197 protein-coding genes, 1 tRNA gene, 3 rRNA genes and 3 pseudogenes (2 of these 204 cut by a window edge) are annotated in these 230,686 nt (G+C 70.6%); 86 read left to right on the top strand and 118 right to left on the bottom strand.

The genetic code is table 11. From position 1 onward, the window contains the following. On the top strand, positions 1-375 hold the 3' portion of the coding sequence (locus FNV62_RS29525) for a hypothetical protein (RefSeq protein WP_097285771.1). The gene continues 15 nt to the left of window position 1, outside the view; the window shows 375 of its 390 coding nt (coding positions 16-390); its start codon lies off the left edge, out of view; it ends in the stop codon at positions 373-375. A 123-nt stretch (positions 376-498) separates the two neighbouring features. Then, on the top strand, positions 499-1,596 hold the full coding sequence (locus FNV62_RS29520) for an abortive phage infection protein (protein ID WP_225900415.1): 1,098 nt from the start codon (positions 499-501) through the stop codon (positions 1,594-1,596). Positions 1,597-1,604: 8 nt separating this feature from the next. Here the strand turns inward: FNV62_RS29520 and FNV62_RS29515 are convergent, their stop codons facing one another. Then, on the bottom strand, positions 1,605-2,885 hold the full coding sequence (locus FNV62_RS29515) for a PucR family transcriptional regulator (protein WP_143627676.1): 1,281 nt from the start codon (positions 2,883-2,885) through the stop codon (positions 1,605-1,607). Positions 2,886-2,986: 101 nt separating this feature from the next. Between FNV62_RS29515 and FNV62_RS29510 the strand changes: the two genes are divergently transcribed. The 4 genes from FNV62_RS29510 to FNV62_RS29495 all read left to right on the top strand — a co-directional run bounded on the left by FNV62_RS29510 (position 2,987) and on the right by FNV62_RS29495 (position 8,228). Further along, complete coding sequence (locus tag FNV62_RS29510; RefSeq protein WP_054232117.1) at positions 2,987-3,445, top strand: nucleoside deaminase; 459 nt, start codon at positions 2,987-2,989, stop codon at positions 3,443-3,445. Continuing rightward, positions 3,438-4,433, top strand: a complete 996-nt coding sequence (locus tag FNV62_RS29505; protein WP_225900414.1) for an isopenicillin N synthase family dioxygenase — start codon at positions 3,438-3,440, stop codon at positions 4,431-4,433. Before FNV62_RS29510 ends, FNV62_RS29505 begins: the two co-directional genes overlap by 8 nt. Before the next feature lie 142 nt (positions 4,434-4,575). Further along, on the top strand, positions 4,576-6,684 hold the full coding sequence (locus FNV62_RS29500) for a hypothetical protein (protein WP_143627674.1): 2,109 nt from the start codon (positions 4,576-4,578) through the stop codon (positions 6,682-6,684). Next, entirely contained in the window at positions 6,684-8,228 is a 1,545-nt protein-coding gene (locus FNV62_RS29495; RefSeq protein WP_097285765.1) for an ABC transporter substrate-binding protein, read from the top strand. The genes FNV62_RS29500 and FNV62_RS29495 overlap by 1 nt, the downstream gene beginning before the upstream one ends. A gap of 74 nt (positions 8,229-8,302) precedes the next feature. On the opposite strand, the gene FNV62_RS29490 is transcribed toward FNV62_RS29495, so the two are convergent. From FNV62_RS29490 to hemL, 8 genes are all read right to left on the bottom strand, one after another. Further along, positions 8,303-8,713, bottom strand: a complete 411-nt coding sequence (locus FNV62_RS29490) for an SRPBCC domain-containing protein (RefSeq protein ID WP_179858246.1) — start codon at positions 8,711-8,713, stop codon at positions 8,303-8,305. A 57-nt stretch (positions 8,714-8,770) separates the two neighbouring features. Further along, a complete protein-coding gene (ccsB, locus tag FNV62_RS29485; protein WP_181650424.1) occupies positions 8,771-9,883 on the bottom strand; it encodes a c-type cytochrome biogenesis protein CcsB in 1,113 nt (370 codons plus the stop codon). Continuing rightward, positions 9,880-11,697, bottom strand: a complete 1,818-nt coding sequence (locus tag FNV62_RS29480; protein ID WP_143627672.1) for a cytochrome c biogenesis protein ResB — start codon at positions 11,695-11,697, stop codon at positions 9,880-9,882. The genes ccsB and FNV62_RS29480 overlap by 4 nt, the downstream gene beginning before the upstream one ends. A gap of 3 nt (positions 11,698-11,700) precedes the next feature. Then, positions 11,701-12,483 (bottom strand): cytochrome c biogenesis CcdA family protein, encoded by a 783-nt coding sequence (locus tag FNV62_RS29475; protein ID WP_143602544.1) that lies wholly within the window; start codon positions 12,481-12,483, stop codon positions 11,701-11,703. Beyond that, on the bottom strand, positions 12,480-13,103 hold the full coding sequence (locus tag FNV62_RS29470; protein WP_097285763.1) for a TlpA family protein disulfide reductase: 624 nt from the start codon (positions 13,101-13,103) through the stop codon (positions 12,480-12,482). The genes FNV62_RS29475 and FNV62_RS29470 overlap by 4 nt, the downstream gene beginning before the upstream one ends. Before the next feature lie 66 nt (positions 13,104-13,169). Then, entirely contained in the window at positions 13,170-14,513 is a 1,344-nt protein-coding gene (locus FNV62_RS29465) for a hypothetical protein (RefSeq protein WP_097285762.1), read from the bottom strand. Between the two features lie 174 nt (positions 14,514-14,687). Continuing rightward, positions 14,688-15,401, bottom strand: a complete 714-nt coding sequence (locus FNV62_RS29460; RefSeq protein WP_054232110.1) for a histidine phosphatase family protein — start codon at positions 15,399-15,401, stop codon at positions 14,688-14,690. Next, positions 15,398-16,714 (bottom strand): glutamate-1-semialdehyde 2,1-aminomutase, encoded by a 1,317-nt coding sequence (gene hemL, locus FNV62_RS29455; protein WP_079089196.1) that lies wholly within the window; start codon positions 16,712-16,714, stop codon positions 15,398-15,400. The genes FNV62_RS29460 and hemL overlap by 4 nt, the downstream gene beginning before the upstream one ends. A 400-nt stretch (positions 16,715-17,114) precedes the next feature. On the opposite strand from hemL, the gene FNV62_RS29450 reads away from it, so the two are divergent. Together FNV62_RS29450 and FNV62_RS29445 are read left to right on the top strand one after the other, a co-directional pair. After that, positions 17,115-17,552, top strand: coding sequence for a hypothetical protein (locus FNV62_RS29450; RefSeq protein WP_003974483.1), 438 nt, complete (start codon positions 17,115-17,117; stop codon positions 17,550-17,552). Positions 17,553-17,669: 117 nt separating this feature from the next. Continuing rightward, complete coding sequence (locus tag FNV62_RS29445) at positions 17,670-18,275, top strand: flavin reductase family protein (protein WP_097285760.1); 606 nt, start codon at positions 17,670-17,672, stop codon at positions 18,273-18,275. A 43-nt stretch (positions 18,276-18,318) separates the two neighbouring features. On the opposite strand, the gene FNV62_RS29440 is transcribed toward FNV62_RS29445, so the two are convergent. After that, entirely contained in the window at positions 18,319-19,416 is a 1,098-nt protein-coding gene (locus FNV62_RS29440) for a magnesium and cobalt transport protein CorA (protein WP_097285759.1), read from the bottom strand. Between the two features lie 239 nt (positions 19,417-19,655). Between FNV62_RS29440 and FNV62_RS29435 the strand changes: the two genes are divergently transcribed. The 3 genes from FNV62_RS29435 (at position 19,656) to lysA (ending at position 22,281) form a co-directional block, all read left to right on the top strand. Next, a complete protein-coding gene (locus tag FNV62_RS29435; RefSeq protein WP_143627668.1) occupies positions 19,656-20,195 on the top strand; it encodes a universal stress protein in 540 nt (179 codons plus the stop codon). A 211-nt stretch (positions 20,196-20,406) separates the two neighbouring features. After that, on the top strand, positions 20,407-20,823 hold the full coding sequence (locus FNV62_RS29430) for an SAV_915 family protein (protein WP_143608901.1): 417 nt from the start codon (positions 20,407-20,409) through the stop codon (positions 20,821-20,823). A gap of 9 nt (positions 20,824-20,832) precedes the next feature. After that, on the top strand, positions 20,833-22,281 hold the full coding sequence (gene lysA, locus FNV62_RS29425) for a diaminopimelate decarboxylase (protein ID WP_143627666.1): 1,449 nt from the start codon (positions 20,833-20,835) through the stop codon (positions 22,279-22,281). A gap of 54 nt (positions 22,282-22,335) precedes the next feature. Here lysA and FNV62_RS29420 read toward each other — a convergent pair whose 3' ends face one another. Beyond that, positions 22,336-24,150: an APC family permease gene (locus FNV62_RS29420; protein WP_097285756.1), complete on the bottom strand. Its 1,815-nt coding sequence runs from the start codon at positions 24,148-24,150 to the stop codon at positions 22,336-22,338. 377 nt (positions 24,151-24,527) lie between these two features. Here FNV62_RS29420 and FNV62_RS29415 point away from each other — a divergent pair, with 377 nt between their 5' ends. Together FNV62_RS29415 and FNV62_RS29410 are read left to right on the top strand one after the other, a co-directional pair. Then, the gene (locus FNV62_RS29415; protein ID WP_143602539.1) at positions 24,528-25,430 is read left to right on the top strand and encodes a hypothetical protein; all 903 of its coding nucleotides are present in this window, start codon (positions 24,528-24,530) and stop codon (positions 25,428-25,430) included. Between the two features lie 139 nt (positions 25,431-25,569). Further along, a complete protein-coding gene (locus FNV62_RS29410) occupies positions 25,570-26,247 on the top strand; it encodes a class F sortase (RefSeq protein ID WP_097285754.1) in 678 nt (225 codons plus the stop codon). A gap of 19 nt (positions 26,248-26,266) precedes the next feature. On the opposite strand, the gene FNV62_RS29405 is transcribed toward FNV62_RS29410, so the two are convergent. The 3 genes from FNV62_RS29405 to FNV62_RS29395 form a co-directional block, all read right to left on the bottom strand. Next, the gene (locus tag FNV62_RS29405; protein ID WP_097285753.1) at positions 26,267-27,016 is read right to left on the bottom strand and encodes a polysaccharide deacetylase family protein; all 750 of its coding nucleotides are present in this window, start codon (positions 27,014-27,016) and stop codon (positions 26,267-26,269) included. Beyond that, a complete protein-coding gene (locus FNV62_RS29400; RefSeq protein WP_313905033.1) occupies positions 27,013-28,455 on the bottom strand; it encodes an MGDG synthase family glycosyltransferase in 1,443 nt (480 codons plus the stop codon). Before FNV62_RS29400 ends, FNV62_RS29405 begins: the two co-directional genes overlap by 4 nt. A 181-nt stretch (positions 28,456-28,636) precedes the next feature. After that, complete coding sequence (locus FNV62_RS29395) at positions 28,637-29,473, bottom strand: undecaprenyl-diphosphate phosphatase (protein WP_054232183.1); 837 nt, start codon at positions 29,471-29,473, stop codon at positions 28,637-28,639. Between the two features lie 141 nt (positions 29,474-29,614). On the opposite strand from FNV62_RS29395, the gene FNV62_RS29390 reads away from it, so the two are divergent. The 3 genes from FNV62_RS29390 (at position 29,615) to FNV62_RS29380 (ending at position 32,162) form a co-directional block, all read left to right on the top strand. Next, positions 29,615-30,028, top strand: a complete 414-nt coding sequence (locus tag FNV62_RS29390) for a BlaI/MecI/CopY family transcriptional regulator (protein WP_225900413.1) — start codon at positions 29,615-29,617, stop codon at positions 30,026-30,028. A gap of 18 nt (positions 30,029-30,046) precedes the next feature. Beyond that, on the top strand, positions 30,047-31,051 hold the full coding sequence (locus tag FNV62_RS29385) for a M56 family metallopeptidase (protein WP_143627665.1): 1,005 nt from the start codon (positions 30,047-30,049) through the stop codon (positions 31,049-31,051). 547 nt (positions 31,052-31,598) lie between these two features. Continuing rightward, the gene (locus FNV62_RS29380; RefSeq protein ID WP_211180020.1) at positions 31,599-32,162 is read left to right on the top strand and encodes a hypothetical protein; all 564 of its coding nucleotides are present in this window, start codon (positions 31,599-31,601) and stop codon (positions 32,160-32,162) included. A gap of 9 nt (positions 32,163-32,171) precedes the next feature. Here FNV62_RS29380 and FNV62_RS29375 read toward each other — a convergent pair whose 3' ends face one another. Further along, complete coding sequence (locus tag FNV62_RS29375; protein WP_097285750.1) at positions 32,172-32,912, bottom strand: response regulator transcription factor; 741 nt, start codon at positions 32,910-32,912, stop codon at positions 32,172-32,174. Further along, on the bottom strand, positions 32,909-33,793 hold the full coding sequence (locus FNV62_RS29370) for a sensor histidine kinase (protein ID WP_097285749.1): 885 nt from the start codon (positions 33,791-33,793) through the stop codon (positions 32,909-32,911). Before FNV62_RS29370 ends, FNV62_RS29375 begins: the two co-directional genes overlap by 4 nt. A 128-nt stretch (positions 33,794-33,921) precedes the next feature. Between FNV62_RS29370 and FNV62_RS29365 the strand changes: the two genes are divergently transcribed. From FNV62_RS29365 to FNV62_RS29355, 3 genes are all read left to right on the top strand, one after another. Next, complete coding sequence (locus tag FNV62_RS29365) at positions 33,922-34,665, top strand: ABC transporter ATP-binding protein (RefSeq protein ID WP_079090092.1); 744 nt, start codon at positions 33,922-33,924, stop codon at positions 34,663-34,665. Continuing rightward, positions 34,662-37,007 (top strand): ABC transporter permease, encoded by a 2,346-nt coding sequence (locus FNV62_RS29360; protein ID WP_143627663.1) that lies wholly within the window; start codon positions 34,662-34,664, stop codon positions 37,005-37,007. Before FNV62_RS29365 ends, FNV62_RS29360 begins: the two co-directional genes overlap by 4 nt. 169 nt (positions 37,008-37,176) lie before the next feature. Then, positions 37,177-39,162 (top strand): APC family permease, encoded by a 1,986-nt coding sequence (locus tag FNV62_RS29355; protein WP_382026647.1) that lies wholly within the window; start codon positions 37,177-37,179, stop codon positions 39,160-39,162. A 37-nt stretch (positions 39,163-39,199) separates the two neighbouring features. On the opposite strand, the gene FNV62_RS29350 is transcribed toward FNV62_RS29355, so the two are convergent. Continuing rightward, positions 39,200-40,735 (bottom strand): hypothetical protein, encoded by a 1,536-nt coding sequence (locus FNV62_RS29350; RefSeq protein ID WP_143627660.1) that lies wholly within the window; start codon positions 40,733-40,735, stop codon positions 39,200-39,202. A 464-nt stretch (positions 40,736-41,199) separates the two neighbouring features. Between FNV62_RS29350 and FNV62_RS29345 the strand changes: the two genes are divergently transcribed. Continuing rightward, a complete protein-coding gene (locus FNV62_RS29345; protein WP_097285745.1) occupies positions 41,200-43,167 on the top strand; it encodes an APC family permease in 1,968 nt (655 codons plus the stop codon). A 109-nt stretch (positions 43,168-43,276) separates the two neighbouring features. On the opposite strand, the gene FNV62_RS29340 is transcribed toward FNV62_RS29345, so the two are convergent. The 4 genes from FNV62_RS29340 to FNV62_RS29325 form a co-directional block, all read right to left on the bottom strand. Further along, on the bottom strand, positions 43,277-44,746 hold the full coding sequence (locus FNV62_RS29340) for a sensor histidine kinase (protein ID WP_097285744.1): 1,470 nt from the start codon (positions 44,744-44,746) through the stop codon (positions 43,277-43,279). Further along, positions 44,747-45,481 carry a response regulator transcription factor gene (locus tag FNV62_RS29335; protein ID WP_143602532.1) on the bottom strand — a complete coding sequence of 245 codons (735 nt, stop codon included), beginning with the start codon at positions 45,479-45,481 and terminating at the stop codon, positions 44,747-44,749. A 246-nt stretch (positions 45,482-45,727) separates the two neighbouring features. Beyond that, positions 45,728-46,435, bottom strand: coding sequence for an FMN reductase (locus tag FNV62_RS29330; RefSeq protein WP_143627658.1), 708 nt, complete (start codon positions 46,433-46,435; stop codon positions 45,728-45,730). After that, the gene (locus FNV62_RS29325) at positions 46,432-47,517 is read right to left on the bottom strand and encodes an LLM class flavin-dependent oxidoreductase (protein ID WP_054232090.1); all 1,086 of its coding nucleotides are present in this window, start codon (positions 47,515-47,517) and stop codon (positions 46,432-46,434) included. Before FNV62_RS29325 ends, FNV62_RS29330 begins: the two co-directional genes overlap by 4 nt. 242 nt (positions 47,518-47,759) lie before the next feature. Between FNV62_RS29325 and FNV62_RS29320 the strand changes: the two genes are divergently transcribed. After that, positions 47,760-48,578 carry a helix-turn-helix domain-containing protein gene (locus FNV62_RS29320; protein ID WP_143627654.1) on the top strand — a complete coding sequence of 273 codons (819 nt, stop codon included), beginning with the start codon at positions 47,760-47,762 and terminating at the stop codon, positions 48,576-48,578. A 44-nt stretch (positions 48,579-48,622) separates the two neighbouring features. On the opposite strand, the gene FNV62_RS29315 is transcribed toward FNV62_RS29320, so the two are convergent. Next, positions 48,623-49,531, bottom strand: coding sequence for a LysR family transcriptional regulator (locus FNV62_RS29315; RefSeq protein WP_143627652.1), 909 nt, complete (start codon positions 49,529-49,531; stop codon positions 48,623-48,625). A gap of 62 nt (positions 49,532-49,593) precedes the next feature. On the opposite strand from FNV62_RS29315, the gene FNV62_RS29310 reads away from it, so the two are divergent. Beyond that, positions 49,594-50,514: an alpha/beta hydrolase gene (locus tag FNV62_RS29310; RefSeq protein WP_143627651.1), complete on the top strand. Its 921-nt coding sequence runs from the start codon at positions 49,594-49,596 to the stop codon at positions 50,512-50,514. A gap of 81 nt (positions 50,515-50,595) precedes the next feature. Here the strand turns inward: FNV62_RS29310 and FNV62_RS29305 are convergent, their stop codons facing one another. Then, a complete protein-coding gene (locus FNV62_RS29305) occupies positions 50,596-51,480 on the bottom strand; it encodes an NADP-dependent oxidoreductase (RefSeq protein WP_143627649.1) in 885 nt (294 codons plus the stop codon). Positions 51,481-51,624: 144 nt separating this feature from the next. Here FNV62_RS29305 and FNV62_RS29300 point away from each other — a divergent pair, with 144 nt between their 5' ends. After that, positions 51,625-52,092 (top strand): winged helix-turn-helix transcriptional regulator, encoded by a 468-nt coding sequence (locus FNV62_RS29300; RefSeq protein ID WP_143627647.1) that lies wholly within the window; start codon positions 51,625-51,627, stop codon positions 52,090-52,092. Here FNV62_RS29300 and FNV62_RS29295 read toward each other — a convergent pair. Both FNV62_RS29295 and FNV62_RS29290 read right to left on the bottom strand, forming a co-directional pair. Next, complete coding sequence (locus FNV62_RS29295) at positions 52,014-52,562, bottom strand: MarR family winged helix-turn-helix transcriptional regulator (RefSeq protein WP_143602529.1); 549 nt, start codon at positions 52,560-52,562, stop codon at positions 52,014-52,016. The two genes, FNV62_RS29300 and FNV62_RS29295, sit on opposite strands and share 79 nt — an antisense overlap. A 57-nt stretch (positions 52,563-52,619) precedes the next feature. Then, entirely contained in the window at positions 52,620-53,069 is a 450-nt protein-coding gene (locus FNV62_RS29290; protein ID WP_186003112.1) for a hypothetical protein, read from the bottom strand. A gap of 233 nt (positions 53,070-53,302) precedes the next feature. On the opposite strand from FNV62_RS29290, the gene FNV62_RS29285 reads away from it, so the two are divergent. The 4 genes from FNV62_RS29285 (at position 53,303) to FNV62_RS29270 (ending at position 55,980) form a co-directional block, all read left to right on the top strand. Next, positions 53,303-53,641: a YnfA family protein gene (locus FNV62_RS29285; protein WP_097285736.1), complete on the top strand. Its 339-nt coding sequence runs from the start codon at positions 53,303-53,305 to the stop codon at positions 53,639-53,641. A 92-nt stretch (positions 53,642-53,733) separates the two neighbouring features. Then, a complete protein-coding gene (locus FNV62_RS29280; protein ID WP_054228003.1) occupies positions 53,734-54,510 on the top strand; it encodes an SDR family NAD(P)-dependent oxidoreductase in 777 nt (258 codons plus the stop codon). Then, a complete protein-coding gene (locus FNV62_RS29275; protein ID WP_143627645.1) occupies positions 54,510-54,692 on the top strand; it encodes a hypothetical protein in 183 nt (60 codons plus the stop codon). The genes FNV62_RS29280 and FNV62_RS29275 overlap by 1 nt, the downstream gene beginning before the upstream one ends. Positions 54,693-54,729: 37 nt before the next feature. After that, positions 54,730-55,980, top strand: a complete 1,251-nt coding sequence (locus tag FNV62_RS29270) for a GNAT family N-acetyltransferase (RefSeq protein ID WP_143627643.1) — start codon at positions 54,730-54,732, stop codon at positions 55,978-55,980. A 185-nt stretch (positions 55,981-56,165) separates the two neighbouring features. On the opposite strand, the gene FNV62_RS29265 is transcribed toward FNV62_RS29270, so the two are convergent. Further along, entirely contained in the window at positions 56,166-57,359 is a 1,194-nt protein-coding gene (locus tag FNV62_RS29265; RefSeq protein ID WP_097285733.1) for an RtcB family protein, read from the bottom strand. 213 nt (positions 57,360-57,572) lie between these two features. On the opposite strand from FNV62_RS29265, the gene FNV62_RS29260 reads away from it, so the two are divergent. The 3 genes from FNV62_RS29260 to FNV62_RS29250 all read left to right on the top strand — a co-directional run bounded on the left by FNV62_RS29260 (position 57,573) and on the right by FNV62_RS29250 (position 60,985). Further along, positions 57,573-58,415: a DUF3558 domain-containing protein gene (locus FNV62_RS29260; RefSeq protein WP_143627641.1), complete on the top strand. Its 843-nt coding sequence runs from the start codon at positions 57,573-57,575 to the stop codon at positions 58,413-58,415. A 147-nt stretch (positions 58,416-58,562) separates the two neighbouring features. After that, on the top strand, positions 58,563-59,453 hold the full coding sequence (locus FNV62_RS29255; protein ID WP_097285731.1) for a DUF3558 family protein: 891 nt from the start codon (positions 58,563-58,565) through the stop codon (positions 59,451-59,453). Between the two features lie 203 nt (positions 59,454-59,656). Next, on the top strand, positions 59,657-60,985 hold the full coding sequence (locus FNV62_RS29250) for a DUF2637 domain-containing protein (protein WP_164331952.1): 1,329 nt from the start codon (positions 59,657-59,659) through the stop codon (positions 60,983-60,985). 90 nt (positions 60,986-61,075) lie between these two features. Here the strand turns inward: FNV62_RS29250 and lysS are convergent, their stop codons facing one another. Then, complete coding sequence (lysS, locus tag FNV62_RS29245; RefSeq protein WP_097289123.1) at positions 61,076-62,818, bottom strand: lysine--tRNA ligase; 1,743 nt, start codon at positions 62,816-62,818, stop codon at positions 61,076-61,078. Between the two features lie 146 nt (positions 62,819-62,964). Here lysS and argS point away from each other — a divergent pair, with 146 nt between their 5' ends. From argS to FNV62_RS29230, 3 genes are all read left to right on the top strand, one after another. Beyond that, the gene (gene argS / locus FNV62_RS29240; RefSeq protein ID WP_097285729.1) at positions 62,965-64,737 is read left to right on the top strand and encodes an arginine--tRNA ligase; all 1,773 of its coding nucleotides are present in this window, start codon (positions 62,965-62,967) and stop codon (positions 64,735-64,737) included. 435 nt (positions 64,738-65,172) lie between these two features. After that, complete coding sequence (locus FNV62_RS29235; protein ID WP_060896997.1) at positions 65,173-65,733, top strand: lamin tail domain-containing protein; 561 nt, start codon at positions 65,173-65,175, stop codon at positions 65,731-65,733. Positions 65,734-65,910: 177 nt separating this feature from the next. Beyond that, a complete protein-coding gene (locus FNV62_RS29230) occupies positions 65,911-66,825 on the top strand; it encodes a DUF4253 domain-containing protein (RefSeq protein WP_144315699.1) in 915 nt (304 codons plus the stop codon). Positions 66,826-66,970: 145 nt separating this feature from the next. Here FNV62_RS29230 and FNV62_RS29225 read toward each other — a convergent pair whose 3' ends face one another. Next, positions 66,971-67,873 carry an SAM-dependent methyltransferase gene (locus tag FNV62_RS29225; protein ID WP_097285726.1) on the bottom strand — a complete coding sequence of 301 codons (903 nt, stop codon included), beginning with the start codon at positions 67,871-67,873 and terminating at the stop codon, positions 66,971-66,973. Between the two features lie 81 nt (positions 67,874-67,954). Then, positions 67,955-69,271 (bottom strand): helix-turn-helix domain-containing protein, encoded by a 1,317-nt coding sequence (locus tag FNV62_RS29220; protein ID WP_205523164.1) that lies wholly within the window; start codon positions 69,269-69,271, stop codon positions 67,955-67,957. 210 nt (positions 69,272-69,481) lie between these two features. On the opposite strand from FNV62_RS29220, the gene FNV62_RS29215 reads away from it, so the two are divergent. Then, positions 69,482-70,192, top strand: coding sequence for a DUF4232 domain-containing protein (locus FNV62_RS29215; RefSeq protein ID WP_143627633.1), 711 nt, complete (start codon positions 69,482-69,484; stop codon positions 70,190-70,192). Here FNV62_RS29215 and hemB read toward each other — a convergent pair. The 6 genes from hemB to FNV62_RS29185 all read right to left on the bottom strand — a co-directional run bounded on the left by hemB (position 70,186) and on the right by FNV62_RS29185 (position 77,371). Continuing rightward, the gene (gene hemB, locus FNV62_RS29210; RefSeq protein ID WP_144315697.1) at positions 70,186-71,199 is read right to left on the bottom strand and encodes a porphobilinogen synthase; all 1,014 of its coding nucleotides are present in this window, start codon (positions 71,197-71,199) and stop codon (positions 70,186-70,188) included. The genes FNV62_RS29215 and hemB overlap by 7 nt on opposite strands. Before the next feature lie 242 nt (positions 71,200-71,441). Continuing rightward, positions 71,442-73,163, bottom strand: a complete 1,722-nt coding sequence (locus FNV62_RS29205; protein WP_075033735.1) for a uroporphyrinogen-III synthase — start codon at positions 73,161-73,163, stop codon at positions 71,442-71,444. Then, complete coding sequence (hemC, locus tag FNV62_RS29200; protein WP_097285722.1) at positions 73,160-74,182, bottom strand: hydroxymethylbilane synthase; 1,023 nt, start codon at positions 74,180-74,182, stop codon at positions 73,160-73,162. Before hemC ends, FNV62_RS29205 begins: the two co-directional genes overlap by 4 nt. Then, positions 74,179-75,948, bottom strand: coding sequence for a glutamyl-tRNA reductase (locus tag FNV62_RS29195; RefSeq protein ID WP_144315696.1), 1,770 nt, complete (start codon positions 75,946-75,948; stop codon positions 74,179-74,181). The genes hemC and FNV62_RS29195 overlap by 4 nt, the downstream gene beginning before the upstream one ends. Beyond that, positions 75,945-76,709 (bottom strand): redox-sensing transcriptional repressor Rex, encoded by a 765-nt coding sequence (locus FNV62_RS29190; protein WP_054228018.1) that lies wholly within the window; start codon positions 76,707-76,709, stop codon positions 75,945-75,947. The genes FNV62_RS29195 and FNV62_RS29190 overlap by 4 nt, the downstream gene beginning before the upstream one ends. 362 nt (positions 76,710-77,071) lie before the next feature. Beyond that, on the bottom strand, positions 77,072-77,371 hold the full coding sequence (locus FNV62_RS29185; RefSeq protein WP_075033738.1) for a glutaredoxin family protein: 300 nt from the start codon (positions 77,369-77,371) through the stop codon (positions 77,072-77,074). Between the two features lie 128 nt (positions 77,372-77,499). Here FNV62_RS29185 and FNV62_RS29180 point away from each other — a divergent pair, with 128 nt between their 5' ends. The 3 genes from FNV62_RS29180 to FNV62_RS29170 all read left to right on the top strand — a co-directional run bounded on the left by FNV62_RS29180 (position 77,500) and on the right by FNV62_RS29170 (position 81,303). Next, positions 77,500-78,450, top strand: a complete 951-nt coding sequence (locus tag FNV62_RS29180; protein ID WP_060901550.1) for an HAD family hydrolase — start codon at positions 77,500-77,502, stop codon at positions 78,448-78,450. Positions 78,451-79,027: 577 nt separating this feature from the next. Further along, positions 79,028-79,807 (top strand): ECF subfamily RNA polymerase sigma factor, BldN family, encoded by a 780-nt coding sequence (locus FNV62_RS29175; RefSeq protein ID WP_054230018.1) that lies wholly within the window; start codon positions 79,028-79,030, stop codon positions 79,805-79,807. 272 nt (positions 79,808-80,079) lie between these two features. Then, positions 80,080-81,303, top strand: coding sequence for a DUF5667 domain-containing protein (locus FNV62_RS29170; RefSeq protein ID WP_144315695.1), 1,224 nt, complete (start codon positions 80,080-80,082; stop codon positions 81,301-81,303). 131 nt (positions 81,304-81,434) lie between these two features. Here FNV62_RS29170 and FNV62_RS29165 read toward each other — a convergent pair whose 3' ends face one another. The 12 genes from FNV62_RS29165 to FNV62_RS29110 all read right to left on the bottom strand — a co-directional run bounded on the left by FNV62_RS29165 (position 81,435) and on the right by FNV62_RS29110 (position 95,010). Then, on the bottom strand, positions 81,435-82,517 hold the full coding sequence (locus FNV62_RS29165; protein WP_054230020.1) for a lysophospholipid acyltransferase family protein: 1,083 nt from the start codon (positions 82,515-82,517) through the stop codon (positions 81,435-81,437). Between the two features lie 14 nt (positions 82,518-82,531). Continuing rightward, positions 82,532-83,593: an NAD-dependent epimerase/dehydratase family protein gene (locus FNV62_RS29160; RefSeq protein ID WP_054230021.1), complete on the bottom strand. Its 1,062-nt coding sequence runs from the start codon at positions 83,591-83,593 to the stop codon at positions 82,532-82,534. Positions 83,594-83,999: 406 nt separating this feature from the next. Next, a complete protein-coding gene (locus tag FNV62_RS29155; protein WP_003948845.1) occupies positions 84,000-84,098 on the bottom strand; it encodes a 30S ribosomal protein bS22 in 99 nt (32 codons plus the stop codon). Between the two features lie 165 nt (positions 84,099-84,263). After that, positions 84,264-84,476 carry a helix-turn-helix domain-containing protein gene (locus tag FNV62_RS29150; protein WP_004984898.1) on the bottom strand — a complete coding sequence of 71 codons (213 nt, stop codon included), beginning with the start codon at positions 84,474-84,476 and terminating at the stop codon, positions 84,264-84,266. Positions 84,477-84,605: 129 nt separating this feature from the next. After that, on the bottom strand, positions 84,606-85,421 hold the full coding sequence (locus FNV62_RS29145; RefSeq protein ID WP_143605538.1) for a phosphatase: 816 nt from the start codon (positions 85,419-85,421) through the stop codon (positions 84,606-84,608). A 423-nt stretch (positions 85,422-85,844) separates the two neighbouring features. Beyond that, positions 85,845-87,017, bottom strand: coding sequence for an acetoin utilization protein AcuC (locus tag FNV62_RS29140; protein ID WP_075033749.1), 1,173 nt, complete (start codon positions 87,015-87,017; stop codon positions 85,845-85,847). After that, positions 86,968-88,200, bottom strand: coding sequence for an MFS transporter (locus tag FNV62_RS29135; RefSeq protein ID WP_143608881.1), 1,233 nt, complete (start codon positions 88,198-88,200; stop codon positions 86,968-86,970). Before FNV62_RS29135 ends, FNV62_RS29140 begins: the two co-directional genes overlap by 50 nt. 60 nt (positions 88,201-88,260) lie before the next feature. Beyond that, positions 88,261-88,983 carry a VC0807 family protein gene (locus FNV62_RS29130; RefSeq protein WP_225900411.1) on the bottom strand — a complete coding sequence of 241 codons (723 nt, stop codon included), beginning with the start codon at positions 88,981-88,983 and terminating at the stop codon, positions 88,261-88,263. A 134-nt stretch (positions 88,984-89,117) separates the two neighbouring features. Then, positions 89,118-89,762 (bottom strand): HAD family hydrolase, encoded by a 645-nt coding sequence (locus FNV62_RS29125; protein WP_143608880.1) that lies wholly within the window; start codon positions 89,760-89,762, stop codon positions 89,118-89,120. 74 nt (positions 89,763-89,836) lie between these two features. After that, positions 89,837-89,953: ribosomal RNA gene (rrf, locus tag FNV62_RS29120) — 5S ribosomal RNA — on the bottom strand. 92 nt (positions 89,954-90,045) lie between these two features. Further along, positions 90,046-93,167: ribosomal RNA gene (locus FNV62_RS29115) — 23S ribosomal RNA — on the bottom strand. Between the two features lie 317 nt (positions 93,168-93,484). Then, positions 93,485-95,010, bottom strand: a 16S ribosomal RNA gene (locus FNV62_RS29110). Together the 16S, 23S and 5S rRNA genes form the textbook arrangement of a ribosomal RNA operon. Positions 95,011-95,873: 863 nt before the next feature. On the opposite strand from FNV62_RS29110, the gene trpS reads away from it, so the two are divergent. Continuing rightward, a complete protein-coding gene (trpS, locus tag FNV62_RS29105) occupies positions 95,874-96,872 on the top strand; it encodes a tryptophan--tRNA ligase (RefSeq protein ID WP_097285717.1) in 999 nt (332 codons plus the stop codon). 69 nt (positions 96,873-96,941) lie between these two features. On the opposite strand, the gene proC is transcribed toward trpS, so the two are convergent. From proC to FNV62_RS29090, 3 genes are all read right to left on the bottom strand, one after another. After that, positions 96,942-97,751, bottom strand: coding sequence for a pyrroline-5-carboxylate reductase (proC, locus tag FNV62_RS29100; protein ID WP_054228694.1), 810 nt, complete (start codon positions 97,749-97,751; stop codon positions 96,942-96,944). Between the two features lie 227 nt (positions 97,752-97,978). Beyond that, positions 97,979-98,779 (bottom strand): ABC transporter permease, encoded by an 801-nt coding sequence (locus tag FNV62_RS29095; RefSeq protein WP_097285715.1) that lies wholly within the window; start codon positions 98,777-98,779, stop codon positions 97,979-97,981. Beyond that, positions 98,776-99,636, bottom strand: coding sequence for an ABC transporter ATP-binding protein (locus FNV62_RS29090; RefSeq protein WP_143627621.1), 861 nt, complete (start codon positions 99,634-99,636; stop codon positions 98,776-98,778). Before FNV62_RS29090 ends, FNV62_RS29095 begins: the two co-directional genes overlap by 4 nt. 294 nt (positions 99,637-99,930) lie before the next feature. Here FNV62_RS29090 and FNV62_RS29085 point away from each other — a divergent pair, with 294 nt between their 5' ends. Then, entirely contained in the window at positions 99,931-101,367 is a 1,437-nt protein-coding gene (locus FNV62_RS29085) for a SulP family inorganic anion transporter (protein ID WP_143627619.1), read from the top strand. Here the strand turns inward: FNV62_RS29085 and FNV62_RS29080 are convergent. From FNV62_RS29080 to FNV62_RS29065, 4 genes are all read right to left on the bottom strand, one after another. Next, complete coding sequence (locus FNV62_RS29080; protein WP_143608876.1) at positions 101,331-102,206, bottom strand: class I SAM-dependent methyltransferase; 876 nt, start codon at positions 102,204-102,206, stop codon at positions 101,331-101,333. The two genes, FNV62_RS29085 and FNV62_RS29080, sit on opposite strands and share 37 nt — an antisense overlap. A gap of 181 nt (positions 102,207-102,387) precedes the next feature. After that, positions 102,388-102,867: a hypothetical protein gene (locus FNV62_RS29075; RefSeq protein ID WP_054228689.1), complete on the bottom strand. Its 480-nt coding sequence runs from the start codon at positions 102,865-102,867 to the stop codon at positions 102,388-102,390. A gap of 83 nt (positions 102,868-102,950) precedes the next feature. Next, entirely contained in the window at positions 102,951-103,238 is a 288-nt protein-coding gene (locus FNV62_RS29070) for a hypothetical protein (protein ID WP_225900880.1), read from the bottom strand. A gap of 76 nt (positions 103,239-103,314) precedes the next feature. Next, positions 103,315-103,635, bottom strand: a complete 321-nt coding sequence (locus FNV62_RS29065) for an SH3 domain-containing protein (RefSeq protein ID WP_097285712.1) — start codon at positions 103,633-103,635, stop codon at positions 103,315-103,317. 204 nt (positions 103,636-103,839) lie between these two features. Between FNV62_RS29065 and FNV62_RS29060 the strand changes: the two genes are divergently transcribed. Beyond that, complete coding sequence (locus tag FNV62_RS29060; RefSeq protein ID WP_144315694.1) at positions 103,840-105,966, top strand: serine/threonine-protein kinase; 2,127 nt, start codon at positions 103,840-103,842, stop codon at positions 105,964-105,966. Between the two features lie 85 nt (positions 105,967-106,051). On the opposite strand, the gene ilvD is transcribed toward FNV62_RS29060, so the two are convergent. From ilvD to FNV62_RS29040, 4 genes are all read right to left on the bottom strand, one after another. Continuing rightward, positions 106,052-107,905, bottom strand: coding sequence for a dihydroxy-acid dehydratase (gene ilvD, locus FNV62_RS29055; RefSeq protein WP_054228685.1), 1,854 nt, complete (start codon positions 107,903-107,905; stop codon positions 106,052-106,054). Between the two features lie 250 nt (positions 107,906-108,155). Beyond that, complete coding sequence (locus FNV62_RS29050; RefSeq protein ID WP_054228684.1) at positions 108,156-108,773, bottom strand: TetR/AcrR family transcriptional regulator; 618 nt, start codon at positions 108,771-108,773, stop codon at positions 108,156-108,158. Further along, complete coding sequence (locus tag FNV62_RS29045) at positions 108,770-109,594, bottom strand: sugar phosphate isomerase/epimerase family protein (RefSeq protein ID WP_144315693.1); 825 nt, start codon at positions 109,592-109,594, stop codon at positions 108,770-108,772. Before FNV62_RS29045 ends, FNV62_RS29050 begins: the two co-directional genes overlap by 4 nt. A 267-nt stretch (positions 109,595-109,861) precedes the next feature. Then, on the bottom strand, positions 109,862-110,794 hold the full coding sequence (locus FNV62_RS29040; protein WP_054228682.1) for a Ppx/GppA phosphatase family protein: 933 nt from the start codon (positions 110,792-110,794) through the stop codon (positions 109,862-109,864). 71 nt (positions 110,795-110,865) lie between these two features. On the opposite strand from FNV62_RS29040, the gene FNV62_RS29035 reads away from it, so the two are divergent. Next, complete coding sequence (locus FNV62_RS29035) at positions 110,866-111,726, top strand: hypothetical protein (protein WP_097285710.1); 861 nt, start codon at positions 110,866-110,868, stop codon at positions 111,724-111,726. A 45-nt stretch (positions 111,727-111,771) separates the two neighbouring features. On the opposite strand, the gene FNV62_RS29030 is transcribed toward FNV62_RS29035, so the two are convergent. Then, the gene (locus FNV62_RS29030; protein WP_382142378.1) at positions 111,772-113,568 is read right to left on the bottom strand and encodes a BACON domain-containing protein; all 1,797 of its coding nucleotides are present in this window, start codon (positions 113,566-113,568) and stop codon (positions 111,772-111,774) included. Positions 113,569-113,775: 207 nt separating this feature from the next. Between FNV62_RS29030 and radA the strand changes: the two genes are divergently transcribed. Beyond that, a complete protein-coding gene (radA, locus tag FNV62_RS29025) occupies positions 113,776-115,185 on the top strand; it encodes a DNA repair protein RadA (protein WP_054228679.1) in 1,410 nt (469 codons plus the stop codon). 79 nt (positions 115,186-115,264) lie between these two features. Beyond that, positions 115,265-116,389: a DNA integrity scanning diadenylate cyclase DisA gene (gene disA / locus FNV62_RS29020; protein ID WP_054228678.1), complete on the top strand. Its 1,125-nt coding sequence runs from the start codon at positions 115,265-115,267 to the stop codon at positions 116,387-116,389. A gap of 155 nt (positions 116,390-116,544) precedes the next feature. Here the strand turns inward: disA and FNV62_RS29015 are convergent, their stop codons facing one another. Further along, entirely contained in the window at positions 116,545-117,390 is an 846-nt protein-coding gene (locus FNV62_RS29015; RefSeq protein WP_143602512.1) for a hypothetical protein, read from the bottom strand. Positions 117,391-117,726: 336 nt separating this feature from the next. Here FNV62_RS29015 and FNV62_RS29010 point away from each other — a divergent pair, with 336 nt between their 5' ends. From FNV62_RS29010 to cseC, 5 genes are all read left to right on the top strand, one after another. Beyond that, positions 117,727-118,650 (top strand): A/G-specific adenine glycosylase, encoded by a 924-nt coding sequence (locus FNV62_RS29010; protein WP_054228676.1) that lies wholly within the window; start codon positions 117,727-117,729, stop codon positions 118,648-118,650. Positions 118,651-118,916: 266 nt separating this feature from the next. Continuing rightward, the gene (locus tag FNV62_RS29005) at positions 118,917-119,456 is read left to right on the top strand and encodes a SigE family RNA polymerase sigma factor (RefSeq protein ID WP_060898668.1); all 540 of its coding nucleotides are present in this window, start codon (positions 118,917-118,919) and stop codon (positions 119,454-119,456) included. After that, positions 119,444-120,097 (top strand): hypothetical protein, encoded by a 654-nt coding sequence (locus FNV62_RS29000; RefSeq protein WP_373559504.1) that lies wholly within the window; start codon positions 119,444-119,446, stop codon positions 120,095-120,097. Before FNV62_RS29005 ends, FNV62_RS29000 begins: the two co-directional genes overlap by 13 nt. Positions 120,098-120,116: 19 nt before the next feature. Continuing rightward, positions 120,117-120,821, top strand: coding sequence for a two-component system response regulator CseB (gene cseB, locus FNV62_RS28995; protein WP_097285706.1), 705 nt, complete (start codon positions 120,117-120,119; stop codon positions 120,819-120,821). Positions 120,822-121,156: 335 nt separating this feature from the next. Next, the gene (gene cseC, locus FNV62_RS28990; protein WP_144315692.1) at positions 121,157-122,482 is read left to right on the top strand and encodes a two-component system sensor histidine kinase CseC; all 1,326 of its coding nucleotides are present in this window, start codon (positions 121,157-121,159) and stop codon (positions 122,480-122,482) included. 560 nt (positions 122,483-123,042) lie between these two features. Here cseC and FNV62_RS28985 read toward each other — a convergent pair. Further along, positions 123,043-124,635 (bottom strand): MDR family MFS transporter, encoded by a 1,593-nt coding sequence (locus FNV62_RS28985; protein WP_054237514.1) that lies wholly within the window; start codon positions 124,633-124,635, stop codon positions 123,043-123,045. Positions 124,636-124,785: 150 nt separating this feature from the next. On the opposite strand from FNV62_RS28985, the gene FNV62_RS28980 reads away from it, so the two are divergent. Next, entirely contained in the window at positions 124,786-125,397 is a 612-nt protein-coding gene (locus FNV62_RS28980) for a TetR/AcrR family transcriptional regulator (RefSeq protein ID WP_054237513.1), read from the top strand. On the opposite strand, the gene FNV62_RS28975 is transcribed toward FNV62_RS28980, so the two are convergent. Further along, positions 125,394-125,984, bottom strand: a complete 591-nt coding sequence (locus FNV62_RS28975) for a M23 family metallopeptidase (protein WP_054237512.1) — start codon at positions 125,982-125,984, stop codon at positions 125,394-125,396. The genes FNV62_RS28980 and FNV62_RS28975 overlap by 4 nt on opposite strands. Positions 125,985-126,477: 493 nt before the next feature. On the opposite strand from FNV62_RS28975, the gene FNV62_RS28970 reads away from it, so the two are divergent. Then, positions 126,478-129,618: an NACHT domain-containing protein gene (locus FNV62_RS28970; protein ID WP_143627612.1), complete on the top strand. Its 3,141-nt coding sequence runs from the start codon at positions 126,478-126,480 to the stop codon at positions 129,616-129,618. A 64-nt stretch (positions 129,619-129,682) separates the two neighbouring features. On the opposite strand, the gene FNV62_RS28965 is transcribed toward FNV62_RS28970, so the two are convergent. Continuing rightward, positions 129,683-132,208: an ATP-dependent Clp protease ATP-binding subunit gene (locus FNV62_RS28965; protein ID WP_054237510.1), complete on the bottom strand. Its 2,526-nt coding sequence runs from the start codon at positions 132,206-132,208 to the stop codon at positions 129,683-129,685. 430 nt (positions 132,209-132,638) lie between these two features. On the opposite strand from FNV62_RS28965, the gene FNV62_RS28955 reads away from it, so the two are divergent. Further along, the gene (locus FNV62_RS28955; RefSeq protein ID WP_143627610.1) at positions 132,639-133,319 is read left to right on the top strand and encodes an SCO3374 family protein; all 681 of its coding nucleotides are present in this window, start codon (positions 132,639-132,641) and stop codon (positions 133,317-133,319) included. A 34-nt stretch (positions 133,320-133,353) separates the two neighbouring features. On the opposite strand, the gene FNV62_RS28950 is transcribed toward FNV62_RS28955, so the two are convergent. The 10 genes from FNV62_RS28950 to FNV62_RS28905 form a co-directional block, all read right to left on the bottom strand. Then, positions 133,354-133,689 carry a histone-like nucleoid-structuring protein Lsr2 gene (locus FNV62_RS28950; protein WP_054237508.1) on the bottom strand — a complete coding sequence of 112 codons (336 nt, stop codon included), beginning with the start codon at positions 133,687-133,689 and terminating at the stop codon, positions 133,354-133,356. A gap of 227 nt (positions 133,690-133,916) precedes the next feature. Beyond that, on the bottom strand, positions 133,917-134,462 hold the full coding sequence (locus FNV62_RS28945) for an amino-acid N-acetyltransferase (RefSeq protein ID WP_054237507.1): 546 nt from the start codon (positions 134,460-134,462) through the stop codon (positions 133,917-133,919). Positions 134,463-134,471: 9 nt separating this feature from the next. Further along, positions 134,472-134,969 (bottom strand): BlaI/MecI/CopY family transcriptional regulator, encoded by a 498-nt coding sequence (locus FNV62_RS28940; protein WP_240361515.1) that lies wholly within the window; start codon positions 134,967-134,969, stop codon positions 134,472-134,474. 178 nt (positions 134,970-135,147) lie between these two features. Then, positions 135,148-135,327, bottom strand: coding sequence for a hypothetical protein (locus tag FNV62_RS28935; RefSeq protein ID WP_054237505.1), 180 nt, complete (start codon positions 135,325-135,327; stop codon positions 135,148-135,150). Between the two features lie 13 nt (positions 135,328-135,340). Next, the gene (locus FNV62_RS28930) at positions 135,341-135,964 is read right to left on the bottom strand and encodes a hypothetical protein (protein WP_097289120.1); all 624 of its coding nucleotides are present in this window, start codon (positions 135,962-135,964) and stop codon (positions 135,341-135,343) included. 485 nt (positions 135,965-136,449) lie between these two features. Continuing rightward, the gene (locus FNV62_RS28925) at positions 136,450-137,247 is read right to left on the bottom strand and encodes a type III pantothenate kinase (RefSeq protein ID WP_054237503.1); all 798 of its coding nucleotides are present in this window, start codon (positions 137,245-137,247) and stop codon (positions 136,450-136,452) included. A gap of 5 nt (positions 137,248-137,252) precedes the next feature. Further along, a complete protein-coding gene (nadC, locus tag FNV62_RS28920; protein ID WP_143602509.1) occupies positions 137,253-138,263 on the bottom strand; it encodes a carboxylating nicotinate-nucleotide diphosphorylase in 1,011 nt (336 codons plus the stop codon). Between the two features lie 5 nt (positions 138,264-138,268). Next, positions 138,269-140,053, bottom strand: coding sequence for an L-aspartate oxidase (locus FNV62_RS28915; RefSeq protein WP_097285700.1), 1,785 nt, complete (start codon positions 140,051-140,053; stop codon positions 138,269-138,271). After that, positions 140,050-141,042, bottom strand: coding sequence for a pantoate--beta-alanine ligase (panC, locus tag FNV62_RS28910; protein ID WP_144315691.1), 993 nt, complete (start codon positions 141,040-141,042; stop codon positions 140,050-140,052). Before panC ends, FNV62_RS28915 begins: the two co-directional genes overlap by 4 nt. Next, positions 141,039-141,971, bottom strand: a complete 933-nt coding sequence (locus FNV62_RS28905) for a Rossmann-like and DUF2520 domain-containing protein (protein ID WP_054237499.1) — start codon at positions 141,969-141,971, stop codon at positions 141,039-141,041. Before FNV62_RS28905 ends, panC begins: the two co-directional genes overlap by 4 nt. 213 nt (positions 141,972-142,184) lie before the next feature. Between FNV62_RS28905 and FNV62_RS28900 the strand changes: the two are divergent. Continuing rightward, positions 142,185-143,384 (top strand): annotated as a pseudogene (locus FNV62_RS28900) (threonine aldolase family protein). Between the two features lie 62 nt (positions 143,385-143,446). Here the strand turns inward: FNV62_RS28900 and FNV62_RS28895 are convergent. Beyond that, positions 143,447-143,665, bottom strand: a complete 219-nt coding sequence (locus FNV62_RS28895) for a hypothetical protein (RefSeq protein ID WP_143627605.1) — start codon at positions 143,663-143,665, stop codon at positions 143,447-143,449. Between the two features lie 167 nt (positions 143,666-143,832). Here FNV62_RS28895 and FNV62_RS28890 point away from each other — a divergent pair, with 167 nt between their 5' ends. Further along, a complete protein-coding gene (locus tag FNV62_RS28890) occupies positions 143,833-144,939 on the top strand; it encodes a DUF5937 family protein (protein WP_054237496.1) in 1,107 nt (368 codons plus the stop codon). A 72-nt stretch (positions 144,940-145,011) separates the two neighbouring features. Here the strand turns inward: FNV62_RS28890 and FNV62_RS28885 are convergent, their stop codons facing one another. The 3 genes from FNV62_RS28885 to FNV62_RS28875 form a co-directional block, all read right to left on the bottom strand. Then, the gene (locus FNV62_RS28885) at positions 145,012-145,644 is read right to left on the bottom strand and encodes an AAA family ATPase (protein ID WP_054237495.1); all 633 of its coding nucleotides are present in this window, start codon (positions 145,642-145,644) and stop codon (positions 145,012-145,014) included. Positions 145,645-145,738: 94 nt separating this feature from the next. Next, the gene (locus tag FNV62_RS28880) at positions 145,739-146,410 is read right to left on the bottom strand and encodes a response regulator transcription factor (RefSeq protein WP_054237494.1); all 672 of its coding nucleotides are present in this window, start codon (positions 146,408-146,410) and stop codon (positions 145,739-145,741) included. 70 nt (positions 146,411-146,480) lie between these two features. Continuing rightward, positions 146,481-147,686, bottom strand: coding sequence for a sensor histidine kinase (locus FNV62_RS28875; protein ID WP_054237493.1), 1,206 nt, complete (start codon positions 147,684-147,686; stop codon positions 146,481-146,483). Positions 147,687-147,828: 142 nt separating this feature from the next. Between FNV62_RS28875 and FNV62_RS28870 the strand changes: the two genes are divergently transcribed. Next, on the top strand, positions 147,829-148,974 hold the full coding sequence (locus tag FNV62_RS28870) for an SAM-dependent methyltransferase (RefSeq protein ID WP_143627603.1): 1,146 nt from the start codon (positions 147,829-147,831) through the stop codon (positions 148,972-148,974). On the opposite strand, the gene FNV62_RS28865 is transcribed toward FNV62_RS28870, so the two are convergent. Continuing rightward, positions 148,939-150,090, bottom strand: coding sequence for an NADH-quinone oxidoreductase subunit D (locus FNV62_RS28865; RefSeq protein WP_143627601.1), 1,152 nt, complete (start codon positions 150,088-150,090; stop codon positions 148,939-148,941). The genes FNV62_RS28870 and FNV62_RS28865 overlap by 36 nt on opposite strands. Positions 150,091-150,121: 31 nt before the next feature. On the opposite strand from FNV62_RS28865, the gene FNV62_RS28860 reads away from it, so the two are divergent. Beyond that, entirely contained in the window at positions 150,122-150,637 is a 516-nt protein-coding gene (locus FNV62_RS28860; protein ID WP_054237490.1) for a PH domain-containing protein, read from the top strand. After that, positions 150,634-151,968: a PH domain-containing protein gene (locus FNV62_RS28855; protein ID WP_097285694.1), complete on the top strand. Its 1,335-nt coding sequence runs from the start codon at positions 150,634-150,636 to the stop codon at positions 151,966-151,968. The genes FNV62_RS28860 and FNV62_RS28855 overlap by 4 nt, the downstream gene beginning before the upstream one ends. A 76-nt stretch (positions 151,969-152,044) precedes the next feature. On the opposite strand, the gene FNV62_RS28850 is transcribed toward FNV62_RS28855, so the two are convergent. Further along, positions 152,045-153,556, bottom strand: a complete 1,512-nt coding sequence (locus tag FNV62_RS28850; protein ID WP_143627599.1) for a hypothetical protein — start codon at positions 153,554-153,556, stop codon at positions 152,045-152,047. Between the two features lie 257 nt (positions 153,557-153,813). Continuing rightward, positions 153,814-154,944, bottom strand: a complete 1,131-nt coding sequence (locus tag FNV62_RS28845) for an alpha/beta hydrolase-fold protein (protein WP_097285692.1) — start codon at positions 154,942-154,944, stop codon at positions 153,814-153,816. Positions 154,945-155,167: 223 nt separating this feature from the next. Here FNV62_RS28845 and FNV62_RS28840 point away from each other — a divergent pair, with 223 nt between their 5' ends. From FNV62_RS28840 to FNV62_RS28815, 6 genes are all read left to right on the top strand, one after another. After that, positions 155,168-156,973 (top strand): phosphatidylglycerol lysyltransferase domain-containing protein, encoded by a 1,806-nt coding sequence (locus FNV62_RS28840; protein ID WP_097285691.1) that lies wholly within the window; start codon positions 155,168-155,170, stop codon positions 156,971-156,973. A gap of 231 nt (positions 156,974-157,204) precedes the next feature. Further along, positions 157,205-158,065 (top strand): dihydropteroate synthase, encoded by an 861-nt coding sequence (gene folP, locus FNV62_RS28835; protein WP_143608863.1) that lies wholly within the window; start codon positions 157,205-157,207, stop codon positions 158,063-158,065. Further along, positions 158,062-158,556, top strand: a complete 495-nt coding sequence (locus tag FNV62_RS28830; RefSeq protein ID WP_097285689.1) for a nuclear transport factor 2 family protein — start codon at positions 158,062-158,064, stop codon at positions 158,554-158,556. The genes folP and FNV62_RS28830 overlap by 4 nt, the downstream gene beginning before the upstream one ends. 290 nt (positions 158,557-158,846) lie before the next feature. Then, on the top strand, positions 158,847-159,206 hold the full coding sequence (gene folB / locus FNV62_RS28825) for a dihydroneopterin aldolase (RefSeq protein WP_097285688.1): 360 nt from the start codon (positions 158,847-158,849) through the stop codon (positions 159,204-159,206). Further along, positions 159,203-159,814 (top strand): 2-amino-4-hydroxy-6-hydroxymethyldihydropteridine diphosphokinase, encoded by a 612-nt coding sequence (gene folK / locus FNV62_RS28820; protein WP_060901576.1) that lies wholly within the window; start codon positions 159,203-159,205, stop codon positions 159,812-159,814. Before folB ends, folK begins: the two co-directional genes overlap by 4 nt. A 56-nt stretch (positions 159,815-159,870) precedes the next feature. Beyond that, positions 159,871-160,359, top strand: a complete 489-nt coding sequence (locus tag FNV62_RS28815) for a DUF3180 domain-containing protein (RefSeq protein ID WP_054237482.1) — start codon at positions 159,871-159,873, stop codon at positions 160,357-160,359. 106 nt (positions 160,360-160,465) lie between these two features. On the opposite strand, the gene folE is transcribed toward FNV62_RS28815, so the two are convergent. The 6 genes from folE to dacB all read right to left on the bottom strand — a co-directional run bounded on the left by folE (position 160,466) and on the right by dacB (position 168,217). Continuing rightward, positions 160,466-161,071, bottom strand: a complete 606-nt coding sequence (folE, locus tag FNV62_RS28810) for a GTP cyclohydrolase I FolE (RefSeq protein WP_054237481.1) — start codon at positions 161,069-161,071, stop codon at positions 160,466-160,468. Between the two features lie 142 nt (positions 161,072-161,213). Next, positions 161,214-163,241 carry an ATP-dependent zinc metalloprotease FtsH gene (ftsH, locus tag FNV62_RS28805; RefSeq protein ID WP_054237480.1) on the bottom strand — a complete coding sequence of 676 codons (2,028 nt, stop codon included), beginning with the start codon at positions 163,239-163,241 and terminating at the stop codon, positions 161,214-161,216. Between the two features lie 198 nt (positions 163,242-163,439). Continuing rightward, positions 163,440-164,000, bottom strand: coding sequence for a hypoxanthine phosphoribosyltransferase (gene hpt, locus FNV62_RS28800; RefSeq protein WP_054237479.1), 561 nt, complete (start codon positions 163,998-164,000; stop codon positions 163,440-163,442). A gap of 158 nt (positions 164,001-164,158) precedes the next feature. Beyond that, a complete protein-coding gene (tilS, locus tag FNV62_RS28795; protein ID WP_097285686.1) occupies positions 164,159-165,166 on the bottom strand; it encodes a tRNA lysidine(34) synthetase TilS in 1,008 nt (335 codons plus the stop codon). A gap of 192 nt (positions 165,167-165,358) precedes the next feature. Then, positions 165,359-166,483, bottom strand: coding sequence for a zinc-dependent metalloprotease (locus FNV62_RS28790; RefSeq protein ID WP_097285685.1), 1,125 nt, complete (start codon positions 166,481-166,483; stop codon positions 165,359-165,361). A 120-nt stretch (positions 166,484-166,603) separates the two neighbouring features. After that, a complete protein-coding gene (gene dacB, locus FNV62_RS28785; protein WP_143627597.1) occupies positions 166,604-168,217 on the bottom strand; it encodes a D-alanyl-D-alanine carboxypeptidase/D-alanyl-D-alanine-endopeptidase in 1,614 nt (537 codons plus the stop codon). 79 nt (positions 168,218-168,296) lie between these two features. On the opposite strand from dacB, the gene FNV62_RS28780 reads away from it, so the two are divergent. Next, on the top strand, positions 168,297-168,788 hold the full coding sequence (locus FNV62_RS28780; RefSeq protein ID WP_054237475.1) for an inorganic diphosphatase: 492 nt from the start codon (positions 168,297-168,299) through the stop codon (positions 168,786-168,788). 118 nt (positions 168,789-168,906) lie between these two features. Beyond that, the gene (locus FNV62_RS28775) at positions 168,907-170,547 is read left to right on the top strand and encodes a threonine/serine ThrE exporter family protein (RefSeq protein WP_097285683.1); all 1,641 of its coding nucleotides are present in this window, start codon (positions 168,907-168,909) and stop codon (positions 170,545-170,547) included. 96 nt (positions 170,548-170,643) lie between these two features. On the opposite strand, the gene FNV62_RS28770 is transcribed toward FNV62_RS28775, so the two are convergent. After that, positions 170,644-171,648 (bottom strand): DedA family protein, encoded by a 1,005-nt coding sequence (locus FNV62_RS28770; protein ID WP_143627595.1) that lies wholly within the window; start codon positions 171,646-171,648, stop codon positions 170,644-170,646. Between the two features lie 166 nt (positions 171,649-171,814). On the opposite strand from FNV62_RS28770, the gene FNV62_RS28765 reads away from it, so the two are divergent. Beyond that, complete coding sequence (locus FNV62_RS28765; RefSeq protein WP_143652131.1) at positions 171,815-172,180, top strand: YbjQ family protein; 366 nt, start codon at positions 171,815-171,817, stop codon at positions 172,178-172,180. 73 nt (positions 172,181-172,253) lie between these two features. Here the strand turns inward: FNV62_RS28765 and FNV62_RS28760 are convergent, their stop codons facing one another. Next, positions 172,254-173,021: a MerR family transcriptional regulator gene (locus FNV62_RS28760; RefSeq protein WP_143627593.1), complete on the bottom strand. Its 768-nt coding sequence runs from the start codon at positions 173,019-173,021 to the stop codon at positions 172,254-172,256. Positions 173,022-173,151: 130 nt separating this feature from the next. Between FNV62_RS28760 and FNV62_RS28755 the strand changes: the two genes are divergently transcribed. Further along, entirely contained in the window at positions 173,152-174,417 is a 1,266-nt protein-coding gene (locus FNV62_RS28755; RefSeq protein ID WP_143627591.1) for an ion channel protein, read from the top strand. A gap of 112 nt (positions 174,418-174,529) precedes the next feature. Beyond that, positions 174,530-175,936, top strand: coding sequence for a glutamate decarboxylase (locus FNV62_RS28750; protein ID WP_143602501.1), 1,407 nt, complete (start codon positions 174,530-174,532; stop codon positions 175,934-175,936). Between the two features lie 23 nt (positions 175,937-175,959). Here the strand turns inward: FNV62_RS28750 and FNV62_RS28745 are convergent, their stop codons facing one another. From FNV62_RS28745 to FNV62_RS28725, 5 genes are all read right to left on the bottom strand, one after another. Further along, complete coding sequence (locus FNV62_RS28745; RefSeq protein ID WP_054237469.1) at positions 175,960-176,601, bottom strand: PadR family transcriptional regulator; 642 nt, start codon at positions 176,599-176,601, stop codon at positions 175,960-175,962. Positions 176,602-176,704: 103 nt separating this feature from the next. Further along, positions 176,705-176,956 carry a type II toxin-antitoxin system RelE family toxin gene (locus tag FNV62_RS28740; RefSeq protein WP_060896086.1) on the bottom strand — a complete coding sequence of 84 codons (252 nt, stop codon included), beginning with the start codon at positions 176,954-176,956 and terminating at the stop codon, positions 176,705-176,707. After that, the gene (locus FNV62_RS28735; protein ID WP_060896085.1) at positions 176,953-177,216 is read right to left on the bottom strand and encodes a type II toxin-antitoxin system prevent-host-death family antitoxin; all 264 of its coding nucleotides are present in this window, start codon (positions 177,214-177,216) and stop codon (positions 176,953-176,955) included. Before FNV62_RS28735 ends, FNV62_RS28740 begins: the two co-directional genes overlap by 4 nt. 49 nt (positions 177,217-177,265) lie before the next feature. Next, positions 177,266-178,726, bottom strand: a complete 1,461-nt coding sequence (locus tag FNV62_RS28730) for an aldehyde dehydrogenase family protein (protein ID WP_054237467.1) — start codon at positions 178,724-178,726, stop codon at positions 177,266-177,268. A gap of 188 nt (positions 178,727-178,914) precedes the next feature. Then, entirely contained in the window at positions 178,915-179,739 is an 825-nt protein-coding gene (locus FNV62_RS28725) for a helix-turn-helix domain-containing protein (protein WP_054237466.1), read from the bottom strand. A gap of 337 nt (positions 179,740-180,076) precedes the next feature. Here FNV62_RS28725 and FNV62_RS28720 point away from each other — a divergent pair, with 337 nt between their 5' ends. Continuing rightward, a complete protein-coding gene (locus FNV62_RS28720; protein ID WP_164331780.1) occupies positions 180,077-180,595 on the top strand; it encodes an ATP-binding protein in 519 nt (172 codons plus the stop codon). A 124-nt stretch (positions 180,596-180,719) separates the two neighbouring features. On the opposite strand, the gene FNV62_RS28715 is transcribed toward FNV62_RS28720, so the two are convergent. The 5 genes and pseudogenes from FNV62_RS28715 to rpmG form a co-directional block, all read right to left on the bottom strand. Continuing rightward, positions 180,720-180,989 (bottom strand): DUF397 domain-containing protein, encoded by a 270-nt coding sequence (locus FNV62_RS28715; RefSeq protein WP_054237465.1) that lies wholly within the window; start codon positions 180,987-180,989, stop codon positions 180,720-180,722. 635 nt (positions 180,990-181,624) lie between these two features. After that, complete coding sequence (gene rpsR / locus FNV62_RS28710; RefSeq protein WP_143608858.1) at positions 181,625-181,867, bottom strand: 30S ribosomal protein S18; 243 nt, start codon at positions 181,865-181,867, stop codon at positions 181,625-181,627. A 3-nt stretch (positions 181,868-181,870) separates the two neighbouring features. Beyond that, entirely contained in the window at positions 181,871-183,322 is a 1,452-nt protein-coding gene (locus tag FNV62_RS28705) for a GTP-binding protein (RefSeq protein WP_143627589.1), read from the bottom strand. Positions 183,323-183,438: 116 nt separating this feature from the next. Beyond that, positions 183,439-183,693, bottom strand: a pseudogene (locus tag FNV62_RS28700) (type B 50S ribosomal protein L31); the annotation flags it as partial. 5 nt (positions 183,694-183,698) lie between these two features. Then, positions 183,699-183,863 carry a 50S ribosomal protein L33 gene (gene rpmG, locus FNV62_RS28695; protein ID WP_030846000.1) on the bottom strand — a complete coding sequence of 55 codons (165 nt, stop codon included), beginning with the start codon at positions 183,861-183,863 and terminating at the stop codon, positions 183,699-183,701. Positions 183,864-183,926: 63 nt separating this feature from the next. Between rpmG and rpmB the strand changes: the two genes are divergently transcribed. From rpmB to FNV62_RS28675, 4 genes are all read left to right on the top strand, one after another. Continuing rightward, entirely contained in the window at positions 183,927-184,163 is a 237-nt protein-coding gene (rpmB, locus tag FNV62_RS28690) for a 50S ribosomal protein L28 (RefSeq protein ID WP_143627585.1), read from the top strand. Next, positions 184,163-184,468: a 30S ribosomal protein S14 gene (gene rpsN / locus FNV62_RS28685; protein ID WP_143608855.1), complete on the top strand. Its 306-nt coding sequence runs from the start codon at positions 184,163-184,165 to the stop codon at positions 184,466-184,468. The genes rpmB and rpsN overlap by 1 nt, the downstream gene beginning before the upstream one ends. Positions 184,469-184,765: 297 nt before the next feature. Continuing rightward, positions 184,766-185,236 (top strand): hypothetical protein, encoded by a 471-nt coding sequence (locus FNV62_RS28680; protein WP_143627583.1) that lies wholly within the window; start codon positions 184,766-184,768, stop codon positions 185,234-185,236. A 259-nt stretch (positions 185,237-185,495) separates the two neighbouring features. Continuing rightward, positions 185,496-186,047: a DUF4232 domain-containing protein gene (locus FNV62_RS28675; protein WP_097285675.1), complete on the top strand. Its 552-nt coding sequence runs from the start codon at positions 185,496-185,498 to the stop codon at positions 186,045-186,047. 253 nt (positions 186,048-186,300) lie between these two features. On the opposite strand, the gene FNV62_RS28670 is transcribed toward FNV62_RS28675, so the two are convergent. Further along, positions 186,301-187,449, bottom strand: coding sequence for a DUF2786 domain-containing protein (locus FNV62_RS28670; RefSeq protein ID WP_097285674.1), 1,149 nt, complete (start codon positions 187,447-187,449; stop codon positions 186,301-186,303). Positions 187,450-187,631: 182 nt separating this feature from the next. Here FNV62_RS28670 and FNV62_RS28665 point away from each other — a divergent pair, with 182 nt between their 5' ends. Beyond that, entirely contained in the window at positions 187,632-188,393 is a 762-nt protein-coding gene (locus FNV62_RS28665; RefSeq protein WP_054237458.1) for a Clp protease N-terminal domain-containing protein, read from the top strand. Between the two features lie 46 nt (positions 188,394-188,439). After that, on the top strand, positions 188,440-190,131 hold the full coding sequence (locus FNV62_RS28660) for a bifunctional 3'-5' exonuclease/DNA polymerase (protein ID WP_143602494.1): 1,692 nt from the start codon (positions 188,440-188,442) through the stop codon (positions 190,129-190,131). 70 nt (positions 190,132-190,201) lie between these two features. Here FNV62_RS28660 and FNV62_RS28655 read toward each other — a convergent pair whose 3' ends face one another. From FNV62_RS28655 to FNV62_RS28630, 6 genes are all read right to left on the bottom strand, one after another. Then, on the bottom strand, positions 190,202-193,459 hold the full coding sequence (locus FNV62_RS28655) for an AfsR/SARP family transcriptional regulator (protein WP_144315690.1): 3,258 nt from the start codon (positions 193,457-193,459) through the stop codon (positions 190,202-190,204). Positions 193,460-193,796: 337 nt separating this feature from the next. After that, on the bottom strand, positions 193,797-194,693 hold the full coding sequence (locus FNV62_RS28650) for a glycosyltransferase family 2 protein (RefSeq protein WP_225900410.1): 897 nt from the start codon (positions 194,691-194,693) through the stop codon (positions 193,797-193,799). Positions 194,694-194,795: 102 nt separating this feature from the next. Continuing rightward, positions 194,796-195,224: a hypothetical protein gene (locus FNV62_RS28645; RefSeq protein ID WP_054237455.1), complete on the bottom strand. Its 429-nt coding sequence runs from the start codon at positions 195,222-195,224 to the stop codon at positions 194,796-194,798. Between the two features lie 226 nt (positions 195,225-195,450). Then, positions 195,451-195,747, bottom strand: coding sequence for a hypothetical protein (locus FNV62_RS28640; RefSeq protein WP_054237454.1), 297 nt, complete (start codon positions 195,745-195,747; stop codon positions 195,451-195,453). 127 nt (positions 195,748-195,874) lie between these two features. Further along, the gene (locus FNV62_RS28635) at positions 195,875-196,630 is read right to left on the bottom strand and encodes an NPP1 family protein (protein WP_060898430.1); all 756 of its coding nucleotides are present in this window, start codon (positions 196,628-196,630) and stop codon (positions 195,875-195,877) included. Between the two features lie 421 nt (positions 196,631-197,051). Next, a complete protein-coding gene (locus FNV62_RS28630; protein WP_079089789.1) occupies positions 197,052-197,510 on the bottom strand; it encodes a MarR family winged helix-turn-helix transcriptional regulator in 459 nt (152 codons plus the stop codon). Positions 197,511-197,783: 273 nt separating this feature from the next. On the opposite strand from FNV62_RS28630, the gene FNV62_RS28625 reads away from it, so the two are divergent. From FNV62_RS28625 to FNV62_RS28610, 4 genes are all read left to right on the top strand, one after another. Beyond that, positions 197,784-199,247 carry an MFS transporter gene (locus FNV62_RS28625; protein ID WP_143627579.1) on the top strand — a complete coding sequence of 488 codons (1,464 nt, stop codon included), beginning with the start codon at positions 197,784-197,786 and terminating at the stop codon, positions 199,245-199,247. Between the two features lie 180 nt (positions 199,248-199,427). Beyond that, positions 199,428-200,324, top strand: coding sequence for a helix-turn-helix domain-containing protein (locus FNV62_RS28620; RefSeq protein WP_144315689.1), 897 nt, complete (start codon positions 199,428-199,430; stop codon positions 200,322-200,324). A gap of 119 nt (positions 200,325-200,443) precedes the next feature. Then, positions 200,444-200,842, top strand: coding sequence for a hypothetical protein (locus FNV62_RS28615; RefSeq protein WP_054237449.1), 399 nt, complete (start codon positions 200,444-200,446; stop codon positions 200,840-200,842). Between the two features lie 88 nt (positions 200,843-200,930). Then, positions 200,931-201,842 (top strand): hypothetical protein, encoded by a 912-nt coding sequence (locus tag FNV62_RS28610; protein ID WP_143627575.1) that lies wholly within the window; start codon positions 200,931-200,933, stop codon positions 201,840-201,842. A 15-nt stretch (positions 201,843-201,857) separates the two neighbouring features. Here the strand turns inward: FNV62_RS28610 and FNV62_RS28605 are convergent, their stop codons facing one another. The 3 genes from FNV62_RS28605 to FNV62_RS28595 form a co-directional block, all read right to left on the bottom strand. Continuing rightward, on the bottom strand, positions 201,858-202,769 hold the full coding sequence (locus FNV62_RS28605) for a DUF2690 domain-containing protein (RefSeq protein ID WP_054237447.1): 912 nt from the start codon (positions 202,767-202,769) through the stop codon (positions 201,858-201,860). 249 nt (positions 202,770-203,018) lie between these two features. Beyond that, positions 203,019-203,249, bottom strand: coding sequence for a hypothetical protein (locus tag FNV62_RS54695; protein WP_179858241.1), 231 nt, complete (start codon positions 203,247-203,249; stop codon positions 203,019-203,021). A gap of 49 nt (positions 203,250-203,298) precedes the next feature. Continuing rightward, a complete protein-coding gene (locus FNV62_RS28595) occupies positions 203,299-203,553 on the bottom strand; it encodes a hypothetical protein (protein WP_143608850.1) in 255 nt (84 codons plus the stop codon). A gap of 207 nt (positions 203,554-203,760) precedes the next feature. Here FNV62_RS28595 and FNV62_RS28590 point away from each other — a divergent pair, with 207 nt between their 5' ends. Further along, complete coding sequence (locus tag FNV62_RS28590; RefSeq protein WP_143627571.1) at positions 203,761-204,099, top strand: DUF4333 domain-containing protein; 339 nt, start codon at positions 203,761-203,763, stop codon at positions 204,097-204,099. Positions 204,100-204,174: 75 nt separating this feature from the next. On the opposite strand, the gene FNV62_RS28585 is transcribed toward FNV62_RS28590, so the two are convergent. Together FNV62_RS28585 and FNV62_RS28580 are read right to left on the bottom strand one after the other, a co-directional pair. Further along, positions 204,175-204,897 (bottom strand): response regulator, encoded by a 723-nt coding sequence (locus tag FNV62_RS28585; RefSeq protein ID WP_143627569.1) that lies wholly within the window; start codon positions 204,895-204,897, stop codon positions 204,175-204,177. After that, entirely contained in the window at positions 204,894-206,084 is a 1,191-nt protein-coding gene (locus tag FNV62_RS28580; RefSeq protein WP_225900409.1) for a sensor histidine kinase, read from the bottom strand. The genes FNV62_RS28585 and FNV62_RS28580 overlap by 4 nt, the downstream gene beginning before the upstream one ends. 224 nt (positions 206,085-206,308) lie before the next feature. On the opposite strand from FNV62_RS28580, the gene FNV62_RS28575 reads away from it, so the two are divergent. Further along, entirely contained in the window at positions 206,309-207,046 is a 738-nt protein-coding gene (locus FNV62_RS28575) for an ABC transporter ATP-binding protein (protein ID WP_143627567.1), read from the top strand. Then, the gene (locus tag FNV62_RS28570; protein ID WP_143627565.1) at positions 207,043-209,046 is read left to right on the top strand and encodes an FtsX-like permease family protein; all 2,004 of its coding nucleotides are present in this window, start codon (positions 207,043-207,045) and stop codon (positions 209,044-209,046) included. The genes FNV62_RS28575 and FNV62_RS28570 overlap by 4 nt, the downstream gene beginning before the upstream one ends. 127 nt (positions 209,047-209,173) lie before the next feature. On the opposite strand, the gene FNV62_RS28565 is transcribed toward FNV62_RS28570, so the two are convergent. Further along, complete coding sequence (locus FNV62_RS28565) at positions 209,174-211,039, bottom strand: hypothetical protein (RefSeq protein ID WP_143627563.1); 1,866 nt, start codon at positions 211,037-211,039, stop codon at positions 209,174-209,176. Positions 211,040-211,354: 315 nt separating this feature from the next. Between FNV62_RS28565 and FNV62_RS28560 the strand changes: the two are divergent. The 5 genes and pseudogenes from FNV62_RS28560 to FNV62_RS28540 all read left to right on the top strand — a co-directional run. Further along, positions 211,355-211,836 (top strand): annotated as a pseudogene (locus FNV62_RS28560) (transposase); the annotation flags it as partial. 449 nt (positions 211,837-212,285) lie between these two features. After that, the gene (locus tag FNV62_RS28555) at positions 212,286-212,936 is read left to right on the top strand and encodes an HTTM domain-containing protein (RefSeq protein ID WP_143627561.1); all 651 of its coding nucleotides are present in this window, start codon (positions 212,286-212,288) and stop codon (positions 212,934-212,936) included. Continuing rightward, positions 212,929-214,134, top strand: coding sequence for a M23 family metallopeptidase (locus FNV62_RS28550; RefSeq protein WP_143602477.1), 1,206 nt, complete (start codon positions 212,929-212,931; stop codon positions 214,132-214,134). The genes FNV62_RS28555 and FNV62_RS28550 overlap by 8 nt, the downstream gene beginning before the upstream one ends. A 183-nt stretch (positions 214,135-214,317) precedes the next feature. Next, positions 214,318-216,300 (top strand): protease pro-enzyme activation domain-containing protein, encoded by a 1,983-nt coding sequence (locus tag FNV62_RS28545; RefSeq protein ID WP_164331778.1) that lies wholly within the window; start codon positions 214,318-214,320, stop codon positions 216,298-216,300. Then, positions 216,297-217,727: a phytoene desaturase family protein gene (locus FNV62_RS28540; protein ID WP_143627559.1), complete on the top strand. Its 1,431-nt coding sequence runs from the start codon at positions 216,297-216,299 to the stop codon at positions 217,725-217,727. Before FNV62_RS28545 ends, FNV62_RS28540 begins: the two co-directional genes overlap by 4 nt. A gap of 590 nt (positions 217,728-218,317) precedes the next feature. Here the strand turns inward: FNV62_RS28540 and FNV62_RS28535 are convergent. The 7 genes from FNV62_RS28535 to FNV62_RS28505 all read right to left on the bottom strand — a co-directional run. Beyond that, positions 218,318-218,391, bottom strand: a tRNA-Thr gene (locus FNV62_RS28535). A 107-nt stretch (positions 218,392-218,498) separates the two neighbouring features. Further along, positions 218,499-220,058: an alpha/beta hydrolase gene (locus FNV62_RS28530; RefSeq protein ID WP_097285655.1), complete on the bottom strand. Its 1,560-nt coding sequence runs from the start codon at positions 220,056-220,058 to the stop codon at positions 218,499-218,501. A gap of 322 nt (positions 220,059-220,380) precedes the next feature. Then, on the bottom strand, positions 220,381-221,586 hold the full coding sequence (locus FNV62_RS28525; protein ID WP_143627530.1) for a DNA polymerase III subunit delta': 1,206 nt from the start codon (positions 221,584-221,586) through the stop codon (positions 220,381-220,383). A gap of 77 nt (positions 221,587-221,663) precedes the next feature. Next, a complete protein-coding gene (gene tmk / locus FNV62_RS28520) occupies positions 221,664-224,993 on the bottom strand; it encodes a dTMP kinase (RefSeq protein ID WP_143627528.1) in 3,330 nt (1,109 codons plus the stop codon). Between the two features lie 179 nt (positions 224,994-225,172). Continuing rightward, positions 225,173-227,986, bottom strand: a complete 2,814-nt coding sequence (topA, locus tag FNV62_RS28515; protein ID WP_143627526.1) for a type I DNA topoisomerase — start codon at positions 227,984-227,986, stop codon at positions 225,173-225,175. A gap of 236 nt (positions 227,987-228,222) precedes the next feature. After that, positions 228,223-228,420: a hypothetical protein gene (locus FNV62_RS28510; RefSeq protein WP_054237424.1), complete on the bottom strand. Its 198-nt coding sequence runs from the start codon at positions 228,418-228,420 to the stop codon at positions 228,223-228,225. 108 nt (positions 228,421-228,528) lie between these two features. Beyond that, on the bottom strand, positions 228,529-230,686 hold the 3' portion of the coding sequence (locus FNV62_RS28505) for a serine/threonine-protein kinase (protein ID WP_143627524.1). 71 nt of this gene lie beyond the right edge of the window; only the last 2,158 of its 2,229 coding nucleotides appear in the window; its start codon lies beyond the right edge, outside the window; the stop codon is at positions 228,529-228,531.

Raw genomic sequence — 230,686 nt, 5'->3', positions numbered from 1 at the left:
AGGCTGACCCGGGACGGGGACGGGTTCGTCGCGCGGCTCACCCCGGCCCAGGCTGCGGCGATGCGCGAGGCGCTGAGCCATGTGCGTCACCGGGACGTCAGTGACCTGACCCTGAGGCTGCGGCTCGGTACCGGCCGGGAGACGGTCGACGCGCTCATCGAGCGCCTCTCCGGCGGCCTCACGGAGTCGCACGACATCCGCTTCGATACGGAGGAACTGCACGCGGTGCACAGCGCGCTGACCACCGCGCCGACCATGTTCGTCTCGCGCGAGGGCGCGTTCCTGCAGGAGCCCTTCCACATCCGGCTGGGCTTCTACCGGGAGAACTTCGACGCCCTGGCGTACGGCATCGCGGAGGCGGCGTCCGAGGTGTGACGTGCGCTCGAGGCCCCCGCCGATACTTTCGTCGGCCGTCCGTAGACCATCGGCGGACGGCGGCACGAAGGACCGCCTCCCAGACTGAAGTCCGCGAACGCGAAGGCGGACACGGGAGGCGCGATGCGGGGGATCACTCGGGCACGGTTCATGGGGATGGCCGCGGGAGCCGGGGGCGCGGTGGTGCTGCCGGTCGTGCGGGCCGGGGCGACGGGCCGTCGGCCGGGGCTGACGTACCGGGGTGTGGTGTACGAGGTGACGGACGGGGAGACGCCGAGCACCGGGTGGAGCCCCGGGCGCATGCGCCGCGACCTGCGCGCCATCGCGCACGACCTGCACGCCGACTCCGTCAAGGTCACCGGCGACGGCGTCGAACGGCTCACCGCCACCGCGGCCGAGGCGGCGGAGCTCGGTCTGAACGTCTGGCTGGAGCCGGCCCTGGGCGACGTACCGGAACGCGAGATCCTCGACCACCTCGCGGAGACGGGCCGGTTCGCCGAGCGGCTGCGGCGACGGGGCGCGGGAGTGCATCTCAGTGTCGGCTGCGAGTTCGTGCTGTACGTGCCCGGGATCGTGCCCGGCGCCAACGCCCAGGAGCGCGTCGAGCATCTCCTCAAGGGCGACTTCGATCCCGTACTGATGGCACGGCGCCTGCACCGGTTCACGGCGAAGGCGGCGTCCGTGGGCAGGTCCGTCTTCCACGGGCGGCTCACGTACGCCGCCGCGCAGGACGAGGACGTCGACTGGGGCCTCTTCGACCTCGTCGGTGTCGACTACTACGGCTGGTTCCGGGACCGGAACGCCTACGTCCGCGACCTCGCCGCGCTGCGGCGCTTCGGGAAGCCCGTCGCCGTCATGGAGTTCGGCTGCTGCACCTTCGAGGGCGCGCCGGAGAAGGGCGGCATGGGCTGGGACGTCGTCGACCACGGAAAGGAGCCGCCGGAGATCAAGGGCGGTCTCGTCCGCAGTGAGCGCACCCAGGCCGCCTATCTGACGGACGTGCTGTCGGTGTTCGAGTCGATGGGCCTGTACTCGGCGATGGCGTACACCTTCGTCACCCCCGACGCCCCGCACCGCCCCCGCGACCCCCGCCACGACCTCGACATGGCGAGCTACGGCATCGTGAAGACGATCGAGGACCGCCCCGGTGGATGGCACTGGGAGCCGAAGGAGTCGTTCCGCGCGCTGGCCCGGCAGTACGCGCGGGCCCGCCACTGCTGACGGTCAGGTCAGGCCACCGTCCGCAGGCCGCCTCCCGCCGTCGCCGGTACCCCCCGCACGATCCGCTGCGCGCACAGGGCCGCCAGCAGTTCGCCCAGGAGGTCCGGGTCGTCGATCTCCAGGCCCAGGAGGGATTCGATGCGTTCCAGGCGCTGGTAGAGGGACTGGCGGCCGATGTGGAGCAGGGCCGCCGTGCGGGTGGGTGAGCAGCCGTGGCGGAGGTGGATCTCCAGGGTCCGGACGAGGTCGCTGGGGTGGGCGGCCTCCCAGGCCAGCAGGGGACCCAGGGTGTGCTGGACCAGGCGGGCGAGGCGGTCGCGGTTGGCGTCCACGCCGCCTCGGGTCAGCTCGCGTTCCAGGGTGAGGGCGCGGGAGGAGGTGACGGCGGGGCCACCGGTCGGACCGGGTTCGGCGGACGGCACGGTGAGCGCCAGTTCCAGGGTCGTCCGGGCCGCCCGCAGTGTCTCGCTCCAGCGCAGCCAGCCGCCGCCCGCGAGGACCGCGTGTCCGACCGCCACGGTCATCCCGGCCTCGGCGACCGTCCGGAAGGCCTCCTGCACGGCCCGTACGACATCGCGCCGCGCCGTCACCGCCCGTACGGCGTCGTCCGGCATCGCCACCAGCGCCAGTACATCCCCCGGGAACGCCGCCCGCAGCACCGCGACCCCGCCCAGGGAGCGGGCCGCCCGGTCGACCACGCCCAGCTCGCGCGCCCCGTGCGCCGACACCCCGACCAGCCGCGCGCCCGGCCCCGGATGGAACCCGGCGAGCGCCGCGCGGGCCTCCACCTCGGGCTGGTTGAGGGCTTGGCCGTCGGCGAGGTCGGCGAGCAGGGCGGCGGTGTGGTCGCCGCCCCAGGGCCGCATGGACGCCGCCCGCCCGGACAGGCCGCGCGCCACGATCGCCCGGTTGGCGGCCTCGGTGATGCGGACGAAGGGCACCACCCGGTGCAGGGCGAGCAGGGGCAGCCCGAGCCGCCGCGCCTCGTCGACGACCTCCTCCGGCATCCGCACCAGCGACCGTCCGACCTCCACCGCGAGCCCCGCCGCTCCGCGCGCGGTCAGCTCGCGGACGTAGCGCCGCCGGGTGTCCTCGTCCGCGTCGGTCAGCCCGAAGCCGTTGGTGAGGAGCAGTTCGCCGCCGTCGAGGAAGTTCGCCCCCTCGTACACCTCGCTCGAATGCACCCAGCGGACCGGGCGGTCCAGGGCGCCTTCGCCGGCGAGGAGTTCGGGCTCGCTGCCACGGACGGGGTCGAGGGCCAGGATGTCGCGGAGGGTGAGTGCGGGCACGGGAACCTCCTTCAGACGCTGACAGTCCGTCCGGGTGCGGCTTGCCGGGAGAGTACTTTCCGCACGTTGCCCTCGTGTTTCGGCCACAGGAGAGTGGAGTCATGGAGCGTATGGATCAGGCACGGGCACGGATGTGGTTGTCGACCGCCGTCGCGGAGGCCCGCGCCGGGCTGGCGGAGGGCGGCATCCCCATCGGCGCCGCGCTGTACGGCGCGGACGGCACGCTTCTGGGCCGCGGCCACAACCGGCGGGTCCAGGACGGCGACCCGTCCATGCACGCGGAGACGTCGGCGTTCCGCGCTGCGGGACGACAGCGTTCGTACCGCGGTACGACCATGGTGACGACCCTGTCGCCGTGCTGGTACTGCTCCGGCCTGGTGCGCCAGTTCGGCATCTCGCGGGTCGTGGTGGGCGAGGCGGAGACCTTCCACGGCGGCCACGACTGGCTGGCCGAGCACGGCGTGGAGATCGTGCTCCTGGACGACCCCGAGTGCGCCGCGCTGATGCGCGACTTCATCAAGGACAACCCGGCTCTGTGGAACGAGGACATTGGTGAGTAGGCCCCTGGGCAGCCCCCGTACCCCCGGCACCCCGCGCATCCCGACCATCGACCTGCGGCCCTGGCTGGACGGCGACCCCGACGCCCGTACCGCCATCGCCCGCACCGTCGACGAAGCCCTCCAGAGCGCGGGTTTCCTCCTCGTCACCGGACACGGTGTGGACCCGGCCCTCCGCTCCCGCATCCGCGAGGCCGCCCGCGCCTTCTTCACCCTCCCGACGGAGGTCAAGCAGCCCTACGCCGTCCAGGTCGGCGGGCGCGGCTGGCTCGGCCCGGGGGCCGAGGCCAACGGCTACTCGGAGGGTACGCAGACGCCCCCCGACCTCAAGGAGTCGCTGACCTTCGCGACGCACGAGCCCTTCGAGGACCCTGCGACCAACGCGGAGTGGTACGCGCCGAACGTGTGGCCCGCCGAGGCCCCGGAGCTGCGGAAACTCTGCGAGGAGTACCTGGCGGGGATGGGCGGGCTGGAGAACCACCTGCTGGCCCTGCTGGGTGAGGCCCTCGGTCTGGAGCCGGACTTCTTCACCCGGCACATGGACCACCCGACGTACGGCTTCAACATCAACTGGTACCCGGGGACAGAGGTCGTCGGCGAGCCCGAGCCCGGCCAGTTCCGTATCGGCCCCCACACCGACTTCGGCACCGTCACCATTCTCGACCGTCAGGCGGGCAAGGGCGGGCTGCAGGTCTACACGGACGAGGGCGGCTGGGAGGACGCGCCCTTCGACCCGGCGGCGTTCACGATCAACATCGGTGACCTGATGGCCCGTTGGACGGGCGACCGGTGGCGCTCGGGCCGGCACCGGGTGCTGCCTCCGCCCGCCGACGCGCCGGCCGAGGAGCTGATGTCGCTGGTCTACTTCGGCGAGTGCACGCCGGGGACGGTGGTGGAGTCGGTCCCCGCGCCGGTGGGCCGCGTCGCGTATCCGCCCGTCGACTCCCATGTTTATCTGCGCGAAAAGCTGGATTCGATCACCGTGGGATAGCTGGATGAAAGGGCGCGGAAAAATTTCGTAACCAAACGGACATCCCATGCCCTAGTCCGAATCAACTCCCCCTTTTTACACTGGTGTTGATAGACCTCACAGCAGCACAGAGCGGGACCGGACCGCGCCAGGGGGAGATGCGGTGCACAGAGGGCTGCACGGACGCGGAGCGTTGTTCGACACCGATCCGCCCGGTCTTGCGTCACGGCTCGTCGGCCTGCGCCCGTACCAGCTCCGCTCGAACCCGTACGAACACCCGAAGGAACTGCCCTTCGTGGTGTTCGCGGGCGGGCGGGGGCTCGGCAAGAGCGCCGTACTGCGGGAGCTGCGCGACGCGTACCGCGGGCACACACCGGTCGCGCTGATCGACGGCGAGGAACGGCAGTTCGCCGGCCCACCCGCCGAGCGGCCCGCGGAGTCCTGGTCGCCGGTGGGACAGGCGCTCACCACCATCGCCGAGCAACTCGCGGAGCCGGTGACCGGCGCCGGGCGGATCGGCTTCCCACGCCTGACGTCCGGGCTGCTGGCCGTCGCGGCGAGCGGCTGGAGCGATCGCGACGTGCCCCGCATCCGGCAGGAGGCGGAGCGGATCCTGCTGCTGAACGAGACCGGCTCATGGCTCTCGGGGTTCGCGGGCCGCTGGGTGAGCAAGGTCGTCTCCAAGCTCATCGCCTCGCTCAGCGGTACGGGTCCCGTGATCGCGCCGATCATCGAAGCCACCCTGGAGGCGTTCGCCGAGGGGATCGGTCCCGCTCCCCGCCGGCTGCGCAGGGCCGCCACCTGGTACCGCGACTATCCGAACGCGGGCGGCAATCCCAAGCTCGGCCTGATCCTGCTCTCCTCGCACTTCCGGGCGGGCGGCGACTCCCGCACCCACGCCGAGCGCTATCTCGTACGGGCCCTGCTGGCCGACCTCGACGACGCGTACGCGGGGGTCATGCAGCGCTCGCACCGGCTGGGCCGCCCGGTCGTGCTGATCGACAACGTGCAGGAACGAGCGGGCCTCGGCCTGCTGGAACCGGTGCTGCGCGACCGCGCCGACGGCATCGCCGACCACGTCGTCTTCTTCGCCGCCCTGCGCGGATACACCCATGGAGCGCTGCGCAACGCGAGCCGCCGCACCCTCCCCGAGGTCGCCCGGCACACCGGCTGGGAGCCGGGCACCTCACCGTCCTCGCGGGCGCTGCTCGTCGCGCTGCCGCCGCTGACCCCCGACGACACCCTGCACCTCGTGGGCGGCGTCTCGCAGGGCCTCGCCGTCCCCCCTCAACTCCCGTACGCCACCCACCGGCTGTCCGGCGGCAGCCCGCTCGGCGTCACCCTCCTCGCGGACTCCGCCCGCCAGAACCTCCCCCAAGGAGCCAAGTCGCTCGGCGAGTTGCTCACCTCCGACGTCGCCGTCCACGAGGACAACGACGGCCGGCCCACCTATCAGGAGCTGCTCGACCGGCTCGTACCCGGTGGCCGGCTCGACGAGCTGACCGTGCTCGCCGCGGCCCACGACCGCGACTCGGCCTGCGTGCTCGCGGAGGTCCAGCTCTCCGACGACTTCGGCGCGTCGGGGGTCCTCGCGCTGGAGGAGCGGCTCGCCGAGGAGGGCTGGCCGAGCGCCGCCGGACAGTTCGTGGGCGATCCGTTCCTGCGCGCGCTGCTCCTGCTGCGGCTGCACCACGACGACCCCGACCACGCACGCTGGCAGTCCGTGCACCGCGCCCTCATCGACCACTACGGCGACGGGGACCAGCCGGACGGCGCGCGCTATCGACTGCACCACGAACTCGCGCTCGGCAAGGCCGACTTCGCGGTGGCGCACCTGCGCGACACCTTCCCGCGCACCGACACCGCGTCCTGGCTGTCCTCGCTCGTCTTCATCGCGTCCGCGCCCTACTACCACGCACACGACCCGGACGGCCGCGACTTCGGCGGCCACGGCGGCCACGACGACCGGGCGGCCGTCGCGCTCGGCCGCACCGACGCCGCCCAGCAGCCGCCGGACAGCGTGGACGCCGTACTGCACTTACGGGTACGACGGCTGCTGCACGCGGTCTGGCAGCTCACCGATCCGCTGGTGCTGCCCGACCCGAAGGTGTCCGACCGGCTCCGTTTCGAGCTGGAGCAGCTGTCGAACCTGCGGCCCGCGGGCAACCCGCTGCTGTGGCGGGCCTCGCGGGAGTGGCCGTCCGACGCGCTCGCCGGCCACCCGCTGCGCGTCCCTGGTGACGACGACGACAACGTGAACGGGGACCTGTGATGGCGCGCTTGTGGACCTGGCTGCGCGAGGACGTCTGGGAGATTCGTTTCCGCAGGTATGTCGCGCTGACCCTCGCGGCGGTGCTCGCGGGCCTCGGCGTCTGGGGCGGTATGACGGCCACCAAGGAGAATCGCTCCTGCGCGCCCGGCGTCGTCCAGCCCAAGGGCAGCGACGAGTGCGTGGGCGTCTCGTGGACGACGTACGCCTTCGGGCGTGCGCAGTTCGCCGACACCGTACGGGCCATTCATCGCGAGAACGCCCGACTGGCGCCCGGCAGTTACGTCACCGTCGCGCTCCTGGAACCCTTCACCGCCACCGACGCCGACAACCTGGGCGATGTGCTGCACGAGCTCCAGGGCGCCTATCTGGCCCAGTACCAGGCCAACCACGACACCACCGACCTGAAGCCGAAGATCCGCCTGGTGCTGGCCAACCCCGGCTCCACCGGCACGTACTGGCAGCACACGGTCGACCAGCTGGCGGGCATGACGGGAGGCTCCGACCGGCTGCGCGCGGTGACCGGGGTCGGCCTGAGCACCGACAACAACAAGAAGGCCGTCCAGGAGCTGACCAGCCGGGGCATCCCGGTGATAGGGAGTTCGATCACCGCCGACGACCTGGCCAACGGGCAGAACGGCAAGGACCCCTTCCCCGGGCTCGCGCGGGTCTCCCCCACCAACACCGACGAGGCCCGCGCCCTCGCCTCCTTCGCCAAGGTCTCCGCCGCCAACGCCTTCCTCGTCTACGACCGCACCGGCGACCCGTACACGCGCACGCTCCAGGCCTCCTTCGAGAAGATGCTCAAGGGATCGCGCTACGAGGCCCAGCCGTTCACGCCGCCCGCCGACCGCAGCAAGGAGGGCAGCACCTCCAACGTCTTCATGCAGATCACCAACATCCTCTGCAACACGCCGACCACCACGAACACCATCCTGTTCGCGGGGCGCCACACCCAGCTGCGGCAGTTCATCAACATGCTGGGCCAGCGCGGCTGCCACGACCGCCGGTTCACGGTGCTCACCGGCGACGAGGGCTCCTATCTCGCCGGGGACAAGGACCTCGACCCGGCCGCCCTCAAGGACCCGCTGCTGACCGTCCGCTACACGTCCCTGGCCCACCCGGACGCCTGGCTGAAGGACGCCGCGACGACGGGCGGCAGCGCGGCCGACGCGAAGGTGCTGCAGTCGCTTCTGGGGGGTGCCGGGAAGGAGCCGGTCGGGCCCCTCGGGCCGATCGCCCTGGACGACGGCCAGCTGATCATCGCGTACGACGCCATGCGGCTCGCCGTGCGCGGCATCCGCGGGGCGTCGCCGACGGGGAAGATCCCGGCCCTCGCGGACGTCGGGCTCCAGTGGCCGCAGGTCAAGGGCAAGGAGCTGCGGGTGAACGGGGCGAGCGGGTGGATCTGTCTGGACGCCCACGGCAATCCGTACGACAAGGCGGTGCCGATCGTGCAGCTGACGCCCGAGTCACGGGCCCGCTTTGTGAAGATCGCGTGGCCTGAGGGGAAGCCGCCCTCCGCGGAGTGTCTGCCGCCGGCTTGACGGGGGCGCCGCTGGAGTTCCGTGGTCGGGTGGGTGCGGGTCGTGTGTGGCTGGTCGCGCAGTTCCCCGCGCCCCTAGGGAGTGCCCTCGACGTAAGCCGACAGGTGCTCGAAACGCTGGCGCCAGCCCGGGTCCTCGTCTCTTGGGGACTCGTGGGTGAAGCGGACCGTCGTGCCGGACGGGCGGGTCGGCTCCAGGTGGAAGCGGATGCGGCCCCGCCCCTCGACCGTGTACTCGGCGATCCGCTCGACGTCCCACGCCGTGATCCGACCGCTGCCGATCCCGCGCAGCGTGACCGCCCCACCGAGGCGTGGCTCGAACACCTCGGCGGCGGCCAGCCATCCCCCTAGTCCATCCGAGGTGGCCACCGCCGCCCAGACGTTCTCCACAGGCTGGGGAAAACGCAGCAGGTAGTGCAGGACGCGGGTGCCGTCCTCCCGGGTCTCGGTGGCGCCCTCTTCGATGCCTCGGGTCACTCCGGTCATGACACCAGCGTGGCCCGAGGCGGCCCGTTCCGCACGCGCCGAAGGCCAGGACCTGTCCTAGACGCCCGCGTAGGAGTGCTTGCCGGAGACGAAGATGTTGACTCCGTAGTAGTTGAAGAGGAAGCAGGCGAAGGCGATCAGGGCGATGTACGCGGCCTTGCGGCCCTTCCAGCCGGCCGTGGCGCGGGCGTGCAGGTAGCAGGCGTAGGCGACCCAGGTGATGAACGCCCAGGTCTCCTTCGGGTCCCAGCCCCAGTAGCGGCCCCACGCGTCGCCCGCCCAGATGGCGCCCGCGATGATCGTGAAGGTCCACAGCGGGAAGACGGCGGCGTTGACGCGGTAGGAGAACTTGTCGAGGGAGGCCGAGGAGGGCAGCCGCTCCATCACGGAGGTGGCGAAACGGCCCGGCCGGCCGCCGGTGGCGAGCTTGTTCTCGTACGAGTCCTTGAAGAGGTACATCAGGGTGCCGACCGCGCCCACGTAGAACACGGCGCCGCAGAGGATCGCGGTCGAGACGTGGATGTACAGCCAGTACGAGTGGAGCGCGGGCACCAGCTGGTCGCTCGCCGTGTAGAGCACCGTGACCGCGAGGCCGAGGTCGAGGAGGACGGTGGTGACCAGGGGCAGGCCCAGCCAGCGGATGTTCTTCTTCAGCACGAGCATCGCCAGGTACACGGTGACGGCGACCGTGGAGAAGGTGACGCTGAACTCGTACATGTTGCCCCACGGCGCCCGCTGCACCGACAGCGCGCGGGCGACGACGCCGGCCGCCTCGACGGCCCAGGCGAGCACGGTGAGGGACACCGCGATCCGGCCGTAGAGGTCGCCCTGCTCGTCACCACCGTGTGCGCCGGGCCCGTCGGGCACGTCACGGGCGCCCGCCGCCGACCGGGTGACGACCTTCGGCCGCTCCAGGACGGCCGTACCGCCCGCCGACTGCACGGTGACCGCGGGGGCCTTCGCCTTCTCGGTGGTGGTGAGCGCGGCGGCCGTACGGGCGACCTTGCTGCGGCTGCCGAAGATCCACTCGGCGATGTACGCGAAGAAGGCCAGGGTGTAGACGGCCATCGCGGAGTAGATCAGCGTGTTGCTGATGTTGGCGAGGTGTTCGTTGGTGGCCGTGGCCAGATCGGTCACGGCACCCAGGTCGGTTGCGGTGGCGAGAGTCACTTCTCAGCCCCTTCGGCGGCAGGTACGGAGGGTTCGGCGTCGGGGTCGGTTTCGACTGCGGCTTCGTCTGTGTCGGGCTTGGTGGGCGCCTGTTCGTGGACGAGTGCGGCCAGGTCGCCGAGTTCTTCGGGGAGCTTCGCGGACTCGCTGCGGCCGAGGCCCGCCATCTCGACGACGGTGACGCCGTCGGCCCCGGTGGCCGCCCGCACCCACACGCGGCGGCGCTGGATGAAGAGCGAACCGGCGAGACCGAAGATCGCGGTGAAGGCACCGACCAGCGCCCAGTCACTGCCGGGCTGCTGGGTGACCTGGAAGTTCGCCCACTCCTTGATGCCCTTGTCGAAGGTGATGGAGCCGGCGCCGTTCGGCAGCTTCATCGTCTCGCCGGGCAGCAGGCGCGCCTTGACGATGTTGCCCTTCGCGTCCTTGAACTGCTTCATCTTCGAGGTGTCGAGCTGGTACACGTTCTGCGGGATGCCCGCGTCGACCCCCAGGCTGCCGTGGAATCCGGACAGCGCGAGCACGGGGAAGTCGAGCGCGGGGAACTGGGAGAACATGTCGCCCTTGCCCGCACCCGCGAAGGTCGGCACGAAGAAGGCGGAGAAACCGAGCTGTTCGCTCGTCCCCTGGGCGTTCTTGTAGCCGTCCATGACCTTGATCGCGCCCTGCGAGGTGACGTTCGGGTCGAGCGGCAGCATCGGCACGGCGTCGTGGTAGATGACGTTGCCCTTGCCGTCCCGGACGGTGACGACGGGCGCGTAGCCGTGCGCGGTGAGATAGACCTTCGAGTCGCCGATCTTCAGCGGCTCGTTGACCTTGACGGTGGTCTTCTTCGCCTTGCCGTACGCGCCGATGCTGTAGGTGATGTCCGCCTGGTACGTGCGAGGGGTGCCCTTGTTGGGGCCGGTCCGCTCGTAGGTGCCGGTGAACTTCTTGAGGTTGAAGCTGAACGGCGTGAGGTCGTCGGTGCTGAAGAGGTTGCCGGACTTGAAGTCGTCGTACTGCGAGATCGTGTTGGAGAACCCGTCGCCCTCGACGATCAGCTTGTTGCCCTCGGACTTGAAGAGCTGGCCCCAGGCGAAGGCGACCAGCATCACGATCAGCGCGATGTGGAAGAGCAGGTTGCCGGTCTCGCGGAGGTAGCCCTTCTCGGCGGCGACGGCGTCCTTCTCGATGTGTGCCCTGAACCGCCGCTGCTTGAGGATCTTGAGGGCGGCCTCGCGGACCTGCTCGGGCTCGGCCCCGGTGCGCCAGGTCGCGTACGCGGGCAGCCGGTTCAGCCGCTTGGGGGCGCCCGGCGGACGGCCGCGCAGCTGCCCGACGAACTGCCAGGTGCGCGGCACGATGCAGCCGATGAGCGAGACGAAGAGCAGGATGTAGATCGCGGAGAACCACACCGAGCTGTAGACGTGGAACAGGCCGAGCTTGTCGTAGACGGACCCGAGGATGCTGTGCGCGTCCTTGAAGTCCGCCACCTTCTGGGCGTCGGTCCCGGACTGCGGGATCAGCGAGCCGGGGATCGCCCCGAGCGACAGCAGGAAGAGCAGGATCAGGGCGACCCGCATCGACGTCAGCTGCCGCCAGAACCAGCGGGCCCAGCCGACGACCTCACGGCCGGTCCAGGTCAGCCAGCCCAGGGCGCCGGGCGCGCGGGACCCGCCGAAGGAGCCGGGCACGGCCGTGTCGACCGGCGCGGTGGACAGCTGGGATCCGGCTTCGCCGAGTTCGCCGTCGGCGCTCACCCCGATGTGCCGCTTGGCGGTCGCCGGGTCCTTCGTCCTGCCCGTGCCGGTGTCGGTGTCGGTCGTGCTCATCGATCAGATCCCTACCGTGAAGCCGTTGGACCAGGTCTGCATCTGCTGCACGATGCTGTCCCAGGCGCCGGTGAGCAGGAGCAGGCCGGTCACGATCATCATGCCGCCGCCGATCCGCATCACCCATGCGTAGTGCCGCTTGACCCAGGCGAAGGCGCCGAGCGCCTTGCGGAAGGCGACGGCGGCGAGGACGAAGGGCACTCCCAGACCGACGCAGTACGCGACGGTCAGTATGGCGCCGCGGCCCGCGCTCGCCTGGTTCATGGAAAGAAAATTGATGGAGGAGAGCGTCGGTCCCAGGCAGGGCGTCCAGCCGATACCGAAGAGCGCACCGAGTATCGGAGCACCCACCAGGCCGGTCACCGGCCGCTTGTGGAAGCGGAACTCGCGCTGCGTGAGCCAGGGCATCATCCCCATGAAGAACACGCCCATCGCGATCATCAGCACGCCGAGGACCTTGCTGAGCGTGCTCTGGTACTCCTGGAGGGTCGATCCGAAGTAGCCGAACAGCGCGCCGCCGGAGACGAACACGGCGGTGAACCCCACCACGAACAGACTGGCGCCCGCGACCATCCGCCCCCGTCTGGCCTCCGCCAGATCCGTGCCGGTGACACCGGTCACGTACGACAGATAGCCGGGGACGAGCGGCAGCACGCACGGCGAGAAGAAGGAGACGAGCCCGCCCAGGACGGCGATCGGCAGGGCGAGCACCAGGGCACCGCTGACGACGGTGTCGGACGACGCGGCGAGGTTCGTGGACGCGGCGAGAAGGGACACGTCGGTCACTTCTCCGCGACAACGGGGTCGAGCATCTCGCGGAGCTTCTCCTCGCTGAGGGCCTGCAGCGTGCGGGCCGCGATCTTCCCGTCCCGGTCGATGACGATCGTGGAGGGGATCGTCTGCAGGTTCAGCGTGCCCTTCTTGAAGCGGAGCAGCAGCTTGCCCGTGGGGTCGTAGAGGCTGGGGAAGGTGACGTCGTGCTGCTTCTCGAACGCCTGGGCCAGACTGACGTTGGCGTCACGGGTGTTGATGCCGACGAACTGCACGCCCTTCGCCGCGGTGTCCTTGGCGACCTTGGCGAAGTTCGGTGCCTCGGCGCGGCACGGCGGGCACCAGGAGCCCCACACGTTCAGGACGACGACCTTGCCCTTGTAGTCCTTGACGTCGAGCTGCTTGCCGTCCACGGTCGGGCCGGAGAGGTCGGGGGCCTGGACCCGGGAGCCCTTGGCGACGGTAGAGATGCCGTCCTTGCCCGCCACGAAGTTGCTGTCGCCCGAGCCCCCGGACGTCCCTCCCGAACCGCACGCGGACAGGACAAGCGCGGCGACGGCGGCCCCGGTGGTGAGCAGGGCGGCACGGCTACGGGTGCGGTTCGAGCGCTGTTCGGCGCGGCAGGCGGCACTCATGTGAAAAGTTTCGCATGCCCGTTTCGAGGATCTTCCGCACCCCCCTTGCGGGCGGAAAACACCATTTCAGGCGGCGTCCCCGGACCCCTTGGAAGTGGCCGTCCCGGAGCCCTTGCCTGTGCCGGTGCCCGAACTCGTACCGGTCCCCTTGCCGGTGTCGCCGAGGAACGTCTTCCAGCCACCCGCGGGCCGCTGTCCCACGTCCAACGTCCGCAGCTTGGCCAGGATCTCGGGCTTCTGTACGTCCATCCAGTCCACGTACTGCCGGAAGGAGACGAGGCGGACGTCCTCGCCCTTCTCCTTCTCCCGGGCGATGTGCTTGAAGGCGTACTCGACGGCGTCCATGTAGATGCCGCCGTTCCAGTGCTCGAAGTGGTTGCCGATGAAGAAGGGCGCCCGGTTGCTCTCGTAGGCCCGCCGGAATCCGGCGACGTACGCCTCGCCCGCCTGCTGCCGCCACGCCGGGTAGTTGTGCGCGGGCGCCTTCGTCGAGTTGATCGACTGGTTGGCCAGCATGTTGTAGTCCATGGACAGCACCTCGAAGCTGCGCCCCGGGAAGGGGATCGCCTGGAGGGGCAGGTCCCACAGTCCGTGCCGCTTCTGCGGCCAGACCTGGCGGCCGCCGGGCGAGGAGGCGTCGTAGCGCCAGCCGAGTTCCTTGGCGGTGGGCAGCAGGTTGTTCTGGCCGAGCAGACAGGGGGTGCGCGCGCCGACGAGTTCCTTCTCGTAGTCGAAGGGCAGCGGGGGCAGATCGGTCCAGCCCGTGTTGGTCCGCCACTCCTTGACGAAGGACTTGGCCTGGTCGATCTCACTGCGCCACTGCGCCGGCGTCCAGTTGCCGACGGTGCCGTGGCCGGAGCAGAAGTGGCCGTTGAAGTGCGTGCCTATCTCGTGGCCGTCGAGCCAGGCCTGCCGGACGAGCCCGAGCGTCGACTTGACGTGGTCGTCGGAGAGATAGCCGATGTCGGAGGCGCCCCGGGGGTTGTTCGGCGGCAGGTACTTGCGCTTCTTCGACTCGGGCAGGAGGTACAGCCCGGAGAGGAAGAAGGTCATGTGCGCCTCGTGCTCGCGGGCGAGCCCGAGGAAGCGGGAGAAGAGACCGGTCCCGACCTCACCCGCGCCGTCCCAGGAGAAGATCACGAACTGCGGAGGGGTCTGGCCGGCCTCCAGAGGAACCGGCTTCGCGGGCTGCTTCGGCTGCTTGCCCGTGAAGGAGGTGGAGCCGTCGCCTATCAGGCGGGCGGGGCGCGAGGAGGCGCCGGGCTTGTCGGACGCACCGGGCTCGCCCGACCGGGAACCACCGCCCCCGCCATGACCGTCCTGTTGATCGGTGCCGCACGCCGCGAGTCCCATCGCCGCCGCGGCACCCGCCCCGAGGCCGATCATTCCCCGCCGGCTGATGTCCCGCATTCGGTCCCCATCTCATCGCGCCCTCTCAGCTGGCTCCCAGCTGACACACAATGAGAGGGCACGACAAGCAGATAGGTTCCTTCGAACGCGCAAGGTTGGTCGTATTTTACGAAGAACAGTTCGGGTAGCGACGCATACGAACACTTTGCGCCAACATGTACGGGAATAGACGCTCTACGCCCCGAACGCCTTGCCCTTCCCCTTCACCGGCTTGGCGCCCGCGAGGAGATGGGCGGGAACGAGATCCCGGGCGGGCTCGCTGTACCCCACGGACACGATCTTGTCGCCGCGGTAGGTGAAGGACGTCAGGGACGCCAGCGTGCACTGCCGTTTGCGCGGGTCGTGCCACAACCGCCGCTTCTCCACGAAGGACCGCACGATCCAGATCGGCAACTGGTGGCTGACCAGCACCGCTTCATGCCCACGGGCCGCGTCCTTGGCGGCGTCCAGCGCCCCCATCATCCGTACGACCTGATCGACGTACGGCTCGCCCCAGGACGGCTTGAACGGGTTGACGAGGTGCTTCCAGTTCTCGGGCCGCCGCAGCGCCCCGTCCCCGACGCCGAAGGTCTTCCCCTGGAACACGTTCTCGGCCTCGATCAGCCGCCCGTCGGTGTCGAGGTCGAGACCGTGCGCCTTCGCGATGGGCGTCGCGGTCTCCTGCGCCCGCTCCAGCGGGGAGGCGACGACATGCGTGACGTCCCGCGGGGCCAGGTGCTCGGCGACCCGCTCGGCCATCTGCCGCCCGAGCTCGGACAGGTGGTAGCCGGGCAGCCGCCCGTACAGCACCCCGTCCGGGTTGGCGACCTCGCCGTGCCGCATGAGATGCACGACGGTGATGTCCTGATCCCGGCCCTGTGTCTGATCCTGCGTCTGATCCTGGCTCATGCCGTGGCCTCCGCCGCTGCCCGGGCCGCCGCCGGAAGGGCGTCGGCGATCCGCTGAATGGCCCGCTCGTCGTGGGCCGTGGACACGAACCACGACTCGAAGGACGACGGGGGCAGATAGACACCCTGCGCCAGCATCGAGTGGAAGAACGCGCTGAACCGGAAGGACTCCTGCGCCTTCGCGCCCTCGTAGTCGCGCACCTCACGCCCGGTGAAGAAGACCGAGAACATGTTGGAGGCGGTCTGCAGCCGGTGCGCCACGCCTTCCTTGCTCAGCGCCTCCGTGACCAGCCCGCGGATCTGCTCGGAGACGGCGTCGACCTTGTCGTACGCGGCGTCGTCGAGCAGCCGCAGCTGGGCGAGCCCGGCGGCGGTCGCGACAGGGTTGCCCGACAGCGTGCCGGCCTGGTAGACGGGCCCCGCGGGAGCCAGGTGCTCCATGACGTCCTTGCGGCCACCGAAGGCGGCGGCGGGGAATCCTCCGCCCATGACCTTGCCGAAGGTCATGAGATCGGGACGTACCCCGTCGATCCCGTACCAACCGGCCTTGCTGGTCCGGAACCCGGTCATGACCTCGTCGGAGATGAACAGGGCGCCGTTGCGCGCGCAGGCGTCCTTGAGTCCCTGGTTGAACCCGGGCTGGGGCGGTACGACGCCCATGTTGCCCGGCGAGGCCTCGGTGATCACGCAGGCGATCTCACCGGGGTGCGCGTGGAAGGCCTCGTTCACGGCTTCGAGGTCGTTGTAGGGCAGGACGATCGTGTCCGCGGCCTGGGCGCCGGTGACACCGGGGGTGTCGGGCAGCGCGAAGGTCGCCACCCCGCTCCCCGCCGACGCCAGCAGCGAGTCGACATGCCCGTGATAGCACCCGGCGAACTTGATCACCTTCGACCGCCGGGTGAACCCGCGGGCGAGCCGGATGGCGGACATGGTCGCCTCGGTCCCGCTGGAGACGAGCCGGACCTGCTCGACGGGCTCGACGCGGGCGACGATCTCCTCGGCGAGCGCGACCTCGCCCTCACCGGGAGTGCCGAAGGAGGTGCCGCGCGCGACGGCCTCCTGGACGGCGCCGATGACGTCGGGATGCGCGTGTCCGAGAATCATCGGCCCCCATGAACACACGAGGTCGACGTATTCCCTCCCGTCGGCATCGGTCAGGTATGGACCGTTTCCGGACACCATGAAGCGGGGCGTACCGCCCACGGCACGGAAGGCGCGCACCGGAGAGTTCACGCCGCCGGGCGTGACGGCAGCCGCACGGTCGAAAAGAGTCTGCGAAACTGGGGCTTCGTACGGATAGCTCACACGGGCCATGGTGTCAGAGGCTGCGAAGATCCTGCGGACAGGTGTTTCAGCGTACGTTTCGGCGTGCGGCCGTGGGGGAGGTCACTGTCACGATGATCGGGTTGCGTGGCGGGGGTCGCGCGCCTTAGAAAAGCAGTCGGGTGGAGATATGCATCGCGGTGGCGGACTGGGCGAGGGGACCGATGACCTCGGTCCTCGGCGTGCCCGGCGGGGAAGGCACCGGCGCGAGGCGGAGGAAGCGGCCGAGGCACGACAGACGCAGGGGTCGCCGGGCTCTCCCGGATCATCCGGGTCGCAAGGATCACAGAACGATCCTGAGCGGATCGACCCGTCGGGCCGTATGGACGGTATGGACTACACGGACCGCGGGGCAGACCGGCTCAGGGCAGGAAGCGGGAATGGTGGCCGGGTGGGGGTGACCTACAAATACTTCGGCGCGCCGGACGGCGCGACGGCGGCCCGCGTGCCGATCTCGATGCGCCCCGAGGAACTCGGAGGCGACGAGCTCGGCATGAACGGCATGTTCACCAAGATCAAGCCGGAGACCATGGCCGCGATGGTCCTCACCGGCATCGAGGGCGTCCCTCTCCACAAGGTCCCGCCCCTGGAACTGGTCGTCCTGCACCCCGACTACGCCGTCGTGAAGCTCCCCATGACCGTCGTCGACCCCCTGCGGGGCATCGGCGAGGAGGCGGTCGGCGCGGCGGCCTTCATCTGGTCGACGGTCCCGGACCGCGGGGGCCCGCGGGACGCCTTCAACGTGTACCAGCTTCTCCACGAATGGCAGGATTTCAGCCATCGTCTGCACGAGGCGGGGCATCAGCCGTACTGCCTGGTGTGGCCCTGATCTCCGGTTCTCCGTGACACGGGCGAGGCCTTCGGGTCCCGCCCGGAAACGGTCCGCACAACGGGCATGACGGGGCATGACGGGCATACCGCACCGGACCGGCGGATACTGAATTCCATGCGCGTCGATTTCGACCCGGAAACCATGCGCGGGGCCGACTTCTACCGGTTCCTCACCTCGGTCGTCATCCCTCGTCCGATCGCATGGATCTCCACCGTCACACCGGACGGCTCGACCGAGAACCTCGCCCCGCACTCCTTTTTCAGCATCGCCAGTACCGACCCGCCGATCGTGCAGTTCACCTCGATCGGCCGCAAGGATTCCCTGCGCAATGTCGAGGACACCGGGGAGTTCGTGGTCAACTTCTCCTCCGAACCGCTGCTGCGGTTGATCAACGCCACTGCCACCGACTTCCCCCGGTCGGTCAGTGAATTCGACTTCGCGGGAATCGACCGCGAACCGAGTCTGCGGGTACGACCGCCCCGAGTGGCGGCCTCCCCCGTCGTTCTCGAGTGCCGTTCGCACACCACCCTGCGGATGGGGAACTCCACCCTCGTCTTCGGACGGGTGCTCCACGCGGCGGTGCACGAGGACCACATCGTCGATGGCCGCCCCGGCTCCGCACGTCTGCTCCCGCTCACCAAGCTCGGCGGCGACGAGTGGGGCACGCTGGGAGAGGTCCTGCACCTGAGCCGCATCCCCTACGAGGAACCGCGTCCCTAGGCAGGGGCCGGGGCCGGGGCATGGGCTGGGGACACGGCCGCGGTCACAGCCAGCCGTTGCGCTTGAACCCCCGGTGGATGACGAAGCACGACACGGCGATCACCGTGAGGGCCAAGGGGTAGCCGAAGCGCCAGTGGAGTTCGGGCATGTGGTCGAAGTTCATGCCGTAGACGCCGCACACCATCGTCGGTACGGCGATGATCGCGGCCCAGGCCGTGATCTTGCGCATGTCCTCGTTCTGGGCGACGGAGACCTGGGCGAGGTGGGCCTGGAGGATGGAGTCCAGGAGGGCGTCGAAGGCGGTGATCTGTTCGGTGACCCGGGACAGGTGGTCGGCGACGTCACGGAAGTACGCCTGTATCTCGGGGGCGACGAGGCGCATCGGCTCGGTCGCCAGGATGTGGAGAGGGCGGCCGAGGGGGACCACCGCGCGTTTGAGTTCGAGGAGTTCGCGCTTGAGCTGGTACATGCGGCCGGCGTCGGCGCCCCTGGCACCGCGGGGTGAGAAGACGGACGTCTCCACCTGGTCGATGTCGACCTGGACGGCGTCCGTGACGGTCAGGTAGTCGTCCACGACGTGGTCTGCGATGGCGTGCAGCACCGCGGCCGGGCCCTTGGCCAGCTGCTCCGGCTCCGCTTCCAGGTCCTCGCGCAGGGGGCCGAGGGAGCCGTGCCGTCCGTGCCGCACGGTCACCACGAAGTCGGGGCCTGCGAAGACCATGATCTCGCCGGTGTTCACGACCTCGCTGGTGGCGGTCAGTTCGGCGTGTTCCACGTAGGAGACCGTCTTGAAGATGGCGAACAGGACGTCGCCGTACTGCTCGACCTTGGGGCGCTGGTGGGCGTGGACCGCGTCCTCGACGGCAAGCGGATGCAGGCCGAACAGCTCGGCGACCCGGGCGAACTCCGTCTCGGTCGGCTCGTGCAGCCCCAGCCAGACGAACCCGTGGCCGCCGCGTTTGCGGACCCGGGCGACGGACTCCTCGACGCTGGGCGCTGCCTCCTGGCGGACGCCGTCGCGGTAGATGACGCAGTTGACGACGGCGGAGCCGAGCGGGGAGCGGGCGGGGTGACTCAGGTCCACCCGGCGTCCGCCGCGTGCCAGACGGGCGACTTTGCGCAGGTTGCCGACCATCGACATGCGGTGCTCCTTCCCCCGGATTTCCCGGAATGGACGGCCAGTGTGCCAGCAAGGGGTAAGACCGACGTCAGAGCCCGGTTCGAGCGTGCGCCCTGCGCCGGTCCCGCGGTGTCAGGGGGGCGTCATAAATCACGCCCGCGCCGTCAGGCCCGCGCCAACGCGGCGGTCCGCCGCCGTCCTCCGGCCCTTCGATGGCCGATGGGTACGTGTGTGGACCGACATCGAGGAGTGCGCGAGCGATGAGCGAGGAAGAGCGGGGACCGCGCGTGGTCGCGGGAGTGAGCGGTTCACCGGGGAGCCTGGCGGCCCTGCGCCGGGCCGCCGCGGAGGCCCGGCGCGGCGGAGCCGAACTGCTGGTCGTGATCGCCTGGGAGCCGCCCGGCGGTGACTTCGCCCACCGCAGTGCGCTCAGCCCACTGCCGATGGCCACGCTCCGGCTGGACGCGGGCCGACGGCTGCTCGCCGCGCTGGACACCGCCTTCGGCGACGCGGGGCCCGGGGTCCCGCACCAGGGCCTTGTCGTACGGGGCACACCGGGGCGGGTGCTGGTCGAGACCGCCGACCGGGGCGACGACCTGCTGGTGGTCGGCCCGGGGTGCCGAGGAATTCTGCACCGGTGGCTGTTCCCGTCCGTCGCCCGGTACTGCCTCGCGCACGCCGTCTGCCCGGTGCTGGCCCTGCCGCCCTCGCCCCTGTCCCGCGAGCTCGCCTCGGTGCACCGCCGTATCCGGCTGGGGCTGCCGCTCGACACGCGGGAGCTGACCGAGGACAGGTCCTGAGCGACCCAGGGGGTGTCGCCCGGGTCACCCCGGGTCCGGGGTGACCTGAACAACACCCCCAGCCGCCCACGTCAGGGGCGCGTTACGGGGACGGGGCAACGCGTCAAACCTCCGTCAGCGAGCGGCCCCGTCCCCGGCCCGGCGGGCATAGCCTCACAGAGGCGCACGGCCGAACCGGCCGGCGCCCATCTCTTCCGCGAGGAGCAGCACCATGTCTCCAGTCGACCGCTCCGAGGATCCCGAGCCTTCCGAACGTTTCCCGGCCGGACTTCTCTTCGTTCCTGTCCGGTCGGGGCCCGCGGGCTGCACGGCCCGGTTCTTCCGCACCCCCCTGGGCGGCCGTACGGCCGTCGGCTTCACCTCGGCGGCCAGGCTCACCGCCACGCTCGGCACGGACCAGGCCTGCATACGGCTCTGCGAACCCGCGCTGCGCGCCCTCGCCGCGCCCCTGGGCGTCACCACCCTCACCATCGACCCGCAGCTCTCCGCCCCCTCGGCCGACCGCACCGCGGCCACGGCCCGAGAACGCGAGAACTCCTGGCGCCGCTGGCATCCCCAGCACGTCGGCGCCCTGCGGGTGACCGGCGCCGCCGCCGTCGTCGCATGCCTGAACCTGCTGATCGGCTGAGGAGACGCCATGTCCATTCAGGAACTGCCCCTCCAGGAACCGCCTGTTCAGGAACTACCAGTCCAGGAACAGCCTGTTCGGAAACAGGCCGTCCAGGAACTGCACCGGGCACCCGGGACCGACAGCCCCGGCCAAGGAGCCCCCGCCGACGCGCGCGACGCCGAAGGCCTCTCCGTCTGGCCCCGCTCCGCCCGCCCCGAACCCCACGGAGACGTCTCCGTCGGCGGAGTCTCCCTCACCGAGGCCGCCGACCGCTTCGGCACCCCCCTCTACCTCCTCGACGAACAGGAAGTCCGCGAGCGCTGCCGCGCCTACCGCACCGCGTTCCCCGACGCCGACATCCTCTACGCCGCCAAAGCATTCCTGTGCCGGGCCATGGCCCACTGGATCCAGGAAGAAGGCCTCGGCCTCGACGTCTGCTCCGCCGGAGAACTCGCACTCGCCGTCACCACCGGCTTCCCACCCGAGAAAATCGTGCTCCACGGCAACGCCAAAAGCCCCGAAGACCTCAGCACCGCCCTGCGCCTCGGCGTCGGCCGCATCGTCGTGGACAGCACCTCCGAGATCACCCGCCTCGCCGCCCTCACACCCCCCGGCACCCGCCAGCCCGTCATGGTCCGCGTGACACCCGGCATCGCCGCCGGCGGACACACCAAAATACGCACCGGCACCGACGACCAGAAGTTCGGCCTCTCCCTCACCGACGGCTCCGCACAACACGCCGTCACCCGCATACTCGACCAGCCACACCTCGAACTCGTCGGCCTGCACTGCCACATCGGCTCCCAGGTCACCACCGTCAAACCCTACGTCGCCGCGGTCCGACGCATGGTCGGGCTGATGGCCCGCATCCGCGACCAGCACGGCATCACCCTCCCCCAGCTGAACATCGGCGGCGGCCACGCCATCGCCTACCGCCCCGGCGAGGAGAGCCTCAACATCTCCGCCCTGGCCCAACGCGTCCGCGCCGAACTGGAAGACGGCTGCGCCCGCGCCCACCTGCCCCTGCCCCGCCTCACCCTCGAACCCGGCCGCGCCATCGCCGGCCCCGCCGGCGTCGCCGTCTACCGCGTCCTGGCCGTCAAACGCACCGGCACCCGCACCTTCGTCGCCGTCGACGGCGGCATGAGCGACAACCCCAGACCCGCCCTCTACGGAGTGCGCTACGCACCCCGCCTCATCGGCCGCCCCACCACCGCACCACCCCGCCTCGCCACCGTCGTCGGCCGCCACTGCGAAGCCGGCGACATCCTCGCGGACGAGGTGGCGCTGCCCGGCGACGTACGCCCCGGTGACCTCCTCGCCGTCCCGGCGGCCGGCGCCTACCACCTCTCCATGGCCTCCGGCTACAACCTCATCGGCCGCCCACCCGTGATCGCCGTCTCCAACGGCACCGCACGCACACTCGTACGCCGCGAATCACAGGACGACATGAACCGCCGGGACATCGGACTGTAGGGCTGCGGGGCCGTAGGGCCCTCTTCGGGATCAGGACCTGGCCCGGCGGCCGGTTCAGAGGCTGAGCCGGTAGGGCACCACGCAGACGACCACGTCCGTGCGGGCCCGCAGCGCGGCGGCGAGGAGCAGACCGCGCTGGTTCTGCAGGATCTGATAGCGGCGGTGGAGGGGTTCCACCTCGGGGATGAGGACGGCGATCTGCCGTCCTCCCTCCTCCGCCCTGCGGACGTACGCGACGATCGGTTCCACGAGCGAGCGCTGTGGGCTGTCGACGACGTCCAGGCGTACGCCCGGGTTCCAGCGGTCCCAACTCTCCCTGAGGGCGCGGACCTTGGCAGGGTCGGCGTGTACGGCGACGGCGACCACCTCGTGGCCGAGGGCGCGGGCGGCGGACAGCGCGTGCTGGGTGAGTCTGCTGACCTCGCCGACCGGCACGATGACGAGGGAGTCGCCGACACGCAGGGGCGGCGGGACCTCGCCGAGTCCGAGTTCCAGGCCGACGGTCGTGTAGTAGCGCTGGATGCGGTCGAACAGCAGCATCAGCAGCGGGATGGCGACGACCACCACCCAGGCTCCTTCCAGGAACTTGGTGGTGAGCAGGACGACGCCCGCCACGGCGGTCAGTACCGCGCCGACCCCGTTGAGGACCGCGCGCCGCAGCCAGCCGTGCGGACGCTGCCCGGCCCAGTGCCGTACGAGACCGGTCTGACTGATGGTGAAGCCGATGAACACGCCGATCGCGAAGAGCGGGATCATGCGGTGGGTGTCGGCGTTCACGGCGATCAGGAGCGCGGCCGCGAGCAGGGCGAGGGTCACCACGCCCCAGCGGTACACCGGCCGTTCCGTGCGCAGCCCGAAGAGGTGCGGCAGCCGGTGGTCCTTGGCGAGCAGGCTCATCAGGACGGGCAGACCGCCGAAGCTGGTGTTCGCGGCGAAGGCGAGGGCCAGGGTGACGATGAGATTGGTCGCGTAGTACGGCCATCCCGTCCCGTACGCGCCCGCCGTCAGCTGTGCGAGTACGGTCACGCCGCCGCGCGGGGCGACATGGTCGCGGCGGATCAGCAGGGCCATGCCGATGAGCATCAGACCGAGGAGTGCGCCGAGCATCAGCTCCGTGTGCTGGGCGCGTTTGACGCGCGGCTCGCGGAAGGAGGGCACGCCGTTGGCGATGGCCTCGACTCCGGTGAGCGCGGAGCAGCCGGAGGAGAACGCCTTGAGGAGCAGCAGGACGCTCAGTGCCTCGGTGGCGTGGACGGGCTGGACGGTGCCGACGAACGCCACGGGATGGCCTCGCCCCAGGCCGAGCACGACGATGCCGAGGATGCTCACGATGAACAGCACGGTGGGCAGCATCAGCACCCGCGCGCTCTCGGCCACACCGCGCAGGTTCACGGCCGTGAGCAGGGCGAGCCCGATCAGGCAGACCGCGAGCAGGTGCGAACCGAGCACCGGGAACGCGGAGGCGAGGCTGGCCGCGCCCGCGGCCAGACTGACCGTCACGGTCAGCACATAGTCCACGACCAGGCTGGCCGCCGCGAGCAGGCTGACGGTCGGTCCGAGATCCTTCTTCCCCACCGCGTACGCGCCGCCGCCGTCCGGATGCACGGCGATCACCTGTCCGTAGGACACGACGAGCACCGCCAGCAGTCCGGCGATGACGAGCGTCACCGGGAGCGTGGCGGAGAGCGCGCCCGTCCCGGCGGCGATCAGTACGAGCACGATCGCCTCGGGGCCGTACGCCACCGAGCTCAGCGCGTCCAGGGAGAGCGCGGCGAGCCCCTCGACGCTGGTCAGGTGGTACTTGTCACCCTCCCCGTGCCGCAGCGGAACTCTCGGCCGCAGTTCGCGGCGGGCCAGGCCGTACGCCATGGGGACCTCGCGGGGGTGAGGGTGTTTGAGTCAGTGTGACCGGCTTGGTGCGGTGTGGCGGGGCAAGGACGCGCCAGGACCGCCGCGGACCGAAGGTGCGGGACGCGCAGTCGTGTTGCCGCCGATCGGGTAGTACCCGAGGCGCGGTGCGGGCGGGGGCACGGCCGCTCACCCCTGGCGAAACAGCAGGTCAGTGCAGTCTGACGGGTCATCGGTTGGCCCCATGGGCCTGAGTGGGCGTGACCTCGGGGGTGCGCCAGGTGAGCGGCTCGAGTGGTGCGCGGAGCCCGGCGGATTGACGGTGGATCACGTCGGGGTCGGGTTCTCACGAGCTGACGCAGTGTCAGCTGCCTGGCTGCGACGGAAGGACTCCGAAGATGCGATCTGCCCGCATGCTCCTCGCCACCGCGACGGCCACAGCCGCCCTCGCGATCGGCGCACCAGGCGCCCTCGCCGCCACGGCGGGTGACGGGGGCCACGATGACTCTTCCTACAGCAGGGAGCACGACAAGCCGAACGGGGGGGTGCACGCGGGCGGCGGAGCACTGACCACCGTGCGCGGTGACGACTCGGGTTCCGATCGTGGAAACAACGATTCGGGCTCGGACCATGGCAAGAGCGACTCGGGCTCGGACCGTGGCAAGAGCGACTCGGGCTCGGACCGTGGCAAGAGCGACGACTCCGGCGACGAACACGGCAAGAAGGGCGGCTCCGACCACGGCAAGGGCGACGACTCGGGCTCCGACCGCCGAGGGCCCCGCGGCGGCATGCACACCGGCGGCGGCGCCCTCAGCGCCGTGCGCGGCGAGGACTCGAACAGGGACGACTCCGGCTCCGACCGTGGCAAGAGCGACTCGGGCTCGGACCGTGGCAAGAGCGACGACTCCGGCGACGAACACGGCAAGAAGGGCGGCTCCGACCACGGCAAGGGCGACGACTCGGGCTCCGACCGCCGAGGGCCCCGCGGCGGCATGCACACCGGCGGCGGCGCCCTCAGCGCCGTGCGCAGTGACGACTGGAACAAGGACGACGAGAAGTTCGACCCGGAGACCTACAAGGACAAGGGCGACAAGGGCAACAAGGGCAACGACGACTCGGGTTCCGACCGCGGCAAGGACGACTCGGACTCGGGGCGCGACAAGCCCCGCGGCGGCATGCACACGGGTGGCGGTGCGCTCGCCACTCCGGGCAGGACGGCCGGTGGGCTGGCGGTCCTGGCTCTCGCCGGTGCGGGTGCCTACGTGGTGCGCCGCAAGCGTGCCGCGGACGGCCTTTCCTGATCCATGCCTGACGACATAGCAGCCCGGGCCGCCTCCTGCGCACAGCGTGGCGGCCCGGCTGGTTGCCCCCGTGCCGCGCCGGCTCCGCCGCCGTAGCCCAGTGAGTTGTCCCGTACGTGTTCCAGTGAGGTGGTGCCCGATGGCATCCCGGTTGTCCTCCCCTGTCGAGCCCCGGTCCGTGACGCCGCTCCAGGGCGCACGGCCCGGCGTGCCGATGTTCGTGTGGTGCGTCGGAATCCTGGTCCTGGCCCTGAGCCTGTTCGGCGGCCACGGCAAGCCCTCCGACCCCTCTGACCCCTCGGCCAAGCCCCATGGCGCGGCGGCGCTCGCACCGTCGTCCTCGGCCCGGCCGCCGGGCAAGCACCTGCCGCGGTCCGAGCCGACGCGGCTGCTCATCCCGAAGATCGGCGTGGACGCCCCGTTCACCGAACTGGCCGTCGACGCCGCGGGCAAGCTCCAGCCTCCGACCGCCGACGACACCAACCTGGTCGGCTGGTACGCCAAGGGCGTGTCCCCCGGTGAGCAGGGCACCGCGATCATCGCCGGTCATGTCGACACGACCACCTCCGCGGCCGTCTTCGCCGACCTCAGGGAACTGGAGATGGGCGACCGGTTCACCGTGGAGAGGGCCGACGGGCGCAAGGCCACCTTCGTGGTCGACAACGCCGACACGTTCGCGAAGGACGACTTCCCCGACCAGCGTGTGTACGCCGACACCCGCGACGCCGAGGTCCGGCTGATCACCTGCGCAGGCGACTACGACCATTCGGCGAAGGACTACACAGAGAACCTGGTGGTCTTCGCCCACCTCGTCTGACCTCACGGCCGGTGACGTGTCAGAGGCCCGGGACTCCGTGTTCGCGCAGCGGCCCGACCCGCCAGCCGTGCGTCTCGCAGGTGTCGAGGACGCGGGGCAGGGCGGCGAGGGTGGTGCGCCAGGAGTCCGGGGCCGAGGTGCAGTCGGAGTCGTGGAGCAGGATGGTGCCGCCGCCGGACAGATCGCGGGTGACGGTGCGGTGGACGGAGTCCGGGGTGGCCCGTTTGCGCCAGTCCTCGCCCCAGGCCGTCCACAGCGTCGGGGTCAGCCCGAGGCGGCGGCAGGTGAGGTGGGCGGCGGTGTTCATCACCCCGTACGGCGGCCGGAAGAGCGTGGGCGGGCGGCCGGTGACCTCGGCGACGGCGTCGCGGGCCCGGGCGAGGTCGTCGTACGTGGCGCGCGGGCCGCGCAGCAGCAGGGGACGGTGGTGCCAGCCGTGGATGCCGATCTCGTGCCCGGCGGCGGCCATCTCCTTGGCCAGGCCGGGCGAGCGGGCCAGCATCGAGCCCAGCAGGAAGAAGGTCGCCCGGATGCCCCGGGCGTCCAGCAGCCGCAGGAAGTGCGGGGTGGAGAGGTGGTCGGGCCCGTCGTCGAAGGTGAGCGCGACATGGTCGGGGCGGCCGCGGCCGGCGAGGCGGGGCATGGCCCGGTTGCGCAGCGGGCCGAAGGTGGAGATCACCGGCGCGGCGTGCGCGGCGGCGAGCGCGGGCAGGGCGATCGCCCCGGCCCGCCCGACGGTACGGGCCGTACGGCCCGGGCCTGACCTCATCGGTCGTCGTCCTCCAGGTAGTGGGTGAGCGCACCGAAGTGGTGGCCGGGGGACTCCCCGTAGGCGTAGGCGAGCGGGGCGCCGATGCCGAGGGAGAGGGTGGCGGCGACGGCGGCGACCATGAGGACCGTACGGCGCCGCGCCTGCCGTGACCTGGCGGCGAACCGCGCGGCGACGGGGAGGCGCGGCGCCTCGACCGGTACGGACCTCGGCGCGTCGGACGGTACGCCGGCCAACGCGTCGGCCGGTACGCGCGTCGGGAGTCCGGACACGTCGAAGGCAACGGCGGGCCGCGCGGCGACCGGGCGGCGCTGGGACGGAATGGCGGTGGCGGACAGCGGGCCGCGGGCCATCGTCGTGACGGCCGGTACGGGGCCGGGGGCCGCGGTGAACAGGGCCAGGCCCGCCTCGCGCTGTGCCCGGCCGCGCGGGCCGTGGAGGAGTTCGGTCAGGGTCGGCGCCAACCGGTCCGGCTCGCGGATCCAGGGGGCGAGGCCCGCCTCGTCGAGCGCGGCGGCGTTGGTCTGGCCGTGCCCGGGTATGCAGCGGTAGCTGACGACCGGGAGTCCGCCCGCGAGCGCCTCCAGCGAGGTGAGCCCGCCCGCGTTCTGGACGAGGACGTCGCACGCGTGCATCAGTCCGGGCATGTCGTCCACCCAGCCGTGCACGTGGGCGATGCCGTCCGCGCGCAGCCGTTCGGCCAGCGCGTGATTGCGTCCGCAGACCACGACCGGCAGGGCGACCCCGGTGCCGAGGATCTCCGCGGCGGCCTCCCGGACGGGCCCGACCCCCCACGAGCCCGCGACCAGCAGGGCGAGCGGTGTGTCGGGGGGAAGGCCGAAACGGGTGCGGGCGGCACGCCGTTCGTCCTCGTCGGCGGGGGTGAAGCGCGGGTCGGTCATCGGGCCGGTCACGGTGACGCCCGCCGCGCCCTGCTCGTGCGCCTGGGCGGCGGGTATCGCGTGGGCGGCGAGGTGGGCGTCGATGCCGGGCGCCACCCACAGGGAGTGGACGGAGAAGTCGGTGAGGTAGGTCAGGGCCGGTATCGCGAGCCGGCCGCGCAGCCGCAGGGCGCCGAGGACCTGGCTTGCTCCGGGGTAGGTCGAGACGACCGCGCGGGTGTCGGGGGTGACGGTGGCGAGGGTGCGGCGTTCGGCGCCGCGCAGCAGGGCCCGTACGGCGGGGTTGGGGCGTCGTTCGTGCTCGGTGGCGGCGTAGATGCGCTGGTAGCCCGCGGGGGCCCAGGTCAGCAGCCGGAGGTAGGCGCCGGAGAGCAGCTTTCCGATGCGGGCGGGCAGCAGGTCGAGGAAGTCGTGGCGGTCGACGAGGAAGCCCGCCTCCGTGAGGTGGCGGGTGAGTTCGGTGGCGGCGCCGTCGTGCCCGGCCCCCATGCTCGCGGAGATGACGGTGATGCGGGTGGGACTGTCGGAGTGGGGCACAGCGGATCAGCCTCCAGAGTGGTGAGGGCATGACGGGGGACGTCACCGACTCGCCGGAACAAAGGCGAAGGAAACAAACGCAGGAGCGACCGAGGTCGCCGCCACCGGCGTCGGCGATGCGGACCGACGCCGGTGGTGAGGTGTTGAGCGCTCAGGTGTCGAGCACTCAGGCGCTCAGCACTCAGGCGTTGAGCGCTCCCGCACCCAGCAGCCCGAGCAGCAGCACGCCGACGACAATCCTGTAGATCACGAAGGCGTTGAAGGAGTGCTTGGCGACGAACTTCAGCAGCCAGGCGATCGACGCGTAGGCGACGACGAAGGAGACGGCGGTGCCGACGGCCAGCGGCACGGCGCCCACCCCCGCGCCGACGGCGTCCTTCAGCTCGTACAGACCGGCGCCGGTGAGGGCGGGGATGCCGAGGAAGAAGGAGAGCCGGGTGGCGGCGACCCGGTCCAGGTCCAGGATCAGCGCGGTCGACATCGTGGCGCCGGAGCGCGAGAAGCCCGGGAAGAGCAGCGCGAGGATCTGTGAACAGCCCACCAGCATCGCGTCCTTGAAGGTGGTGTCGTCCTCGCCGCGCTTGTGGCGTCCCATCTGGTCCGCCGCCCACATCGCGCCACTGCCGACGATCAGCGAGACGGCGACCACCCAGAGGGAGCCGAGCGCCCCGTCGATGAGCGGCTTGGCGGCGAGGCCCACGATCACGATCGGGATGGTGGCGTAGATGACCCACCAGGCGAACTTGTAGTCGTGACTGTGCCGCTCCTCGCGGTCGCGCAGTCCCCGGCCCCACGCCGAGACGATCCGCACGATGTCCTTGAAGAAGTACACGAGCACGGCGGCGATCGCGCCGACCTGGATGACGGCGGTGAAGCCGACGACGGCCTTGTCGTCGACCGGGATGTTCATCAGCCCCTCGGTGATCTTGAGGTGGCCGGTGGAGGAGACGGGGAGGAACTCGGTCACTCCCTCGACGACTCCCAGGACGACGGCCTGGCCGACGCTGATAACACTCATGGGATCCATCTCTGCGGTGAACGGGGCGAGCACGTGTCCCCCGGGGCACGGGCGCACGGCGACACATGGCAGACTCGGACCACGGCAGCATTTACACCGCCGTAGAAGCTCAAGTTTTACACGACTGTAGAAGATGGACGGGTGAACGACAAACCCATGGGCCTCGATTCACGCGATTCACAGGCTCGGGGCTCCAAGCGGGCCAACGGCGAGCGGGAGTCCGAGATCCTCGGCGTACTCCAGCGGGCCGAGGCCGCGCTCACCCCGGGCGAGGTCGCCGAACGGCTCGGGGGCGAGCTGACGTACAGCAGCGTGGTCACGATCCTCACCCGGATGCACACCAAGCAGCTGCTCACCCGCACCCGGCGCGGACGGGCGTACGCCTACGCGCCCGTGACCGACGACCCCGGGTTCGCCGCCCGCCGGATGCGCACCGTGCTCGAGGAGCGCCCCGACCGCGAGGCGGTGCTCGCCCGCTTCGCCGACAGCCTGTCCGACACCGACGCGGACCTGCTGCGCCACCTGCTGGGATCCGACGCGGACCCAGACCGGTAGGACAAGGAGCCCGCCCGGATGCGTATCGCCGTCTATCTGCCGCTGCTGCTGTCCGTGATCGCGCCTCTCGGCGCCCGCCCGCTCTCCGAACGCTGCGAACCGCGCCTGGCCACCTGGCTGCTCACCGCCTCCGCGCTGATCCTGGGCGTGGCGACCACCGTCTCACTGGGACTACTGGCGATCACCGGTCTGATAGGCGTTCCGTTCCTCGCCGACCTCGGCCACTGGTCGGCCCGCACCGCGCAGGTCAACGACCCCGCCGAACCGCCGGTCGCGCTCCTCGCCGGCCTCCTGCTCGGCGGCGCGCTGCTGACCGCGGCGCGGATGCTGTGGCGCCGGGCCCGCTCCATCGCCTCCGCCATCTGGGACGCCGCGTGCATGCCCACGCCGGACGGCCTCGTCATCGTCGAGGACGAGGCGCCGGACGCGTACGCGCTGCCGGGCCTGCCGGGGCGGGTCGTCGTCTCCACCGGCATGCTGCGCACCCTGGACAAGGCCGAGCACGACATCCTGCTCGCCCACGAGCGCGCCCATCTCACCGCCCATCACTATCTGTTCGTGGCCCTGGCCGGCCTGGGCGCCGCCGCCAACCCCCTCCTGCGGCCCTTCGCCACCGCCGTCACCTACACCGTGGAGCGCTGGGCCGACGAACAGGCCGCCCGAGCCACCGGCGACCGCCGCCGGGTCGCCCGCGCGGTCGGCAAGGCGGCCCTGGCCGCCCACAACGCCCCCGCCCCCCGCCTCTCCACCCTCGGCTTCCGCGGCGTCCTCGGCCGACGGGGACCGCTCGCCGGCGCGGGCCCGGTCCCCCGCCGGGTCGCCGCCCTCCTCGCCCCGCCGCTCACCCGCCATCCGGGGCTCGCCCTCGTCACGACGGCGTGCCTGGCCCTCACCATGGTGTCGACCGTCGCCGCCACCCGCGACCTGCACGACCTCCTCGAGGTGGTCGGCATCGCCCACCACCACGACCCGCATCACCCCGACACGGACAGGCCGAACCACGACGCCTTGCCCTTCGGCTGAACCGGTCGTCGAGTCCTCGCGCGGTCAGCCATCTCCCCCACGTGCGGGAGGCGACCGGGTCAGCAGCCCCCGCACGCGCGTGGGTACGGCGACGGCCCGCGCGACGGCCTCCAGCACCGCCATCCGCTGGCTGCACGAGCCCCGCCCGAGCGCCGGCGTCCGCGAGGTGCTCCGCAGGTCGTCCGGGGATCCGCTCGACGAGGGCGGTGACGTTCGGGTGGGTCCAGTCGAGGATCGGGGTGGGGCGCGTGGAGCCGGGTACGGGTTCGGTCCCCGGGGCGTGTTCGGAAGCCCGGACCGGGACGGCCACGCCGCCGCGAGCTGCGACGGCGGCCCGGGAGCCGTCTGTGACCTGTCCGACCACCTCCGCCTCGACCTCGGCCACCTCACCTCCCGCGACGGACTCTTCGCCCGCCACGGCCGGACCCTGTGCCTCCCGGACCGCGGCGGCAGGCCGAAGCCTCTTGTCGCATCCTTGACGCCCAAGTCATCAGAGACCCGTCAAGGCATGCTGCCTCCGGCCTCCCCGGTCTCTACCGTCGGTCGTATGGAACGCCGCAACCGCCGCAACAACGCGCGCACCGCGGTCGACGCACCCGCCCCACCCTCCGCGGAAGTGGCGCGCGACCACCTCTGGGCCCAGGACGTACGCAGTTCGATCCGCTGCGCGGCCGTGCTCCTCGCCCTTCTCCTCCTCATCGACTGGGGAGTCGGCACCCTCTCCGCGCCACGCGCCACCCTGTGGGCCGCGCTCGCGGTGCTGCTGTTTCTCGTGCTGTACCCCACCCGGGTCTCCGCGGGCGAGGGCTGGCTGGTCTCGCGCGGGTTGCTGCGCGCGCGCCTGGTGCGCACCGACCACCTGGTGTCGGTGCGCTGCCTGGACGGAGTCGGCCAGCGGCTCGTGCTGCGGGACACGTTCGGCGCTCGCGTCGAGATCGACCCCCGGGTCCTGGTCGCCAATCCGCCCCTGTGGCGCCGCCTCGACGAGGACGCACGCCTGTCCGCGCTGCGCTCCACGCTCTCGTGCGGGGAGACCGCGCTGCACCGCGTCTCGGAGCGGATCGACCGCGAGACGGCACTGACGGTCTTCAAGGTGTCCGGGCTGGAGTGAGGACCGGGGTCAACCGGCGGCGGAGCCGCCGGGGGCGACCAGGCCCGTCTCGTAGGCGAGGACGACGGCCTGTGCGCGGTCGCGGAGCGCGAGCTTGGCGAAGATCCGGGCGACGTGGGTCTTCACGGTGGCCTCGCTGAGGGTGAGGGCTCCGGCGAGTTCGGTGTTCGACAGGCCGCGGCCCATCAGGGCCAGCACCTCGAGTTCACGAGGGGTCAGTGGAGCCAGGTCGCGGTGGACCGCGAGCGTGCGGGCCGCCGCCGAAGCGGTGGGGCGGTGAGCCGGGCCGGCCTCCTCGCCATCGCGGGCGGTCGCATAGCGCTCGACCAGACGGCGGGTGATCGAGGGGGCGAGCAGTGCGTCTCCGGTGTTCACCAGTCGCACCGCTGCCGCGAGGTGGGCGGCGGTGACGTCCTTGAGCAGGAAGCCGCTCGCCCCGGCGGCGAGCGCCGCGTAGACGTAGCGGTCGAGGTCGAAGGTGGTCAGCATGATCACCCGGCAGTGCGGGAGCAGCCGCAGGACGCGTCGGGCGGCTTCCAGGCCGTCCAGGTGCGGCATCCGGATGTCCATCAGAAGGACGTCCGGGCACAGCCGTTCGGCTTCCGCGACGGCCTGAACGCCGTCTGCGGCCTCGCCGATGACGTCGATGCCGCGCGAGGCGAGGATGAGGCGGAAGCCGGTTCGGATGAGCTCCTCGTCGTCGGCGATGAGGACGCGCGGGGCGCGGCCGTCGGGGGCGGATTCGGTCACGGGCGCTCCAGGGGGATGCGGGCTCGGACGCGGTAGCCGCCGCCGATGCGGCGCCGGGCGTCGAAGCGGCCCCCGTAGACGGCGACGCGCTCGCGCAGACCGATCAGACCGCGCCCGGCACCGTCGTCCCGGCGCTCGCGGGCGCCCGGTCCGGCATCCCTGCTCGCGCGGTCGGCGGACAGCACGCTCGGTCCGCTGTTGAGCACCTCGACCCGCAGACTGTGGTCGGCGTAGCGCACCGTCACCGCCGCCCTGCCGCCCTCGCCGTACTTGAGCGCGTTGGTCAGCGCCTCCTGGACGATCCGGTAGGCGGTGACGTCGATGCCGGGCGGCAGCGGGCGCGGTTCACCGGAGATCCGCACCTCGACCGGGAGGCCGGCGAAAGCGATCCGGTCGACGAGGGTGCTCAGTCGACTCAGGCTCGGCTGCGGCGCGAGCCCGGAGAGGTCTCCTTCGCCGTACCGCTCGGCCCGCTCATCGTCGTCGCCGTCGGGCGACGGCGCCAACAGGCCGAGCAGGTGGCGCAGTTCGGTCATCGCGTCGCGTCCGGCACCCTCGACGGCCCGCAGCGCGGTCTCCGCCTCGCCCGGCAGGGTGACCAGCACCTCACGAGCCGCGCTCGCCGATACGACCATCAGGCTGACCTTGTGGCTGACGATGTCGTGCAGCTCGCGGGCGATACGGGCGCGCTCGGCCGCGACCGCCGTGCGGGCGGCGGCCTCCCGCTCGCGCTCCAGCAGCCAGCCCCGGTCCTCCAGGACCCTGCGGTAGCGGCGGCGGGCCCGCGCCAGCAACACGACAGCGCCCCCGGCCACCGCCAGGCTCACCCCCGCGAGGGCGATGAGCAGCCGGCCCGTCCCCGATGTCCACACGCCGTCCATCGTGCCAGGCAGCCGGCGAGGGGGCGTCCACCTGCGGGTCCACCCCGTACATCGCCAGGATGACGACCGTCGCGGGTTACCTCCGGGGGCTGACGCCCGGACGGCCCACGCCGCCTACCGTCCCTGCCATGACCACCGAAGACATCAGCGACACGGCCCCGGCGACCGCCCCGGCCGCCGTGCGCGACCAGGAAGTCGTCCGGGTGAGCGGCCTGCGCAAGGAGTACGGCGACACCGTCGCCCTGAACGGGGTGTCGCTGGAGATCCGGGCCGGGGAGGCGGTGGCGGTGATGGGCCCGTCCGGCTGCGGCAAGTCGACCCTGTTGAACATGATCGCCGGCCTTGACCGGCCGAGCGCGGGCTCGGTGCACGTACACGGCGAGGACCTGGGCCGGATCAACGAGACCGGCCTCGCGCTCTTCCGGCGCCGCCGGATCGGCATGATCTTCCAGTTCTTCAACCTCATCGACGACCTGCCCGCGATCGACAACGTCGCCCTGGCCGCCCAGCTCACCGGAACTCCGGCCCGCCAGGCCCGGCGCCGGGCGCTGGAGTTGCTGGACGAGCTCGGCATCGCCGACCGCAAGAACGTCTATCCCGCCGCACTCAGCGGCGGCGAGCGCCAGCGGGTCGCGGTGGCCCGCGCACTGATGAACCGTCCCGCGCTGCTGCTGGCGGACGAGCCGACCGGTGCGCTGGACAGCCACGCGGGCGAGCAGGTGATGGACCTGCTCATCGACCTCAACGAACTGGGCCAGACCCTCCTGCTGGTGACGCACGACCAGCGGCTGGCGACGCGCTGCGCCAGCCGCCTGGTGACCATGGCGGACGGCCGGATCATCGGCGAACGGACCCTGGAGCGGTCGGCATGAGCGCGGTGTGGCGCGCCTCGCGCGCGGCCGTGCGCCGCCGCCGGCTGCAGACCTCCGTGATCGGCGTGGTGGTCCTGGTCTCCAGCATGGCCCTGGTGGTCGCCCTCGGCCTGCTGGACGTCGCGTCCGGACCGTTCGACCGGCTCTTCGGCCAGGCGCGCGGCGCGCACGTCATCGCCACCTTCGACGCGGCGAAGGTCTCCGGCGCGCAGTTGGCGCGGACCGCGCACCGTCCGGGCGTGCGGGCCTGGGCCGGGCCGTTCCCGGAAGCCGTGGTCGACTTGCCGCAGAACGCGGCCTCCGAGATGCCCGGAATGGGGCCCGGCCCCCTGACCGTGGTGGGGCGGGCGCAGCCGGGTGGACCGGTCGACCGCCTCGACCTCTTCGCCGGGCACTGGGCCACCGGCCCCGGCGAGATCGTCCTGGCGTCCATCGACGGGCCCGGCGCGGGCAAGGGGCCGGACTCGCCGATCGGCAAGCGGATCCGGCTGCCCGGGCTGCCGCCGCTGACCGTGGTCGGCCTCGCGTCCAGCGTGAGCGGGACCGCCCAGGCTTGGGTCTCCACGCAGCAGATCGCGGCCCTGCACCCCACGACGTACCAGATGCTGTACCGGTTCGACCAGGTCGCGACAGCCCGTCAGATCAGCACGGACACCGCCGCGGTGACCGCCGGCCTGCCGTCCGGATCGCAGGTCGCCGGCCAGTCGTATCTGACGCTGAAGGCGCAGATCGCGTCCAAGCCCAACGCCTTCGTGCCGTTCCTTATGGCCTTCGGGATCCTCGGTCTGCTGGTGGCGGTCCTGATCGTGGCCAATGTGGTGAGCGGTGCCGTGGTGTCGGGCTTCCGGCACATCGGGGTGCTCAAGTCCCTTGGGTTCACGCCCAACCAGGTGGTCGCGGTCTACATGGTGATGATCTGCGTCCCGGCGACGGCGGGCGCGCTCGCCGGTACGGCCCTGGGCGCGGTGGTGGCGCGGCCGCTGCTGCACGTGGTCTTCCAGGGCGCGGACCTCGGCACGGTGAACGTCGCGCCGACGATCGGCTCCTGGGTGTACGCGACCACGGCGCTCGGCATGCCGGCCGTGGTGCTGCTGGCCGCGCTGATCCCGGCACTGCGCGCGCACCGGCTCTCCGTGGCCCGTGCGATCAGCGCGGGCAGCGCACCCAGTGGCGGACGGGGGCTCGCGGTGCAGCGGTGGCTGAGCGGGGTGCGGCTGCCGCGCTCGGTGAGTCTGGGCCTGGGCCTGCCCTTCGCTCGGCCCGGACGGGCGCTGCTCACCGTCTCCGCGGTCCTGCTCGGGGTGGCGACGGTGACGTTCGCCACCGGCCTGTCGGCCACCATGGTCTCCTACGGCAACGCGGTCGAGGGCGTCGGCAAGGTGCAGGTGATCGTCGGGCGAGGGGAAGCCAGGTTCGGGCAGACCGCCCCGAAGCACGGCGACGTCGCGGCCCAGGCGCTGCTGCGCGGACTGCCGCACGCGGCGGACGTGTCCGCCGTGGGCTTCGCCGACGTACGGCTGCTCGGGCAGAGCGAGGACGTGTCGATCGAGGGCGAGCGCGGGGGACGGTCGGCTCTCCAGGACGACCTGGCCAGGGGCCGCTGGATGCGGGGGCCCGGCGAGGTGGTGGTCTCCGGCCGGTTCCTGTCCAAGTACGGCATGCGTCTCGGTGACTCCTTCGTCCTCGGTGCGGCGGGCGGCCGGCGGGAGCGAGTGACCCTGGTCGGGGAGGTCATGTCCGGGCCGGCGGACTGGATGCGCGCGGACTGGGCGACCCTGACCGCCCTCGCACCGGGCGCGCAGGCCAACCAGTACTGGGTGCGGCTCACCCCCGGAGCCGATGTCGGCGCCTATGTGAAGGCCGTCCGGGCCGCCGACCCTGGTCTCTACCCGGACGCGAAGACTTCGGTGAACGCCGGGGCCGTGACGGTGATCAGTTCCGCGTCCGTGCTGACCCTGATGCTGACGGTGGTCGCCGCGATGGGGGTGTTCAACACCGTCGTACTGAGCGCCCGGGAGCGGCGACGCGACCTCGGGATGCTCAAGTCGATCGGCATGACGCCCCGGCAGGTCACGGTGATGATGGTGGTGTCCATGGCCGGGCTGGGCCTGGTCGGCGGGATCCTGGGGCTGCCGCTGGGAGTCGCGGCGTACCGCGTGGTGGTCCCGATGACCGAGCGCAGCGCCCACCTCACCTTCCCGGACCGGATGCTGGACGTGTGGCATCCCGGGTCGATGACGCTGCTGGCGCTGGCCGGGGTTGCCATCGCCGCACTGGGCGCGGTGATACCGGCGCGTGCGGCGGCACGGCAGACCATCGCCCGAGTCCTGCACACCGAGTGACGTCCGCGCCGTGTCGGAGGAGGCCCTCCACCACCCCTGTCCGCGCGACCTCTGAGTCAGCTGCGGCCCGGAGTGAGTGTCGGGCCCCCTCCCGGCCCCTCCCCCGGCTTACCCTCCGCCCGTGTTCAACGTCACGGGGATCCTCAAGCGGCTGGTGATCGGCCGGGCCATGCGCAGCGAAGAGCTGCACGAGACGCTGCTGCCCAAGCGGCTCGCCCTGCCGATCTTCGCCTCGGACCCGCTGTCCTCGGTGGCGTACGCGACCCAGGAGATCCTGCTGGTCCTCACCCTGGGCGGCCTTGCCTACCTGCACTTCACGCCGTGGATCGCGGCCTCGGTCGTGGCGCTGATGGCGGTCGTGGTGCTGTCGTACCGCCAGGTGGTGCACGCCTACCCGAGCGGCGGCGGCTCGTACGAGGTGGTGTCGACGAACCTCGGCCCGACCGCCGGACTGGTCGTCGCCGCCTCGCTCCTCGTCGACTACGTCATGACGGTGGCCGTCTCGGTCGCCTCCGGCGTCGACAACATCATCTCCGCCGTCCCACGCCTCGCCGACCACCGCGTCCTGATGGCGATCGGCTTCGTGGCGGTCCTGACGGCGATGAACCTGCGGGGCGTCCGGGAGTCGGGACGCGCCTTCGCCGCACCGACGTACCTCTTCATCAGCGGTGTCCTCGTCATGGTGGTCACGGGCCTGATCCGCTACGCCCTCGGGGACGCACCGGTCGCCGAGAGCGCCGCGTACGGCGTCTCGCCGGACCCCTCGGACGCGAACCTGACGGGTCTCGCCCTGCTGATGCTGGTGCTGCGCGCGTTCTCCTCCGGCTGTACGGCGCTGACCGGGGTGGAGGCCATCTCCAACGGCGTACCGGCCTTCCGCAAGCCCAAGTCGAGGAACGCGGCCGAGACACTGACCGCGATGGGTGCCCTCGCGATCGTCATGTTCGTGGGTGTCACCGCGCTGGCACTGATCACCAAGGTGCACATCACGGACGACGCGTGCCGGCTGACGGGACTCACCGGCGACTGCGCCTCGTACACCCAGCGCACGGTGATCGCACAGATCGCGGCGGCGGTCTTCGGCGGCGAGCACAGCGTCGGCTTCTACGTCATCCAGGCGGCGACCGCGCTGGTCCTGATCCTGGCGGCGAACACGGCCTTCAACGGCTTTCCCCTGCTCGCGTCCATCCTGGCCCAACACCGCTATCTGCCCCACCAGTTGCACAACCGGGGCGACCGGCTCGCGTTCTCCAACGGCATCCTGGCGCTCGCGGTCGTCGCGGCTCTGCTGCTGTGGGGCTTCAAGGCGAACGTCACCAGCCTCATCCACCTCTACATCCTGGGCGTGTTCACCGCCTTCACGCTCTCCCAGCTGGGCATGGTCCGGCACTGGAACAGCGAGCTGCGCACGGAACGCGACCCCGCGCCGCGGCGCCGCCACCACACGGCCCGGGTGATCAACGCGCTCGGCTCGGTCGTCACCGGCCTGGTCCTGGTGATCGTGCTGGCCACCAAGTTCACGGAGGGCGCGTGGCTCGCCGTACTCGCCGCGATCGTGCTGTGGGTGATGATGCGCGGCATCCGGCGCCACTACGACGCCACGTCGGCGGAACTGGCGGTGGCCGACCCGAAGGGCGACCTCACCCTCCCCTCACGCGTGTTGGGGATCGTACTGGTCTCCACCCTGCACAAGCCGACCCTTCGTGCCCTCGCCTACGCGCGCGCCTTCCGCCCCGACCGGCTGGAGGCCCTGACGGTCTCCGTCGACCGTGACGAGGCGGCGGCGCTGCTCAGGCGCTGGGAGGAGTACGGCATCGACGTCCCGCTGAAGATCATCGACTCGCCGTACCGCGAGGTGACCCGGCCGGTCGTGGAGTACGTCCGCTCGATCCGCCGCGAGAGCCCGCGGGACATCGTCGCCGTCTTCATCCCCGAGTACGTCGTCGGACACTGGTGGGAGAACCTCCTGCACAACCAGTCGGCGCTGTGGCTGAAGAACCGGCTCCTGTTCACCCCGGGAGTCATGGTCACGAGCGTGCCGTGGCAGCTGACGTCCTCCGCCCACGCCGACCGGCCCGCGGCCAGGGCGCCGGGGTCCTTCCGGCGGGGGGAACCGCAGGGTCCGGCGCCCCGGGCGGGCACCCGGCACCGGTGACGCGCCCACGGCGGAACCCGGTGCGGCGCACCCCCGTTCAGCGGAACTCGGCGAGCCTCGGTCGCAGCCCCAGCAGGATCAGCGCACCCGCGCCGAGCAGCAGACCGCACGTCCACGGGAGCAGTCCGGTGGCCTCGAAGCGGCCCGCGCGGACCGCCGCCGTGAAGTGCCGCCGATTGATGTCCGTCACCTGGTCCAGCGCCGTCATCCAGGCCCCGAAGTGGGCGTTGGACGTGCCCGGCTCCCAGCCCATGCAGAACGCGACGGCCTCGCCCTCCTTGCCCTGCGCGACCAGGGCCCGGATCCTCCGGTCGTCGCGCTGGTAGACGGCGTACGCGTCCACCGTCCGCTCCGCCGCGGCCCGTTCGCCGGGGAAGGTGAGGTTGGCGAGTTCACGCGCGAACTCGCCGCCGAAGTCCAGGGTGTGGTGGTCGGCGCGGTACTCCTTCCAAGTCGTGGCGAGCCCGGAGTCGTACGAGTCGAGGCTCGCGCCCTTCATCCCGTACAACTGCTGCGACTTGGCGAGGAACGCCTGCGCGTACTGTTCGCGGCGCTCGGGGTCCAGCAGATAGCGGCTCTCGTCGGCGTTCGCGTCGTAGGCGATCGCGCGGGCGCGGGAGAGGGCGACGACGGAGTCGAAGGCGTCGCGGCGGGCGCCGTGCAGCCGGTCGGCGGAGGCGGACAGCGCCTGGCCGCCGAGGAGCACGGCGAGCAGCGCGCAGACGCCGGCGGCCAGCACACCGGGGTTGAGGATCCGGCGGAAGCGGCGGGCCAGGTACCACTGGAGGACGCCGAGGGCGGCGAGCAGCAGCGCGCCGAGCACGAGAACGGCGGCGAGCTCGGCCGCGAGGACCGAACGGGCCTGGTCGTACTGCCGGTCGAAGGCGCTGTTGTTGGAGTCCACCAGCTTCCTCGCGCTCGGCAGGAGCCGGGCCTGGAGGAGATCGGTGGCCTCGCGGTAGTCGACGAGCGCGGCCGGTCTGCCGCCGGCGCGGTCGTCGTTCTCCAGCGTGCGGCCGATCAGCTCCTGGTACTCGGCGAAGTCGTCGGTGAGCGACTCGACGGTGTGCTCGTCGGCGGCGTCGCCCTGGGCGGCGACGGCGAGGGCGCGCAGGTCGTGCCCGATCGCGCGGCGCGCGTCCCCGTAGAAGCCGACCGCCTTGTCGTACGGCGTCGCCAGGCGCCCCTTGCCCCCGTCGCCGCCGGCCAGCAGGAGGTTGGCGGCCTGCGCGTCCATGTCGTTGAGGGCGAGGTTCAGGTCGGCGGCGCTGGTGGTGCGGGGTGCGTCGCGGCCCGCGACGGTGTCCCAGGTGCCGGTGGCGGCGAGTCCGGCCAGCCCGAGCAGCAGGGCGAGGGCGACGGTCAGCAGGAGGGTGACGGTGCGCAGCAGCCGCAGTCGCGCGGGCAGGGTCGCCCAGAAACGGCGGTGCAGGGCGGTGGCGGCTCTTCGGGCTGCGTAGCGCGGAGGGAGCCCGGGACTTCGGGACCGCCCGGCGCGTCGGGGGCGTCTGGATCGCGGCCCCCCGCGCCTGGGCCGAGGCTGGCGCCCACCCCCGGAGGGGGCGCTCGCCACGCGCGGTGGCGCTCCGACGGTCCCGGCTCGCGCCGGACTGTGCGTGGTCCCGGCTCGCGCCGCAGGACTGTGCGTGGTACCGCCCGTGACAGCCACGAACCCCTCCATCGGCACGCCACGGACGCTCGCCCGTGTCCCCCGTGCCGCGCCCAGTCTGTGACCGCTTCACCTCACACACACCGGACCTTGATGGGCCCCTGATGTCGCACCGGACGACTTTGACGCGGCCTTGACGCCGTCGGCCGACCACATGTGCGAAAAGCACGGCATTCTCGTCGTCGGGGGCGGACCGAGCGCCGGACCGGAGTGCCGGACCTCGGTGCCGGACCGAGGGCTGCCACCTCCGCGACCGCACCGCCGTCCCCCGTTCGCCGCAATGTCCACCGCCCTGCCGTTTTCTCCCCCATTGCCCACAATCGGATCACAATGGGCACTACGCCGGGCAGCACGTCAGGAGCACCCCGATGGCCACCACCGACCACGCTCGTCCCGGAGGTACGACGGGTACGAGCCGGCTGCGTGCGTGGATGCTCGAGGGGCTGTCCGACATGGGCAGGACCCCGCAGGGCCCGCACGCCCTGCCGGAGCCCGTGCACCAGGGGCAGCGCTGGTGGCGGGTGATGTGCCTGACCGGCGTCGACTACTTCTCGACACTGGGCTACCAGCCCGGCATCGCGGCCCTGGCCGCCGGACTCCTCTCGCCCGTCGCGACCATCGTGCTCGTCATCGTCACCCTGGCGGGCGCACTGCCCGTCTACCGGCGGGTGGCCGAGGAGAGCCCGCGCGGCGAGGGCTCGATCGCGATGCTGGAGCGGCTGCTGTCGTTCTGGAAGGGCAAGCTGTTCGTCCTGACCCTGCTGGGCTTCGCCGCCACCGACTTCCTGATCACCATCACCCTGTCGGCGGCCGACGCCTCCACCCACCTGGTCGAGAACCCCCACCTCACCAGCACGCTGCACAACCAGCAGATGCTGATCACGCTCATCCTGGTGGCCCTGCTCGGCGCGGTGTTCCTCAAGGGCTTCCTGGAGGCGATCGGCGTCGCCGTCGTCCTGGTCGGGATCTATCTCGCCCTCAACGTCGTGGTCGTGATCGTGGGCCTGTGGCACGTGGCGACGGCCGAGCATGTGATCACCGACTGGACCAGCGCCCTGACCACCGAACACGGAAACGTCTTCGCGATGGTCGGGGTCGCCCTCCTGGTCTTCCCCAAACTGGCCCTCGGCCTCTCCGGCTTCGAGACCGGCGTCGCCGTCATGCCGCACGTCCAGGGCGACGCCACCGACACCGACGAGAAGCCGACCGGCCGCATCCGGGACACCAAGAAGCTGCTGACCACCGCCGCCGTGATCATGAGCGTCTTCCTCATCTTCACCAGCTTCATCACCACGCTCCTCATCCCGGAGCAGGAGTTCAAGTCCGGCGGCCAGGCCAACGGCCGCGCCCTCGCCTATCTCGCGCACGAATACCTCGGCGGCGCCTTCGGCACGGTCTACGACGTGTCGACCATCGCCATCCTGTGGTTCGCGGGCGCCTCCGCCATGGCCGGACTGCTCAACCTCATGCCCCGCTACCTCCCCCGCTACGGCATGGCCCCGCACTGGGCACGCGCCGTCCGCCCCATGGTGATCGTCTTCACCCTGGTGGCGTTCCTGGTCACCTGGATCTTCAATGCCGACGTCGACGCGCAGGGCGGCGCCTACGCCACCGGTGTCCTCGTCCTCATCAGCTCCGCCGCGATCGCCGTGACCATCGCCGCGCGCAAGGCCGGCCAGCGCAAGTGGACCATCGCCTTCGCCGTCATCTCCGCGGTCTTCCTCTACACGACCGTCGTCAACGTCATCGAGCGCCCCGACGGCGTCAAGATCGGCGCCTGCTTCATCGCCGGCATCATCCTCGTCTCGCTGCTCTCCCGGCTGGCCCGCGCCTTCGAACTGCGGGTGACCAGTGTGAGCCTGGACGACATGGCGGACCGGTTCGTACGCGACATAGCCAGCCGCCGGATCCGGTTCATCGCCAACGAACCCGACAACCGCGACAAGGCCGAGTACCGCGAGAAGATCGAGCAGATCCGCGCCGACAACGACCTCCCGGCCCAGGAGGACTTCGTCTTCGTCGAGGTCACCGTCCTGGACCCCTCGGAGTTCGAGGCGGGCCTGACCGTACGCGGCGAGGTGCTCCACGGCCGCTACCGCGTCCTGACCCTGGAGTCCTCCTCCATCCCCAACGCCCTCGCCGCCCTGCTCCTGTACGTCCGCGACCGCACCGGCTGCACCCCGCACATCTACTTCGAGTGGACCGAGGGCGACCCCTTCACCAACTTCCTGCGCTTCTTCCTCTTCGGCCAGGGCGAGGTCGCCCCCGTCACCCGAGAGGTCCTGCGCGAGGCCGAACCCGACCGCTCCCGCCGACCGCGCGTACACGTCGGCTGAGCGCTCCGCCGAAGCGCACCGGACTTCGCCGGGCCCGCTCAGGGGCCGTCCGGCGGATCATGCCGGAGACGCGGCTCCGAAAGGCCGGGGCCAGAAAGCCGTCCGCCCGTCAGTCCTCTTCCGTCGGGTAGTCCGCGCTCACCGTGAACCCGATGACCGCGCCTCCCCCCTCCCGCCGGAAGGCGAACGGCGCTCCGCCGTGGCCGGTGGCCACCTCGCGGACGATGGACAGACCGAGCCCGGAACCGGGCAGGCTGCGGGCGTCGGTGGCGCGGTAGAAACGGTCGAAGACCCGGACGAGATCGCCCTCGACCACGCCCGGACCCCGGTCGAGGACCTCGATCCGGACGCTGCGCGGAAGACCGCCGCCCGCCCCGGCGCCGGGGCGCACCGGACCGGTGACCGCGATCTCGATCGGCGCCTTGCCCTCGCGGTCGAACTTGGCCGCGTTCTCCACCAGGTTGGATATCGCCCGCTGGAGCGCCGTGGGACGGCCGTCGACCGTCGTGTCACCGCCCACCCTGACGAGGACGTCCCGCCCGGTGCGGCGCCGCGAGGCGATCGCCACGTCCTCGGCGAGATCGGCCAGGTCGATCCGCTGCACGGGCTCGGTGTCGGACCGCCCGGCCGCGAGCGCCACCAGCTCGTTGACGAGGTCGGTCAGCTCACGGGACTCCTGCGCCAGGTCGGCGACCAGCTCCTCGCGGGCGTCGGGCGGCAGCTCGTCGATGCGGCGCAGCATGGAGATGTTCGTACGCAGCGAGGTCAGCGGCGTACGGAGTTCATGGCCCGCGTCCTGCACCAGCCGACGCTGGTCCTCCTCGGACTGGGCGAGCCGGCCGAGCATCCGGTCGAAGGAGCGGCCGAGGCGGGCCACCTCGTCGTATCCCGCCACCGGCACCTGGATGCCGAGTCGCCCGGTGCGCGCCACGTCCTCCGCGGCCCCGGCCAGCCGCACCAGCCGCCGGGTGATGCGCCGGGCCAGCCACCAGCCGAACAGCCCCGACGCGATCACCACCGCCCCCACCAGCAGCACGGTCCGCTGCTGCAGCTCCCGCAGCAGATCCTCCGTGTCGCTGAACTGCTGGGCCACCTGCACCGCGCCCCGCCCGCCGCCGAGCGCGACGGTCGCCACCCGGTAGCGGTCGCCGGCGACGTCGACCTCCCCGTGCTCCACCCACTTGCCCGCGGCGGCGGACGCGGCTGTCCGCCGGTCGGCGGCGGTCACGGGCAGTGCGGGGTTCCCGCGGTCGGCTATCACCCCACCGCGCCCGAGCACCTGCACATCCGTACGGGCGGGCCGGATGATGTCGTCCAGGGGCCCGTCGTGATCGGGGTCGGACGACGAGAAGTCACCCGGGTCCAACGCCGTCTCGCGCACCTGGACCCGCAGGTCCTGCACGACACCGGAGAAGACGGTCTGCTGGTCCACCCGCACCAGCCGGGCGGCGGCGTCGTAACTCAGGAACCCGACGAGGACGGTGACCACGGCGGCCACGGCGGCGAAGGACAGGGTGAAGGTGGCCCGCAGCGAGGACACCCGCCGGGGCCGCAGCCCCGTGAGCCATCGGGGGGGCACTCAGTCCTCCCTCAGCACATACCCCACGCCCCGGACGGTGTGGATCAGCGCCGGCGCCCCCGGCTCGTCGAGCTTGCGCCGCAGATACCCCACGTACACGGCGAGGTTCTTGGAGCCGGGACCGAAGTCGTAGCCCCAGATGCGGTCGTAGATCGTGGCGTGGTCGAGGACGATGCCCGCGTTGCGGACGAGCAGTTCGAGCAGCTCGAACTCGGTGCGGGTGAGTTCCAGCTCGCGCTGTCCGCGCCAGGCGCGGCGCGCCTGGATGTCCATGCGCAGCCCGGCCGCGGAGATCTGCCCCGCCGCCTCCTTCGACGCGGACACCGACGGTGACGACGCCGGTGCGTCGGCGGGGGTTCCGTTCACCGGACCCGTCCGGCGGAGCAGGGCCCGCAGCCGGGCGAAGACCTCCTCCACGTCGAACGGCTTGACCACGTAGTCGTCGGCCCCGGCGTCCAGACCCGCGATGCGGTCGGCCGTCTCGACCAGCGCGGTGAGCATCAGGATCGGCGTACGGTCCCCCTCGGCGCGCAGCACGCGGCACACCTGCAGCCCGTCGATACCGGGCATCATCACGTCCAGGACGAGAACGTCCGGTGGAGTGCGGTGAGCCTGGGCCAGCGCCTCTACGCCGTCGGCAACGGCCGTCACCGCGTACCCCTCCAGTGTCAGTGCCCTTTCCAGGGCATGGCGGATGGCACGGTCGTCCTCGGCGAGCAGCACATTCTGGGGCACCCCACCAGTCTGCCAAGCCGCTGGCCAGGTACCACCTGGTGGGTGGTGGTGAGGGTGGGCTTCTTACCCGCCTCTCACCCCTCCGCCCGCGAGCCCCTTACCTCGCCCGGTCAGTCTGTCCCGTATGTCAGGACGGGCGGACCCGCGAATCCCCCGGTAGGGGTCCGGCCGGTGCGGAGGGGGTGGGCCGGAAGCACAGGACGGTGGCGGCCCACCCCCTCTTCCGGCCTTCACGACCTTCTCCCCCTACGGCCGCAGCGCGGCGAGCTGCTGCTCGAAGGGGATGACGGTGAACCGGTCGGCCGAGGCGAGAGCCCCGTCGAGCGAGCGCGGCGCGATGGCGGCGGCGGTGTCGGTGTCCACGACCACCGACGCGTCCGCCTTGTCCGCCGCACCCGCCGTGTCCGCCACCTCGGCCCTTCGCACAGCCCCGGCCCCGGAGCCCAGGCCTTCCATGAGCCTGCCCAGTTCGCCCGCCGCGCGGTCGATCCGATCGGCCAGGCCTTCCGCACCCCAGTCCTCCGAGGCCGCGTAGACCGCGGTCGGTACGACCACGGCGCGCAGGTAGGCGAAGAGGGGGCGCAGGGCGTGTTCGAGGACGAGGGAGTGGCGGGCCGAGCCGCCGGTCGCGGCGATCAGGACCGGCTTGCCGGTGAGCGCGTCCTGGTCCAGTACGTCGAAGAAGGACTTGAACAGGCCGCTGTAGGAGGCGGAGAACACCGGTGTGACCACGATCAGCCCGTCCGCCTCCGTGACCGCCTCCAGGGCCGCGGACAGGGCCCGTCCGGGAAAGCCGCTGGTGAAGTTGTGGGCGATCTCCACGGCCAGGTCGCGCAGTTCGACGACCTGGACGTCGACGGACGTGTACCGGCCGGTGGCGGCGGCCAGCCGGTCGGCCAGCAGCCGGGTCGACGAGGGCACGCTCAGCCCCGCCGAGACGACGACGAGCTTCATGCGACGCTCACTTCCTGGGCCTTGAGCAGGGACTGGTGGGTCGGCGCGTCCGGCACATCCGCCGGGCGCCCCTTGGCGAACTCCTCGCGCAGCACCGGGACGACCTCCTCGCCGAGCAGGTCGAGCTGCTCGAGGACCGTCTTCAGCGGCAGCCCGGCGTGGTCCACCAGGAACAGCTGGCGCTGGTAGTCACCGGCGTACTCGCGGAAGGCCAGCGTCTTCTCGATGACCTCCTGCGGGGAGCCGACGGTCAGCGGGGTCTGGTCGGTGAACTCCTCCAGGGAGGGTCCGTGCCCGTAGACCGGCGCGTTGTCGAAGTACGGCCGGAACTCGCGCACGGCGTCCTGGGAGTTCTTCCGCATGAACACCTGCCCGCCGAGACCGACGATCGCCTGCTCGGGCGTGCCGTGCCCGTAGTGCGCGTAGCGCTCGCGGTACAGCTCGACCATCCGCTGGGTGTGGTCGGCCGGCCAGAAGATGTTGTTGTGGAAGAACCCGTCACCGTAGTAGGCGGCCTGCTCGGCTATCTCCGGCGACCGGATCGAGCCGTGCCACACGAACGGCGGCACCCCGTCCAGCGGACGCGGCGTCGAGGTGAACGACTGCAGCGGCGTGCGGAACTTGCCCTCCCACGTCACCACGTCCTCGCGCCACAGCCGGCGCAGCAGCGCGTAGTTCTCCACGGCCAGGTTGATGCCCTGGCGGATGTCCTGCCCGAACCAGGGATACACCGGCCCGGTGTTCCCGCGCCCCATCATCAGGTCCACCCGACCGTCGGCCAGGTGCTGCAGCATCGCGAAGTCCTCCGCGATCTTCACCGGGTCGTTGGTGGTGATCAGCGTGGTCGACGTCGAGAGGATCAGCCGCTCGGTCCGCGCCGCGACATAGCCGAGCATCGTGGTCGGAGACGACGGCACGAACGGCGGGTTGTGGTGCTCACCCGTCGCGAACACGTCGAGGCCCACCTCCTCCGCCTTCTGCGCGATGGCGACCATGGCCTTGATCCGCTCGGCCTCGGTCGGCGTACGGCCGGTCGTCGGGTCCGCCGTGACATCGCCGACGCTGAAGATTCCGAACTGCATGGTCGCTCACCCTCCAAGTTGTTTACGATTCAACTATACCCCCAAACGACCCCCCCCCGCCGCTATTCCGCGCACCCCCCACCCCCGACTCCTCGCCCCTGCCCCCCTGCCCCCTGCCTCTGTCTCTCCCTCTGTCTCTCCCTCTGTCTCTCCCTCTGTCTCTGCCCCTGCCCTTGCCTCTGGCTCTGGCTCTGGCTCTGGCTCTGCCCCCGACTGTCAGTGCCCCGCCCTACGATCCCGTCATGGCCGCCCCACGCCGTGACACCCGAGGCATCGTCGACGCCGCGGAGCTCTTCGCGCGCGTCCGCTTCCGCCGCCGCGAACCTGCCGAGCCGCTCCGCCCTTACCTGGAGCACTACTGGCTGATCGACTGGGACCTGCCCGAGCCGTACGCCTCCCACGTGGTCCCGCACCCGTCCGTGAACGTCGTCTTCCAGAGGTACGCGGGTCGCAGCCCCGTCGACTTCGGCGAGGTGGCCGGCATCGGTCTCGACCTGTTCACACAGAAACTGGAGGGCCGGGGACGGGTGTGCGGGATCCAGTTCCGCCCGGGGGGCTTCCGCCCCTTCGCGCCGGGACGGGCCCTGACGTCACTCACGGGCGAGCGGATCCCGCTCCACACGGTGTTTCCCACGGTGGACGCCGCCACGGTCCCCTCCGTCCTCGACCCCGCCGACGAGGACGCACGCGTGGCCGCGCTCGACGCGTTCCTCCTGGGCCTCGGTCCGCGCCCGGATCCCCAGGCCGATCTCGCCATGGCCCTGGTGGACCGCATCCGGGGCGACCGCGCCATCCGGCACGTCGGCGACTTCGCACGCGCCGAGGGGATGACCGTACGGGCCCTGCAACGGCTCTTCGCCGCGTACGTCGGCGTCGGCCCGAAGTGGATCATCCTGCGCTACCGGATCCACGAGGCCCTGTCCCGCGCGGAGGCCTCCGGCCCGGTCGACTGGGCCGCGCTCGCCGCCGACCTCGGCTACGCCGACCAGGCCCACCTCGTCCGCGACTTCACAGCGACGGTAGGAGTACCCCCCACCACCTACGCGGCCACCACCCACTGACCCGACTCCGCTCGCGGACGGGCCGGGGCGCAGCCCCCGGGGCATCACCCGGACATCACACGCGTGGTGGTGGTGATCGTGTCGCGGAGCCAGCGCTGCGCGGCGTCGTCGTCCAGGCGGGGATGCCAGGACATCGCACAGCTGATCGGGCCGATCTCGCTCGGCGCCGGGATGACGGTGGTGGTCCCTGGGGACGCGTGCCGGATCGCGAAGCGCCTCGGCAGAGTCGCCATCAGCGACGTTCCCGGCACCGCGGCGGCTGCCGCCGCGTGATAGGGCACGGTCACACTCGCTCGCCTCGGGCTGCCCAGCAGTTCGAGACACCGGTCGACGTGCCCCTGTCGTCCGTCCGCGACGTCCACCACGATGTGCGCGCACTCCAGATAGTCCCGCAGCGACACGACAGGGCGTTGCGCGAGCGGGTGGTGGCTGGAGACCAGGCAGGCGTAGTCCTCCTCGAACAGCACCTGCGAGCGCAGCGGCGGCGGAGCCGCACCGCCGTGGACGAGCAGGTCCACCATGCCGTGCTCGGCATCGCTGAAGACGGCATGGTGCCAGCGCGAGAAGAGCACGGTCGAGCCCGGCGACTGCTCGAACACTCGGGCAAGCAGCGCCCCGCTGAGTACGGAGACCGTGTAGTCGGTTCCGGCCAGGCGGAACGAACGTGCCGCCGTCGCGGGGTCGAACGCCTCGCCGGAGAAGACGTGTTCGAGCCTGGGCAGCGCGTGCTCCAGTTCGGCCTGGATCCGCTCGGCCCTAGGGGTGAGCCGGTATCCGCCGGGCCCGCGCACGAGCAGTTCGTCGCCGAGGGTGGCACGCAGCCGCTGGAGAGCCCGGCTCATCGAGGGCTGGCTCATGTGCAGCCGGTCCGCCGCGCGGGACACGTGCCGCTCCTCGAGCAGCGCGTGCAGCGGCGCCAGCAGGTTCAGGTCCACCGAATCTATACGTGGCACGCATACACCGTATGCAACATATGGCATTGCCGCATAGTCCCTGGATGGAGAAGGCTGAGGGCATGAGTAAAGAGCAGCGCGAAGCGCTCGACACCCTCTTCCGCAACGGCCCGCTCGACATCGGCGGCGACCCTGTGCAGCAACGCGAGATCTTCACCCGGATGCTCACCTCCCGGCCGCTTCCCGAGGACGTGGTGCTCACCCCCGGCGGACTGGGCGAGGTCCCGGTGCTGGAGGTCGGCATCGACGGCGTCACCCCGGAAGGCACGCTGCTGTGGTTCCACGGCGGCTTCTACGTGTTCGGTTCGGCACGCACCTCGGCGGGTCTGGCCTCGAACGTCGCCCGCCGGACCCGGACGAGGGTGATCCTGGTCGACTACCGGCTCGCGCCCGAGCACCCGTTCCCGGCCGCGCCGGACGACGCCCTGACCGCCTACCGTGCCCTGCTCGGCGAGACCCGAAGCGGCGACCCGGCGCGGATCGCCGTGGTCGGTGAGTCGGCCGGTGCCGGCCTCGCCGGGGCCCTGCTGGTGCGTGCGTGTGAGCAGAACCTGCCGATGCCGGCCGCCGGCGTGCTCTTCTCGCCGTACGCGGACCTGACGCTGAGCGGCGCGAGCATGACGACCAGGATCGCCGTCGACCCGTCGTTCACCCCCGATGCCATCGCGGTCCGGGCCAAGGACTACACAGGCGCCGCGGACCCCGCGGATCCACTGATCAGCCCGGTGTTCGCGAACCTGCGTGGCCTGCCGCCGCTGCTGATCCAGGTCGGGTCGAACGAGCTGCTGCTCGACGACGCGGTCAGGCTCGCGGCGCGCGCGGCCGCGGACGACGTCCCGGTCACACTCGAGGTCACCCCGGGCGTCCCGCACCTGTTCCAGGCTTTCGCCGCGATGCTCGACGAAGGCGAGGCCGCGCTCAGGCGGGTGACCGAGTTCCTGCACGCGGCATTCACCACCGCCGACGTTGAGCCGAACGGGTGACGGGCGGCAGCACCCAGGGCTCCGAGATCACCCCATGGCCCCTTCGGGCACCCCGCGGACTCATTCGGGCACCCCACGGACTCAGGGGATCAGGACCAGCCGCCCCCGCAGCCCGCCCTCGGCCAGCCGCGCGTGCGCCTTCCCCGCCTCCTCCAGCCCGTAGGTGTCGGCGACCCGGGTCGTGAGGACCCCCTCGTCGACGAGGGCCACCAGCTCCGCGAGGCGCGCCCCGTCGGCGCTCACCTCCACCGAGTCCGTCCGCACCCCCCGTACGGACGCCGGATGCGTCCCCGGGATGACGCCCACGAACACCCCGCCGTCCCGCACCCACTCCAACGCCGCCGCGCCGAGAATCGCCGCGTCCAGCACCCCGTCCACGCCCTCCACGCCACCCGGCGCGAAGTGGGCCGCCCCCAGGGACCGTACGAGCTCCTCGTCGCCCTCGCGGGCCACCCCCGTCACCACGAGACCCCGGTGGGCGGCGAGCTGGACGGCGTACCCGCCGACCGCCCCCGCCGCACCCGTCACCGCCAGGCTCTGCCCGGGCTCCAGGGCCAGCAGGTCCAGGGCCTGGTCCGCGGTGAGGGCGTTGAGGGGCAGGGTGGCCGCGTGGACGGGGTCCACCGAACTCGGCGCCCCGGCCACCGCGTCCGCCTCCACGACCACGTGATCGGCGTGCGTGCCGAGGGACTTGACCGCCCCGTACGACAGCGCCACCACCTCGTCGCCGACCCTCCACCCCGCGTCCGCGCCCACCGCGTCCACCGTCCCGGCCACGTCCCAGCCCAGTCCGAGCCGCCGCCCCGCGCCCCCGAAGCCGCCCGCGCGCACCCCGGCGTCGACCGGATTGAGCGCGGCGGCGGCCACCTTGATCCGTATCTGCCGGGCACCCGGCTCCGGCACCTCGACCTCCGCGATCTCCACCGCTTCCGGCCCACCGAACTCCGTCACGACCACTGCCCGCATGTCAGCTCTCCCTGTTTCCCGCGCTCGGCGAGTAGATTCACCTGATTCATCCGGGTTTCTCTCCCGTTGCAACAACCCTAGGAAGAGTTACTCTCTTTTGGTAAGTAGGCACCTGAAGGTGCGTACCTCACCCGGAGGTGAGTCATGGCGACCACGACCGCGGCGCAGCGGCGCGCGCAGGCGCGGATCGAGTACGACGCGTTCATCCGCAGCTGCCCCACCAACCAGCTCCTCGACCGCATCAGCGACAAGTGGGTCAGCCTGGTCGTCAGCGCGCTCGCCCAGACGGACGCGGCCTCGATGCGCTACAGCGACCTGGGCCGCAAGCTCGCGGGGATCAGCCCCAAGATGCTGACGCAGACGCTGCGATCACTGGAGCGCGACGGCATCCTGGTCCGCACGGTGACGCCGTCCGTGCCCGTCCGCGTCGACTACGAACTGACCCCTCTCGGCACCAGCCTCGCCGGACTCCTCTCCGCCGTGAAGGACTGGGCGGAACTGCACATCGAGGAGGTCAACGAGGCGCGGGAGCGTTACGACGACGACGGCGACGCCTCGTCCGAAGGCTCCCGAGGCTCCGCGGGCTCCGGACGGTCCTCGTCGGCCTCCTGAAGGTCCCCGTCCCGCAGGCGGGCGATCTGCTCCGCGCTCAGGTCCACCGTGCGGCGCATGTGCCCGATGATCAGGGCCAGTTCGTCGTCCGCCAGCTCGTCGAAGAGCGCGTACCAGCCGCCGCCCAGCCGGTCCCACACCCGCCCGAACTCGGCGACCTTCTCCGGCACGGTCGCCACCAGCACCCGTCGCCGATCGACGGCGTCCCGCTGCCGTACGACATAGCCCGCCTTCTCCAGCCGGTCCACCAGCCGCGTCGCCGAACCGGTCGTCAGACCGGTCAGCTCCGCGATCCGGCCGGTCGTCACCGGCCCGCCCTCCAGGCCGAGCAGGTTCACGCACTGCATGTCCGTGGGATGCAGCTTCAGACGGTCGGCGAGGGCCTGGTTGAAGAGCGCGTACGAGGCCATGTAGCGGCGCGAGACGGTGGACAGCTCGTCGAGCAGCCGCGCACGCGCGTTTCCTGACATGGCACGCCCCTTCGTCCGCCCTTACTGCTCGTCCGCCCTTACTGCCTGCTCCGGGTCCTAGAACACGTACGAGTCCCCGGTGTCCAGCACCAGCACCCGCTGCCGGTCGTTGCCGTGATTGCGGTCGACCGCACCGCCGCCCCACACCGTGTCGATCTCCAGCGTCACCTCCGACGGCTCCCCCCGCAGCCGTACGTCCAGCCGCATTTGGTCCCCCAGCCCGTCCGCCTCCAACGGCCCCGTACGGCACACCACCGCCCGTTCGCCCGAACGCACGCAGTCGCCCGGCAGCCGCTGCACATCCGCGAGCGGGGCCGACCAGCGCAGCCGGACCGTCGCGTCCTCGACGGCGCTCGGACCGTGGTTCCGCGGGGTCAAGCGCAGGTCGACGAGCCCGGCCGCCATGGCCACCGAGCCGTGATAGGCGAGATCGGCCTCGGGAGTGAGGGCGCCGACGGACGACGCCCCGCCCAGCGTCAGGGCCGCCCCCACACCCGCCACACCCATGCCCCGCACCCACGCACCGATCCCCGTCCCCCACCGCGTCCCCGACCGCCTCCGCAATCGCATCCGCAATCGCATCCGCATCTCCATCATCCGCATGACGTCGCTTCCTTCGCTCGGGGCCCACACGCACTCACGCTCACGTGATCACCCGATGTATGCCACCCCGGACCGCCGACAGGCGCCGTCCATCAGGTGACGGAAGCGGCGAATGCGGCCCGTGCGAGAGTGACGGCATGCTGATCGTCCGCTCCGCCGCCCTCTTCGTCGTCGCCGCGCTCTTCGAGATCGGCGGCGCCTGGCTGGTCTGGCAAGGCGTGCGCGAGCACCGCGGCTGGCTCTGGATCGGCGCGGGCGTCATGGCGCTCGGCGTCTACGGCTTCGTCGCGACACTCCAGCCGGACGCCGAGTTCGGCCGCATCCTCGCCGCGTACGGCGGAGTGTTCGTGGCCGGCTCCCTCGCCTGGGGCATGGTCGCGGACGGCTACCGCCCCGACCGCTGGGACGTGACCGGCGCCCTCATCTGCCTCGCCGGAATGGCCGTGATCATGTACGCGCCGCGCGGCGGCAACTGAGCCCACGACCCCGCGGACGCCGACCGCCTGCCTATCCTGACGAGGACCGACCACACCACGTACGCCAGTCAGCCACGTCCTAGGAGCAACCCATGACGTCCGCCGTGCCCTCCGCCTCCTCCCGTATCGCCGTCGTCACCGGCGCGAGCAGCGGCATCGGCGCGGCGACTGCCCGGCAGCTGGCCGCGGCCGGCTACCGCGTCGTGCTGACCGCCCGCCGCAAGGACCGCATCGAGGCGCTGGCCGAGGAGATCAACGCGACGGGCCACCAGGCGACCGCGTACGCGCTGGACGTCACGGACCGCGCGGCGGTCGACGAGTTCGCCGGCGCCTTCAAGACGATCGGTGTCCTGGTCAACAACGCGGGCGGCGCGCTGGGCGCCGACCCGGTCGCGACCGGCGACCCGGCCGAGTGGCGCCAGATGTACGAGACGAACGTCATCGGCACGCTGAACATCACCCAGGCCCTGCTCCCGGCGCTCACCGCGAGCGGCGACGGCACGGTCGTCGTGCTGTCGTCGACGGCGGGGCACGGCACGTACGAGGGCGGCGCGGGCTATGTCGCCGCCAAGCACGCCGAACACGTCCTCGCCGAGACCCTCCGCCTGGAGATCGTCGGAACGCCGGTCCGGGTCATCGAGATCGCGCCCGGCATGGTCAAGACGGACGAGTTCGCGCTGACCCGCTTCGGCGGCGACGCGGAGAAGGCGGCCAAGGTCTACGCGGGCGTGGCCGAGCCACTGACCGCCGACGACGTCGCCGACACCATCACCTGGGCCGTCACCCGCCCCAGCCACGTCAACATCGACCTCCTCGTCGTCCGCCCCCGCGCCCAGGCGTCGAACACCAAGGTCCACCGGGAACTGTGATGCCGGACGGGACACCGATCGAGGCGCCGGACGAGACGTCGAACGCGCCCTCCGCGGAGCGCCGCCACCTCGCCGCGGAGAAGAAGAACCAGCGCTACGTCTGGTGGTACCTCGCGTACTTCCTCTTCGGCATCCACATCGTGGCCTTCGTCATGATCTACGCGATATCCCACGCGAAGTGATCGCGGCAGCCGTACGTCCGCCGTACGCTGCCGCGACGTGAACAGACACATACTCTTCGCCCGTCTGCACAACTTCCGCGACCTGGGCGGATACACCACCGCGGACGGCCGTACGGTCCGCCGGTCCCGCCTGTACCGCGCGGACTCGCTCGGCAAACTGACCCCCGGGACGCGGGACTGGGATCTCTTCCTCTCCCTCGGCATCCGCACGGTCGTGGACCTCCGCTACCCCTGGGAGATCGACGCGAAGGGCCGCGTCCCCGAGCACCCCTCCCTCACCTACCACAACCAGAGCATCGAGCACCGCCCGTACGACCAGGCGGCGCTGCCCCCGTCCGTCGCCCCCGGCCCCTACCTGGCGGCCCGCTACGCGGAGGTCGCCGAGGACGGCACGAAGGAGATCCGCGAGACACTGCAACTGATCGGGGCAGCGGCCGAATCGGACACCCCCCTGGTCTTCCACTGCGCCTCGGGCAAGGACCGCACGGGCCTGGTGGCGGCGCTGGTCCTGTCTCTCCTGGGCGTCCCCGAGCAGACGATCACCGACGACTTCACCCTCACGGAACGTGCCACGCCTCTGCTGGTCGCGGACTGGCGCACCGACAACCCCGACCGCGAACTCCTGTGGCCGGCCTACGGCACGGCCCCCGCCGAGATCATGACCAGATTTCTGTCGGGCCTGAAGTCCCGCTACGGGTCGGTCGAGTCCTACGTCACCGAGACCCTGGGTCTGCCTCCCACCTTCGCCTCGGCCCTCCGCACACACCTCCTCGAACCCCCCTCCCCCCTCACCTTCCGACGGGCGACCGAGACGGACATCCCCACCCTGGTCCGCCTCCGGGACGAAGCGGCCCACTGGCAGCTCTCCCAAGGCATCGACCAGTGGAAGCCGGGCCAACTCACCGAGCCCCACTTCCGCACCCGCCTGACGGAGGGCGAAGTCTGGCTGGCCCTCCAGGGCGACCAGGTGGCGGGCGCCTGGGAACTCTGGTGGGACGACCCGGCCGCCTGGGGTCCCCAACCCCCCACCGCCGCCTACATCCACCGCCTGATGACCGACCGCCGCGTGGCCCCGCCCGGAGCGGGCCGCCACATGCTGGCGGAGGCGGAACGCCGCATCGCAGCCGCGGGCCGCCCGCTGTCCCGCCTGGACTGCCTCTCCACCAACCCCCGCCTGCGCGAGTACTACCAGGCAGCCGGCTACACGGTCGTGGGCGAACAGACCGCCAAGGACGGCGGCCTGGGCACCCCATACGCGGTGACCCTCCTGGAGAAGCGCCTCCGCTGACTCACAAGGGCGAACCGCATAGATCACCCATACGCCACCAGAACTCCCGCCCCGGGCTCGCGCCACAACATCGAGCACGACGGCCCTCGGCCGGGACTGCCATCCCGACCGAGGGCCTGACCAAGAAGGAAGGCGGGCTTCCCTGTGGCTGAACGCGAGCCTGACGCGCATCAATTCAGGCTGGACTAGCCCTTCACACAGACGACCTGCTTCAGCTTCGCCACGACCTCCACGAGGTCGCTCTGCTGCTCGATGACCTGCTCGATCGGCTTGTACGCACCCGGGATCTCGTCCACGACGCCGGAGTCCTTGCGGCACTCGACGCCCTGCGTCTGCTCCTCCAGGTCGCGCGTCGAGAAGCGACGCTTCGCCGCGTTGCGGCTCATCCGCCGGCCCGCGCCGTGCGACGCCGAGTTGAAGGCCTTCTCGTTGCCGAGGCCCTTCACGATGTACGAACCCGTGCCCATCGAGCCCGGAATGATGCCGAACTCTCCGGCTCGGGCACTGATGGCCCCCTTGCGCGTGACAAGCAGGTCCACGCCCTCGTAGCGCTCACGGCTCACGTAGTTGTGATGGCAACTGACCTCCGGCTCGAAGGTCACTCTCGCCTTCCTGAACTCCTTACGGACCACGTCCTTGAGAAGCGCCACCATGAGCGTTCGGTTGTACTTCGCGTACTCCTGCGCCCAGTAGAGGTCGTTCTGGTACGCCGCCATCTGCGGGGTGTCCGCGACGAAGACCGCGAGGTCACGGTCGACCAGCCCCTGGTTGTGCGGGAGCTTCTGGGCGACGCCGATGTGGTACTCGGCCAGCTCCTTGCCGATGTTGCGCGAACCGGAGTGCAGCATCAGCCAGACGGAACCGGTCGTATCTGTGCAGATTTCGATGAAGTGATTGCCCGATCCGAGCGTTCCTATCTGCTTAGTGGCACGTTCCTGACGGAATTTGACCGCTTCGGCGATGCCATCGAACCGCCCCCAGAAGTCGTCCCACCCACTCGTCGCCAGCCCATGGAAGCCGCCCGGATCGACCGGGGAGTCATGCATCCCCCGCCCCACCGGAATCGCCTCCTCGATCTTCGACCGAAGCCGCGAAAGATCCCCCGGCAGGTCATTGACGGTGAGCGACGTCTTGACGGCAGACATCCCGCAGCCGATGTCGACCCCCACCGCCGCCGGACACACCGCGTCACGCATGGCGATGACCGAGCCGACCGTCGCGCCCTTGCCGTAGTGGACGTCCGGCATGACGGCGAGGCCCTTGATCCACGGAAGCGTGGCCACGTTCTGGAGCTGGCGCAGGGCCACGTCCTCGACCGACGCCGGGTCCGTCCACATACGGATGGGCACCTTGGCGCCCGGTATCTCTACGTACGACATAACATCCTCATTCCCCCGAAAAACGACAAAAGTCATAGAACGCAAAACCCGCGCCAAGGTCGACGTATAGGACAACGGACCGGCGTCCACGGCTGTGCGTGCGATACACATTGTCTGCAGGGGCCGCCCCCGCGCGGCAACCGAATAACCACAGGACAGCACCACAGAGCATCCCGGCCACATGCCCCGGGAGCCGTCGAGAGGAGCCCGACCGTGCAGCGGAAGGCGTACGTTCCCGGTATCGCCGCGCTCCTCGCGGCCCTGCTGGCCGGCTGCACCGGAGGTTCGGGAAGCAAGGGCACGGCGGCCGACCCCAAGCCGGGCGACATCAGCGTGAACACCCCGGCCGCCCAGCCGGGCAAGTACCGCACGCTCCCGGAGGCCTGCGCCGCGGTGAGCCACGACAGCCTCGACTCCCTGCTGCCCGGCATCAGGGAGATCACCGACCAGGACCGGCGCGACACGGCGTACGAGGGCCAGGCCACCCTCACCTACGACACCGACCGCCGCGTCGGCTGCGGCTGGAAGGTGGAGTCCACGGACGCCACCGACCATCTCAGCGTCGACTTCGAGCGCGTGGTCTCGTACGACAACGCGGTGAGCGACGACTCCCGCGCCCAGGACATCTACGCGACCGAGGAGACCGCGGCGGACCTCCCCGAGGCCTCCGCTTCGGCCACGCCGTCCGGCAGCGGTTCCGCCACCGCCACCCCCTCGGCGACCCCCTCCACGTCCGCCTCCTCGTCGGCGTCCGCGTCCTCGACCTCCTCCGCCTCCGCCTCGACCTCGGCCGGCCCGAGCGAGACCCCCGCCGACCTCCAGCCCCGCAAGCTCAGCGGTCTGGGCGACGAGGCGTTCCTCAACGACAAACTCAACTCCGGCTCATCGACGGCGCAGCAGCGCACCGTGACTGTGGTGTTCCGCACGTCCAACGTGATCGTGAGGATCGAGTACGCCGAGCAGCCGGCCGCCTCCACCGGCACCCCGGACAGCAAAGAAATGCAGGACAAGGCCCGGAATCTGGCACACAAGCTCGTCGACCGGTTCAACGGCTAGCGGGTCCGCCGGGGCGCGGGGGCACCCCACGCGAACCCCTCGAACAGGAAACGCATGGCTGCCTCACCGCGTACCGTGGCCCCTCGGACCCGACCGGCCGCACCACCCATGTGCGGTCGCACCACGAGCGCCACGAGTGAAGGAACCATGCACCGACCAGCACAGCGAGTAGGCCGAGCCCCGCGACTCACCCGCATCCTTGTCAGCGCAGCCGCCGTCCCGGTGGCGCTCGCCGCCGCCGGCTGTTCCTCGGACTCCGGCTCCGGCTCGGGATCGGGTTCGAGCACCGACAACGCCGCCCAGAAGGGCACGGCCGCGACCTCGTCCGCGTCCCCGAGCACCTCCGCGAACGCCGTCAAGCCGGCCGCGTACGCGACGCTGCCGGCCCCCTGCTCGGTGTTCTCGAAGAAGACGCTGGGCGAACTCGTACCGAAGGGCCTGAACTCCGCCAAGTCGGGCAAGTCGGACGACGCGAAGAACCGCAGCAGCTGCTCCTGGAACAGCCTCGACAACAAGGGCGTCAAGGGGTCCCAGTTCCGCTGGCTGAACGTCTCCCTGCTGCGTTTCGACTCGGACGCAACCCGCGGTGAGGGCAACCAGCTCGCGCAGACCTACTACGACAAGCAGGTCAAGGACGCGCAGACGGTGACCGGCGCGACGGGCGCCCGGTCGGAGCCGGCCTCCGGGATCGGCGACGCGTCGACGGCGGTGCGCTACGGCCTGAAGAAGAAGGAAGGCTCCTTCAAGCAGCAGACGGTCGTGACGCGCGTCGAGAACGTCGTCATCACGCTCGACTACAACGGCGCCGGTCTCGCCGGCGACAAGGCCCCCAGCGCGGACGACCTGATGAAGGCCGCGGAGAAGGCCGCCAAGGAGGCGGTGGCCTCGGTGGCCTCCGCGAACCAGGACGGCAGCCGGGCGACCACCGCCCCGTCGCAGTCGGCCTCCCCCTCCAAGTCCGCGAGCCCCTCGAAGTCGGCTTCCCCGTCGGCGTCGGCCAGCTCCAAGCCTTCGGCGTCGGCCACCAAGAAGAACTGACATTCGAGAAGTACTGACATTTCACGGGCGTCGGCGCGCAACTCGCCTGCCCAGCAGGGCATTTGACGGAGTCCGGTCACCTCGCGGGCCGGGCTCCTGCCATACCGGCCGCCCGTGCGCCGTACACATGTGCCACCCTGTTGCGCGCAACAACACGCAAGGAGAGGGGAGTACGGGTGTCCGCGCCAATCCAGCTCACACGAATGCACCGGATTCTCATCGGTGTGGTCGTCGCCGGTGCGCTCGTCATCGCGGGAATCGGCTTCGCGGGTTCCTACGCGGCCGTGCGCGAGCTGGCCCTCAAGAAGGGCTTCGGGAACTTCGCGTACGTCTTCCCGATAGGCATCGACGCGGGTATCTGCGTCCTGCTCGCCCTGGACCTCCTGCTGACCTGGATCCGCATCCCCTTCCCACTGCTGCGCCAGACGGCGTGGCTGCTGACGGTCGCGACGATCGCCTTCAACGGCGCGGCGGCCTGGCCGGACCCACTGGGCGTCGGCATGCACGCGGTCATCCCGGTCCTGTTCGTGGTCTCCGTCGAGGCGGCCCGGCACGCGATCGGCCGGATCGCGGACATCACCGCCGACAAGCACATGGAGGGCGTCCGCCTCACCCGCTGGCTGCTTTCCCCGCTCCCCACCTTCCTCCTGTGGCGCCGTATGAAGCTGTGGGAGCTGCGCTCCTACGAGCAGGTCATCAAGCTGGAGCAGGACCGCCTCGTCTACCAGGCCCGCCTGCACTCCCGCTTCGGCCGTGCCTGGCGCCGCAAGGCCCCGGTGGAGTCGTTGATGCCGCTGCGCCTGGCCCGCTACGGCGTGCCGCTCGCCGAGACCGCCCCCTCCGGCCTGGCGGCGGCGGGCATCGAGCCGGCCCTCCTGCCCCCGGCGCCGCAGTTGGCGGTGGCGCGCGAGCCGGAACCGACGGCACCCGTCGTACGGAGCAACGCGGCGCCCGTCCGGGAACAGCTTCCCGCCGCCGAGGCGAACGGGCCCTTCGAGCAGCCGGAGGACTACGCCGAGCCGCAGAGTCAGTGGCTTCAGGCGCGGGACCCCCAGTCCGTCGCGTATCAGGGCGGCTACGACCCGACGTACGACCCGGATGTCGCGTACCGGCAGTGGTACGAGGAGCAGCAGCAGGCCGAGCAGTTCGAGGAGCAGCAGCAGTTCCGGGCTCGGCAGCAGTTCGAAGAACAGCGGCGGTTCGAGCAGCAGACGTTCCCGCAGCAGCGGTACGAGGAGCAGCCTGGCCCCGCCCCGGAGCCCTCTCCGGAGGACACCGGTACCTTCCCGATCCCGTCCGGCCCGGGCCGTACCCGTGAGCTGGGTGCGGGCGGCGGCTCGGAGCCGACCGAGGAGGACTACTACCTGGTCTTCAAGAAGTCGATAGACGGCAGCTATCCGACCTCGGGCCAGTTCAGGGGCGACGTGGAGGCGACGTACGGCACCACGCTCCCGCAGCGCGAGGCCGACCGCATGGTCAACCGCTTCACCAACCGCCACACGGCGGAACTCCAGGAAGACCACATCGCGTAGGCACGTCAGCGTGCTCAAGCACGTCAGCGTGCACAGGAAGGGGGCGCCCGGTGATCACCGGGCGCCCCCTTCCTCGTACGGCCGAAGGCCCTACGCGCCGAGCAGCTTGCGCACCCGGTCCTGTCCGACGGCGAGCAGCAGCGTGGGCAGGCGCGGACCGGTGTCACGCCCGACCAGCAGGTGGTACAGCAGCGCGAAGAACGTGCGCTGGGCGACCTTGATCTCCGACGGGAGCTCCTTGGCGGTGGCGTCGGCGGGGAAGCCGGCCTGGACCTTGGGGACGCCGTAGACGAGGTGGGTGAGGCCGTCCAGGGACCAGTTCTGCTCGAGCCCGTCCTGGAGCAGCCGCAGCGACTCGCGGCCCTGGTCGTCGAGCGACTTGAGCAGGTCGACGTCGGGCTCGTCGCGCACGACGGTGCGCTCCTCGGCCGGCACCTGGGTGTTGATCCAGGTCTCGGCCTTGTCGAGCCGGGGCCGGGCCTCGTCCAGGGAGGCGAGCGGGTTCTCGGGGTCGAGCTCGCTCAGGATCCGCAGGGTCTGGTCCTCGGCGCCGGCGGTGATGTCGGCGACGGAGGCGAGGGTGCGGTACGGCATCGGGCGGGGGGTCCTGGGCAGCTCGCCGGCGGCGGTGCCGACCGCGCGCGCGTACGCGGCGGCGTCGGCCGGGAGGACCGAGCCGTCGGCGACCTTGCCCGCGAGCTTGTCCCACTCGTCGTACAGCCGCTGGATCTCCTGGTCGAAGGCGATCTTGAACGACTGGTTGGGACGGCGGCGGGCGTACAGCCAGCGCAGCAGCTGCGGCTCCATGATCTGGAGTGCGTCGGCGGGGGTGGGCACCCCGCCCTTGCTGCTGGACATCTTGGCCATGCCGGAGATGCCGACGAAGGCGTACATGGGCCCGATCGGCTGCTTGCCGCCGAAGATGCCCACGATCTGGCCGCCCACCTGGAAGGAGGACCCCGGGGAGGAGTGGTCGACCCCGCTCGGCTCGAAGATGACGCCTTCGTAGGCCCAGCGCATGGGCCAGTCGACCTTCCAGACCAGCTTGCCGCGGTTGAACTCGCTCAGCCGGACGGTCTCGGAGAAGCCGCAGGCGGAGCAGGTGTAGGCCAGCTCGGTGGTCTCGTCGTCGTACGAGGTGACGGTGGTGAGGTCCTTCTCGCACTGGCCGCAGTAGGGCTTGTACGGGTAGTACCCGGCGGCCGAGCTGCCGTCGTCCTCGGCGGCGGCGCCGGAGCCTTCGGCGGCTTCGAGCTCGGCCTCGTCGACCGGCTTCTGGCCCTGCTGCTTCTTCGCGGGGCCCTTCTTGGTCCGGTACTGGTCGAGGATCGCGTCGATGTCACCGCGGTGCTTCATCGCGAACAGCACCTGGTCGCGGTAGACACCGGAGGTGTACTGCTCGGTCTGGCTGATCCCGTCGTACTCGACGCCGAGCTCGGCCAGCGCCTCGACCATGGCGGCCTTGAAGTGCTCGGCCCAGTTCGGGTGCTCCGAGCCCTTGGGGGCCGGGACGGAGGTCAGCGGCTTGCCGATGTGCTCGGCCCAGGAGTCGTCGATGCCGGGGATGCCGACCGGGACCTTGCGGTAGCGGTCGTAGTCGTCCCAGGAGAGCAGGTGGCGCACGGTGTGTCCGCGGCGGCGGATCTCGTCGGCGACCAGGTGCGGGGTCATGACCTCGCGGAGGTTGCCCAGGTGGATCGGGCCTGATGGGGAGAGGCCGGACGCGACGACCACAGGTTTGCCCGGGGCCCGACGCTCCGATTCCTCGATGACCTCATCCGCGAAACGGGAGACCCAGTCGGTGGTCTCGGTGCTCTGAGCCACGATCGGCACGTCCTTCTTTCTCATACGCCAGTACGGCTGACGCCACCATTCTCCCAGCTCGGGCGTGAACCGCGAAAACGGCTTTTCACCGCATGGGATACTGGCTTTCCTGTACTCAGAAACTCCCGGAACCCGAGCAGAACGGCAGCCACTCCATGGCCTCGGTCACGTCCCTCACCGCCTCCGTCCACCAGCGCCTCGCGGACGCCCTCTCGGCAGCCCTGCCGGAGGCCGGTTCCGCGGACCCGCTGCTGCGACGAAGCGACCGGGCCGACTTCCAGGCCAACGGGATCCTGGCCCTCGCGAAGAAGGCGAAGGCGAACCCGAGAGAGCTGGCGACGCAGGTCGTGGCGCGGGTCGAGTCGGGTGACGTGATCAAGGACATCGAGGTCTCCGGGCCCGGCTTCCTGAACATCACGATCACCGACAAGGCCATCACCGAGAACCTGGCCGCGCGGTACGAGGACGGCGAGCGCCTCGGTGTGCCGCCGGCCGAGAACCCGGGCACCACGGTCATCGACTACGCGCAGCCGAACGTGGCGAAGGAGATGCACGTCGGTCACCTGCGTTCGGCGGTCATCGGCGACGCGGTGGTCCAGATCCTGGAGTTCACCGGCGAGAGCGTGGTCCGGCGCCATCACATCGGCGACTGGGGCACCCAGTTCGGCATGCTCATCCAGTACCTGATCGAGCACCCGCACGAGCTGGACCACAAGGGCGCGGCGGAGGTCTCCGGCGAGGAGGCCATGTCGAACCTGAACCGGCTCTACAAGGCGGCGCGGACGCTCTTCGACTCCGACGAGGAGTTCAAGACGCGGGCGCGGCGCCGGGTGGTCGACCTCCAGGCGGGTGAGCCGGAGACCCTCGCCATGTGGCAGAAGTTCGTGGACGAGTCGAAGATCTACTTCTACTCGGTCTTCGACAAGCTGGACATGGAGATCCGGGACCCGGACGTGGTCGGCGAGTCGGGCTACAACGACATGCTGGACGAGACCTGCCGTCTCCTGGAGGAGTCGGGGGTGGCGGTCCGCTCGGACGGCGCGCTCTGTGTGTTCTTCGACGATGTGAAGGGCCCGGACGGCAACCCGGTCCCGCTGATCGTGAAGAAGTCGGACGGCGGCTACGGCTACGCGGCGACCGACCTCTCGGCGATCAGGGACCGTGTCTTCAACCTCAAGGCGAACACCCTCGTCTACGTGGTCGACGCCCGTCAGTCCCTGCACTTCAAGATGGTCTTCGAGACCGCGCGCAGGGCGGGCTGGCTGGGCGACGACGTGCAGGCGCAGCAGCTGGCCTTCGGCACGGTGCTGGGCAAGGACGGCAAGCCGTTCAAGACGCGTGAGGGCGAGACGGTCCGGCTGGTGGATCTCCTGGACGAGGCGATCGACCGTGCCACCGCCGTCGTGCGGGAGAAGGCCGAGAAGGTGGGCCTGAGCGAGCAGGAGATCGAGGAGAACGGCCGGTACGTCGGCATCGGCGCCGTGAAGTACGCGGACCTCTCCACCTCCGCCGTCCGGGACTACAAGTTCGACCTGGACCAGATGGTCTCGCTGAACGGCGACACGTCCGTGTACCTCCAGTACGCGTACGCCCGTATCCGGTCGATCTTCGGCAAGGCCGGCGACCGTACGCCGCTGGCCCACCCGGAGCTCGAACTGGCCCCGGCGGAGCGGGCGTTGGGTCTGCACCTGGACCGGTTCGGGGAGACGCTGGACGAGGCCGCCGGCGAGTACGCCCCGCACAAGCTGGCGGCGTACCTGTACCAACTGGCGTCGCTCTACACGACGTTCTACGACCAGTGCCCGGTCATCAAGCCGGCTCCCGCACAGGAGGTCGCGGAGAACCGCCTCTTCCTGTGCGACCTCACCGCCCGCACGCTCCACCAGGGCATGGCTCTGCTGGGCATCAGGACGCCCGAGCGTCTCTGATCTCCCGATCCCGTAGTACCTGATCCCGTAGGCCGCTGACGTGCCTGCGGGATCAGGCGTTTCCGCACCCGGACGCGCGTACGCACGATCACCCGAGCGGGTACCGCTGTCTGCTCGGGACTGTTACTCACTTTCGGGTGACGGCGGGGGGCGCGGACGGGTGGCGCGACATGGCGAAGAAGTGGCGCAGGCCAGTACTGATGCGGCCACACCCCCCGAATGGGCGTCAACCCGACACACCTTCACAAAACGTGCGCACTACATGCGACTATCACGACAATGTCGTTGATCGGCAACGCCCTCCGATTCCGGGACGTAGCGGAGCACTTCAGTCGGCAAGCTATGCGGTGTCCGGCCAGCAGGCCGGGTGCACGAACAGCGGGCCGCCGGCACGATCCTGTCGCCATGGCCCGCCAGTACCCCAAGGGGGCACCCATGACCGCTTCGCAGACCTTCACGGCCCGTCGCCTGGCCGCCGCCGCTCTGTCCGCCGCCGCGCTGGTGGGGGCAGCCGCCCTGCCGGCGGCGGCCAATGGAGCCGAGCCGCGCGGTCCGCAGGTGGAGATCAGCAAGGTCCAGTACGACGCCCCGGGACACGGCTCCAGGTCCAACCGCTCGCTGAACGAGGAGTGGGTGCAGATCACCAACAGCGGGCGCGAGAGCGTGAACCTGGACGACTGGACGCTGTCCAACCGTCAGGGCCGCGTCTACACGTTCCACCACCTGCGCCTGAACGGTCACTCCACCGTACGCGTCCACACCGGCGTCGGCCGTGACACCTACCGCGACGTCTACCAGGACCGCCGCAACTTCGTCTGGGACGACCGCAGGGACACCGCCACGCTCCGCAACGACCACCGTCGCGTGGTCGACACCATCTCCTGGGACGCCAGGCACCACGGCGACGACGGTCGCGGCCACGACGACGGTCGCGGTCACGACGGTCGCGGTCACGGCGACGACCACGGCCGCGGTCCGGGCCACGGCCACCGCTGACCCCTGGCGGGTCGAGCCCGGCGTACGGACCGCGCCTGCCTCGACCCGCGCCTGACCCTCTTCGCGCGGCGTGCCACGAGCCACCTGTGGCACGCCGCGCACGTGTGCCCGGCCATCCAGGACCTCGTGGGCGGACCCCGAGGCGCGTTGTCAGTGGCGGGCCCTAAAGTCACCGGCATGGCGGCACTTCCGAACCCGCTGCCCTCGCTGGCGGCAGATCCGAGCGGGCGCGCGCTCGGCCTCGAACTCCCGCCCGGGAAACTGATCGACGCTGGGGGTACCTCCCACGCCCTTAAGGCAGTGGGGGAGCATGAGGGCCCCAGGCACGAGCCGTTGCTGTGGCACGCCGAGGCGCCGGCCGCCCCCGGAGACTGGGCCACGCTGGGTTCCGCCCCGCGCATGGCCGGCCTGCTCCCCCTCCTCATAGACGTCGGCGGCGGCCAGGGCGGCCCGGAGGAATGGGAGTTGATGCCCGAGGAGACGTCGTATCCGGGGGATCACGACGCCGACGAGGTACTGGCGGGGTACTGGGAGGAGTACGCGGAGGACGAGCTCGAAGCCGACGCGGACTACCCCGGCAAGGAAGCGGTCACCGAACTCTTCGGTGAGGCGAAGGAGTTCGCCGAGACGATCGCGCCGCACGGCGTGCAATGGCCCGGCCTGGCACCGGCCACCGCGCCCGAGGCGGACGCGGACGACCGGGCCACCGAGGTCGCCGACTCCCTCGCGGGCGGCGGCTCCTGGCTGAAGGAGCCGCGCCTCGCCCTGGTCCCGGCGCGCCGCAGCGCCGACATCCCGGCGGCGATCGGCTGGTCCGGTCCGGTGAACTACGAGGGCGACGTGGCCCGCCTGTGCGCGGTCCTGCGCTCCTGGGAGGACCGCTTCGGCGTACGGGTCGTGGCCCTCACCTTCGACCAGCTGGTCCTGTCGGTGGCGGCCCCGCCCACGACGGCGGCCGAGGCCGAGGCGGTGGCCGCCGAGCACTTCGCCTTCTGCCCGGACAACATCACGCAGGGCGAGAGCGAGACGCTGCGCGCGTACGCGGCGGACGAGGTGCTCGGCAGGCGGGTGTGGTCCTTCTGGTGGGACTGACCGGCTCCCTGTCCACCGAAGCGAGTCCTTCAGGGGCGCGGGGAACTGCGCGCCCGGCCCCCACCCGCCCGCGGGCGGCGAAGGCACCCGGGGGCTGGGGGCGGAGCCCCCGGGATGGGACGGGTAGGGGCGGCGGGGGCGGGAGTCAGGGCTTGACGCCCGTCACCCCGTACACATTGATGTCCGCGTCCGTGACGTCGTTGATGTCGCGATAGCGGATCTTCTCGATGTCGTCGAGGCCGGCGAAGTACGCGGGATCCACCTTCTCGGGCACCGGAGCCGCACCGTCGGGCCGCCAGCGGTGCACGGGCACGACACCCGGCTCCTCCACCTCGAGCCCGTTCTCCGTGAAGAACCGCTCGACCTCGGCCCTGGACCGCAGCACGAACGTGAACCCCCGCTCGGTGAACGTCCGCTGAACCGCCCGAATGTTCTCCGCGTTGAGATCCTCGGTGAGGTGGCTGAGCACGAGCCTGCTGCCCGAAGGCAACGCCTCCACCAGCTCGCGCACGATCGGATAGGCCGCCTCGTCCTCGATGAAGTGCAGGATCGCCACCAGCACGAGCGCGATCGGCTGCTCGAAGTCGAGGGTCTTCGCGGCCTCTTCGAGTATTCGCGCGGGCTCCTCGAGGTCCGCGTCGATGTAGTCCGTCTGCCCCTCGGGCCCGCTGGTGAGCAACGCACGCGCGTGAGCGAGCACAACGGGGTCGTTGTCGACGTACACGACCCGCGACTCAGGCGTGATCCGCTGCGCGATCTGGTGGACGTTCTCCTGCGTCGGCAACCCGGTACCGATGTCCAGGAACTGGCGGACACCCGCTTCCTGGGTCAGCGTGGTGACCGCCCTTCGCAGGAAGTCCCGGTTGTGCCGGACGTCGAGGTACCCGCGCGGATTGGCCACGATGGCCGCGGCGGCCGCGGACCGGTCGACCGGGTAGTTGTCCTTGCCCCCGAGGAAGACGTCGTAGACGCGCGCCGGGTGCGCCTTGGTGGTGTCGATCCTCCTTCTCAGCTCGGCGGGGTCCTGGCTGAGAGCATCACCGGGCATAAAGCCTCTCCCTGGAGAGTCGCGTCATTCAACGGGCAACAACGTAACTCCTAGGGGGACTTGATAGTGCCCGTCTCCCGGCTAACCTGTCGCGGCCGTCTTCCACTCGCTGCCGCCCAGCGGATAGTCGTACGCGGGCCGCCCCACATTCCCGCTCGTCCGGAACGGCTTCCCGTTGTCGTCGACACGCACCGTGCCGCTGCGCGCTCCGCTGGACCAGTCGAGCTCCAGGTACCAGCTCACGTCGTGCGCCCGCGCGTCCGCGAAGACATAGAAGACCTCGGGGTCGGACTCGCTGACCTTGTAGGGGAAGTCCCGCTGCCCGGCCTTGGGCGTGGTCACGGGCCGCCCCGCGTCGAGATCCACGGCGAACGACTTCGTCTGCACGCCGCCGCCGCAGCCGACGCCCATCGCGTAGTCGTTCCAGGCGAGCGGCGCGTCCTTCCCCACCACCCGCACGTGCAGCCCCTCCAGGACCACGGTGGCCTTCCCGGTGCCCTGCACGGTCAGCGCGAGCATCTGCTCCTGACCGGCGACCGCGCCGAGCGCCGTGACCCACCCGCGCGCGTCCGACTCGTTCGGCGGCGGGGGCACCCGCTCGGCGTCCCGGTTCACCAGGTAGTGCTGGCTGCACGGGCCGTCCCACTTGTACGGGTTGGCGGCCACGAGGGGCGCGGTGGCGCCGTCGGCGACGTCCTGGCCCGTACCGCCCCCCGAAGCCGCCGTCGAGACGGACGCCTCGGGCCCACCACCGTGCGAGGCGGAGACGGAGGCGCTGACCGAGGCGGACGGCTCCCGGTGCGTGCCGTCGGCCGACGCCGTCCCCCGCGAACTCCCCCGGGGACCGGACGACGCGGCGGCCCCCACGACCTCCCGCCCCCCGCTCCCGTCACCCTTGCCGTCCGGCACGAACCGCACCGCGAGCGCCGCGGACGCGAGCACCGCGACGACGGCGACCGAGGCGAGGAGGACCGTACGCCGTCGCCGCCCCCCGCTCGAAGCCTCACCCGAGGGCCCGCCGACCACCTCCGAAGCCACACCCGGCTCCCCCGAGGAACCCTCCGCCCCCACCGGCGTCACGGACTCCACATCCGTCACAGGCGCCACATTCGTCACGGACTCCGCATCCGTCACAGGCGCCGCGGGCACCCCCTTCTGTCCCCGCAGTACATCCGCCCGCACCCACCGCCGATGCAGTTCCACCAGCTCCTCGGGAGTCGCCCCGCACACACGCGCGAGCCGCTCCACGGGTGCGTAGTCCGTCGGTACGGCGTCCCCGTTGACGTACCGATGCAGCGTGGACGTACTCACGTGCAGCCGCTTCGCGAGCACCCCGTAACTGAGTCCGGACCGTTCCTTCAGCTCCCGCAGCAACCCCGCGAACTCGTCCCCGTCCACCGTTCCTCCACCCCCAGCGTCCCGGTCCGCGTTCCAGGGGGACGGTATTCCCCCTGGTCAGACCCCCTACGAACGTTCCGGCGTCCCGTATCCCCCGGCAACCGTGGCGCCCGGGACGGATCAACCGACAAGCTGTGGTCATCCAAGCACGCCGCTCCCCTCGACCGGTCGAGCGGCTACCGACCAGTCACACCCACAGGGGGATCACCCATGTCCGCACGCACCGCCCGCACCCGTCTCCTCGCCGCCACGACGGTCGCGCTCGCCGCGCTCGCCCTCACGGCGTGCGACAACGGAAAGGGCGTACGTGACGAGGGTCCGTCCGCCGCGTCCCATTCCTCGTCGCAGCCGACCGGGTCCACGGCCGCCGGCGGTACGAAGGCGAAGCCGGCGGGTGAGACGGGGGGCTCGACGGCCGCCCCCAAGAGCACCGCCACGCCGGGCACCACCACGGCGGGCACCAGCGGCGGCTCCGGCTCCTCCGGCAAGAACGGCTCGGGCACCACGGCCACGCGGAACCCGGCCTGCAACGGCGCCAACAGCAAGACCACCGCGACCGAGGTCTCCCGCCCCCTCAACCACCTGCTCCTCACCGTCACCAACACCGGTACGAAGAACTGCGATCTGACCGGCTATCCGATCGCCCGCTTCAGCGAGGCCCAGTCGGTCCCGCCGGTCGCCGAGTCGACCCACCCCCAGGCGGTCGTCACGCTGGCCCCGGGCGAGTCCGGCTACGCGGGTGTCCTGCTCTCGGCCGCCGACGGCAGCGGCGGCAACGGCTACACGGCCAAGTCCCTCGTCGTCGGCTTCGCCAAGGGCAGCAGCGCGACCCCGGCGCTCCCGGCGAAGGGCGTGTACGTGGACGACAAGCTCACGGTGACGTACTGGCAGCAGAGCCTGGACGACGCGCTGGCCTACTGAGCGGCTGCCGGGCCCTGACGGAGCTTCAGCGCGACCTCGGTGGCCCAGTAGGTGAGGATGTTCTGGGCGCCGGCCCGCCTGATGCCGGTCAGCGTCTCCAGGATCGCCTTGTCGCGGTCGATCCAGCCCTTCTCGGCCGCCGCCTCGATCATCGAGTACTCGCCGGAGATCTGGTAGGCGGCCACGGGCACGTCGACGGAGTCCGCGACCCGCGCCAGGACGTCCAGATACGGTCCCGCCGGCTTCACCATCACCATGTCGGCCCCCTCCTCCAGATCGAGGGCCAACTCCCGCAGGGACTCCCGCACATTGGCGGGGTCCTGCTGGTACGTCTTGCGGTCGCCCTTCAGCGAGGAGGCCACGGCCTCCCGGAAGGGCCCGTAGAAGGCGGAGGAGTACTTCGCGGTGTAGGCGAGGATGGCGACGTCCTCGCGCCCGATCTGGTCCAGGGCGTCCCGGACGACCCCGATCTGCCCGTCCATCATCCCGCTGGGCCCCACCACTTGGGCTCCGGCGTCGGCCTGGACCTGGGCCATCTCGGCGTATCGCTCCAGGGTCGCGTCGTTGTCGACGCGGCCTTCCGCGTCGAGCACTCCGCAGTGCCCGTGGTCGGTGGTCTCGTCGAGACACAGATCGGACATGACGAGCAGTTCGTCGCCGACCTCGGCGCGCACGTCACGGAGGGCGAGCTGCAGGATCCCGTCCGGGTCGGTCCCGGGGGTGCCGACGGCGTCCTTCTTCGCGTCCTCCGGCACGCCGAAGAGCATGATCCCGGAGATCCCGGCCTCCACGGCCTCCAACGCGGCCTTCTTCAGGCTGTCGCGCGTGTGCTGCACGACGCCGGGCATCGCCGCGATGGGAACCGGCTCGCTCACACCCTCCCGTACGAACGCGGGGAGGATGAAGTCGGCGGGGTGCAGCCGGGTCTCGGCGACCATGCGCCGCATGACCGGCGTCGTACGCAGCCGCCGCGGCCGCGTACCGGGGAAGGATCCGTACTTCGTCATGCCCCCTACGCTACGCCCGCCCCTCGCCTCCCCTTGCCGACACCGTGCCGGTACCCGATTCGATCGGCTGACGGCCGGTGGAGCACTGGGATGGCGGGGCCCTGGGGCACTTGGACGCAGCCCCGTGCCCCAGGGGCGCGGGGAACTGCGCGACCGGCCCCCACCCACCCGCAGCCGAAAAACACGCGGGGGGTATGAGGGCCGGAGCCCTCATACCCCCCGCGCACGCCCATGCCGCACGACTACGTCGTACGACGCCTCCGCGCCCCCGGCCGACGCTCACTCGGCCGAGTCACCGGATCCCCCGCCTCCGCGGCAGCGGCCCGGCGCCGGAGACCGAAGTCCGCCAACGCCTCGGCCAGCTTGTGCACGGACGGCTCCGGAGCCATGACATCGACCCGCAGCCCGTGCTCCTCCGCCGTCTTGGCGGTGGCCGGACCGATACAGGCGATCACCGTCACGTTGTGCGGCTTGCCCGCGATGCCCACGAGATTGCGTACGGTCGAGGACGACGTGAAGAGCACGGCGTCGAAACCGCCCCCCTTGATCGCCTCCCGGGTCTCCGCCGGCGGCGGCGAGGCCCGTACGGTCCGGTAGGCCGTGACGTCGTCGACCTCCCAGCCCAGGTCGATGAGTCCCGCGACCAGCGTCTCGGTGGCGATGTCGGCCCGCGGCAGGAACACCCGGTCGATCGGGTCGAACACCGGGTCGTACGGCGGCCAGTCCTCCAGAAGACCCGCGGCCGACTGCTCACCGCTCGGCACCAGATCCGGCTTCACGCCGAAGGCGACCAGTGCCTTCGTCGTCTGCTCGCCCACCGCCGCGACCTTGATCCCGGCGAAGGCCCGCGCGTCGAGCCCGTACTCCTCGAACTTCTCCCGCACGGCCTTGACCGCGTTCACGGAGGTGAAGGCGATCCACTCGTAGCGGCCCGTCACCAGGCCCTTGACCGCGCGCTCCATCTGCTGCGGCGTCCGCGGCGGCTCGACGGCGATCGTCGGCACCTCGTGCGGCACGGCTCCGTAGGACCGCAGTTGGTCGGAGAGCGAGGCCGCCTGCTCCTTCGTCCGCGGGACGAGCACCTTCCAGCCGAACAGCGGCTTGGACTCGAACCACGAGAGCTGCTCACGCTGAGCCGCGGCGGAACGCTCACCGACCACGGCTATCACCGGACGCCCACCGTCCGGGGACGGCAGCACCTTCGCCTGCTTCAGGGTCTGGGCGATCGTCCCGAGCGTGGCCGACCAGGTCCGCTGACGCGTCGTCGTACCGGCGATCGTCACCGTCATCGGCGTGTCCGGCTTGCGACCGGCCGCGACCAGCTCGCCCGCGGCGGCGGCCACGGAATCCAGCGTCGACGAGACGACGACCGTCCCGTCCGACGCCCCGACCTCGGTCCAGCACCGGTCGGAGGCCGTACGCCCGTCGACGAACCGCACGTCGGCGCCCTGCGCGTCGCGCAGCGGCACACCGGCGTACGCGGGCACGCCCACGGCAGCGGCGACACCCGGCACGACCTCGAACGGCACGCCCGCGGCGGCGCAGGCCAGCATCTCCTCGGCGGCGTACGTGTCGAGCCCGGGGTCACCGGACACCGCACGCACGACCCGCTTGCCGCCCCGCGCGGCCTCCATGACAAGATTGGCAGCGTCCCTCAACGCGGGGTCACCAGCGGTCGTTGACACGGCGTCAACAACCGCTAGTTGAGGCGTGCCTGTGCCCGGATACGTACTGGAAGACGTGCCCAAAGGCGTCCCCCCGTCCGTATTCGTACTCAGTACGGCGACGCCTTGTCTGGCATGGACGCGGACCATGTCGAGTACCTCGTACTCGGCGACGAGAACATCCGCGTTCGCCAGCGCCTCGACGGCGCGCAGTGTCAGTAGTCCCGGATCTCCGGGTCCGGCACCGAGGAAGGTGACGTGCCCGTGTTCGGGACCGGCGGGAAGGGTGGTGGGGCTCAATGTGCTCGCTCCCCCATCAGACCGGCCGCGCCCTTGGCAAGCATCTCGGCGGCGAGTTCACGGCCGAGCGCCATTGCTTGGTCATGTGTCTCGGGCACGGGACCGGTGGTGGACAGCTGCACCAGCGTCGTGCCGTCGGTCGTGCCGACGACGCCGCGCAGGCGCATCTCCTTGACAATCTGCCCGTCGGCCAAAAGGTCGGCGAGAGCACCCACGGGTGCGCTGCAGCCGGCCTCCAGGGCGGCGAGCAGGGACCGCTCGGCGGTCACGGCGGCCCGGGTGAACGGGTCGTCGAGTTCACCGAGCGCGGCGACGAGATCCGCGTTGTCCGCGGCACACTCGATCGCCAGTGCCCCCTGGCCGGGGGCGGGCAAAACGGTGTCGACGGACAGGAAGTCCGTCACGTCCTCGGTCCGCCCGAGGCGGCCGAGGCCTGCGGCGGCGAGCACGACGGCGTCGAGCTCCCCGCTGCGTACGTATCCGATCCGCGTGTCGACGTTCCCACGGATCGGGACCGTCTCGATCGTCATCCCGTGGTTACGGGCGTACGCGTTCAGCTGGGCCATCCGGCGCGGCGAACCGGTGCCGACGCGCGCGCCGTCCGGAAGCTCCTCGAAGCGCAGCCCGTCGCGGGCGACGAGCACGTCGCGCGGGTCCTCGCGCAGCGGCACGGCGGCCAGCGCGAGCTCGTCGGGCTGCCCGGTCGGCAGGTCCTTCAGGGAGTGCACGGCGAAGTCGATCTCGCCGAGCAGCAGCGCCTCGCGCAGCGCGGTCACGAAGACGCCCGTGCCGCCGATCTGGGCGAGGTGCTCACGGGAGGTGTCGCCGTACGTCGTGATCTCCACGAGCTCGACGGGCCTGCCGGTCACCTGGCTCACGGCCTGCGCCACCAGCCCGGACTGGGCCATGGCGAGCTTGCTGCGCCTGGTCCCCAGCCTCAGTGCCGCCTTCTCATCTGGTCGCCCTTGGGGCGCTCCAGCCTGCCCCTGCGGCGCACGTGGCTCACGTGGCTCACTCATGCTCGCCCTCGGTTCTTGGCGTTCTCGTTGTTGTTCTCGGCCCGCGAGACGGAGGCGACCGTCTCGGGGTCCAGGTCGAACAGGGTTCGCAGCGCGTCCGCGTACCCGGCGCCGCCGGGTTCGGCGGCGAGTTGCTTGACCCGTACGGTCGGCGCGTGCAGCAGCTTGTCGACGACGCGCCGCACGGTCTGCGTGATCTCGCCCCGCTCCTTGTCGTCGAGGTCCGGCAGCCGCCCGTCGAGCCGCGCGATCTCGCTCGCGACGAGGTCGGCGGCCATGGTGCGCAGCGCCACGACGGTGGGGGTGATGTGGGCGGCCCGCTGGGCGGCGCTGAAGGCGGCCACCTCGTCGGAAACGATCCTCCGCACCTGGTCCACGTCCGCCGCCATCGGCGCGTCCGCGGACGCCTCGGCCAGCGACTCGATGTCGACGAGCCGCACGCCGAGCAGCCGGTGCACGGCCGCGTCGATGTCACGGGGCATGGCGAGGTCCAGCAGCGCGAGCACGGGCGCGGGCCGGGGGGCCTCGGCGACCGGCTCGGGCCTGCGGCGCTCGGGCACCCGGCCGACGGTGGCGACGGCCAGGACGAGCGCGGCGATGGCGTCGGCGTCGGCCTCCGGGTCGAGCACGGCCGCCCCGCGCGGGGCACGGGCCGCGACGTCGCCCTTGTCCACCCAGGCCGCGTGCTGCTCCAGCTCGGCGGCGGCCATTCCGGCGACGGCGGCCTCGCCGAGCACGGAGAAGCCGGCCGTGCCCTGCACGGCGGACAGGTCGAGCGGACAGTCCTCGTCGGTACCGACACTGGTGGGAGCGAGCTGCGCGTGATCGCCCACGACCGCGGACGACGCCGTACGAGCGGAGCCGGCACGGCGCACGGCGGGCTTCGCCGCGGGCTCGGCCGTGGCCACGGACACTCCCGTACGTCCCTCCACGGCCGCCGCGACCGACTCGGCCGTCAGGACGAGCCCGGTGGCGCCGGTGCACGAGATGGCGATGTCGGCACGTGTCAGCTCGACCGGCACCGAGTCCATCGATACCGCGCGGGCCAGCACGTCCGTGTCGCCGCCCTCGTTCTCGTTGAGGATCTGGGCGAGCCGCTCCGCGCGGTCCGGGGTGCGGTTGGCGATGACGATCTCGGAGACTCCGGCGCGCGCGAGCGTCGCCGCGGCCAGCGAGGACATCGAGCCCGCGCCGATGACGAGGGCCTTCTTGCCCTTGGCCCAGACGTCGACGGCGGTGCCGGCCGACAGCTGCTGGAGGCCGAAGGTGACGAGGGACTGCCCGGCGCGGTCGATGCCGGTCTCGGAGTGCGCGCGCTTGCCGACCCGCAGCGACTGCTGGAGCAGGTCGTTCAGCAGCCGGCCCGCGGTGTGCATCTCCTGCGCGGTGGCGAGCGCGTCCTTGATCTGGCCGAGGATCTGGCCCTCGCCCACGACCATCGAGTCGAGCCCGCAGGCCACCGAGAAGAGGTGGTGGACGGCCCGGTCCTCGTAGTGCACGTAGAGATGGGGGGTGAGCTCGTCGAGGCCGACCCCGCTGTGCTGGGCGAGCAGCGTGGACAGCTCGGCGACGCCCGCGTGGAACTTGTCCACGTCGGCGTACAGCTCGATGCGGTTGCAGGTGGCGAGCAGCGTGGCCTCGGCGGCCGGTTCGGCGGCGACCGTGTCCTGCAGCAGCTTGATCTGGGCGTCCGCGTTCAGCGTGGCCCGCTCCAGGACGCTGACCGGGGCGCTGCGGTGGCTCAGCCCGACGACGAGGAGACTCATGCCGGCATCACGGCGGGGACGTCCCCGTCAGGACCTTTGCCGTTGTCCTCCTGAGCGGCCTGGGCCACGGCGGCGGCACCGGCCTGGGCCTCGGCCTCCTCGCCGGCCTTGCGCTGCTCGTGGAAGGCGAGGATCTGCAGCTCGATGGAGAGGTCGACCTTGCGCACGTCGACGCCGTCCGGGACGGACAGGACGGTCGGCGCGAAGTTGAGGATGGAGGTGACCCCGGCCGCGACGAGGCGGTCGCAGACCTGCTGGGCCACGCCCGGAGGGGTGGTGATGACGCCGATGGAGACGCCGTTCTCGTCGATGATCTTCTCGAGGCCGTCGCTGTGCTGCACGGCGATCCCGGCGACCTGCTTTCCGGCCATCTCCGGATCGGCGTCGATCAGCGCGGCGACCCGGAAACCACGGGAGGCGAACCCGCCGTAGTTGGCCAGCGCGGCGCCGAGGTTACCGATACCGACGATCACTACCGGCCAGTCCTGGGTCAGGCCCAGCTCACGGGAGATCTGGTACACGAGATACTCGACGTCGTACCCCACACCACGCGTCCCGTAGGAGCCGAGGTAGGAGAAGTCCTTGCGCAGCTTCGCGGAGTTGACCCCCGCCGCGGCCGCGAGCTCCTCGGAGGAGACCGTGGGTACCGAGCGCTCCGACAGTGCGGTGAGGGCTCGGAGGTACAGCGGAAGCCGGGCGACGGTGGCCTCGGGAATCCCTCGGCTGCGGGTCGCCGGTCGGTGAGTTCGGCCAGTTGCCACGGTGCTCCTGCGGGTAGCGCGGGGCTGCAGGCGGTCACACGTACCTAGACCGCCCCGTCGAATGCAGGCTATGTCTTTGTGAACGCGTGCACAAAGATGGTGTCCGATTTGCCCGGGCAACGTGACGGGGGTCACGCACTCCCGGCGCGCCTGTATGGAACCGGCGCGCGCACCGCTTCGTTCCGCTCCTGAAGGGGGCAAAACCGCACACTCTCCTCAACGAACCCCGCCCCCGAGACCAATCGCCGTCGATCCTAGGCGACTTTCCGGACCCGTTGGACTCACCGGTCAGGACGGGGTGCGGACCCGATCACGGCACAATCCGGACGCAACACCACGCCTCACCGCGCCACGCCGCGCCGCTACGGAGCGAGGGCTTTGCGCAGCCGCGCCTCGTCCACACGCCAGAAGGTGTGCTGCGCCCCGTCCACCAGCACCACGGGGATCTGCTCCCAGTAGGCACGGTGAAGCTCTTCATCCTCGGTGATGTCCTTGTGCTCCCAGGGGACCCCGAGATCCCCACACACCTTCTCCACCACTTCTTGTGCGTCATCACACAGATGACAACCAGGCTTCCTGATGAGCGTGACCAGCCGCTCCGAGGGTGCCTTCTGCGTCGTACGGCGCCCACCGCGCCGGAACATGGAACTCATACGGGTCATTCTCCCGCCACCCGCGCGCCCCGGAGGCGCCGGTCGGACGTCATCTTTAACGGCTCGGTCGCGGAGAGTTCACAGCCTCGCATCCTCTCGACTCCGGAAGCTCCGAACAAACTGGCTATGCTCACGACATGGCCGCTCTCGGATGGCTCACTCCCCGTAGGCGCTCCGCCACCGCGCGGAGCGTGTTGGCAGGCGAGGCCTCGGCGGAGGCAGCGCGCAAGTCCTCCCAGGAACTGGAGGAACTAGCCCACGACGCCGCGCCCGACGCCGCCGCGCCCGACCGGGAACCGGAGTTCCCGGTCCTCGGCGACGAGAAGGCCGCGGCCTTCTTCGACCTCGACAACACCGTGATGCAAGGCGCCGCCCTCTTCCACTTCGGCCGGGGCCTGTACAAGCGGAAGTTCTTCGAGACCCGCGACCTCGCCCGATTCGCCTGGCAGCAGGCGTGGTTCCGGCTGGCCGGCGTCGAGGACCCGGAACACATGCAGGACGCCCGCGACTCGGCACTCTCGATCGTCAAGGGCCACCGGGTCGCGGAGCTGATGTCGATCGGCGAGGAGATCTACGACGAGTACATGGCCGAACGCATCTGGCCCGGTACGCGCGCCCTCGCCCAGGCCCACCTGGACGCGGGCCAGAAGGTCTGGCTGGTCACGGCGGCCCCCGTGGAGATCGCCACGGTGATCGCCCGTCGGCTGGGCCTGACCGGTGCGCTGGGCACGGTCGCGGAGTCGGTGGACGGCGTCTACACGGGCAAGCTGGTGGGCGAGCCCCTGCACGGCCCGGCGAAGGCGGAGGCGGTCCGCGCGCTGGCCGCCGCGGAGGGCCTGGACCTGTCCCGCTGTGCCGCCTACAGCGACTCGCACAACGACATCCCCATGCTGTCCCTGGTCGGCCACCCCTACGCGATCAACCCGGACACGAAACTCCGCAAGCACGCTCGTACGTTCGAGTGGCGTCTGCGCGACTACCGCACGGCCCGCAAGGCCGCGAAGGTCGGCATCCCCGCCGCGGCCGGAGTCGGCGCCGTGGCCGGCGGCACAGCCGCCGCCATCGCCCTCCACCGCCGCCGCCGCTGACCCCCCGGGGCCACGCCCCGCATCCCCCGCCCGCCCGACGTTCTTCGACCACCGGCCGGGGGGCTGGTCGCGCAGTTCCCCGCGCCCCCAAAGGCCTCCAGCCCGTCCGGCGTGCGAGGACATGGCCACTCAGGCCGATGGGGCGCCGGGGCACTGGGGCGCAGCCCCGTGCCCCAGGGGCGCGGGGAACTGCGCGACCAGCCCCCACCCACCCGCAGACAAAGAACCCACTGGGGGTCTGGGGGCGGAGCCCCCAGGACACCCCGCCGGAAGTCGGCCAATCCCCTGTCCTACCCCCGTGGCCCCCCGCCCAGTCACCCCGCCCCCACACGGCCACAACACGCCCCGCACCCAGACGGAACCCGAACCCATCCGATCAACAACCGGTCACCGTATGGCACTTGATCAGGCGTCAATCGGTTACAGAAGCGACGTAATCGATGATTTGAGCAACTCGGTGTAGCGCTGCCTGTACGAAGCGTTATTCTCCTCAGACGCAAACCGGTACCCCTCCGTCGCTACGACGGGTGAACGGTCCCGCACTGCACGTGATGGAAGCTCTGCCTCTGGGAGTCCCGTGTACTCACACGTCGGGGTTGACGCCTCGGGCCTGGCTACGCTGCGCGCAACGGTCCTGGACCGCTTGCGCGGCTTCGTCCCCACCGCGTACGCCGTCCCCGCCCTCGCCGCCGTCCCCGCGCCCCTCGGCCCTTGCTACGCCCTGGCCGAGGGCAGCGCGGCGGTCGGCAGACGAGGCCGCTCGGGCTCGGCCGCCACGCCCACCGCACGCCGCCCGGCCGCAGACAGCGACAGCGCCCGGATGATGGATCTCGTCGAGCGCGCCCAGGCCGGCGAGGCCGACGCCTTCGGCCGCCTCTACGACCAGTACAGCGACACCGTGTACCGCTACATCTACTACCGCGTCGGCGGCAAGGCGACCGCCGAGGACCTCACCAGTGAGACGTTCCTGCGCGCCCTGCGCCGCATCGGAACGTTCACCTGGCAGGGCCGCGACTTCGGCGCCTGGCTGGTCACCATCGCCCGCAACCTGGTCGCGGACCACTTCAAATCGAGCCGATTCCGACTCGAAGTGACCACCGGCGAAATGCTCGACGCGAACGAGGTCGAGCGAAGCCCCGAGGACTCCGTCCTGGAGTCACTGTCGAACGCGGCCCTGCTCGACGCGGTACGACGGCTCAATCCTCAGCAGCAGGAGTGCGTCACCCTGCGCTTCCTGCAAGGGCTCTCGGTCGCCGAGACCGCCCGGGTGATGGGCAAGAACGAGGGCGCGATCAAGACCCTCCAGTACCGAGCCGTCCGCACCCTGGCACGGCTCCTCCCGGACGACGCCCGCTGAAACCCGTACGAACACCGGCCCGTACGAACGCCCCAGTGATCCCACACACTCAGCGACGCTCAACTCACCTTCCGTGAAAGTCCGTTGACTTCACGGTCCGATCATCCGTCGTCCGTAACCCAAGTGCCGCGACGCTCGTTGTGCGGGATACAGGCTCCCTGTGGTCACGACCCGGCCATCGCCGATCACTCGATCGTGTGGATGCGCTCGGGGCGTGCAACCCTCAGGACCCCCTGGGGAGTCGACCGTCTTGACGAGAGGAGGTGCCGCCAGTGATCGCGAACGTATCGGCACACCGGCGGGCGAACGCCTTCGCCCAGGCCCTGGAGGAGCAGTCCGACCAGGGCACGGCGGCCGAGCAGCCAGGTGGATCGGCACCGTCCCAGGCTGCGTCGGAACAGACCGAGCAGGGCCTTCTGTTGGCCCTCGCCACCGGTCTCGGCGAGCTGCCCAAACCGGAGCTGGACCCCGAGGTCAAGGTCGTGCAGCGAGCACAGCTCGTGGCAGCGATGGAGGCCATGCTGCTGGAAGGCACCGCCGCGGGGGGCGAAGGCCCGGACCGTTCCGTGCCCGAGCAGCGCTCGCACCGGGCACGGGGCGCACACCGGGCGACCGGACTGGGGAAGCTGCGACCGCGTTCGCGTTTGTCCAAGGGCCTGGCCGCGGGCGGGCTCACCGTGGGCGTGGCCGCCGGAGCCTTCGGCGGCGTGGCGGCCGCCAGCTCCGACGCCCTGCCCGGTGACTCGCTCTACGGGCTCAAACGAGGCATGGAGGACCTCAAACTCGGCCTGGCCCACGGCGACAGCGACCGCGGCGAGCTCTACCTCGACCAGGCGTCCACACGCCTGAGCGAGGCACGCCGGCTGATGGAGCGCGGCCGCTCGGGCCACCTCGACCACGAGTCCCTGGGCGAGATCCGCCGCGCCCTGTCCGGCATGCAGCACGACGCCTCCGAGGGCCACCGCCTGCTGTACGAGGCGTACGAGCGGGACGGTTCGCTGGGCCCCATCCAGGCCCTGTCCGCCTTCGCCCAGTCGCACCGCGAGGCCTGGGGCGCACTGCGCGACCGGCTGCCCGTCCAGCTCGGCGACGTCAGTCAGCAGGTCTCGTCGGTGTTCGCAGCCATAGACGAAGAGGTCGACCCGCTGCTCCCGGGAGCCCCGGCGAAGGAGGGCACGGGCCGTCACCGGGGTGCCAGTTCGGACGCCCCCGGCTCGTCGTCCGGTACGGACCGTCCGGCGCCCAGCGCCAGCAGCGGCTCCGCCACCGGCAGCCACAGCAGCGGCAAGCCGAAGCCGTCCAGCACCAGCAGCACCGGCGAGGGCCTGCTCGGCGGCACCACGGGCGGTCTCCTGGACCCGCCCAAGGACGCCACCAGCTCGTCCCCGTCGGCCGGCAAGTCCAGCCCGACGAGCGGCGCGCCGGACGTCACCCTGCCCCCGCTGCTGCCCGGTCTCCTGCCGGGCCTGGGCATCGACAGCCAGGACAACAGGTAACTCCGCCACGTGGCTGGGGGCGCCCTTCTCAGGAAGGGCGCCCCCAGCCACGTACGTCCGTCACCGGTGGAACGTCCGGCGGAAGAACATCCGTCCGTCCGGCGGAGCATCCGTCAGATGCGGAACATCCGTCAGAAGAAGACCGACCGGCGCTGCACCAGCAGCTTGTACAGCGTGTGCTGGATCTGCTCCCTGACCTGGTCCGTCAGGTTGAACATCAGCATCGGGTCCTCGGCGGCCTCCGGCGGATAGCCGTCCGTGGGGATCGGCTCGCCGAACTGGATCGTCCACTTCGTGGGAAGCGGGACGGCGCCCAGCGGACCCAGCCACGGGAAGGTCGGCGTGATCGGGAAGTACGGGAAACCCAGCAGCCGCGCCAACGTCTTCGCGTTGCCGATCATCGGGTAGATCTCCTCCGCGCCGACGATCGAGCACGGAATGATCGGGGCGCCCTGCCGCAGAGCCGTCGACACGAACCCGCCCCGGCCGAAGCGCTGGAGTTTGTAGCGCTCCCCGAACGGCTTGCCGATGCCCTTGAAGCCCTCCGGCATCACACCGACCAGCTCGCCGCGCTCCAGGAGCCGTTCGGCGTCCTCGGCGCAGGCGAGGGTGTGCCCGGCCTTGCGGGCCAGCTCGTTGACCACCGGCAGCATGAAGACCAGGTCGGCCGCGAGAAGGCGCAGATGGCGGCTCTCGGGGTGGTTGTCGTGGACGGCGACCTGCATCATCAGGCCGTCCAGCGGGAGGGTGCCCGAGTGATTGGCGACGATCAGCGCGCCGCCGTCGGTCGGGATGTTCTCGATGCCCTTCACCTCGACCCGGAAGTACTTCTCGTACAGCGGCCGGATCAGGGACATCAGGACCTGCTCGGTGAGCTCCTGGTCGTACCCGAAGTCGTCGATCTCGTAGTCACCGGTGAGACGCCGACGCAGGAAGGCGAGACCACCGGCGACGCGCCGTTCCAGCCCGCCGCTCACCCGCGCCTGTGACGTCGACGGCGCGTTGTTCGGCGTCGACGGCTGAGACGGCTGTTCCTCACGCGTCACAGGAACATCATCCTGCGGGAAGGCCCGGCCAGGCAGAGGCTGGACCTCACGTACCACCGCGGGATCGCCCTTGCGCCGGCTCCCCGCGGCCCGCCGCCGCGGCGGGCGCTGCACAGCACCCCCGCGCGACCGGTCGTCGTCGAACGGAATGACCTTGGCGTCCGCCATCGTCGATGCGCTCCTCAGTTGGCGCTCAGTGTCGGGGGGTGGCCGCCGCCCACGAAACGCAGCGCGGCGATCCGGTCGACGGCCCCCGCGAGGGCCTCGGGGGGCAGGAGTCCGGGCCCCCGGCTGCGTGCGAAGTCCGCGAAGGTCTCCGCGGTCGAGTATCTCGGTTTGTAGCCCAGCGTCTCGCGCATCTGGTTCGTCGACACGACCCTGCCGTGGGTGAGCAGCCGCAGCTGCTCGGGCGAGAAGTCCGTCACGCCCAGGGTACGCACCGCCGTGCCCGCCCAGCTGAGCGCCGGCAGCAGCAGCGGCACCGTGGGCCGGCCCAGGCGTCGAGCGCACTGCGAGAGCAACAGGACGCCGTCTCCGGCGATGTTGAAGGTGCCGCTGTTGAGCGTGCCGCGCTGTGGATCGTGCGAGGCGATCCGCAGTACCTCGATCACGTCGTCCTCGTGCACGAACTGCAGCCGTGGGTCGTAGCCGAAGACGGTCGGCAGCACCGGCAGCGCGAAGTACGAGGCGAGCGGCGAGTCGGCGCTCGGCCCGAGGATGTTCGCGAACCGCAGCACACACACGGCGACGTCGGGCCGCCGCCGCGCGAAGCCACGCACATACCCCTCGACCTCCACCGTGTCCTTCGCGAAGCCGCCGCTGGGCAGCGACTTGGGTGGGGTGGTCTCGGTGAACACGGCCGGATCTCGCGGCGCGGACCCGTAGACGTTCGTACTGGACTTCACGACGAGCCGCTTGACCGACGGGGACTTCTGGCAGGCGCCCAGCAGCTGCATGGTGCCGATGACGTTGGTCTCCTTGACCGTCGTCCGGCTGCCGCCACCCAGCGCGATGCCCGTCACGTCCATGTGGACGACCGTGTCGACGGAGTGCTCGGCGAGCACGCGGGCGATCGTGGGCTGGCGGATGTCGGCCTGGACGAACTCGGCCTCGCCCAGATGGTGCTCGGGCAGCACCGCGTCCACGGCGATCACCCGGTCCACCTGAGGGTCACGCTGGATCCGTCGTACGAACCGGCCTCCCAGCTGACGGGCCACTCCGGTGACGAGCACGACCTTCCCCAAGATCAGCGCCTCTCTTCCCGTTCTGGACGTGAGCCGACGTAGCTCTGCTCGTACCCTGCCGTGTTCCCCGTGTGCCGCCAACCTAGCGGGTTGATGTTGCGCTGTGATGACCACCCGATGCACGAAGTGACGACAGCCACGAACGTACGATCAGACCAAGCCACACGGCACATGGGCGTATGCACAGCATCGCCCTCCGGGGCCCTCGCGCAGGAGACGCGCGCACGCTCCCCACGGAAAGTACCCGCTCTGGGCGAAAGCCGCCGCGACGACGGAGGCCGGTACGCCGAGAGCCTGGCCGGAAAACGGCTGTGGCCCCCCACCGGCCGGTGGGGGGCCACAGAGCGCGCCGTTCGCAGCGCTCGCACAAGCGCAAGGACGAGCCCCGGCGATGCGGGGCACGGTCTTACTTCTTGTTGCGACGCTGAACGCGAGTGCGCTTGAGCAGCTTGCGGTGCTTCTTCTTGGCCATCCGCTTGCGCCGCTTCTTGATAACAGAGCCCACGACTACCCTCGCTCACTTCTCTTTACTCGGTGCTGGGCTGCATGGGCCCATACGACCTATGAGGGGCCAGCCTACCCGTCCGAGCGCTGAGGTCGTAATCGAGGGGATCCGAGTGGATTCCCGAGTCGACCACAAGGGCCTCTCGGGAACCCCTCGAAGCAACCGTCAGGCTGTCTCCACCCCCACATAGCTCTCGCGGAGGTACTCGTGAACCGCTTGCTCCGGCACCCGGAAGGACCTCCCCACCCGGATCGCCGGCAGATGACCGCTGTGCACCAAGCGGTACACGGTCATCTTCGACACTCGCATCACCGAGGCGACTTCCGCCACGGTAAGGAACTGAACCTCGTTCAGAGGCCTCTCGCCAGCTGCAGCCATGACACACCTGAACCTTCCGCACTCGACGGCCACCGGCTTCCCCTTCCGGTGACTCTTCGTCGTTGCGTGCTCACTCCCCAATGTAGGGGCGGGTGATGCGAGTGGGGAAGAGGAGATGGCATCGGCCGCCTACTGTGACAGACACGCTCGATTGAGTACATAGCGAGTAAGCGGTCGGTAGTAATCAGACCGCACAGCGTCATCAAGCGGAACGACGACGGACACCCGCCCCTCTGCCTCTCCGACGAAGAGCGCAGGATCGTCCGTATCGGCCAGCCCCATGGCCTCGAACCCCAGCTGACCTGCTCCGCAGACCCAGCCGTGGTCCCCGATGACGAGTTCCGGGAGCGGCCCGCCACCCTCCGCGGCGGCCGCCAGAACGGTCCGAACCGGCAGCGGTGAGTGGGTATGTGCGCCGGTCGCACCACCGGGGGCTTGCGCGCCGGGTTCGCGTACCAGCGCGACACCTTGTACGTAGTCAAGGTTGTACGTGCGTAGGCCGAACCGGGTCGTTATGTCGACAGAGCTACCCTGCGCGGGGGTGAGGACGGTACATCCCGCCGCCGACAGGGCGTCCGCAAGGGCGGCGTAGAAACCGAGCAGACGGTGCGGGTGACCGGTCCCGAGGAGTACCGGCTCGCGCTTGCGGGCCGCCGTTCCGAGTCGCGCCGCGAAGGAATCGAGCGCGACCAGAGTCCGCTCAGGGTCGATCACATCATGCCCACTCGTGTGTGCCGGATCGGCCGAAACTCCACACTTGTCGGCCATCAACTCGATCAGGTCCCGCTGCTCCCACGTCCACTCGGGATCGAGCCCGAGCAGCACCCGGGGATCGCGGGCCGCGAAGAGCCGATAGCTCCGCAGACTCTCCTCACGCGAGGTGGCAACGGGCCCGGCCAATCGGGCCGCCAGCAGGTGCGCACGTAATGCTCCGGTGCTCAACACGACAGCGATGCTGACGCACATGCCCCCTCTTCACCCCGAATTTCCCGAAAACGCCCCACAGTTGGCGTAATGCGCACTCTGGCCCCCGGCGGCATGAGGCCCGGCGCAGCCTCGCCGGGGTCGAAAAGGAGCAGCCCCCTGGGGGTCCAGGGGCGCAGCCCCCTCCAGAGGTCCGGGGGCGCAGCCCCGCCAGGGGGTGCAGGGGCGGAGCCCCGGCGGGGTCGAAGGGGCGGAGCCCCTGGGGATCCGGGGACGCAGCCCCGCCGGGAATCCGGGGGCGCAGCCCCAGGGGGTCCAGGAGCACAGCCCCCGCCGAAGATCCGGGGACGCAGCCCCAGGGGTCCAGGGGCGCAGCCCCGGCGGGGTCGAAGGGGCGGAGCCCCTGGGGATGGGTCGGGTAGGGGCGGCGGGGGCGAAGAAGGGTCAGGGCAGCAGGCCCCGTAGGGGGAACACCGCACGGCGCGTCGCGACAATCGCCTGATCGAGACGGTCGGCCGGGTCGTACCCGGACTCCCACCCCTTCCAGGACACGGGCCACCGCCCGTCCGTCATCCGCACGGGCGCCAACTGCCGCGTACGAGCGAAGACCTCCTGCCGCCAGCTCTCGGGAATCACCGTCTCGGGATCGATGGGCCGCCCCGCCGCGACGGCGACCAGATGCGTCCACGACCGCGGCACGACATCCACGACCGCGTACCCGCCCCCACCCAACGCGACCCACCGCCCGTCGGCGTACTCGTGCGCCAGGTCGTGACAGGCGACCTGCACGGCCCGCTGCGCGTCGAGCGAGACGGCCAGATGAGCGAGCGGATCCTCGAAGTGGGTGTCGGCACCGTGTTGAGTGACCAGCACCTGCGGCCGAAACTCGGCCACGAGCTCAGGCACCACGGAGTGGAACGCCCGCAGCCACCCCGCGTCCCCGGTCCCGGCCGGCAGCGCGACATTGACGGCGGAGCCCTCCGCCGAGGAGGCCCCCGTCTCCTCCGGCCACCCGGTCTGCGGAAACAGCGTCCGCGGATGCTCGTGCAGCGAGATCGTCAGCACCCGGGGGTCCTCCCAGAACGCCGCCTGCACCCCGTCCCCGTGATGCACATCGACGTCCACGTACGCGACCCGCTCGGCCCCCAGCTCCAGCAGCCGCGCGATCGCGAGCGAGGCGTCGTTGTAGATGCAGAACCCGGACGCCCCACCCGGCATCGCATGGTGCAGCCCACCCGCGAAGTTCACCGCGTGCAGCGCGTCCCCGTGCCACACCGCCTCCGCCGCCCCGACCGACTGCCCGGCGATCAACGCCGACACCTCGTGCATTCCCGCGAAGGCGGGATCGTCCATGGTCCCGAGCCCGTACGAGGCATCCGCGGCCCCCGGATCCACCGACGCGGCCTTGACCGCCTCGACATAGTCCTCACGATGCACGAGCCGCAACGTCGACTCCCCGGCCGGCTTCGCCGCGACGACATCCACCTCCCGATCGAGCCCGAAGGCGTCGACCAGTCGCCGGGTCAGCGCCAGCCGGACCGGATCCATCGGATGGTCCGGGCCGAAGTCATAGCCCGTTACTGCCTCGTCCCACATCAGCTGTGCGCGGCCGCTCATGTCCGTCACCGTATCGGTCCGGTTCGGGCGCGAACGAGCGGGCGTACCCCAAGGTCGCCAGGACCAACACCATCGGTACAAGCATGGCGCCCCGGTAGTTCCAGGCGTCGCCCAGCGCCCCCACCAACGGCGAACCGATCAAGAACCCGACGTAATTGAAGATGTTCAGCCGTGCGATGGCAGCGTCCGAAGCCCCGGGAAACAACCGTCCGGCCGCCGCGAACGTCTGCGGCACCAGCACACACAACCCCAGCCCCAGCAGAGTGAACCCGAGCATCCCGACCCACGCCCCCGGCGCCACCGCCACCACCGCGAACCCCAGCGCCGCCACGACCGCCCCCAGCCGTACGACGGCCACCGCCCCGAACCGCCGCACCCCGAAGTCCCCGACGGCCCGCCCCACCAGCGTCATCACCATGTAGACGTTGTAGGGAACGGTCGCCAACTGCTCCGAGCTGCCCAGCACATCCTGCAGATACTTCGCACTCCAGTTTGAAACCGTCGAATCCCCGATGTACGCGAACGTCATCACCAGACACAGCGGCAGCAGCAGCCTGAAGACCAGGGCCCCACTCTCCCCCTGCCCCTTCCCGGCATCGGCATCGGCCTCGAGCCCAGAGGCCGCGTCCCCGTCGACGTACCACCGACTCCCCACGAACGCCGCCGGCAGCAGCACCAGCACCACCGGCAGATAGGACACGAAGAGCGAGAGATGCCAGTGCGCCCCCACCCACGCGAGCGAGGCGCCCACGATCCCGCCCAGGCTGTACGTGGCGTGGAAACCGAGCATGATGCTGCGCCCGTACGTCCGCTGGAGGCTCACCCCGAGCATGTTCATGGACGCGTCGAGCGCGCCGACCGCGAGCCCGAAGGCGCCGAGCGCGACCGCCAGTTCGACCAGCCGGTCCCCCGACCCGACCCCGAGCAGCGCCAGCAGCACAACGGGCTGGGACCAGCGCAGCAGCCGACTGGGCCGTATTCGCTTCACCAGCTGCTCGGTCGTCACGCTGCCGACCCCGGCGAGGATCGGCACGGCGGCCAGGAACGCGGGCAGCAGCGCGTCGGAGACGCCGTACCGGTCCTGGATGGCCGGAATGCGCGTCACGAGCAGGGCAAAGGTGGCGCCCTGAGCGAAGAAGCTGAACGCCAAAGAGGCCCTACCGCGCCGCAGCACATCTGTCATGGCGGCGAGCGTAGGGCCCCGGCATACCGGTGGGTAGATCCAGCCGAAGATGAATTTTGCTCAACTCTTCGGCTGGACGCTCCCGGCGACCTCGTTCTCCAGCAGCTTCTCCATCGGAACGACCGCCAGCCGCCCACTGACCAGGATGGCCACCGCGATCGCACCGAGCATCACGACCGTGCCCAGCCAGACCATCGTGTCGACCGGCACGGTGTACGCGCCCACGACCCGCGCGACGCACTCCCCGAGCAGCGCCACGCCCCAGACCAGGGAGAAGGTCCGCTCGGCCTTCCGGAACCGCGGGGAGCCGGCCGCCAGCCGGTCCCACGCGGCGCTCTTCGCCGCGTCGCCCTTGATGAGGAACGGCTTCATGCCCGCCGTCATCATCGGCCTGCCGAGCTTCACGGACACCAGGATGCCGATGCCGACCGCACTGCTGACCCCGCTGTCCTTGGCCAGCATCAGCCGCGGGTCACCGGCGACGAGGCTGAGCGCCAGCCCGACGACGTTGACGAACAGGATCAGCCCGGCCAGGGCGTTGGCCTTTCGCTCCTTCACCGCGCCCCACACGGTCCGCACCGCCGGCACCACGCTGCTCCAGCCGAGGGCCGCCATGGTGCTCATGCCGAACCCGTTCTTGAGGAGGTAGTACGACCCGACGGGCACCGCCACGTCGAGGATCAGCGGCAGGAAGCTGGGCCTGGCGGCGGCATCGGCGCTCGTGGCGGCCGGTGCCTCGACAGTGGCCGCTCCAGTGCTGGTCTCGATGGCCGTGATGCTCATGATCGGGTCCCTCCGTCGTCGCTGTGTACGTCCCGTTCCGATGTACTCAGCTTCGCGGTCGGACCCCACTCGCCAACAGAAACGATCGTCCGGAGCTCGGCGTGACAAATGTCAGTGCCGTGCGATGGGTGCCGTCATACGAGCAGGTCAGCCAACTCGCCCAGTTCGGAGAAGAGTTGAGTGGCACCGGTGAGCTTGGCGGCCGGCGTCATGGCGGTGAACCCGTACACGTCCATCCCCGCGGCGTTCGCCGCCCGCACCCCGAGCGGACTGTCCTCCACGACGACACACCGCTCCGGCGCCACGCCCATCCGTTCGGCCGCGTGAAGGAACAGATCGGGTGCCGGCTTGCCCCGCCCCACATCCTGCGAACTGAAGACACGCCCCTCGTCGAACCATCGGTCGAGCCCGGTCTTGCGATGCCCCACCCGGATCCGCTCATGGCTCCCGGAGGAGGCCACGCAGTACGGGACCTCGTCCGCGGCCAGCTTCTCCAGCAACTGCACGGCGCCGGGAACGGGTTGCAGCTCCCGCTCGAAGGCGGCGAACACCCGCCCGTGAAAGACGTCGTCGAAATCCTCCGGCAGCCGCTGCCCGCTCCGCTCCTGGACGAGCTCGTGGATACGGTGCATGGCAGACCCCATGTAGTCCCGGATGGACTCCTCGTACGAGGTCGGATGCCCGAGTTCGGTGAGATAGGCGGCCAGGATCGTGTTGGAGATCGGCTCACTGTCCACGAGGACGCCGTCATTGTCGAAGATCACCAGGTCATAGCGCATGACAAAACACTAGACCCCCGAACGCAGAAAACCCCCGTACCGATTTCCCGGTACGGGGGTTCTCCCTACAATTAGTTCGGCGGCGTCCTACTCTCCCACAGGGTCCCCCCTGCAGTACCATCGGCGCTGTGAGGCTTAGCTTCCGGGTTCGGAATGTAACCGGGCGTTTCCCTCACGCTATGACCACCGAAACACTATGAAACTGTAACTACCGCACCGTTGCCGTGGCCCGACAACGGGGTTGTTCGTGGTTTCAGAACCAACACAGTGGACGCGAGCAACTGAGGACAAGCCCTCGGCCTATTAGTACCGGTCACCTCCAGCGGTTACCCGCCTTCCAGATCCGGCCTATCAACCCAGTCGTCTACTGGGAGCCTTAACCCCTCAAAGGGGGTGGGAATACTCATCTCGAAGCAGGCTTCCCGCTTAGATGCTTTCAGCGGTTATCCCTCCCGAACGTAGCCAACCAGCCATGCCCTTGGCAGGACAACTGGCACACCAGAGGTTCGTCCGTCCCGGTCCTCTCGTACTAGGGACAGCCCTTCTCAATATTCCTACGCGCGCAGCGGATAGGGACCGAACTGTCTCACGACGTTCTAAACCCAGCTCGCGTACCGCTTTAATGGGCGAACAGCCCAACCCTTGGGACCGACTCCAGCCCCAGGATGCGACGAGCCGACATCGAGGTGCCAAACCATCCCGTCGATATGGACTCTTGGGGAAGATCAGCCTGTTATCCCCGGGGTACCTTTTATCCGTTGAGCGACGGCGCTTCCACAAGCCACCGCCGGATCACTAGTCCCGACTTTCGTCCCTGCTCGACCCGTCGGTCTCACAGTCAAGCTCCCTTGTGCACTTACACTCAACACCTGATTACCAACCAGGCTGAGGGAACCTTTGGGCGCCTCCGTTACTCTTTAGGAGGCAACCGCCCCAGTTAAACTACCCATCAGACACTGTCCCTGATCCGGATCACGGACCCAGGTTAGACATCCAGCACGACCAGAGTGGTATTTCAACGACGACTCCACAACAGCTGGCGCTGCCGCTTCAAAGTCTCCCACCTATCCTACACAAGCCGAACCGAACACCAATATCAAACTGTAGTAAAGGTCCCGGGGTCTTTCCGTCCTGCTGCGCGAAACGAGCATCTTTACTCGTAGTGCAATTTCACCGGGCCTATGGTTGAGACAGTCGAGAAGTCGTTACGCCATTCGTGCAGGTCGGAACTTACCCGACAAGGAATTTCGCTACCTTAGGATGGTTATAGTTACCACCGCCGTTTACTGGCGCTTAAGTTCTCAGCTTCGCCACCCCGAAGAGTGACTAACCGGTCCCCTTAACGTTCCAGCACCGGGCAGGCGTCAGTCCGTATACATCGCCTTACGGCTTCGCACGGACCTGTGTTTTTAGTAAACAGTCGCTTCTCGCTGGTCTCTGCGGCCACCCCCAGCTCAAGGAGTAAATCCTCTCACCGGTGATGGCCCCCCTTCTCCCGAAGTTACGGGGGCATTTTGCCGAGTTCCTTAACCATAGTTCACCCGAACGCCTCGGTATTCTCTACCTGACCACCTGAGTCGGTTTAGGGTACGGGCCGCCATGAAACTCGCTAGAGGCTTTTCTCGACAGCATAGGATCATCCACTTCACCACAATCGGCTCGGCATCAGGTCTCAGCCTTGATGTGTGACGGATTTACCTATCACACGGCCTACACCCTTACCCCGGGACAACCACCGCCCGGGTTGGACTACCTTCCTGCGTCACCCCATCACTCACCTACTGCAGGTCTGGTCCGTCGGCTCCACCACTCCCCTTTGCCCGAAGGCTCCGGGGCGGCTTCACGGACTTAGCATCGCCTGGTTCAATGTTTGACGCTTCACAGCGGGTACCGGAATATCAACCGGTTATCCATCGACTACGCCTGTCGGCCTCGCCTTAGGTCCCGACTTACCCTGGGCAGATCAGCTTGACCCAGGAACCCTTAGTCAATCGGCGCACACGTTTCTCACGTGTGTATCGCTACTCATGCCTGCATTCTCACTCGTGAACCGTCCACCACTGCCTTCCGGCGCGGCTTCACCCGGCACACGACGCTCCCCTACCCATCACAGCCGCCGTTGGGCGTATTGCTGCAATGACACGACTTCGGCGGTACGCTTGAGCCCCGCTACATTGTCGGCGCGGAATCACTAGACCAGTGAGCTATTACGCACTCTTTCAAGGGTGGCTGCTTCTAAGCCAACCTCCTGGTTGTCTCTGCGACTCCACATCCTTTCCCACTTAGCGTACGCTTAGGGGCCTTAGTCGATGCTCTGGGCTGTTTCCCTCTCGACCATGGAGCTTATCCCCCACAGTCTCACTGCCGCGCTCTCACTTACCGGCATTCGGAGTTTGGCTAAGGTCAGTAACCCGGTAGGGCCCATCGCCTATCCAGTGCTCTACCTCCGGCAAGAAACACACGACGCTGCACCTAAATGCATTTCGGGGAGAACCAGCTATCACGGAGTTTGATTGGCCTTTCACCCCTAACCACAGGTCATCCCCCAGGTTTTCAACCCTGGTGGGTTCGGTCCTCCACGACCTCTTACAGCCGCTTCAACCTGCCCATGGCTAGATCACTCCGCTTCGGGTCTTGAGCGCGCTACTAAATCGCCCTATTCGGACTCGCTTTCGCTACGGCTTCCCCACACGGGTTAACCTCGCAACACACCGCAAACTCGCAGGCTCATTCTTCAAAAGGCACGCAGTCACGAGGCAAGCACAAGTGCTTGCCCGACGCTCCCACGGCTTGTAGGCACACGGTTTCAGGTACTATTTCACTCCGCTCCCGCGGTACTTTTCACCATTCCCTCACGGTACTATCCGCTATCGGTCACCAGGGAATATTTAGGCTTAGCGGGTGGTCCCGCCAGATTCACACGGGATTTCTCGGGCCCCGTGCTACTTGGGTGTTTCTCAAACGAGCCGTTGACGTTTCGACTACGGGGGTCTTACCCTCTACGCCGGACCTTTCGCATGTCCTTCGCCTACATCAACGGTTTCTGACTCGTCTCACGGCCGGCAGACCGTGAAAGAGAAATCCCACAACCCCACATACGCAACCCCTGCCGGGTCTCACACGCATATGGTTTGGCCTCATCCAGTTTCGCTCGCCACTACTCCCGGAATCACGGTTGTTTTCTCTTCCTGCGGGTACTGAGATGTTTCACTTCCCCGCGTTCCCTCCACATACCCTATGTGTTCAGGTATGGGTGACAGCCCATGACGACTGCCGGGTTTCCCCATTCGGAAACCCCCGGATCAAAGCCTGGTTGACGACTCCCCGGGGACTATCGTGGCCTCCCACGTCCTTCATCGGTTCCTGGTGCCAAGGCATCCACCGTGCGCCCTTAAAAACTTGGCCACAGATGCTCGCGTCCACTGTGCAGTTCTCAAACAACGACCAACCACCCATCACCCCGAACCTTCCGGTTCGAGTGCACTGGGGCCGGCACTGAAGGCAGCCAACAATCGGCCGTGCCCTCAGACACCCAACAGCGTGCCCGGCACCCTTGCCGCTTCCCTCATTCGTTCCACGCCCCGAAGAGCAGTACTGGAAGGAGAAGACAGTCAAGTGCGCCGAATAATCAACGTTCCACCCATGAGCAACCACCGTCGAACGTGTGCCGACGTAATGGCCCTGGACCACCGGGCAAGCCCGGCAGCCTAGATGCTCCTTAGAAAGGAGGTGATCCAGCCGCACCTTCCGGTACGGCTACCTTGTTACGACTTCGTCCCAATCGCCAGTCCCACCTTCGACAGCTCCCTCCCACAAGGGGTTGGGCCACCGGCTTCGGGTGTTACCGACTTTCGTGACGTGACGGGCGGTGTGTACAAGGCCCGGGAACGTATTCACCGCAGCAATGCTGATCTGCGATTACTAGCAACTCCGACTTCATGGGGTCGAGTTGCAGACCCCAATCCGAACTGAGACAGGCTTTTTGAGATTCGCTCCGCCTCACGGCTTCGCAGCTCATTGTACCTGCCATTGTAGCACGTGTGCAGCCCAAGACATAAGGGGCATGATGACTTGACGTCGTCCCCACCTTCCTCCGAGTTGACCCCGGCAGTCTCCTGTGAGTCCCCATCACCCCGAAGGGCATGCTGGCAACACAGAACAAGGGTTGCGCTCGTTGCGGGACTTAACCCAACATCTCACGACACGAGCTGACGACAGCCATGCACCACCTGTACACCGACCACAAGGGGGGCACTATCTCTAATGCTTTCCGGTGTATGTCAAGCCTTGGTAAGGTTCTTCGCGTTGCGTCGAATTAAGCCACATGCTCCGCTGCTTGTGCGGGCCCCCGTCAATTCCTTTGAGTTTTAGCCTTGCGGCCGTACTCCCCAGGCGGGGAACTTAATGCGTTAGCTGCGGCACCGACGACGTGGAATGTCGCCAACACCTAGTTCCCACCGTTTACGGCGTGGACTACCAGGGTATCTAATCCTGTTCGCTCCCCACGCTTTCGCTCCTCAGCGTCAGTAATGGCCCAGAGATCCGCCTTCGCCACCGGTGTTCCTCCTGATATCTGCGCATTTCACCGCTACACCAGGAATTCCGATCTCCCCTACCACACTCTAGCTAGCCCGTATCGAATGCAGACCCGGGGTTAAGCCCCGGGCTTTCACACCCGACGTGACAAGCCGCCTACGAGCTCTTTACGCCCAATAATTCCGGACAACGCTTGCGCCCTACGTATTACCGCGGCTGCTGGCACGTAGTTAGCCGGCGCTTCTTCTGCAGGTACCGTCACTTTCGCTTCTTCCCTGCTGAAAGAGGTTTACAACCCGAAGGCCGTCATCCCTCACGCGGCGTCGCTGCATCAGGCTTTCGCCCATTGTGCAATATTCCCCACTGCTGCCTCCCGTAGGAGTCTGGGCCGTGTCTCAGTCCCAGTGTGGCCGGTCGCCCTCTCAGGCCGGCTACCCGTCGTCGCCTTGGTGAGCCACTACCTCACCAACAAGCTGATAGGCCGCGGGCTCATCCTTCACCGCCGGAGCTTTTAACCCACCCGGATGCCCGGGCAGGTGTTATCCGGTATTAGACCCCGTTTCCAGGGCTTGTCCCAGAGTGAAGGGCAGATTGCCCACGTGTTACTCACCCGTTCGCCACTAATCCACCCCGAAGGGCTTCATCGTTCGACTTGCATGTGTTAAGCACGCCGCCAGCGTTCGTCCTGAGCCAGGATCAAACTCTCCGTGAATGTTTTCCCGTAATCGGGACGACACCACGAGAGCGGAACCGAAGGGAGGAATAATCCCCTCGGTTCACAGCGTCCTCGCTGTGCGCCCACCGAGACCATGCCCGGCAGGACTTTTTCAAAGGAACCTCGCCCCGACCGATCGGCCGGAGACGGGGTATCAACATATCTGGCGTTGATTTTTGGCACGCTGTTGAGTTCTCAAGGAACGGACGCTTCCTTTGTACTCACCCTCTCGGGCTTTCCTCCGGGCGCTTCCCTTCGGTCCTGCTGTCCTGCTTTGTTCTTGCGTTTCCGACTCTATCAGACCGTTTCCCGATCCGATTTCCTCGGTGCTTTCCAGGTTTCCGCTTTCGCGTTTCCCTTTCCGGCGGTTCCGACTCTATCAGATCCTTTCGGGCCTGATTCCCAGTCAGCGGGGCTTGTCTTCCCGGCCCTTGAGCCGTTCCGACGAGTGAGACTTTAGCGGATTCCTGGCTCCCGAGCTAATCGGGGTGGCGCCCTTTCGAACGCGGATTCCTCATTTCGCAAACACGCATGAAAACGAGCCGACGACGAGTCGCCGTTCGCTGAGTGCTTGTTGCGGAATGGCTGTCCGGGGACCGACCGGGGTCGGCGCTCACGTCGGACAACTCGGAGAACACTACGTACCGGGTAGGGGCGTGTCAAATCCGCCCCGGGATGGCCTCCGGAGGCGTAACCTCGGGGCCATGACTACGCATACGTGCACCCAGCAGTGGTGGGCCGCCTGACGGCGGCCGTACACACGTATGTACTCAACGGCCGCCGCCTCGGCGGCCGTTTTTGTGTCTCCCTCCTGGGGAGCCGGCCGGCGGGTGCGGCGGCCTCGACCAGGAGGTGGAGAGATGACGCGGGTCTTCAGTGGGGTCAAGCCGACCGGGCATCTGACGCTGGGGAACTATCTCGGGGCCATGCGACGGTGGGCCGACGTCGACCAGCACCAGGCCGACGCCCTGTTCTGCGTCGTCGACCTGCACGCGCTGACCGTGGACCACGATCCGGGGCGGGTGCGCAGGCTCAGTAGGCAGGCGGCGACGTTGTTGCTGGCCTCGGGGCTCGATCCGGAGCTGTGCACCGTCTTCGTACAGAGTCATGTGGACGAGCACGCGCGGTTGTCGTATCTGCTGGAGTGCGTCGCGACCGACGGGGAGATGCGGCGGATGATCCAGTACAAGGAGAAGGCCGCGCGCGAACGGGAGCGGGGCGGGAGTGTGCGGCTGTCCCTGCTGACGTATCCCGTGCTGATGGCGGCGGACATCCTGGCGTACGGGACCGACGAGGTGCCGGTCGGGGACGACCAGACGCAGCATGTGGAGCTGACCCGGGATCTCGCCGTGCGGTTCAACCAGCGCTACGGGCACACCTTCGTGGTGCCCCGCGCCACGCGGCCGCAGGTTGCGGCGCGGGTCATGAATCTGCAGGAGCCGACGTCGAAGATGGGCAAGAGCGATGACGTGGGGCCGGGCGTCGTCTATCTGCTCGATGAGCCGGATGCCGTCCGGAAGAAGATCATGCGGGCCATGACCGACAGCGGGCAGGACGTCGTGTACGACCCCGAGGCGCGGCCGGGGGTCTCGAACCTGCTGGAGATTCTCGCCGCCTGTGAGGGCGCGGATCCGGAAACCCTGGGCGGCGCCTATGAGTCGTACGGCGCTCTGAAGAAGGACACCGCCGAGGCCGTGATCGAACTCCTCAGGCCCGTGCAGGAGAGGCACCAGCGGTTGTGCGCGGATCCCTCGTATGTGGAAGGGGTTTTGCGCGACGGCGCCGCAAAGGCCCGGGAGATGGCGCGTCCTCGGGTGGACGCGGCGTATCGGGCGATCGGGCTGCTGCCCGCCGGCTGACGTCCCGGAGGGGGAAGGGTTGAGCGAGCGGCGGGCCGGGGCGGTGGCCCCGCCCCGGCCCCGCTGTCTTCAGCTGTTGCCGGAGGCCAGTTCGCGGCTGCGGTCGCGGGCTGCCTCCAGTGCGGCGATGAGGGCCGCGCGGACGCCGTGGTTCTCGAGTTCGCGGATCGCGTTGATCGTGGTGCCCGCGGGAGAGGTGACGGCCTCGCGGAGTTTCACGGGGTGCTCCCCGCTGTCGCGGAGCATCACGGCGGCGCCGATCGCGGACTGGACGATCAGGTCGTGGGCCTTGTCGCGGGGCAGGCCGAGCAGGATGCCCGCGTCCGTCATGGCCTCGACCAGGTAGAAGAAGTACGCCGGTCCCGAGCCGGAGAGCGCGGTGCAGGCGTCCTGCTGGGACTCCGGGACGCGGAGCGTCTTGCCGACGGCGCCGAAGATCTCCTCGGCGTGGGCGAGGTGCGCTTCGGTGGCGTGGCTGCCGGCGGAGATGACGGACATCGCCTCGTCGACGAGGGCGGGGGTGTTCGTCATGACCCGGACGACCGGGGTGCCCGCGGTCAGGCGCTCCTCGAAGAAAGAGGTGGGGATGCCGGCCGCGCCGCTGATCACCAGGCGGTCGGCGGGGACGTGGGGGGCGAGTTCGTCGAGGAGGGTGCCCATGTCCTGCGGCTTGACCGTGAGGATCAGGGTGTCCGCGTTCTTCGCGGCCTCGGCGTTGGTGACGGCGGTGACGCCGTAGCGCTCCTGGAGTTCCCTGGCGCGCTCAGGGCGGCGGGCCGTGACCAGCAGGTCGGTGGGGGCCCAGCCGGAACGGATCACTCCGCTGAGCAGGGCTTCGCCGATCTTGCCGGTGCCGAGGACTGCGACTTTCTGGGTCATGGTGCGGGTGCCCTCCGGGGGTGCGTCGTCCTGGGGTCATCCTCGCACTTGGGGGCTTGGGCGGGGCGGGATGTCCGTTGGGCGGACGGGGGTGGTCCGTTGCCGTGGAGGCCCGGACCCCCGGGTGGGTTCTTCGGCTGCGGGGCAGTGGGGCTTGGCGCGCAGTTCCCCGCGCCCCTGGGGGCGGGGCCGCGCCCCTGCCCCCTATCGGCGTCGGCGTGGATGCGTCATGCGGTGCGGCGCCTCAGGGTTGCCGCGCCCAGGGTCAGGACCAGGAGGGCGCAGCCCGCCACGATGAACGCGTCGCGGACGAAGTTGGTCGTCATGTCGGTGTGCTTGAGGACTTCGTTCATGCCGTCGACCGCGTAGGACATGGGGAGGACGTCGGAGAGGGCTTCGAGGACGGGGTGCATGGTGGAGCGGGCCGTGAAGAGGCCGCAGAGGAGGAGCTGGGGGAAGATCACCGCCGGCATGAACTGGACCGCCTGGAATTCCGAGGCCGCGAAGGCCGAGACGAAGAGGCCGAGCGCCGTGCCGAGCAGGGCGTCGAGGAGGGCCACGAGCAGCAGGAGCCAGGGGGAGCCCGTGACGTCGAGGCCGAGGAACCAGACCGCGAGGCCCGTGGCCAGGGCCGACTGGACGACGGCGACGGCGCCGAAGGCCAGGGCGTAGCCGGCGATCAGGTCGCCCTTGCCGAGGGGCATGGCGAGGAGGCGTTCCAGGGTGCCCGAGGTCCGTTCGCGCAGGGTGGCGATGGAGGTGACCAGGAACATCGTGATCAGCGGGAAGATCCCGAGGAGGGAGGCCCCGATGGAGTCGAAGGTGCGCGCGCTGCCGTCGAAGACGTAGCGGAGCAGGACGAGCATCAGGCACGGGATGAGGATCATCAGCGCGATGGTGCGCGGGTCGTGGCGGAGTTGGCGCAGGACGCGGGTCGCGGTGGCGGTCGTACGGGAGTAGTTGATCGCGCTCGGGCGGACGGGGGCCGTCGTGCCCGCGTGCGGGGTCGCGTTCGTGGGCGTGGTCATCGGACGGTCTCCTTGCTGGTGCCGGCGGTCGCGGTGGCCTCGTCGACGAGGTGGAGGAAGGCGGCCTCGACGGTGTCGCGTCCGGTGCGTTCGCGCAGGGCGTCGGGTGTGTCGTCGGCGAGGATCTCTCCCTCGCGCATCAGGAGCAGGCGGTGGCAGCGCTCGGCCTCGTCCATGACGTGGGAGGAGACCAGCAGCGTCGCCTTTCGTTCCGTGGCGATGGCGTGGAAGAGGTTCCACAGGTCGCGGCGCAGGACCGGGTCGAGGCCGACGGTGGGCTCGTCGAGGACCAGGAGTTCGGGGGTGCCGAGCAGCGCGACGGCGAGGGAGACGCGGTTGCGCTGGCCGCCGGAGAGGTTGCCGGCGAGGGAGTCGGCGTGGGTGGTGAGGTCGACGTCGGCGATGGCCTGGGTGACATGGGCGTCGCGGCGGTCGGCGGCGGCGCGGCCGGGGTCGAGGATCGCGGCGAAGTAGTCGAGGTTCTGGCGGATGGTCAGGTCGTCGTAGACCGAGGGGGCCTGGGTGACGTATCCGATGCGGGAGCGGAGTGCGGCGTCGCCGGCGGGGCGGCCGAGGACTTCGAGGGTGCCGGTGACTTTGGCCTGGGTGCCGACGATGGCGCGCATGAGGGTGGACTTGCCGCAGCCGGAGGGGCCGAGGAGTCCGGTGATCTGGCCGCGGGGTACGGCGAAGTCGAGGCCGCGCAGGACGGTGCGGGGGCCGCGTACGACGGTGAGGCCTTCGGCGTGGATGGCGATGGCTGGGGGCTGGGAGGACCGGAGGGGCTGGGAGGACTGGGGGGTGGTGGTGGCCGTGTCCGTGGCGCGGTCGGGGGGCCGAGGAGCAATATTCATCATGTGATGAATATTGCTCGTGAGGGCTGGCGTCGTCAAGCCCGGTCGCACTCGACGGCGCAGGCGCGCGGCGGCGTGATCGGAAGGGGGCACTCCGGCGTACGGCGGGGTGGTGCGCTTCCGTGTTCACTCGGCGGTTACGCGGAGGGGCTGCGCGATCAACTCCCGTTACCGACAATGGATTTCAGTGCGCGGTCATATGCCCACCGGCCTTGGTGCCGCGCCGTTGGATCCGCCGTGCCCTCCCCCGGCCCGGCACCCACGCATCTTCCGCTCTCTACCGGAGGTGCCGTTGCCATGCGTAAAGCCGATCTGCGTCGAGCCGATCTGTTCGCGTCTCTCGTCGTGTTTCTCGTCGCGTTGCCGTTGTGTGTAGGGGTCGCCATCGCCTCGGGCGTGCCGGCCGAGTTGGGGCTGGTGACCGGGATAGTCGGCGGGCTGGTCGCCGGGGTGCTGCCCGGGAGCAGCCTTCAGGTCAGCGGGCCGGCGGCCGGGCTGACCGTGCTGGTGTACGAGGCGGTGCAGACGTACGGGCTACGGGCCCTGGGTGTGCTGGTGCTCGGCGCCGGGCTGGTGCAGCTCACGCTCGGGGCGCTGCGGCTCGGGCGGTGGTTCCGGGCCGTGTCCGTGGCGGTGGTGCAGGGGATGCTCGCCGGAATCGGGCTGGTGCTGATCGCGGGCCAGGTCTACGCGATGGGTGACGCGTCCGCGCCCGCGAGCGGGCTCGGGAAGATCGCCGGGCTGGTGTCGCTGCCCGGGGACGCGCACCCGGTGGCCCTCGCGGTCGGGGGCGCCACCGTGGTCGTACTGCTGCTGTGGCCGCGTTGGCGGCGCGGGGCGCGGGTGGTGCCGGCGCCGTTGCTGGCGGTGGCGCTCGCGGCGGGTGTGACCGGGGTGTTCGATCTGTCCGTGCGGCGGGTCGAGGTGCGCGGGCTGCTCGATGCCGTGCAGCCGCCGTCCTTGGCGGACCTGGGACGGCTCACGGAAGTGGGCATGCTCGGGACGGTGGTCGCCTTCGCGCTGATCGCCTCCGCCGAGTCGCTGTTCAGCGCGGCGGCGGTGGACCGTCTGCACCGGGGGCCGCGGACCGACTACGACCGTGAACTCATCGCGCAGGGTGCCGGGAACGCCGTGTGCGGGGCGCTCGGGGCGCTGCCGATGACCGCGGTGATCGTGCGGAGCGCGGCGAATGTGCAGGCCGGGGCCCAGACCAAGGTCTCGCGCGTACTGCACGGGGTGTGTCTGCTGGTCTTCACGGTGGTGGTGCCCGGGGTCCTCGGGATCATTCCGGTGGCGGCGCTGGCAGGGTTGCTGGTGCACGCGGGCTGCAAGTTGGTGCCGGTGCGGGAGGTGCGGGTGCTGTGGCGCGGCCATCGCGGGGAGGTGATCGTGCTGGGTGTGACGGCGGTGGCGATCGTGGTGGGGAATCTCTTTGAAGGGGTGCTGGTCGGGCTTGCGCTCGCCGTCGCCAAGACCGCGTGGGACATCAGCCATGTGCAGGTGGAGACGGAGGACCGGGGCGCCGCGGGGATGGTCGTACGGGTGATGGGGAACGCCACGTTCCTACGGCTGCCGAAGCTGCTGGACGCCTTGGAGGCGTTGCCGCACGACCGTGACGTACGGCTGGAGTTGGGCGGGTTGCGGCATGTGGACCACGCGTGCGCGGCGGCCCTGGAGCGGTGGGCCGCCGCGCGGGATCACGAGCGGGTGGCCACGATCACCAGTACGTCGTAGACCTCCTCGACCCGGCCGTCCGGGAAGGTCTCCAGGAGGCGGGTGCGCTCCTCGGCGAGGAAGGCGTCGGTGTCTTCCTTGCCCTGGATCAGGAAAGCCGAGTGGCTGCCGATGTTGGCTAGGTGGGTGTCCACGGCGACGTGGCGGCTCCAGCGGACGACGCGGTGGGTGTGGGGTGGGGTTTCGGGGGCGCCCTTGAAGGCGCGTTCGGTGAGGAAGCCTACGGCTCGCCGGCTGGATTCGGTGTCTTTCGGGGTCTTGGTGGCCGTGCCTTCTTCGGTCTTGGTGGCGGCGCCTTGTTCGCCTTTCGTCGCGGTGCCTTCTTCGGTGGGGTGGGCGTCCTCGAAGTACTGATCGATGCGCTGGGCCTGGGCGGCGATCCAGGGGACGTCGAGGGCGGACGTGTTCCACCAGAGCGCGAGGGCGCCGCCGGGGCGCAGGACGCGGAAGGCCTCCGGGAGGGAGTGGGCCGGGTTCGTCCAGTGCCAGGACTGGGCGTAGGTGAGGAAGTCGGCGGAGGCGGTGGCGAGGGGGAGGGTGTCGCCGGTGCCCCGGACCAGGGGGATGTCGGGGTGGGCGCGGCGGAACTCGGCGGCCATGCCCTCCCCGGGTTCCACGGCGATGACGTCCGCGCCTCGGGCGTGCAGGAGGGTGGTGGAGATGCCGGTGCCCGCGCCCACGTCGACGACCTTCGCGCCCTTGAGGGGGCGGGCGGCGAGGTCTTCGATGGTGGTGAAGAGGGCGGGTGGGTAGGAGGGGCGGTTCGCGGCGTACTGGGCTGCGGCCGTGTTGAAGGAGTGGGCCCGGGTGCTGTGGGAGAAGCGCGGGTGCGTCGTCATAAGGGAATGGTGGTGCGGGTCGGGGGTGGAGAACAGCGGATTTCGCCCCCGCCGCCCCTACCCGTCCCGTCCCTGGGGGCTCCGCCCCCAGGCCCCCGGGTGGGTTTGTCGGGTGCGGGTGGGTGGGGGCTTGGCGCGCAGTTCCCCGCGCCCCTGAGGCACGGGGCCGCGCCCCGGTCCGTCAGGGGCGGCGGCGTTTTTTGGAGGGGTTGCGGGAGCGGCGCTCGTACTGGCGGCGTGCCTCCTCGTACTCCTCGCGGGCCAGCTTCTCGCCCGGGGCCTCGGTGAGGGTGCGGAAGGCGTAGGCGAGGAGGGAGCCGATGAAGCCGATGGCCAGGAGGCCGCGGAGGGAGGCCTGGCGGTCGGGGTCGGGGCGCTTGGAGAAGGCGTCCCAGGTGTGGCGGAACGCGAGCGCGCTGCACACCGCGAACATCACCACGACCAGGAGGGTCACCGGTTTGCCGACGTCCGCGATCGCCAGGCCCTGGTAGGCGAAGCGGAGCACGAAACAGGCGGCGACCGCGGCGGCGAGCGAGCCGACGGCCACGGCGATGCGGCGGGCCGTGTAGCCGCCGTCCTGGGCCACCCAGGTCGTCCCGAAGAAGCGGAGGGGTTCGGGCTGGGGTCCCGCGGGGGTACCGGATTGGTTCTCGTCACTCACCTGACGATTATCGCTCCGGCCGGCCGCGGGGCCCCAGGCCACGTTCGGGCCGCTGCCCTCGTTCGGGCCCAGGCCTAGTTCGGTCAGGCGCAGCGCGGCGCGATGTAGCCGTCGCTGCCCGTGTTCACGTAGGCGTCGGCCACGAACTGTCCGTTGGCGATGTTGTCCCAGACGTTGGAGGTCCCGTAGGGGCCAGTGACCGTCTCTCCCGGGGCCTGGCAGTAGATGGGCACGGACGAGCCCGGCACCAGCGTCCGCACGACGCTGTAGTGAATGCCGGGGCCGGAGCGCACGTTCACCGAGTACCCAGGGGCTATGGGGTAGGTCCTGGTGGCCGCGGCAGCCTCGGAAGCGGCTCCCACCACGAGCATGACGGTGGCGGCGAGCCCTCCGGCCAGCATGCTCCGTCTGCGCAAGGGGGTCATGATGTCGTCTGTCTCCTTCTTCTCAGGAGCAGCGCGGCGCGATGTAGCCGTCGCTGCCGGTCTTCACATAGGCGTCGGAGATGTACTCGCCGTTGGCGATGTTGTCCCAGATGCTGGTGGTGCCGTACGGGCCGCTCACGGAGTCACCCGGGCGCTGGCAGGAGATCGACACGCGTGAGCCCTCGGGCAGCACCCGCACGATGCGGTAGCTGGTGCCGGGGCCGCTGCGGACGTTCACCGCGTAGCCGGGTGCGATGGGGTAGGTGACTTGCGCTGCGGTCGCCGTCATCGACACCGCTTCGCCATCACTGCTTTCCGTGTTTTCAATTCGCTCAACAGCCATTGAGGCCTCCCCCGTTGAATCGGATGGACCAGATCCAGCAGATCGAGCTGATCGAGCTGATGGATCGGTGGACCGATGGATTCAGGCAGTGCACATGTGTACGCCTGTCGCACGCGGAGGCTAGCAAGCCGCCTCGGTCTCGTACGAGGAATCGACTAGGCTCCGTGCGTCGCGCGTGCGGACGAACAGCACGGGGGTGGGTCCATGGCGCCACAGCGGAACTCCGGAGCGGATCCGGAAGCGGAACTTCCCGAGTACGCGGGGCAGTACCGCCTTGACGAGCGCCTCGGATCCGGTGGCATGGGCGTGGTCCATCTGGCCCGCAGCGGCTCGGGGCTGCGGCTCGCGGTGAAGGTCGTGCATGCCGCGTTTGCCATGGATCCCGAGTTCAGGGGGCGTTTCCGGCAGGAGATCGCCGCGGCGCGGCGGGTGAGCGGTGCGTTCACCGCCCCCGTGGTCGACGCCGACCCGGAGGCCGAGCGCCCCTGGATGGCCACCCTGTTCATACCGGGCCCGACCCTCGCCGAGCAGGTGAAACGGAACGGGCCCATGCCCGCCTCCCAGCTGCGGCGGCTGATGGCCGGGTTGGCCGAGGCGCTGCGCGACATCCATCGGGTGGGCGTCGTACACCGGGATCTCAAGCCCAGCAACGTCCTGCTCGCCGAGGACGGCCCGAAGGTCATCGACTTCGGTATTTCACGGCCGTCGGACAGTGAACTGCGTACCGAGACGGGCAAATTGATCGGAACGCCGCCGTTCATGGCACCCGAGCAGTTCCGCCGTCCGCGGGAGGTGGGACCGGCCGCCGACATCTTCGCCCTGGGCTCGGTGATGGTGCACGCGGCGACGGGCCGTGGCCCCTTCGACTCCGACAGCCCCTACGTCGTCGCCTACCAAGTCGTCCACGACGAGCCGGACCTGACCGACGTGCCCGGCAACCTCGCACCGCTCATCACCCGCTGCCTCGCCAAAGAGCCCGAGGACCGGCCGACGCCCGACGAGCTGATGCGGGAGCTGCGCTCGTTGGCGGCTTCGTACGACACGCAGGCGTTCATTCCGGCCCAACGCACCAACCAGGCCGACGCCCCGGCCGCCCCCGCCACCCCGTCCGCTCCCGCCGACGCGCAGTCCCCGCCGCCCGCGCCACGGTCCAAGGGTCGAGCCCTCAGGCGCGTCTCCCTTGCCGTCGGCGCTCTCGTCCTAGTCGCGGGCGGGGCGCTGGCCACGACCCGGCTGCTCGGGCAGGACGGCACCGGCACCGCTCCGGACCATCAGCAGCAGTCCGCACCGGCCGCGTTCAACGGGTGGGACACCAAGCCCGTAGCCCGAGCCGAGGGGGCGCCCCAATGCTCGTACGGCGGCGGGAAGTTGTTCTGTGCCCAGCCGGGGCTGGTCTCCGCCCTCGACCCGGTCGACGGGAAGGTGCTGTGGCGTCACGCCTCGACCGAGCAGCGCGTCCCGGACGAGGCGCCCGCGTTCTCGGGCGGCCTGGTGCATGCCGTGACTCACGCCGGTCGGCTCCTGGAGGCACTCGATCCTGCCTCGGGCAAGGTGCGCTGGAAGATGGACCTTAAGGCGTACGGCCGATGGCAGGAGGTGGGGGGCCTGGTGCTCCTCACCCGTGCCGACGGGACGGTCAGCGGGGTGGACGGCGCCACGGGTGAGGGTCGTTGGAGCCGCCGGCTGCCGGAACAGACCGCGCCGAACGTTGCGGCGTTTGCCGGGGACGAACTCGCCTACGCCACGAGCACGACGGACGACGGAACGCGTACGCAGGTGACCGCGGTGGACCCGGAGACCGGCGCCGTGCGGTGGAACGTCGGTCTGAAGGGGACGCTGTCTCCGGTCGGCGCATGGCGGGGCACCGTGTTCTTCACGTCGGTCGACAAGAGCACCCAGACCGTCGCCCTGGTCCAGTACGACCCGAAGAGCAGGACGTCGCACCGGGTGGGGCTCGATGTGGCGCTGCCACAGACTCAGACCACCGTTCGCGGGAGCACCGTCTACATGATGAGCACCCTCGGCGCGCTGGTGGCCGTCGACATGGACGCCCGGGAGCAGCTCTGGCGCCTCGAGACCTCCGTGAGCCGGGGCTCGGCACCGGCCGCCGACGCCAAGCACGTGTACTTCACCGCGGCCGACGGGCGGCTGCTCGCCGTGGACGCCGTCCGGGGCAAGCTCGTCGGCCAGACCCGGACAAGACTCGGAACGGAGTCGGACCGGGTCGCGGCCGGACTGCAGAAGCCGATGATCGCCGATGGCCACGTCTATACGAGCGCGCCCGACGGGACCGTGTTCGGCGTGGCGGGGGACGATCCGGCGGCCTGGTGAGCCAAAGGGGCAGAACAACGAAGGGGCAGAGCAAAGGGGCCGCTTCCGAAGAAGCGGCCCCTTCCGATGAGTTTCCGGGGTTTGGTCAGCCCAGTTTGGAGACGTCTCGTACCGCGCCCTTGTCGGCGCTCGTTGCCATCGCGGCGTAGGCGCGGAGGGCGGCGGAGACCTTGCGGTCGCGGTTCGCGGGGGCGTAGACGCCGTTCAGGGCGTCGCGGCGGGTGGTGAGTTCCTCGTCGGAGACCAGGAGTTCGACCGAGCGGTTCGGGATGTCGATGCGGATGCGGTCGCCGTCCTGGACCAGGGCGATGGTGCCGCCGGAGGCCGCCTCGGGGGACGCGTGGCCGATGGACAGGCCCGAGGTGCCGCCGGAGAAGCGGCCGTCGGTGATCAGGGCGCAGGTCTTGCCGAGGCCGCGGCCCTTGAGGAACGAGGTCGGGTAGAGCATCTCCTGCATACCGGGGCCGCCCTTGGGGCCCTCGTAGCGGATGACGACGACGTCGCCGTGCGTGATCTGCTTCTTGAGGATCTTGTCGACGGCCTCTTCCTGGGACTCGCAGACGACCGCGGGGCCCTCGAAGGTCCAGATGGACTCGTCGACGCCCGCCGTCTTCACGACGCAGCCGTCGACCGCCAGGTTGCCCTTGAGGACCGCCAGGCCGCCGTCCTTGGAGTAGGCGTGCTCGGCGGAGCGGATGCAGCCGCCCTCGGCGTCCTCGTCCAGGGCCTCCCAGCGCTCGGACTGGGAGAAGGCCTCGGAGGAGCGGACGCAGCCGGGGGCCGCGTGCCACAGTTCGATCGCCTCGGGGGACGGGGATCCGGCGCGCACGTCCCAGGTCTTCAGCCAGTCGGAGAGGGACGGGCTGTGGACCGAGTGGACGTCCTCGTTCAGGAGGCCCGCGCGGTGCAGTTCGCCCAACAGGGCGGGGATGCCGCCGGCGCGGTGCACGTCCTCCATGTAGTACGTGCGGTCCTTGGCGACGTTCGGGGCGACCTTGGCGAGGCACGGCACGCGGCGCGAGACCTCGTTGATCTCGTCCAGACCGAAGGGGACGCCCGCCTCCTGGGCGGCGGCCAGCAGGTGCAGGATCGTGTTGGTGGAGCCGCCCATGGCGATGTCGAGGGCCATGGCGTTCTCGAACGCGGCGTGCGTGGCGATGTTGCGGGGCAGGACCGACTCGTCGTCCTGGTCGTAGTAGCGGCGCGTGATGTCGACCACCGTGCGGGCCGCGTCCTCGTACAGGCCCTTGCGGGCCGTGTGGGTGGCGAGCACCGAGCCGTTGCCGGGGAGGGACAGACCGATTGCCTCGGTCAGGCAGTTCATCGAGTTGGCCGTGAACATGCCGGAGCAGGAGCCACAGGTCGGACAGGCGTTCTCCTCGATACGGAGGATGTCCTCGTCCGAGATCTTGTCGTTCACGGCGTCGGAGATCGCGTCGACCAGGTCGAGCGTACGGACCGTGCCGTCGACCAGGGTGGCGCGGCCGGACTCCATGGGGCCGCCGGAGACGAAGACCGTCGGGATGTTCAGGCGCAGGGCCGCCATGAGCATGCCGGGGGTGATCTTGTCGCAGTTCGAGATGCAGATCAGGGCGTCGGCGCAGTGCGCCTCGACCATGTACTCCACCGAGTCCGCGATCAGGTCGCGGGAGGGCAGCGAGTACAGCATGCCGCCGTGGCCCATCGCGATGCCGTCGTCGACCGCGATGGTGTTGAACTCGCGCGCGATGCCCCCGGCCGCGGTGATCGCCTCGCTGACGATGCGGCCGACGGGCTGGAGGTGGGTGTGGCCCGGCACGAACTCCGTGAAGGAGTTGGCGACCGCGATGATCGGCTTCCGTCCGATGTCCGCGCCCGGTACACCGGAGGCGCGCATAAGGGCACGTGCGCCCGCCATATTGCGGCCGTGGGTGACTGTGCGGGACCTCAGCTCGGGCATCGTCGCTCGCTCCTTCGGAGAGTAATGACTGAGGTCGAGCCTACGCCGGTGGGCCAGGATTCGGACGGCGCGTCCGGAATGCGGGATGCGCGTCTCGGTGGGCGAGTGCCGGGGGGAGAGTGCCGGGGGTTGTTCTCAGTGGGTGGGTAGTGGGTGGGTGGGTGCGTGCGGGTCCGATGTGGCTGAGCGCGCCCACGCGGCGGAGCCGCTCAATGTCACAGCCCCGCGTCCCTTCGGGGGGGCGCTCAGCTCACGGGGCTGTCAAGTGGCCCTGTACCACCGGCGCCACCCGCTCGACGATGCGTTCCACGTCCGCCGATGCCAGCGGCTCGACCTTGATGACGTAGCGGAGCATCGCCACCCCCACCAGCTGGGCCGCCGCCAGTTCGGCGCGCAGTTCCGCGTCGGGCAGGTCGAGGCGGCCCGCGATGCGGCGCAGCAACTGGGCGGCGACGAGGCGGCGGAAGACGGCGGCCGCGCTCTCGTTGTTCACGGCGGAACGGACGATGGCGAGCAGCGGGGTCCGAGTGGTCGGGTTCTCCCAGATACCGAGGAGGAAGCGGGTCAGGCGCTCGCCGACCGTGTCGAGCGGGCCGTCCTCGACCGCGGTCGGCGCGGCCAGGGCGGGCGCGAACGCGCCCTCGATGGCCGCCTCGAAGACCTGCTCCTTGGTGCCGAAGTAGTGGTGCACGAGGGCGGAGTCGACCCCGGCGGCCTTGGCGATGCCGCGCACCGACGTCTTCTCGTAGCCGCGCTCGGAGAACTCCTCGCGGGCCGCGTCCAGGATGCGGTCGCGGGTGGCGGGGGCCGCCTCCGTCTCCGTACGGGAGGGCCGTCCCCTGCGACGGGGGGTGGCGGCGTCCGTCACCGGCGGGGCACCTTCACCGCGGAGGCCAGGTGCAGGCGGGTGAAGGCCAGCGCCTCCGCCAGGTCCGCCTCGCGTTCGGCGCTGGACATGGCACGGCGGGTGTTGACCTCGATGACGACGTGGCCGTCGAAGCCGGTGAGGGCGAGGCGCTCCAGCAGCTCGGCGCAGGGCTGGGTGCCGCGGCCCGGAACGAGGTGCTCGTCCTTGTTGGAGCCGTTGCCGTCGGCGAGGTGGACGTGGCCGAGGCGGTCGCCCATGCGGTCGATCATCTGCAGGGCGTCGCTGCGGGCCGTCGAGGTGTGGCTGAGGTCGATCGTGAAGTGGCGGTAGTCGTCCTTCGTCACGTCCCAGTCGGGGGCGTACGCGAGCATCTCGCGGTCGCGGTAGCGCCAGGGGTACATGTTTTCGACGGCGAACCGTACGTCCGTCTCGTTCGCCATGCGCCACATCCCCGTGACGAAGTCGCGCACGTACTGGCGCTGCCAGCGAAAGGGGGGGTGTACGACGACCGTCGACGCGCCCAGCTTCTCCGCCGCCGCCTGGGCGCGCTGGAGCTTGACCCAGGGGTCGGTGGACCAGACGCGCTGGGTGATCAGCAGGCAGGGGGCGTGCACGGCGAGGATCGGGATCTGGTGGTAGTCGCTGAGGCGGCGGAGGGCTTCGATGTCCTGGCTGACCGGGTCGGTCCACACCATCACCTCTACACCGTCGTAACCGAGGCGCGCGGCGATCTCGAAGGCCGTCGCCGTCGACTCCGGATACACGGACGCCGTGGACAGCGCGACCTTCGCATCCGGGATGCGCACGACTGGTTCTGCCACGAGGGACAGCGTAAGCCTCCGGCGGTTGAGCGGGGGGTGGTGGGGGTTCGCTGGGGGTCGGCGTTGGGTGGTCGTCGGGTGGGGGCGCCCTGTCGCCGTTGTGGGGCTCACCGTGGGCGGGCGCGGGTGGTTTGTGGCTGGTCGCGCAGTTCCCCGCGCCCCCGCTGGGGCGGGCGTCGGTGGGTGGGGTGCGCGTCGTACGCGGCTGGGCGCGCCGTTCCCCGCGCCCCTGGTGGGGCGGGGGACACGTGACGTCGGGTTACGCGGTCACTCTGAGGCCATCTGGTCCAGGCGGCGGAGGATGACGCCCTCTCGTAGGGCCCAGGGGCAGATTTCCAGGGTCTCCACGGCGAAGAGGTCCATGGCGCCCTCGGCGACGAGAGCGCCGGCGAGGAGTTGGCTGGAGCGGCCGGGGGAGACGCCGGGGAGTTCGGCGCGTTCGTCGGCGGTCATGGAGGCCAGGCGGGGGACCCAGTCCTCCAGGGAGCGGCGCTTGAGCTCGCGCTGGACGTACAGGCCGTCCGTGGAGCGGGCGGCGCCGGCCAGGCGGGCGAGCTGCTTGAAGGTCTTGGAGGTGGCAACCACGTGGTCGGGGGCGCCGAAGCGGCTGAATTCACCGACGGTACGGGCGATCTCGGCCCGGACGTGGCGGCGCAGGGCCCTGATGTCCGCCGGGTCGGCGGGGTCGGTGGGCAGCCAGCCCGCGGTCAGCCGTCCGGCACCCAGTGGCAGCGACGCCGCCGCGTCCGGCTCCTCGTCCATGCCGTACGCGATCTCCAGCGAGCCGCCGCCGATGTCGAGGACCAGCAGCTTCCCCGCCGACCAGCCGAACCAGCGGCGGGCCGCCAGGAAGGTCAGGCGGGCCTCTTCCGCCCCGGTCAGGACCTGGAGCTCGACACCGGTCTCGGCCTGCACCCGGGCCAGTACGTCGTCGGCGTTACTGGCCTCGCGCACGGCGGAGGTCGCGAACGGCAGCAGGGCCTGGACACCCTTGTCCTCGGCGGCCTCCAGCGCGTCGCGGACGGTCGCGATCAGTTTTTCGACACCGTCGAGGCCGATCGCCCCGCTCTCGTCGAGCAGTTGGGCGAGCCGCAATTCGGCCTTGTGCGAGTGCGCGGGCAGCGGGCGCGCGCCGGGGTGTGCATCCACCACCAGCAGGTGCACCGTGTTCGAACCCACGTCGAGGACACCGAGTCTCATGTACGGAACGCTACTGCGAGTACGACGATCGACCGTCCCCGGAGCGGGCTGAAGCGACTTACCCTGGACGGGTGCCAAAGACGAAAAAGGCGAATCCCGACAAATCGACCAAGGGTTCTTCGCAGGCGAAGACCTCCGCGTCCAAGAAGTCCCCGACGAAGTCCCCGAAGAAGGCCACCGTGTCCGACGAGAAGGGGCTCGACTTCGCTCGGGCATGGGTGGAGTTTCCGGATCCCGCCGACGACGAGCAGGTCTTCCGGTGCGATCTGACATGGCTGACCTCTCGCTGGAACTGCATCTTCGGAAGCGGCTGCCAGGGCATCCAGGCCGGTCGCGCCGACGACGGCTGCTGCACCCTCGGGGCCCACTTCTCCGACGAGGACGACGAGAAGCGGGTGGCCGGGCACGTGGCACGGCTCACGCCGGACATCTGGCAGCACCATGACGTGGGGCTGAAGACCGGCTGGGTCTCCGAGGACGAGGACGGCGACCGCCAGACCCGCCCCTACCAGGGCTCGTGCATCTTCCAGAACCGGCCCGGCTTCGCCGGCGGCGCGGGCTGCTCGTTGCACATCCTGGCGATCAAGGAGGGGCGCGAGCCCCTGGAGACCAAGCCGGACGTCTGCTGGCAGCTGCCCGTGCGACGGACGTACGAGTGGATCGACCGGCCCGACGACACGCGCGTGCTCCAGGTCTCCATCGGCGAGTACGACCGCCGGGGCTGGGGGCCGGGCGGCCACGACCTGCACTGGTGGTGCACGTCGGCGACCTCGGCACACGGCGCGGGCGACCCGGTGTACGTCTCGTACCGCCCGGAACTGATCGAGCTGATGGGCAAGGCGGGGTACGACCGGCTGGTCGAGCTCTGCGAGGAGCGGCTGGCCTCGCAGCTGCCGTTGCTGGCACCGCATCCCGCGGATCCGGTCGCCTGAGACCCCCCGGTCCACCGCCTTCCCGCCCTTCCCGCCCCGCGGGCGTTACGAGGACGGGGTCGGGGCGGAGCTGGCGCCGGGCGGCGGCGTCGAACCGCCCGGGGCCGACGGGCTGGACGGGCCGGACGGGCCCGAGGGGTCCGACGAAGGGGGCGGGGACGAGGTGTCCGTGGGCGTCGGCTGGGGGTCGCTGGGCGTCGGTGGCGGGTCCGAGGCGGGCGGGGTCGGGCCGGGGGCGGACGGGGTGGGACGGCCGGGCGTCGGGCCGGAGCCGGCCGGGGCGGACGGACCCGCTGTTCCGTACCCCCCGATCGTGACCACCGCTCCCGCCGGTGCGATCGCCACCCGCGCGCCCCAGGCGCCCACCGGCTCGCGAAGATGATCGACGTACACCTTGATCGTGAACGTTTCTCCTGGGGCCAGCGTTCCCGACGACTGGCTGAAGTAGAGCCAGGACGCTCCCGTCCCGGCCGACCAGTGGACCGGTGAGTTCCCGGAGGCGGCGAGCGTGACCAGGGTCGTGTCGCCGCTGCCCGAGGCCCGGACCGAGAGGTGTCCGGCGCCGCTTCCCGCGCTGGGGGCGCTGATGACCTCCACGGAGACGTCGGGCGAGCGGTTCCCCTTGGCGAAACGGGCGTCGGCTCTGGCGCCGGCGTTGCCGGCGTTCTCGTAGCCGCCCGCCTCCTCGCCGGTGATGCCGTCGGAGCCGTGCGCCTCGCTCGCGGTGATCGAGCGGCCGTCGGCGCCCTCGCCGGTGAGGGGCTCGCCACGGTAGGCCGCCCAGAGGGCCAGGACGGGTGCGGCGACGACGGTGGCGACGACGGTCGTCGTGACGGCACGCGCGCGAAGACGGTCCCGGCGGGCGGCGTGGTCCTTGGGGTCCACGGGGAAGCCGCGCCGGTCGAAGCGCGGAGCGGCACCCCGCGCGCGCGGGACGTGTGCCATCGCGATGTGCAGGGCCGCGCGCGGGGCCTCGAGGACGGGGAGCGCGGCGGGCGTGACGGTGGTGCCGGGCCAGGCGCCGGGCGCGGCGCGCTCGGCGGTGCGGCGGCAGCGCGGACAGTCGTCGACGTGCCGGACCAGTTCCCGGCGCAGGGTGGTGCTCAGGACGAGCTGGTTGTCGCCGGTGAGGCGGCCGACGCTCGGACAGGTGCCGGTCTCCACGACGGCGAGGGCGGCGCGGGTGCGTTCGACCTCGCAGGCGGCGGTGGCCAGCAGTTCGCGCGCCTTGACGAGGTCCAGGCCGAGGACGGCGGCGACCTCGGCGGCGGCAAGCTGGTGGCGCACCGCGAGTTCGAGCGCCTCGCGCTGCTCGGGGGTGGTGCCGGCCGCCTCCGGCCAGGCCAGCAGCGCGAGTTCGTGCCGACGCCGGTCCTGCGCCTCCTCGGAGACCGGGGTGCTCAGCGCCTCGGCCGCATGCCGGTCGGCGGCTTCCTTGTGCCCCTTGAAGAGGGCCTTGTGCCCCTTGGCGGGCGCACGCCGACCGGAGGCGTGGGCCGCCTGGCGCCTGCGCCGGGCCTCGGTCAGCTTGCGCAGACAGGACCAGCGGGCGAGGGCGTACAGCCAGGCCCTGCGGTCGTCCGCGGACACCGGGCCACGCTGGCCACGGCGCTCGGCCAGCGCGAGGGCGTCCCCGAGGGCGGCGGTGGCCTCGTCGTGGTCGCACAGCACGGACAGGCAGTAGGTGAAAAGGCCGTCCAAGTAGGGCTCGTAGCGCGCGGGAGGGCGCTGAGCCAGGGTGCGGGTGTGCGCGCCACGGGGCGCGGTCACCCGCTTGCGCGCATCTCCGTGCGCCCGGTGTGCACCGGTGGTGTGCGTGGAGGTCTCCGGACTGCTGCTCATCACCCGTGCGACCGTAGGTGCCCCGGGGTGGCCCCTTCTTCCCCCTTGAGCACATTTAATCCGTACGGGTGAAACGATCCCTCAAAAGGGGACAGGACCCTCCGATTCCGTGGCCCACACCGTCACAGGCGGCAACGGCAGGCCATGGCAGATGCCCCGCCGGGCGGCCCCGCCCGTGCTGTCAGTCCTCTCGGCTACGGTTCCGTCATGGCTGCCCGTACGAAAACCGCGAAGGACCGGCCGTCCTACCGCTGCACCGAGTGCGGATGGCAGACGGCCAAATGGCTGGGCCGCTGTCCCGAGTGCCAGGCGTGGGGCACGGTCGAGGAGTACGGCGCACCCGCGGTCCGTACGACGACACCGGGCCGCGTCACCACCTCCGCGGTGCCGATCGGGCAGGTCGACGGCCGCCAGGCCACGGCCCGCTCCACCGGCGTACCCGAGCTGGACCGCGTCCTGGGCGGCGGTCTCGTGCCCGGCGCGGTCGTCCTGATCGCGGGCGAGCCCGGTGTGGGCAAGTCCACGCTCCTCCTGGACGTGGCGGCGAAGGCGGCGAGCGACGAGCACCGCACGCTGTACGTGACGGGTGAGGAGTCGGCCAGCCAGGTCCGTCTGCGCGCCGACCGCATCAAGGCGATCGACGACCACCTGTATCTGGCGGCGGAGACCGACCTGGCCGCCGTGCTCGGCCACTTGGACGCCGTGAAGCCCTCGCTCCTCATCCTGGACTCGGTCCAGACCGTCGCCTCTCCGGAGATCGACGGGGCGCCCGGCGGCATGGCCCAGGTCCGGGAGGTCGCCGGGGCGCTCATCCGTGCCTCCAAGGAGCGCGGCATGTCCACGCTCCTTGTGGGCCATGTCACCAAGGACGGCGCGATCGCGGGCCCCCGCCTGCTCGAACACCTGGTGGACGTCGTCCTGAGCTTCGAGGGCGACCGCCACGCGCGCCTGCGTCTCGTCCGAGGGGTCAAGAACCGGTACGGGACGACGGACGAGGTCGGCTGCTTCGAGCTGCACGACGAGGGCATCACGGGCCTCGCGGACCCCTCCGGCCTCTTCCTGACCCGCCGTGCCGAGCCCGTCCCCGGCACGTGCCTGACCGTCACCCTGGAGGGCCGCCGCCCGCTGGTGGCCGAGGTGCAGGCCCTCACCGTCGACTCCCAGATCCCCTCCCCGCGTCGTACGACGTCCGGCCTGGAGACCTCCCGGGTCTCGATGATGTTGGCGGTCCTGGAGCAGCGGGGCCGGATCAGCGCCCTCGGGAAGCGGGACATCTACTCGGCGACGGTGGGCGGCGTGAAGCTCTCCGAGCCCGCCGCGGACCTCGCGATCGCCCTCGCGCTCGCGTCGGCGGCGAGTGACACCCCTCTCCCCAAGAACCTCGTGGCGATCGGCGAAGTAGGGCTCGCGGGCGAGGTCAGACGGGTCACGGGAGTGCAGCGAAGGCTCGCCGAAGCCCACCGTCTGGGCTTCACCCACGCCCTCGTTCCCAGCGATCCGGGCAAGATCCCCGCCGGTATGAAGGTCCTGGAAGTCGCCGACATGGGCGAGGCGCTGCGGGTCCTTCCACGCTCCCGTCACAGAGAGGCCCCACGGGACGAGGAGCAGCGCCGGTAGACTTTGCCCTGGTCTTGCCCGTCCGTACGAACCCTGGACGATTCTTGGGCGACCGGAAAACCGCGACCGGAGGAGTGCAGTGGCAGCCAACGACCGGGCAGCAGCTCCCGGAAAGTCCGGTGGGAGCTCCGGTGCCGATGGCCTGATGCGCGCCTCATTGAGCGCCGTGGCACCTGGCACGGCCCTGCGCGACGGGCTCGAGCGGATCCTCCGCGGGAACACCGGCGGGCTCATCGTGCTCGGCTGGGACAAGACCGTCGAGTCGATGTGCACGGGCGGTTTCGTCCTGGACGTCGACTTCACGGCGACCCGGTTGCGCGAGCTGTGCAAGCTCGACGGCGGCATCGTCGTCGACAAGGACATCACCAAGATCCTGCGGGCGGGCGTCCAGCTCGTGCCCGATCCGACGATCCCGACGGAGGAGACCGGCACCCGGCACCGCACGGCGGATCGGGTGAGCAAGCAGGTCGGCTTCCCCGTCGTCTCGGTGTCCCAGTCGATGCGTCTGATCGCGCTGTACGTCGACGGTCAGCGCCGCGTCCTGGAGGACTCCGCCGCGATCCTCTCCCGCGCCAACCAGGCCCTCGCGACCCTGGAGCGCTACAAGCTCCGCCTCGACGAGGTCGCGGGCACGCTCTCCGCGCTGGAGATCGAGGACCTGGTCACCGTCCGGGACGTGTCGGCGGTGGCGCAGCGCTTGGAGATGGTGCGGCGCATCGCCACGGAGATCGCCGAGTACGTGGTGGAGTTGGGCACGGACGGGCGGCTGCTCGCCCTCCAGCTGGACGAGTTGATCGCGGGCGTGGAGCCCGAGCGGGAGCTCGTGGTCCGGGACTACGTGCCGGAGCCGACCGCGAAGCGCTCCCGCACGGTCGACGAGGCCCTCTCCGACCTGAACGCCCTGGCCCACTCCGAGCTGCTCGAACTGCCCACGGTGGCGAGAGCCTTGGGTTACACCGGCTCCCCCGAGGCGCTCGACTCGGCGGTCTCCCCGCGCGGCTTCCGCCTCCTCGCCAAGGTCCCGCGTCTGCCCGGCGCGATCATCGACCGCCTCGTGGAGCACTTCGGCGGTCTGCAGAAGCTCCTCGCCGCGAGCGTGGACGACCTTCAGGCGGTCGACGGAGTGGGCGAGGCGCGGGCGCGCAGCGTCCGTGAGGGGCTGTCGCGACTGGCGGAGTCGTCGATCCTGGAGCGCTACGTCTGACGCACGCCGTGTGACGCGCCATGTCTTACGCGCTACGTCTTACGCGCTACGTCTTACGTGCCGCGTCTTACGGGGCCGGGCGCGTTTGAAGGGCGCGTGCGGGCCGGGCGGGCGTGAGCGCCGGCCTCGGCCCTCGGGGGCTCCCGCCCCCGCGCTCAGTCCTGGGACAGCACGAACGACGTCGTCGCCTTCGCCAGGCCCGGCGCCTTCGCCTCCACCAGGTAGGTGCCCGCGGTCGCCGAACCCGCCGGAGGTGTGGCGCACTGGGCGGCGCTGGCCGTGCGGTCCCAGTCGACCGTGTAGGTCACCTGGTCGCCGGCCGGAACGCGGAAGTAGAGACTGGCCGCGTCCTTGGGGCAGTCGCTCGACGACCAGAAGCTCTTGTCGCCGCCGGCCTGAGTGATCGTCAGGACCGCGCTCTTCGGGCCGAGATCGACCTTGCAGTCACTGGCGGAGGAGTTCTTCGCGATCAGCTCGATCGAGGGCTTGTCTCCGGGGGCGTACGTGTTGTGCACGCTGCGCAGGGTCAACTTGACGGCGCCCGCAGTGCAGTTGGGGAGGGTGGAGCCGGCCGGGACCTGATCCCCGGAGCTGGTGCCACCGCCGGAACCGCCTTCCGAGCCACCACCGCCCGCGCTGCCGGTGCCACCGGACCCGTCCCCACCACCAGTGCCAGTGCCACTGCTGCCGCCACTGCCACTGCCACTGCTGCCACTGCCGTCACCGCTTGCCGTGCCGGCAGTCGCGCCGGGGCTGGACTCGTCGCGGCCGCCCGGGTGTTGGCTGATCGCGGGTCCGGAACCGGAGGGGCCCGGGGTGATCGTCTGCACGGGGTTCTTCCCGTTGGACCCGTCCGCGTTCTTCTTGCCGCCTCCGCCGCCGCTGCTGACCACCCAGGCGATCAGCAGCGCCAACAGCGCTACCACGGACAGCAGAACGACCCTCCGACGCCAGTAGATGGTGGAGGGAAGTGGCCCGACCGGATTGCGCATAGATCCCACGGCGCAAACTGTACGAGAGATCCATGCCGGCGCTCGCCCCACCCGCCGCCCTGAGCGTCAACTTTTCCGGATCATCATTCCGGCACACCGGTCGAGTTGCCCCCACACCGCCCCTTCCCTTCCTCCGGGGGCTGCCGGGCCAGGCCCTCCGGGCGACCGGAGCGCCCCTTCAGGGGCGCGGGGCTGTGACATTGCGCGGCTTCGCCGCGGGGCGCGACCGGCCTCCACCGCCCCGCAGGCGAAGGAGCCCGTGCGGGACCGGGGCGAAAAGCCACTCCTCCGCGCCTCGGGGGAAACCGCGTAGTCCCACCCCCGCATGGCAGGATCGGAACCGCCATGACTGCACCCACCATGCCCACACCCAGCCCCCAGCCCGACGCCCCCGGCAAGACCCTGCACGAACCGGTGATCACCTGGTTCGACGAGCACGCCCGCGACCTCCCCTGGCGCCGACCCGACGCCGGCCCCTGGGGCGTGATGGTCAGTGAGTTCATGTTGCAGCAGACCCCGGTGAGCCGTGTCCTGCCCGTGTACGAGCAATGGGTCGCCCGCTGGCCCCGCCCGGCCGACCTCGCCAAGGAGGCTCCGGGCGAAGCCGTCCGCGCCTGGGGCCGGCTCGGCTACCCCCGCCGTGCGCTCCGGCTGCACGGCGCCGCGGTCGCCATAACGGAACGGCACGGCGGCGACGTACCCACGGAGCACGCCCAACTGCTCGCACTGCCCGGTATCGGGGAGTACACGGCCGCCGCCGTCGCCTCGTTCGCGTACGGGCAGCGGCATGCCGTGCTGGACACGAATGTCCGAAGGGTGTTCGCACGGGCCGTCACCGGCGTGCAGTACCCGCCGAACGCCACCACCGCCGCCGAGCGCAAGCTCGCCCGTGCCCTCCTGCCCGAGAACGAGGGCACCGCCTCCCACTGGGCCGCCGCCTCCATGGAGCTCGGCGCACTGATCTGCACGGCGAAGAACGAGGCCTGCCACCGCTGCCCGATCGCCGCGCAGTGCGCCTGGCGGCTGGCGGGCAAGCCGGCGCACGACGGCCCGCCGCGGCGCGGCCAGACGTACGCGGGCACGGACCGCCAGGTGCGCGGCAAACTCCTCGCCGTACTGAGGGATTCCGTCGAGGGCCCGGTCCCGCAGTCCGTGCTCGATCGCGTGTGGGACGAGCCCGTGCAGCGGGCCCGCGCCCTCGACGGACTCGTCGCCGACGGACTCGTGGAGCCGCTCCCGGGTGGTTTGTATCGGCTGCCCCTGACCTAGTCACCGCCCCCAGGACACCGGTCACACCCGCAAAACCACCCCAACCGGGACTTGTAACCACACCGCCTTACCCACCTCATACATCCGTTACACAACCGACGTACAGCCGAGCGCTCACCGAAGGCTGCCTCGGACAACCCCGTGACAACGCCTCCGTAGCTTCATTTCCGTACCGCACACACAGCAGAACGACAGCGGGACACAGGAAACGGACAACCGGCAGCAGGCGCGAGCCAGGTCGGAAACGGGGATGGAGGCGGTTGATCATGGCGCACGGCGAGGTGCTCGAATTCGAGGAGTACGTCCGCACTCGGCAGGACGCGCTGCTGCGCAGTGCCCGTCGCCTGGTCCCCGACCCCGTCGACGCCCAGGACCTCCTGCAGACCGCGCTCGTACGGACGTACGGCCGCTGGGACGGCATCGCGGACAAGCGGCTCGCGGACGCCTATCTGCGCCGCGTGATGATCAATACGCGGACCGAGTGGTGGCGGGCGCGGAAACTCGAAGAGGTGCCCACCGAGCAGCTCCCGGACGCCTGCGTCGACGACTCGACCGAGCAGCACGCGGACCGGGCGCTCCTTATGGACATCATGAAGGTTCTCGCTCCCAAGCAACGCAGCGTCGTGGTGCTGCGACACTGGGAGCAGATGTCCACGGAGGAGACGGCCGCCGCCCTCGGCATGTCGGCCGGAACGGTCAAGAGCACGCTGCACCGGGCGCTCGCCCGGCTCCGCGAGGAGCTGGAGAGCCGCGACCTGGACGCACGCGCGCTCGAACGTGAGGAGCGGGAGCGTTGCGCGGCCTAGGAACTCGGGCCAGGCAGGTCCTGAAGGCGGGGAGCGCGGTGACGGCCGCGCTCGCCGCCCTCGGGCTTTTCCTGACCGCCTGCGCCACGGGTGGCACGGGCGCCCGCGACGAGGGCCCGGCGAGCAGTGAGGCGGTGGCGAAGGGGGCGGCCCCGAGCCCCGCGCGCTCCGCCTCCCCGTCCAAGACGCCCAAGCGCGTGGACGCGATCAAGCTCGTCAAGGACGACCCGGAGGTCAGCGACTCGGTCAAGAGCGCGCTGACGAAACCGTGCGTCGCCGACGAGTACCCGGTCGACGTGTCGTACGGGGATCTCACCGGAGGAACCACCGACGACGTCGTCGTCAACGTCATGACCTGCGGGGACGCCGTGGGGATCGGATCGTACGTCTACCGCGAGGAAAGCGGTAGGTACGAGAATGTCTTCAAGACCGAGGAGCCGCCGGTCTACGCGGAGATCGACCGGGGAGACCTGGTGATCACCCAGCAGTTGTACAAGAAGGGCGATCCGGTGGAATACCCCTCCAGCGAAGAAGTGATCACCTACGGGTGGACCGCGACCCACTTCACCGAGAGGTCCAGAACGCACAACGACTACAGCAACGCGGTGGGCGGCGTCGACACGCCCGCTCCCGCCAACTGAGCGCAGACGGAGCAGCCGGATGGCAGAGCAGACCCACGTCCTGTTCGTCGAGGACGACGACGTCATCCGCGAGGCCACGCAGCTCGCTCTCGAGCGCGACGGCTTCGCGGTGACGGCCATGCCCGACGGGCTCTCGGGCCTGGAGGCGTTCCGCGCCGACCGTCCCGACATCGCCCTGCTGGACGTGATGGTCCCCGGACTCGACGGTGTCTCGCTGTGCCGCCGCATCCGTGACGAGTCCACCGTCCCCGTGATCATGCTGTCCGCGCGCGCCGACTCGATCGACGTCGTGCTGGGGCTTGAGGCGGGCGCCGACGACTATGTGACCAAGCCCTTCGACGGGGCCGTGCTGGTCGCCCGGATCCGCGCCGTGCTGCGCCGTTTCGGACACGCGAGCGGTCCGAACGGAACCCCCGAAGAGGCCTCGTCCGTCGACGGCGGGATGCTCTCCTTCGGTGACCTGGAGATCGACACCGAGGGCATGGAAGTCCACAGGGGCGGTACGCCGGTGGCTCTGACGCCCACCGAGATGCGGCTGCTGCTGGAGTTCTCCTCCGCGCCGGGCACGGTGCTGAGCCGCGACAAGCTGCTCGAACGCGTGTGGGACTACGGCTGGGGCGGGGACACGCGTGTCGTCGACGTCCACGTGCAGCGGCTGCGGACGAAGATCGGCCAGGACCGGATCGAGACGGTCCGTGGTTTCGGCTACAAGTTGAAGGCCTGAGCAGGGATATGCGGGGGATATTTCGGCGCCGGACTCCGGCGGGCGGCGACGGCCCGACCGGCCGCAACGGACCGGCCGACGGGCACGACGGGGGCGCCGGGCGCGAACCGGTCAACGGGTACGGCCCGGCCGCCGGGTACGGGCCTGCCGACGGGCACGGGCCGGCCGACGGGTACGGCTCGGTGACGGGGAACAATCCGGTGACCGGGAACGGTCGGACCGGCTGGAACGCACCTGCCGACGGCCGGGGCACACCCGTCGGCCGGGGCACACCCGTTCGTCGCGGCACGCCCGTCGGCGGGGGCCCATCCCCGCGCCGCGGCGCGCCTGTGGGCATGCGTATGGCGGCCGCCGCCGGGAACTCCGGGATTCGCACGGGTATCCGGTGGAAGCTCAGCGCGGCGATCGCCATGGTCGGCGCGCTGGTCGCGGTCGCGCTCAGCCTCGTCGTGCACAACGCGGCGCGCGTCTCGATGCTCGACAACTCGCGCGACCTGGCGGACGAGCGCATCAAGGTCGCCGAGCGCATGTACCAGTCCGGGCGGACCCAGGCCTTCGGGGTCAAGATCGACGACCCGGCCATCCCGAAGGACCTGCTGGCGAAGGTCATGCAGGGCAGGCGGGCCACCTTTGTGGCCGACCGTCCGAACGGGGTTCCGGACATCTGGGCGGCCGTACCCCTCAAGGACGGCCGCGTCCTCTCGCTCCACACCGGTTTCACGAACCGCAACACCGACATCATGAAGGACCTCGACCAGGCGCTGATCATCGGCTCGATCGCGGTCGTCTTCGGCGGCAGCGCGCTCGGCGTGCTGATCGGCGGCCAGCTCTCGCGCCGGCTGCGCAAGGCCGCCGCCGCGGCGAACCAGGTCGCCAAGGGTGAGACCGACGTACGGGTACGGGAAGCGATCGGCGGGGTCGTACGGGACGAGACCGACGACCTCGCGCGCGCGGTGGACGCCATGGCGGACGCGCTCCAGCAACGCATCGAGGCCGAGCGCCGGGTGACCGCCGACATCGCCCACGAGCTGCGCACGCCGGTGACCGGCCTGCTGACGGCGGCGGAGCTCCTTCCCCCCGGCCGCCCCACGGAACTCGTCCGCGACCGGGCCCAGGCGATGCGGACCCTCGTCGAGGACGTCCTCGAGGTGGCGCGGCTGGACGGCGCCTCCGAGCGGGCCGAACTCCAGGACATCCTGCTCGGCGAGTTCGTGTCGCGGCGGGTGGCCGCCAAGGACGCCGACGTCGACGTACGCGTGATCCACGAGTCGGAGGTCACGACGGATCCGCGTCGCCTGGAGCGGGTGCTGTTCAATCTGCTGGCCAACGCGGCACGGCACGGCAAGCCGCCGATCGAGGTCTCGGTCGAGGGCCGGGTCATCCGGGTCCGCGACCACGGTCCCGGCTTCCCCGAGGAGCTTCTCGCCGAGGGCCCCAGCCGTTTCCGCACCGGCAGCAGCGACCGCTCGGGCCACGGTCACGGCCTCGGCCTCACCATCGCGGCCGGTCAGGCCCGGGTGCTCGGTGCCCGGCTGACCTTCCGCAACGTCCGGCCCGCGGGAGCTCCGGAGCACGTGCCCGCGGAGGGGGCGGTCGCGGTGCTGTGGCTGCCGGAGCACGCGCCGACGAACACCGGCAGCTATCCGATGCTGCCGACCTGATGCCGGTGAGCGAGTACCGGTTGCTATTGCCGTTGCTGTCGCTATTGCCGTTGCTGTTGCCGTTGCCGTAGTCGTCGTGGGAGCCGTCATCGTCGGCCGGGCCCGGCTCGGCCCGTTCCCCGCCCGCCCACCCGATTCGTTCGGCTGCGGGCCGGCGGGGGCGGGGCGCGCAGTTCCCCGCGCCCCTAAAAACCTCGGCTCGCCCGGCGTTGCGAACACAAGGCCAGACACCGACCCGCATCACTCGGCCCGTCCGGCACTTGAGGACCCTTCAGCCCGTCCAGCGATCGAGGACAAGGCCGGCGGGCGATACCCCACCCACCCCCGGCCCGCATCATTCAGCCCGTCCGGCGTTTGAGGACGAGGCCGTTCAGGCCGATTCGGGGGGCCGGGGGCGGAGCCCCCGGGGATGGGACGGGTAGGGGCGGCGGGGGCGAGGAGGCTCGGGTGGCGCCAGGTGCGTACAGGAGAAGACCCCCGGGGCGGACACTCCGGGGGTCTTCGGATCAAACGGGGTTGGATCGGGTGAGGTCGGGTCGGGCGACGTCGGGTCGGGCGAGTCAGACGGTCTCGGCCACGGCCGGCTTCGGCGCCGAGTCGTTCACCGCGTCCTCGGCCGAACCCTCCGGCGCGGGCGCCCCCGCCCCCCGAAGCGGAACCTCCTTCACGAACACCGCTGCCACCAGCGCCCCCACCGACACCACCGCACCCAGCAGGAACGCGGAGTGCGTTCCGGAGGACACCGCGTACTGGTACGCCTCCCGCGCCGCGGCCGGCAGCTTGGCCAGGCTCGCCGCGTCCAGCTGCGCCGACTGCTCGGTGACCTTGGACCCCAGCGCCCCGGCCCGCTCGGTCATCACGTCCTGGACCCGCTGGTTGAACAGCGCACCCATGATCGCGACGCCGAAGGACGAGCCGAGCGTACGGAAGAGGGTGGTGGACGAGGACGCGACGCCCATGTCCTTCATCTCGACGCTGTTCTGCGCGACCAGCATGGTGATCTGCATCAGGCAGCCCATGCCGAGGCCGAGTACGGCCATGTACAGCCCGGAGGTGAACCGGGTCGTACCGGTGTCCATCTGAGAAAGCAGGAACAGGCCGACCGCCATGAGGACGCCGCCGACGATCGGGAAGGCCTTGTAGCGCCCGGTGCCGGTGGTGACCCGACCGGCGACCATCGAGGTCACCAGCATCGCGCCGAGCATCGGCAGCAGGAGCAGCCCGGAGTTGGTCGCGGACGCGCCCTGCACGGACTGCTGGTACAGCGGCAGGAAGAGCGTGGCGCCGAACATCACGAAGCCGGTGATGAAGCCGATGATCGACATCAGCGTGAAGTTGCGGCTGCGGAAGATGTGCAGCGGCATGATCGGCGCGGCGGCCTTGGTCTGTACGAAGACGAAGCCGACCAGCGCGGCGACACCGATGCCGATGAGCTCCATGATCCTGGCCGAGCCCCAGGCGTACTCGCTGCCGCCCCAGGTGGTGACCAGCACGATGGACGAGATACCGAGGGCCAGCAGTCCGGCGCCGAGGTAGTCGATCTTCGCCTGGACGCGCTTCTTCGGCAGGTGCAGGACGGCACTGATGGCGAGGAGCGCGACGATGCCGAGCGGCAGGTTGATGTAGAAGGACCAGCGCCAGCCCCAGTGGTCGGTGATGGTGCCGCCGATGAGCGGTCCGCCGATCATGGCGAGCGCCATGATGCCGGCCATCATGCCCTGGTACTTGCCGCGCTCCCGCGGCGGAATCAGGTCACCGATGATCGCCATGACGCCGACCATCAGACCACCGGCGCCCAGTCCCTGAACGGCACGGAAGCCGATGAGCTGCCCCATGTCCTGGGCCATACCGCTGAGCGCGGAGCCGACCAGGAAGATCACGATCGAGGTCATGAAGGCGCCCTTGCGCCCGTACATGTCGCCGAGCTTGCCCCAGATGGGGGTGGAGGCGGCGGTCGCGAGCGTGTACGCGGTCACGACCCATGACAGGTGCTGGAGGCCGCCCAGCTCGCCCACGATCGTCGGCATCGCCGTGCCCACGATCATGTTGTCGAGCATGGCCAGCATCATTGTGATCATGAGCGCGAGCAGCACGACGCGTACGCTGCGCGGTTGTTTCTCGGTCTCTATGACCGCTTCCTTGTTGTCCGCCACGGTTCCACTCCCCTGGGTACTTACTTGCCGCCCGGCAAGTTGACTACACTGAGGGAAGTTAGACCGGTAACTAGCCGGGCGTCAAGTAAGTTTTCCTGGATTTGCCAGTCGGACGACGCGTACGTTTCAAGGAGTGCGAGGAGTACAGGGATGGGCGGCGACACCATGGACGGCACCAAGCGACAGCGCCGCGGGGACACCCGCCAGCGCATCCAGGACGTCGCCCTCGAACTCTTCTCCGAGCACGGCTACGAGAAGACCTCGCTGCGCGAGATCGCCGAGCACCTCGACGTCACGAAGGCGGCGCTCTACTACCACTTCAAGACCAAGGAAGACATCCTCATCAGTCTCTTCCAGGACCTGTCCCGGCCCATGGACGAGCTGATCGAGTGGGCGCGGCAGCAGCCTCGCACGCTGGAGACGAAGCAGGAGATCCTGCGCCGCTACAGCAACGCGCTCGCCGACGCGGCCCCGCTCTTCCGCTTCATGCAGGAGAACCAGGCCGCCGTCCGCGAGCTGCGCACGGGCGAGGACTTCAAGGACCGCATGATCCGGATGGTCGGCCTGCTCAAGGAGCCGGACGCCGATCTGACGGACCAGGTGCGCTGCATCAGCGCGCTGTTCTCGATGCACGCCGGGATGTTTTTGCTCAAGGACGTCGAAGGCGACCCCGAGGAGAAGCGCAAGGCTGTCCTGGAGGTCGCGATCGACTTGGTGACGCAGGCGCACGGCGGCGCCGTCGTCACCCCTGAAGCGTCTTAGACGGTCACGCCCTGGGCGCGCAGGAAGACGACCGGGTTGACCGCGGAACCGTAGTTCGGGGTCGTACGGATCTCGAAGTGCAGGTGCGGGCCGGTGGAGTTGCCGGTGCTGCCGGAGAGCGCGATGTGCTGGCCGGTCGCGACGACCTGCCCGATCCGCACGTCTATCCGGGACAGGTGGGCGTACTGCGAGTAGGTCCCGTTGCCGTGCTTGATGACGACGGCGTTGCCGTACGCGGGACCGTCACCGGCGCCGTTGCCGCCGGCCTTGACGACGGTGCCGCCGTGCGCGGCGACGACCTCGGTACCGGTGGGCACGGCGAAGTCCTGCCCGGAGTGGTTGTGCTGCCACAGGTTGCCGGCCTGGTTGAAGCCCGCGGAGAGCGTGTACTTCTTCACCGGGTCGACCCAGGAGGCGGCCGGCTTGGTGGCGGCCGTCTTCACGGCGGCCTGCGGGGCCGCCTCGGTGGCGGCGGCCGCGACCCCGGCGCCCAGTACGGCCGTGGCACCCACGCCGACGGCCAGGACGGCCGCCCTGGAGCGGAGCAGGGACATACGGGAGTGGCGGGACGTGACGCGCTTCGACATGCGGAACCTCGTGGGAACGGAGACGGGGGTCAGGTCCACCCGACGGACAGGTCGTCGCCGAGTGGGCCATCCCTTGGTAACCCGAGTCCTGGCCGTCCCACAAAGTCCTCATCTACGACACCAGGTCGTAGTTCACCCTAAAATTTCCAGCTTCTTGACAGACGCCCCACCCCGTGGCGAATACGCCCGATTTTTCAGAGTAGAGACGTTTAACCCCACATACGGGCGTTGCGTTCCGGCGCAATACGGCCCTCGTCGCACCGCCGACCACGGCACCGCACACCCCATGGGGGTTGTGCACCGTTGTGTCCGTTTTGCCCGCCGCTCGTCACCTACTACCCGCCCTAGTACGGGAAAAATCGCCTGTGCGTCATGTCACCGCGAGGGCGTGTCACAGGGCTGTGCGGGACCCCCGACCCCGACCGCACTCCCCACCCGCGAGAGGCCCTAATGTGAGCTGCGCAGCCGTCACCGTGCCGTCCGGGGGAGCGTCATGGAACCAGCAGCCGTAGGTACCAAACTGGCCTCGAGCGTGGTCGCGCCACTCGTCAGGAAGCTGTTCGTGGCGGACGGGCCGGGCGCAGGGCTGGTCGAGAAGCCACTGCGGATCTCCGGGTTCGTCTCCTTCAGGGGAGAGAAACGGACCCTCGGGGAGAAAGAGCTGACCACGCTGGCCGCCGAGCTGGTCGCACGAGCCCTGCGCACCGGGGAACGCCCGCTGGCCTCCGACGAGGAGCAGGCCGTCGTCCACGCCCTCGCCGACACCCTGCACGCCCTCGGCGACCTCGCCATGACCGACGTACAGGCCGTGGAACTCGGTCACGAGGCGCTCGCCCTGCGGCTGCGCGCCGCGAGCGGCAACCCCGAGCGGGACCTCTCCCTCGACGCGACCCTGTTCTACGAGCGGATCCTGAGCGCGGCCTGCCTGCACATCCTGCACTTCTTCACCCAGCGCTCGGCCTTCGTGGCCCGCACGCTGGTGGAGCAGAGCCGCAGGCAGAGCGAGCTCATCGCCAAGATCGACGAGCTGATCGCGCGGACTCCGCCGCCCGGCGGCACGGATCCCGCCTTCGAACAGCGGTACCTCGCGTACGTCGCGACCAAGCACAGCCGGCTCACCATCTACGGCATCGATCTCGTCAACTCCCCCGAGCGCTGGCCCCTCGACGCCGCCTACCTCAGCCTGCGGGCCGTACGGGCCACCGAGGACGCGGAGGCGACCGGCCCGGGCGGGACACACATCGCGACCGCCGGCAGCACCCTCCCCGCCGAACAGGCCCTCGCCGAACAGGACCTGGTGCTGCTGCGCGGAGTGGCCGGCTCCGGCAAGACCACCCTCGTGCAGTGGCTGGCCGTGACCGCGGCCCGGGGCGAGCGCGGCGACCGGATCCCGTTCGTCCTGCCCCTGCGCACCCTCGTACGCCGCCCCGACGGACTCCCGGAACCCGACGGTTTCCTCGCCGCCGCCCGCGTGCCCTTCCACGCCACCCAGCCGGACGGCTGGAGCGACCGCGTCCTCGGCGCCGGGCGCGGGCTGCTCCTCGTCGACGGCATCGACGAGATCCCCGAACGCGACCGTGAGCGGACCCGCCGCTGGCTGCGCGAACTGCTGGACGTCTATCCCGGCAACCAGTGGCTGGTGACCTCCCGCCCCTCGGCCGTCCGCGAGGACTGGCTCACTCCCGACGGCTTCACCGAGCTCGCCCTCACCCCCATGAGCCGCGACGACGTCACCGCCTTCATCCGCCGCTGGCACACGGCGGCCCGGCTCGACGCCCCGGACACCGACCGTCTCGACGGCTACGAGCACTCCCTCCTCACCGCCGTCGGCACCAAGCCCGACCTCGGCCGACTCGCCACCAACCCGCTGATGTGCGGGCTGATCTGCGCGCTGCACCGCGACCGGCGGGGCTATCTGCCGCACGGCCGGCAGGAGCTGTACGACGCCGCCCTGTCCATGCTGCTGTCGCGCCGTGACGAGGAGCGCGACATGTTCGCGCCCGAACGCACCGGCGGCATCCACCTCACGGAACTCCCGCAGGTCCAGCTCCTCCAGCGCCTGGCCTACTGGCTCATCCGCAACAACCAGTCCGAGATGGACCGCGACCGTGCCGAACGCATCGTCGCCGACGTGCTGCCGTCCCTCCCGTCCGCCGCCGCGCAGGGCGACGCCCCCGCGATCCTGCGCCACCTTCTCGTCCGCAGCGGCCTGCTCCGCGAACCCACCCTCGGCACCGTCGAGTTCGTCCACCGCACCTTCCAGGACTACCTGGGCGCGCGGGCCGCGGTGGAGGACGGGGACTTCGGGCTGCTGGCGCGCAACGCCTTCGACTCCCAGTGGTCGGACGTCATCCGGATGGCGGTCGCCCACGCCCGCCCCCGCGAACGGGCCACCCTCCTGGCCGACTTGACCAAGTCCGCCGAGGAGACGTCCGGAACGGCGGGTACGCGTATACGACTTCTCGCCCTGGCCGCGCTGGAACACGCCACGGAACTCGACCCCCACGTCCGCGCGGCCGTGGAGCGGAACGCCTCCTCGCTCATCCCGCCCCGTACGACCGAGGAGGCCCGCACCCTCGCCGACGCGGGCCCGCTCGTCCTGGAGCTGCTGCCCGGCCCCGAGGGGCTCACCGACGACGAGGCCAGGGCCGTGGTCATCACCGCGTCACTCATCGGCACGGACGCGGCGCTCCCGGTCCTGGCCCGCTTCCGTTCGCATCCGTCGCTGCCCGTACGGGCCCAACTCTCCTGGACCGCCCACCGGTTCGACACCCGGCGTTACACGGCCGACGTCGTCGCCCATCTGCCACCGGACGACCTGTACATCTGCGCGCACACCGCCGACCAGCTGCGCGCCCTGCGCGACCTCGGCGGCCGCCCCATGCTCCAGGTCGTCGGGGACATCGACGCGGACGACATACGCGAGGGCCTGCTGCCGGACCAGCTGTCCAAACTCGTCGTACGCGACAACCGCGTCCTGCGTGATCTGAGCTTCCTGTCGGACCAGGCACGGCTCGTCCATCTGGACGTCAGCGGCGGCAGCCCGTACGTCGACGACCTCACTCCGCTCGCCGGGCTGCCCCTGAAATGGCTTATGCTCGCCGGGTTGCCCGGACTCGAGAATCCGGAAGCGTTGGCACCGCTCTCGGCGTCCCGCACTCTGCGCCTGCTCGACATCGGCTTCCCGTTGCACGGAGACTCCCTCGATGAGGTACTCCCCCGGAATCTGCCGCTGACGTATCTGCGGTTCACCAGGAACGCTCTGCGGCACACCGGATTGCGCGGCCTGAGTCATATGCACTCGCTGAAGCAGCTGAGTCTGGCCACACTCCCCGAAATCCTCACCCCCGAGGACTTCGAAGAGATCACCCGGCTTCCCGCTCTACAAGAACTTCGTGTGAACTGGAATGCCGTCGGGTGGAGCGCGGGTCCGGTACTGCCGAACGTGACGAGACTGCGGCTCAACAAGTTCACAGGAAACGAAGACCTCTCAAATGTCGCGGCCCTCTTTCCCGGCCTGCGCAGGGTCACGTTCCATCTCGCCCCGGACGTGACCGACGTACCGGAACATCTCCTGGCGTTCCTCCCGGGCACCGCGGCCGTCACCATCGAGAAAACGGACAGCGTGGTGTGAAAAAAGGGGCTGCCCCGGGACCGAGGTCCCGGGGCAGCCCCTTCGTTCAGGCGAGCGCCGAGCGCTACGCCTCCTTGCTCAGGTTGGGTCCTGCCCCACCCGCGGCCTGCTCGATCGGCGGGACGTCGGGCAGCGCCGACTTCTCCTCACCGCGGAAGGTGAAGGTCTTGGTGTCGCCCTCGCCCTCCGTGTCGACGACCACGATGTGACCGGGGCGCAGCTCGCCGAAGAGGATCTTCTCCGAGAGCGTGTCCTCGATCTCGCGCTGGATCGTGCGACGCAGCGGCCGCGCGCCCAGGACGGGGTCGTAACCCTTCTTGGACAGCAGTTCCTTGGCGGACTGGGAGAGCTCGATGCCCATGTCCCGGTCCTTGAGGCGCTCGTCCACCTTGCCGACCATCAGGTCGACGATCTTGAGGATGTCCTCCTGCGTCAGCTGCGGGAAGACGACCACGTCGTCGACGCGGTTGAGGAACTCGGGGCGGAAGTGCTGCTTGAGCTCGTCCGAGACCTTGTTCTTCATGCGCTCGTAGTTCGACTTCGTGTCACCCGTGGCCGCGAAGCCCAGGTTGAAGCCCTTCGAGATGTCCCGCGTGCCGAGGTTGGTCGTCATGATGATGACCGTGTTCTTGAAGTCCACGACCCGGCCCTGGGAGTCGGTCAGACGACCGTCCTCCAGGATCTGCAGCAGCGAGTTGAAGATGTCCGGGTGAGCCTTCTCGACCTCGTCGAAGAGGACCACCGAGAACGGCTTGCGCCGCACCTTCTCCGTCAGCTGACCGCCCTCTTCGTAGCCCACGTATCCGGGGGGCGAACCGAAGAGACGCGACACCGTGTGCTTCTCGCTGAACTCCGACATGTCGAGGGAGATCAGCGCGTCCTCGTCACCGAAGAGGAACTCGGCGAGGGCCTTGGACAGCTCGGTCTTACCGACACCGGACGGGCCCGCGAAGATGAACGAACCACCCGGACGCTTCGGGTCCTTCAGACCGGCGCGCGTACGACGGATCGCCTTCGAGAGCGCCTTGACGGCGTCCTTCTGGCCGATGACCCGCTTGTGGAGCTCGTCCTCCATGCGCAGCAGACGCGAGGACTCCTCCTCGGTCAGCTTGAAGACGGGGATGCCGGTCGCGGTCGCGAGGACCTCGGCGATCAGCTCGCCGTCGACCTCGGCGACGACGTCCATGTCGCCGGCCTTCCACTCCTTCTCACGCTTGGCCTTCGCCGCCAGCAGCTGCTTCTCCTTGTCGCGGAGAGAGGCCGCCTTCTCGAAGTCCTGGGAGTCGATGGCCGACTCCTTGTCGCGGCGGACGCCCGCGATCTTCTCGTCGAACTCGCGGAGGTCCGGCGGCGCGGTCATCCGGCGGATGCGCATCCGGGATCCGGCCTCGTCGATGAGGTCGATCGCCTTGTCCGGCAGGAATCGGTCCGAGATGTACCGGTCGGCCAGGGTGGCGGCCTGGACCAGCGCCTCGTCCGTGATGGAGACCCGGTGGTGCGCCTCGTAGCGGTCGCGCAGGCCCTTGAGGATCTCGATCGTGTGGGGGAGGGAAGGCTCCGCCACCTGGATCGGCTGGAAGCGGCGCTCGAGGGCCGCGTCCTTCTCGAGGTGCTTGCGGTACTCGTCCAGGGTCGTCGCACCGATGGTCTGGAGCTCACCGCGGGCCAGCATCGGCTTCAGGATCGACGCCGCGTCGATGGCGCCCTCGGCGGCACCCGCACCCACGAGCGTGTGCAGCTCGTCGATGAACAGGATGATGTCGCCGCGGGTGCGGATCTCCTTGAGGACCTTCTTCAGCCGCTCCTCGAAGTCACCGCGGTAGCGGGAACCGGCGACCAGCGCGCCCAGGTCGAGGGTGTAGAGGTGCTTGTCCTTGAGGGTCTCGGGCACCTCGCCCTTGACGATGGCCTGCGCCAGGCCCTCGACGACGGCGGTCTTGCCGACGCCGGGCTCGCCGATGAGGACCGGGTTGTTCTTGGTCCGGCGGGACAGCACCTGCATGACCCGCTCGATCTCCTTCTCGCGCCCGATGACCGGGTCGAGCTTGGACTCACGAGCGGCCTGGGTGAGGTTCCGGCCGAACTGATCGAGGACCAGGGACGTGGAGGGGGTGCCCTCGGCAGGACCGCCGGCGGTGGCGGTCTCCTTGCCCTGGTAGCCGGAGAGCAGCTGGATGACCTGCTGCCGCACCCGGTTGAGGTCTGCGCCCAGCTTGACCAGGACCTGGGCGGCGACGCCCTCGCCCTCTCGGATCAGGCCGAGCAGGATGTGCTCCGTGCCGATGTAGTTGTGGCCCAGCTGAAGGGCCTCGCGGAGCGAGAGCTCCAGGACCTTCTTGGCACGGGGGGTGAAGGGGATGTGCCCGGACGGGGCCTGCTGCCCCTGCCCGATGATCTCCTCCACCTGCTGGCGGACCGCCTCGAGCGAAATCCCGAGGCTCTCCAGGGCCTTAGCGGCGACACCCTCACCCTCGTGGATCAGGCCCAGGAGGATGTGCTCGGTGCCGATGTAGTTGTGGTTGAGCATCCGGGCTTCTTCCTGAGCCAGGACGACAACCCGCCGCGCGCGGTCGGTGAACCTCTCGAACATCGTTAATCGCTCCTCAGAGCGGTCAGGCAGTAAGGGGACGCTCCCCTCCCTGTCCTTCCGCAGCTTAGTCCCGCAAGCGGGGACCGCTCATTCCAACTGCCGACACCGTCCTTGGCCTCCTGACCCCGAACGCCGACATCCTGTCCAACCTGATGGTGCGAGACGATGTTCCCGCAGGCCAGGCAGATACCCTCTCCAGCTGTACGCCGATGGCGAACGTGAGATGCCCGAGCCATGCGTGTCGCCCTTCCCACTAGGGATGTCTTACCCGTACGCACTGACACTCCATGCCGCGCGCACCGGTTCCCTCCGCTATGGGCGAACATCCTTGCGCCACCGATCGCCCCTACACGCCTCTTCTTTCGATACTCAGCGCACATGATGAAACACCCAGCGTAACTCTGGAGCCCTTCCGACGGTTGCTCCTGACATGCTTCCCACTGTCCCCCTCCCCCGCCGCCCGCTCCACCCGAGCGACCCGGTGCGGCAGTGGTACGAGAACGAACTCGGCTGGGCGACAGTGCCCGGTTCGCCGCTACGACTGGCCGCCGGCCTGCGCTTCGACGTCCTGGACATCCCTGCGGAGGCGGGTGTCAGAGCCCTGCGACACCTGGGACCGACCTCTCCGGTGGCACTGCACGCAAGCCGATCGGCACCGTGTGGGGATCCGGCGGCTCGGCGTGAGAAATGGCCGGCTCGGCACGGGAAGCGGATGTGGCTGCTGGTGGCCGCGGGAAGCGCGGAGGAACTGCCGGGGCTGCTCGACTGGCTGGAGTGGGGCGCTCTGGCGCTCGATCTCACGGCGATCGACGCGGGCGGGAGCATCGAGGCTCCGCTGCCGCCGGGGGTGCCCGAAGGGGCGTCCGAGGGGCTACTCACCGCGGACGGGGCGGGGACGGAGGGGCCCGGCGGGTCCGGTCCACAGGGGGCCGCCGTCTGGCTGCGGCCCCCCGAGCCGGGGTGCGAGGTGGAACCCTCGTTGCCGACTCTGTCGGCCGTGGGGGGCGGTGGGGGCGCCCCCGATCTCGTACGACTCGTGGACACGGTGGCGACACAGTGCCACCGGATCCGGCTGCGACGCGCGTGCGCCCAGCCGCCGGCCTACTCGTAGACCTTGGCTGGGCAACTGGGCCATGGGCCTCGACTCAGCCGTTGGCCTTCTCGTAGGCCTCGCGAATTGACGCCGGAACGCGGCCACGGTCGTTGACCTCGTAACCGTTCTCCTTCGCCCACGCGCGGATCTGTGCGGTGTCCTGGCTGCCACCGGAAGCGACACGCGCCTTTCCACGCCCCCCCGCAGCGCGGCCTCCGGTACGACGACCACCCTTCACGTAGGGCTCGAGAAGGCCACGGAGCTTGTCCGCATTGGCGGTCGTGAGATCGATTTCGTACGTCTTGCCGTCCAGCGCGAACGTCACGGTCTCGTCCGCCTCGCCACCGTCGAGGTCGTCGACAAGAAGGACCTGAACCTTCTGTGCCACCGGATTTCCTTTCATCGATAACTTGAGGGTCGAGGGCCTGCGGCGTGTGCCGCTGTTTCACGTCCCCTGTTATATGCAGTACTGCAGTACGTCGGAAAGCAAACCGCTTTTGCTGGAAAAACACAAACCCCTGGGTGAGACTCGGGGGCCGCTGGAAGACCGGAAACGTGCGCGTTTCGGACATAGGGAACGCGGGCAAGGCGGTCGGACGGAATAGTCGCCGGCGATCACAGATGCAGAAGCATCCGGCTGTTGCCCAAGGTGTTCGGTTTCACTCGTTCGAGACCGAGGAACTCCGCGACGCCCTCGTCATAGGAACGCAGCAGCTCCGCGTAGACATCCCTGTCGACGGGCGTCTCGCCGATCTCCACGAAGCCGTGCTTCGCGAAGAAGTCGACTTCGAAGGTCAGACAGAAAACCCGGCGAACGCCGAGCCAGCGGGCGGTCTGCAGCAACTTCTCCAGCAACTGATGACCGACGCCGACGCCCTTGACCGCGGGGTTCACCGCGAGAGTGCGGACTTCCGCGAGGTCTTCCCACATGACGTGCAGCGCACCACAGCCGACCACCTCGGCGTTGTCGTCGCGTTCCGCGACCCAGAACTCCTGGATGTCCTCGTAAAGCGTCACCGTCGCTTTGTCGAGCAGGATGCTACGGCGGACGTTCGCGTCGAGGAGGCGGCGCACGGCCGGGACATCACTGGTCCTGGCCCGCCGGACGGTGACGGCTTTTGCGGTGTCTTCGGGACGAGGTGCTGGATGCTCTGCTGGCATGGGCGGACGCTATCGCCCGGTGCCGCCCGGGCCGGAGTCGGGGTTCTCGCCCGGCTTCTCACCCTGCTTCTCACCCGACGCCTCGACGGGCTTCTCGTCGGGCTTCTCGACCCGCTTCTCGTCGGCGGCGTCAGGGGTTACACGTGTTTCGCCGCTGTCCGCGCCTTGTTCGGGGCCTTCTTCAGGCCCTTGCACGATGTGTACGGCATCCCGCAGCGCGCGCCGCTGTTCCTGGCTCATCATGCCGAAGAAGGCGACGAGAGCGGCGGCGGGGTTGTCGCTCTGGGACCACGCGTCGTTCATCAGTGCGGCCGAGTAGGCGGCACGCGTCGAGACCGCCTCATATCGATAGGCCCGGCCTTCCGCCTCCCTGCGCACCCAGCCCTTCTGATGGAGATTGTCCAAAACGGTCATCACCGTGGTGTACGCGATGGACCGTTCCTGCTGAAGGTCTTCCAGGACTTCTCGAACGGTCACCGGGCGGTTCCACTTCCACACCCGCGTCATGACCGCGTCTTCGAGTTCTCCCAATGGGCGAGGCACAGCTCAGAACAATAGTGGGAGATCACCAACAAAAAGGGCGTACGACTCGAAAAACGTATGAGAACGTATGAGTCGTACGCCGACGAGTGCCCCGGCGGGGACGCGGGCCGCGTCGGCCGGGGCATGTGACCTTGGTGTCGCCTCAGGCCTTGGCGTCGGGGGAGGCCTGGCGGGCGCTCTCCGCGCGCGCGAGGGCGGCGTCGACGACCGCGTCCTCCTTGGACTTGTTGGCCCCGCCCTGGGTCTTCACGATCGTCACGATCAACCCGATGAAGAACACGGCCATCACTACGGGGGGCACCAGCGCGGAGACATAGTCCATGCCCCCAGAGTAGCTAGCCCGCGGCGAGTTGCTGCGGCGGGTTCGCCGGTGGCGGCGCGGGCTTGCGCTTCGGCGGGAAGACCTCGCCCGGGGTCGGGATGGGACGGTCCGGGCGCGGGCCCTTGGCCGGGGACTGCGGCCGCGGCTCGGCGGCGGGGTTGCCCGCGGGCTTCTTCACGGGTTCCTCCGAGGCCGAGAGCGCGGCCAGGCCGCCGGGCAGGGCCGTCAGGCGGGTACGGGAGGCGGGGACCGTGGGTGTGGTGCCGCAGCCCGCGAGGCGGGTGCGGACGCCCTGCTCGGCGAGGGTCGCGCAGCGGTCCAGGAGAGCGGCGGCAGTGGGGTTGCCGCGCAGCGCCCGGAGCGCCGAGAGGTCGTCCGGGTCGGGACGGTAGCCCGAGCCGAGCGCCTCCTCCAGGAGGACGAGATAGCCCGCGGCGGTGCCGGGCAGGGCGGCCCGGTAGCGGGCGAGGTCGGCCAGCAGGAAGGCCCTGAGCCTGGCTCCCTCGCGGGCCGCCTCGTCGACGGACTCGGCGAGACGGAGGCAGTCCTGGACGTCTTCGGCCGAGGCGGGGGTGGGGTGGAGGGCGAGGGCGAGAGCGCGACGGAGCACACGCAGCTCCTGTGCTCCGAACGCCATGCCGCCGCGGGATCCGTAGGGCGTGGGCATGCGGCGACGATACGCGCTAATCAGACAAAATCCGCATAGCGTCTGCGCGTGTCCCTCCGGGGGTCGGCGGGGGGTTCGATCCGGGGGTGACTGTCCCCCACGGCACCCCCTGCCGGGGCTCCGCCCCGAACCCCCTCCACCCGATCCCTTCGCCTGCGGGACGGCGGGGGTTGCTCGCGCGGTTCCCCCGCCCCCAGGGCGGGGACTTCGCCCCCCATTCCCCGCCTGCCCGAGTTCGTTCGCCCGACGGCCGGTGGGGGCTCGGCGCGCAGTTCCCCGCGCCCCTGAGAGCCTCGGCTCGTCCGGCGATTGAAGACGAGACCGGAGGCCGATACCCCCCGGTCCACCCGCCCCCCGGGCCCGTATCACTCAGCCCGTCCGGCGTTTGAGGACGAGCCCTTCGGGCGATGCGGGGGTCCGGGGGCGGAGCCCCTGGGGATGGGGGGCGAAGGGAGTCAGGTGCGGGACACGTTGCGTTCGTAGACCAGGCGCAGGCCGATCAGCGTGAGCCACGGCTCGTGCTCGTCGATGACGGAGGACTCGCCGAGAACCATCGGCGCCAGCCCACCCGTAGCGATGACGGTGACATCGTCGGGATCCTCCGCCAGCTCGCGCACCATCCGGTTGACGACCCCGTCGACCTGCCCCGCGAACCCGTAGATGATCCCGGACTGCATCGCCTCGACGGTGTTCTTGCCGATGACCGCCCGCGGCCGAGCCACCTCGATCTTACGCAGCTGGGCCCCCTTGACCCCGAGCGCGTCCACGGAGATCTCGATCCCGGGCGCGATGACACCGCCGACGTACTCACCCCGCGCGCTCACCGCGTCGAAAGTGGTCGCCGTACCGAAGTCGACGACGATCGCCGGCCCCCCGTAGAGCTCGACGGCGGCGACCGAGTTGATGATGCGGTCCGCGCCGACCTCCTTGGGGTTGTCCGTGAGGATCGGCACGCCGGTCTTGACGCCGGGCTCGACCAGCACGGCGGGCACGTCGCCGTAGTAGCGGCGGGTCACCTCGCGCAGTTCGTGCAGTACGGACGGGACGGTGGCGCAGATCGCGATGCCGTCGATGCCGTCGCCCAGTTCCTCGCCGAGCAGCGGATGCATGCCCATCAGGCCCTGGAGGAGCACGGCGAGCTCGTCGGCGGTGCGGCGGGCGTCCGTGGAGATGCGCCAGTGCTCGACGATCTCCTCGCCGTCGAAGAGACCGAGGACGGTGTGCGTGTTGCCGACATCGATGGTGAGCAGCATGGGTCCTACTCCGCCTCGTCCGTCGAGGCCTGGTCCGTCGACGCCTCGCGCAGGTCGAGGCCGATGTCCAGGATCGGCGAGGAGTGGGTCAGCGCGCCCACGGCCAGGAAGTCGACGCCGGTCTTCGCGTACACCCCGGCGTTGGCGAGCGTGAGCCGCCCCGAGGCTTCGAGGAGCGCTCGGCCCTCCACGATGGCCACCGCCTCCTCGCACTCGACGGGCGTGAAGTTGTCGAGAAGGATCAGGTCGGCGCCCGCGTCCACGACCTCGCGCAGCTGGTGCAGCGTGTCGACCTCGACCTCGATCGGCACCTCCGGGAAGGCCTCGCGGACGGCCTCGAAGGCCTGGGCGACCCCGCCGGCGGCGACCACGTGGTTGTCCTTGACCAGCGCCGCGTCCGACAACGACATGCGGTGGTTGACGCCGCCGCCCATGCGCACCGCGAACTTCTCCAGGGCGCGCAGGCCCGGCGTCGTCTTGCGGGTGTCGCGCACGCGGGTGCTGGTGCCCTCCAGGGCGTCCGCCCACGCGCGTGTGGCGGTCGCGACGCCGGACAGCCTGCACAGCAGGTTCAGCGCGCTGCGCTCGGCGGTCAGGAGGTCACGGGTGCGGGTGGTGACGCTGAGGAGCTTCTGGCCCTCCTCGACCCGGTCGCCGTCCTCGACGTGCCGCTCCACCTCGAACTCGTCGGTGCAGACCACGGAGATGACCGCCTCGGCCACCCGCAGGCCCGCGACGACGCCCGCGTCACGGGCGACGAAGTCGGCGGTGGAGACGGCGTCCTCGGGGATGGTCGCGACGGTCGTCACGTCCACGCCGTGGTCGAGGTCCTCCTGGATGGCGACGTTCGCGATGTCCTCGACCTCCAGCGGGTCGAGCCCGGCGTCGGCGAGGAGCTGGGCGAGCGCGGGGTCGAGACCGCACTCCATGTACGCGTCGTCGTCCGCTTCGGCGCCGCAGCCGCAGCCGTCGCCGCAGCCGCCGCTCTGGACGAGGGGAAGGTCGGGGGTGCTCACTGCTGTCACTGCTCCTGAAGGCGCTGGGGCACGGGGGTCCCCCCTGGTCGGGGGGAGCCGGGGGTCTGCTGGAGGGTCGGGGGGAAGTCTGCGGTGTCCGTGGTGTGTACGGCCAGCGTGCGGTCGGGATTCAGCCGTACGACGATGTGGCGGCGCCAGTCGGCGTCGTCGCGGTCGGCGTGGTCCAGGCGCCAGTGGCAGCCACGAGTCTCCTCGCGCAGGCGCGCGGCCGCGACCAGGACCCGGGCCACGCACAGGAGGTTGGTGGCCTCCCAGGTGTCGACGCCGGGCTCGGAGGTCTTGCCGTTCTCGTCGAGGGCGTCGCGGGCGTCGGTGTGGAGTTGCTGGAGCCGGCCGGTGGCGGTCGCGAGGGACTCGGCGGAGCGCAGCACACCGGCGCCCTCCGTCATGATCCGCTGGATCGCGAACCGGGCCTCGGGGGCGAGCAGGGGGTGGGCCGGCTTCTCGGGGTGCGGGACCGGTACGGGCACGCGCGCGTGGAGGCCGTTTTCCGAGCGGCTCCGCGCGATGTCCGCGGCGATGCGCTCGGCGTAGACGAGACCCTCCAGGAGGGAGTTGGAGGCGAGCCGGTTGGCGCCGTGGACGCCGGTGCAGGCGACCTCGCCGCACGCGTAGAGGCCGGGCACCGTGGTGCGGCCGCGGGCGTCCGTGCGGACGCCTCCGGAGGCGTAGTGGGCGGCCGGGGCGACCGGGACGGGCTCGGTGACCGGGTCGATGCCGTGGGCACGGCAGGCGGCGAGGATGGTCGGGAAGCGGTGCTCCCACATGTCGGCGCCGAAGTGCCGGGCGTCGAGGTACATGTGCTCGGCGTCCTGCTCCTGCATGCGCCGCATGATGCCCTTGGCGACGATGTCCCGGGGCGCCAGTTCGGCCAGCTCGTGCTGGCCGACCATGAAGCGCACGCCGTCCGCGTCGACCAGGTGGGCGCCCTCGCCGCGTACCGCCTCCGACACCAGCGGCTGCTGGCCCTCGGCGTCCGGGCCGAGGAAGAGCACGGTCGGGTGGAACTGGACGAATTCGAGGTCGGAGACCTCGGCGCCCGCGCGCAGGGCGAGTGCCACGCCGTCGCCCGTGGAGACCGACGGGTTGGTGGTCGCGGAGAAGACCTGGCCCATGCCGCCGGTGGCGAGGACCACGTTGGGGGCGTGGACGGCTCCCACGCCGTCGTGCTGGCCCTCTCCCATGACGTGGAGGGTCACACCCGCGGTGCGTCCGTCGGAGTCCGTGAGGAGGTCCAGGACGAGCGCGTTCTCGACCGTGCGCAGGCCGCGCGCGCGTACCGCCTCGACGAGGGCCCGGGAGATCTCGGCGCCGGTCGCGTCGCCGCCGGCGTGCGCGATGCGACGGCGGTGGTGACCGCCCTCGCGGGCGAGTGCCAGCTCGCCTTCGGTGGACTCGTCGAAGTGGGCGCCGGTCTCGATCAGGCGGCGTACGGCGTCGGGGCCCTCGGTGACGAGGATGCGTACGGCGTCCTCGTCGCACAGGCCCGCGCCCGCCACCAGGGTGTCGTCGAGGTGCTGCTCGGGGGTGTCGCCCTCGCCGAGGGCCGCGGCGATGCCGCCCTGTGCCCAGCGCGTGGAGCCGTCGTCGAGGCGGGCCTTGGTGACGACGACGGTCCGCAGACCCGCGGCCTCGCAGCGCAGCGCCGCGGTGAGGCCCGCGACGCCGGAGCCGACGACCACCACGTCCGCGGTGAGGGCCCAGCCGGGGGCGGGTGCGTGCAGTCGTATGCCAGTACCCGTAGGTGTACCTGTGCCTGTGGCGGTCACGAGGCGGCTCCGAAGGTGAGGGGGAGGTTGTCGATGAGGCGGGTCGTCCCGACCCGGGCGGCGACGGCGAGGACCGCCTCGCCGGTGAAGTCGTCCTCGATCTCGGTGAAGTCGGACGGATCGACCAGCGCCAGGTAGTCCAGGACCAGCGGCGGCTGGAGGCGGGCGGCCTCGTCCAGGACGAGGCGGGCGGCGGCGCGGACGGCGGCGGGGGCGCCGGGTACGGCCTTGGCGACCGCGTGCGCGTCGGCGGCGGCGCGGGATTCGCCGATCGCGCTCAGCGCCTCGGCACGCGCGCGTGTGGCGGGCACCTCGCGGGCCCGGGCGCGCAGGGCCTCCTGGGCGGCGTGCCGGTCGCGGCCCGCGAAAAGGGCCTGCGAGAGGGCGAGCGCGGTGCGCCGCTCCTCGGGCGAGAGGTACCGGTTGCGGCTGGAGAGGGCGAGCCCGTCCTCCTCGCGCACGGTGGGCACGCCGACGATCTCCACGCCGAAGTTCAGGTCGCGCACCATGCGGCGGATCAGGGCGAGCTGCTGGGCGTCCTTCTGCCCGAACAGCGCGGCGTCGGGCCGGGTGAGGTGCAGCAGCTTGGCGACGACGGTGAGCATGCCGTCGAAGTGACCGGGGCGCACGGCACCCTCCAGGCGCTCGCCCATGGGACCCGCGGAGAGGCGGACCTGGGGGTCGCCGCCGGGGTAGACCTCGTCCACGGAGGGGGCGAACACGGCGTCCGCGCCCGCCTCCTCGGCGATCTTGAGGTCGGCGTCGAGGGTGCGCGGGTAGCGGTCGAGGTCCTCGCCCACGCCGAACTGGAGCGGGTTCACGAAGACCGTGACGACGACCTCGCCCTCGGACCCGGCGATCTCGCGGGCGGCGCGGATCAGCGTGGCGTGGCCCTCGTGCAGGGCGCCCATGGTCATCACGACGGCCCGGCTGCCGCGCCGTACGCGCGCGTGCAGCTCGTCGGCGGTGCGCAGCAGGGTGGTGGTCATCGGTCGCTCCCGTCGTCGGGCAGGGTCGCGCCGTCGGCGAGTACCCCGAGGAGGTCCTCGGCGAGTTCCGGCTTCAGCAGGCCGTGGGCCAGCGCCCGGTCGGCGGTCGCGCGGGCCATCGCGAGATAGCCGGCGACGGTCCCCGGGGCGTGCTTGCGCAGTTCGGCGACGTGCGCGGCGACCGTGCCGGCGTCTCCGCGCGCGACGGGCCCCGTGAGGGCGGCGTCGCCCGACCTGAGGGCGTTGTCGAGGGCGGCGCCGAGCAGCGGGCCGAGCATCCGGTCCGGGGCCTCCACGCCGGCGGTGCGCAGCAGTTCCATGGACTCGGCGACCAGGGTCACCAGGTGGTTGGCGCCGAGCGCGAGGGCCGCGTGGTAGAGCGGGCGGGACTCCTCGGCGATCCACTCGGGCTCGCCGCCCATCTCGATCACCAGGGCCTCGGCGGCCAGGCGCAGCTGTTCGGGCGCGGTGACCCCGAAGGAGCATCCGGCGAGCCGCTGCACGTCCACGGGGGTGCCGGTGAACGTCATGGCGGGGTGCAGCGCGAGCGGCAGGGCGCCCGCCCTGAGCGCCGGGTCGAGCACCCGCGCGCCGTACCGCCCGGAGGTGTGCACGAGCAGCTGTCCGGGCCGGATGGCGCCCGTCTCGGCGAGCCCCTCGACGAGCCCGGGCAGGGCGTCGTCCGGGACGGTCAGCAGGACCAGGTCGGAGCGCTCCAGGACCTGCGCCGGGGAGACCAGCGGCACGTCGGGCAGGAGCAGCGCGGCCCGCCGCCTGGAGGCGTCGGAGACCCCGGAGACGGCCACCGGGCGGTGCCCGGCGAGCTGGAGCGCCGCAGCGAGGGCGGGGCCGACCCGGCCCGCGCCGACAACGCCGACGGTGAGCCGCGCGGGGCGGTCCTTGGGGTCTGGCTGGGGGAATGTACTCACTCGACGGCGGCCTTCCGTTCCAGTCCGCTCGGGGTACCGGACGATTTCTCGTCATGTTAACGCGATTGGTTCGAGCGTCGTTTTCGTTGTCCACAGGTTGTGGGTTTCCGCAGGTCGCGGAGGGTGCGGAAAACGAGGATGCCGAGGCGGGGCCGCGCGCGACATCATCCGGGGATGAGCGATACGGCGGAAACGGCGGCGGGACAGGACCCGATGACGGTGGGACAGGACCCGGAGACGGCGGGGCAGGGCCCGGAGGGCGCGGGCCAGGATCCGGAAGAGGCGGCCGAGCGGCTGCGGGAGCGGCGGAGTGCCGCGCTGCGGGCGGCCCGGCGCGTGCTGTGGCAGCCCAGCCACCAGCACACGGTCCGGGAACGGCTGGCCTGGCTGAACGACGGCGCCGAGGGCGTGTACGACCTCGACCGGCCCGTCGACATGTACGGCGGCCAGATCGTCGAGACCCTGGAGGAGCGGGTCGCGGGCCTGCTCGGCAAGGAAGCGGCCGCCTTCTTCCCCACCGGCACCATGGCCCAGCAGGTCGCCCTGCGCTGCTGGGCGGGCCGTACCGGGAACCCGACCGTCGCACTCCATGCGCTCGGCCACCCCGAGGTCCATGAACGGCAGGCGTTCAGCCAGGTCAGCGGCTTGCGCCCGGTGCGGGTGACCGACGAGCCCCGGCTGCCCACGGCCCAGGAGGTACGGGACTTCGAGGAGCCCTTCGGGGCGCTGCTGCTCGAACTGCCGCTCAGGGACGCCGGTTTTGTGCTGCCCTCCTGGGAGGAACTCTCCGAGGTCGTGGAGGCCGCCCGGGATCGTGACGCGGTGGTCCACTTCGACGGGGCCCGCCTGTGGGAGTGCACCTCGCACTTCGGCCGCCCGTTGGACGAGATCGCGGGCCTCGCTGACAGCGTCTACGTGTCGTTCTACAAGTCGCTCGGAGGCTTCGGCGGGGCGGTGATCGCGGGCCCGAAGACGCTGATCGACGAGGCGAAGACCTGGCGGCACCGGTACGGCGGCATGATCCTCCAGCAGTTCCCCACGGCGCTCGCCGCGCTCATCGGCCTGGACCGGGAGCTGCCCCGGCTGCCGGAGTACGTGGCCCACGCGCGCGTGGTCGCCGCAGCCCTGCGCGAGGGTTTCACGGAGGCCAAGGTCCCCTGGGCGCGCGTCCACCCGGAAGAGCCGCACACCCACCAGTTCCAGGTCTGACTGCCGTACGACCCGGACGTCCTCACGGACGCGGCGCTGCGGCAGACCGAGGAGACGAAGACCTCGCTCTTCTCCCAGAGCTGGATGCGGGGCGGTCCGGGTCTCGCGCTCACCGAGGTCACGGTGGCGGCGCCCGCTCTGGAGTGGACGGCGCAGGACGTACGGGCGGCGGTCCGGGAGTTCGTCGAGCGACTGCCCGTCTGACCGCACGCGGCGCCCGGCGACCGGCCGGCCCCGCACGGAAACCTGCGCGACCCGCACGGAGGTCAGCAGCCCGGGTGCGGGCGCCGTCCGCGCAGCCGCCGGCCCAGGGCCCGGCGTATCCGCCCGTGGGCCGGGCGGCCCGCCACGACCGCCCGGAACCGCCGGAGGTCGCGCAGCTCGCGCGCTACCTGCCAGTCGTGCGCGCCGGGCGCCGGAGGGGCCGGCTCGCCGTGGCGACGGGCCCGGTAGGTGTCGAGAAAGTACTGCTGGGTGATGCTCATGGCTCATCGCCTCTCGGGACGGGAAACGCGCGACGGGAGGGAAGTCCGAAGGCCCGCGGTTGCCCCGGTCGTCCCAGATTGCGCCCGTCCTCGGTGGCTGTCGCCCCGATTGACGGTCGCCGTCAATCGACGGCGGCGTTGTCGGTGGCGGGGTGCACCATGAGGTCATGAGCGTGCACATCGATGTCACCGGGCTGCGGCAGGAGCGGATCTCCGTCGTGCCGTCGCCCCTGGCCGAGCTCTGCATGGCGCTGCACGCGCTGTCCGAGCCGGGTCACCACCCCGGGCTGCAGGGCTGGGCGACCGGCGTCACCGCCCGGCTCGACTCGCATCTCGCGGACCGGATGTGCGAGGCCGACTTCCTGTGGCGGACGACGTTCTCGGACCTGTTCCTGCCGTACGCGGGGATTCCCGGCAGGACCACGCTCCCCGGCGCCACGCTCGCCGAGGAGCTGGACCTGCTGGACAAGCTGACCGACGAGCAGTTCGTGGACGCCGCCCTGGAGTTCACCTGCGCGCTTCCGTACGCGGCGCCGTGCCGGGACACGCTCTCCGACCCCGAGCTGCAGCAGCGCGCGCTGGAGCTGGCCGCCGCGCGCGGACCCCAGCAGGTGCGCTTCAGCAAGCGGCTGCTGGACGATCCGCCGCAGATCCGGGCATGGCTGCGGCAGTTCCTGGAGGACTGCGACGAGGCCTTCTTCGCCGAGACCTGGTCCCGGCTGCGCCACCAGCTCGCGGCGGACGCCCGCCACAAGACGGACCTCCTGCGGCACAAGGGCCTGGCCGAGGCCATGGCCTCGGTGTCCCCGGCGGTGACGCTGGACGAGACAGGCCGGACGATCACGGTCGACAAGCTGGGCCAGGGCCAGACGGCCACCGGGGAGGGCGGGCTTCTCCTCGTGCCGACCAGTCTCGGCTGGCCGCACCTGATGGTGCTGCATCGTTACGGCTGGCAGCCGGTGCTGCACTACCCGGTCGGTTCCCCGGAGCTCGCGGCACCGTTCTCGCTGGAGCAGCTGACCCTGCGGATGACCGCGCTGTCCCATCCGGTCCGGATGCGGATCTGCCGCAGCCTGGCCCGCAGCGCGTTCACCACGGGCGAGCTGGCGCAGGTGAACGGGATGACGGCCCCGGAGATATCCCGGCACCTGGGCGTGCTCAAGAAGGCGGGCCTGATCACCACGAGACGCCGCGGGCGGTACGTGCTGCACCAGCTGGACGTCAGCGTCGTGGCCCGGCTGGGCAGCGACTTCCTGGAGGGCATCCTGCGCTGAGCCCGGCGGACCCCTGTCGAGTTCGACGGCTCCCTGTCGAGCTCGACGGCCCTTGTCCGGCGCTCCGGAGGCTCAGTCGAACCGGATGTGCTTGGCGCCGGTCCACGCCCGCCGCAGCCGTCCCCGCACCGCCCCGTCCTTGTTCGGCGTCAGCGTCAGCCCCGCGAGCACGGCGATCCGGTCGGCCGTCTTGGCGACCGTCGTGTGATCGGTCCACAGGTGCTCCGCGAACTCCGGCTCACGCAGCCGCTCCAGGCAGTCGTCGAGTTGTCGCACGGCCCAACTCTCGTGCCGCAACGGGGCGTCCTTCCCGGCGACGTACTGAAGAAGGTGTCCGAAGCCGCGCTCGCGCAGCCGCTTCAATACGGTCTCGCGCTCGGCGAGGAGGGCGAAGTGCCGAACATCGTGACCCAGTTCGGTCAGTCGCCCGACCGTCTCCTCGAAATAGCGGGCGTTGGTGACCGTCATGGGGACGATGACCACGCCGTCGTGTTTGCCGAGGGCGAGGTCGAGCACCTCGACCACACCCTGCCGCCAGGACGCCAAGTCCTGGAAGTCCCCGCGCAGTTCGGGCGGCAGCATGCGGCGCAGGCCGAAGCCGGCGTGTTCCGGGTCGCAGACGACGCTGCCGGGCAGCCGTCGCTGGATCTCGTGTGCGGTCTGTGTCTTGCCGCCCCCGAAGGGGCCGTTGATCCACAGGAGCATGCGCAGACCCTAGTGGGCCCCGGTCACGCCCCGGTCACGCACCCACGATCGCCTCGCCGGCCCGTCGGCCCGGATCAGCGGTGCCCGCCCCGGATCAACGCTGCCCGCCCGCCCGCACGAGCCCCGTCTCATACGCGAGAACCACCACCTGCACCCGGTCCCGCAGCCCCAGCTTGGTCAGGATGCGCCCCACATGCGTCTTCACGGTGGCCTCGGACAGCACGAGACGGGCCGCGATCTCGCCGTTCGACAGACCCTGCGCGACCAGCACCATCACCTCGCGCTCACGGTCGGTGAGCCGCTCCAGCTCCTTGTGCTGGGGCTCCTTGCCGGCGTGGGGCAGCATCGGCGCGAACCGGTCGAGCAGGCGCCGGGTGGTGGAGGGCGCGACCACGGCGTCGCCGCTGTGCACGGAGCGGATGGCGGTGAGCAGCTCGCCGGGCGGCACGTCCTTGAGCATGAAGCCGGAGGCGCCCGCTTTCAGCCCGGAGAAGGCGTACTCGTCGAGGTCGAAGGTGGTGAGGATCAGCACCTTCGGAGGGTTGGGGTCCGAGCAGATGCGGCGGGTGGTCTCCACCCCGTCCAGCTTCGGCATGCGTACGTCCATCAGCACCACGTCGACCGCGGTCGACCGCAGGACCTGGAGGGCCTCGACGCCGTCGCCCGCCTCGGCCACGACCTCCATGTCCGGCTGGGCATCGAGCACCATCCGGAAGCCGGTGCGCAGCAGCACCTGGTCGTCGACGAGCATCACGCGGATCGCCATCGGGGTCTCTTCCCTCTCCATCAACGGTCAAAAAGTATTTGGAACTGACCAAAAGGTGTCGTTACAGGTGTCAGTGAGCCGACTTGAGCGGCAGCAGGGCGCTGATGCGGAAGCCTCCACCGGGGCGCGGCCCCGCGTCCAGAGTGCCTCCGACCATACCGACGCGCTCGCGCATCCCGATCAGGCCGTGTCCCTGGCCGTCGGCGCCGCCCTCCTCGTACAGCTCGTGGGGCGCGCCCTTGCCGTCGTCCTCGACGAGCAGCCCGAGCCCGTCGTCGAAGTAGACCAGGCGCACGCTCGCGCCCGCGTTGGGGCCACCGTGCTTGCGCGTGTTGGTGAGCGCCTCCTGGACGATGCGGTACGCCGTGAGCTCCACCCCGCTGGGCAGCGGGCGCGGGGTGCCCTCGACCTTGAAGTCGACGGGCAGGCCCGAGGTGCGGCACTGCTCGATGAGGTCGTCGAGCTGCTCGACGTCGGGCTGCGGCACGTACTCACCGCTCTCCTGGTGCTCGCCGGTGCGCAGCACGCCGAGCAGGCGGCGCATCTCGGCGAGGGCCTGGCGACCGGTCCCGGAGATGGTCTCGAGGGCCTTCTTGGCCTGCTCGGGGGCGGCGTCCATGACGTAGGCGGCACCGTCCGCCTGGACCACCATCACCGAGACGTTGTGCGCGACCACGTCGTGCAGTTCGCGGGCGATCCGGGCGCGCTCGGCCGCGACGGCCACCTTGGCCTGCGCCTCGCGCTCCTTCTCCAGACGGGCGGCGCGCTCCTCCAACTGGGCGAGGTAGGCGCGGCGGGTGCGGATGGAGTCGCCGAGCACCCAGGCGAGCGCGAACGGAACCGTCTGGAAGATCACTATCAGGACGGCGCCCAGCGGGCCCTGATCCCGGAGCGGCCAGCGGAGCTGCCCGACGGTCGCCGCGCAGAGGCCGCCGATCAGCCCGAGGCGCGAAGCCCAGCGGGCACCGTCCGCGGCGACGGTGTAGATGATCACCAGCATCGCGAAGTCCCCGGGCGCCGGCGGGACATCCAGGACGACCTGTGCGATACCGACCATTGCGGCCAGGACCAGCATCTTCTCGGGCATGAGGCGGCGCAGCGCGACGACCGCACTCAGTACGACGGCGATCGGGAGCGCCGCGGCGAGCGACCCGCGCTGATCGGCGGCGCCGTTGACGTTGGTCAGGCTCACGCCGGAGATCCCGAGCAGGACGACGGCCCAGAAGCTGTCGACCCACGTCGGGTGCCTGCGGAGAAAGTCATAGAGGCGCTGCACGTAACCCAGCGTAGGGAAGCATGCAGTGTGCAGGGGTCAACCGGAGGGTCGATCCGCAAGGGGCGCTCGTACTCCCCAAGGTGGATGCTCCCCCGCCCGAGACGGCTAAGGCCCGTCTTTCAGGGGGGCCTAGGCTGGCCCGGTGAGGCGCGTGGGGACGGGTGAGTGGCGAGGTTGGCGCGAGGCGACGGAGGAGGCCCTGTACGGGCCCTCCGGCTTCTATCGCGGGCCCGAGGGGCCGGCCGGCCACTTCCGTACATCGGTGCACGCGTCCCAGCTGTTCGCCGCGGCCGTGGCCCGGCTGCTGTGCCGGGTCGACGAGGCCCTCGGCCGCCCCGCCGAGCTCGCCTTCGTCGACATGGCGGCTGGCCGCGGTGAGCTGGTGACCGGTGTCCTCGCCGCGCTCCCCGCCGAAGTGGCCTCCCGCGTGCGCGGGTACGCCGTCGAACGCGCCGACCGCCCCGCTGCGCTCGATCACCGGATCGAGTGGCTCACCCAGCCCCCGAAGGGGATCACCGGGCTGCTGTTCGCCAACGAGTGGCTGGACAACGTGCCGGTGGAGGTGGCGGAGGTGGACGCGACGGGCGTACCCCGGCTGGTTCTCGTACGGGACGACGACGGGGCCGAGCGCCTGGGTGAGCCCGTGGCCGGGGCGGAGGCGCAGTGGCTGCGGAGGTGGTGGCCACTGGCCTCCGAAGAGGTGTCTTTCCCAGGGGCGCCCTCCGAAGAGGGGCCTTCCGATGACGTGCCTTCCGAGGAGACGCCCGAAGAGATGCCCTTCGAGGGAGCCCGCGCCGAGATCGGTCTCCCTAGAGACACCGCTTGGGCCGGTGCCGTCGCCTCCCTGGACCGGGGCCTCGCCGTCGCCGTCGACTACGCGCACTTCGCCGCCGCGCGACCGCCCTTCGGGACACTCACCGGCTTCCGCGAGGGCAGGGAGACGGCGCCCGTGCCGGACGGTTCGTGCGACATCACGGCGCATGTGGCACTGGACGCGTGCGCGCTGCCCGGAGGGCGCGTGGTGACCCAGCGGGCGGCCCTGCGCGCGCTCGGCGTGAGCGGCGCCCGGCCGGCGCTCTCACTCGCCGCCACGGACCCCACCGCCTACGTGCGCGCTCTGGCGGGCGCGGGGGAAGCCGCCGAACTCACCGCGACCGGCGGCCTGGGCGACTTCGGCTGGCTGCTCCAGCCGGTTGGAATTCCAAACCCGATGGTCGACAGCCCCCTTGCCGACGATTCACCGGCCGACGGCCTACTTGTCGATGTCCCCGACCACGAAGAACAGTGACCCCAGGATCGCCACCATGTCCGCGACCAGCGTCCCGGGCAGCAGCTCCACCAGCGCCTGGATGTTGTTGAACGAGGCCGAGCGCAGCTTCAGCCGGTACGGGGTCTTCTCGCCCTTGCTGACCAGGTAGTAGCCGTTGATCCCGAGGGGGTTCTCGGTCCAGGCGTAGGTGTGCCCCTCGGGCGCCTTCAGGACCTTCGGGAGGCGCTGGTTGATCGGCCCGGGCGGAAGGTCCGCGAGCCGGTCGAGACAGGCGTCCGCGAGGTCGAGCGCGTTGTGCGTCTGCCCCAGGAGGCACTCGAAGCGGGCCAGACAGTCGCCCTCCTGGCGGGTGACGACCTTCAGGGTGTCCTGGAGCTCCCCGTAGGCGAGGTACGGCTCGTCCCGGCGCAGGTCGAAGTCGACGCCCGAGGCGCGCGCGATGGGCCCGCTCACTCCGTAGGCGTGCACGGTCTCCGGCGCGAGGGCGCCCACGCCCCGCGTACGCCCCCGGAAGATCTCGTTGCCGAGCACCAGGTCGTCGTACACACCCATCCGCGAGCGCAGGGCCGTGACGGCGTCGCGCGCGCGGGTGGTCCAGCCGGCCGGGAGGTCCTCCTTGAGGCCGCCGACGCGGTTGAACATGTAGTGCATGCGCCCGCCGGAGACCTCCTCCATGACGTGCTGGAGTTCCTCGCGCTCCGTGAAGGCGTAGAAGATCGGGGTGATCCCGCCCAGCTCCAGGGGGTACGAGCCCAGGAACATCAAGTGGTTCAGGACCCGGTTGAGCTCCGCGAGGAGGGTCCGCATCCACACCGCGCGCTCGGGGACCTCCATGCCGAGCATCCGCTCCACGGCGAGGACCACGCCCAGCTCGTTCGAGAAGGCGGAGAGCCAGTCGTGGCGGTTGGCGAGCATGACGATCTGGCGGTAGTCGCGCGCCTCGAAGAGTTTCTCCGCGCCGCGGTGCATATAGCCGATCACCGGCTCCGCGTGCTGGATCCGCTCACCGTCCAGGACCAGCTTCAGCCGCAGCACCCCGTGCGTGGACGGGTGCTGGGGTCCGATGTTGAGCACCATGTCGGTGCTCTCCGCGGCACCGCCGATACCGACCATGGTCTCCGTAGGAGGAGTCATGGGGACAGTCTGTCGTACGTACCCTTGCGGCATGGATACGGGGAGCGCGGAGACCGCGGGAAACACCGTGGGAAGCACGGCGGCGGAGCCGGTCTGGACCGGGCTGCCGCCGGGACTGCTGCGGATGCGCCGGCTGCTGCTGGTGGTGTGGCTGGGACTGCTGACGATCGTCCTGGGGGTGCTTCTCGCGGTGTTCGCGGGCGCCGTCTGGGCGGCCTTCGCGCTGCTGCCGTTCGCCCTGCTGGTGTGGGGCTGGGGGATGCTGGGGCGCAACTGGCGCTCCTGGCGGTACGCAGAGCGCGCGGACGACCTGCTGATCAGCCGCGGTGTGCTGTTCCGCGAGGAGACCGTGGTGCCGTACGGGCGGATGCAGCTGGTGGAGGTGACCTCCGGGCCCGTGGAGCGGCACTTCGGGCTGGCGAGCGTGCAGCTGCACACGGCGGCCGCCGCGACGGACGCGTGCATCCCGGGCCTGGACCCGACCGAGGCCGAGCGGCTGCGTGACCGGCTGACCGAGCTGGGCGAGGCCCGATCGGCGGGGCTGTGAACACGCCGGCGCCCGACACCGAGGACGTCATACGGGAGCGGAAGCCGCTGGTGGAGCGGCGGCTGCACCCGGTGACACCGTTCCGGCGCGCCTGGGCGCCGGTCGCCGTGGTCGCCGGTTGGGCCGTGCACGACCCCAACCAGGCGCAGGAGCAGCTGACCAGGCTGACGACGACCGCGCTGCTCATCGGGCTCGCCGTCATCGTCCCGGCGGCCGCCCTCTACGGCTTTCTGAGCTGGTGGTTCACGCACTTCGCGGTGACCGAGACCGAACTGCGCATCCGTACCGGCCTGTTGTTCCGGCGCACCGCGCACATCCGGCTCGACCGGCTGCAGGCCGTCGACGTCACCCAGCCGCTGCTGGCCCGCGTCGCGGGCGTCACCAAGCTCAAACTCGACGTCATAGGAACGGACAAGAAGGACGAACTCGCCTATCTCGGCGAGGACGATGCCCGCGCCCTGCGCGCCGAACTCCTCGCCCGCGCCGCCGGTTTCGCCCCCGAGACGGCTCACGAGGTCGGCGAGGCGCCGGTACGGCAGCTCCTGCACGTGCCGGCGGGTTTCCTCGCCGTCTCCCTCCTCCTCACCGGCGCCACCTGGGGTTCCCTGGCCGCCGCCCTCGTCGTGCCCCCGTTCCTGTGGTTCGCCACCCACAGCGTGTGGACGGTCCTCGCCACCGGGGTGCCGCTGCTCGGCGCCGCGGGCGCGAGCAGCGTGGGGCGGTTCGTCGGCGAGTACGACTGGACGGTGGGCGAGTCGCCGGACGGGCTCCGCATCGACCACGGCCTCCTCGACCGTACGCACGAGACGGTGCCGCCCGGACGCGTGCAGACCGTACGGATCGTCGAACCGCTGCTGTGGCGGCGACGCGGCTGGGTACGGGTGGAACTCGACGTGGCGGGGTCCTCGAACTCCGTCCTCGTGCCCGTCGCTCCGCGCGAGGCCGCCGAGTCGGTGATCGCGAGGGTGCTGCCCGGGGTGACGGTGCCGTCCACCCTGTCCCGGCCGCCGCGCCGGGCCTGGTGGTGCGTGCCGCTGTGGTGGCGGGGGTACGGGCTCGCCGTCACCGACACCGTCTTCGCGGCGCGTCACGGACTGCTGCGCCGCCGCCTGTCGCTCGTGCCGCACGCGAAGGTGCAGAGCGTACGGCTGACGCAGGGGCCCTGGGAGCGCTTCAGGGGCGTCGCCGACGTCCATGTGGACACGGGGGCCAACCAGACGGTGACGGCGCGGCTGCGGGACGCCGCGGAGGCCGCGGAGCTTCTTCAGGCGCAGGCCGACCGGTCACGGACGGGGCGGCGCGAGGCCCGGCCGGACCGCTGGATGGCCTGAGACGGCGAGAGGGCAGTGGCCCGAGCCACTGCCCTCGTCCGCGTGAGCCACGTACCCACGTACCCGTACAGGCGCCTCAGGAGGCCGCGGTCCGCAGCTCCGTCAGGTCGATGTGCTCGGTCTCGTCGTGCGCGGTCAGGTCGATGACCTGACCGACACCGCGGGAACCCTCGTCGACGGGCTTGAACCCGGACTCGGCCTCGGCCTTGTGCAGGGCGAGCGCCTCCTGTCCGACCACGTCCGCGAGGTCCTCGTTCTGCATGGCGTCCATGGCGGCCGAGGACGCCCCCTTCTGCGTACCGAAGAAGTCGAACCCACCCTCGACCGAGGGGCGCCGCACGGGCGCGGCCGGGGCGACGGCCACCGCGGTCGGCACGGTGAAGTGCCCGGAGGCACGGGCGGGCTTCGTCGGCTTCACGGGGTGGGCCGCCGGGGCGGCCGGCTCCGCCTCGACGGACGCCGCGCGTGCGGCGGGGACGGGCAGCGCCGCCGTCTTGGCGTCGGTCAGGGGGCGGTTGCCCTTCGGAGGGCCGTCCGTCGGGGGTTCCCCTTTGTCGGAATCTCCTTTGGCGGCCCCTCCTTCGGCGGACTCTCCTTCGGAGGGCTCGCGCTCGTCGGAACCGGAGGCGGCGGCATCAGCCTCGGAGTCCGATGCGGTCCCGGTTTCGACCTCGGCTTCGGAATCGGAAACGGAATCGGCTTCGGTGTCGACTTCGGCTTCGGATTCGGCGCCGGGCTTCGCGTCGTCGTCCGGATCGGTGTCCGGGTCGGTGCCCGGTTCAGCGTCCGCGTCGGAGACGTCGGTCGCCGCGTCGCCGTGCGTGATCCGGCTCAGCGCGGCGTCGGCGCGCAGGAAGAGCGACGACCCGGCCGGGGAGAAGACCTGGGGAGACTCGGGCGCGTCCGTCGGCTCCTCGGAGGCGCTCTCCGCCTCTACGGTGGTCACGTCGCCGACGGTGACACCGTCGTCGGTGTCACCGCCCGTGCCCTCGTTCCTGTCCTCGTCCGTGGCTGCCACGTCCTCGAGAGCCTCCGGCTCCGCCGAGTCCACGGCGTCCACGGCGTCCACGGCGTCCACGGATTCCGCTGACTCCACGGTCTCCGTCGCGGCGGTCAACGCGCGAGCGGGGGCAACCGTCTCGATCTCGAGCAGCCGGCGACCCTCCAGGGCGCTCGCCCGCTCGGTCTCCGCCGTGGCGTACCGCCGAAGCAGTGCCGCGTGTTCGTTGCGCAGGCCCGCCAGCTCCGCCCGCTTCGCGCGCAGCTTGTGCTCCAGCTTGGTGCGCAGCTCGCGCGACTCGTCGAGGTCGGTCTCGAGCTCGGCGACGCGCTCCTCGTGACGCCACTCGTCACTCGCCCGCGCGCGCGTGAGGTCCGCGACACGCTTGCCCGCCGCCGTGTCCCAGCGGCGCATGACGACGCCGCCCACGACGGCGGTCACCGCGGCGGCCGCGGCCAGGGCGCGGAGCACCGTTGGTTCCGTGAACAGCCAGGGCCCCGCGGCGCAGACGAGCGAGACGCCTGCGATCGCCGAAGGAGGCAGCAGCCGGTGCAGAGGTGGGGAATGGCGGTGACGTCCACGTGGCATGGCCAGAAACTTACCGCGCGTAGGGGAATCTTGGAGCCCCGCCCGGTAAAAACACGGCCACCCCAGGGGCTTCACACCGCCTCAGCCGCCTATAAGGGCAACTCCTTGTCCCACAAGGGCTCCCGCTTGCCCCGCACAGCGGCTACTTGTTGATCAATTCCCTTGAGTTCGCGTGATTCGAGAGATTCGAGGGACTCCATGAATTCCAGGAGGCTCGGCACGGATCACGCGGGCCGCCACCTATTCGGGGACGACGGTCAACGGTCGCTCAGCCGCCCACTGAGCCACTGAAGCGTCGGCGGGATCTCCCGCCGCCACGTGTTGAAGTTGTGGCCGCCGCTGTCGAGGATGATCGACGCGATCTGGGTGCGGTGCTTGGACTGCACGAGGCTGATGAACTTGAGGGTCTCCTTGTAGTTGTGCTCGCCCACCTTGCTGCTGGTGACCAGCAGCGATGTGGCGGGGGCGGGCTTGTGCTGCATGAACCAACGCAGGTCCGCGCTGTTGCGCATCTCCTTGTTCCCGTGGAAGAGGTCACCCGTCGTGGGGTCGATCGGCGCCTTGTAGTACGGCGACAGTCCCGCCGCGGCGGCGTACGACTCGGGGTGGTGCATGGCCAGCTTCAGCGCGCAGTAGCCGCCCGTGGAGTCACCGACGATGCCCCAACTTCCGGGCTTTTTGCCCACCCTGTAGTGAGCCGACACGGCATCGGGGAGGTCCTTGGCGAAGAACGTCTCGGTCTGCGGACCGCCCGGGATGTCCACGCACTCCGTGTCCCGCGGCGGCGCGACCGTCGGCCTCATCATGACGAGGATCATCGGCTGCATCTGCCCGTTCTTGGACAAGTCGTGAGCCGTCTGCGGATAGTGCAGGCCCTTGATGAGCGCCGCGGCGGTACCCGGGTAGCCGGTGAGGATCGTGACCGCCGGGAAAGTGCGGGTGCGGTAGCGCGACTGGAAGTACTCGGGGGGAAGGTAGACGAACGCGGGCGTGGCGATGTGTGTCGTACGGCCGACGATGTCGACCTTCTGGATCTGGCCGCCGATCTGCGGCCGGGTCCCGCCCGACACACTCACCGGCTGGGTGTCGACCACCTGGAGAGGCCCGCCGTCGGAGCCGCCCCGGCCGCCGTGGAAGACGACCACGCCCTGGCCGCTCTCCTGACCGAAGAGGTCCGCCCAGCTCGCGTAGAACCCGAACGCCTGGTTGGCGAACAGGCCGATCGAAGCGAAGATCGCCACCTGGGTGACCAGAAGCAGTCCGATCCGTCCGATGACGGCCCGCCAGTTACGACGCGCCAGCCGTGGCCACCACCACACCGTGCCGACGAACAGCAGCACGGCGGACAGAACCGCCAGCACTAGCACCTTGTTGCTCGTGAGACCCATGAGCTGTCCTGCCTGCGCTTTCCGCCCCTGGCCGCCCTGCTGCTTCGCGGGGCCTTGCCCTGGACTTTCCTTGCCTTTTGAACCGGCTTTCCGTTGGGGAGTGAACCTGACCCCCCAAGACACCGTCCTAGAGGGCGCAATGTCGCCGGATGCCGGAATGGCGCCGGATTCAAGGTCTCTCGCAGAACTACGGGATGCGATGTCTGTCAGGATAGATGGGGAAATGTCGAGCGAGGTTCCAGACCGCACGGGCAGGACGCGACGCATACTCCGTGGTCCGCGCCCAGATGCCGTTCCCGCCCTCGTCGCCAGGGCCTGCACACTCGTAGGGGTCCTGGACATCGCCGCGGGGGTCTTCCCGCGCTTCCGGCGCAGCCGTATGCACGCCATGGCCGAGGTGCTGCCCGGCTCGTTCGGCCCCTTCGCCGCCGCGCTGTCGCTCAGCGCCGGCGTACTCCTGCTGCTGCTCGCTCATGGGCTGCGGCGCCGCAAGCGCCGAGCGTGGCGGGCCGCCGTGGCCCTGCTGCCGGCGGGTGCCGTCGCCCAGTTCGCCTACCGCCACTCGATCATCGGCGTCGTCATCTCCCTCGCGCTGCTCGCACCACTGCTGCGCCACCGGAGCGAGTTCGCCGCCCTGCCCGATCCGCGCAGCCGCTGGCGCGCGCTCGCCAACTTCGTCCTCATGGGCGCCGGTTCCCTCGCCCTCGGGCTGGTCATCGTCAGCGCCCACCAGAACCGGATGGTCGGCGACCCGAGCCTGGCCGATCGCATCACGCACGTCCTGTACGGCCTGGTCGGCTTCGAAGGCCCCGTCGACTACGCCGGATCCACGTCCTGGACGGTCGCCTTCTCGCTCGGCGCGCTCGGCTGGCTGACCGCCGTCACCACGATCTACCTGGCCTTCCGGCCCGAGCACCCCGCCGCCCGCCTCACGGAGAACGACGAGACCCAGCTTCGGGCCCTGCTGGACAAGCACGGCGGTCGTGACTCGCTCGGCCACTTCGCGCTCCGCCGCGACAAGGCCGTCGTCTTCTCCCCCAGCGGCAAGGCGGCCGTCACCTACCGCGTCGTCTCCGGCGTGATGCTCGCCAGCGGCGACCCCATCGGCGACGTCGAGGCCTGGCCCGGCGCCATCGAACGCTTCATGGACGAGGCCAAGGCCCACTCCTGGACCCCCGCCGTCATGGGCTGCTCGGAGACGGGCGGCGAGGTGTGGACCCGTGAGACCGGCCTCGACGCCCTCGAACTGGGCGACGAGGCGGTGGTGGACGTCGCGGATTTCTCCCTGTCCGGACGCGCGATGCGCAACGTGCGTCAAATGGTGAAGCGCATCGAACGGGCTGGCTACGAGACCCGGGTGCGGCGCATCCGTGACCTCAGCGAGGGCGAGCTGGAGCGGATACGCCGCGCGGCGGAGGCCTGGCGCGGCACGGACACCGAACGCGGCTTCTCCATGGCGCTCGGCCGCATCGGCGACCCGTCCGACGGCGACTGCCTGATCGCCACCGCCCACAAGGCGGACGACGCGCTCGGCCCGTACGGCGACCTGAAGGCCGTCCTGCACTTCGTCCCCTGGGGCACGGACGGTGTCTCGCTCGACCTCATGCGCCGCGACCGCTCGGCCGACCCCGGCATGAACGAGCTCCTCATCGTGGCGGCGCTCGAGGCGTCCCCACGACTCGACATCAAGCGGATCTCGCTCAACTTCGCGATGTTCCGCTCGGCGCTGGCCCGCGGCGAGAAGATCGGCGCGGGGCCGGTGCTGCGGGCCTGGCGCGGCCTGCTCGTCTTCCTCTCGCGCTGGTTCCAGATCGAGTCCCTGTACAAGTTCAACGCGAAGTTCCGCCCCCGCTGGGAGCCCCGCTTCGTCGTCTACCGCTCCTCCCGCGACCTCCCGCGCATCGGCATCGCCGCCATGCAGGCCGAGGGCTTCGTGAACCTGGCCCTCCCGAGCCTGCTGCGCCGCCGCACACCGGCTCCGCGCCCGTGCGCCCACGGCGTGGCGGAACGCGGGGTCAGGGCGGCGTAGCCCCCTGAACAGGCCCGAGCGAGGGCCCCTACCCCAGCCCTGGGGACCCTCGCTCGGGCCGCGGTCTTCCTGGGTGCCCGATATCGACACTTCCGCCCTTTTCGCGGCACCTGCTTGGCCCGACCGAGTCGGACGGGTGGGCGGGAAACAGTCCGGTAAGCGGCCAAAAGACCCCCGCCGGAGCGAACCCGCAGACGATTCGGCCCCCCGCCGGAGGCCTAGGCTGGACGTATGAACTCCGAGCGCCGCCGCGGCCACGTCGCGGGACTGCCGACCTGGGACCGCTGCGCGGTCATGGGGGTCGTCAACGTGACCCCCGATTCCTTCTCCGACGGCGGCCGCTGGTTCGACACGACGGCCGCCGTCAAACACGGCCTCCACCTGGTCACCGAGGGCGCCGACCTGGTGGACGTGGGAGGCGAGTCCACCCGCCCCGGCGCGACCCGCGTCGACGAGGCGGAAGAGCTCAAGCGCGTCATCCCGGTCGTCCGCGGCCTCGCCTCCGAGGGCGTCACCGTCTCCGTCGACACCATGCGCGCATCCGTCGCCGAGCAGTCGCTCGCCGCGGGCGCCGCCCTCGTCAACGACGTGAGCGGCGGTCTCGCCGACCCCGCGATGATCCCCGCCGTCGCCGCGGCCGGCGCACCCTTCGTGGTCATGCACTGGCGCGGCTTCCTCGAGGGCGGCAACGTGAGGGGGACGTACGCGGACGTCGTCTCCGAAGTCGTCGACGAGCTGCACACACGCGTGGAGGCCGTTCTGGCGGGCGGCGTCGCCCCCGACCGCATCGTCGTCGACCCGGGCCTCGGCTTCTCCAAGGACTCCGAACACGACCTGTCGCTGCTCGCCCACCTCGACCGGCTGAGCGAACTCGGCCACCCCCTGCTCGTCGCCGCCTCCCGCAAGCGGTTCCTGGGCCGCGTACTGGCGGGCCCTGAGGGCGCCCCGCCGCCGGCCCGCGAACGGGACGCCGCCACCGCCGCCGTCTCCGCGCTCGCCGCCCACCAGGGTGCCTGGGCGGTCCGGGTCCACGAGGTACGGGCCACCGCCGACGCCGTACGAGTCGCCCGGGCCGTAGAGGGAGCCCAGTGAGCGCACCCCGCACCGACGTCGAGCAGGTCGAACTCGCCAACACCGCCTTCTACGAGGCACTCGAGCGGGGTGACTTCGAAGGACTGTCGTCGCAGTGGCTGGCTCCCCTGGACACCGCCGACGACGACATCGAGGGCGACGGCGCGGTGATCTCCTGCGTCCACCCCGGCTGGCCGGTCCTCAACGGCCGTGGCGAGGTCCTGCGCTCGTACGCGCTGATCATGGCGAACACGGAGTACATCCAGTTCTTCCTCACGGACGTGCACGTCTCCGTCACGGGCGACACCGCGCTGGTGACCTGCACCGAGAACATCCTGAGCGGCGGCCCCGCCCCCGAGGACAGCGACGAGCTCGGCCCCCTCGTCGGCCAGCTGGTCGTCGCCACGAACGTGTTCCGCCGCACGGCCGACGGCTGGAAGCTCTGGTCGCACCACGCCTCACCGGTCCTCGCCGAATCGGGCGAGGAGGAGGACGAGGACACCCCCGGCTGAGGACGAGAACACCCCCGCTGAGCCCCTGGACACGCCCGGTCGGGTGGGCGGGATGTCCGCCGGCACCAAGGAGTGGTTGGAATCACGAACCGCTGGGTAGGGGCGGCTACCAACCCGTGAGCCGCCGTGTTCCCCAGGGGAAACGCCCGATGAAGCCTCGTGCCCATCATGTGGGCGCGTGTCCCGTGGGTGAGCTCTGTCAGTGCCCGCAGGTAGATTCGTTCGAGGCCGGTGCGCCGACCGTACTCGGTGGACATCGGCCGCTACCGACGATTGCAGGAGTGATTCGCGTGGATCGTGTCGCGCTGCGCGGCCTCAAGGCCCGCGGGCACCACGGTGTCTTCCAGAAGGAACGCGAGGAAGGCCAGACCTTCATCGTGGACCTGACACTGGGCCTGGACACCCGACCGGCCGCGGCCGAGGACGACCTGTCGAAGACCGTGCACTACGGCATCGTGGCCGAGGAGGTCGTGGCCGTCGTCGAGGGCGAGCCCGTCAACCTCATCGAGACCCTCGCCGAGCACATCGCCCAGACCTGCCTGAAGCACGACGGGGTCCAGGAGGTCGAGGTCTGCGTGCACAAACCGGACGCGCCGATCACGGTCCCCTTCGACGACGTGACCGTCACGATCACCCGGAGCCGAGTATGACCGCCTACTTCACCGAGGGTCAGAGCGACCCGACCGTACAGCCGGTGCCCGCCTCCGTGGTCGAGCGGGTGGACGCCGCCGACACGACCCTGCAGAACCCGAAACGGGCGGTGCTCTCCCTCGGCTCGAACCTGGGCAACCGCCTGGAGACCCTCCAGGGCGCCATCGACGCCCTGGAGGACACCCCCGGCGTCCGCGTCAAGGCGGTCTCCCCCGTCTACGAGACGGAGCCCTGGGGCGTCGAACCCGGCAGCCAGCCGACGTACTTCAACGCGGTCGTGGTCCTCAAGACCACCCTCCCGCCGTCCTCGCTCCTGGAGCGGGCCCACGCGATCGAGGAGGCCTTCCACCGCGTACGGGACGGGCGCTGGGGCCCGCGCACGATCGACGTGGACATCGTGGCGTACGCCGAGGTCGTCTCCGGCGACCCGGTCCTGACCCTCCCTCACCCGCACGCCCACGAACGGGCCTTCGTGCTGGCCCCCTGGCACGACGTGGAGCCCGAGGCCCAGCTGCCCGGCCGCGGCCCCGTGAACCACCTGCTCACCGCCGTCACCCGGGAAGGTGTCCTGCCCCGGCCCGACCTGGAACTCCGGCTGCCCGAGTAGTCGTTAAGGTCAGGACGACCAAGACGGGCTTACAAGAGGGGCAAAGGGACAACAACGTGAAACAGCTGCGCATCAGGACGCTGGCAGCCGTGTTCGTGGTGGCCGGTGTGCTGTCCTGGGCAGGCGCGCGCCTGTGGAGCGCGGTGGGGACCCTCCCGCGGGTCCCGCTGGCCGCCCCCATCGTCCTGGCCCTGATCGCCGTCGTCCTGCTGTCCACGGCGCTCTCGCTGCGCGCCCGCCTCAAGGCCCAGCGTGAACGCCGCCCCGGCGCCAAGGGCGTCGACCCCCTGATGGCGGCCCGCGCGGTCGTCTTCGGCCAGGCGAGCGCCCTGGTCGCCGCCCTCGTGTCGGGCATGTACGGCGGTACGGGCGCGTTCCTGCTCGAGTCCCTGGACATCCCCGCCCGTCGCGACCAGGCCATCTACGCCGGCTTCTCGGTCCTCGCCGGCATCGCCGTGATAGCGGCCGCCTTCTTCCTGGAGCGCGTCTGCAAGCTCCCGGAGGACGACGACAACGACCACGGCGGCGCGGCCCCGGTCGCCTGACGGACGGGCCGCGCCGCCGAGCGTGCGCAGGGGCGCCAGGGGATCAGGTCGGAGGAAAGTGACCGCGCCCCACAAGCGCGGGTGAGCATGATCCGCCGGACAGGCCCTAACGCGCCATGATCAGGCTCATCGCCTCGTTGCGGGTGGCGGGATCGCGCAGCTGGCCGCGCACGGCCGAGGTGATGGTCTTCGCGCCGGGCTTGCGCACCCCGCGCATCGACATGCACATGTGCTCGCACTCCACGACGACGATCACCCCGCGCGGCTCCAGGATCTCCATCAGCGAGTCGGCGATCTGCGTGGTGAGGCGTTCCTGCACCTGTGGCCGCCGGGCGTAGACGTCCACGAGCCGGGCCAGCTTCGACAGGCCCGTGATCTTGCCGTCCGTGGACGGGATGTAGCCGACATGGGCCACGCCGACGAACGGCACCAGGTGATGCTCACAGCTGCTGAGGACCTCGATGTCCTTCACGAGCACCATCTCGTCGTGTCCGAGGTCGAAGGTGGTCGTCAGCACGTCCTCGGGCTTCTGCCACAGCCCCGCGAATATCTCCCTGTACGCCCTGGCGACCCGCCCGGGCGTCTCGCGCAGTCCCTCGCGGTCCGGGTCCTCGCCGACCGCGATGAGAAGCTCCCGTACGGCGTTCTCCGCGCGCTTCTCGTCGAACTCGCCGATCACACCTTCGCCGTCCAGCGTCACGGGGTCGGTCATGTGGTCCTCGTTCCTGTGGATCTTGCGCGTGCTGGTCGACGCGTCAAAAACATGCGGTCGTGCCAAAATGCCGCGCCCCCCAGGCTAGAACCTGGGGGGCGCGGCATCCATTCCGGGCCTGGTGGGGCCACCAGGAGCCGGGTCAGCTCTCGGAGCGATCCTCCGGAGCCACTTCCTTCGCCGGGACGGACTCCGTCACATTGGCGATGGCCGGCGTCGATCCGTTCGCCCCGTTCGTCAGCGACAGCTCCTTGGGGGAGAGCACCGGCGGGCGGGTGGACGGGGTGCGCCGGGAGGAGCCGGTCCACGCGGGGCGGGCCGGGCGCTTGTGGATCGGAGCGAAGATCTCGGCGATCTGCTCCTTGCTCAGCGTCTCCTTCTCCAGCAGCTGGAGCACCAGCGCGTCGAGGACGTCGCGGTTCTCGACCAGGATCTCCCAGGCCTCGTTGTGCGCGTTCTCGATGAGCTTCTTGACCTCTTCGTCGACGAGCGCGGCGACCTCTTCCGAGTAGTCACGCGGGTGCGACATCTCCCGGCCCAGGAAGGGCTCGGTGTTGTCGCCGCCGAACTTGATCGCGCCCAGCCGCTCGGTCATGCCGTACTGCGTGACCATCGCGCGGGCCGTTGCGGTGGCCTTCTCGATGTCGTTCGCAGCACCCGTGGTCGGGTCGTGGAAGACGAGCTCCTCGGCCGCGCGGCCGCCCAGCATGTAGGCCAGCTGGTCCAGCATCTCGTTGCGCGTCGTGGAGTACTTGTCCTCGTCCGGCAGGACCATCGTGTAGCCGAGGGCACGGCCACGCGACAGGATCGTGATCTTGTGGACCGGGTCGGAGTTCGGAGACGCCGCCGCGACCAGGGCGTGGCCGCCCTCGTGGTACGCGGTGATCTTCTTCTCCTTGTCCGACATGATCCGGGTCCGCTTCTGCGGGCCCGCGACCACGCGGTCGATCGCCTCGTCCAGCATGGAGTTGTCGATCAACTTCAAGTCGCTGCGGGCCGTCAGAAGCGCGGCCTCGTTGAGCACGTTGGCGAGATCGGCACCCGTGAAGCCGGGGGTGCGACGGGCGACGGCCGAGAGGTCGACGTCCTGCGCGACCGGCTTGCCCTTCTGGTGAACCTTGAGGATCTCCAGACGGCCCTGCATGTCCGGGCGGTCGACCGCGATCTGGCGGTCGAAGCGGCCGGGACGCAGCAGCGCCGGGTCGAGGATGTCGGGCCGGTTCGTGGCGGCGATGAGAATCACGCCGCCCTTCACGTCGAAGCCGTCCATCTCGACGAGCAGCTGGTTCAGCGTCTGCTCGCGCTCGTCGTGACCGCCGCCGAGGCCGGCGCCACGGTGGCGGCCGACCGCGTCGATCTCGTCGACGAAGACGATCGCCGGAGCGTTCGCCTTGGCCTGCTCGAACAGGTCACGGACTCGGGAGGCACCGACACCGACGAACATCTCGACGAAGTCGGAACCCGAGATCGAGTAGAAGGGAACGCCCGCCTCGCCCGCGACAGCGCGTGCGAGGAGCGTCTTACCGGTTCCAGGAGGCCCGTACAGGAGCACACCCTTGGGGATCTTCGCCCCGACGGCCTGGAACTTCGCCGGCTCCTGGAGGAACTCCTTGATCTCCTGGAGCTCCTCGACCGCCTCGTCCGAGCCCGCGACGTCCGAGAACGTCGTCTTCGGGGTGTCCTTGGTGATGAGCTTCGCCTTGGACTTCCCGAAGTTCATGACCCGGGAGCCGCCGCCCTGCATCTGGTTCATCAGGAACAGGAAGACGACGACGATGAGGACGAAGGGAAGCAGAGACAGCAGGATGCCGAGGAACGGGTTCTGCTTGGACGGCGAGACCGTGTAGCCGTCCGGAATCTGCTTGTTCTGGAACTTGTCCTGGAGTGTGTTGGCGAGGTTGACGCCCTGGTCACCGATGTAGCTCGCCTGGATCTTGGAGCTGCCGGAGACCTTCTGGCCATCCTTGAGCTGCACCTTGATGACCTGCTCGTCACCGGTGGTCAGCTTGGCCTGTTGGACCTTGTTGTCATTGATCGCCTGGACGACCTGGCCAGTGTCCACTGTCTTGTAGCCGCCGGACGAGCCGACGACCTGCATCAACACGACCACGGCAAGGACGGCCAGCACGATCCACATGACCGGCCCACGGAAGTATCGCTTCACGTCCATCCATACGGAGCGGTGCCGCCCCGTCCCTCCTGCCATAGTGAGTTTGATAAAGACTTTTAAAGACTGTTCTTCGGACGGTACCCCAGCATTGTCACCCGAAGCTGCAGGGGACGACTGGGAATCCCTCCCACGCATGCTCCAACGGCGCGAAACCCGCTGGGGTTCCCGATCGTCCTACGAGGACTGCGACCCGGAGGTTCAGCCGCCGTAGACGTGAGGCGCGAGCGTACCGACGAACGGGAGGTTGCGGTACTTCTCCGCGTAGTCGAGGCCGTAGCCGATCACGAACTCGTTCGGGATGTCGAAGCCGACCCACTCCACGTCGATCGCGACCTTGGCCGCCTCCGGCTTGCGCAGCAGCGTGCACACCTTGAGGGAGGCCGGCTCGCGGGAGCCGAGGTTGGAGATCAGCCAGGACAGGGTCAGCCCGGAGTCGATGATGTCCTCGACGATCAGGACGTGCTTGCCCTTGATGTCGGTGTCGAGGTCCTTGAGGATCCGCACCACACCCGAGGACTGGGTGCCGGCGCCGTACGACGACACCGCCATCCAGTCCATGGTGACGGGGGTGGACAGCGCACGCGCGAGGTCCGCCATGACCATGACGGCGCCCTTGAGGACACCGACGATCAGCAGGTCCTTGCCCACGTACTCCGCGTCGATCTTCGCAGCCAGCTCAGCCAGCTTGGCGTCGATCTCTTCCTTGGTGATGAGCACCGACTTGAGGTCGGTGCCCATGTCTTTCGCGTCCACCCGCATCACTTTCGGTCGTCCGTCCCACTTTTTTCGGGCTCGTTCACCTACGGGGCGCCGATGTCGCTCCCCTTCGGCTCACTCGCTCGGCCGCCCGGACCGCCCGCGACCCGAGTGAGGGGTCCCGGAGAGCCGCGTGAGCGGTCCCGATGGAGGGTCCGGTTTCAGCCTTGCCGAATCACCAGTCTGCCACCCTGTCGCTGAGCGACGACTTTGCCCGGGAGATTGATGGCTCCCTGGCCGCGCCAGCCGGTGATCAGCCGGTCGACTTCTTCGATGTGGCGGGCGAACAGCGAACCGGCCGGGGCGCCCGCCTCGATGGCGGCGCGGCGCAGGATGCGGCGGCGTACGGCGGGCGGCAGGGCGTAGAGCTTCGCGCACTCCAGGAGGCCCGCCGTGTCGCGTACGGAGGCCTCGGCCTGGCGGGCCCAGGCGTCGAGGGCGTCGGCGTCGTCACGGGACAGCTGTGCCGTCCTGGCGAGGGCCTCGACGACTCCCTTGCCCAGCGCCTTCTCCAGGGCGGGCAGGCCCTCGTGGCGCAGCCGGGAGCGGGTGTAGGCCGGGTCGGCGTTGTGCGGGTCGTCCCAGACGGGCAGCGACTGGACCATGCAGGCCTTGCGGGCGGTCTGCCGGTCCAGGTGCAGGAACGGTCGGCGGTAACGGCCGCCGGCCCCCGAGACCGCGGCCATGCCGGACAGGGAGCGGATGCCGGAGCCGCGGGCGAGGCCCAGCAGAACCGTCTCGGCCTGGTCGTCACGGGTGTGGCCGAGCAGGACGGCGGAGGCGCCGTGGCGCTCGGCGGCGGCGTCCAGGGCGGCGTACCGGGCGTCGCGGGCGGCGGCCTCGGGGCCGCCGTCGCGGCCCACGGTGACGGCGAGGGACTCGACGGGGGTCATGCCGAGCTCGACGAGGCGGGAGACGACGTCGTCGGCGCGCAGATCGGAGCCGGGCTGCAGACCGTGATCCACGGTGATGCCACCGGCGCGGATGCCGAGTTTGGGGGCTTCGAAGGCGAGAGCCGAGGCGAGCGCCATGGAGTCGGCGCCACCGGAGCAGGCGACGAGGACGAGCGGGGAGGACTCGCCTGGGGGACGGGTGTGGTCGGAGAGGACGTCGTGGAGTACGCGGCGGACCGCCAGGCGTATCGCCGCGACCGCAGGATGGGGACCCATGTCCGGTTCCCTTCATGAAGTTTTCGGGGGGTGAGCCCGAGCCTGGTCACACAGAGTGTGTAGATGGTGACAGAAACGGGCCGTTCCCCGAGCATTGCACGCCTACCGTTGGCTCACGGTCCCTCGGACGGGTGATTGGAGGGGCGTTCACCTGCCGTCGGCCGAATTCGTTTCACGACCTTGCCGTAGGGTTCACGACTCCGCTTTGCGGTGCACCCGTGCGACCCAGTCCGCCGGTTTGGCGATCTCCGTCTTGGTCGGGAGGGTGTTCGGGGAAGTCCAGACACGGTTGAAGCCGTCCATGCCCACCTGATCGACGACCGCGCGCACGAACCGCTCACCGTCCCTGTACTGCTTCAGTTTGGCATCCAAACCGAGCAGCTTGCGCAGGGCGAGGTCGAGCCGTGAGGCCCCCCTGGCCCGGCGCTGCTGGAACTTCTCGCGGATCTCGCCCACGGACGGGACCACGTCCGGACCCACGCCGTCCATCACGAAGTCCGCGTGGCCCTCCAGGAGGGACATCACGGCGGTGAGGCGGCCGAGGATCTCCCGCTGGGCCGGCGTCTGCACGATCTCGACCAGGGACCGGCCCCCGTCGTCCTCCTCGCCCTCGGGACGGCCGCCCGCGAGCGACTGGGCCGCCTCCCTGATGCGCTCCAGGACCGTCATGGGGTCGACCTCGGTCTCGCCCAAGAAAGACTGGATTTCGCCCTCCAGGTGGTCGCGCAGCCAGGGCACGGCCGTGAACTGCGTACGGTGCGTCTCCTCGTGCAGACACACCCACAGGCGGAAGTCGTGGGGCTCCACGTCGAGTTCGCGCTCCACGTGGACGATGTTCGGCGCGACGAGAAGGAGCCTGCCGCCGCCGTTCTCACCCGCCGGGAGTTCCCTGGTCGCCGGGGCGAAGGTCTCGTACTGCCCGAGGACGCGCGACGACAGGAACGACAGCAGCATGCCCAGTTCCACGCCGGTGACCTTGCCGCCGACGGCGCCGAGGACGGCCCCGCCCGGGGTGGTCCCCCGCCGTTCCTGCATCTTGTCCAGCAGGGGCTTCAGGAGTTCCCGGAACCCCGCGACGTTCGCCCGGACCCAGCCCGGGCGGTCCACCACCAGGATGGGGGTGTCGTGGAGGTCGTCCGTGCCCATACGAGTGAAGCCCCGGACGTGTTCCTCCGAGGCCTTCGCATGCCGGCGCAGCTCCGCGACGACCTCTCGGGCCTCGTCGCGGCTCACCTCGGGGCCAGGCCGCACAAGCCGTGTCGCGGTCGCCACCGCGAGATTCCAGTCGACCATCTCGGCACCACCGATGCTCGTCATGCGTCAACCGTACGTGAGCGGGTCCAAGTGCGGTGAGGGGTAAGGCACCGGATGCGCCCGTGCTCGGGGGCGCACGGGGCTCGTGGTACGAGTGGTGCCCAGGACCCGGCCGGGCAGGCCCTAACGGCAGCCGCAGCCCGCCAGTGCCGAGGCCGTGCGGTCCAGGGCCGACTGGGCCGCCGACGGGTCGGTCGTGTCGGAGGCCAGGAACGCGAAGGCCAGCAGCCGGCCGTCGGCGTCGACGACCGTGCCCGCCAGGGTGTTCACCCCGGTCAGCGTGCCGGTCTTGGCGCGTACGAGGCCGGTGCCGGACGCGTCGTCGGCGTAACGGTCGCTGAGGGTGCCCGTGAAACCCGCGACCGGCAGACCGGTCAGGATCGGCCGGAGTTCGGGGTGGGCGGGGTCACCGGCCTTGACCAGGAGGGCCGTGAGCAGGTCCGCCGTGAGCCTGTCGTCCCGGTTCAGACCGCTGCCGTCCGTGAAGTGCGCGCCGGACAGCGGGAGTCCGAGCTTCTTCAGCTCGGCGTCGATCGCCGCCGCGCCGCCGTCGAAGTCGGCCGGTCGGCCGGTGGCGAGGGCGACTTGGCGGGCCATGCCCTCCGCGATGTCGTTGTCGCTGTTCGTCAGCATCCGCTCGATGAGGGCGGACAGCGGCGGCGAGGAGACCGAGGCGAGGGACTGTGAGCCGTTCGTCGCCTTGGAGAGGCCGGGGGTCGTCGTCTTGATGCCCTTGGCCTCCAGCAGCCCCGCGAACTTCCCGGCCGCGTCCGCCGCCGGGTCCGCGGCGCGGGTGACCGGGCCGCTGGCCGAGTCGTCGGTGCGGGCCTCGTCGACCATCAGGGCGCTGACCGGCGCGAGGTTGGGGTTGGTGCCGATGGGGTGCAGGGCGGGACCGGCGTAGAGCGAGGTGTCGTACGAGAGCGTCACCTGGTTCAGATGACGGGCCTTCAGGGCCGTCGCCGTCTCGTCGGCCAGGGTGCGCAGGCTCGCCCAGCCCGCCGCCTCCTTGCGAGCGGTCAGCGTGGGGTCGCCGCCGCCGACGAGCACGACCTCCTTGGTGCCGGGCTCCAGGACCGCGCGGGTCTCGATGCGGTGGTCGGCGCCCGCCGCGGAGAGCGCGGCGACCGCGGTGGCGATCTTCGTGGTGGAGGCCGGGGTGTGCGCGTCGTCGGCGCCCTTGCCGTACAGCCGCTTGCCGGTCGCCACGTCGACGACCACGGCCGTGCGCCGCCCGCCGAGCGCGGGGTCGCCCAGGAGCCGGTCGAGGGTGCTCGTGAGGGCCTTCTGGGTGGGTGCGGGCACCGAGACGGTGGAGCCGCCGAGACCCGTCAGCACGGAGGCGGCGCTGGGCGCGGGCTTCGGCGCCGTGGGGGACGTATCGGAACTACGTCCGTGATCTGCGCCACCCTCCCCTTCTCGCGATGCGGCCCAGTCACGCTCGGCCGTACGCTGACCGGAGGAGTCCCAGGGGCCGGCGAAGGCCACCGCCCCGGCCGCGAGTGCCAGGCCCGCGGTGGCGGCGACGGCTGTGAGCCGCGGGGTCGTGAACTTCACGGAACGCGGCCGTACGGCTTGAGCAGCCCGCACCACATGCGGTCGCACGGACTGCGCAGCCCTCGTCACACGCGGCTGCACGGCCTGCGCGACCCGCGTCACACGAGGCTGCACGGTCCGCTTGATCCGCACCACATGCGGTCTCGCGGCCCGCCAAGCCCTCAGCTCTGGCACGACCACCAGCCCCTTTCGCGATCACACACCTGCGTGAGGGACACTTAACCACCAGAACTATGTGTTGATCATGGAGGAGCCACCGGTGGAGTTCGACGTCACGATCGAGATTCCGAAGGGTTCGCGGAACAAGTACGAGGTGGACCACGAGACCGGTCGGATCCGCTTGGACCGTCGACTCTTCACCTCGACCAGCTACCCGGCCGACTACGGCTTCGTCGAGAACACCCTCGGCGAGGACGGCGACCCGCTGGACGCGCTGGTCATCCTGGACGAGCCGACCTTCCCGGGCTGCCTCATCCAGTGCCGCGCGATCGGCATGTTCCGTATGACGGACGAGGCCGGCGGCGACGACAAGCTGCTGTGCGTCCCGGCGCACGACCCGCGTGTGGAGCACCTGCGGGACATCCACCACGTGTCGGAGTTCGACCGCCTGGAGATCCAGCACTTCTTCGAGGTCTACAAGGACCTCGAGCCCGGCAAGTCCGTCGAGGGCGCCAACTGGGTCGGCCGCGCGGAGGCCGAGGCCGAGATCGAGCGTTCCTACAAGCGCTTGAAGGAGCAGGGCGGTCACTGATCCCTCCTGAGCCCCGCGGGCCGCGTGACCCCTCCCGGGGTGGCGCGGCCCGTTCGCGTATCCGTGCGCATACTGGGGCGTACGGGAGGTGCACGGTCGGCAACAGCGGGAGTGGTGGGTGACGGACGCGGAGGACCGCAAACCGCAGTCGGACGAGGCGAGGAGTGCCTTCGCGCAGCCGGACGGCGTGGCACCGGCGGTCGAGGACGAATCGGGGACAACGTCGGAGTTCGCGGTCCCCAAGGGGCTCGTGCCGCCCGAGACGGCCGGCACCGAGTCCGAGGGGTCGGCGTTCAGTACCCCGCACACCTACAGCGCGAAACACGCCCCGCCAGCCTTCACACCGGCGACCGGCGTCCCCGTGGTCAGCCTGACCAAGGACGTGCCCTGGCAGGACCGGATGCGCACGATGCTGCGCATGCCGGTGGCCGAGCGTCCGGCACCCGAACTGCTGCACAAGGAGGACGAGGTCGGCCCGGCCGTCCCCCGCGTGCTCGACCTGACGCTGCGCATCGGCGAGTTGCTGCTCGCGGGCGGTGAGGGCGCCGAGGACGTGGAGACGGCGATGTTCGCCGTCTGCCGCTCGTTCGGCCTGGACCGCTGCGAGCCGAACGTCACCTTCACCCTGTTGTCCATCTCGCACCAGCCGTCCCTGGTGGACGATCCCGTGACGGCCTCCCGGACCGTACGCCGCCGGGGCACCGACTACACACGGCTCGCGGCCGTCTACCGGCTCGTCGACGACCTGAGCGACCCGGAGACCACGTTCTCCCTGGAGGAGGCCTACCGGCGCCTCGCGGAGATGCGGCGCAACCGGCACCCGTATCCCGGCTGGGTGCTGACCGGCTGCACCGGGCTGCTGGCGGGTGCGGCCTCGGTGCTCGTGGGCGGTGACGCGATCGTGTTCGTCGCCGCGGCGCTCGGCGCGATGCTGGGCGACCGGCTGGCCTGGCTCTTCGCGGGGCGCGGGCTGCCGGAGTTCTACCAGTTCACGGTGGCCGCGATGCCGCCGGCCGCGATAGGTGTCGCGCTCCAGCTCGCGCACGTCGACACGAACTCGTCCGCGGTGATCACCGGTGGACTGTTCGCGCTGCTGCCCGGGCGGGCGCTCGTCGCGGGCGTCCAGGACGGACTGACCGGCTTCTACATCACCGCGTCCGCGCGCCTCCTGGAGGTCATGTACCTCTTCGTCGGCATCATCGTCGGCGTCCTCATCGTGCTCTATTTCGGCGTGAAGTTCGGCGCCGCGCTCAATCCGGACCAGGCGCTCAGCATCTCCGAACGGCCCCTGGTACAGATCGCCGCCGCCATGCTGCTGTCGCTGACCTTCGCCGTCCTGCTCCAGCAGGAACGATCCACCGTGCTCGCGGTGACCCTCAACGGAGGCGTCGCCTGGTCGGTGTACGGGGCGATGCACTACCCGGGCGGTATCTCGCCGGTCGCCTCCACCGCCGTCGCGGCGGGCCTGGTGGGCCTCTTCGGGCAGCTGCTGTCCCGCTACCGGTTCGCGTCCGCGCTGCCGTACACGACCGCCGCGATAGGGCCCCTGCTCCCAGGGTCGGCCACTTACTTCGGGCTGCTGTCGATCGCCCAGAGCAACGTCGACAAGGGCCTGGTGTCGCTCTCCAAGGCCGCGGCGCTCGCCATGGCCATCGCCATCGGTGTGAACCTGGGGTCGGAGATCTCCCGGCTGTTCCTGCGACTGCCGGGGGGCTCCGCCGGGGAGCGCAGGGCCGCGAAGCGGACGCGGGGGTTCTGAGGGCCGGGCGCACGAGAGCTCGGCCGCTTCTGTTCGGCCTCGACCGCGGGCTTGTGGTGGCTGATCGCGCAGTTCCTCGCGCCCCTTTCGGGGCGCTCAGTTGCCGTACGGGTATTGCTGGTAGCTCTGGTCCTGGTTGCCGTAAGGCTGCTGCTGCGGGTAACCCTGGCGGGGCGGGTAGGCCTGGCCCTGGTCGTAGTTCGGGTCGTAGTTCGGGTCGTAGTTCTGACCGTAATTCTGGTCGTAGCCCTGGCCCTGGTAGTAACCCTGGTCCTGGTTGCCGTACGGCTGCTGGGGCTGCTGCTGCGGGTATCCCTGGGCGTACTGGTCCTGCTGGTGCCGGTCCTGCTGGTACGGGTCATGGCCCTGCTGCGGCTGGTGCATGCGCAGCGGACGCGTCGCGTCGTCCATGGCGGGGGGCGTGGGCTGCTGCTGGTAGGCGGCCGGGCCCTGGGGGGCCTGAGGCGCCGGCGGGTTCTTCTTGGCCTTGGAGCGCGCCCGCAGGAACTCGATGGCGATCGGGACCACCGAGACGAGGACGATCAGGATCAGGATCGCCTCGATGTTGTTCTTGACGAAGTCGATCTTGCCGAGCCAGGAGCCGAGCAGCGTGACGCCCGCGCCCCACAGGACTCCACCGATGATGTTGAAGGTGAGGAAGGAGCGGTACTTCATGCCGCTGACGCCCGCGATGATCGGCGTGAAGGTGCGCACGATGGGCACGAAGCGGGCGAGGACCAAGGACTTGGGCCCGTACTTCTCGAAGAACTCGTGGGCCTTGACCACGTTCTCCTGCTTGAAGAGGCGGGAGTCCGGGCGGGTGAAGAGCGAGGGGCCGACCTTCTTGCCGAACAGGTAACCCGCTTGGTCGCCGAGGACCGCGGCGACGCAGATCAGGGCGACGGCCCCCCACAGCGGGAAGTTCAGCTGGTTCGACGTGATCAGCAGGCCGCAGGTGAACAGCAGCGAGTCACCCGGCAGGAAGAAGCCGATCAGCAGGCCGGACTCGGCGAAGACGACGAGCAGCAGGCCCCATATGCCGAAGTTGTCCAGGAGCGTGTTCGGATCCAGCCAGCTTGGACCAAGGGCAAGCGTCGTCACGGTTCCGGGCTCCTGAGGGGTGAAGGAAAAGTACGGCGGTCCTGGGACGGCAGTACGGCAGCACATCAGTACTGTCGGCCAAAGCTATCAACGCACAGTGTCCGTGCCAGGTTCCACCAGTGCCCCCAGGATGCACTGTGTGCCCACTGGGACAAAGCTGTGGGCCATGGGCATCGATGAATACGGAGGCGGCCAGGGACCCCAGTCGGACGTCCTGGTCGTGACGACGAACGACGCGCCCGGCTACCGCGTCCAGCAGGTCATCGGCGAGGTGTTCGGCCTCACCGTGCGATCCCGGCATCTGGGCAGCCAGATCGGCGCGGGTCTGAAGTCGATGATCGGCGGCGAGCTCAAGGGGCTCACCAAGACCCTTGTGGAGACCCGCAACCAGGCCATGGAACGACTCGTCGAGCAGGCACGCGCGCGGGGGGCGAACGGCGTGCTGATGATGCGGTTCGACGTGACCGAGGCGGCGGACGTGGGCACGGAGGTGTGCGCGTACGGCACCGCGGTGGTCCTGGTGAAGGAGTAGGGCGCGACCGGCCGCGGAACCGGAATCCGGTAAGGGGCACCCGCAGTGGCGGGTGCCCCTTACCGCCTTGCCGTCAGGCTTCCTGGGAGTGCCGGGCCGCGTTCGCCGTGATCGCGTCCCTGAGGTGTTCGGCGAGACCCGGGCGCATGGAGTCGTAGTACGCCTTGAAGCGTTCGTCGGACACGTACATCGCGCCGAGGCAGCCGTGGTGCTCGTACGAGCAGTCGTAGAACCACTTGCCGATGTGCTGCCGGTGTTCCTCGGCCATGTCCATGGCCCGCTCGCCGGTCGCGGGTTCGCCCGCTTCCATGAGGGCGGCGTAGCGCTCGCCCCAGGAGGCGACCTCGTCCTGGATGCGCTGCCAGTCGCCCTTGGTGTAGCGGGCGGCGCGGCGCTGCGACTCGGCGTACTCCGCCGTGCCGCCCCACCGCTGTTCGGCCTCCTCCGCGTGCTCCTCGGGATCCTTGCCCCCGAAGACCTCGAACTTCTCCTCGGGCGTGAGGTTGATGCCCATCGTGCGTGCCTCCATGGCGTGCTCCACGGCCGCGGCCATCTTCTGCAGCTTCTCGATCCGGGCGGTCAGCAGCTCGTGCCGGCGGCGCAGGTGCGCGCGCGGGTCCGCCCCCGGGTCGTCGAGCAGGGCCGCGACCTCGTCGAGCGGGAAGCTCAGCTCCCGGTAGAACAGGATCTGTTGCAACCGGTCGAGGTCGGCGTCGCTGTAGCGCCGGTGCCCCGCGTGGTTGCGCTCGCTCGGAACGAGCAGGCCGATCTCGTCGTAGTGGTGCAGGGTGCGCACCGTGACCCCGGCGAAACCGGCGACCTGGCCCACTGAGTAGCCCACTTCCGCTCCTTCCTCGGTACGTGTCCCACCATCGGCCCTCACGCCACGTGAGGTGCAAGCCGGAATTCCTCGGATCCCGAATCGCACCCTTAGGGATGTTGTGCGCCTTTTGCCCGCTTAGGGTGTGGCCGTGAGCACCGATGCGTCCACGGCGACCCCCTTACGGCGTCTGCTGCCGTTGATCGTGCCCTCCGTGGTGGTCGGTGTGGCCGCGGCGCTCGTCCTGCTGGGCGTCAGCCTGCTCGCCGACCGGTTCAAGGACGTCCTGTGGGAGACCCTTCCGGACGCACTGGGTGTGGGCCGCTACTCCGTGGTGTGGATGGTCGTGATGCTCACGGCGACCGGCATCGCGGTGGGTCTGGTCGTGTGGAAGGTGCCGGGGCACGCGGGGCCGGATCCGGCGACCACGGGTCTGGTCGACGCTCCCCTGCCACCCCGCGTTCTGCCCGGGCTGCTCGTCGCCACCGTCCTGACGCTGGCGGGCGGGGTGAGCCTGGGCCCCGAGAACCCGATCACGGCGGTCAACGTGGCCCTCGCCTACTGGCTCGGCACCCGCGTGATCCCGGGCTCCGCCGTGGGGCTGTGGGTGGGCCTGGCGGTCGCGGGCACGATCGGCGCCCTGTTCGGTACGCCGGTGGCCGCAGCGCTGATCTTCTCCGAGGTACTGGCCGGGCAGCCGGGGCCCGGCGCCCTCTGGGACCGGCTGCTGCCGCCGCTGCTCGCGGGCGGCACGGGCGCGCTCACCATGATGCTGCTCGAGCACCCGAGCTTCGACCTCGCGCTGCCCGCCTACGAAGGCCCCCACTGGGGCGACCTGCTGAGCGCCCTGGTGGTCGCCTCGCTGGCCGCGGCGATCGGGATGACAGCGGTGTGCGCCCTCCCTTACGCCCACGGCGCCTTCTCGCGGCTCAGGCACCCCATGGTGGCGCTTCCCGTGGGCGGTCTCGTCCTGGGGCTGCTGGGGGCGCTGGGCGGGCCTCTGACGCTCTTCAAGGGCCTGGACGAGGTGAAGACCCTCGCGGCTAACCCGGAGGGCTGGTCGGCGGGACGGTTCGCGCTGATGTTCGCGGTGAAGCTGGCCGCGCTGCTGGTCGCCACCTCGTGCGGCTTCCGGGGCGGCCGGATCTTTCCCTCCGTGTTCGCCGGGGTAGCTCTCGGGCTGTGCGCGCACGCGTTGGTACCGCAGGTGAATCCCACGCTCGCCGTGGTGTGCGCGGTCCTGGGTGTGCTCCTGGCCGTCACCCGGCAGGGCTGGATCAGTCTGTTCACGGCGGCCGTCCTGGTGGCCCAGCCTGCCGTGCTGCCCCTGCTGGTGCTGGCCTCGGTACCGGCCTGGCTGATCGTCACCGGACGCCCGCAGATGCAGCTGCGCGCCGACGGGAGCGCGATCCGGTGAACCGACAGGCCCCTCCGATCCGATGAACCAGTGGGAAGCCGATCCGATCAACCAGTAGGACCCTCCGATCAACCAGCAGGACCGTCCGACCGCCGACTCGATGGGAGATCCCATGCCGCTCCACCAAGGTCCCGAGAAACCCGACGAGCGCCCGGTGTCCGTCAACCCCTTCTTCGGGGAGGCGAACCCGGTCGGGGGCATGACCGAGGCCCCGCCCAAGCACCGGCTTCCGGACGGGCCGCTGCCACCCAACACCGCGTATCAGGTCGTCCACGACGAGCTGATGCTGGACGGGAACGCGCGGCTGAACCTCGCCACCTTCGTCACCACCTGGATGGAACCGCAGGCCGGGGTGCTGATGGGCGAGTGCCGGGACAAGAACATGATCGACAAGGACGAGTACCCGCGCACCGCCGAGCTGGAGCGCCGCTGCGTGGCGATACTCGCGGACTTGTGGAACGCGCCGGACCCGGCGTCCACCGTCGGCTGTTCGACGACCGGATCGAGCGAGGCGTGCATGCTCGCCGGCATGGCCCTGAAGCGGCGCTGGATGCGGCGGAACGCGGATCGCTACCCCGGAGCACGCCCCAATCTCGTGATGGGGGTGAACGTCCAGGTGTGCTGGGAGAAGTTCTGCAACTTCTGGGAGGTCGAGGCACGCCAGGTGCCCATGGAGGGCGACCGGTTCCATCTCGACCCACAGGCGGCGGCCGAGCTGTGCGACGAGAACACCATCGGGGTCGTCGGCATCCTCGGCTCCACCTTCGACGGGTCCTACGAGCCGATCGCCGAGCTGTGCGCGGCCCTCGACCAGCTCCAGGAGCGTACGGGCCTGGACATCCCCGTCCATGTCGACGGCGCGTCCGGCGCGATGATCGCCCCCTTCCTCGACCCGGACCTGGTCTGGGACTTCAGGTTGCCGCGGGTGTCCTCGATCAACACATCGGGCCACAAGTACGGGCTGGTCTACCCGGGCGTCGGCTGGGCACTGTGGCGGACCGAGGCCGAGCTGCCCGAGGAGCTCGTCTTCCGGGTCAACTACTTGGGCGGCAACATGCCGACCTTCGCCCTCAACTTCTCCCGTCCGGGCGCGCAGGTCGTGGCGCAGTACTACACGTTCCTACGGCTGGGCCGGGATGGCTTCCGGGCCGTGCAGCAGACGACCAGAGACCTGGCCCGCGGGCTCGCCGAGCGGGTCGAGGCGCTGGAGGACTTCCGACTCCTCACCCGGGGCGACGAGTTGCCCGTCTTCGCTTTCACCACGGCCCCGCATGTGACCTCGTACGACGTCTTCGACGTGTCCCGGCGCATGCGGGAGAGCGGCTGGCTGGTGCCCGCGTACACCTTCCCGGCCAACCGGGAGGACCTGTCCGTCCTGCGTGTGGTGTGCCGCAACGGCTTCTCGGTGGATCTCGCCGACCTGTTCATCGAGGACCTGAGCCGGTTGGTGCCCCAACTGCGCAGGCTGCCGCATCCGCTGACGCAGGACAAGGAGGCGGCGACGGGCTTCCATCACTAGGGCCTGTCCGGCCAAGGGCGTGGCTACTCCTGGTCGCCGGGGTGCGGGGTTCGCGTGGCGTACGGGTTCTCCTCGCCGTCGACCAGGACGCCGACGAAGGGTTCGCCCTCCCCGGCGAAGGTGTACGCGCCGCCCTGGATGCGCTCGATCAGGCCCCGGGTCCACTGTGCGCCGGAGTCGGCGGAGTGGACCCAGAAGTTCATGATCTCGCCGATGTGGCCGAGCTGTCCGGGGCCGTCCTCGGGGGTGTAGTACCCGGTGACGGACTTGCGCCACTCCTCGATGGCGCGCACCCGCTCCCGGAGGAGTTCGAGGGTCTCCGCACGGCCGAGGTCGACCATGAAGCCGAGCGCGGCCGAGAGGATGTCCGGTTTCTGGTCGTACGCGGTCAGCGACCGGCGCAGCAGCGTGAAGTACTCCTCGGTGCCTTGGTCCGTGATCTCGTACTCGGTGCGCGGCGGGCCGCCCGCCGTGGACGGGGCGATCTCGTGGGCGAGCAGCAGTCCCTGTTTCGCCATCTGCTTGAGCGCGTGGTAGATCGAGCCGGGCTTGGCGTTGGACCACTCGTGCGCGCCCCAGTACTCGAGGTCGTTGCGCACCTGGTAGCCGTGGGCCCGCCCGTGCTGGCGGACGGCGCCCAGCACCAGGAGACGGATCGCTGACATGCGGTCCAGGTTATGGGGGCAGATGAGGGCGCGGAGGTCAACCCTCCTGCGCGCGGGCGACCAGCTCGAAGGCGGTGGCGCCGTCCAGGGACTCGCGGCCAGGTCACATCACGGTGCGGCCGATGTGCTCGATGTGAAGCGTGCGCGCTTCCGCATCGATCCGGTAGAGGATGCGCCAGGGGCCGTGATGGAGGCGACGGTGGTCCACGCCCCATGCGCGCGACCCCTCGGGCCTCTCGTCCTCGGCGAGTTGGTCAGTGGCCCGCAGGAGGGCGTCGACGCCTTGGGGGTCGTCCTTGAGGTGCCCTGTGGCAGCGTTGAGGGCGGCCGGTTCCCAGAGAACGCGCCAGGTCACTCGCCCCTCCCCGCCGCTTCGAGCAGTGCTTGGCGGGCCTCTTCGTGGGGGATGGGAGCCTCGGTACGCCCAAGGGCGCGGTCACGCTCCAGGCGGGCCAGGGCCAGAGCGTCCTCGAGGTCCTCCAACTCGGCGGGAGAGATGAGGACGGCCGCCGGGATGCCGCGATCTGTCAGGGTGATGTGCTCGTGCTGGGCGGCTCGGCGGGCGAGGTCGCCGAGCTTGCCCCTCGCCTCGGCGATGGGATACGTAGCAGACATGCACCTAGTGTACACCTGGATGCATGTCTGCTACGCCGAAACCGGACGCTCAGAACGGGAAGAAGCTGCGGCCGTGCTGGACCGAGATCCACTTCTGGGTGGTGAAGGCGTCGACGGTCGTCTCGCCGTTCAGGCGGCCGATGCCGGAGTGCTTCTCGCCGCCGAAGGGGACCAGCGGCTCGTCGTGGACGGTGCCGTCGTTGACGTGGAACATGCCGGTGTCGATCTGCTTGGCGAAGGCGACACCGCGCTCGACGTCGGCGGTGTGCACGGCGCCGCTGAGCCCGTACGGGGTGTCGTTGACGATGCGGACGGCCTCCTCCTCGCCGTCGAAGGTGACGAGGAGCGCGACCGGGCCGAAGATCTCCTGCCGGAGGATGGCGGAGTCGGCGGGCAGGTCCGTCAGGACGGTCGGCTCGACGAGGTTGTCGGTGGTGGCGCCGCGCACCAGGGCCGTGGCACCCTCGGCGATCGCCTGGTCGACCGCGCCGGTGAGCGAGTCCGCCTGGGAGGAGTTGATGACCGGGCCGATGATCGTCTGGGGGTCGCTCGGGTCGCCGACCTTCAGCGTCTTCACCTTGGCGACGAACTTCTCGGTGAACTCGTCCGCGATCGAGCGGTCCACGAGGACGCGGTTGGCGGCCATGCACACCTGGCCCTGGTGGACGTAGCGGCTGAAGACCGCAGCGTCGACGGCGTAGTCGATGTCCGCGTCGTCGAGGACCACCAGGGCGCTGTTGCCGCCGAGCTCCAGCACCGCGCTCTTGAAGTGCGAGGCGCAGACGGTGGCGACGTGGCGGCCGACCTTGTCGGAGCCGGTGAAGGAGATGACCTTCGGTACGGGGTGCTCGATGAAGGCGTCGCCGATCTCGGCGATGTCGGTGATGACGACGTTGAGCAGACCGCCGGGCAGGCCCGCGTCCTCGAAGACCTTCGCCACCAGGGAGCCGCCGACGATCGGGGTGTTCTGGTGCGGCTTGAGGACCACGCCGTTGCCGAGCGCCAGGGCCGGCGCGACGGACTTCAGGGAGAGCAGGAAGGGGAAGTTGAAGGGGCTGATCACGCCGACGACACCGACGGGGACGCGGTAGAGGCGGTTCTCCTTGCCGTCGATCGGCGAGGGGAGGATCTTGCCCTCGGGGCGCAGCGCCAGCTGGATCGACTCGCGCAGGAACTCCTTGGCGAGGTGGAGCTCGAAGCCCGCCTTCAGGTGGGTGCCGCCGAGCTCGGCGATGATCACCTCGGTGATCTCGGCCTCGCGCTCCTCGATGATGCGCAGGGCCTTCTCGAAGACGGCGCGACGGGCGTACGGGTTGGTCGCGGCCCATTCCTTCTGGGCGCGCCGGGCGGCGAGGTAGGCCTCGTCGACCTCGTCGACCGTGGCTATGGTGATCGACGCCAGCTTCTCGCCGTTGTACGGGTTGAAATCGATGATGTCCCAGGAGCCGGTGCCCTGGCGCCACTCGCCGTCGATGTACTGCTGGGCCAAGTCGGTGAAGTAGGACGACATGTGCTCCCTCAATCCCCTTGCTGCCGAGGCAGACATCCGAGTCTGAGTCAGCAGACACATCCGATCAACGTCTGATCAGACGTCATCGTACTTGCGTCCAAAGGGAGTTGGAGAGCACCTCCGAAGAGTCCACGAAGACTCACAGGCGAACAGACCGTGAAGACTCGCCGGAGGCGGTGGGGAGAAGGTCAGGAGAGCTGGAGCAGCCCCCGCAGCAGATCGCGGCTCTCGGAGGGCCCGGGGCTGTCCTGCTGCAGCTGCTTGAGCGCGCCTTCGTACTGGGTGACGTCCTCGCGTTTGTCCAGATAGAGCGCGCTGGTGAGCTGCTCCAGATAGACGACGTCCGACAGGTCGGACTCGGGGAAGCTCAGGATGGTGAAGGAACCGCTCTCGCCCGAGTGGCCGCCGAAGCTGAACGGCATGACCTGAAGTCGTACGTTGGGGCGCTCCGACACCTCGATCAGATGCTGGAGTTGCCCCCGCATCACCTCGCGGTCACCGTACGGACGGCGCAGCGCGGCCTCGTCGAGGACGATGTGGAACTCCGGGGCCTTCTCGGAGACGAGGTACTTCTGCCGCTCCAGGCGCAGCGCGACGCGCCGCTCGATGTCGGCGGGCGAGGCGCCCCGCATGCCGCGCGCGACGACCGCGTGGGCGTAGGCCTCCGTCTGCAACAGGCCGTGCACGAACTGGACTTCGTACGAGCGGATCAGATGAGCCGCGCCTTCCAGGCCGACGTAGGTCGGGAACCAGCTGGGCAGGACGTCCGAGTAACTGTGCCACCAGCCCGCGACGTTGGCCTCCTTGGCGAGGGAGACGAGCGATGTGCGCTCGGCCTCGTCGGTGATGCCGTACAGCGTCAGCAGGTCCTCGACGTCGCGCGTCTTGAAGCTCACCCGTCCCAACTCCATGCGGCTGATCTTCGATTCGGAGGCACGGATCGAGTAACCGGCCGCTTCCCGGGTGATTCCGCGCGACTCCCGCAGGCGCCGCAGATGTGATCCCAGCAGCATGCGCCGCACCACCGAGCCACTCGACTCACCAGCGCTCACGTTCGTCCGCCTCCCCAACCGTCTTCAAGGGCCGAAGTCTGCCACTAAAACACTTCAAGCAGTACTCGTTCAGTTACAGAAACGGAAAGACTCCAAAGGGGCCACACAGGAAAAGATCAGTAGAGGGTCAACAAGCGGGAAGAAGGTGACAGAAGAAATGACCAAGAAAGGGTGGAGGAAGGTCTAATTCGGGCGCGTGCACGTGCATCTGCCCTTGCATCTGCTGTACGCATTCGGAACCATGGTCCTCGCGCCACCGCTGCATCGCAACGACCGCGAACACCCGGGAGTGCCTCGCATGGGGACGAATGGATCGACCATGCTCGAGCCCTTACGGCAGGGACTTCCGCCGCTCGACCCCGCGGCTGTGTCCAGCGCCGCTTCCTGCGCCCTGCCGGCGCGCTACGAAGCGGTGCGCGAAGCTCGGCAGTTCACCCGCAGAACGCTGGACCAGTGGGACATCGGTGAGCGCTTCGACGATGTCTGCCTGGTGGTCTCCGAACTCGTGACCAACGCCCTGCGGCACGCCCTGCCCTCGGACACACCCCGTTCGGACGACCAAGGCCCGCCCGTGCGGCTGCACTTGATGCGGTGGACCTCACGTCTGGTGTGCGCGGTGCGCGACCCCAGTCACGACAGTCCGGTCGCGGGCGACTCGGAGGACTTCTCGGCGGAGTCGGGCCGGGGCCTGTTCCTGGTCGACTCGTTCGCCGACAGCTGGGGTTGGCACCCGCTCGCGGGCACGCTCAGCGGCAAGGTCGTGTGGGCGCTCTTCAGGCTTCCGCAGCCGGCCGTCGGCGGGGTTTCGGCCGAATAGAGAACCGCGGCGCTTTTTGGCGCCGCGGTTCTACGCGCGTTACACGCCGCGAGAAGGTCGTTGCCGTCAGTTACGCCGGTCGCCCCGCCCGAAGGCGCGCCCGGGTGTGCGGCGCCGACTCACGTCAGCCGGCGATCAGGTGGTCGAACTCGCCGTCCTTGATGCCCAGGAGCATGGCTTCGATCTCGGCGCGGGTGTAGACGAGCGCGGGCCCTTCCGGGAACCGCGAGTTCCGCACCGCCACGTCGCCTCCGGGCAGCCTCGCGAACTCCACGCAGGAACCCTGCGAGTTGCTGTGCCTGCTCTTCTGCCAGGCCACCCCGGTCAGCGCGGTCGCAGCCATGCCGTTGTACACGTCATCCAGGTCATCCACGTCGTACACGTCGTGGTCCACAAGTCGCTCCCCGGTCGTGCAGTGGCCGATGTGGCCATTGATGCAGTGGCCAACTGCCCCGGATCATAGCTCTGTTCATGTGCAGATGCATGGGCAGATGCACGTGCACGGGGGGTGGTCCCACGGTTACAGCTTTTACCGCCATTTGACTACCGAGTGTTGACCGCCCGACTACTGCCTGGTACTCGCCGGGCTGCATCTGGTCCAGCGTCTGCCCTGGAGAACGCATGACATGCGCTCTCCAGCCCCCGTGCATGATCTTCCACGCCATCATCCGTGCTGGGTCGTCCGGGTCGAATCCCTCATGCAATAAGAAGAGACGCGTACCGGGCCCTTCGAGTTTCAACGTTCACGTAATGGCCCAATCCGGAGGGTCGTCGGATCGGCGTCGGCCCACCGGACCCGCGGCTTCCGGTCCGGCTCGTACGCGAGAATCCGCACGTCGCTGGTGCCGGAGAAGCGGATCGCCCTCCGGAGCGGGGGCGGGGCTCCGTGCGGGGCGGGGTTCATGACGTGCCGTCGCCGGGTTCAGTCTCGGCCTCGCTCCCGGCTTCGGCTTCGGTGCCCCTGTGGTCAAGGAGTTCGCCGGGGCCCTTGAGGCGGTCGTGCCGGAAGCGTTCGTACGGTGGAGCCCGTCAGCGGCCGGTGCCGGAGTACGGCAACAGCGCCATCTCACGCGCGTTCTTGATCGCGCGGGCGAGCATCCGCTGCTGCCGCGCGGTCACCCGGGTGACCCGGCGGCTGCGGATCTTGCCGCGGTCGGAGATGAACTTCCGCAGCAGGTCGGTGTCCTTGTAGTCGATGTACATGATCCCGTCGCGGTCCAGCGGGTTGGGGCGGGACTTGGTCGCGGGCTTGCGTTCCGGCTTGCGGGCCATGGGTCAGACCTCCAGGAGGGAGTCGAAGGCGGGCGGGAGTCGCTTCCAGGCGGCGGGGCCCGCGGCGTACTCGGCGTCGGTCAACAGGCAGGACTCCAGGAGCAGTTCGAGCCCCTCGCGGTCGAGCCCCGGCGAGGTGAAGACGAGGTGCTGGCAGCAGTCGCCGTGCTCCGGATGCCAGTCGAGCGCGGCGGCGGCGCGACGGACGGGCGGGACCATGTCCCACGCGGCGTCCGGGAGCGAGGCGAGCCAGGGGCCCGCGCTCTCCACGCAGAGCGCGCCTCCGGCCGCGTCCCAGTGCAGCAGGGTGTCGGGCCGGTCGGCGAGCCAGAACCGCCCCCGGCTGCGTGCGGCCGCGCAGGTCAGGTCCTCCAGCGCCGCGTACAGCCGCTCAGGGTGGAACGGCCGTCGCCGATGCCATACGAGCGTGCCGACACCGGCCTCGTCCGCCTCGGCCGGCAACAGCGCACAGGCCGGATGCTGGGCCGCGGCCGCGGCTTCGACGTCGAATCCGGCGAACGCGGCATCGACGAGCGCGGATGCGGTTCTCCCGGACCGGGGTTCGGTACCGCCCGCACCGGAGCCGATCCGCTCGGAGCGGGGGCCCGCACCGGCCTCAGCGGGGTCGGCCCCCGGGGCATCGGCACCGGCACCCGCATCGGCAGTCGTACCGGCGCCGTCGATTCCGCCCTCACCGGAGGTGGCCACGTCCGGGCTCCCGCACCCGTGCGGCGGAGCGGCGTTCGTCGTGTGGACGGGGTCTGCCTCCCATCCCGGTGGGGTCCAGCCCGTGGCCGGGGGCCGGGTCGGTGCGAACCAGTCGGTCCCCCTGGCCTCGCCGTCCGTCACGTCGAGTGCGTCGATCGGGACCCGGCGGGCCGTGGGATGGAGTTGGGCCAGCAGCGCGCGGTCCTCGTCGTCGGCCTGTTCCGAGGAGACGACGGCGAGGACGGGGGCGTACTCCAGCTGGCGGGCGAAGGTGTCGGCGACCGTGCGCCGGTCGGTGGCGGCCGCGGCGAGGCCGACCTCGGCGAGGTCGTCGCCGTCGGCGAGGTAGGGCAGGAGCAGGGCCGGGTCGACGGCGGTGATCACGGAGGTCAGCCGGAGCCCGCCCGCCGCGACGACCTCGGCCATGGCCTTGGGCTCGACCGAGTCCCACAGTTCGACGACGGCGAGGCGTGTCAGGCCCGCGTCCGCGAGGCGCCGCAGCTCCGGCACCAGATCCTCGCGCAGGGCGCAGCACGCGCAGTCGTTGACGAGCGGGGCCTCGCCCGCCGACACGATTCCGGTGGCGTCCCGGATCGTACGGACGACCGTGCCCGCCGCGGCCGTCGTCAGGTCGTGGTGGAGGGCGACGCTGTCGGGAACGTCGGCGAGCAGCCGTGCGACGGCGGCCTGCCGCGCATCCGCGTGCAGGCCGCCGACGATCACGACGCAGAGGTGCGAGGTCGGCATCAGCCGGCACCGCCGCGCTTGTCGCCCGCCTCGCCGAGCGTCTTGTCGCCTGCCTTGTCGCCCGCCTCGCCGAGCGCCTTGTCGCCCGCCTTGCCGCGCGTCCTGCCGAGCGCGTCACCGGCCGGTCCGTAGCGGCGCTCGAAGCGTTCCACCCGGCCCGCGGTGTCCAGCACCCGCGCGTTGCCCGTGTAGAAGGGGTGGCTCACGTTCGAGATCTCGACGTCCACCACCGGGTAGGTGTGGCCGTCCTGCCATTCGATCGTCTTCTCCCCCGCCGTGGCGGCGAGCGTCGAGCGGGTGAGGAAGGCGTGGTTCGCGGCGCGGTCGCGGAAGACGACGGGGCCGTACTCCGGGTGGGTTCCCTCGCGCATGACGGTCAGCGCTCCTCTCGGAAGTCGACGTGCCGGCCGGCGACCGGGTCGAACTTGCGCAGGGTCATCCGGTCCGGGTCGTTGCGCCGGTTCTTGCGGGTGACGTACGTGAAGCCGGTCCCGGCCGTGGACCGGAGCTTGATGACGGGACGGAGTTCGTTGCGTGCCATGGCTGGTATGTTAATGAAAATGACTTCCATTTCCAAGACGTCTCAGAGAGAGGTGCGTCACCCTTGTCCGCGCACTGCATGCTGACCGGCGCCACGCCGGGCTTCGGCAACTCCATCTCCCACTCCCACCGGCGCACGTCCCGCCACTTCGACCCGAACGTCCAGCGCAAGCGGTACTGGCTGCCGAGCGAGGGCCGTCACGTACGGCTGCGGCTGAGCGCGAAGGGCATCAAGACCGTCGACGCGATCGGCGTCGAGGCGGCCGTGGCCAGGATCCGGGCCCGTGGGGTGAGGGTCTGATGGCGAAGAAGAGCAAGATCGCGAAGAACGAGCGGCGCCGGGAGGTCGTCGCCCGGTACGCGGCGCGGCGGGCCGAACTGAAGGAGATCCTCCGCCGGCCGTCCTCGACCGAGGCCGAACGGGCCGCCGCGCGGGAGGAACTGCGCCGCCAGCCGCGCGACGCGAGCGCCACCCGCGTCCGCAACCGCGACAGCATGGACGGCCGCCCCCGCGGCTACCTGAGCGCCTTCGGGCTGTCCCGGGTGAATCTGCGGGAGCAGGCGCATGCGGGATTCCTGCCGGGTGTGCGCAAGTCGTCCTGGTAGCGCTGCGCACCCGACGGCGCTCGCGAGGCACTCCCGATGCCTCGACGACTCCCTCGAGACGATGACTCGGCGACTCCCCCGAAACGACAGCCCGACGACTCCCTCGAAACCGTGCCCCGACGACTCCCTCAGAAGATTCGTAAGTTCTCCCGATGTCTCGCTCAGGGTGTTCGGGAGTGTGGCTGATAGCTTGCTGCGGTCGTTCCGGCGACCCCAGCCACACCATCACCCTTGGGGGCTTCAGTGACATCGGCGACTTCGGCGACCCTTCCGCGTCGGCGGGCCCGGGGCGCGGCCATGGCCTTGGCCGCGGGTCTGGCGGGCACGCTCGCGCTGACCGGGTGCAGCAGCGACTCGGGGTCCGGCTCGGGGGACGGGTCCGCGAGTCCCGGCGCGTCAGCTTCGGGGACGGCCGGCACCGGCGGTGAATCGGGCACCCCTTCGACCGCCGGCGGCAAGTTGGAGGGCAGCTGGGTGGCCACGACCGGCGGCAAGGCGGTGGTGCTGGTGATCACCGGCAAGCAGGCCGGGCTCTTCACGACGGGCCGCACCGTGTGCACCGGGACCGCCGGTGACGAGGCGGGCATGCAGATGATCCACCTCAAGTGCACGGACGGGAACAAGGACCGCGCGTCGGGCATGGTCGACTCCGTGAACAGCACGACGCTGAAGGTCACCTGGTCGGGGAACCTCGGCAAGGAGTCGTACACGAAGGCCGAGGGCGGTCAGCTCCCGTCGGGACTGCCGACGGCGAGCCTGGGCTCCTGACCGGCCCGACCCCTCCCTGACCTGACCTAACCTGCACCGATCTACCCCGGTCGGCTCTTGGCGGCGGGCCGCGGAATCCCTGGGACTCCGCGGCCCGTTCGCGTGTCCGTCGCTCATGTCGTCGACGCGGGGCGACCTTCGGTTCGTATTCGGGACATACGCGACGCGGGAGAGGTGCGTGACAGGGGGGCCGCGCAACGCGTGCCCACCGGTCTGCGTGATGATCCATGAGCACCTTCACGAACTCAGGGGGAAACCCATGCGCGCCCTTCCGATCGCCGTCGTCGCCGCCGCGGCGGCACTCACCCTCACCGCCTGCGACAGCGGCGGCAGCAACAGCACCGAGGGCGGCAAGAAGGCCTCGACCGCCTCCTCCGCCGCCGCCTCCTCCACGGCCTGCAAGATCGACCAGATCGGCATCCAGGTCGGCCCCGCCAACGCCGCCCCGACCGCCGGCGACACCGGCAACGTGCCCGTCACGCTCACCAACAAGGGCGCCGAGTGCACCCTTCAGGGCTTCCCCGCCGTCAAGGTGCAGGACGGCGGCACGGGTACGGACGTACCCGAGGAGAAGTCCGCGACTCCGCCGAAGCTGACACTGGCGGCGAGCGGTACCGCCTCCTTCACGATCACCTACGTACGGGGCACGGCGGGCGATGGAAAGAGCCTCGCCGCGACCACGCTGAAGATCGGCCTGCCCGGTGCCGCCACCACCCAGAGCTTCAAGTGGTCGTACGGTCCCCTCGCGGGCAAGACCGGTCCGAACGACCCGAACGCCTCCGTGAGCTCGTTCCAGCCCGCGGGCGACTGAGCGGCGCTCCCGGCCCGCAAGCCGGGAGACACCCGGCCGCCCGGCGGAAGCCGGGGAGCCCAGCGGTCCCGCGCGAGCCGGGGGCACAGCCGGCCCGCGCGAGCCGCGAGACGCTCGGCCGTCCCACGCGAACCGGGAGGCGCCCAGCCGCCCGGCGGAAGCCAGGGAGCGCCCAGCGGTCCCGCGCGAGCCAGGGGGCTCAGCCGTCCCACGCAAGCCGAAAGACGCTCGGTCGCCCCGCGCAAACCGGGCGTCAGCGAAGTGGCGGACGTGCTCTGACCTGGGCGCGGTCCGCCGCCGCGGCTCCTTCCTGCCACCCGGCCGCGTCGTTGACCCCGCGCAGCCGGGTGGTGACGGTGTCCGGGAACATCCGCTCCATGTGGTCGTTGACCGCCACGTCGCGGGCCGCCAGGACGGGCAGCAGCTCCGCCACCGGGGCCTGCGACGTGGCCTCCCCCTCGGCCTCCTCGGCGGCGGTCGCCAGCCGGTCGCCGATCCGGTGCGCGTACGCGGCCAGGAACGACTGCCGGAAACTCTTCGTACGCTTCCTTCCCCCGGCCCGCTGGGCCGCCTCCGCCTTCGTCATCGCGGCCGTGGCCTGCACGAGCAGCGAGGTGTAGAGGAGTTCGACGGCCTCCAGGTCGGGTTCGAAGCCGACGACGGTCGAGAATCCGAGCGACTCGTTCCACACGGCGCGACAGCGGTTCGTGTCGGCCACCGCGTCCAGCAGCACCGCCTTGGCCGTCTCGTACGGCGGCTCGACACCGATGCGGCAGGCGCCGGGCGCGTCCTTGGCGTGCGTACGGGCCGCGAGCAGCGCCTCGTCGATGCTGTGCCGGGCCATCAGCTCCTGGGCCTTGGCACTCAGCGCCTCCGCCTCCTCCGGGAATCCGGTCGCCTCGGCCTTGGCGAGCAGCGCGCGGATTCGGGTGAGCATGCGGGAGTCCTGCGCGGCGGCCGGGTGCCGTGATGTGCCGTCGGACAGGTGCGCGTCGAGGGGTTCGAGGGTGGGGAGGCGGAGCAGCAGCCGGTACAGCTCCAGCGCGGCGGTCGCGAGCGAGAAGCGGTCGGTGCGCGGGGCACGGGCGTCCAGCTCTTCGAGCTGCGCCGCCCAGCGTGGGCCCCGGGGCCGCCGGTCCCGGCCGGCCTCCGCGCGCACCAGCTCCGACACCAGCTGCAGGTGTACGTCGTCCAGTTCGCGCCGCACGATCCGTACGACGTCGGCGGGCTGCCAGCCGCGACGCCACGCCGCGGCGACGAACTCCTCGCCGCGGCGGGCGAGTTCGGCGTCGGAGGCGGGGTCGGCGGCGAGCAGCGAGGCACCTGTGTCGAGGGCCGCGTCGCTGTCGGCGTAGAGCGCGACCTCGAAGGCGCGCTCCACGGTGCTGGGCGTACTGCTCATGCGTCGATCGTGCCACGCCCGCCGAATCGGACCGTCCACACCCTGTGGACAGGGAAGCGTGGACGCGGACACAGGGGATGTCCGCGGGCACAGCGGGTGTCAACTACGGGTTGACACCCTCCACCTGTGGCGGGTGTCAACTACGGGTTGACACCCTCCACCTGTCAACCTACGGTTGACACATGACGACGAACCCACCCGGCAAGGCATCCGTACGTCTCGACGACCTCATCGAGGCCATCAAGAAGGCCCACACCGACGCCCTCGAGCAACTCCAGGACGCGGTGATCGCGGCGGACCACCTCGGCGACGTGGCCGACCACCTGATCGGCCACTTCGTGGACCAGGCCCGGCGTTCGGGCGCGTCCTGGACGGACATCGGCAAGAGCATGGGGGTCACCCGGCAGGCGGCGCAGAAGCGCTTCGTCCCCAAGGCCGAGTCGGACCTCGACCCCAGCCAGGGCTTCGGCCGCTACACGCCCCGCGCCCGGAACGCGGTGATGGCCGCGCACAACGAGGCCAAGGCCGCGGGCAACGCGGAGGGACTCACCGAGCACCTCGTCCTCGGCCTCCTCTCCGAGCCCGAGGGGCTCGCCGCGAAGGCGATCACCGCGCAGGGCGTGACCCTGGACGCCGTCCGCGAGGCCGCGACCGCGGCGCTCCCGCCGGCGGCCGACGAGGTCCCGGAGCTCATCCCGTACGGCCCCGCCGCCAAGAAGGTCCTGGAACTCACCTTCCGCGAGGCCCTCCGCCTCGGCCACAACTACATCGGCACCGAGCACATCCTCCTGGCCCTCCTGGAGTACGAGAACGGCAACGGCGTTCTCAGTGGCCTCGGCATCGACAAGACAGCGGCGGAGACCTACCTCGCGCGCGTGCTGGAGGTCATCGCGGTGGGGGGACAGCAGAAGGACCAGCAGAAAGACCAGCAAGAAGATCAGTAGGTCGCGTCCGCGGCCGTTGTCAGACCCCCCTGCGAGACTCGGAACCATGAGCGACCGGTGGGCTCTCGCGCCGGCCGAGGACGGAGGTGCGGAGGTGGCCCCCCTCGGCTCCGACGGGCTGCCCGCGGGGCCGGTGCGCAGGGAGGCGGACCTGGTCGAGGCCGTGCGGGGGCGACCCGACGTGGTCCGGTGGGTCTGGCGGTCCACGGCCGAGGTCTATCCGCGTCTGCTCGCCGCGGGGGTGCGAGTGGAGCGGTGTTACGACATCGAGGCCGCCGAGACACTGCTGCTCGGCCACGAGGGCCGGCTCGGCGAACCCCGGTCGGCGGCCGCCGCGCTGGCGAGACTGCGCGGCGGCCCCGTGCCGCCGGATCCCCCGCAGCGCTCCGCCGAGCCCGGCTCGCAGTCGTCCCTCTTCGAGCCGCGCCCGGTCCGCGTACCCCTGGAAGACCTCCTGGCGGTGTACGCCGATCAGCGCCGACGGCACGACACGACCGCGCACCCGGAGCGCATGCACCTGCTGACGACCGCCGAGTCCGCGGGCATGCTGGTGGCGGCCGAGATGAACCGCACCGGGCTGCCGTGGCGCGCGGACGTCCACCGCGAGGTCCTGCACGAGCTGCTCGGCGAGCGGTACGCGGGCGGCGGCGAGCCCAGACGCCTCGCCGAGCTCACGGACGAGGTGTCGGCCGCCTTCGGCAGACGGGTCCGCCCCGACCTGCCCGCCGACGTCATCAAGGCCTTCGCGCAGGCCGGAATCAAGATCAAGTCCACCCGGCGGTGGGAGATCGAGACCATCGAGCACCCTGCCGTGAAACCGCTGCTCGAATACAAGAAGCTGTACCGGATCTGGGTGGCGCACGGCTGGTCCTGGCTCCAGGACTGGGTGCGCGACGGACGCTTCCGGCCCGAGTACCTGCCCGGCGGGACCGTCACCGGCCGCTGGGTGACCAACGGCGGGGGCGCCCTGCAGATCCCCAAGGTGATCCGGCGTGCCGTAGTCGCCGACCCGGGCTGGCGGCTCGTGGTGGCCGACGCCGACCAGATGGAGCCGCGGGTGCTGGCCGCGATCTCGCGCGACCCCGGCCTGATGGAGGTCGCGGGCCGGGAGAGCGACCTGTACCAGTCGGTGTCGGACCGGGCGTTCGCCGGCGACCGGGCACAGGCCAAACTCGCCGTGCTCGGCGCGGTCTACGGGCAGACGTCTGGCGACGGCCTGAAGAACCTGGCCGCGCTGAGAAGACGCTTCCCCCGCGCCGTCGCCTACGTGGACGACGCGGCGCGGGCCGGCGAGGAGGGCCGACTCGTACGGACGTGGCTGGGGCGGACGAGTCCCCCGGCGGCCGGCGCGTCCGACGCCTCGTCGGAGGAGGCGGGCATGCCGCAGGACGAACCCGCCGAGCCCCTCGGGGACCAGGGCTGGGTGCCGGGCTACGCCTCCTCCAACTCCCGCGCCCGGGGCCGCTTCGCACGCAACTTCGTCGTCCAGGGCAGCGCCGCCGACTGGGCGCTGCTGCTGCTCGCCGCCCTCCGGCGCACCTGCGCGGACCTCGCCGCCGAGCTGGTCTTCTTCCAGCACGACGAGGTGATGGTGCACTGTCCGGCCGAGGAGGCGGACGCGGTCGTGGCCGCGATCCGGGAGGCCGCGGAGCTGGCGGGACGGCTGACGTTCGGCGAGACCCCGGTCCGCTTCCCGTTCACGACGGCGGTGGTGGAGTGCTACGCGGACGCGAAGTGACCCGGACGGCGGCCCGCGTCTCTCCCCTCGGCTGACCTCGTCGGCCAGGTGCCCGACTCCTCCAGGTGACCTACTCCTCCTCCAGGAGTTCCCTCAGCGCGCCCACCACCGAGGTGTCCGTCCCGTCCAGCGCCGCGAGCGCCGACTTCCACAGCTCGTACGCCCCTGCGGCATCCCCCTGCGCGTGCAGCAGCAGCCCCAACTGATGCCGGGCGAGCCCGCCGGTGTAGCGGTCGGCGCGCTGATCGGCGCGGAAGAGCAGCAGATCGCACTCGCGGGTGGCCCGTTCGACATGCCCCACCCCGCGCAGCGCGCGCACCAGCCCGAGCCGCGTCTGCGACTCCCCGTGCCAGTCGCCGTGACCGCCGAGGATGCGCAGGCTCTCCTCGAAGTGCGGTACGGCGGCGGCCGGTTCGCCGAGCGTCAGATGGGCGTAGCCGATGTTGCAGTGCGCGGAGTGCCGGATGATCACGTCGTCCATCGCGTCGCCGATCGCCAGGCTGCGCTTGTGGTGGTCGATGGCGGCCCGGGCGTCCGTGTGCTCGTACAGATTGCCGAGGTGGCTGTAGGTGATGGCCTCGGTGTGCGGGTCGCCCAGCTCCCGGGAGAGTTCGAGGCTCTGCAGCAACGCCTCGCTGGACTCGGCGTGGCGGCCCAGCCCCTCCAGCAGCATGCCGCGGTTGTTCAGACCGCGCCGGATCCACGACAGCACCCCGAGCCGCCGCCAGATCGCCAGCGCCTCGTCGTTCAGCGTGAGTGCCTCGCCCGCGCGGCCCGTCATGAAGTGCAGCCCCGCGAGGTCCCCGAGCGCGTACGCCTGCGCGGCCTCGTCCCCGAGCCGCCGCGCCGCGCCCAGCGCGGCCCGCAGGAGCACCTCGGACTCCGGGACGCGGCCGCTGCGCTGGAGATAGGGATTGAGCAGCCGCACCAGCACGGGAACGTACGCGGAGGTGTCCGCGTACCGCTCCACCAGCGCCACCACGTTCTCCAGTTCCAGGTCGCCCCAGGCGAAGGCGTCCCTGGCGGTGCAGAACGGCGGCGTGGCCGCGGCGTCCACCGTGTGCGAGGCCGGCTGCGCGGCGGTCGGCCGGCTGCGGTCCTCGCGGTCGAGGCCCGGCTCGACGATCGCTTCGAGGGAGCGGGCGGCGACACCGGCGTACCAGCGCAACGCCCGTTCGGACACGTGAATGTCCGCGCCCCCGGCCCCGGGTTCCCCGTCCGTCTCGCCCGCGATCTCCCGGGCGAAGTCGCGGACGAGGTCGTGGGGCGCGTAGCGGCCGTACGCCGTCTCCTCCAGGAGCGCGACGTCGACGAGGCGGTCGAGGGCGGCCTCGGCACGGAACTCGGCGATGCCGGAGAGCCGGGCGAGCAGGGGCGCCCCGTACACGGGGAGGTCGAGCGCGCCGATGCAGCGCAGCACGAGCGCCGCGTCCTGGTCGGCCTCCCGCTCCGAGGCACGCAGCGCGTCGAGCGCGACGGCCAGCGATCTGCGGACGCTCAGGTCGTCGTACTCCAGATGATGCAACCGTCCTTCGGTCGCGGTCAGTTGACCGGCGAGGACGTCCGGCGTGAGCGCGCGGCGCGCGGCGAGACGGGCCGCGACCACGCGCAGGGCGAGCGGGAGCCGGCCGGTGAGTTCGACGAGGGGGTGCGTACCGTCGAGGCCGTCCACCCGCCCGGACACCGCGCGCAGCAGCGCCGCGCTGTCCTCGACCGAGAGCGGCGCGAGCGGGAAGCGCCGCGCGCCGTCCAGCGCGGTGAGCGGTGAACGGCTCGTCACGATCACCGCGCACCCCGTGCCCGCGGGCAGCAGCGGCCGTACCTGAGCGGCGTGCGCGGCGTCGTCGAGCACCATCAGGGTGCGCGTCGGAGCCAGCATCGAGCGGAGCAACGCGGCGGCCGCGTCCGGGTGTTCGGGGATCCGGCGCGGCTCGGCACCGAGGTCGCGCAGCAGCGCGGCGAGCGCCTGGCCGGGGGTGAGAGGGGTCATTCCGGGCGTGGCGCCGTGCAGGTTGACGTACAGCTGGCCGTCGGGGAAACGTTCCCGCAGGCCGTGTGCCACATGCAGCGCCAGGGCGCTCTTGCCGACTCCGGCCATCCCGCTGATGACGGCGACGGCCGGAGCGGAGGGGCTGGGGTGCCGGGCCGTGTCGAGGGCCACGTTCAGTTCCCGGCGTACGTCGGCACGGCCGGTGAAGTGTCCGGGCGGAGGCGGGAGCTGGGCGGGCCGCGGCGGGGCCGGTTCCGCCGGGGCGGACCGCTCCGCGCGGTCTGCGTCCGCGCCCCCGTTCCCGTCCCGGTCGTGTGCGGACTCGTCGCTCTCCCCCGCCCGCTCACGCAGGATCTCCAGATGCGCCGCGCGCACCGCGGGCCCGGGCTCGACACCGAGTTCCTCGACCAGGCGGGCCCGTAGGTCGCGGTGGACTGCCAGGGCCTCGGCCCGACGTCCGGTGCGGTGCAGTACGAGCATCAACAGCCGGTGGAAGGCCTCGCGCAGGGGGTGCTCGGCGACCAGCGCGGACAACTCGGGTGCGAGGGCGGCGAGTCGGGTGGTACCGGGGGAGCCGGAGGTGTTGGGGGCGCCGGAGGTGTTGGGTGCACCGGAGACTTCCATTGCTTTTGCGTCGGCGGAGACCCCGGTGTTCCCGATGTCACTGATTTCCCCGATGTCACCGAAAACCCAGCCGACCCCGGTACCACCGGTGCCCCCGGCGTGCGCGGTGTCACCGGCGCCCCCGGCGTGCGCAGTGTCACCGGCGCTTCCTCCCGCACCACCCGCAAAAGCCCGCCCAGCCCCCGGCCCCGCAAGCCGCAACTCGGCCTCGTACCGGCACTCCAGGACGAGCAGCCGCGCCTCCTCCAGGCGCTGGACGAGCGCGTGTCCGCCGAGTTCGGGCGGGACCCCGCCGAGCGGTGTGCCGCGCCACAGCGCGAGCGCCGCGAGGGCCTCGCGCAGCGCCCGCTCCCAGTCGCGCCCGGCGTGCGCGGCGCGCGCGGCCGTGACGTGGGACTCGAAGACGCGCACGTCCAACTCGCCCTCGCCGACCCGCAGGAGATACCCGGGCGGCATGGCCCGCAGCCGCTCCGGATCGTCGAGGAGCCGCCGCAGCCGGGTGACGTGGTTCTGCAACGAGGCCTGCGCGGACGCGGGCGGCGCCCCGCCCCACAGTGCGTCCTTGAGCGCGTCCACCGAGACGACCCGGCCCGGCTCCAGGAGCAGCGCGACCAGCAGGGCGCGCATCTTGCCGCCACCGATGGAACGGACCTCGCCGTCGGCGTCGTACAACACCGGAGGCCCCAGCAGCCCGAACCGCAGCCCGTACCGCATAGCCCGCCCCACTGCCTTTCCGTGCGACCGACCCGACCGGTTCAGACCGGTACCGACCACACCCATGGCGACTTCGCGCCTTCTTGCGACGACTTCACGCCGACCGACTTCCGGTTTCCGGGTTTCCGGATGGAAACCCGTTGGCGACATGTTAGCGATCCGTTGGCGCGGGCTGATGGGATCACTCCATCGGATCTGGCCCGACGGTGCGCGCGTACGACGCGTAACTCGGGGGAGTGTCGCCGCCGTGGCCGGATCCGGGGACAGAGAGGGCCCCGGTCGTCGGAGGTGAGCGACCGGGGCCCTCGTCCGCCCCCGGCCGTCCTGCCGCCCGCCGTCAGATGACGGGCGGGCGTCCCAGCCGCGTGAGCCGCCACACCGTCCGCCACCGCATCGGCCGCCGCTCGCCGCCCGACTGCCGCAGCCCTTCCGCGAAGCCGCCGAACCAGGCCCGCAGCCCGCCGAGCGAGCGCGTCCGTGCGAGCGTCAGCAGCATCCAGATTCCCAGGTGAACGGGGATGAGCGGGAGGGGCAGCCTGCGACGGGTGAGCCAGACCCGGTTGCGGGCGGTGACCCGGTAGTAGATGGCGTGCCGGGCGGGCGAGGTCTTGGGGTGCTGGAGCAGCAGTTCGGGCTCGTAGAGCACGGTCCACCCGTCGTCGATGGCCCGCCAGGCCATGTCCGTCTCCTCGTGTGCGAAGAAGAACTCGGCGGGCCAGTCCCCGATCCGGGCGAGCATGGGCATGGACAGCGCGTGTCCACCACCGAGGAACCCGGTGACCGGACCGCCCCGCATCGGGTCCTTGGCCCCGACCCGGGGCACGTGCCGGCGCTGGGTCTCCCCGTGCTCGTCGGCGATGCGGAAGCCGACGATGCCCAGGCGCGGATCGGCGGTGTACAGGTCCCGCACCTTGCGCAGCACATCCGCGTCGACCAGCAGCCCGTCGTCGTCCAGCTCGACGACGACGTCCACGTCCGCGAACTCCCTGAGCCGGGCGAGGCCCACGTTGCGCCCGCCCGGGCAGCCGAGGTTCTCGTCGACCTCGATGCCGGTCACCTCGCCGGGCAGTCCCAGCCGCTCGGCGAACTCGGGCAGCGGACACCCGTTTCCCACGATCACGATCCGCGCGGGCGCGACGTCCTGCTTGGCCACCGAGGTGAGCAGCGCGTCGACCTCGTCGGGCCGGTTCCCCATGGTCACGACGGCAACGGCGATCCGAGGCCCCTCCGACACGACACCACTCCATCCCAGGCCGACAACTCTGCCCGCGATGCTAGCCGTTCACCCGGAGTCTCCCTCACGTACGCCGCGCTTCCCCGCGCTCTCCGCATTTGCTCACGTCGTACGAAGCTCTTTGCGCCGTACGAACTTCAGCCCCGACCAGTCCTCCCCCAGCGCGGCCACCTTCACGTCGACCACCCCGAGCGGCAGGAAGATCTCGCGCAGGGCGTTCTCGGTGATGTCGCTGCGGTGCCCGGCCGCCCTGCGCGGCCAGGCGATCCAGAACATCGCGTGATCGGCGAGGCCGCCCACCAGCGCGGGGGCCTCGGCGACCAGTTCGCCCAGGGACCGGTGGAAGACGACGGCGACATCGGCCCCCGCGGCCCCGTCGCCCCCGGACACGGCACACCCCTCCGGCAGTCCGGGGATCTCCCACCCCTCGGGCCGGTGCACCAGCCGTACCCGCTGCCCGGCCTTGACGCCGATCTTCTTGGCGAGCGGCGTACCGGAGTACCCGCCGCCGGCCGTACGGGACGTACTCACACCGGGCCCCTTCCCGCCCCTGCTTTCCACACGGTCAGGGGCGAACCTGCTCGGGAACCTACTCGGCGCGGGGGCCACGACACGGGGTGCGCGCCCGGAGTCCCTTCAATTCTCACCGACTCCTGGCGACTCTTACCGACTCCTGTCGGCTCCTGACGGCTCCTGACGGCTCCCGACGGCTCCTGTCGACTGTCGGGGCCCTTACCGGACGCACACCCGCGCGGCCTCAGGCGGCGTACGCGCCCCGCACCTCGAAACGCTCGGCGGACGGCGGGGCGGCCAGCCAGTCCTTCAGGCCCGCCTGGAACTCACGGAACTCCTGGATCTCGGAAAGCGGATTCTCGATCCCGTCTGCGATCTCGAGTTCCGCGAGGTAGGTGACTCCGTCGGGGAGCCGGTACGAGGCGTAGCGCACGCCCTTGGGCCGCGCGGCCTCGATCGCGGCGAACATCTTCCGCAGCGCCGCTTCGAGCTCGTCGACGCACTCGGGCCTCACCGTGGCACGCACCATCAGAACAGCCATGTCGTCATCTCCTTTTCGTCCCTGTCACACCTGTCACACCGCTACCGGGCCACGTGGGTGGCGCCATCTCCCTGACGCGCCCGGAGGCGGAGGTGTGACGGGGACGAAGAAGGAAATCCCCGACCGGTCAGGCGTTGGGGTCGAACGAGATGCCCGCCGGCATGGCCTTCGTGAGGTGGGCGGCGAAGTTGGCGTCCTTGAGTCCGAAGTTGGCGCTGCCGAAGTCGTAGGCGCTCAGCTTGTCGCGCAGACCCGCCGGGTAGCCGTTCCAGCCGACCAGGGTCGGGTACCGCCAGGTGTGGTAGCCGTTCTCCGGCGGCTCGTCGCCCGAGTTCGCGAGCCGGAAGTCGTGGGTGCTCAGACCGTCCTTGTGGTAGACGATCTTGGGGTGCGTGCCGTCCCACAGGACCTGGTCGGCGCTGTAGACGTTGAAGTCGCCGTGCGCGGACGTGGAGACGTACTTGGCCTGGTTGTTCTGCACCCAGACCGCCACGTGCTCCCAGTCGTGGCGGTGCCCGCCGATCGTGGCCTGGTCCTTCTCGAAGTAGAGGCCGTAGAGGATCACGCACCAGCCGTTGTTGCACTTCTCGCGCGAGTAGCCGTTGGTGTTGTCGAGGTCCGAGGTGTCGTGGCACTCGCCGCTGGGTGAACCCGAGGGCTTGAGGCCGCCGTTGATGGTCCCGTCGGGGCCGATGGCGGGCGTGGGGTAGCAGCCGTCCGTGTCGTAGTCGTACGCGGGCTGCCAGGTCTTCTCCAAGTCGTCCGCGTTGGCGGGCAGGGCCTTGGGCGGGGCGGCGAGCGCGCTGCTGGGGAAGGCGACGACCAGCGCGACGGCGCTGCCGAGGATGAGAGAGGCCCTGCGTACGCGCGAGCTCTTCTGCACTGCGTCCTCCTGAGGGACCGCGAGGGGGGTGGGGCAAGCGGTTTCATTGGCATGCCCGGATCACCCTCACCCGACTCGTTGAGCGCTCAAGCGGTGCGGGGGTGTCCCGAGAGTGAAGGATCAACGAATAAAGGGGACGCGGGAGTTGACGCCGATCTCGACCGTCACCTCGGTCGACCCTTCGACCGACGTCTCGGTCGGCGCCTCGGTCGGCGCCTCGGTCGACACTCCTAGGCAGACACCCCGGTCGGCATCCCGGACACCGGTGCGTTCGGCCGCCGGCCCTTCGGAGCGACGCTCGCCGCCGCGGCGGCTCTCATCACGCTGTTCCGAACCACACCCGGGCGGGCCGGGGAACCGGCCCGCCCCGAGTCCCCGCCCTCCCCCTCACGCGCTCGACTCACACGCTCAACTCACCCGCTCAACCGCGCGGCCAGGGACGCCCGTCGAGACGCTCGATGTCGCGGTTGAAACGGCTGAGATACGCGGCGAACTCGGCCACGTCCTCGGGATCCCAGTCGGTCATGATCTTCTCCAGACCGTCCAGGTTCTCGGCGCGGTGGGCCTCCAGTCGGCGCCTGCCCTCCGCGGTGATGGCGAACTTGCGGGCGATGCCCCCCTCGGGGTCGGGCATGCGCTCGACGACCCCGGCCCGCAGCATCGCGGCGGTCTGCCGGTTGAGGGTGGACGCGTCCAGGCCGAAGGCCTCTCTGAGCTCACCGATGGACATCGGGCCTTGCACCTGAATGCGGCTGAGCAGGACGTACGCACTGCGGTCCAGCCGCTCCTCACTCATCCCGCGCCCCCGCGGGTTGAGCATGTGCATGTGGCGCCCGAGCAGCATGGTCTCGAATTCCAGCAGGTCAAGTGGCTTGTCCACGCGAGGCATCCTTCGGCTCCTGGCTCGCTTCCCCTACAGGAAAGCTACCTCCCGCCAGGTATACCACCGCGATGTGTATGATGCATTAGACGTGCATGATGCACATTGCGTGCAGCATGCACCTCACGTGCGCCTCGCCCGCGGCTCACCGCGAACCAGGTGATCCAGGTGATCCGGAGACGCGGCAGGCCCGCGGACACGGCAGGCCCGGATCCCGACAGGCCCGGATGCGCAGCACAGCAACAAGCCCGGAAAGAGCAACAGGGAGTACCCGTGGACAGTTCCCAGCCCGCAGCCCGCTCCGGCGGTGTTGTCGGCATCCTCGCCTTCGGCGGCATCGTGGCCGCGATCACCCAGACACTGGTGGTGCCACTGATCGGGGAACTCCCGACCCTCTTCGACACCACCGCCTCGAACGCCTCCTGGGTCGTCACCGCCACGCTGCTCGCGGCGGCCGTGATCACCCCCGTCGCCGGCCGCCTCGGTGACATGTACGGCAAGAAGCGCATGCTTCTGGCCTCCCTGGTCCCGCTGATCCTGGGCTCCGTGGTCTGCGCCCTGTCCTCCTCGGTCGTCCCGATGATCGCCGGACGCGGTCTGCAGGGCCTCGGCATGGGCGTGGTGCCCCTCGGCATCAGCCTGCTGCGGGACGTCGTACCGGCGGAGAAGCTCGGCTCGTCCATCGCGTTGATGAGCGCGTCCATGGGTGTGGGCGGCGCGCTCGGCCTGCCGTTCTCCGCGGCGATCGCCGAGAACGCCAGCTGGCGTGTGCTGTTCTGGGTCGTCGCCGCGCTGACCCTCGCGGTCGCCACGCTGATCTGGTTCTTCGTGCCCGCGGGCCGCGAGAACACCGCCTCGGGCAGCTTCGACCTGCTCGGCGCCATCGGCCTGGGCATCGCCCTGGTCTGCCTGCTCCTCGGCGTCTCCAAGGGCGCGGACTGGGGCTGGGGCAGCGGCACCACGCTCGGCCTGCTGGCCGCCGCGATCGTCCTGCTGCTGGCCTGGGGCTGGTGGGAGCTGCGCAGCGCCGAGCCGCTGGTCGACCTGCGGGTGACCGCGCGTCCGCAGGTGCTGATGACGAACGCCGCCTCGATCCTGGTCGGCTTCGCGATGTACTCCCAGTCCCTCGTGATCCCCCAGCTGCTGCAGCTGCCCAAGGAGACCGGCTACGGCCTCGGCGAGTCGATGCTGGCCATGGGCCTGTGGATGGCCCCGGCCGGCCTCATGATGATGATCATTTCTCCGATCGGCGCCAAGCTCTCCGCCGCCAAGGGCCCCCGGATCACCCTGACCGTCGGCGCCCTGGTCATCGCCCTCGGCTACGGCATCTCCCTGCCGCTCATCGGAAACGGCTCCGCCTTGGGCCTGCTCGCCGTGACCATCGTCTGCAGCACGGGCGTCGGTTTCGCCTACGGTGCGATGCCCGCGCTCATCATGGGCGCGGTGCCCCAGTCCGAGACGGCCTCGGCCAACAGCTTCAACACGCTGATGCGCTCGATCGGCAGCTCCGTCTCGGCCGCCGTGATGGCCGTGGTCCTGGCCCAGATGACCACGAAGTTCGGCCCGGTCTCCCTGCCGTCCGAAAGCGGCTTCCGTGTCGCCATGCTGATCGGCTCCTGCGTCGGCATCGCCGCCGCGGTCGTCGCCTTCCTGATCCCGGACCGCCCCACGGCCACCCGGCCGCAGGCCGAGCCCACCCAGGACGCGGCCCCCGAGGCGGTCGAGGCAAAGGCCTGACCCTCGCAGAACCAGAGAAACCGCAGGTCGGGATCCGACCTGCGGTTTTTCGTTTCCCCAGGTAAGGGCCTTGGGACGTCCCCGCGCGTCCCTGGGACGCCGGTAGGTCTGGCGCCCCGCCGACCTCCGATCCGACAGTCGTGATCGCTCCGGGAGAGCCCCGGTTCAGGAAGGATCACGGTGAGACGTCGGGTGTGCCCTGCGGGCACCTGCGAACGGACGTACGCACGGCCGCACGCCGCTCTGCGGCCGGGGGTGCACGGCTATCGCGGGTTCAGGCTGACGCACACGGGACCCCAGCGACGGCTGGTCATCCCGCGGGGAACGGTGTCCTTGGTGATCGGCTTCGGGCCGGGACCGGAGCCGGACGGACCGAGGGACGGGACCAGGGACGGGGCGAGGAGCGGGCCCACGGGTGGCCATGGCGGCGAGCACATCCGTGCCACCACCTCCCTGGCGACCGGTCTGCACACGCGGGCCCGGCACTTCGCGCGTCAAGGAGCCCTGCACGGCGTCGAGATCACCCTCGCGCCCTGGGTCGCGCACCAGATCTTCGACGCGTCCATGAGCGAACTGGCGGACACCGTGGTCGACCCCGTCGACGTACTCGGTCCCGGTTTCCGGGAGCTGACGGAAGCCCTCCAGGCCGCCCCCGACTGGCCGGCCCGTTTCGCGCTGGTCGACTCGGCGCTGGTGCGGTGGACCCGGTCCGCGCACCTCGGGCGGTCTCCGGCGGGCGAGCTGCTGGGCGCCTGGGACCTGCTGGTCCGCTCCGCGGGGACCATCACCGTACGGGATCTGGCGGCGGCCACCGGCTGGAGTCAGCGGCACCTGGAGAACCTGTTCCGCGAACAGTTCGGCCTCACCCCCAAACGGCTCGCGCGGATCATCCGGTTACGCCGCGCGCTGCGGCTGCTCATCACCGGCACCACCCCCGCCGACACCGCGTACGCCTGCGGCTTCTCCGACCAGGCCCACCTCACCAACGAGTTCACCGCCCTGGTCGGCATGCCGCCGCGCCGTTTCCTGGCCGCACGTGGCACCAAAGGGCTGCCGAGTCACTGGGTGGCGGGGTGAGCGTCTCCGCGTTTTTCTTCAATCCCCGCGCCCCCGCCCCTTGCGAGGGTTGACCTGCGCGGCCCGGCCGGGTCGCGCCGCGGGACTTCCGTGGACGACCGACTCGAAGGAACGACCTGATGAAGAAGGCTCTGGCCACCCTGGCCATCGCAGGTGCCGCCGCCACGTCCGTGCTCGCGCTCGCGCCGGCCGCGTCGGCCGACTCGTGCGTGCGGACCAGCCTCAACACCGGATACCGCTCGTACTGGAACACCGCATACAAGTCGTCCACCAGCGGCTGCCACGACCTCAACGTCGTCATGGCCAGTGCCCCCGGCGGTGATTCGGGCGACTACTACGCCGGCATGTACGTCAACTCGTCCGGCAACTGGACCTTCGGCTCGCGCGGGTACGTGTGGATCCCGAACGGGACGTACGCGGTCGACAAGTACGTCCTGGTGAGCGACCTCACGGGTGGCCGGGAGTTCGGCGTGGCCGCCTACAACAACATCGGTGGCGCGGTGACGATCGCGCACTGACGTCAGCCGCTCGTCCCTCTCGTGCCCGGCCGCCCGTACGGCAGCCGGGCACGGAAGCACCCACCCCGGTTCCGGAGGTACGCCGACCATGTCCCACCCCGACCCTCACGTGCGCGCCGCCCGTTGGCCGGCCCGGGTGCTGTTCCTGGGACTCGCGCTGGCCGCGCTGAGCGCCTGCGCGAGCGGCCAGGACGGCCGGTCCCCCTCGTCCGCGACCGCACCCGTGTCCGGGCACTCCGCCCCGGCGGCTCAGCGCGTCGCCGTGACACACGCGATACCGACGGACATCACCGACCTGGTGCTGCCCGTGACGGGCGCGGACACCCGGTGGGCGCAGGGCCTGGACGCGCTCGGCCGGCTGGCCGCCGACAAGGCGACCCGCCAGTGCCTCGCGTCCCACGACGCGTCGATGCCGCCTCAGCCGCCCGTCAGCTTCCTCCGCTACTCCGCCGTCCCCGACCTGGACTTCATAGCCCGGCACGGCTTCAACGGCGTTCCCGTCCCCGACGGCGCCGCCGCGACCCCCAGGGACGGCTCTCCGGCCACCGCGGCGCCCGCGGGACCCGACGCCGCGCAGCGCACGTGCCTGACCCGGGGCTCGGCCGTCGGCAACGACTTCCGGACGTCGTACCTGCGACTGCAGACACAGTGGTGGCAGGAGGTCGCCTCCCTGAACTCCGCTCCCGAAGTGAGGTCCGCGTTCGGCGAGTTCGGGCGCTGCCTGGCCGGACACAGGACACCGGCCAAGGACGAGAGCGCCTTCTTCGACCTCGTCGACCGGCGTCTGCAGGCCGGGGACACGGACCGTTCCCTGGGAGCCCTGTACGCGACCTGCATGAAACCGGTCGAGGACACCCGCGAACCGCTCCGCGAACGCCTCAGGGACAAGTTCCGCGAGGAACACCGCGGGGAGGTCGAGAAGGTACGTACGACACTGCCGCGCACCGTCCGGGACCTGGAGCGGCGTTACGACATCCGCATCTCCTTCCCGGCCCCCTGACCCCCTGAGAGAACCTCACCCCTGGGGAGTGCCGGGCACCGGCATGTGACGGGTGCACTCGCGGGCACCGCCGTTCGGCTGCGTCCCACAGGCCCACGCGGTCATCCTCCCCGTGACGGCGACCATCGGTGAGTAGACGTCGTTGCCCCAGTGCACGGGCGTGGCGAAGCTGTCGCCCGCCGAGTTGTCCGCGTCGACGATCGCGCTCTTGCTGGCGTACGTGATGCGTCCCCAGGCGGCGGCACAGGCCTTGCTGTAGCGGAGTTCGATGACGATGTCCTTGTTCCTGGTCAGCGTCAGCGTCTGCCCGTCCAGGCCGCAGTGCGTGGCCGCCGGGTCCTTGCCACCGCAGCCCGCCGCCCTGCACTGCGGGGTCGGCGGCTGAGCGGACCCGGTCGCGGCGGCGGCCTTGGACGCGGCGGGGGCGTCGTGGGAGTCCCCGCCGGTGGCGAGTACCGCGGCAACGGACACCGCGGCGCCCAGGAGGCAGGCCGCGCCCACGAACAACAGCCGCCGACGGCCGGCCGGCCGCTGCCGAGGAGTCGCGGAGGTGTCGGCCTCCGCTACAGCGGCGCCTCCTGCTCCGTGCCCCGGCTCCTCCGGTTCCCCGGCACCGTTCGCCGAGTCCCCAACACCGCCCTCGTCGGCACCGGTCGCGTCCGCGCGAGCCTCGTCGGCCCGCTCCCACAGGGCCAGCAGCCGCTCGGGATCCAGTTCCAGGGCCGCGGCCAGGCTTTCGACAGCCGCACGCGGAGGGAACTGCTTGCCGTTGACCCAGCGCTCCCAGGAGGACTTCGCGTAGTGCGTACGCGCACCCAACCTGGCATAGCTGAGTCCTGAGGCCTGCTTGACCGCGAGCAGTTCCGCACGCAGCGCTTCGACCGGGTCTTCCGGCGGCTGCCCCTGAGAGAAATGCCCGAAGGCCATCGTCCCCCGCCCCACACTCCATAGGCAGAGCCCGCACATGGACGAGGGCACGGTGAAACCGCGGCACCAAGAAACAAGCCCCCCGCCCCCAGTCCCGGTGCTCCACGGTTCCTGAGAATCGCGCGAAGCATATCGCACAGAGGTTCGCCATAAATGCCCTTCTGTCGGGCGACACGCCGACCCCGCGAGGTCAGACTCCCGGGCCACCCGCTCCATGCCTCCTCCCGTTACGGCGAAGGCCCCTGCCGGTCACGCCGCGATCCCGTCGACCGTGCCGTACCACAGGGGCAGATAGGCGAACTGGAACAGGCGGTGAGTCCGGCTGAGCGTGCCGAGGACAAGCGCGAAGGAGGAGATGAAGAGCGCCCCGAGGAACCAGTGGACCAGGCCCTGGGTGTCGGATCCGGTGACCATGCGCACCGCGGGGCCGATGCCCGCGACGACCGTGAGCAGGAAGCCGGCTCCCCACTCCGCGGCCATCCGGCTGCGCGCCGCGGGATAGGCGCCGAGGATGGCCTCGACTCCGGACTCATGGCGCTGAGTGCCCAGGCGGGACCAGATCAGAACCGGCCAGATCCAGGCCAGCGGACGCAGGAATCGCGACCAGGGGGCGTAGTCCGGGCTTTCCGTACTCCAACGTCAGCCCCAGGCTGAACTCGCCGACGTTGTCGGGGTCGATGCCCTGCGCCTTCATGCCCGCGGGGTTGACCGTCATGGTCTCCCCGCGCCCCAACTGCATCACCACCGCGGTGACCACGAGGACGCCCAGCATGGAGGCCGGCACCAGCACACTGCGTCGACGTAGGCGAGCGCCGACTGCCCACCCGTAAGGTCGCCCCATGACTCGGACGGCGAACGGTCCTCGTTCTTTCGGCCGAGGCTGGCGCTGGCAACCGGCCGTTGGGCCGAGGCGGCGGGAGTGGGCGCGGGAGGAGGCTCTGAGGACAGCAGCCGGTAGGGACCGGCCACCACGCGAACCGAGGAGCACCCCATGAAGCGCATCGTCATTGCCCTGGCCGTGGCCGCAGTACTGGCGGGAGGCGTCGTGGTGGCATGGAGCGTGTTCGACAACTCCTCGGTCGCCACCGCGAGCGGAACGGATCACACGGTGCCGCGCACCGAGGTCGAGAAGCTGGCCAAGGAGAACTACGCCATCCCCTTCGTCCAGGACGGGCCACAGTCCGTGAGCTGCCCGCGGGGGCTGCGCCCGAAGATGGACGACACCGTGGAGTGCACCGCTGTCTTCAAGGGCGAGAGCAAGACGATGCTGATCTCCGTGACCGGAGTGAAGGGCGACAGGGTGAGCTTCGACTACGGCCTGTCGAAGTAGAAGAAGGTCGAAGCGGAACAAGGGCCGAAGCAGAACAAGTGGGAGACCGAGAAGCGGCGTGGCGCGGGGACCGGATCAGCGGTCGCCGACCACGCCGCAGCGCCATGCCCAGGCGGCGATCTCCACCCGGTTCCGCAGCTTCAACTTGGCCTGGATGCTCGCCATATGGGTCTTGACGGTGGAGAGCGAGACGAAGAGTTCCTCGCAGATCTCCTGGTTGGTCCGCCCGTCGGCGACCAGCCGGACCACATCAAGTTCCCGCCCTGTCAAAGGACTTGAGGCGACCTCCGCCCGGGCGGCAGCGGGCCGCTGCTCGCCGATCCGCTCCAGGAGCCGTACGGTCACGGCGGGCGAGACCAGCGCGTCGCCGCGCGACGCCGCGCGCACGGCCTCCACCAGCAGCCCGGGGCCCGCGTCCTTCAGCAGGAACCCGCAGGCACCGCCGTGCAGCGCCCCGTAGACGTAGTCGTCCTGGTCGAAGGTGGTCACGACCACCACGCGCAACGGGTCGACGGCCTTCGGGCCCGCGAGCAGCCGGGTCACCTCAAGGCCGTCGAGTTTCGGCATCCGGATGTCGACGAGGCATACGTCGGGGCGCAGCTTCCTGGCCAGCTCCACACACTCCGCACCGTCGGCCGCCTCGCCCACGACCTCGATGTCGGGCTGTGTCTGGAGAATCAGCCGGAAGCCGGTGCGCACCATTTCCTGGTCGTCGGCTATCAGGACCCGGATGCGTCTCGCTGAACCGCTGGATCCGCTGGATCCGCTGGATCCGCTGGATCCGCTGGCGTCGGTCATGCGGGGGATCCTGTCACAGCGCCGCGCAGGGGGAACTCCGCCGTCAGCCTCCAACCCCCGTCCTCGGCCCGGCTCGCGTGCAGAGTTCCGCCGACGGCCTCCGTACGTTCCGTCAGCCCGACGAGACCGAGACCGCCACGTCCGCCGAGAGGTTCGGCGTTCGGCGCCGTCTGCCGCGGCGACGGCGCGTTGTGCACCTCCACTCGAAGCCGCCGGACCCCCGCCCCCGCGTCGCCGCCCGACAGGCCGACCCGTACGGAGACGGACGGTGAACCCGCCGCGTGGCGGCGTACGTTCGTCAGACCCTCGCGCACGACGTTCCGCACGGAGGTCTCCACCTCGGGGTCGGGCCGCGCCTGCCGGGCCTCGGCCGCGACCTGGAGGGTGGCGGGGGCGTCGCGTTCGGCGAACGCGGCGACCAGCTCGCCCAGTTCGGCGAAGAGATCCCCAGGACGCACCGCCCGTGCGTCGTCCTCGCGCAGCACACGGACCAGCTTGCGCATCGACTGCAGGGTCTCGGACCCGGCCTGCTCGATACTGCGCAGCAGCGGGTCCACCTGCTCGGGCGCGATGTCGCGGATCGCGCGGGCGGCCTGGGCCTGGACGACGATGCCCGTGACGTGGTGGGCGACGAAGTCGTGCAGTTCGCGGGCGAGTTCCAGGCGTTCACTCTGGCGGGTGTCGGCGACGGCACGCCTTCTGCGCTCGTCGAGGCTGCGCAGATAGCAGCCGAGGCCGACGGCGCCGCCCGTGGGGAAGGTCAGGAGGAAGGAGAAGACGACGCCGCCCTCGTCCAGCCGCATCGGTGCCGCGATGACGGCGACGCCGAGTGCGGTGCTCAGCGCGGCGGCCGGCCAAGGCTGCGCCATGTCCTTCGCCGCGCGTACCAGCAGGAGCAGCAGGCACAGCGTCTCCAGCAGGCCCCAGCCGGCGAACGTCGGTGTCACGGACGTGAGAAGGGCCAGCGTCGTCACCCAGGAGGCGAGCACCGCGGCACCCGCGCCCCAGGTCAGCGCCGGAGGCCTGCCCGGCAGCAGCAGCGCGACGGCTGCCACGAGGCCCGGCACCGCCCTCCACCAGACACTGTTCCCTTCGAGTCCGGCGGTGCCCTCGATACCGGCCGCGTCGAGCAGCCACAGCAGCGCCATGACCACCGTCAGCGCGGTGAGGGCGGTGCGGCGGGACAACCGGGAAAGGGGCGTCTGATCGTCTCGATCACGCGCGTGTCGCACGTCTCGCATATTTCGCGCGTCACGCACGTCACGCACGTCTCTCAGGTCTCGGTCTCGCACACCTGGCAGCGTAGGGGCGGCTCTTGTCGTACGACCTCGGCCGAAAGGACGACGCGGCCATGTCGAACCGGTCGGTCGGCCGAGGCGAAGCACCGTGCCCCGGCCCGATGTTGGAGCACATGAACCCCACCGCCTCAACTCCGCCCGTGCTGAACGGCATCGGGCTGTCCAAGTCCTTCGGATCCACCCGCGCGCTCGACGCGGTGGACATCGCCGTCGGCGCGGGCGAGTCCGTGGCCGTCATGGGCCCCTCGGGGTCGGGCAAGTCGACGCTGCTGCACTGCCTCGCGAACATCGAGCGCCCGGACAGCGGCCAGGTCCTGCTGGACGGCGAGCGCATAGACCAGTTGCGCGAGCCGGACCGCAGCGAACTGCGCCGTACCCGTTTCGGATTCGTCTTCCAGTTCGGGCAGTTGCTGCCCGAACTGCCGGCGGTGGAGAACGTGGCCCTCCCGCTGATGCTCGGCGGGATGACCCGCCGCGAGGCCGAGCGGAACGCACGCCAGTGGTTCGCGCCACTGGGCCTGGAGGGCAAGGAGGACAGCCGCCCCGGCCAACTGTCCGGCGGCCAGGCCCAGCGGGTGGCCATCGCACGGGCGCTGGTCGCGGGCGCCCAGGTCGTCTTCGCCGACGAACCGACGGGCGCCCTCGACCAGACGACGGGGCAGGAGGTGATCCGGATGCTGGTGGAGGTCACCAGGGCGCAGAACGCCGCGCTGGTCGTGGTCACCCACGACCAGTCGGTCGCCCGGTGGTGCGACCGCACGGTGCAGGTACGGGACGGGCGGATCGTACGAGGGACGGGCCCGTCGGTCTCCGGCTCCGTCGGCGCCGGTACCGCCGGAGTCACGCGATGAGGGCGACGCGGATTCTGGACCGTACGACCTGGACCCTGACCTGGCGACTGCTGCGGGGCGGTGGGCGGCACGGCAATCTCGGCGTGGGACTCTCCGTCGCCGCCTCGGCACTCTGCACCACGCTGCTGTTCCTGTGCGTCGGTGCCAACCTCGGCTTCGGCGAACGCGCCGCGCACGCCGACTGGCGCACCCCCGCCGAGGCCGGACTCTCGCAAGCGATGGCCGTACAAGCGGTGAGCACCGCTTTCATCGACGGCGAACCCGTCACCGTCATCGACGTCGCCGCACTGCCGGGCAAGCAAGGCAGGGCACCCGCACCTCCCGGCATGCCGCGCTTCCCCGCACCCGGCGAGGTATGGACCTCACCGGCACTCGGCAAACTGCCGGGCAGGGCCACCACCACGGGCACCCTCGGCCGCGCCGCACTGGCCAGACCCGGCGAGAAGGTGGCAGTCGTCGGACACCGGGCCGACGACCCGGCGATGACGACGAAGCGCGGTACCGACCCCCGCCGCCCGGGCGACATCGTGACCCCCACACCCGTCGCGGACTTCACGGGAACGCGCACGACGGACGGCATCGCCTCCCAGTACCAGGACCTGACGAAGCTCGCCACGCTCCTGGTGATCGTGCCGCTGCTGGTGCTCGGCGCCTCGTCCGCCCGCCTGTCCGTCTCACGCCGCGACTCGCGGCTGGCCATGCTGCGGTTGGTGGGTGCCGCGCCGGGGCGGATCGCGGGGATGGCGGCGGCCGAGGCGGCGCTGACCGGTGCGGCCGGGGCCCTCGCGGGCGCGCTGGGCTACGCGGCACTGCTGCCCCTCTCGGCCAAGGTCCCCGTGGCAGGCGGCAGTTGGTACGCCTCCGACCTGTGGGTGGGCGCACCCGTGCTGCTCGCCGTGCTCGCCGGCGTGGTGCTGATGGTGACGGTCAGCGCGCTGGCCGGGCTGCGGCAGGTGGTCGTGGGCCCGCTGGGAGTCGTACGCCGATCCTCCGCTCCCCGTATCAAGGCCGTACGCGCCCTGCTGTTCGTCGCCGTGCTGATCGGCTACTGGCAGATCTCCAAGGACAAGGGGGCGGACATCAACACGGTGGTGTACTGCTGCGCCGCTGTCTTCGCCGCGCTGTCCGTCATCGGCCCCTGGGCGGTCGGCGTGCTCGGCGGCCTCGTCACGGGTCTGGCACGACGCCCCACGACGCTCCTGGCGGGGCGTCGGCTGCTCGACGACCCCAAGTCCGTGTGGCGCGCGGTGTCCGGGCTGACGCTGGCGGGCTTCGTGGCCGGTTTCTTCGCCCTGTTCAGCATCGCCGGCGGCTCGCCCTGGAGCAGCCCCGACCAACTCTCGCTGTCCGTACCGAAGGAGCGCGTCGCCGCCGTACGGCAACAAACCGACGCCCGCCTGAAGCACGCGCACATCGACGCCACCGTCGGCACGAACACCGCCTGGGTCGCCACTGGCACAGGCACCGGCGCCGAACGCCAGGTCACCGCGACCATCGCGGACCCGGCCCGGCTCGACGCGGCGCGCGCCGCACTCACCGGCCTCGTACCCGGCCAGTACCCGATCACCGGCACGGACGTCGACTGGCAGTCACGGCAGTTCGACCACGACTTCCACCTCTCGACGTTGGCCGTGCTCGGCGCGAGCTTCACCATCGCCATCGCCTCGACGGGCATCACGGCCGCCTCGTCCGTCCTGGACCGCCGCCGCGCATATGGCCTGCTGCATCTGGCGGGCACCCCGCTGCGGGTCCTGGACGCGGCCAGGCGTACGGAGTCGCTGCTGCCCGGCGTGGTGCTCGCGGGCGGCGCGGTGCTCACCGGCCTGTTCTGCGCGGCACCCCTGACATTCGCCGGGGGCACCCCACACCTGGACGCCCGCGGCGGCACCCTCCTCGCCGCCTGCCTGGCCCTGGGCTTCACCGGCCTGGCCGCCGCGAGCGCGGCAAGCCGCCCGCTGCTCCGCGAGGTGGTGAGAGACGCGGGCCCACGCCCGGACTGAAGCGTGCCTCTTCGACGAGCCGCCCCAGGAAGAAGTCCTCCCGGCCCCGTCCTGGCCCCAGGAAGGCCCCGTCGGCGCCCCGGGGGTTCCCGGGGCGCCCTTCGTGGTGGTCGTCAGAACAGGCTGCTCAGCGCACGTCCACGTAGTCGTGGTAGCTCTCGGCGTCCACGTAGGAGCCGGACGCGAGGTAGACCCCGACCCAGGTGCCGTCCTGCTTCGCGGTGAAGCGGGCGGTGAAGTGGCCGCGCGAGTCGGCCTTGACGGAGCCCAGGCTCGTCCAGGACTTCTTGCCCTTGGCCTGGAAGAGGATGTAGACGCGCTGCTTGCCGAACGCCACCCACTTCGTGCCGCTCAGCTTCTGCAAGGTGCCGGTGGTGGTCACGGTGTGGCCCTTGCGCACCGGCTCGGGACCGGCGTTGAAGCCGGTGATCCGGGTGGCGGTGCGGTTGAAGTGTACGGAGTTGGAGTAGCCGGGCTGGTAGTCCGAGGACCCCTCCGAGTACAGCCGCCAGTAGCCCTTCGGCACCGAGACGTACCCGTCGAGGTTGAAGGTGCCGTCGGACTTCGTGGTGAACCAGCCGAGCGACTTCCAGCCGGTCTTGCCGTCGGCCGACTGCTGGACGTACAGCTTCCGGTTCGGCGGCACCTTGCCGTTGCTGGCGCTCATGCTGCCCTGGATGTGCAGGTCGGAGTACTCGTCGATCCAGCTCGAACAGAAGCAGATGTTCGTCCGGTTGATGACATCGACCTTGAACTGCGCGTGCGAGGCGGTCAGATACGGGTCGGCCAGGTAGCTGTCCAGGCTGGTCTCGACCGTGAATGTGCTGTCGTCGTAAGGGATGTACGGGTAGGTGAGCGTGAAGCGCCCGCCGGTACCGCTGGTCGCCTTGGCGTAGTAGCCCATTTCGAGCGCGACGCCCTTGGCCGGACGCCAGGTGCCGTCGTACAGGTACTCCACGACACCGGACGAGGTCACCTTGGCACCGAACTTGATCCGCACGCTGGAGTGGTCCAGCCGAATCCGGCTCGGGCTGACCACGACCGGCAGCGTCTTGCTGTCGACGAGGACATAGGTGCTCGTGCCGTCGGGGTTGGCGATCCAGAAGGAGAGGAAGACCGGCACGGACGTGGCGTTCAGGCCGTTCAGCTTCGGTGCCACGTCGATCGCGTAGCTGCCGTCGGCGGCGGTGACGGCGCTGAAGCCGTTCTCGGCCACAACGCTCAGCTGCTTGCCGGCCAGCGGCGAGGTGTCGCCGGTGATCGGGTCGAAGAGCGAGATGCGGCCGCTGAGCGTGACGTGCGTGTGCTCCACGTCCAGCGCGGCGGGGCTGATGCTGCGGTCGGCGAAGACCGGCTTCGGCTCGACGTCCACGGTGGTGGCGTGCGCCGACGAGGTGCTGTCGCCGTCGCTGTCCTGGGCGCTGACCGTCACGTCGTAGCTGCCGTACGACGGCAGTTGCGACATGCGCGGCGAGCGCCAGACGCCGTCCTGCGGCGTGCCGGATACGAGCGTGAAGCCGGTGACGGCGACGGTCGCCGGGGCCGCGCCACGCAGCTCGGTCAGGTCGGCGGACACCTCGGTGACCGCCGAATCGGAGGAGACGGCGACCGTCAGGAAGCCGGCGTCGGAAGGGTCGGAGCCGACGCTGCCGAACACCGGGGCGCCGGTGCCGTCGGCAGGCGCGCTACTGCTCGGGGCAGGCGTCGGGCCGCCGGAGGGCGTGTCGGACGGGGTCGGATCGGACGGGGTCGGATCGGCAGAGGTCGGGGTGTCCGACGGTTCACCGATGGGCGGGCTGGACGGGGACGGGGTGTCCGAAGGAGTGCCGGACGCGGCGCTGGTGGGCATGTCCGTCGCCGTCGGATCAGCCGTCGGATCAACCGTCGGATTCGTGGTCGCGGTGGCCACCGGGTCCTGCCCGGACGTGCCACCGTCGGCCCCGTACGCCAGCGCCGGCGCGGCGAGGAGCGCGGCGCCCAGTGCGGCGGACACGGCCGCCGACCCCAAAGAGCGTGTTCTCACTGCTGGATTCCCCCCACGGGAATGGCGCGGCCCCGCTGCCCCGGAAATCCGGAGGCCGGCCGCGCTTTTTGTATGGCTGCTGTGAACATCACGCAACACATCGGACTCTAGCGCCTGCCCCCGACACAGGAGCAACAGGGTTTACGGAACCGGCCGAAGGCCTCAACTGCGCCTGCCTGCATGGCTGTTAAGAACCCTTCCCAGAGCGGTCCACCGGTGTCAGGGCACTCGACGACAACCGCTCATGCCCAGTCGGGCGGTGCGTCCGGTACATGGTCGGGATCGTCCTCGCAGACCGTCGTGGTCCCCGGGACTGAGGCCGCCGCGGTCATCGTCCCCAAGCTCGCGACGAACCTCACCGCGCTGCTCGACCAGCGCAGGGAACTCGCGCCACCATCAGGTCCCTGCTGGGGGCCCACCCTCTTTCGAATCTGCTGACGTCGATGCCGGGGACAGGCGTCAGGACCGGAGCCAGAATCCTCATCGACGTCGGCGACGGCACCGCATTCCACACCGCCGGACACTTCGCCGCCTACGCGGGCTTGGTCCCGGTGACCAGGAGATCCGGGTCCTCGATCCGCGGCGAGAGTCCGTCCCGCAGAGGCAGCGAACACCTCAAACGGGCGCTCTTCCTGGCCGCGTTCGCCTCGCTGTCCGACCCGGCGCCCAGGGCCTGTTACGAGCGGAAGAAAGCCGAGGGCAAACGGCACCGCCAGGACCTGGCGTGCACGGAATGTCCGGTTACCTGGGCGCCCGTTCCGCGCTGAGACACGAATTCGGCATTCACACAACACCAAGCCTCGCCCCTAACCAGATCGCCCGCACCGGTCCATGAGGTGGCGGGCACGACAGGCCGCCGAGGTCCCTCGTGCACAGCCTGCGCGTCCTGGCCCGCGCCCCAAACGACCGCGGACCGGGAACTTGTTAACGTGCGAGCCATGACAGCTGATGAACATGAAGAACCTGACACGGAGCACGAGTTAGCGGCGTCTCCTGGGAGTTGGGCGGGCCCGGTCGGCGGCTTCCTCTTGATGCTCTCTGGACTCGGTCTGCTCCTGTGGGGGTTCCTGGGCCGGTCCAGCTCCAGCCCTTCACTGATCTACCAGGCCGCGAAGGTCGTGGCGATCGGCCTGGTGGTCACCGGTACCACTCTGGTGGCGCGCCGACGCGACTCGTCACGGCGCCCCGACGCAGAGGCAGAGCCCGGAACCAGGATGTGCTCGAAGGCGGCGACAACCTCGCCCAGATCGTCATCCTGTTCATGGTCTTCACCGTCTCCAACGCCTACTTCGCGCCCGGCGCCAAGCGGCGGCGGGCGCGGATGCGCGCGGACGAACGGCCGACGACCTCCACCGTGCTGCACAACCTCGCCGCCTTTCTCATCGTCTTCCAGACCGCGGTGCTGTACTTCACCGCCGGCTACTGGAAGATCACCGGGAAGGTGTGGCAGGACGGCGTGGCGATGTACTACATCAGCCGGATCACCGGCTTCGAGATGTCGGCCACGTACGCGCACCTGATGAACAACGCCTTCGTGGGTACCGCCCTCTGCTACTTCACGATCTTCATCGAGCTGGCGCTGCCCTTCGCGATCCTGTCCGCTCGCCCGTGGATCCGGAAGGCCAACACGGTGGCCCTGGAGGGCATGCACCTGGGCATCATCGCCTGCATGGGCCTGGTGTGCTTCGGGCTACTGATGATCGGCGCGGACTGCACCTGCCTGCGCGACGAGGACTACCGGTCACTCGCGCGGCGCTTCCGGTCCGTCAAGGAAGGTGTACTGGGCGGGAGTTGGTCACCGCTGCCCGCGCGCGTCATGACCCCGGTGGCCATGACGGCGGGACAGGACGGTACGGCCGATGCGTGATACGACCGACGAAGCGGCGAACGCCGCGCCGGACGCCCTGTACCGGTTCCTCACCGCCGAGCCCGCCGACCGGGAACGCCTGGCACCGCGCGTGGTCGCCGCCGTGGGCCGGGAGCGGCTCGACGAGATCGTGGACACCACGCTCGGACGGATCGGCGAGGTCACCGGCGTGCGCGACAGCCGCGACGGACTGGTGATCGAAGGCACCCGGGGGCGGGCCCTCGCCTTCGCCGCCACCAGGGACGGCCATGAGCTGGACGGGCTCCTGATCGCCCCCGGCGCACACCGCCCGGAACGCCTGCGCACCAACTGGGTGCGCCCGGCTCTGGCCTGGACCGTGCTGGTGCTGCTGTTCGTCGTGCGCATCGACGCCTGCTGGGAGGCCCCCTCCCGGATCGCCTGGTGCGGCCGCCTGCTGATCGTCGGGGCCGGATACCTGGTCGTGGAGGGCTGGCGTGCCCCGGCCCTGTTTCCGTGGTGGATACGCCGACCGCTGGAGGCCGGGGCGCTCGTCGCCCTCGCCTCCGCCTGGCGACTGCCCGGGCTGCCCACGTCGGGCGGTGCCCCCGAACTGGTCGTGGGGGCCGCACTGGTCGCCGTCCTCGGCGTACTCCTGATGCGGGCACGGCGTCACCGCTGGGGGACGGCCGTCTCCCAGCCCCTCGTCTTCCCCTTGCAGGGCGGCAGTTGGTACGTGGGGCAAGGAGGCGGACGCAGCCTCAACCATCACTTCGCCGTCCCCGAGCAACGCGGCGCCCTGGACGTGGTCCAGGCCGGCCCGGGCGGGACGCGCGGGCGTCACCGCGCCCGCACCCAGGGCACGCACGGCAAGAACGAGCGCTACCTCATCTACGGGCAGCCCGTGCACGCACCCTGCGACGGTACGGTCGTCTCCGCCGCCGATCACATCGACGACCAAGAACCCGGCGCCGTCCGCTACCAACCCCTGTACGGCAACCACGTGTGGATCGACACGGGCGCCGAGATCGTCAAGCTCGCCCATCTGCGCCCCGGCACCGTGACCGTGAGCACCGGCGACCCCGTGCGCGTCGGGCAGGTGCTCGGCGAGGTCGGGAACTCCGGCAACAGCAGCGAGCCGCACCTGCACCTCCACGCCGAGCGCGACGGCCTCGGCCTCGACCTGGAGTTCCAGGGAGTCTCGGGCCCGCTGTCCCGGGGCCGGACCGTCCGCACCTAGGCCCTGTCGTCACATTCCCGTCTGCCCCGCGACCCGGGCGGACGACGGGAATCTGACGACAGGACCTAGGCATCCTCTTCAGTTCAGCAGCCACCGGGCCGGTACGGCGAGACGTCCGTGCCGCGCCCCCTCGTTCTGCTCTGCGCGCCGTCCGGCGCCCCCACACCAAAAGGTCTGCATCCCGTGCCTCTCCATGCCCCCATACGCCCGCTGCGTCGCCTGCGCGGCTCCGTCGTCGCGGCTGCCTGCGCCACGCTGCTCGGCACCGCCGGCTCCCTTCCCGCCGCCCACGCGGCCGACCGGCACCCTCTCGTGGGATCCCGGCCCGCATACGCGACGCGGACCGCCGACACCGGCCCCGTCCCCGCCGGTAGTCACGTCAGCGCGCGTCTCTACCTCAACTCCCGTGACCCGCAAGGGCTCGCGGCGCTCCTGCGCGACATCAGCGACCCCCGCAGCCCGCACTACCGGCACTACCTCACCCCGGCGGAATACCAACGGCACTTCGGCCCGACGGACCGTCAGATCCGGACCCTCACGGCATGGCTGGGCGGGTCCGGATTCACCGTCACCGGCCGAACCTCCCACTATCTGGGGATCGAGGGGCCCGCCCGCGCCGTCCGGCAGGCCTTCGGCACGAGCCTGCACGGCTATCGCACCGGCCGCGGCACGAGCGACGCCCCCGCCGGCGACCTGAGTGTGCCCGCCTCCCTCGGCGCCACCGTGCTCGGCGTGTCCGGCCTGTCCACCCCCGCAGCGGCCCACCCCCTGTCGACCCCCGCGCCGGCTCTCGACGTACCCGCCGACGACGCCGTCTGCTCCGGTCACTTCGGGGAGAAGCCCGCCACAGGTCTACCCAAGGCGTACGGCAGGACCGCCACGTACGCACCGTGCCCCTACACCCCCGCCCAGCTCCGCCACGCCTACGGCACGGGCGCCAAGGGTGCCACCGGGCGCGGCTCCACCATCGCCGTCGTGGACGCCTACGGATCACCCGACATGCTCGCCGACGCCGACCGCTACGCCCGGGCCACCGGCGATCACGCCTTCCGGCCGGGCCAGTACCGCCGGCACGTCACTCCCGGCGACTGGCACATCGACGACGCGTGCGCGTCCCCGCGTACCTGGGCCGGCGAACAGGCTCTCGACATCGACCTCGCCCACGGCCTCGCCCCGGACGCGAACGTCCTCTACGTCGGTGCGAACTCCTGCCTCGACAACGACCTGATGGACGCCGAGTCGTACATCATCGACGGCCGCCGGGCGGACGTCATCTCCAACTCCTGGGCCGAGATCATCCACTCCAGTCCCGGGCACCTCACCCCCACCCTCATAGCCGCCTGGAACCTGCTGTTCGAGCAGGCCGCCGCCGAGGGCATCGGCGTCTACTTCGCCGCGGGGGACTGCGGCGACTCCTCGCCCGAGGCCGCCCAGACCGGCGTCAACTGCGATCCGAAGACCACCCGGGCCCAGGCCGACTTCCCCAGCGGCTCCCCGTGGGTCACCTCGGTCGGCGGCACCACCCTCGCCCTCGACCGGCACGGCGACTACGCCTGGGAGACCAGCATGGGTGACGGGCTGTCCGTTCTCACCGACAAAGGCAAGGCGTGGGGGCCCGTCCCCGGTGTCTTCGCCTTCGGCGGCGGAGGGGGTGCGAGCGACTTCCCGCAGCCCTGGTACCAGCGCGGCAGCGTCCCCGGCGGCACCGCACACCGCACGACGCCCGACGTGGCGCTCGAAGGCGACGGGGCACTGCCCGTCCTCGTCGGACTCACGGACGCCGGGGCCTACCACCTCGTCGGATTCGGCGGCACGTCCGCGGCCGCGCCCGCCTTCGCCGCCGTGCAGGCCGACGCGCAACAAGCCTCCGGACACCGGCTCGGCTTCGCCAACCCGCTCCTGTACGCCCTTGCCCGGACCCGCGCCCACGTCTTCCACGACGTCACCGACCGGCCCGCGAACGCCGGCGCGCAACCTCTCACCGTGGTACGCGACGAGGGCCCCGCCGTCGACACGTCCACGGGCGCACAGCGCTATCTCCTCTACACCCTCGGCCACGACTTTGGACTCCAGGCCCGCCGCGGCTACGACGACGCCACCGGTCTCGGCTCCCCCGACACCGGCTACCTGCGCTGGTTCCAGCACACCAAGGGCACGCTGAAGTGACCGTCGACGCCTTCGTCGTGGGAGCGGGGCCCAACGGCCTCGCCGGCGCCGTCACGCTCGCCCAGGCGGGCCTCTCCGTGACCGTCCTGGAGGCCGCGGCCACCATCGGCGGCGGCACCCGCAGCGGCGAGGTCACCGTGCCCGGCCTGCTCCACGACCACTGCGCAGCGGTGCATCCCATGGCCGTCGCATCGCCCTACCTGCGCACCCTCGGCCTGGACCGCCACGGACTGCGCTGGGAGTACGCCGAGACCGACCTCGCCCACCCCCTCGATGGCGGTCGGGCGGCCGTACTCCAGCGCGACCTGGACGCGACCGTACGCGGCCTCGGCGCCGACGGCCCGGCTTGGCGTCGGCTGTTCGCGCCCCTGACCGCGCACTACGACGCCCTGAGCGAAGACCTCATGCGCCCCTTGGCGGCGCTGCCCCGCCACCCCGTCCGCACGGGAGCGTTCGGGCTGCTGGCGGCCCAACCGGCGCAGTGGACCCTGCGCCGATGGCGCGGGCAATCGGCCCGGGCCCTGTTCGCGGGGGTCGCCGCCCATGCGCTGAGCCCACTCACCGGCCCGGGCAGCTCCGCCATCGGACTCATGCTCACCGCCGCCGCGCACCGCCATGGCTGGCCCGTCGCCCGCGGGGGTTCGGGGGCCATCGCCGATGCGCTCGCCGCTCGTCTCGTCGAACTCGGCGGCACCATCGAAACGGGCACCCCCGTGCGTTCCCTGCGGGACCTTCCCCCCGCCCGCACGGTCCTGCTCGACCTGGCTCCCCGCGAGGCGGCGAGGGTGTGCGGTCCGCGTCTTCCCGCCCGCGTCCGGCGCGCGTACACCCGCTACCGGCACGGGCCCGCCGCGTACAAGGTCGACCTGGCGGTGGAGGGAGGCGTTCCCTGGCGTGCCGAGGTGTGCCGCACGGCGGGCACCGTTCACCTCGGCGGAACCGCGGAGGAGATCGCGGAGGCCGAACAGGCGGTCTCCCTCGGTCGGATGCCCCGGAATCCCTTCGTACTGGTCGCCCAGCAGTACCTCGCCGACCCCGGGCGCTCGGCCGGCGACGTCCACCCCGTCTGGGCGTACGCACACGTCCCGCACGGCTACGACGGGGACGCGACGGCCACCGTCCTGGAGCGCATCGAGCAGTACGCCCCCGGACTGCGCGACCGCGTCATCGGCCTGACCGCCCGCTCCCCGGCCGCGCTCGAGGCGTACAACCCCAACTACGTCGGCGGGGACATCCTCAACGGCGCCAACTCCCTCGCCTCTCTCGCGTTTCGCCCGCGCCTGGCACCTGATCCATACGCCACGGGAATCCCCGGCGTCTATCTCTGCTCGGCGGCGACGCCGCCGGGGGCGGGCGTACACGGCATGTGCGGGCACAACGCCGCGAGATCGGCGCTACGGAAACTCGGACTGACCGTGGCCGTCTGAGCTGCCTGGCGGCGGACCGATCCGTGTGGACGAAGAGCTCGCCAGACCGCACCCCCGGGCTTCCCCGATCATCCTTCATTTCACCGTTCCAGCAGGTCAGACCCGGTGACGTTGGCGGGGGCTCGTGGAATCATTCACGGGGCTTACCGGTTCTTCCGTTCCCATCACGTTCCCAACGGCCGTCCGTCAGCAGCATCCTGACCTGGAAACAGAGGCTGCTCGGGCTGATCTGCGGGACCAGCCCGTACAGAACGGCGAGCAGTACCACCCGCAGGTCTTCTCCGACCGCTGGGACCGTCTGGTGGGACAGTCTGGCCTGCCGCCGGTCCGGTTGCATGACGGGCGACACGGCGCCGGCTCGCAGACGAGGAAGCGAAGGACCGTCCGGACTCAGCCGAGCAGGAGGCGGAAGAGGACGACGACGAAGGCGAACCGGCGGCGGCGTAGCGCCCCGGGAACGGTCCGGCTGCGGCTCCGTTCCCATCCGGCCATAGTTGGGGCCTGTCAGGGCAGTGGTGTAGACCGTGAGTCGATCAAGGAAAAGCAAAAGCCCCAGTTCACGGCGAGTGAGAATCCTGGGGCTTCTACAGAGCCGCCTTCGGGATTCGAACCCGAGACCTACGCATTACGAGTGCGTTGCTCTGGCCATCTGAGCTAAGGCGGCGCGCTGTCCACACTATGGTGCGATCAGCAACGTCGGTAAGTCTACACAGTTCCCGGGGGTGCTCCGTACACGCCCCGGGAGGACCGGTTCCGGGGCGTGTGGGAGGGCTATGCGCAGCGCTTTCCCTTTGCGGGAGGGGTGCCCTGGAGGAGGTAGCGGTCGATCGTGGAGTCGATGCAGACGCTCCCGCGGCCGTACGCGGTGTGTCCGTCGCCGACGTAGGTGAGGAGGACACCGGAGGAGAGCTGGGAGGCGAGGGACTCGGCCCAGGCGTAGGGGGTGGCCGGGTCCCGGGTGGTGCCGACCACGAGGATCGGGCCCGCGCCCTTCGCCTCGATGCGGTGCGGCTCGCCGGTGGGCCGCACGGGCCAGTACGCGCAGTTCAGAGAGGCCCAGGCCAGACCGTCACCGAAGACGGGGGACGCCTTCTCGAAGGCGGGGAGGTCCTTCTCCACCTGCTCGGGCGTGGAGAAGGCGGCCGGGAGGTCGAGGCAGTTCACAGCCGCGTTGGCGAACATGAGGTTCGCGTACTTGCCGTCGGCGTCGCGCTCGTAATAGCTGTCGGAGAGGGCGAGCAGGCCCGCGCCGTCCTTGTCCTTCATCGCCGCGGTGAGCGCCTGGCGCAGCTGCGGCCACGCCGCCTGGTCGTACATCGCCGCGATCACACCCGTGGTCGCGAGCGCCTCGCCGAGCTTGCGGCCGCCCGCGTCGCCTGTCGGGATCGGCTTCGCGTCGAGCTGCTTGAAGAAGGCGCTGAGGTTCTTGCCGACCTGGTCCGGGCTCGTGCCCGGGCCGCCCAGCGGGCAGTCGCTCTGGCGCACGCAGTCCTTCGCGAAGGACTGGAACGCCGTCTCGAAGCCCGCCGTCTGGTCCCGGTTGAGCTTGCGTGCGGACAGGGACGGGTCCATCGCGCCGTCCAGGACCATGCGGCCCACCCGGTCCGGGAACAGGCCCGCGTACGTCGCCCCGAGGAGCGTCCCGTACGACGCCCCCACGTAGTTCAGCTTCTGGTCGCCCAGGACCGCGCGCAGGATGTCCATGTCCCGGGCCGCCTCGACCGTGGAGACGTGCCGCAGCAGGTTCGGCGAGTGCCGGCCGCAGCCCTCGGCGAACTTCTTGTACGCGTCGACCAGTTCACCCGTTTCCTTCTTGTCGTCGGGGGTGACGTCCGTCTCCGTGTACGTGTCCATCTGGGGGCCGGTGAGGCACTCGACGGGCTCGCTGCGAGCCACCCCGCGCGGGTCGACCGCGACCATGTCGTAGCGGGCGCGGACCTCCGCGGGGTAGCCGATCCCCGCGTACGACTGCAGGTAGCCCACCGCCGAGCCGCCCGGTCCGCCCGGGTTGACCAGCAGCGAGCCGATGCGCTTGCCGGGGCCGGTGGCCTTCTTGCGGGCCACGGCCAGTTTGACGTCGCCCGAGGCCGGTTTCGCGTAGTCGAGCGGCGCCTTCATCGTGGCGCACTCGAAGCCGGAGGCGCCGCAGCTGCGCCAGGTCAGCTTCTGGTCGTAGTACGACGACAGCGTGGAGGGTGTGGCGCGGGGCAGCGCCGCCAGCACCGCGTCCGCCGACGTCGTGGCCGTCCTGGTCGAACTCCCCGTGGAGCAGGCGGAGACGAGCAGCGTGGTGGCGGCGAGCAGCACGCCGCCCGCACGGACGGTGCGCATCGCGCGGATCGCACCGCGGGGTCGGTTCGGCCGACGGGACCGGGGCGGCCGAGGGGTGCGCCTGAAGTACCTGGAGTACATCTCGCGAGCGTAACCCTGCGCGACGCCGTGATCACCAACAGTCGTCCATGTGCCTCGTACGAGTGATGTCGTCAACACGGCGACTCAACTCCTGCTCCCCACACCTCGCCTCAGCTCCTCACTCCGGCTCCTCGGCACGGCCCCGGGCCCCGGCTGCCGGCCGGTCGCGGTCACCGTCGGCCGCTCTCCGGTCGCTGTTGGCTCCGGGGCCTCGGCTCGACCATGCCTCGAGCCTCTCGGCTCAGCCCGCCCGCAGCGCCATCGTCATCGCCTCCACCGCCAGCAGCGGGGCCACATTGCGGTCCAGCGCCTCACGGCACGCGGCGATCGCGTCGATCCGGCGGAGGGTCGCCTCCGGCGAGCTGCCGCGGGCGAGGCGCTCGAGTACATCCTCGGCCTCCGTGTTGGCGAGGGCCACCCGGGAGCCGAGCTGGAGGGCGAGGACGTCGCGGTAGAAGCCGGTGAGGTCGATGAGGGCCAGGTCCAGGCTGTCGCGCTGCGTACGCGTTCTCCGGCGCTTCTGCCGGTCCTCCAGCTCCTTCATGACGCCCGCGGTGCCACGCGGCATACGGCCGCCCTGCGACGCGCCGAGGGCCGCCTTCAGGTCTTCGGTCTCCTTGACGTCGACTTCCTCGGCGAGCTGCTTCGCGTCCTCCGAGGCCGTGTCGATCAGCTCCTGGGCCGCCCTGAGACAGCCGCCGATGTCGTCGACCCGCAGCGGGAGCTTGAGGACGGCGGCCCGGCGCTCACGGGCACGCTGGTCCGTGGCGAGACGGCGGGCGCGCCCGATGTGCCCCTGTGTCGCGCGGGCGGCGGCCGCCGCGACAGCGGGCTCGATGCCGTCACGGCGGACGAGGATGTCGGCGACCGCGTCCACCGGCGGGGTGCGCAGGGTGAGCAGGCGGCAGCGGGAGCGAATGGTGGGCAGCACGTCCTCGATGGAGGGCGCGCAGAGCAGCCAGACCGTACGCGGGGCCGGTTCCTCGACGGCCTTCAGAATGACGTTGCCCGCGCCCTCCGTGAGGCGGTCCGCGTCCTCCAGGACGATGACCTGCCAGCGGCCGGTCGCCGGGGACAGCTGGGCGCGGCGGACCAGATCGCGGGTCTCCTTCACACCGATGGAGAGGAGGTCGGTGCGGATGATCTGCACATCGGCGTGCGTCCCGATCAGGCTGGTGTGGCAACCGTCACAGAAACCGCAGCCGGGGACTCCGCCCAGCGCGCGGTCGGGGCTCACGCACTGGAGCGCCGCCGCGAAGGCCCGCGCCGCGGTGGAACGCCCGGAGCCGGGCGGGCCGGTGAACAGCCAGGCGTGCGTCATCTTGGACGCCTCGGGGAGCGGGGTGTCCGCGGCGACCGCCGAGACGAGGGCGTCGGCGTCACGAGCGGCGGCGGCGAGCTGCTCGCTCACCTTGTCCTGGCCCACCAGGTCGTCCCATACCGGCACGGGGCACCGCCCTTTCGTCGCACTTTGCCTTGCCGCGTCCATTGTGCGGGTCGCCACTGACAACGGGCCCCCGGACCTCAGCGACGGCGGCGACCGCCCCGTCCCTCGCGCCCGTCGTCCTGCTCGTCGTCGTCACGCGGGCCCAGCAGTTCGTCCGCCAGGGTCGGCAGATCGTCGAGCGGGGTCTCCTCCGCCCAGTCGGAACGGGGGCGGCGACGCGGTGCGCCCTCGGCATTGACCTGGGGCAGCTCGCGCGTACGGTCACCGGCCCTCTCGGGCCGGGGCTCGGCCCGCTCGTCCCGGAAGAAGCCCGGAGGCACCCGGTTCGCGGGATCACCCGCACCGGCATCCGGAGCGGCACCCGCGCCCCCGTCGCGTACCGGAGGAAGCACCGCCGTCTCGTCGGCCGCGCCCGGTGCCACCGGCGGCAGCACGGCGGTCTCGTCCGCGGCCCCCGGCACCACCGGCGGGAGCACGGCCGTCTTCTCGGCCGCTTCCTCGGGCACGGGCGGCTTCGGCAGCTTGGCCGTCTCCTCCGAGTCGGAGCGGGAACCCTGGCGGCTCTCTCCGGAGCGCACGGGCCGCAGCACCGTCGTCTCGTCCGCCGAGCCACCCGAGGTGCTCGGGGGCGTCACGACAGGCGTGGGCACCGTCGTCTCGTTGTCGGCCACGGGACCCGTGGCCGCCGGCTCAGCAGAACCCGCAGGCGCCGGACCGGAAGCAGGAGCCGACGGAGCCGATGAAGCGGAAGCCGCGGTCGAAGCAGAAGCGGAAGTGGAAGCGGAAGCAGACGTCGAAGCCGCCGTGGCTGCGGCCGCCGCCGCTGCCGCCGTCTCCGTCGCGGCCCGTCGCGCCTCCTCCGCCCGCAGCAACGCCTCCTCGGCCTTACGCTGCTTCTCCAGACGGCGCTCCTCGGCCTCGGCCCGCAGCCGTGCCTGCTCCTCGGCCAGCCTGCGCAGCCGGTCCTGCTCGGCGGCCTGGGCCTGCTCCTGGGCCAGCAGCCGCGCCCGCTCCTCCTCGGCCCGGCGGCGGGCCTCCTCGGCGCGCTGTCGGGCCTCCTCCGCCTGGCGCTCCGCCTCGCGCCGCTGCGCCTCCTCCAGCTCACGCTGCTTGCGCTCCTCTTCCTCCGCACGCAGCCGGGCGAGCTGTTCCTGGCGCTCGCGCTCCAGTCGCTCCTCCTCGGCCTTGCGGGCGGCCTCTTCCTCGGCCTTGCGCCGGGCCTCCTCCTCGGCCGCCTTGCGTGCCTCCTCCTGAGCCTTCACCTCGGCCTCGGAGAGGGGCAGCATCACGTCGAGCCGGTGCCGGAGGACGGTGGTGACCGCCTCGGGCTCCTGGGCGGCGTCGACGACCAGGTACCGGCCCGGGTCGGCGGCGGCCAGCGTCAGGAAACCGGACCGCACGCGCGTGTGGAACTCGACCGGCTCCGACTCCAGCCGGTCGGGCGCCTCCGTGAAGCGTTCACGAGCCGCCTCCGGAGAGACGTCGAGCAGCACCGTCAGATGCGGCACCAGTCCATTGGTCGCCCATCGGTTGATGCGGGCGATCTCGGTCGGGGACAGGTCCCGGCCGGCCCCCTGGTAGGCCACCGACGAGTCGATGTAGCGGTCGGAGATGACGACGGCACCCCGCTCCAGCGCGGGCCGCACCACCGTGTCCACGTGCTCGGCGCGGTCGGCGGCGTACAGCAGCGCCTCCGCGCGGTGCGACAGGCCCGCCGACGACACGTCCAGCAGGATCGACCGCAGCCGCTTGCCGACCGGCGTCGCGCCCGGCTCGCGGGTCACCACGACCTCGTGACCCTTGGCGCGGATCCACTCCGCGAGCGCTTCCGCCTGCGTCGACTTCCCGGCCCCGTCGCCGCCCTCCAGGGCGATGAAGAACCCGTTCGCGGTGGATTTCTGCACCGGGTCGTCGCCGCCGCGCAGCGCGTCCAGCAGGTCGTGCCGCAGCGGCACTCCGGAGCGGTCGTCGACCTTGGCGAGCACCAGGGCGGCGACCGGCAGCAGCAGGGCGCCCACCAGCATCAGTGTGAAGGCGGCGCCTCCGTGCGCGAACACGAACTTGCCGTTCTCGAGTCGGTGCGGGCCGATCGCCGCGGCCACCACGGGCGCCAGCAGGGCGCCGAGCGCCACGGAGACCCGTACGACCGCGTGCAGGTGTTCCGTCGTACGCGCCCGCCGGTACTCCTCGGTCTCCTGGTCGAGCAGCGCGTGCCCGGTGTTCGCGGCGACGCCCGCGCCGATGCCCGCGAGGCCGGCGATCAGCAGCACCGTGGTGACGTCCGGGACCAGACCGGCGGCCAGCAGCGCGATCCCGGTGAAGGCGATCGCCAGCGAGAGCAGCCTGCGCCGCGACAGCGGCGGCAGCACGGAGGGGGCCGTCCGGATGCCGATGACGACACCCCCGGTCAGCGCCAGCACCAGCAGGCCGTACGTGACCGGTCCGCCGCCCATGTCCTTGGCCTGCAGCACGGAGACGGCGACAGCGGCCGCGATCGCCGCGGCGACGGCCGCGCAGGCGAGCACCAGGAGCGGGATCGCGCCGGTACGGCCGTTGTCGACGCCTGTGCCCGTCCTGGGGCGGCGCAGGCCCTCCAGGGGCGAGCGCGCACGCGGGGTGCGGGTGTCGGGCAGTTCGAGGGACGTGAGCACGGAGAGCGAGGCGGCGAACAGTCCGGCGGCGACGTACGAGGCGAGCGCCCCCTGGTGCTGGTCGAACCAGGCGATCCCGGCACCCAGCAGATTGCTGACGAGTGACACCACCACGAGCGTGGCGGCCGCGATCGGCACCGCCGCGAAGGCCGTACGCAGTGACAGGCGCCGCAGGGCGTCCAGGTGGTCCGGCAGCGGACGTACGGTGGCGCCCTCCAGCGGCGGCGCGGGCAGCAGCGCGGGCGCCGCGCTCTCCCGGCACACCGTCCAGAAGCGCTCGGCGACGCCGGTCACGAAGGCGAGGACGAGGAGTGCGGCGAGTGCGTTGTCCGGGGTCCAGTCGATCCACAGGGGAGCGATGAGCATGAGCACGGCGCGCAGTCCGTCGGCTCCGACCATGGTCCAGCGCCGATCGAGCGGCCCCTCCTGGGACGTCAGCGAGGTGAGCGGCCCGAGGAGTACGGCTCCGAAGAGCAGCGTGGCCAGGACGCGTGCCCCGAAGACGGCCGCCACGGCGAGGGCGACCCCGCGGTAGCCACCGCCGAAGGAACCCTCCGCGATCGCCGCCTGAAGGACGAGGATGACCAGCACGAGCAGGGCCAGGGCGTCACCGACACCGCCCACCAGGTGGGCGCTCCACAACCGTTTCAGCTGAGGTCGGCGCAGCAGCGCGCGGACGGCGCGCTCGCGGGAATCCGCGACCAGGGCGTCGTCGGGGGCCGGAGTGTGGGCCGTTGGCTGCTCGGCTCGCGTCATTCTGCAAGCCTATCCGGCCCCACTGACTGCCCGTACGGGTGCCCGAACATGTGGACGCCCCCACACCGAAAGGTGTAGAGGCGTCCACATCTGAATCTGTCTGACAGAGGCCGCGGCCCGAGAGAGACCGCGAGACCTGACGGCGGGCGCGAGACCTGACGGGGCCTCGAGCCCGGACCTCAGTTCTCCGAAGCCGCCGTCTTCTTGGCAACGGCCTTCTTGGCCGGAGCCTTCTTGGCAGCCGTCTTCGAAGTCGTCGTCTTCTTTGCGGCTGTCTTCTTGGCAGGGGCCTTCTTGGCCGGAGCCTTCTTGGCGGCCGCCTTCTTCGCGGTCTTCTTGGCGGGAGCCTTGGCGCGCTTCTCCGCCAGCAGCTCGTAGCCGCGCTCCGGAGTGATCTCTTCGACGCTGTCGGCGGAGCGCAGGGTCGCGTTGGTCTCGCCGTCGGTCACGTACGGCCCGAAACGGCCGTCCTTGACCACGACGGGCTTCCCGCTGATCGGGTCCTCGCCCAGCTCCTTGAGCGGCGGCTTGGCGGCCGCACGCCCGCGCTGCTTGGGCTGGGAGTAGATCTCCAGCGCCTCTTCGAGGGTGATGGTGAAGAGCTGGTCCTCGGACTGCAGGGAGCGCGAGTCCGTGCCCTTCTTCAGGTACGGCCCGTAGCGCCCGTTCTGCGCGGTGATCTCCACCCCCTCGGCGTCCTTGCCGACGACGCGCGGCAGGGACATCAGTTTGAGGGCGTCGTCGAGCGTCACCGTGTCGAGCGACATCGACTTGAAGAGGGAGGCGGTACGCGGCTTGACGGCGTTCTTGCCGGTCTTCGGGGTGCCCTCGGGGAGCACCTCGGTGACGTACGGGCCGTAGCGGCCGTCCCTGGCGATGATCTGGTGGCCCGACTCCGGGTCCGTACCGAGCTCGAAGTCGCCGCTCGGCTTGGCGAGCAGCTCCTCGGCGAGCTCGATGCTCAGCTCGTCCGGGGCCAGGTCCTCGGGCACGTCCGCGCGCTGGTGGTGCTCGGAGTCCTTCTCACCGCGCTCGATGTACGGACCGTAGCGGCCCACACGCAGCATGATGCCGTCGCCGACCGGGAAGGACGACACCTCGCGGGCGTCGATGGCGCCCAGGTCGGTGACGAGCTCCTTGAGGCCGCCCAGGTGGTCCCCGTCGCCGTTGCCGGCCTCGGCGGCGCCCGCGGCGTCGCCCTCACCGAAGTAGAACCGCTTGAGCCACGGCACGGCCTGCGCCTCGCCCCGCGCGATGCGGTCGAGGTCGTCCTCCATCTTGGCCGTGAAGTCGTAGTCGACGAGCCGCCCGAAGTGCTTCTCCAGGAGGTTGACCACGGCGAAGGACAGGAAGGACGGCACGAGTGCCGTGCCCTTCTTGAACACGTATCCGCGGTCGAGGATCGTGCCGATGATCGACGCGTACGTCGACGGGCGGCCGATCTCGCGCTCTTCGAGCTCCTTGACCAGCGACGCCTCGGTGTAGCGGGCCGGGGGCTTGGTGGCGTGCCCGTCGACCGTGATCTCCTCGGCGGACAGCGGGTCGCCCTCGTTGACCTGCGGAAGACGGCGCTCACGGTCGTCGAGCTCGGCGTTCGGGTCGTCCGCGCCCTCGACGTACGCCTTCAGGAAGCCGTGGAACGTGATCGTCTTGCCGGACGCGCTGAACTCGGCGTCGCGGCCGTCGGAGGCCGTGCCCGCGATCTTCACGGTGACGGAGTTACCGACCGCGTCCTTCATCTGGGAGGCGACGGTCCGCTTCCAGATCAGCTCGTACAGCTTGAACTGGTCGCCGCTCAGGCCCGTCTCGGCCGGGGTGCGGAAACGATCACCCGAGGGACGGATCGCCTCGTGCGCCTCCTGCGCGTTCTTGACCTTCCCGGCGTACGTCCGCGGCTGGGCCGGCAGGTAGTCGGCGCCGTAGAGCTGCGTGACCTGGGCTCGGGCGGCGGAGATCGCCGTTTCCGAAAGGGTCGTGGAGTCCGTACGCATGTACGTGATGAAGCCGTTCTCGTACAGCTTCTGGGCCACCTGCATGGTGGCCTTCGCGCCGAAGCCGAGCTTGCGCGAAGCCTCCTGCTGGAGGGTCGTCGTGCGGAACGGCGCGTACGGCGAGCGGCGGTACGGCTTGGACTCGACCGAGCGGACCGCGAAGTTCGTGTCCTGGAGGGCGGCGGCGAGCGCACGGGCGTTCGTCTCGTCCAGGTGGAGCGTGTTCGCGCCCTTGATCTGCCCCAGCGAGTCGAAGTCGCGACCCTGGGCGATGCGCTTTCCGTCGACCGCGGTCAGACGGGCGACCAGGTTGGACGGGTCGCTGGCGTCACCGGCGCGGCCGGTGCCGAAGGTGCCGGTCAGGTCCCAGTACTCGGCGGAGCGGAAGGCGATGCGCTCGCGCTCCCGCTCGACGACGAGCCGGGTCGCCACGGACTGCACGCGGCCGGCCGACAGCCGCGGCATGACCTTCTTCCACAGAACCGGCGAGACCTCGTAGCCGTAGAGGCGGTCGAGGATGCGGCGGGTCTCCTGGGCGTCGACCAGCTTCTGGTTGAGCTCGCGCGGGTTGGCGACGGCGGCCTGGATCGCGGCCTTGGTGATCTCGTGGAAGACCATCCGCTTGACCGGGACCTTGGGCTTGAGCACTTCCTGGAGGTGCCACGCGATGGCCTCGCCCTCGCGGTCCTCATCGGTGGCGAGGTAGAGCTCGTCGGAGTCGCGCAGCAGGTCCTTGAGCTTCTTGACCTGGGCCTTCTTGTCGGCGTTGACCACATAGATGGGCTGGAAGTCGTGCTCGACGTCCACGCCGAGGCGGCGCACCTCGCCGGTGTACTCCTCCGGCACCTCCGCGGCGCCGTTGGGGAGGTCGCGGATGTGCCCGACGCTCGCTTCGACGACATAGCCGGGGCCGAGATAGCCCTTGATCGTCTTCGCCTTGGCAGGCGACTCGACGATGACGAGTCGGCGGCCGCCGTGTGCGGTGTCGCTGGTCGGGGACAACTTCGCTCTTCTCTCCGGTCGACGCAGGGGGTCTCCCCAGGCCTTGGTCCCGGGGGTCGGGTCATGCTGACGCTGCGGAGTGTGACGGTACATCCCGCCCCCGTGTCAAACGGGGAAAGCCCGCAACGGCCACTCGAACGGTAACCCGACTACCGCCATTCCTGCCGCCCGGAGTGTCCAGCAGCCCTTTCGGGCCTATCCGGAGCGTGACCTCTCAGTTACTGCGGAGCCGCCTCTCACGCGCGCGTAAAACACCACATCCCGAGCGCCAGGGCGCCGGCTCCGGCGACGCCGGCGAGCGTCGCCGATGCGACGCGGTTCACACCGACGGCGACGGGCTCACCCTGTCGCACCCGCACCGCGGTCCAGACCAGCAGTCCGCCTCCGAACAGGGCGAACACCGTCCCCACGAAGATCGCCGGTCCGCTTTCCATTGATATGTCCTTCCACCCCGGAGCCCCAGGGTGGGGAGGTTGCCACTCCCCGGAAGCCGACGTGCGAACCTGCGGTGAACGCCGGGAAGACGGCGCTCCATGGACCGCTCAGACCGTGGCGGGATCGGGTATCCGCTCGCTCGTCCGCGTTCCGTCGACCCGTCTCACGGTGCACAGGACTTTGTTGAATCCTTGATTCCACTCTTCCTCACTGGCCAGCCAACCGGAGACGGTGTGCTCCGTGTCGGACGCCCAACTCGACGCGAACTTGTTGGTACAGAGCTTGCCTCCCTGGGCGAGGGCCTTCTTGTAGTCCATGCCCGCCGCGGCCTGCGCGGTGCCGATCACCTGGTCGGTGTGCGGCTCACCACAGTCCGCCAGGTGAGCATCGAAGCTCTTGCCCTTCTCCGCGTAACTCCAGCAGTCCCCGGTGCCCATCTGAGTGGGCCACAGAGTCACCCCCGCGTCCCGGAACCGCCCCACTTCGCCGCCTATCGCGACATGGCGTCCGAGCACGAGACATGCCGTACCGCCCTTGGCCGCGCCGAACCCGTCCTTCGTCGGCGCGACGGCGTAGACACCCGCGTCGGGCAGGGCGTCGGCCGTCGCCGCGCTCTGGCTGGTGCAGCGCTGCGCGCCATGGGCGAGGGCGTCGGCGTAGTCGTCGGCCGTGTCGACGGCCACGACCTGGCCGTCCGGCCAGTCCTTGGCGCAGTTCACGACGCCCAGGTTGAGCGCCGACTTGAAGGCGGGTCCCGACCAGACCGCCTTCACGCAGTCGCCGGCCTGCAACGGCTTGGTGAGGCCCACCTGTTCGCCGTACGGATACACCGGTCCCGTCGGTCCCGACGACGGGTTCCCTGTGGGGCGCTTCTTCGCGGTCGCGTCCTGCGTGCCGCCGTCGTCGCCGGTGAGTGAGACGGCGGCCCAGGTGCCGCCGACGACCACCAGGAGGACGCCCACGACGAGGGCGACGACGGGGATGAGGGGCCTCCTGCGGCGCGCCGGCGGCAGGGGCGGACCGGCCGTGGACCGGGTGGGCGCACCGGTCCCGGCGTACGGGTTCCACTCGTACGCGCCACTGGGGGTGGACGGGCGCCAAGGGCCGTACGCAGGCGGGGTCCCGGAGGCCGGTCCGAGCGGGCCACCGGGGGCGGCCGGGCCGCCCGGTGGAGTGTGCGGGGTGTTGGGGTTCTGCGGGTTGTAGGGGGTGTACGGGGTGTTCGGGGTCGGGGGTGCGCCTGAGGTCTGCGGGACGCCGGGGGCCTGCGGGAGGCCTGAAGTCTGCGGTGTGCCAGGAGGCGAGCCCGTGGCATGCCCGGGCGGCGCCCCGGCGACGAACCCGGGCGGCGCCCCTGCGGCGTACCCGGGTGACGGTCCGGCGGCGTACCCGGGTGACGGTCCCGCGACGTACCCCGGCGGTAGCCCCGCGGGATACCCCGGCGGTGGCCCGAACACCCCGCCCGCCGCCGTCTGCACCACCCGCTCAAGCCCGCGTGCGACCGCCTCCGGCGACGACCGCCGCAGTGGGTCCTTGACGAGTAGTCCGTGCAGCACGGAGGTCAGTTCACCCGCTCGGACGGGCGGGGTGGGTTCCTCGCCGAGCAGGGCCGTCAGAGTCGCGTACTGACCCGGCCGGTCGAAGGGGCCACGGCCCTCGACGGCGGCGTACAACGTGGCGCCGAGGGAGAAGAGGTCCGCGGCCGGGGTGGGCGGCTCGCCGCGGGCGCGCTCGGGGGCGAGATAGCCGGGCGTGCCGAGGATGCCGGCGGTGGCGGTGAGCCGGGGCTCGCGGGACTCGGGCTGGAGTGCGATCCCGTAGTCGGTGAGCAGTACGCGCGCGTAGGGATCGCCCGAAGAGTCGGGCGCCAGAAGGATGTTGGCCGGTTTCACATCCCTGTGGAGGATCCCGATCCGGTGTCCGGCGGAGAGCGCGTCGAGGACGGCCAGCCCGATCCGGGCGGCCCGAGCGGGCGACAGCGGCCCCGACTGCCTTACGACCGCCTGCAGATCGACCGCGTCCGGCACGTACTCCATGACGATCCACGGCAGTCCCTCGTGCACCACCACGTCGTGCACGGTGACCACATGGGGATGCCCGCGCAGCCGCGCCGCGTGCCGGGCCTCGCTGCGCGCACGGGCGACGCGCTGCCCATGCTCCGCCGTGTCCATCGGCACGTCGGGCAACGCGATCTCCTTCATGGAGACCTCGCAGGCCAACTCCGCGTCGTACGCGAGCCACACCCTCCCCATGCCGCCCGCGCCG

The organism is Streptomyces sp. RLB3-17 (assembly GCF_007113425.2).
GTDB classification, from domain to species: domain Bacteria; phylum Actinomycetota; class Actinomycetes; order Streptomycetales; family Streptomycetaceae; genus Streptomyces; species Streptomyces mirabilis_D.
This window is presented reverse-complemented; position numbering and strand designations above follow the sequence as displayed.

Coding starts and splice junctions, on each gene's coding strand:
- FNV62_RS29520 (WP_225900415.1), top strand. CDS start 499: ATGCGGGGGATCACTCGGGCACGGTTCATGGGGATGGCCGCGGGAGCC.
- FNV62_RS29510 (WP_054232117.1), top strand. CDS start 2,987: ATGGAGCGTATGGATCAGGCACGGGCACGGATGTGGTTGTCGACCGCC.
- FNV62_RS29495 (WP_097285765.1), top strand. CDS start 6,684: ATGGCGCGCTTGTGGACCTGGCTGCGCGAGGACGTCTGGGAGATTCGT.
- FNV62_RS29490 (WP_179858246.1), bottom strand. CDS start 8,713: ATGACCGGAGTGACCCGAGGCATCGAAGAGGGCGCCACCGAGACCCGG.
- FNV62_RS29480 (WP_143627672.1), bottom strand. CDS start 11,697: ATGAGCACGACCGACACCGACACCGGCACGGGCAGGACGAAGGACCCG.
- FNV62_RS29470 (WP_097285763.1), bottom strand. CDS start 13,103: ATGAGTGCCGCCTGCCGCGCCGAACAGCGCTCGAACCGCACCCGTAGC.
- FNV62_RS29465 (WP_097285762.1), bottom strand. CDS start 14,513: ATGCGGGACATCAGCCGGCGGGGAATGATCGGCCTCGGGGCGGGTGCC.
- FNV62_RS29460 (WP_054232110.1), bottom strand. CDS start 15,401: ATGAGCCAGGATCAGACGCAGGATCAGACACAGGGCCGGGATCAGGAC.
- hemL (WP_079089196.1), bottom strand. CDS start 16,714: ATGGCCCGTGTGAGCTATCCGTACGAAGCCCCAGTTTCGCAGACTCTT.
- FNV62_RS29445 (WP_097285760.1), top strand. CDS start 17,670: ATGCGCGTCGATTTCGACCCGGAAACCATGCGCGGGGCCGACTTCTAC.
- FNV62_RS29440 (WP_097285759.1), bottom strand. CDS start 19,416: ATGTCGATGGTCGGCAACCTGCGCAAAGTCGCCCGTCTGGCACGCGGC.
- FNV62_RS29435 (WP_143627668.1), top strand. CDS start 19,656: ATGAGCGAGGAAGAGCGGGGACCGCGCGTGGTCGCGGGAGTGAGCGGT.
- FNV62_RS29430 (WP_143608901.1), top strand. CDS start 20,407: ATGTCTCCAGTCGACCGCTCCGAGGATCCCGAGCCTTCCGAACGTTTC.
- lysA (WP_143627666.1), top strand. CDS start 20,833: ATGTCCATTCAGGAACTGCCCCTCCAGGAACCGCCTGTTCAGGAACTA.
- FNV62_RS29420 (WP_097285756.1), bottom strand. CDS start 24,150: ATGGCGTACGGCCTGGCCCGCCGCGAACTGCGGCCGAGAGTTCCGCTG.
- FNV62_RS29415 (WP_143602539.1), top strand. CDS start 24,528: ATGCGATCTGCCCGCATGCTCCTCGCCACCGCGACGGCCACAGCCGCC.
- FNV62_RS29410 (WP_097285754.1), top strand. CDS start 25,570: ATGGCATCCCGGTTGTCCTCCCCTGTCGAGCCCCGGTCCGTGACGCCG.
- FNV62_RS29405 (WP_097285753.1), bottom strand. CDS start 27,016: ATGAGGTCAGGCCCGGGCCGTACGGCCCGTACCGTCGGGCGGGCCGGG.
- FNV62_RS29395 (WP_054232183.1), bottom strand. CDS start 29,473: ATGAGTGTTATCAGCGTCGGCCAGGCCGTCGTCCTGGGAGTCGTCGAG.
- FNV62_RS29385 (WP_143627665.1), top strand. CDS start 30,047: ATGCGTATCGCCGTCTATCTGCCGCTGCTGCTGTCCGTGATCGCGCCT.
- FNV62_RS29380 (WP_211180020.1), top strand. CDS start 31,599: ATGGAACGCCGCAACCGCCGCAACAACGCGCGCACCGCGGTCGACGCA.
- FNV62_RS29370 (WP_097285749.1), bottom strand. CDS start 33,793: ATGGACGGCGTGTGGACATCGGGGACGGGCCGGCTGCTCATCGCCCTC.
- FNV62_RS29365 (WP_079090092.1), top strand. CDS start 33,922: ATGACCACCGAAGACATCAGCGACACGGCCCCGGCGACCGCCCCGGCC.
- FNV62_RS29360 (WP_143627663.1), top strand. CDS start 34,662: ATGAGCGCGGTGTGGCGCGCCTCGCGCGCGGCCGTGCGCCGCCGCCGG.
- FNV62_RS29355 (WP_382026647.1), top strand. CDS start 37,177: ATGCGCAGCGAAGAGCTGCACGAGACGCTGCTGCCCAAGCGGCTCGCC.
- FNV62_RS29345 (WP_097285745.1), top strand. CDS start 41,200: ATGGCCACCACCGACCACGCTCGTCCCGGAGGTACGACGGGTACGAGC.
- FNV62_RS29330 (WP_143627658.1), bottom strand. CDS start 46,435: ATGAAGCTCGTCGTCGTCTCGGCGGGGCTGAGCGTGCCCTCGTCGACC.
- FNV62_RS29325 (WP_054232090.1), bottom strand. CDS start 47,517: ATGCAGTTCGGAATCTTCAGCGTCGGCGATGTCACGGCGGACCCGACG.
- FNV62_RS29320 (WP_143627654.1), top strand. CDS start 47,760: ATGGCCGCCCCACGCCGTGACACCCGAGGCATCGTCGACGCCGCGGAG.
- FNV62_RS29310 (WP_143627651.1), top strand. CDS start 49,594: ATGAGTAAAGAGCAGCGCGAAGCGCTCGACACCCTCTTCCGCAACGGC.
- FNV62_RS29305 (WP_143627649.1), bottom strand. CDS start 51,480: ATGCGGGCAGTGGTCGTGACGGAGTTCGGTGGGCCGGAAGCGGTGGAG.
- FNV62_RS29300 (WP_143627647.1), top strand. CDS start 51,625: ATGGCGACCACGACCGCGGCGCAGCGGCGCGCGCAGGCGCGGATCGAG.
- FNV62_RS29295 (WP_143602529.1), bottom strand. CDS start 52,562: ATGTCAGGAAACGCGCGTGCGCGGCTGCTCGACGAGCTGTCCACCGTC.
- FNV62_RS29290 (WP_186003112.1), bottom strand. CDS start 53,069: ATGGGTGTGGCGGGTGTGGGGGCGGCCCTGACGCTGGGCGGGGCGTCG.
- FNV62_RS29285 (WP_097285736.1), top strand. CDS start 53,303: ATGCTGATCGTCCGCTCCGCCGCCCTCTTCGTCGTCGCCGCGCTCTTC.
- FNV62_RS29280 (WP_054228003.1), top strand. CDS start 53,734: ATGACGTCCGCCGTGCCCTCCGCCTCCTCCCGTATCGCCGTCGTCACC.
- FNV62_RS29275 (WP_143627645.1), top strand. CDS start 54,510: ATGCCGGACGGGACACCGATCGAGGCGCCGGACGAGACGTCGAACGCG.
- FNV62_RS29265 (WP_097285733.1), bottom strand. CDS start 57,359: ATGTCGTACGTAGAGATACCGGGCGCCAAGGTGCCCATCCGTATGTGG.
- FNV62_RS29255 (WP_097285731.1), top strand. CDS start 58,563: ATGCACCGACCAGCACAGCGAGTAGGCCGAGCCCCGCGACTCACCCGC.
- FNV62_RS29250 (WP_164331952.1), top strand. CDS start 59,657: ATGCACCGGATTCTCATCGGTGTGGTCGTCGCCGGTGCGCTCGTCATC.
- argS (WP_097285729.1), top strand. CDS start 62,965: ATGGCCTCGGTCACGTCCCTCACCGCCTCCGTCCACCAGCGCCTCGCG.
- FNV62_RS29235 (WP_060896997.1), top strand. CDS start 65,173: ATGACCGCTTCGCAGACCTTCACGGCCCGTCGCCTGGCCGCCGCCGCT.
- FNV62_RS29230 (WP_144315699.1), top strand. CDS start 65,911: ATGGCGGCACTTCCGAACCCGCTGCCCTCGCTGGCGGCAGATCCGAGC.
- FNV62_RS29225 (WP_097285726.1), bottom strand. CDS start 67,873: ATGCCCGGTGATGCTCTCAGCCAGGACCCCGCCGAGCTGAGAAGGAGG.
- FNV62_RS29215 (WP_143627633.1), top strand. CDS start 69,482: ATGTCCGCACGCACCGCCCGCACCCGTCTCCTCGCCGCCACGACGGTC.
- hemB (WP_144315697.1), bottom strand. CDS start 71,199: ATGACGAAGTACGGATCCTTCCCCGGTACGCGGCCGCGGCGGCTGCGT.
- hemC (WP_097285722.1), bottom strand. CDS start 74,182: ATGAGTGAGCCACGTGAGCCACGTGCGCCGCAGGGGCAGGCTGGAGCG.
- FNV62_RS29195 (WP_144315696.1), bottom strand. CDS start 75,948: ATGAGTCTCCTCGTCGTCGGGCTGAGCCACCGCAGCGCCCCGGTCAGC.
- FNV62_RS29185 (WP_075033738.1), bottom strand. CDS start 77,371: ATGACCCGTATGAGTTCCATGTTCCGGCGCGGTGGGCGCCGTACGACG.
- FNV62_RS29180 (WP_060901550.1), top strand. CDS start 77,500: ATGGCCGCTCTCGGATGGCTCACTCCCCGTAGGCGCTCCGCCACCGCG.
- FNV62_RS29165 (WP_054230020.1), bottom strand. CDS start 82,517: ATGGCGGACGCCAAGGTCATTCCGTTCGACGACGACCGGTCGCGCGGG.
- FNV62_RS29150 (WP_004984898.1), bottom strand. CDS start 84,476: ATGGCTGCAGCTGGCGAGAGGCCTCTGAACGAGGTTCAGTTCCTTACC.
- FNV62_RS29140 (WP_075033749.1), bottom strand. CDS start 87,017: ATGAGCGGCCGCGCACAGCTGATGTGGGACGAGGCAGTAACGGGCTAT.
- FNV62_RS29135 (WP_143608881.1), bottom strand. CDS start 88,200: ATGACAGATGTGCTGCGGCGCGGTAGGGCCTCTTTGGCGTTCAGCTTC.
- FNV62_RS29130 (WP_225900411.1), bottom strand. CDS start 88,983: ATGAGCATCACGGCCATCGAGACCAGCACTGGAGCGGCCACTGTCGAG.
- FNV62_RS29125 (WP_143608880.1), bottom strand. CDS start 89,762: ATGCGCTATGACCTGGTGATCTTCGACAATGACGGCGTCCTCGTGGAC.
- trpS (WP_097285717.1), top strand. CDS start 95,874: ATGACGCGGGTCTTCAGTGGGGTCAAGCCGACCGGGCATCTGACGCTG.
- proC (WP_054228694.1), bottom strand. CDS start 97,751: ATGACCCAGAAAGTCGCAGTCCTCGGCACCGGCAAGATCGGCGAAGCC.
- FNV62_RS29095 (WP_097285715.1), bottom strand. CDS start 98,779: ATGACCACGCCCACGAACGCGACCCCGCACGCGGGCACGACGGCCCCC.
- FNV62_RS29090 (WP_143627621.1), bottom strand. CDS start 99,636: ATGATGAATATTGCTCCTCGGCCCCCCGACCGCGCCACGGACACGGCC.
- FNV62_RS29085 (WP_143627619.1), top strand. CDS start 99,931: ATGCGTAAAGCCGATCTGCGTCGAGCCGATCTGTTCGCGTCTCTCGTC.
- FNV62_RS29080 (WP_143608876.1), bottom strand. CDS start 102,206: ATGACGACGCACCCGCGCTTCTCCCACAGCACCCGGGCCCACTCCTTC.
- FNV62_RS29070 (WP_225900880.1), bottom strand. CDS start 103,238: ATGCTCGTGGTGGGAGCCGCTTCCGAGGCTGCCGCGGCCACCAGGACC.
- FNV62_RS29065 (WP_097285712.1), bottom strand. CDS start 103,635: ATGGCTGTTGAGCGAATTGAAAACACGGAAAGCAGTGATGGCGAAGCG.
- FNV62_RS29060 (WP_144315694.1), top strand. CDS start 103,840: ATGGCGCCACAGCGGAACTCCGGAGCGGATCCGGAAGCGGAACTTCCC.
- ilvD (WP_054228685.1), bottom strand. CDS start 107,905: ATGCCCGAGCTGAGGTCCCGCACAGTCACCCACGGCCGCAATATGGCG.
- FNV62_RS29040 (WP_054228682.1), bottom strand. CDS start 110,794: ATGAGACTCGGTGTCCTCGACGTGGGTTCGAACACGGTGCACCTGCTG.
- FNV62_RS29030 (WP_382142378.1), bottom strand. CDS start 113,568: ATGAGCAGCAGTCCGGAGACCTCCACGCACACCACCGGTGCACACCGG.
- radA (WP_054228679.1), top strand. CDS start 113,776: ATGGCTGCCCGTACGAAAACCGCGAAGGACCGGCCGTCCTACCGCTGC.
- FNV62_RS29010 (WP_054228676.1), top strand. CDS start 117,727: ATGACTGCACCCACCATGCCCACACCCAGCCCCCAGCCCGACGCCCCC.
- FNV62_RS29005 (WP_060898668.1), top strand. CDS start 118,917: ATGGCGCACGGCGAGGTGCTCGAATTCGAGGAGTACGTCCGCACTCGG.
- cseB (WP_097285706.1), top strand. CDS start 120,117: ATGGCAGAGCAGACCCACGTCCTGTTCGTCGAGGACGACGACGTCATC.
- cseC (WP_144315692.1), top strand. CDS start 121,157: ATGCGTATGGCGGCCGCCGCCGGGAACTCCGGGATTCGCACGGGTATC.
- FNV62_RS28980 (WP_054237513.1), top strand. CDS start 124,786: ATGGGCGGCGACACCATGGACGGCACCAAGCGACAGCGCCGCGGGGAC.
- FNV62_RS28975 (WP_054237512.1), bottom strand. CDS start 125,984: ATGTCGAAGCGCGTCACGTCCCGCCACTCCCGTATGTCCCTGCTCCGC.
- FNV62_RS28970 (WP_143627612.1), top strand. CDS start 126,478: ATGGAACCAGCAGCCGTAGGTACCAAACTGGCCTCGAGCGTGGTCGCG.
- FNV62_RS28965 (WP_054237510.1), bottom strand. CDS start 132,208: ATGTTCGAGAGGTTCACCGACCGCGCGCGGCGGGTTGTCGTCCTGGCT.
- FNV62_RS28955 (WP_143627610.1), top strand. CDS start 132,639: ATGCTTCCCACTGTCCCCCTCCCCCGCCGCCCGCTCCACCCGAGCGAC.
- FNV62_RS28945 (WP_054237507.1), bottom strand. CDS start 134,462: ATGCCAGCAGAGCATCCAGCACCTCGTCCCGAAGACACCGCAAAAGCC.
- FNV62_RS28940 (WP_240361515.1), bottom strand. CDS start 134,969: ATGACGCGGGTGTGGAAGTGGAACCGCCCGGTGACCGTTCGAGAAGTC.
- FNV62_RS28935 (WP_054237505.1), bottom strand. CDS start 135,327: ATGGACTATGTCTCCGCGCTGGTGCCCCCCGTAGTGATGGCCGTGTTC.
- FNV62_RS28930 (WP_097289120.1), bottom strand. CDS start 135,964: ATGGCGTTCGGAGCACAGGAGCTGCGTGTGCTCCGTCGCGCTCTCGCC.
- FNV62_RS28925 (WP_054237503.1), bottom strand. CDS start 137,247: ATGCTGCTCACCATCGATGTCGGCAACACGCACACCGTCCTCGGTCTC.
- panC (WP_144315691.1), bottom strand. CDS start 141,042: ATGACCACCACCCTGCTGCGCACCGCCGACGAGCTGCACGCGCGCGTA.
- FNV62_RS28895 (WP_143627605.1), bottom strand. CDS start 143,665: ATGAGCATCACCCAGCAGTACTTTCTCGACACCTACCGGGCCCGTCGC.
- FNV62_RS28890 (WP_054237496.1), top strand. CDS start 143,833: ATGAGCGTGCACATCGATGTCACCGGGCTGCGGCAGGAGCGGATCTCC.
- FNV62_RS28885 (WP_054237495.1), bottom strand. CDS start 145,644: ATGCTCCTGTGGATCAACGGCCCCTTCGGGGGCGGCAAGACACAGACC.
- FNV62_RS28880 (WP_054237494.1), bottom strand. CDS start 146,410: ATGGCGATCCGCGTGATGCTCGTCGACGACCAGGTGCTGCTGCGCACC.
- FNV62_RS28865 (WP_143627601.1), bottom strand. CDS start 150,090: ATGACTCCTCCTACGGAGACCATGGTCGGTATCGGCGGTGCCGCGGAG.
- FNV62_RS28860 (WP_054237490.1), top strand. CDS start 150,122: ATGGATACGGGGAGCGCGGAGACCGCGGGAAACACCGTGGGAAGCACG.
- FNV62_RS28850 (WP_143627599.1), bottom strand. CDS start 153,556: ATGCCACGTGGACGTCACCGCCATTCCCCACCTCTGCACCGGCTGCTG.
- FNV62_RS28845 (WP_097285692.1), bottom strand. CDS start 154,944: ATGGGTCTCACGAGCAACAAGGTGCTAGTGCTGGCGGTTCTGTCCGCC.
- FNV62_RS28840 (WP_097285691.1), top strand. CDS start 155,168: ATGTCGAGCGAGGTTCCAGACCGCACGGGCAGGACGCGACGCATACTC.
- folP (WP_143608863.1), top strand. CDS start 157,205: ATGAACTCCGAGCGCCGCCGCGGCCACGTCGCGGGACTGCCGACCTGG.
- folK (WP_060901576.1), top strand. CDS start 159,203: ATGACCGCCTACTTCACCGAGGGTCAGAGCGACCCGACCGTACAGCCG.
- folE (WP_054237481.1), bottom strand. CDS start 161,071: ATGACCGACCCCGTGACGCTGGACGGCGAAGGTGTGATCGGCGAGTTC.
- ftsH (WP_054237480.1), bottom strand. CDS start 163,241: ATGGACGTGAAGCGATACTTCCGTGGGCCGGTCATGTGGATCGTGCTG.
- hpt (WP_054237479.1), bottom strand. CDS start 164,000: ATGCGGGTGGACGCGAAAGACATGGGCACCGACCTCAAGTCGGTGCTC.
- tilS (WP_097285686.1), bottom strand. CDS start 165,166: ATGGGTCCCCATCCTGCGGTCGCGGCGATACGCCTGGCGGTCCGCCGC.
- FNV62_RS28790 (WP_097285685.1), bottom strand. CDS start 166,483: ATGACGAGCATCGGTGGTGCCGAGATGGTCGACTGGAATCTCGCGGTG.
- FNV62_RS28765 (WP_143652131.1), top strand. CDS start 171,815: ATGGGCATCGATGAATACGGAGGCGGCCAGGGACCCCAGTCGGACGTC.
- FNV62_RS28750 (WP_143602501.1), top strand. CDS start 174,530: ATGCCGCTCCACCAAGGTCCCGAGAAACCCGACGAGCGCCCGGTGTCC.
- FNV62_RS28745 (WP_054237469.1), bottom strand. CDS start 176,601: ATGTCAGCGATCCGTCTCCTGGTGCTGGGCGCCGTCCGCCAGCACGGG.
- FNV62_RS28735 (WP_060896085.1), bottom strand. CDS start 177,216: ATGTCTGCTACGTATCCCATCGCCGAGGCGAGGGGCAAGCTCGGCGAC.
- FNV62_RS28730 (WP_054237467.1), bottom strand. CDS start 178,726: ATGTCGTCCTACTTCACCGACTTGGCCCAGCAGTACATCGACGGCGAG.
- FNV62_RS28725 (WP_054237466.1), bottom strand. CDS start 179,739: ATGCTGCTGGGATCACATCTGCGGCGCCTGCGGGAGTCGCGCGGAATC.
- FNV62_RS28720 (WP_164331780.1), top strand. CDS start 180,077: ATGGGGACGAATGGATCGACCATGCTCGAGCCCTTACGGCAGGGACTT.
- rpsR (WP_143608858.1), bottom strand. CDS start 181,867: ATGGCCCGCAAGCCGGAACGCAAGCCCGCGACCAAGTCCCGCCCCAAC.
- FNV62_RS28705 (WP_143627589.1), bottom strand. CDS start 183,322: ATGCCGACCTCGCACCTCTGCGTCGTGATCGTCGGCGGCCTGCACGCG.
- rpmG (WP_030846000.1), bottom strand. CDS start 183,863: ATGGCACGCAACGAACTCCGTCCCGTCATCAAGCTCCGGTCCACGGCC.
- rpsN (WP_143608855.1), top strand. CDS start 184,163: ATGGCGAAGAAGAGCAAGATCGCGAAGAACGAGCGGCGCCGGGAGGTC.
- FNV62_RS28680 (WP_143627583.1), top strand. CDS start 184,766: ATGGCCTTGGCCGCGGGTCTGGCGGGCACGCTCGCGCTGACCGGGTGC.
- FNV62_RS28675 (WP_097285675.1), top strand. CDS start 185,496: ATGCGCGCCCTTCCGATCGCCGTCGTCGCCGCCGCGGCGGCACTCACC.
- FNV62_RS28670 (WP_097285674.1), bottom strand. CDS start 187,449: ATGAGCAGTACGCCCAGCACCGTGGAGCGCGCCTTCGAGGTCGCGCTC.
- FNV62_RS28665 (WP_054237458.1), top strand. CDS start 187,632: ATGACGACGAACCCACCCGGCAAGGCATCCGTACGTCTCGACGACCTC.
- FNV62_RS28660 (WP_143602494.1), top strand. CDS start 188,440: ATGAGCGACCGGTGGGCTCTCGCGCCGGCCGAGGACGGAGGTGCGGAG.
- FNV62_RS28655 (WP_144315690.1), bottom strand. CDS start 193,459: ATGCGGTACGGGCTGCGGTTCGGGCTGCTGGGGCCTCCGGTGTTGTAC.
- FNV62_RS28640 (WP_054237454.1), bottom strand. CDS start 195,747: ATGGCTGTTCTGATGGTGCGTGCCACGGTGAGGCCCGAGTGCGTCGAC.
- FNV62_RS28615 (WP_054237449.1), top strand. CDS start 200,444: ATGAAGAAGGCTCTGGCCACCCTGGCCATCGCAGGTGCCGCCGCCACG.
- FNV62_RS28610 (WP_143627575.1), top strand. CDS start 200,931: ATGTCCCACCCCGACCCTCACGTGCGCGCCGCCCGTTGGCCGGCCCGG.
- FNV62_RS28605 (WP_054237447.1), bottom strand. CDS start 202,769: ATGGCCTTCGGGCATTTCTCTCAGGGGCAGCCGCCGGAAGACCCGGTC.
- FNV62_RS54695 (WP_179858241.1), bottom strand. CDS start 203,249: ATGGCCGCGGAGTGGGGAGCCGGCTTCCTGCTCACGGTCGTCGCGGGC.
- FNV62_RS28590 (WP_143627571.1), top strand. CDS start 203,761: ATGAAGCGCATCGTCATTGCCCTGGCCGTGGCCGCAGTACTGGCGGGA.
- FNV62_RS28585 (WP_143627569.1), bottom strand. CDS start 204,897: ATGACCGACGCCAGCGGATCCAGCGGATCCAGCGGATCCAGCGGATCC.
- FNV62_RS28575 (WP_143627567.1), top strand. CDS start 206,309: ATGAACCCCACCGCCTCAACTCCGCCCGTGCTGAACGGCATCGGGCTG.
- FNV62_RS28570 (WP_143627565.1), top strand. CDS start 207,043: ATGAGGGCGACGCGGATTCTGGACCGTACGACCTGGACCCTGACCTGG.
- FNV62_RS28550 (WP_143602477.1), top strand. CDS start 212,929: ATGCGTGATACGACCGACGAAGCGGCGAACGCCGCGCCGGACGCCCTG.
- FNV62_RS28530 (WP_097285655.1), bottom strand. CDS start 220,058: ATGCGCACCGTCCGTGCGGGCGGCGTGCTGCTCGCCGCCACCACGCTG.
- tmk (WP_143627528.1), bottom strand. CDS start 224,993: ATGACGCGAGCCGAGCAGCCAACGGCCCACACTCCGGCCCCCGACGAC.
- FNV62_RS28510 (WP_054237424.1), bottom strand. CDS start 228,420: ATGGAAAGCGGACCGGCGATCTTCGTGGGGACGGTGTTCGCCCTGTTC.